This window comes from Desulfopila sp. IMCC35008 (assembly GCF_010646885.2).
GTDB lineage: Bacteria > Desulfobacterota > Desulfobulbia > Desulfobulbales > Desulfocapsaceae > Desulfopila.
In genome coordinates this window covers 585343-816028 of the sequence record NZ_CP050700.1, presented here as the reverse complement: position 1 = coordinate 816028, position 230686 = coordinate 585343, and the positions used below count along the sequence as shown (strand labels likewise).

Genomic DNA, 230686 nt, shown 5'->3' with positions numbered 1-230686 from the left:
GCGCAGCCGCGGCCAGTTGAGCGGCAGACCCAAAACAGGGAACGGTACTGCCTACTTTTATAAATCGGGCGGGACCAGCCTGATGAGATGGAACTATAATGAACCGGACCGCCAGGTCCTGGTCAGTGACGGAAAAACCTTTTCCATGTACTTCGAAGAGTTGCAACAGATGATCGTCACCTCCGCCGAACAATTGAACAACGACCTGACCTACTCATTTTTCAGCGGCAGGGAAAAAATTGGTGAAAAATTCCATATCCTGCCCCCCGAGCCAGAATATGCTCCCGAAAAACAGGACGAGACAATTCCCAAGGTTATCAAGCTTGTACCCAAGGAAGAGAATAGCCAGGTGCAGGAAATACACCTATGGATCAGCGCAGACTCACTCATCCGTCGTATAGAGATAAAGGACCATTTCGGTACTATTACCCTTATCAATATCAGTGAAATCAAAGAAAACGATCTGGCCGATGCGAGTGAACAGACAATTACCACACTGTTCTCCTTTACCCCACCCGAAGATACAGAAATTATTCAACAGTAATCGTGGCTGGTTCAACTGATACTAACCGCATTGCCCTGGTCTCTATGCCCTGGGCTATTTTCAGCAGGCCATCCATCCAGGTTGGTGCTCTCAAAGCTTATACCGAGGCACATTCCGGATTTCTGGTAGAAGGCTTTCATCCCTATCTCCAGCTGGCCAAAACCATCGGTATCGAGAACTACCATGCAATCGCTGCAGACGGTTGGGCGGGCGAGGCGATTTTCAGTAGCCTGCTTTTCCCCGAACAAAACCGTGAAGCTGAAAAACTCTACCGAAAGGGGACTGGAAAACAGAACCTACCGGATTTTTTAACTCTTGTTGAGCAAACGCGGTCTGTCTGTTCTTCCTGGCTGCAGTCCATAAACTGGGATAATTATATGGCAGTTGGTTTTACCCTCTGCTTCTATCAACTGCTGCCATCACTTTACATGGCAGCCCAGCTTAAACAAAGACACCCTTCCGTACCGGTAATATTCGGAGGTTCTTCCTGTGGCGGAGAGTTGGGCAGATCACTTGTTAGCTGTTTCCCGCAAATAAATTATATAGTAGACGGTGAAGGTGAGATACCTTTCCTGCAACTCCTCCATCATCTTCAGGACAACACAAAACCGTTTCCTGAAAGGGTATTAAGCACTGTAATGGCAACAGAAATCAGCCCATCCCCGGAAGTATCTGATTTATCGAGTCTGCCGACGCCTGATTACTCACCGTATTTCAGGGAGACGAAACACCTTTTCCCGGATATGCCATTTATCCCGGAAATTCCTCTCGAGTTCTCTCGAGGCTGCTGGTGGCATAAATGTACATTCTGCAATCTCAACCTGCAGTGGAAAAAGTACCGCTGGAAAAATGCAGAAACAATGCTGCTGGATCTCAAGAACCTGGCAACGAGTCATCAATGCCTCGATTTTTGCTTTACCGATAACGCTCTTCCCCCTAATGAGGCCGACATTCTTTTTAAGAGCCTGGAAAATGCCCCTGTTGACCTTCGCTTTTTTGCTGAAATCCGTGGCAATACAGACTCTTCCACTCTACAAAACTATGCGAGAGCCGGATTGGCGGTAATCCAGGTAGGAATCGAATCGTTCTCATCCTCACTGCTCACTTCCATGAAAAAAGGGGTCACGGTGATAGAAAATATTGCCGTCATGAAGCATGCCGCCCAGGCTGGTATTGAGCTTGAGGGGAACTTAATTGTCGAATTTCCCGGTTCGACCGAAGAACAGGTAAAACAAACCCTTGAGACATTGAAATATGTTGTACCATTCAAACCATTAGCGATAGCAACATTCTTTCTTGGACACGGTTCACCTATCCATCGTTGTCCAAAAGAGTATGGTATTAGCGGTCTTGTACCGCATCACAAGAACAAAGCTCTGATTCCTCAAGAACTCCTGACAAACCTTCATCTTTTGGCAGGTGAATACAGAGGTGATCGTACTCATCAGCGCAAGCTGTGGAAAGAAGTCCGAAACAGGGTCGACCAGTGGCACTCATTCCATAACAACAGAAGAGCAAACAGTACGCCTCCTTTAGCCTACAGGGATGGGGGCACGTTTCTCATTATCCGCCAGGAACAACCCGACGGTCCGGTTCTGCGTCACCGACTGACGGGAACATCGCGGGAAATTTATCTCTTCTTAAAAGAAATCCGCACGTTTGACGAGGTTTGTGATCGTTTCAAAACCTTTAAACCGGAGGCCCTGCAAACATATATCAACCAGCTTTGCCGAAAGAAGCTTCTCTATAGGGAAAACGAAAAGATAATATCATTGGCCTTACATGATACGTGTGGATAGTTTTATCCGCCGGAACGCAAATGCAACACAAAATCATACAGAAACCTTGCCATGAAGAGAACGTGTGATATAGTCTGCTGCGATCACGGGAATTACCCTTGGAAATTAATTTTCGGACGACCAAACACATGTTATGATCACTATGGGATATACAAATACATTGAGATACCCTATTTTCAAGGTACCCATAAGCTGATACATTCAGATTTTCTATAAAACGAACCAACTGGATTCACAAACGTTCACACAGGATACAACAATGGACAACAGCAATGAGAGCTTTGCCGATCTATTCGGGCAGGAAGCGGATAAAAAGATACGGCATTTCACCCCCGGCGAAAAAGTTACGGCCACCATTATTGACATTTCAGGAGAGACGATCTTCCTTGACGTTGGCGGCAAAAGCGAAGGGGTACTCGATGCAGCCGGCCTCAGAGATGAGGAAGGTGAACTCACGGTCAAGAAAGGCGACCGCATAAGTGTTTACTTCCTGCGCAGCAGCGGTGCCGAGCTGCAGTTTGCCTGTAAGGTTGGGGGGGCGGGAGCCGCCCATCTTGAAGAAGCGTGGCGTAGCGGTATCCCTGTCGAAGGGTTAGTCAAGGCCGAAATCAAGGGAGGCTTTGAAATTGGACTCGGCAATGTCCGCGCCTTTTGCCCCTATTCCCAGATGAGCCTGAGGCGGGTTGAAGACCCGGCAGCTACTTTTCTTGAAACTCATATGACATTTCGTATCACCCGCTTTGAATCGGATGGACGAAATATTGTCGTGTCAGCACGTGTACTCCTGGAAGAAGAGCGTGAAGCCCAAAAAGAAAAATTGAAAGAAACTCTCAGTGAAGGAGACACCATTGAAGGAGAAATCTCCTCAATCCGTGATTTCGGTGCCTTTGTAGATCTTGGTGGGGTTGACGGCCTGATTCCCATTTCCGAAATTGGCTGGTCCCGTGTAGAAAATGTTGCTGATCACTTCACAGTCGGACAGAAGGTGCAGGCGGTTGTCAAAAAACTGGACTGGGAAAAGGACCGCATCTCACTCAGCTACAAGGAAACCCAGGAAGATCCCTGGGACACCACGGTAGCCGAACTCCCGGCGGGTTCCACCTGTGAAGGAACTGTTGCCCGACTTGCCCCGTTCGGAGCCTTTGTAACCCTCGCAGAAGGTGTCGATGGTCTTATCCATATATCAAAACTAGGCGGCGGAAGACGAATTCATCATCCTCGCGAAGTCCTTGAAGAAGGTCAAAAAGTGGAAGTCACCATTGAGTCGGTGGACACCGTCGAGAGACGAATCAGCCTGGCACCTTCCGATTATGTATCACCGGAAAATGAGGAAAATGAGGAAAAGGCAGACTTCACCCAATATGTCTCCAAAAAGAAGAAAGACAGCAGCAGTGGTGGCATGGGCTCCCTCGGTGAGTTGTTGAAGGCCAAGATGGAGGAAAAGAAAAAATAGTGATGGAGGATTCAGGTCAGGCTGAATCCTTCACCAATGTCTGTCGCAGTGCCTCAAACAATACGACCGCCGCTGCGGCAGAACTATTAAGGGAGTCAAGACTGCCCTCCATGGGAATGGAGATCAGGCCGTCGCACTCCCTTTTTACCAGGGGTCGTACCCCTTTTCCTTCGCTTCCCATGATGATACAGGCAGGAACACAGAGATCCGTTTCGTAGAGTGAGCGGGCATCTGCGTCTTTTACGGTACCAAAAACCCAGGCCCCTGCCTCTTTAAGCTTTTTGAGGGCCGTCACCAGATTGGTCACCTGGCAGATATCTATATGGGACATGGCACCTGCAGATGATTTCGCTGCTGTCCCACCCAAAGGCGCAGACCGCTCCCTGGTTAACACCACCCCGAAAGCCCCGGAAGCCAAAGCCGAACGAATAATTGCTCCGATGTTATGGGGATCCTGGAGCGAATCACAGACCACAACCCGTGGGTTCTTCCCAGAGTTGACAGCAGCTGCAAAATCATCGACGAACTCATCAAAATCTTTCAACACGGTTGAGCTGGTTCGTACCAGCACGCCTTGATGCCGTACCTGCGATGCCCCATCCCCGGTCAATTTAAAAGAAGAGATAAAAGTAACTTTCACCCCTTTTGCACGGGCAAGATCTATGATTTCATCATACTTTTTGCCGTGCTTTTCCTTTAGGAGAATAACTTCCGTCACTCTTCCGGGCTCTTTTGCAAGCATTTCGTAAACCGGGTGCATTCCCCAGAGCAGATCATCGCTTATCTTGATCCTCTTTTCAGCAGGACGGGCCTGACCCTGAATCTTTTTCTTCATTATGCTTTCTCAAACTGCAATGGTTCCCCGTTGGGTCGACGATGACAACGGGCTCTTTCGGCAATGATTATTGAAGCGAGCATTTCAGCGGCTTCATCAAGGTCATCATTGACAATGAGATAATCATAGGTTGGAGCTGACGCCATCTCGGTAACTGCATTTTTTAATCGCAGTTCGATGGTTTCATCAGAATCCGTGTTGCGCCCTTTCAGCCGTTCTTTCAGTATTGCCAGGCGGGGTGGCGCTATAAAGATATGTACACCTTCCAGTTCAGATGATTCACGTATGATCGCGGCACCCTGGACATCGATATCGAGAATAACATCCTCACCCTGGGCAAGTTGTCCTACGACACCGGCAGTAGCAGTACCGTACAGGTTATCGTGCACCCTTGCCCACTCCACAAATCTATTCCCCTCGATCATCACCTCGAATTCCTCCCGGGGAATAAAGTGATAATCACGCCCATCCTGTTCACCAGGTCGGGGTGCCCGGGTGGTATGGGAAACCGAAAAATTGAGTCCTTCTAATCGGCCCATAACACGCCTGAGCAGTGTGGTTTTCCCTGTACCGCTAGGTGCCGAGATAACAAAAAGAATACCTCTTTTCATATAACACTCTCGTTATTTAATGGTTTCCCGTTCAAGCTCTGTAAGATGATACTCCGGTTGGAGAGCCTGCATTCTCTGATTGATAGTATCTGCCTGAACAGAAGAGAGAACCACATGATTGGAATCCATAACCAGGATAGAACGGGTACGTCGCCCTTCTGTGACGTCAACCAGTTTACCCTCTTTCTTGGCCAACTCCCTCAGTTTTCTGGCTGGGGATGAACCGGTATTGACTACAGCAATGATCCGCTCCACCATAACGGTGTTGCCAAAACCTACATTTAACAGTTTCATACTATTCGATATTCTGAACCTGCTCTCGCATCTTCTCAAGCTCGCTTTTCAGGTCCACGGTAAGATGCGCTATATCGGCATCATTAATTTTTGAAGCGATGGTATTCACCTCACGTAAAAACTCCTGGATTAAAAAATCGAGTTTCCGGCCCACCGCACCATCTTCATCGAGAAAGGAGGTAAACTGCTGGATATGACTTTTCAGCCGTACAATCTCTTCTGTCACATCGGTCTTGTCCGCCAGGATGGCAATCTCCTGAGCCAACCGTTGAGGATCAAGCTCAACATTCTCCAGAAGTTTTTGCAATCGCTCTCTCAGGCTATTCTCACGTTGCACGAGCAAAACCGGGACAGATGCCTCTATGGAAGCGACGGTCTGAGAAAAAAGTGTCAGCCTGGCGCGCAAGTCATCGGCCATCGTGGCTCCTTCCTGACTCCTCATCATCTCACAATTCGACAACATTTGCTTGATGGCCTGTTCCACAGTGGGCCAGATGGAGTCAACATCGTCTTCTTTTTGCTCACGGGTCAGGACATCCGGGCAAGCAGCAAGTTCAGTTACTGTCGATGGTGCTGTAAGTTTGAAGGTATCTGCCATCTCCCTGAATGTTTCCATATAAGTGGCAGCAAGCGATGAATTCACCTTCAGCTCCAGCAGATCGGTGAAGTCGCCGCTTACACTGACAACAAGGTCCACCCTGCCTCGCTGGTGAAACTCGCTGACAAGTTTTCGTATACGTTCCTCAAGAGCCAGATAGCCCCTGGGAAGTTTTATTTTCACATCCAGGAACCTGTTGTTCACACAGCGGATTTCAGCCGACCATGAACGACCCTTATTCTCGGATTCCCCGCGCCCGAAACCGGTCATACTTCGTATTGTCATATTTTTATCTCTTCTTTTTAGATATCCCGTAAAACAAAAAAACGATGCAAAGGTATACCCCTGCACCGTTTTCTGTTTTCCGACACTATCGTGTCACCAACTGACTGCTATTTATTTCTTCATAGCAGTATTCAGTTCCTTGGTGATCTCTGCACTTACATCGATTGATTCTTCGAAATAGATAACGCCGCTCTTAATGTCAACAATCATGGTATACCCGTTTTTCTTTCCAAAACTCTTTACGACCCCTTCAAGGGCTTTCAAGATGGGCTGCAGCTCTTTTTCCTGAAGTTGTTTCAGCTCAAACCTTGCATCCTCGGTTTTGGTCTGCAGCTCACGTCGCGCTTTTTGGAACTCACGAACTTTATCCTGTTTTTTCTGCTCGCTCCAGGCAGTACCTTTTTTTTCGATCTCTTGTTGAAGGGCAACCAAAGCTTCTTCCTCAGCCTTGAATTTGCCCTGCATTTCCTTCATTTTCCCTTCAAAATGGGTCTTGGCTACTTTACCGGCATCACTGAGATTGATGACCTTCTGGACATTCATCACTCCCACTTTTGTTTCGGCACTGACCTGGACCGCCGCTGCTGAAGAAACAACACAGAAGAGCGCTGTCAGCAGCCATGTTTTTAACTTCATTAATGTCTCCGAAATGGGCTGGATTAAAGTATTCTCTGCTACATGATTCCCAATATGAGCTATTCGACTATGACAAAATCATCACGCCTGTTCTGTGCCCATGAAAGCTCATCGTGACCATGAAGAAGCATTTTTTCTTCGCCGTAGCTGACGGTGGTCATACGGGCTTCTCCAACACCAAGGTTGCTCAGGTATTTCTTGGCAGCCAGGGCACGTCTCTCGCCAAGTGCCATGTTGTATTCATTGGTACCACGCGGGTCGCAGTTTCCTTCAATGCGGATATTTACCCCAGCACTCTTGTTGAGAAAATCTGCGTTCACCTGAATGCGTGACACCTGGTCACCACGAATGTCAGAAGAATCGAAGTCAAAATATACAGGAAGCATCGGTCCGGAGGTACGCCCTTCCATAATTCCAAGGGATTTGGATTCGAGGGATTCCTCGGCACCCATTGCATCTCCCTTATCAGCTTTCATCTCTGAATCGTCTGCCTTTTTGGAACCACAACCGGAAAGTGTAAGGACTGAGACACAGATCAGGGCAGGTAGGATCGCCCGTAAGTTTGCAAACATAGTAAAAACCTCCACACGTTATCTTGAAATTTTGTATATCCTATCCGGAAGGCACCTGGGCATGCCTTGCCAACAGATATTCATCAACATATAAACATTAGAACTCAAGGGCCATATATATAAAGAAAAGCACATCAAATTCAACAACTATTTTCTTTTATAAGAAATTACTGATGAATTTCCAATTGCCTGGATTCAGCCTTTCTACGGGAAGCACAATCCTGCAACCGCTTTCCCGCAGTTTCAGTCAGATGTGCCTAAATGAGTCTTCCCACCAACTTTACAGTAGTGATATTTAGAAAATCTGTTTATATAGCGAAGTTGAAAGTTATTAAACAGGATACAGCCACCCTGTCAGAAAGTAACCATAGAAGGGGAGAGTTTCATGGCTAAAGTAAATATCAGCGCCAATAGAGCGACAGACAAGACAATACGCGCCATCGACCGTAAAAGGGAACAGGAACGCAGAAAGATGTTCCGCCAAGCAAAGGATCACGCCGAACCCCTTGCCGCCAAACTCGTTCAGCGACTTCTTGACAAAGAGATCATTGAAGTAACCTCAGTTACAAACATCAGGAATGCTGTAGAGGAACAACTGAACAAACTTGGGTATCTCGAAGAATTTGAACTACAGATGAAAATAGCCCCGGTCCGAACCCTCGTTCAGGACCCGAACGTTGTCAGCCTCTATTTTACCCAGTACCTGATCGAAGACCTCATTAATCATCCCGACATGAATGACATCTTCGGAGACGACCTTGATGTATATCGAGCCGTTGACTCTGTATTCAGGGTACTGAGACCTCCAAAGTGAGCCATCCGCAGGAAATGCCGTCACTGCTTTTTGCTGACGGCGATGGTAATATCGTCGACCTTCCAGATCTCCAGGCAGCCGGCATGGCCGGTGGTATCTTCAGGCGTCCGGAACTCGAGGATTTCATCCCTCTGCCGGAAGGAAGCGAGCTGTTCGTCCTTCCGGATCGTCAACCAGTAGGATACGACCCACAATCACACGAACCGCTTCTCCTTGAGGATGATCCATACAAGCCCGGCAACAGGGTACAGGCTGTAGGGGCCTTTATGGCTCCAGCCCATACCGCCATCTTCAGCAGTGCCTATGTGACTAGGCATGGCGCTCCGACCCTGCCGCTTTTTGCCTACACTGCTGTTGGCTGGTACGCTGGTAAATTCTGGGTTACCGGCTTTCGCAGTGACCTTGATGTCAGACAGGATTGCACGCATTTCGACCAACATACGGTTGAAAGAAAAACTAAAATTCGACTGAAACAGAAAAAAGACAATCGTCTTATCCAACATCTTGGAAAATGCTGCCTTACCTACGGCTGTCCTGCTGCACGCAACTATTTTCTTGATCGATGGGAAGCCCCTTTACCGACATCACCTCAATGCAACGCCCGCTGTGTTGGCTGCATCTCCCTTCAGGAGTCTGGTTGCTGCCCATCCACCCAGGATAGAATTACCTTCATTCCGACACCAAAAGAGATCAGTTCGATGGCCGTTCCGCATCTGCAACATGCTGATAAAGCTATTGTCAGTTTCGGACAAGGATGTGAGGGTGAGCCGCTACTCCAGGCAGACACTATCGAAAGGTCGGTTCGTCTGATTCGAAAGGAAACATCAAGGGGCACCATCAACCTTAACTCAAATGCAAGTTTGCCCAAAGCCGTTGCCAGAATAGCTGATGCTGGTCTTGATTCCATAAGAGTAAGTCTCAATTCAGTCCAGGAAGAGAAATACAACCTCTACTATCGTCCAAACGGATATCAATTCGAGGCTGTTAAGGAGTCAATTCGAGTAATGAAGGCAAAAGGCAGGTTTGTCTCCCTAAATTACTTCATCCTCCCCGGATTTACTGACTCAACGGAGGAATTCGAGGCACTCAGAAATTTCATAGATGAGCTTGAACCGAATTTCATCCAACTTCGTAACCTGAACATGGATCCTGAGTGGTACCTTAGTGTAATTAAACACAAAAAAGATAAGACACCTCTTGGCATCAGAACCTGGTTTGAGCAGCTACGTAAGACCTTTCCTACATTGCAATTTGGTTATTTCAATCCTTCTCTTGATGGTCTCGCAGAAGTTTAAAAACTGTAATAAATTCATGTAAAATCTCGCCAAACCATTGTTCTAGTGGTAATTTGACTGCAATTATCGTATTTTAAGTTGATTTTTCATTGAAATATTATAGTATGCGGTAATAGGATTCATTCTTTATTAAATTACATAACAGCCAAGGACCAATAATGGAATCACTGCCAAATATGCGATTGACGACCCAACGCCAGATAATATTGGAAGAACTGGGCAAGGTAACATCACATCCTACGGCCAATGAAGTATACGATATGGTTCGCAAAAGACTACCAAGAATCGGACTGGGAACCGTATATCGCAACCTGGAATTATTGGCAGAAAGCGGTGTTATCCTTAAACTTGAAGTGGGAGGCACACAAAAACGCTTTGATGCGACGGTCGAGCCTCATTACCATATCCGCTGTGCTCAATGTGGCAAAGTTGATGATATAGAGATTCCTGTACAGGAACAAATTGAAGATGCCGCCCACCAGGCCTCCAGCTATGAGATTTTGGGACACCATATTGAATTTTCCGGGATATGTAACTCCTGTCAGCAGAAAGGGATGAATTAAGTAAGTCCCAATTGCTTTTAATCAAAAAAAGGGGTGATACGGATTTTCCGTATCACCCCTTTTTTTATGAGCTAATGATAAGCAGTAGCCTTCATCAAACACCAGCTAGCTGCCCCAACCTAATTCTATGCGCGACATCCCCGTTATGCTCAAAAATGCCCCTCGGTATATCAAGAATATTCCTGTGGTTATTTTTTTACACGCCTCGTTTTTACCAGATAAGCGTAAACGTCGAAATGCCTCTTTTCAGAATATTAATTATTCTAAATTTATTTCGCGTACTCAACAGCTCTTGTTTCACGAATAACCGTCACCCTGATCTGGCCGGGATAGGTAAGTTTCTCCTGAACAGAACGCGCGACATCCTGACTCAACAGGATAGCCTGGTCATCGTTGATGGAGCCCGAGTCGACAATGATGCGAAGGTCACGACCGGCCTGAATAGCATAGGATTTGTCAACTCCTTCAAATTCATTGGCAATTCCTTCAAGATCTTCAAGGCGCTTGACATAACTCTGCAGCATTTCCTTCCTGGCACCAGGCCGCGCACCTGAAAGCGCATCCGCCGACTGCACCAGCACATCAAGTACAGATTGTGGTGGCTGGTCTTCATGGTGGGCCCCAATCGCGTAGACAACCGCCTCTGGTTCACCATACTTCTTGGCAAGATCCCGGCCGATAACAGCATGCGAGCCCTCGACCTCATGATCTACCGCTTTTCCGATATCGTGCAGCAGGCCTGCTCTTTTGGCACTCTTAACATCAATGCCAAGTTCCGCAGCCATAATACCACAAAGAAATGCCACTTCCAGGGAATGTTGCAGTACATTCTGCCCGTAACTGGTTCTGTAACGAAGACGTCCCAATAGCTTGATAAGTTCCACGTGAACACCATGGGCACCCACGTCGAAGGTCGCCTGTTCACCCGCTTCGCGCATGGTGACTTCCAGCTCCTTGGTAACCTTGCCGACCACCTCTTCAATCCGTCCAGGGTGGATTCTGCCATCGTTAATCAATTGCAACAAGGCGAGTCGGGCAATTTCCCTGCGAACCGGGTTAAAGCCGGACAGGATGACGGCTTCAGGTGTATCATCAATGATGATATCGATCCCGGTTGCCGCCTCAATTGCTCTGATATTACGCCCTTCACGACCAATAATCCGGCCTTTCATCTCATCGTTAGGCAGGGGCACCATAGAAACGGTTTTGTCGGCAACATAGTCACCGGCATAGCGTGAAATGGCAAGCGCCAGAACATTTTTACCCTTTCTGTCCGCTTCCATTTTCATCTCATTTTCAATTTTGGCCAGCCGTTTTGCCGCCTCCATTCTCGCCTCAGACTCAAGTGATTCCATGAGCATTTTCTTGGCTTCTTCCTGAGTGATCCCGGCAATCCGGGCCATTTCGTATCGCTGTTTGCCAATCAGGTTATCTACTTCTTTATACTTTTCCTCAATATCATCTTCTTTTTTACGCAGCAGATCCTTTGCTTCTTGCAGATCAATGGTCTTCAACTCAAGGGAATCCCATTCCTTTTTCAGCGTTTCCCGCTTCCTGTTCAGCTGACGTTCTTCTCTCTTAAGTTCGTCCCTGTCTGCCTTCAGCTCCTTTTCCTGATCTTGCTTTATTTGGTACGCCTCTTCCTTCGACTGCAGCAGCGCCTCTTTTTTCCGCTGTTCCGCTTCGATTATGGCGTTTTCGATTATTTGCTTACTCTGCTCCTGAATATTGCGTTTATGTCCTTCAATATATTGTTTTCGAAGGAAATATCCGACAACAACACCAACAAAAAGACCGGCGATCATGAATAATACCGGATGGTCTGGAATGGTCATGGAAAGCTACCTATGTGTAATGACCGATAAAACAGAAAGGAGAAAAACCTGCAGGGAAAGTCACGAGAAAAAAGGAGAGATAAAAGCTTGTGGATGGTTGAAATTCCATCTCTGGTTGAATCCGGGTATTGGCTGCCATACACCGGAAAACTCCGGAATCAAAAGGCACAACCAGCCCTTATGGAAAACCGGGATGTGTCCAAACCTGACTTTCGGTCTAAGCCACAGTGCAACGTACGGGAACGACTTCTACCGCAGTTTAAGACCCAAATGGTCCTCCGCGAATTCCACTCCCGAAAAGCCGCCTTGCCCAACTCCTCCACAACACCGGTGCCTCCTTATTAACCAGAGCACCCAAACCCGTATCAAAGAACGGTATGAACTGTCCACTTTGATATCGATATCTAAAAAAGCTACTCGCTTCGTTATTGCTCGCTTACTTAATCCGGCAGCGCTCCTGCTGCATTCAGTCTTGTATAGTACGTATTCAACCGCTGAAGCGGTCCATGTGGCCTTACGGCCTATATGTATAACGGCACGAACGACTGTCTATCCGCCCCGGTATCAAAAGACTTCCCCGCACTGCCGTGTCGGCAGGTCAGTTAAACCTAATAAATTAGGTGGGCACGCCCGTAGCGGCGTCAGGTATCTCCGGTAATGGAGTTGCCTTAAACTGCCAGAGGAGCTACCCTTTTTTCGAGAGTTGGCTCAACACACGCAGCTGATCACCAACAGCGCAGGGAAATTCCTCATCGTCACACGCCTGTACTCCGTGAAACGACTCTATTTTTTTAAATATTCAACCTATGTTAATTTACTGTCAGTATAGCAGACTTTGCGTGAAACGAAAACAAAATATCACTTTGTGTCAGTCACCCGCCAGGTTGTCTTCAATCTGCTTTGCCAACCGACTGAAACAACTCTTACTGTTATCTCTGTAGTCTTCAAAATCCTTTTCGAGCTGAATGTACTTCGAGGCCATCTTCAGGCAGGCCATCATAGCGATTTTACTTGCAGGCACCGTCCCTTTGGGAAGGTTGTAACCATCTTCGATCTGTTCACGGACCAATGCAAGAATGGCGGACATCTCCTTTTCATCGGCTGCGGTATAAAAAGAGAACTCCTGGCCGAGCAGTTCAAATCTGACTATCCGTTCATCGTCTGCCATAACAGTTGTTCCTGCCGGATCAATGCCGACGGTCCAGCACGGTGTCGTTACTCACTCCCTTCAACCTCGTCGGGAGCTACCTGAAAAAGACTGCCCTGACGGCTCGGATCGTTCACTGGCGCGATTTCTTCGCTTTCACCTGCCCCGATATTTCCTTCCCAATCCTCAATTTTCTCTATTATTCTGCTGACCCGATCGCCAATCTCTGATTTTTCAATATCGTTGCTTTCAAGTTGCTCCTGCAAGCTGTTGATCGTCTCTATTTTCTCATCAAGCTCATTACTGAGTCGCGCATTTTCTTCCTTTAGAGCACCAAACTTTTCCAGCAGTTTACCAATGAAATCCTCCAGACGGGCAAGTTCTCTTTCCTGGGACATTTCTATACTCCTTCAATATGAATGAATTGTAATATTTTAAATGAAAAACAAGGTCATGAATTTTGTAAAATCCACGATATCATAACTGCCTTGAGACTATACCATGCACTTTATCTTCCGCAACATCATTCGATTGATTGTCAGATTCTTGTATATTCCCAACTTATGGGGTGATTGTTTTCATAGGGCATATATCCATGGAACGCTCGTGGATCGTTATCAAAAACCAGTGGCAGAAAGTATCTGTCCCCTTCCCACATCGGTAGTTCCATGATCTTGTCAATATCGACCCAGGACAGGTCCCCTTCTTCATTTTTAGTGAATGGCTCGCCGATAAACCTATCCACCCTGAAAATGAAACCAAACCAATCTTCACCGTTCGGCCCAAAACCCGTCCAGTTAATCGTGCCGCGCAGCACAACATCAACACAATCTATACCGGCCTCTTCCTTTATTTCACGGACCATACAACTATAGATATCCTCTCCTGGTTCCATTTTGCCGCCCAGTCCGTTATATTTACCTAGATGCTGATCTTCACGTCGTTTATTCCTGTGCACCAGCAGAGTCTTTTTCCTGTCCGGGGACAGGATATAAGCCAGCGACCCTATTATTGGTGTATACATACCTTCACCTCAAACCAACTTGTTATTTCCTGCAGTTAACCTTATTGTTAAAATCGGTTCCGATGCCGCTCCTGTTGTGATATAGATGAGGAATAATAGCAACAATCAAAAAAAATCATATAATGCTTATCACCCCACCTCAGCATAACTGCAAAACCCTTTTGATCCTTCTGGCCTGCTTCACAATGTTTATCGGCACTGTTGCGACCGGCAGCAAGGCAGCCAATGAGTTCCCGATTTATCCGGAGATCAAAGCCAATGTGGCATTCTGGGAAAATATCTACTCCCACTATTCGGAAAACCAGGCTGTTATACATGACCGTGACGATTTGGCCAAGGTATATACCGTCCTGAACCTAATCGATCATGAACTACCTGGTGCAGAACGTCTTAACAAAGCTTACCTCAAGGCAGCAGAAAATAAATATAAAACCATATTAAGTAACCTCGCTAAAGGAAAGACAGCTTCAACAGTTGAAGAAAAATTTGTGGCCTCGCTATATCCGGGCAGGGACAGATTGAAGAAGATGAAACGAGCCTCTACAGCAGTGCGTTCACAGACAGGACTCAAGGAACGGTTTATCGAGGGCGTCATTCGTTCTGGTGCACATATGGGGCGATTAAAATGGATATTCAGCAATCATGGCCTGCCCCAGGACCTGGCCTACCTCCCCCACGTTGAATCTTCATTTAACAGCGGAGCCTACTCGAAATTCGGTGCCGCCGGCATGTGGCAATTTACCCGGGCCACCGGCAAACAGTACATGACCATAGACGAGGCCGTCGATGAACGTCTTGACCCCTACATAAGCGGGGAAAGTGCTGCACAATACCTCAAAAACAGTTACCAGAAGCTGGGCAACTGGCCGATGGCACTAACTGCCTACAACTATGGCATCTCCGGCATGATGAGGGCGAGAAAAGAGTTGGGAAGTTACCAAAAGATTTTCATAAAATACAACAGGGGTCATTTCGGCTTTGCCTCAAGGAATTTCTATTCCGAATTTTTGGCCGCCGTCATCGTGGCCAGAAAACTTGAAAAAGACCCCACTATTCGCAGGAATTCTTCTCTGAAATTCAGGGAAATCCGTTTACCGGGTTACATCTCCATGGCTCATATAATAAACCATTTCAAGGTCGCCAAAGATGAAGTTCAGACCTTGAACCCTGCCTTAAAGAAAGCAATTTACAATGGGCAAAAGCTCATTCCCGCCGGCTACAAACTCCGTCTGCCAGACACCCCATCCATCATCAGTCTGGCACGAACAATTCCTAAGTCGGCAGTACACTCCGGCCAGAAAAGAGATCCTGTTTATCAAGTGAAAAACGGGGATACCGCCGGCAGCATTGCCATTAAACAGGGTGTCACCTTAACCCAGCTGATTGCGGCCAACTCTCTCGATCGCAACGCTACAATTTATATCGGCCAACGATTACGCATCCCCAATAGAGGGGAAAAGACATCATCCAAAGCAAAAATAGAATATCTCCAGGTTGTGGAAAAGAAACAATACCCCTCAAAAGGTTCCAGCACACCACAGGTTTCTGACAACACAGCCCGGCCCATACCTGTCCTTACTGCTAACAAGAAAGGCAACCCGCCTAAAAAACTTACGATTGCGGCAAAAAAGGGTGGAAAAAGGGACAAGATAACGGTGCAACCGGAAGAATCCCTTTCCCTTTACGCCTACTGGTTGAAAATACCTGAAAAAAAGCTTAGAAAAGTGAACAGCTTAAACAACTTTTCCCAGATCCACCCTGGTCAGCAGATGACAGTACTGTACGACAATGTGTCGGCGGCCACATTTGCAGAGCAGCGCGCCGAATTTCTGCGTGAAAACGAGATGGATTTCTTTGCTGCTTACGAGGTTGTGAAATTTCAGCCCTACCTGGTAGTCAATGGCGATACTCTCTGGGACCTCTGCAATAACGAATTCAATATTCCACTCTGGTTATTAAAAAAATACAACTCCGAACTAAATTATGCGGCACTACATAAGGGGCAGCAACTCACCGTACCGGTAGTGCGAGCTCTCTGATTATCTTTACATGTCCGGCATCCCGACCAAAACATACGGTAACGGATATCGGCACCGAACCCCAACTTATCAGGAACTATCGATGGATCTGACTAAAGCAATAAAAGAACTCAAACAACAGCCAGGCTTTAAAGACAATGTCGGCATGATACTCATCCATAACGGCGTAGTGAGAAACTGGTCCCGGGCAGATCGCACATCGGTGGCCCAACTTGAAGTGACCCCGGATTATGAACGAATAGAAGAACTTCGCCAGGAATATCTTCAACATGAAGGAATTTTTGATATAATCATTGAAGCAAAAAAGGGAACCTTTGATCCCGGTGACGATCTGCTCTTTATTATTGTCGCTGGAGACATCCGGGAAAACATCAAACCGGTCCTTTCAGAATTGCTCGACCGGGTAAAAGCTGAAGCTGTCGCAAAAAAAGAGATCAAGACAACTTGACCTCCCAAACTCAACCGCCAGGAACACCATGACGACAACACCCCAGGAGTTGATTGAAGAGTTCAGCAATGTCCAGACACTGCCCCATGTCGTAACCCAGTTGACGCAACTCATTGCTGACAGCAACACGACCATGAAGCAGTTTGAGGAAGTCATCGAGATGGATCCGGTTCTGGTGGCCCGGCTGTTAAAAATAGTCAACAGTCCGATGTATGGCTTGATGCAAAAAGTTGATTCCATTGGCCGTGCTGTGGCTTATCTCGGCATGAAGAACCTGAACAACATCGCCATAACCGATGCCCTGATGGGCATTTTCATGCAGGAAAATGAGTCGGATTTTTTTTCCCGCAATAAGCTCTGGCTCCACTGTGCCGCGGTCTCGATCTGTTCAAAGATGGTTGCCGAGAGGATTTTCGGCATCAACGGTGATGATGCCTACCTCTGCGGCATCCTGCACGATTTTGGCATTATCGTCGAGGAGCAGGTCCGCAACGAGCAATTTTTTACCATCTGCCGTGACAGCAACTCATCCACCCGGATGCTGGAACTGGAGCAGGAACAACTGGGCACAGATCATTGTGAACTTGGTTATATCCTTACCGGTGAGTGGTCAATGGACGAGTCGATCAGGATCGCCATCAGGGATCACCATTCGTTACTCGATAACGTCGAACCGCAAAGCCTGCTCGGCATCCTGCAGATCGCCGAATACCTGACCACCCAACTTGACTTCACAACCTTACCTGGCATCAAGGTTGAGATCTCGGAGCCCCTACTCACTCATCTAGAAGAAAATATAGATGAATACAGGGTCCTGCTCGAGGATTTTCCGGATGAAATGACCAAAGCCCAGGCTCTATATGGCGGAGGAACATCCTGATGGCCGGACTCGGCGGGTTACTTTCCCGTGACAGTGTACTCGAACAGGAGCGAAAGGAGTTTTTCTCCTTTTTGCAGCGGGAATATGCGTCACTTTCATTTGCTGCCAGGGACAAGCAAGGTAAAACCCTGTGTGAGTGGCTGCCTGTCGGTGTAGAAAGGTTTCAAGGTGCAGCTTCACTGCCGGATATTGAAATTGAAAAGCTAGAACTCAACCTGCAATGCTCTGAACACAAGGTAACGCCGAATGAGATAAAACAACGCCTGGATCTGCTCTGCAGACTCTTTTTTACCGAGCAGGCATTGAAAAAAGCGACCAAGAAACTGGAGATCCAGAAGAACCAGTTCAACAGAAAATTTGCGGTGCTTGACACCAAATACCAGGAAATGCTGGAAGAAACCCAAAACAGCTACCAGATCATCCAGGAACAGCAGGAGAAATATTCCCGCACACTCCAAACCGAAATCCGTGAACAGACCAAGGAGCTGCGAAAATCCAAATTAGAGGCAGAATCGGCTAATGTGGCAAAGAGCCAGTTCCTCGCCTCTATGAGTCACGAAATCAGGACCCCGATGAACGGTATCATCGGTTTCACCGAAATTCTGCTTGGCACCAACCTCGACGAAGAACAGCGCGATAGTGCCTTGACCATCAAGCGCAGCGGCGACGCTCTGCTGGCCCTCATTAATGATATCCTCGATTTCTCCAAAGTCGAAGCGGGTCAGATGAGCCTGGAGTATATCGATTTCGATCCGGAAATTACTGCCCATGACGTATGCGAGATGATTCGCCCCAGGGTAACCGATAAACCGATCGAAATCCTCTGCCGTATTGACGACAACCTGCCGGCCAATATCAAGGGAGACCCCGGCAGGTTTCGCCAGATACTGGTAAATCTGATGGGAAATGCTGCCAAGTTCACTGATAAGGGGGAGATTGAGCTGGCCTTAGAAGTGGTCCATGAAAAGGATGAAGAGATAAAACTGCACTGTTCCATCCGGGATACCGGGATTGGGCTGGCCCCATCAAAGTTCGATACAATATTTGAGGAATTTCAGCAAGCTGACGGATCAACAACCCGAAAATACGGCGGCACCGGGCTTGGCCTCGCCATCAGTAGAAAGATAGTTGAGTTGATGGGTGGAGAAGTCTGGGTTGAAAGTGAAATCGGCATCGGCACCACTTTTCACTGCACTGTGGTCATGAAAAACTCTGACCAGCAACAGACGAAGCTGCCTCCCCCAACGGATCTCGCCCAAAAGCGTATTTTGGTTGTCGACGACAACCATGTCAATAATGAAATTCTGCTGAGCCTCCTCAACCTTGGTGACATGTACGCAAAATCCCTGACAGATGCTGCAACGACCATTGCCACTTTACAGGAGGCGGCTGCCTCAAAAGAACCGTTTGATGCCGCAATCCTTGATCTAAAAATGCCCGGGATTTCCGGGATAGAACTCGCCAGGCAAATCCGTGAACTCCCCCCCCCACTGGGGGAACTTCCGCTCCTGGCCTATACCTCGTCTCTTGAAAAGACGGCGGCAAGTTGCAAAGACGCTGGTTTTTCAGCCTTTCTTACTAAACCAAGCAGATCCAAAATCCTCTATCGGACGCTCTCCCGCATCCTCACTCCACAGCCACAACCTGAAATGGATGCAGGCGAAGATAAACTGGTCACCCAGTACACAGTCCGGGAAGAACTCAAACAATCTGTAAGGCTGCTGATTGCCGAAGACAACCTGGTAAACCAGAAGCTGGTGAAAGCAATGCTGACCAAGGCTGGATATAAGGTCACCGTTGTCGGTAACGGCAAACTCGCCGTTGAGACCTACAGCGAAAAGCCGGACCAGTTCGATACCATCCTGATGGATGTGCAGATGCCTGAGATGGATGGCCTGGAAGCAACGCGCCTGCTACGGGAAAAAGGATTCAACAATATACCCATCATCGCCATGACTGCAAACGCCATGAAAGGCGACCGGGAAATCTGTATAGAGGCAGGGATGAACGATTACATCTCCAAGCCAATCAAGAGGGAGCTTGTTTTCCAGATTCTGGAAAAATGGCTCAATCCCCACCCCATGGATAGCTAAAGATATCACAAACCATAATGCCCTCTACATCATCACAATCTCAAAAAGCTTCAAAGTTCCTGCACTGGGTTGACGACCGCAGTCCTGTTGATCCGTTGCGCGAAAGTGTCCGAAGGCTTATCCGGCTTATCCTTATAACCTTTGGAGAGTTCAGGAAAAACGACCTTCCTCTCCGCGCCGGAGCGCTTACCTATACGGTTCTGCTCTCGCTGGTTCCGGTGCTGGCAATGAGTACCGCTGTAGTTAAGGGCCTTGGCGGTGGAGATGAGCTGCGGGAAGTTGCCTACACCTACCTGGAAACCCTTGAACAGTCGAGTAGCTCGCCACCAGAGCAACAGATCCTCACGGATCAGGAGCTGACATCAGGGGAAGAGGGAAATACCGAACAGGGTGAAACAAGCCTTACCGGGCATCTGCGCTCAGGTCTTGACACCTTGTTCAATTATGTGGACAACACCAATTTCACAGCCCTCGGCTCCTTTGGTATTGCCGGTATACTGGTGAGTGTTATTCTTGTCTTTGGCACCATAGAAACAGCCATGAACCGGATCTGGCACGTTGCGGACGGCCGCTCCATCATCCGTAAGATCTCCGACTACCTTACCATAATGGTGTTGATGCCTATCTCAATCAATGTGGCCTTTGCCGCCAGCGCTTTTTTGAAAAACAGGACCCTGTCGGACAAATTCGACATGCTGATACCTTTTGCCTGGGTCCAGGCCCTCATCTTAAAACTGGTGCCCATTTTTTTTATCGCCCTCACTTTTTATGTCATCTATATTTTTTTTCCCAATACCAAGGTACGTAATCGGCCTGCCATACTCGGTGCAACTTTGGCAGCCATCCTCTGGTTCATCGTGCAAAATGTCTATATCACAATGCAGATAGGCGTAGCCAACTACAACGCCATCTATGGTTCCTTCGCCACCCTGCCACTGTTTCTGGTCTGGATGTATCTGGCCTGGTTGTTTGTGTTAACGGGGGCCCAGGTTGCTTATGCCATCCAGAACCTTTCCGGGTACCGCTTGCTGCCCTATAGCCCGATCCCATCCCTGAGATTAAGTGCAGCATTTGACATCCTGGAGGAGGTACGGTGTGGATTTGCTGACAATGTCGCGGTTACCCGGCAGGATCTTGCTCAAAAATTGTACTCTTATGACGCCATGATAGTTGACACAACGATATCAGAACTCTGTGAAGCCGGCTTTTTATGTACAGCAAAGGAATCAGATAGGCTTCTCCCTGCCGGTCCAGCCAACGATGCTGAACAGAAGAAAATCATCAACCTCATCCTGGGAACCCAAACGCCGCAAACGGAAGGCGGGGAAATCGGCAGGAAGGTACTTGAGGCAGCATCACAGGAGAAGGAAACAACGAAGGAAAGAGTAGAATCGAAAAAATGAGTTCAACCGGAAGTGGTATCACGTGAATTGGTCAGGCGGCATGAGCCTCGAAGCCTGACCACAAAAACCGTCCCCTCACCCTCTTCCGATTCAAATTCAATAACCCCGCCGTGAGCCTGAATGATCTGCTGACTAAAGACCAACCCTAAGCCGGAGCCGGGTTCACCACACGTGCCGGGACGGGACGTCTTGACATCCGGACGGAAGATATCTTCGCTGCATGAGGCAGGAATACCCTGCCCGTAATCCCTGACAATTAGACAATCGTCCCCCTCATCCTGCTGCAATGATACCGTCACAAGCCCTTTTTCATGACTGAACTTCACCGCATTGGAGACCAGATTGTTGACCACAACAAGGTAAAGGTATTTATCCGCAAATATTTCCTGATCTGGAGCCACCCTGTTTTCAAGGTTCAGCTTTTTCCTGTGAGCAATGTGATCGAAATTCTGAAACACATCCTCTACCATTCTGTTCAGATTAAAATAGCAGGGTTCTGGTTTGATTCCGCCGGTTTCAAGCCGTTCCATGGCCAAGAGGTTATCTATCATATTCAACATTTGCCTGCCATTGGTAATAATCGTTTCCAGAAATTGCCGATGCACATCGTGACTGAAGGTCTCACGTTCGAGGATCCTCCTGAGCATCCCGAGGATCGAGACAAAAGGAGATTTAAGATCATGGGCCACAAGGGCCACAAACCTGCTTTTTGCTGAGATAGTGTTTTGCGCCTGCTGCCGTGCCTCCTTCAGGAAATTCTGCAGCTGTTTTTGTTCGGAAATATCCGTAGCCACTTCGAGCCTGACAAAACGACCATCAACCCATCGTATCGCCCTGTCTTTTGCGGCATACCATTTTTTGTCGAACGGGTTGATGTATTCCCTTTTTATCTCCGCAACCGGCCTGCCCTGCTCATCAAGCAAATCACCACCGATGTCGCAGAAGACACAGGAAGAACTGTCAGGTTCATGAATGAATTGACTGCAAATCCTGCCGGTTGGATCAAATCCGAGCAAACTCTTAAAATAGCCATTAGCGTAAAGGATTACTGATGTATCAATATCGGCAACAAAAACTACGATTTCAAGGCCATCGATAATATCAGCCCCAACCCCTTCGACCAGGTTCTTCACACTGTAAGGCGTCCTTTTTTCCATAACCGGTAACTGGTTTCACTCTTGCGGTAGATGTTCGGGGTACGGGATACGCACCCTCCTACACGAAGTATACAATAATCATCACCCACAAAAAAAGGGGGCCGGATAATTATCCTGCCCCCTTTCTTTCTACAGCCTCTTGAGCGCCTTTCAGCGCGCCTTCATCATTATGACATCTTTAATGGAAATATCATTGTGAATTCAGAACCTTTACCCAATTCACTCTGCACCTTCACCACACCTCCATGGGCTTGAACAATATGCTTCACGATGGCCAGGCCAAGGCCTGTGCCGCCATGACTTCTGGAACGTGCCTTATCACTTCTGTAAAACCTCTCAAACAGCCGTGGCAAGTGCTCCGGTGAAATACCACAACCGGTATCCTTTACCGAAATCTCCACGTTGCCTTTATCATCACCATGTAATTCCCTGGCCGTAACCGTGACGATATCTCCTGTCTTACTGTACTGGATAGCATTAACCAGAAGATTCACCACAGCCTGCTCCACCAGGGTAGGATTCATCATAATCATCAAATCTTCGGAACAGTCGTAGTCAAGAGTAACCTCCTGCATATCCGCCTTAACTTGACAAGTCTGAAGAGCGGTATCAAGTATAGCACAAAGCGGCCCCTCTTCCAGAAACACCCTGCCGTCTTTTGATTCCTGTTCGATACGGGAAAGAGACAGCAAATCATCGATAATTGCGTTCAGCCGTTCAGATTGCCGTAATACGATATGGAGGAACTTTTCGCTATCCTCCCGGCTTTCAAGGGCTCCATCCAGTAAAGTCTCGACATATCCACGAATAGAGGTGATGGGTGTTCTCAGCTCATGCGAAACATTGGCAACAAAATCACTTCGAATCCGCTCCAGCTTACGAATATTGGTCAAATCATTCATAACAAGCAAAACACCGACGCTTGCCCCTGTCCCGTCAGTGAGGCTCACCACATTGGTCTGCAAACATTTTTCGCCAGCTATATCCTGCAGAATGATCTCATCCTCAATATTTTCTTCTGTATCGAGGGTGGCCTGGATGTGCTCCAGCAGTTGGGAATGGCGGATAATCTCCTGCATAAACTTACCCTGTGCAACTTCCCTGCGGACACCAAACAGATTGGCCGCTGCGGTGTTTATGCTGATAATTTTCTCACCCCGGTCTATGGCGATAACCGATTCAACCATGGAAGAGAAAACCGTTTCCAGTTGATTGCGGTGAGTGACGATGGTCTTGATTTTCTCATCAAGCATTTCCGCCATACGATCCATTGAGGTGGCCAGTTCCGCAACCTCAAGCGAGGCTGTTGAAGCAAGTTGGGGAGACATCCTTTGCGAGAAATCACCCTTCGCAAACTGTGCGGCAGACAGAGTCATCTCTTCAAGGGACCTGCTTATGTTTCGTGAAATAAAGAGAGCTACCAAGGCTGCTCCAATTACAATTATGATACAGCCGAGCAGCACCCGTAATCTGAAATGCTGTATCGTCCGGTCCAATGCTGTCACCGGCATCGCCACCCTGATAACGGTTTGAACAGCTCCATCCAGGCTGTCAGACGGTTCGTTGTGGCTCCCTTGCAGTGGAATGGCGATATATAACATGTTTTCGCCAAGCGTTTTGCTGTAGCGCAACGATCTCCCCCGTTGCCAGTCATATGCCTCCACGATCTCCGGCCTTCTTGCATGATTGTCCATCACGGTTGGATTCTCATTGGAATCTGCAAGGACGAGGCCTTGTTTATCGATAATGGTTATACGTGTTCCCGATTCACGACCCGCTTCCTTACTAAAACTTCTCAAATCAACATAGTTGGATTTTGTCACATAGTCATACACTCGGGATTTGATAAGGTTTGCACGGGCTTCCAGGTCCTTTTCCGCCTCTTCAAGGTAAAACCCCTTAAAGACTCCTGAGCCATACCAGGTCACAGCCACCATGGCCGCCAGTACGACAAAAAGAGTGGCAGGGTAAATCTGCCATATGAGTTTTTTCGGCTTCATATCTGTTCCTTCTTGTCCTCGTCGACAACATTTTTAAACCGATAGCCGATCCCTCTGACAGTCTCAATCATTCTCCCGGAATCACCCATCTTTTTCCGAAGTCCGAAGATCTGCACATCAATGGCACGGGGGGTAATAAGAAAGTCGTAGCCACGAACCGAATCAATGATTTGTTGCCGGGTGAAAACCCAGCCCGGTTTTTCAGCAAGCAGGGCGAGAATACCAAACTCGGTCGCGGTCAGCTGCAGTTCATGCCCCTGGCATTTGACCTCATGCTTACCTTTATTGATAGCCAGGTCACCGATAATTATTGAAGTGGCTGCCTTATCAACCTTTTCCTGTTCCTTGCCCACGCTCCTGCGGAGTACCGTTTTTACACGGGCAATCAGGACATTTGGGCTAAACGGCTTGGTGATATAGTCATCCGCCCCGCATTCAAGGCCTGCCACGACATCTTCCTCCTCTCCCTTCGCTGTCAGCATGATAATCGGGATCGGGGCATGTTTCCTGGCCCGTCCCTTCTTCACCTCAGAACAGACCTCAATACCAGACATGCCCGGCAGCATAAGATCGAGAAGTATACAGTCTATATTTTCCTGCGCCAGGCAGTTCAAGGCCTCCTCGCCATTATCGGCGCAGGTGACATGAAATCCAGCCTTGATGAGGTTATAGCTCACCAACTGCTGGATATCCGCTTCATCCTCAACGATGAGTATATGTGCTTTTCCCATAATTATTTCCGGATATTTCTTTGAGTTAATTGGATAATTCCAACATAGTAGTGGGTGGATTTCTCCATTGTTTTTTGCTTAACATCTCCGCATGAACGCCCATAGTAAACCAACATAACCACCTGAGAACGGAACTATAGATTCTGTATTTTTACGATCACCGCAACCCCCTCCCCACAACTTTAACGCGATCCTAATAATATCCTAACTGGTGAAAAACATTACTCCCTTATTATCTCCTCGACCTTGAGAACAACGAACGCCAACAACAACATAACATTATAATTTTACGACAATATTAAAACATGGATCCTTATTACACATTCCACCACGAGCTGGTGAATCTTACAAAGAAAATCATGCAACTGAGCACCATGGTGGAAGAACGCGTCCATTCGGCTGCCGCTGTCATCTCCAGCCGGGATGAGAAAGAAATTCAGCGGCTGATCCTGACTGATTATGAAGTGGACGACATGGAAGTGGAAATCGAGGAGGACTGCTTAAAAATACTTGCTCTCCACCAGCCGGTTGCCAGTGACCTCCGCTTCATCATCGCCGTCATTAAGATAAATAATGAGATTGAACGAATTGCCGACCAGGCGGTCAACATTGCCATCGGGGTGCAACATATTACCGACTGTTTCAACGGCAATGGTTTTAACTTTGACAACCTCGACTTTGATTTCGCCCTGATGTCTGAAAAAACAGTCACCATGCTGAAACTCAGCCTCGACGCGCTGGTGGAACGTGACCCGGCAATGGCCCGCAAGGTTTTCATCATGGATGACGAGATCGACTCCATGTGCAGCGACGCCTATGTCTATGTCAGGGACCTGCTGAAAAGCCACCCGGAGCGTCCCGGATGCCTTATCAATGCCTTCATGCTGGCAAAGAACCTGGAGAGAATCGGTGACCGGGCAACAAACATAGCAGAAGAGGTAATCCACCTTGTTGAGGGAACAATTGTTCGTAATCAGGAATCTCGAGCGTAACACGCAGGATACCGGAAAAGACCACCAAACATTTTGAGTCAAGCACTGTTATGCTCTATACATACATACTGCCCTATATAGCACTCATATCAGCCGTCGCCTTCTTCCTCGGCAGATCCAGGGCTTTGGCTGCAGCCAGGCAGATTGGCGACATCCGATCACTTCACTCCCTTCCGGGCCATTACGGTATGCTGGCAGCCTTAGGGTGTGCTATTCCCGCACTGCTCATTTTCGCTGTCTGGCAAATAGTGGAACCATCAATAATCACCACCATAATAACCCACTCATTGCCAGCAGAGATGCAGCAATTAAGCAAGAATGAGTTTTCCCTGATTTTAAACGATATCAGGAACATTGTCACAGGTAATATCGTCTCCAACAGTGCCAATGAGGCCATCCGGGAAGCCGCTGAACAGTACATTGAACTGCAGACCGGGTATCAAAGCATCATCACCATACTGGTCACTGCGGCAATGATTCTGTGTACCGGGGGGATCTATTACTGGATTAAGGCAGATCTCCGGGCACGAAACATTGTTGAATCGGTAATCATGTTCCTGCTATTCTCCTGCTCGGTGGTGGCCGTCCTGACCACAGTAGGTATTGTTCTCTCCGTCTTGTTTGAATCACTCCGCTTTTTTAAAGCGGTACCACTCACAGATTTTCTTTTCGGGCTTGACTGGAGTCCACAGACTGCCATGCGTGCCGACCAGGAGGGCTCCTCCGGGGCATTCGGAGCAGTGCCCGTGTTCGCCGGCACCATGCTGATTGCCACCATTGCGATGATAGTGGCCATACCAATCGGTTTGATGTCTGCCATATACCTCTCTGAGTATGCGAGACCAGCTTTTCGGACTATTGCCAAGCCCATGCTTGAGATCCTCGCAGGCATCCCCACGGTAGTTTACGGTTTTTTCGCCGCCTTAACTGTGGCCCCGTTCCTCCGCGACTCGGGTAGCCTGTTTGGTCTTTCAATCTCGTCAGAAAGTGCTATGGCTGCAGGCCTGGTAATGGGGATCATGATCATTCCCTTTATATCCTCTCTATCAGATGACGTTATTCATGCGGTTCCGCAAGCAATGAGGGATGGTTCTCTCGGCCTCGGTGCCACAAAATTTGAAACAATCAAAAACGTTGTGATGCCTGCAGCTCTGCCGGGTATTGTCGGTGGCGTACTGCTGGCTGTCTCACGTGCAATCGGCGAGACAATGATTGTGGTTATGGCCGCAGGTCTCTCTGCCAACCTGACCGCAAACCCCTTTAAGGCCGTTACAACTGTTACTGTCCAGATTGTCACCCTACTGGTGGGCGATCAGGAATTCGATAGCCCCAAGACCCTTGCAGCCTTTGCTCTCGGACTCTTCCTTTTTCTTTTCACACTTATCCTCAACTTCATCGCTCTTCGGGTGGTACGCAGATACAGGGAACAGTACGAGTAGGAGCGTTGTTTGAAGGATTTGACCTGAAACCAAATTTAGAAACTTTACGAAACAACCCGAAACATGACACAGATACAAAAAACAACACTTGAAAGCAGTGAACACCTCAAGCGCAGATATAAAGCAGAAAAGCGCTTCCAGTTTCTTGGCATTTCTGCCATTTTCGTTGCGCTTACCTTTCTCTGCTTCCTGTTCGGCTCTATCATATCAAAAGGTTATACAGCCTTTCAGCAGACATTTATCCAGATCGATGTGGAATTCTCAGAAGATCAGTTCACCGATGAGAATATTGCTGCCGCGAACTTCCCGGGGCTGGTGAAGTCGTCGCTACGCACCATGTTTCCTGAGGTAAAAAACAGACAAGATAAGAAACGACTCTATAAACTGGTAAGCCCGTCAGCCGCCTTTACTCTGCAGGACATGGTCCAGGAAAATCCGAAGTTGATCGGCACCAAACAGTCTGTCTGGGTCCTGGCTGATGATGACGTTGATATGCTCATAAAAGGCCACTACGACCGCAATGTCCACCAGGAAGACCGACGTATTAAGGATAACCAACTGACCTGGATCGACAAACTTGAACAGGACGGAAAGTTACGCAAGAAGTTTAACACTACGTTTTTTACAGCCGGTGACTCACGTGAACCGGAACAGGCTGGTATCTGGGGAGCTACGCGAGGTTCTTTTTTCACCCTGCTTATTACCCTCACCCTTTCCTTTCCCATAGGGGTTGCTGCAGCCATCTACCTTGAGGAGTTTGCCCCAAGCAACACCTGGACCGACATTATTGAGATCAACATCAATAACCTGGCTGCAGTACCATCAATCATCTTCGGCCTGCTTGGTCTTGCAATATTTATTAATTTCTGGGGTATGCCCCGGTCTACATCTTTAGTTGGTGGACTTGTATTAACTCTCATGACCCTGCCAACTATCATCATTGCAGGACGGGCCTCACTGAAATCCGTACCGCCGTCCATACGGGAAGCTGCACTTGGTATCGGAGCTTCCAGGATACAGACAGTCTTTCACCATGTACTGCCGCTGGCCCTGCCCGGCATGCTCACTGGAACCATTATCGGCATGGCGCAGGCACTCGGTGAAACGGCTCCGCTTCTCATGATCGGCATGATCGCTTTTATCGTGGATGTACCCGGTGGGTTTACCGACCCTTCAACCGTACTCCCGGTACAAATATATCTCTGGGCAGACAGTCCGGAGAGAGCATTTACAGAGAAAACCTCCGCAGCAATCATGATGTTGCTCGCATTCCTGATCTTCATGAACGCGGCAGCGGTTTATCTTCGTAAAAAGTTTGAAATCAAATGGTAGCAACCATTCAACACTCGACTGAAAACCAGTCAAAAAAAAACAATCTCATCGGAGAAAAGAAGAATGAAGACAAGATCCTTACTCCTGGCAAGTACCTTCACCTTGACAATGATCAGCGCTGCCCCGGCCATGGCCGCCCGCGATTACATTTCCATCGTAGGTTCTTCCACCGTTTATCCATTCGCAACCGTCGTTGCAGAGCAGTTCGGTAAGTCCACCAGTTTCAAGACCCCGAAAATCGAGTCTACAGGTTCAGGAGGTGGTTTTAAACTGTTCTGCGGCGGAATCGGTGTTGAATATCCTGATATCACCAACGCATCCCGTGCTGTTAAAAAATCCGAGCTCAAAAAATGTGCGACAAACGGTGTGAAAGACATCATCGAAGTAAAAATCGGTTATGACGGAATCGTGCTGGCCAATTCCAAGAAAGCGGCCGCGTTGAAGCTGACCCGGAAGGACATCTTCCTGGCACTGGCCAAAGATGTACCGGATCCCAAGAGCCCAGGAAAACTGATTCCCAATCCATACAAGACCTGGAAAGAAGTTAACCCGGATCTTCCGAACACCAAGATCGAGGTCCTCGGACCTCCCCCGACTTCCGGAACCCGTGACGCCTTTGTAGAGCTTGCCATGGAAGGCGGTGCCAAAAAATTTGATTTCATCAAAGAGATGAAGAAGTCAGATAAGAAAGCGTACAAGAAGGTCTGCCATACCGTACGCGAAGACGGAGCCTATGTTGAAGCCGGTGAGAATGACAACCTGATTGTCCAGAAGCTCCAGGCCAACCCTGCAGCTCTCGGCATCTTTGGTTTTTCTTTCCTCGACCAGAATTCCGATGTTATTCAGGGATCTTTCGTTGAGTCCACTGAGCCTTCGTTTGAAAACATCGCCAATGGTAAATATCCGGTTTCACGTCCGCTCTTCTTTTACGTGAAGAAGGCTCACGTAGACGTTATTCCTGGTATAAAAGGCTATCTGGCCGAGTTCACCAGTGAGAAGGCATGGGGTGAAGAAGGCTACCTCGCCGATAAAGGTATGATTCCCATGCCCACTGAAGAACGTAAGGAATTCGCAGCAAATGTATCAAACCTGAAGACCATAGGAATGTAATTCAGCCCATGCTTATTGGCATGTCAGGTGGATCAGGGGAAACCTTGTTCGGGTTTCTCCTGATCTTACGAAACAGTACAGAAATAAACAACTCATAACAAGATGTCAGGTGCCTGATATGTCAAGGTACCGATTATATTTGATTCCCTTTTAAGAGGCCGAATAATGGAACTCGCAACAGACATGACAAACACACCTTTTCCTGGCTTTTCTGATAAAGAAAAAACTGCAGCAACCGTAGTAGGAAGTGCAAAAGAATCCTCCAGGAAAACAGTGGGAGAACCATTTATCGATAATCCACGCATGACATGCAGAAGCGTCGATGTCTTCTATGGTGACGCCCAGGCAATTAAGAATGTTTCCATTGATGTCGGCCGCAACGAGGTCCTTGCCATGATCGGCCCTTCCGGTTGCGGTAAATCAACTTTTCTGAGATGCCTGAATCGCATGAATGATACGGTTGCCTCCTGTCGTGTTGAAGGTGAAATCAGGTTGGATGACATGGATATCTACGATCCGAAAGTCGATGTTGTTCCGCTTCGTGCACGGGTCGGTATGGTTTTTCAGAAGCCAAACCCATTCCCGAAGTCTATTTTCGATAACATCGCATATGGCCCCAAAATCCACGGACTCACTTCCAACAAGGCCGAATTGGCAGAAATCGTCGAAACCGCTCTTACAAGAGCCGGACTCTGGAGTGAGGTGAAGGACAGGCTGCACGCTCCAGGCACCGGACTCTCCGGTGGCCAGCAACAGCGACTCTGCATCGCCCGTGCTATTGCAGTCAGCCCCGAGGTTATCCTCATGGATGAACCGTGTTCTGCACTCGATCCTATTGCCACCGCCAAGGTAGAAGAACTGATAGCAGAACTTCGCCAACAGTTTTCCATAGTTATCGTGACCCACGCCATGCAGCAGGCATCCCGTGTTTCGCAGCGAACGGCCTATTTTCATCTGGGAGACCTTATTGAGGTGGGACCAACCGATAGGGTCTTCACCAATCCGCGTCATCAGCTTACAGAGGATTACATTACCGGTCGCTTTGGCTGATATAAATTGGAGCACCATACAATCGAGTATTGCCGGTCACAACGACATGGGGCAACACAATGTATTGTTGCCTCAATTCTTTAAAATGCTTTCAGACGAGAAATACTCAATTCTAAGACGTACCCACTAACCGGCGAGCTGTTCCAAAACATTTTCTCCCCCCATAATCTAACGTTTGTCCGGGAGAAGGTTGACAAGCACACCCTACTCCATTAGGATATGTAATACGCTGAAATCTGCTGATCAGGGATACTCCTGCAGCTGTTATATACTCTAGATGACACATCTCTCAGCCGTGTCATTGGTGCCTATTTCTTAGGCATTTTCAGTTTTGTCGGTCTCGTAGAAGACCGCTTCACCGATAACTCGCTGTTTCATGTTTTGAGACAGTGATTGTGATTCGGTTCTGTTTTTAGCGCGAGACTGTCAATTTAGGCAGGTGGGGACTATAGCAACTATAAAGCTGCTATCCCCTCCCTCATCCGCCGTCCACATTCTATAGTTCAATCCTGAAAAACGTACAAGTTGCCACAGTTAAAACAAGCCGTAGTGCTTTGTTTTATCGTGATTATCAACGAACCGGAAAGGAGAGAGAAATGCACGCACTGAAAGATATTGAACATAAGCTCAGAACCGGAGCACTCACTCGGCGAGAATTTATCGCGGCACTGTCGGCTCTCGGCCTCAGCGCCGCCGCCTGCCCGAGCCTGCTCGGCGGCAATGCATTTGCCGCAGATATGCCACAAAAAGGCGGCCGATTTCGCTTGGGTCTCTCAGGCGGCTCCACTACAGATGTTCTTGACCCGGCCCAGACCACTGACACTGTTGCCAGATTCCTCATTTTTGGCTCCATCGGCAACAATCTCGTTGAAATCGATCACCAGGCCAATGCCGTGCCGGAACTGGCCGAGAGTTGGGAAGCAAGCCCTGATGCCAGAAAATGGGTTTTCAAACTTCGAAAAGGGGTGGAATTTCATAACGGAAAAACACTTGATGCAGACGATGTACTTTACTCGATGAACCACCACCGGGGCAAAGATTCAAAATCCGGCGGCAAGGGGTTGGTCAAGGCCATCGTTGACATCAAGAAAATCGATAACCTTAGCGTTGCTTTCGAACTTGAAAGCGGCAATGCTGATTTTCCCTACCTGCTCAGCGATTACCATTTTGTGATTGGACCCAAAGACGACGGTTTCAACACAGGCATCTATACAGGTGCTTATATTCTTAAAGATTTTGAACCGGGCGTCCGTGCTTTCGCCACTCGCAACCCGAACTATTTTAAACCTGATCGCGGCTGGTTCGACGAGCTTGAGATCCTCGTCATCAATGACGTGAATGCGCGCACCAATGCCCTGAAAACAGGGCAGATAGACGCCATGAACCGTTGTGAGCTTAAAACAGTACACCTCATGAAACGCATGCCTGGCATCGAAATCCTGAAACAGGACGGCTATAAACATTACACCTTTGCCATGCAGACCGATCAGGCTCCTTACAATAATAACGATGTACGTCTGGCGTTGAAATACGGAATCGACCGGGAACAGATGGTCAAGACTATCCTGCGCGGCTATGGAACGGTGGGTAACGACCATCCGATCAGCCCTTCCAACCGCTTTTTCGCAAAAGACCTGCCTCAACGTACCTTCGATCCGGATAAGGCGAAATTTCATCTGAAAAAGGCTGGCCTTGAAAAAACGACATTCTCTCTGCACACTGCCGATGCAGCTTTTGTCGGTGCAGTTGATGCTGGTGTTCTTTATAAAGAGCAGGCGGCCAAAGCAGGTATTGACATCAAGGTAGTTCGGGAGCCCAACGATGGTTATTGGTCCAACGTCTGGATGAAAAAGCCGTTTTGTGCTGTTTACTGGGGGGGACGCCCAACGGAGGATATGATGTTTTCAACCTCTTATGCACGTGATGCTGCCTGGAACGATACCTCCTGGGATAATGAGAAATTTAACCAGCTCCTGGTTGCAGCCCGAAGTGAACTGGATGAAGCAAAGCGCCGTACCATGTATGCTGACATGCAGGAGATCGTAAGAGATGATGGAGGTGTGGTTGTACCGATGTTCAGCTCAGATCTTGCCGCCTGCAACGATAAGGTCGGACACGGCCCCCTCGCTGTCAACTGGGAAGTTGACGGGAATAAAGCCGCCGAAAGATGGTGGTTTAAAAAGTAGCCCTCAATGGCCTCTGTAAATAAGCACAGAGGCCATCAGGCAGTTCATGAATTTTTCCCTGAACTATCGTCTTCAGGATACGTTTACACATTAGGTGAGATTTACCCTGATAGCGGGTGAATCAAATGGTTATAATGTTTTCCTTTTTAAAAAATAGTGCCACAGCATTGGTCATTCAACGTGTCGGGTTTGGCCTCATCACGCTTTTGGTGATATCCATGCTGATCTTCATCGGAGTAGAAGCTCTTCCGGGCGACCTGGCTGAAGCGATTCTCGGCCAGAGCGCCACACCTGAGGCTATTGAGGCATTTCGAACCGAACTCAAGCTGGATCTCCCCTCTTATCAGCGATACCTTTCATGGCTTGGAGGATTTGTGCAGGGTGATTTTGGAAACTCCCTTGCAACCGGTCGTCCAATTGCAGATATGCTCAGCTGGAGGTTGGGTAACACCTTGCTCCTGGCTTCCGTTGCGGCCGTAATTGCGGTACCGCTTGCTGTAATTCTGGGTATTGCTGCAGCCTTGTACCGCGATAGTCTGCTCGACCGCTCCCTGTCGATGGTAACGCTTACGGCAATCAGTTTTCCCGAATTTTTTGTGGCCTACATCCTCATCGGCCTTTTTGCAGTCAAATGGGCTATTTTTCCTGCCATTGCCAATATCAACCAGGAAATGAGTTATAGCCAGATCCTGCAGGCAATCTTCCTTCCCGCATTAACTCTGACTCTGGTTGTTGTTGCCCATATGATGCGACAGACACGGGCCGCGATCATCAACATCCTTTCCAGCCCGTTTATTGAGATGGCCAACCTCAAGGGGCTGAAAAGACTCCGGGTCGTTGCCATGCACGCCTTCCCAAATGCCCTTTCCCCAGTCATCAACGTTATTGCTTTAAACCTCGCATATCTTGTTGTCGGGGTAGTTATTGTGGAAGTTGTATTTGTCTATCCGGGACTCGGTCAACTCCTGGTAGATTCTGTCTCCAAGAGGGATCTTCCCGTTGTTCAGGCCAGTGGATTGATTTTTGCTGCAACCTATATCCTTTTAAATCTGCTGGCGGATATACTCTCAATCCTGAGTAACCCGCGGCTGAGAAATCCGAAGTAGAAAGGAGACAAAATGGTTGCTCTGATAAAGATACTTAAAACAGCACCCTGGAGTGCCAGGATTGGAATGTTTATGGTTCTGGTCACCTTGGTTGCCGCGATTTTTGCTCCGGCTATCGCTCCTTTCGGAGAGACTGAAATCGCTGGCGACGTATGGCTCTCCTCAGATTCCACGCACCTTCTCGGAACTGACAGCCTGGGCCGGGATCTTTTTTCCCGGCTGATCTATGGCGCACGCAACACTATCTCCATCGCTTTTTTAATTACAGCACTTTCTTTTGTGTTTGGAATCAGTTGGGGCTTTCTGGCTGCCACCGTTGGAGGGTGGCTGGATCAGCTGATCAGCAGGTTGATTGATATTATCATGGCGTTTCCAACGCTTATTTTTGCACTGATGATACTGTCGGTGGTCGGGACATCGATTCCAGCCCTCATCATCGTCATCGCACTCCTTGATTCGACGAGGGTCTTTCGGTTATCACGCGCTGTAGCAATGGATATTGAGGTGATGGAATATGTGGAGGCCGCTCGCTTGCGAGGAGAAGGAATCTGGTGGATCATGCGTCACGAGATTCTTCCCAACGCCATGCCGCCACTCGTTGCCGAATTCGGCCTCAGATTTTGCTTTGTCTTCCTTTTTATTGCTGCTCTCAGCTTCCTTGGTCTTGGCCTTCAACCTCCGACAGCAGATTGGGGAGGTATGGTTCGTGAAAATGCTGGGGCCATAACCTTTGGTATCTTCACGCCGTTATGGCCTGCGGCAGCAATTGCCTTTTTAACCGTCGGGGTAAACCTTGTCGTCGATTGGGTCCTATACCTTGCCAGTGGTTTAAAGGAATAATATTTTGTTTTGCAGGTTATGGAAAAAGAAAATGATATGAATAACATACTCGAGATAAGCAATATTGTCATAGACGGATACAGTGACGAACAATGGCACCCCATAGTGAAAGGTATTGATCTCACCCTTAAAAAAGGTGAAGTTCTTGGCCTTATCGGGGAGTCGGGTGCCGGAAAATCGACCCTGGGCCTCGCATCCATGGCCTATGCACGAGCGGGATGCCGTATTAGCTCGGGTTCAATCCTTTTTAAGGATCAGGACCTGACCCAGGCCTCTGAAAATGATCTCCGCTCCATTCGCGGAGCCCGCATTGCCTATGTCGCTCAAAGTGCCGCCGCATCTTTTAACCCCGCTCACCGCCTTATAAATCAGTATGCAGAAGGCCCGGTTCAACACGGCTTGATGAGTTTTAGTGAGGCGGAAAAAAATGCTGTCACCACCTATGAGCAGTTGCTTTTGCCAGATCCAGACAACATCGGCTACCGTTTCCCCCATCAGGTAAGTGGTGGCCAGCTTCAACGCGCCATGGTTGCAATGGCCATGAGCTGCAGCCCGGATATCATTATTTTCGATGAACCTACGACAGCCCTGGATGTTACTACCCAGATAGAGGTCCTGGCCGCAATCAAGGACATTACACAACGATTTGATACGGCGGCTATTTACATCACCCACGACCTGGCTGTGGTCGCCCAGCTTTCTGATCGAATCATGGTACTGCAGGACGGCCTGCTGGTTGAGGAAAATGATGCCAGGGAAATGCTTGCAAATCCCCAAGAAAAATATACCCAGGATCTTTTAAGGGTCCGTTCATTGAGCAGCAATCGAAAACCTGCCACCCCTGACAGGAAGGTTATCCTCGACATTCAGGATGTAGATGCAAGCTACAATGGTACGGACTATGTACTAAAAGACATAAACCTGAAGGTATACCAGGGACAGACGGTTGCACTTGTCGGTGAATCCGGTAGTGGTAAATCCTCCCTGGCAAGGGTGATTACAGGCTTGTTACCTCCACTGAAAGGCTCGATTTCCTTCCAGGATACACAACTATCAGCAGCATTGAAAAGCAGGAAACATGCCGATCTGCAGAAATTGCAAATGATTTACCAGATGCCCGATACGGCACTCAACCCGCGCCAGAAGATCCGCAAGATCATCGGCCGCCCACTGCAGTTCTATTTTGGAATGGACCGGAAACAACGTGAAACCCGCATCCTTGAACTTCTCGAACAAATCGAACTTCCTGCAGACTATATCGACCGCTACCCGACAGAACTCTCCGGAGGAGAAAAGCAGCGAATCAGTATCGCACGGGCACTCGCTGCCAACCCGGAACTGATTATCTGTGATGAGGTCACTTCCGCCCTGGACCAACTCGTTGCGGAAGGAATATTAAAACTCCTGCTGGATCTGCAGCAAAAGCTCAACGTCTCCTATTTGTTCATTACCCACGACCTGGCAACAGTCAAAGCCATCGCTGATGAAATTGTGGTCATGCTCCAGGGTGAAATTGTAGAAATGGGTCCCAAGAAAGAGATACTCAAACCACCACATCACGAGTATACAGACTTGTTGCTCTCTTCTGTACCCAGAATGGATCCGGATTGGCTGGACAGACTCCTCATCAAGAGGGACAATATGGATCTTCAGGCTACTCCTGCCACATAATACCTCGTAGCGGGAAACAAGTAACCGTTCCCGGATAATATCGATCCGGGAACGGTTCCATTTACATGACTCTCTTTTCTGAAGATGCAATATCTTTCGAAGACATGTCGATGGTGATCATAAACCCTGTTGTCCCTCGAAATTCAAACGCTTTATCACCGACCTTCCATGCTTCTAATTCATTGGGCATCATTTTAAATCCAGTGTTTCTTGGAGAGCCCATATAGGAAATATTTGTAAGTATGCCGGTTTTATTATCAATCCCCTGCCATTTATTCAATATGATGTGGCCGCTATCACCTCCAGCCAACCTGGCCTCTGCCCTCTCCTGGTTGGCCTTCCATTCGATCTCTGCGTCTTCAGCGACGACAAATGACTGCCAGCTGATAGGGAAAATATGACCGAGGGCTGCTGCCACACCTGCCTTCTGTGCATCAGTGGTTCCAGGTTGAAAGGTAAGAACCGCCCAATCCGCTTCCCCATCCTTCCAGCTATCTCCGAGATCTCCAGCTATCCAGAATTTTACTCCCGTGAGATCTGTTTCCCCGTAACTCCCTTCGTTGATGATATACGCCATATTGAATTTGCAAAAATGCTCAGCTCCATGTTCTTCACTTTTATGCAGGGCTGGATATGTATTGAAGTAGCACTGGCAGAACATGGGGCAACTGCATGCCTCTATAGCCGTACCGTTAAAATGCCAATCCGGACCTTCTGAAGCTGAAAGTAATGGGGAAATATAAAAGAGTGCTGCGACAAAAAGAACTGTAAAACCTTTTGTGAGAGAGGATTTGTACGAATGCATATCCATTCCTCCTTGTACGGCAAGGCATATCTTCATCCTTGCAACAAAGTACTTTTTAAGGACTAAAGGACAACGCACTGGAAAATGTGCTCCATTCCTTCAGGCATATCCTGTGCAGAATGCCCTTACTTCACAACGATTATCTACGAGGTACGACAACCATTACAAGTTGCTGATATATATCAACCGAAGGAACACTTTATTTTGAGACATCCCCACAAGCATATGTGCTTCAACATTGCTACCGTTTACAAATCCGGCTCAAGAGACCACAGGGATGCGGAAAAGAACAGCGTTGATCGGGTTACAGGTAAAAAGTTATACCACATAGTGGCATTGTCAAGATTGGGAAATGATCGAAATTCACACATTCATGATCAGGTATCCGATCAAAAAAAGGTGCCGGGAAGTTCGCTTCCCGGCACCTTTACGCTAAAAAATTCGAGCAGTGTGTTCTACTTATTAAGGTTCGTCGTGGCAGAGCGCACAATCCTGCGAAATCGTCTTGCCAAATTCCGTTTCATGCTCTTCGTCATGACATCGGAAACAACCGTATCCTTCATCCTCGTAGCGATGCCCGTTATGGCCTTTGTAGCTCCCCCAGGTGACCTTCATTTTCGGCCACACATTGCTCATATACAGCTCGAGCAGGTAATTCCCTGATGAAATAATCGACTTCTCGTTGTCGGCAACAAAGTCCTCTCCATTCCGCTTGGCCTGCAGGGACATCAGATTTTCAATAATCTGCTCCTTGGCTTCCTCGCGGCTGATATAATCGGTCTCCAGGACGGTGAAGGAATCTTCACGCAGACCGGGAATCTCTGGATTAAGCTTTTTCGAGAAGAGTCCCTGGTCTATCTTCAACTCCAGATCTTCATAAACGTGGGTTGGTCGATTATGACAATCAATACAGTCCATCGTCCGCCAGTGGGCTCCTTCCTCGGCATCTTCCTCAGTGGAACCGTTCCCGTACTCCTCCGTTATACCGTCGGGTCGTGAGACTTTGATCTTACCAATAGCAGTCCGTTTGTCATTGAGTGAAAAATATTCAATATTCACATCGTTACTTACATGCCAGTGGATACCCTCAAATTGATCTGTATGTGGATTCCGGCCACCGATGTGCAGAGCAATCTCATCAATCGTGGGGTCTTGCTGGTCATCATTGGTGTACGAGATAAACTGCTTGACCTTTTTGCCATGGAATTTCTCCGGCCAATGACACGCTTCGCATGTGTCCCGGGCGGGACGAAGATGTTGCACCGGTGCGGGAATGGGAGTCGAATAACTTCCATCAATAACAGCCTTAACCTGTCTGAGGCCGGATAGCTTTGCCTTCACATACCATTCTGCACCGGACCCGATATGACATTCGACACAACCGACCTTGGCATGTGGGGAACGTTGATACGCTGTATATTCAGGCGCCATAACCGTATGACAAACCGCACCACAGAAATAATCCGATTCCGTAAAGTGGTACGCCTCATATACAACAAGTGCAAAAATGGTAATGTTCACGACTGATAGGACAATACACAAGGTCAGCGCGCGTCGATGAACCTTTTTACCTAAGTCAATTACCATTGATGGGGCAATGAGACTGTGACTGAACCATTTTTTTCGCCGAAAATAAAAAGCGACCGGAATAAGGATCAGTCCGAAGATCATCCCCGCAGGAAAAATCATAAAAGTGATAATCGCCGCGTAATGATTTTCGATTAGGCCCGTCATGTGGGCAAACAAGCCCAGTATCAGCAAGGTAAAACAGATCGTGGTCAGACCCACTCCGAAAAGCCCCATGGGTGTCTTCCATGAGACACCGAGCTGCTCCTGCCAGGTCAGGTTTTCGAATATGGAATCATTGCCTTTCTCTTCAGTCTCCTGCTGAGGAGTGTTCTCCGTCATTTCTTTCCTCCTATTGAATTTTCTTCCAGGACCGGGCGATATCTCCCCCGGTTTCCATTATCTTCCCCAACAATTCTTTCTGATCAGCTGATAACTCACCATCTTCACTGTCCGCAAGGATTTGCGCGTAGTTAATGATACCGTTCAACTGGTTCGTCGTCTCATTGACTGTTTCAGCCAGGAGCGCATAATCTGCCTGCGATGCCGCTTGCTGCTCCTGCGCCAGTCCACGTCCCTTAATTCCTGCAGTCTTAATTGCCTCCGCCAATGCCACAATTTCCCTGCTTGCCCCGGCGACAGGCTGAATGTCTTCAAGTTTTGAATCCTGGTGCTGCAACTGTTTGGTCAGATGAAGCAGTGGCTGGATTGAGTTGCGATAGAGGAGGATCAGCGAGAAACTGACGATGGAGATAAAGAGTCCCATGCAACCAATAATCACCAGTTGCAGGTTTACCATCCTGGCGCGGGCCTGCCCTACGATAATACGGTCGTATTTGAGCAGGTGATCGGCAATAGTACGCATATCTTCCTGTACCACCCTGCTCTCAGGCTCAAAGCTCATCTTGCCAACAATCCTTCTGATGGCAATTACCATCCCTGCAATATCTATTTTGTTTACCAGGGCGAGTTTAAATTCAGCGGGCACCAAAGGGTTTTCCTGCAGACTCAAAAGTGTCGAATTAAATTTTTCCAATTCCGGAATGGCCTGCTCAAGTTTCTGCGCATCACGATCGATTAGCGCCTCGGTGACAGTTTCCCTAATGGTCGAAAACTGGAACAATCGCCTCTCATTCTCATCGATAACACCACTATATTGACCGGCAACCATGTACTGACGACCACCCTGTAACAGGATAATCCCAAGCAACCCGGCCGTTACCAGGAAAACAAGCCAGACAACCTTACGAAGTGAGTACATGTAATACCGTTTTTGATGTAGGGGCTGAAATCATGAGTGATGGCCTTAATTTACGTCAGCATATTGAATGCACTGTCCTCGTGCCGGACAGAGAGAACACTCGGTTACCTCTTGAATGGTCCCGCTCTTTTCAGCTTTCTTTGTGAGCGAACACTGGAATATAATCTCAAATTCCTCACTATCCAGTGTCTCCACCTGAAGCAATATTTCTGAGAGAACCTTGAGGAACTCTTCCTCCCGGTCAAGTATTGAGAGAGCCCTTTCATAGCAGCTGACGAGCAGTTCTTTAACTTCCCTGTCAATAAGGCCAGCGGTTGCGTTGGACATTGCCAGACGACTGCCCGCAGAATCCAGGAAACCGCCATCCTGAATAATGTGGGTCTGGGGGCCAAGACTATCACTCATCCCCCAGCGGCAGACTATATTAGTGGCTATCTCTGTCGCCTGTATAAGATCGTTCTCAGTTCGGGTGGTAAATTCATTAAAGACAATTTTTTCAGCAGCCCGCCCGCCCAGGAGCATAGTGATCCGGTCCATAAGATACTGTTTACCGTAGGCATAGCGATCACCAAGAGGTAACTGCTGGGTCTGCCCCATAGCGAGCCCTCTGGGAATGATGGTAATCTTGTGAATAGGATCAGATTCCGGTAACAATTTTGCTACGATGGCGTGTCCCGCCTCATGATACGCGAGGATTTTTTTATCCGCCTCCGTCAACACCATACCTTTTCTCTCCACACCAAGCATGATCCTGTCTCTGGCCTGGTCAAAATGCTGGCGTTCTATTACCTCTTTACCTAATCGGGCAGCAAGCAAGGCCGCCTCATTAACAAGACTGGCCAGCTCTGCACCTGTAAAACCCGAGGTAAACTGGGCAATCTCTTCAATATCCACATTATCAGCAAGGTTCACCTTGCGACTATGTGTTTCCAGAATGTTTTTACGCCCTCTAAGATCCGGGGCTAAAATGGTTATCTGCCGGTCAAAACGGCCGGGTCTGCGCAGTGCAGAATCGAGGATATCAGGTCTGTTTGTGGCGGCTAAAACCAGGATGTTATCTGTCGTTGAGAAACCATCCATTTCCACCAACAGGGCGTTTAAAGTCTGTCCCCGTTCGTCGTTCCCATTTGCAGCACCACTGGTCCTGCTGGCACCAACAGCATCAATTTCGTCAATAAAAACGATGCACGGTGCATTTTTCTTGGCTTCGGTAAACAAATCGCGGACCCTCGATGCGCCAACCCCCACAAACATCTCGACAAAATCCGACCCACTGAAATTATAAAACGGTACACCAGCCTCACCGGCAATGGCACGAGCCAGCAATGTTTTCCCGGTTCCCGGTGGCCCCTGGAGGAGCAATCCGCGAGGAATTACCGCTCCTACAGCATTAAATTTCTCAGGATTTTTGAGAAAGACGATGACCTCTTCCAGCTCTTCTTTCGCTTCTGGAATCCCAGCAACATCCTTGAAACTTACAGAAGTTCCATCCTTTGTCGGCAGAACTAGTCGATCCTTGGCAAACTTAAAATCATCGCCCCTGCTCTGCACTCGCCTGGACTGATACGACAGGAACAGAACCAGCAAGAGACCACACACAGCTGCTGCAAGGCCCCCCTGAAAGTAGTAACTGCCAAAATCCTGGTGGAAGTTGATTTCAACCTCGGGCTTACTGATAATTTCAGTTATACTCATATCTTGCGGAAGCAAGGTCATATATCTCCTGCCGGAGTCAACCGTCACAGCTACACTGTTGCCGGTAACATCAACCCTTTCGATAGAGCCATCCCGCACATCATTAAGCAGCGTGTTGTAGCTTTTTTGCGGCAGCCTGTTCTCGATGTGACTGAACAGGAAACCTATCAACACCGCGGCAAAGATAAGAAATAAAATAAAGAGGTTGCGGATAAGAACTGCCATCTCTGTCTTTCGCTGTCTCCGTGTCTACTGCTAAAGTGATTGAGCCTTCTTTAAACGAATGACTTCCACATGAACTTTGTAAACTACATACCTGTTACAGCTTTGAACCAACCGGACAACAAGCCGCCAACCCCACCACTGGATACAATACCACCCACAATACAGGCCAGGCTCCAGAGGCCGACAATTGCAGCAAATACAGCTACAAGCGCGATGGATACTTTAGACACTTCTGTTGTCGCCTCCGCTCGAAGCGAGGTAGTCGTTTCTGCTCTACTCTGTACTTGTGCCTTTCTCATTGCTCCACCTCTTCATGTCTTTTCGCTGTGAGTATTACAGTCCGAATACCGCCTTGAACCAACCAGATACCAGCCCTAAAGGACCACCACTGTTTACCATGCCGCCAATTAAACTGGCAAAAGCCCAGAGACCGATTGCACATGCAGAAAGACCAACAACCACAAGACCTGCTGAATAAACCTGGGTATCAGTTTTGGTTTGAGAGGAGGTGGAAGTTGCTGTTTTTGTAATAGCTGTTCTTGTTTTCATGATGTTCTCCATATCCAGTGTTGATTTCAGGTTATACAAATGCTTCTATACACTGGCTGGAGAACTGCAAAACGCGTGCCACACTGTAGCACAACAATTCCGCAACACATCATAGTGTTGTTTTTCCATGTTTTATTTTACATCATTTTTTGCCAAGTTTACAAATCGTACGGATAAGCTATCGGCATGAAACAGTCAAAAAACCAATTAACTTTATGTAATGACAACATTATTTTTACAAACAGCTCGTATTGTAGCAAACAGCACAGAAAACTGTTGCACACGCAACACATTATGGTGAGACAACACACAAATGCAACAGCTTTGCAACATCTTCGCCACAATTACAGAAGGAAAAACAAGAGAAATGAAACAGTAAATGAGTCGTAGTTCAGCCGGCTACATTGTACCGTTTGAGCTTGCGATAAAGTGTACTTCTGTCGATGCCAAGCATTCGTGCAGCTTTTGATTTATTACCACCCGCCCGGGCAAGAATCTGCAGTAACATCTCCTTTTCACTTATCATACCTGCAGCCATATCGTTTCCATGTAGTCCTTTTGTCCCGGACTCACCAGATACAATAACCTGAGCCCTGGGCTCTCTGGAATCAAAAACCTCCACTGGCAGATGTTCCTGCTGAATTGTTGCACCGTGACACATAACACAACCGCGTTCAATGACATGCCTTAATTGTCGCACATTACCAGGCCAATGATAAGTACAGAGAGTCTTCAGGGCCTGGTCAGAAATTGAATAGACCGGTAAATCATGTCTATCGGCAAAATAACTGATGTAATGGTGAACCAGCAATGGGATACAGGATGGCCGAAGTCTTAGAGGTGGTAATTCGATCTCAACAACTTTAAGGCGATAATAAAGGTCTTCACGGAACTCCCCCCTCCGGACTTTATCCTGCAGGTCAACATTTGTTGCAGCTATAATTCGCACATTAACCTTTACAGGTTTATCCTGCCCGACCGGGGTGAAAGTCTTCTCCTGCAGAAAACGTAGAAGTCTCAATTGCATCCTGGATGAAATATCTCCTATTTCATCAAGAAAAAGTGTCCCTTTGTCAGCTTGTAACAGACGTCCCATTCTATCACGGTCCGCACCGGTAAAGGCGCCCTTCCGATGTCCGAAAAGCTCGCTCTCCAGCAGCTCCTCTGCAACAGCAGCACAATCAACCTTGACCAGTTTTTTATCTTTTCGCATACTCTCAAGATGCAACGCTTCTGCAGCTAGTTCCTTACCTGTACCAGATTCTCCTGTTACCAGCACAGCCGTATCCACTTTACCGACATTTTCTATCAATCTGTACATATCAAGCATAGCCGGGCTGGATCCGACAAAGCCGTGGAAGGAACTGCGGTTTGAGCTTGAGTTGTCGGGTCGCGCTGGCGTGACATCCCTGCCAACAATAACAGCACCGTCAAACTCTTCATTTTCGTCACAAAGTGGAGCGGCGGTAAGACTAATCATTCTTTTTTCGCCGCCGGGGGTAAAGTATTCAACCTGATGTTCACGTACCATTTTGCGTTTTTCAATAACAAGGCGGGCATCATCCAACCAGGCCTGAGCAACTTCACTGGATAGGTCAGAGAGGTTCCGGCTATTACCTGAAACCAGATCGCCAATCCAGCAGGTGGCGGCTTTATTGTACTGAGTGATATTCAGCTCGTTATCAACTGTGACAATGGCATCTGACACCGAACTGAAAATCACCTGTAGATAACGACGATATTTTTCATTTTCATGCTGTAATGCCTTTTTTTCCTGATCCAGTTGCCAGTGCCTTAAAGCCTGGCGAACAAAACGTAACAAGGTCTCCTTATTGACCGGCTTGGAGATATAGTCAAAGGCACCGTACCTGACAGAGTTTGCGGCCGTATCAAGATTTGGGAAACCGGTAATCATAACTACCGGACACTGAATACCAGTATTCTGGATATTTTTAAGAAGATCTGTCCCGGAGGCATCTTCAAGCACGATGTCACTTATTATCAGGTCAAAGCGTTCTTCGTTTATAACAGCGAGTGCTTCTTCAAGGGTTGCAGCCGTAGTTATCTTACCGTAGCCTTCCCTCTCAAGGAAAACCTTAAAGGTGTAGCGAATCGATTCTTCGTCATCGACCACAAGGATGTGAATATCTTCCCTTTCCTTTTCCATCAGTCCTCCGATGCCGGTATTTCAATTATCATATCGGTATATTTGTTGAGGATGGAATCCACCCGCAGTATTCCATTATGGTTTGATATGATGCCGTAACTGATACTTAAACCAAGCCCAGACCCTTGTGTTGCAGGCTTTGAGGTGAAAAATGGTTCGAACATTTTATCGAGGATGGATTGGGGTATGCCGGTACCAAAATCACGGACTGTCAGCCGAAACACCTCGTGTCCCTCCACATCTATAGCCTCAGAGGTGACTACTATCCTTTTTTCCTTGACCGGTTCACGGTATCGCTCGTTGAGCGCATATCGACTGTTGCTTATCAGGTTAAGTACAACCTGCTGCAGTTGAGAGAAATTACCTAAGATAAGGCAGGACGGATCGTGATATTTTGTAATTACCTCAATCCCGTCACATTTAAGTTGATGCTCAACAAGAGAAATACAATCCCTCACCACTTCATTAAGATCGACGAGTCCGCGGGCATCTTCATTTTCACGGGCAAAGGAGAGCAAGTTATAAATGATTGTGGCAATGCGTTCGCCTTCGTTAACGATTTTTTCAAGTAAGGACTTTTTAAACGGATCGTCATCACAGTCATCAAGCAGAATCTGGGCAAAATTAATAATCCCGTTTATAGGGTTGTTCACCTCATGGGCGACACCGGCGGCCAATTCACCAATCGCAGCAAGCTGGGCCGTCCGGATTGAATCAACCTTGCGAATCTCCTCTTTGGTCAACAGGCGGGCGATAAGCAGCACCAGCTGCTCCTCATTCTCTTTGGGTTCCACCGGCACCACAGAAAGCGAATAATTACCGCCAAGTCCAGGAAGTCTTGTGTCTTCAGTCCTGCCGGTAAAGGTTTTCAGAAACTCCTCAAGAGGACATTCGATATGTGGCCAGCGCCCACCATGGATAATCTGGCATACACCGGACCCGACGACGTCATCGTAACCCTTCCGTGCTGCTTCCAGCAGTGCGGAATTGACATCGAGGATCACGCCTTCAGTCGTTGCCAGAAGCACAGGATCCTGAAGGGAGTGAAACAACTCCATTCCGACCCTGGCAGGAACAGACCTACTCGTCTTCGCCATCGGCGTAATACTCGGCTTGTCTGAAAAAGGAGGACAATCGGTTTTCATACACTCTCATCCCTTACAAATGGTGCAGTTCTATAACTACCCTTTTATAACCCTATGCCCAGCATAGCAATTTGATACCATTGTAGACAATATTAGCTAATGATACAATGTCACACTTTCCTGTAGTCCTCATTATTATTCTTCATATCAGCTGGAAACCAACAACAGGAAACCTCTTTCCCAAAGCTACTTTACCGTTCATTATACGAGCATATGCAACAAACTTGTGCTACAGTTGTAGTACTTGTGCAGTAGACGACTTGTATCACAGTTGCGTACGAGCTATTATTTATAAGTAAAATATAACGGTTCCAGACGATAGTCACCGAGGAGACTTTCCATGGCCGAAAGCCAGATTGAATTCACCCCACAAGGTGAGCACGGATATATTACAGTAGACAGCAACTGGCTTATCACATCCTGCAATGGTACAGCCTCTAAAATTCTCGATATCCCGGAATGCACCCTTCAAGGTAAGGACTGCAGGGAGATCTTCTGCAGTGATGATCGATTCCGCCAGATATGCAGCCACCTCAAACCACTCTCCAGAAACAGGGCAGGTAAATCAGAACAGATCCGACTTACTACCCATACCGCCACGACCAACACCCCGATCGCCCTGGAAGTCATAACGTTACCTAGTGACAAGGGCGGACTAGCTGGAGCGTATATCGGTTTTTCTGACTTTAGTACCCCGCTTGCAGCCAGCAGGCTTGCACTGAATTCCATTGCAGAGGGCGTCTTCACCGTCGACCATGACTGGAAGATCACCTCCTGGAATAGTGCGGCCGAACGAATAACCGGTTTCAGCGAAGAGGATGTTTTAGACCGCCCCTGTAAATCGATATTCAAATCGACAATCTGCAAAAAAGACTGCGCCATCGCCAAATCCATCCAGGCCTGCTCAAATGTAACCAACCCATCTGTCTATATTGCCACCAAGAGAGGCAGGTATGTACCGGTCCAGGTGAGTGCTGCGCCACTGGTAGATATGGAAAAAAATATTATCGGCGGGGTTGAAACGTTTCGAGACATGACGGCACGGGTTCAACATGAGCTCATTCTCGATGCCGTCGCCGATGGTGTTTTCACTGTCAACTCCCGTGGTCATGTTACCTCTTTCAACAGAGCCGCCGAGAAGATTACCGGCTGGTCTGAAGAAGAAGTCCTTGGGAAATCATGTTCCGAAGTGCTCCTCTCCAGCATTAATGTCGCCAGCTGCCCTTTGACCATCTGTATGCGGGAAAAACGAACTATAGTTGACACTGAGCTGTTTATCATCAACAAGAATGGTTTTTCCATCCCGGTCAGTGTCAGTGCGGCTCCCTTTCTCGATCACCAGGGTTATGTCATAGGCGGTGTTGAATCCTTCAGGGACAATACCAACCGATTACAGACAGCACTCATATTGGACTCCGTCGCAGACGGCGTTTTTACTGTCGATCGGGACTGGCGCATCACCTCATTTAATCAGGGAGCAGAGATTATCACCGGCTGGAGCCGCGAGAAGGCCCTGGGCCAGTTCTGTTCAGATGTCTTCCATTCATCGATCTGCGGGAAAAACTGCGCCATTGCGGAAGCACTGTATACCGGTAAACCTGTGGCCAATCGTTCTATTTCGATCCAGGCCTTCGACAACATATGTACTCCTGTCAGTATAAGTGCTGCTCCTCTGGTAGATCACGATGGTAATGTCGTCGGCGGGGTTGAAACATTTCGGGACCTCAGGGTGGAGATCAACCTCCGTCGGCAGTTAATGCGAAACTTCACCTTCGAATCCATAATCAGTAAAAGTCCGGCCATGCAGCGTCTCTTCCAGATTCTGCCGGAGATATCTCTCAGTGAAAGCAATGTCCTGATCCTCGGTGAAAGCGGTACAGGCAAGGAACTCATTGCCAAGGCTATCTTCAATGCTTCTGGCCGAAAAGACAAGCCTTTTGTGGCTGTCAATTGCGGAGCACTGCCCGAGACCCTGCTTGAATCCGAACTGTTTGGTTATAAGACGGGGGCCTTCACCGATGCCAAGAAAGACAAAGAAGGTCGGTTTGCAGCCGCGGAAGGCGGCACCCTCTTTCTTGATGAGATTGGTGACATCCCCCAGTCACTGCAGGTCAAGTTGCTTCGTGTCCTTCAGGAAAAGGTCTACGAACCTCTAGGGAGCAACACCCCGGTCAAGGCGGACGTACGTATACTTGCCGCGACCAACAGAGATCTTGGCCAACTGGTGCAGGAAGGATTATTCAGGGATGACCTTTTTTATCGCTTGAATGTGGCCAATATAGTATTGCCGCCGCTACGCGAAAGAATCGAGGATATTCCTCTGCTGGTGGATCATTTTGTTGAAAATTTCCGTGCAGAAAAACAAAAAGACATTTCCGGCGTCAGTGATGAGGTGATGGTACGCTTGATGCGATACCACTATCCGGGAAATATCAGGGAACTTGAGAACATCATTGAATACAGCTTCATCCTCTGCCCGGGAGGACAAATCCAGGAGAGTCACCTCCCGGAGAGTATGTCGGAAGAAAATATGGGCACACCCGCCATCACCCTGGCTGGCAGCCGACGTATGACTCTTGAGGAACTGGAAAAACAGGCAATCCTGCTTGCCCTGGAGAGAAACAGCTGGAAAAAAATGAAAACATGCAGGGAGCTGGGAATCTCAAAAGACACCCTGCGCCGGAAGTTGCGCAGTTACGGACTTGGCGAACCCCGAAAAAGCTGAGGCAACCGCACTCTGCTACGGTTGCCTTTTCCTAACGTACAAGACTACTCTTCACCCGACTTCAGCTCGTCCCCTGCCTCCTGTTTCCCGGATTTTTTCCGTAACCGGGAAAGCCGTCGTTCTTCTCGTTCGGCATCCCCTGCCTGGTCTTCACCGGGTTGACCAGAAACAAGGCGCACCCTTTTAGGGATCACCTTGTCCACCACGGCATCACAATTACAGTGAATCTTTTCCGGACAATCCGAGATCTCGTAACAGGTAGCAAACCGAAGCAGCTTTCTGATACCTGGTATGGAAATGCCCTGATCATGAATCAATGACCTCAGACATGAAACCCACTGTACATCGTTGGGTGAATAGAGACGCCTGGTGCCTTGTCGATGGGGTTTGATCAGACCTTCTTCCTCATATATCCTGAGCGTCCTTGGGTGCACGTCAAGAAGTTGGGACGCAACACCTATGGTGTATACCGGCATGTCTTTTCTCAGTGGCTCCACGGGTTTCTTTTTGCTAACCATTATCCTTTCACCTCAGACGACCCCTTTATCCACTTTGTGGCAACCAGCGACAGTACGTGTTAAGGGCATGGAAAATCTTTCCTAAAAGTTACAACCGGGGTACGGCCGGTTGCCTCACCGACAGGCCCCGTGTACTTCAATATTAATGATCTTCGGAAAGATGACCGCGGAACATTTTCTCACCGATCAAAAAGAGCAGGCCGCAGAAACCGACCCCACCCAGTACGATCAGGTTCTCATGCATACTAGGACTGTAGGTGAGAAGTTCTGGATAATCAACAAGGCCCATCCCGTGATATTGCGGAACCAGTTGACCGACAATGACCAGGTCGTAGCGCATAAAGTAAATCCCGATCATACCTGCGACGGAGGCCGCAAAGAGGGCAGGCATGTTCTTGCCGCGTACGGCCAGGATAATGACAAACGGGATAACCATACCAAGAGCAACCTCACCCATCCAGAAATTAAGGGCATAGTCTCCTGTGAGCAGTGCATTCATGGCCGCGAATTTTCCTGGGGGATGACCAGTAATGCCAGTTATCATTTTCCAGCTGGTAAAGAAGATGATAACTGCCATCATCAGGGCACCCATCTTAGCCACAGACTCCATGGCAAACTTCATCTTGTCACTCATTTTCCAGCCATTTGCCTTGTATGCAAGATAAGAGAAGAAAATGATAGCAACGCAACCGGACATTGCTGCAGAGGCTATAAAGTAGATCGGCATGTACGGTCCATGCCAGAACTCACGTCCATTAAGCAGTCCGAAAACTGCTCCGAGATTGGAGTGTGCCACAACACCGGTAAGCAGGCCGGCCAGGCCAAAAGACATGGCCACTTTGTGATTATTCATCTGCAGCATAACAAACTCAATCACCATAAAGAGGAGATATGCTCCGTACAGGGTACCCATCCACCAGATGTTGGAGGTCACATTGGCACCTATCACATTTGCTATCGGCATTCGCCATGAGTTCTCGATTTCAAATGCGATAACCAGAAAACCGGCAACAATAGTAGCAATTGACATGAACACCGCACGCTTGGCGATGGGATTGAAGTTCTCAAAGCCGAAAACATGCCCAACTGAAGAAACAATACACAAACCGGTTGAGGTCACGACAAAAAACACATAAGCCGCAATAAGACTACCCCAGGGGACACCACGACTCACGCCGAAAGTATGCTCATGTCCAGCATAAAGAGAGTGGATACCAGCACCTACGCCAACCAGGGTCATGAGTGCCAACAGGCCGATCGCCAGGTTATATTTCCCTGAATCGGTTGCCTCCAGACCGCCTTCTTGAGGAAGAACTCCCGCCAATAAATTGTTCATCACACGTTACTCCTTTCTCGACCTGTATGGCCGATTCTGATTTTGCTTCCCAGTTCTCTGATTGAACCACCGACGATACTCACTTCCCATTCATTCCTGTAGCGAGTCCTTTACCTACCTTTTCACCTTTCTTTGCATACCTTGTTGAACGGCTCCTCTTCGAGTTCAGCTCCAGGTATGTGTGCAATGAGGCCCCTCCGATCCAGATGATCATGAATATGATTGTTTCCATGACTCCCTCCGCATTCTTTTTGTACAACTATATAGCACGTCACTATATACAAGTAACATACCATTTTTTGTTTATGGTATACTTAACAACTATGACTGTCAAGTAATTTGCCATTAAAATATCCGGAAGAACTCTTGAAGGTTCTCGCACATCTGACATATCTATATAAAATTACGTCTATTATATCAATACATTTTTTTCTTAAATAGGGGTCGCAAAATGCGTCCTTTTACGTACCGATACATCAAAGACGCAAAATGCGCCCTTTTTTATCCGCATAATCAGATGTATATCTACTTACAACAGCAAATGACAGAGAGCAAAAGTCGCCTGGCCAGGCCAAAAAAAAATTTCGACTCATCCGAAAAAATGACAAATCAGAGAAAGAATAGCAGTAAGTCAGGGAGATATGTGCGACACAGTGGTACAAAAAGAGAAAGCATCCTCCTTGAAGAGGACACTTTCTTATGAAGAAGAAAGGGATGATGTACCCCATCCCGGAAGGATGATTTCAGCTCAATCAGGCGACAGCACCCTTGTGTGCTGAGCCGGTATGAATTCTCTCAATTTTGGTTGGAATAAGGCTGTTTGAAAAAAAGGCCGAACACCGTTTACGTTTTTCAAAAGGACAATCGATGATGTTCCAGCAAGGGGTATATTTCAATAGTTTCTTTATGGCATTTATACTGACACCGTGGCTGTGTATCATCTCACGCAAACATTCCAACCATTGTACATCACGCATGGTGTAATAACGCCATGACCCTTTTCTGAACGGTGTAATAAGACCGTTGGCTTCATAATTTCTTATTGTTCTGGGGTGCACCTTCAGCATTTCGGCCACCATGCCTATGGTAAATACCGCACGATCATCTGCCAGCATGCTGGTATCGCCGTTATCATTATTGCTCTGATACATTTTATTTGCTCCTCACATGCTTGTTGGAATTGACATTAATGTGACTCTGAGTTGTCTGCTGAAAAAAGTTTCGCAAACTTTTTCTCACCGATCAGAAAACCAAGCCCCATCACTCCGATTCCGCCGACAACCAGGAGATGCTCGGCTGGCGCCGGGCTATAAGTAAGATAGGCCGGTGCATCACTGCTGAACTCTGCATATTGTGGAATAATGAGTCCGGCAACTACCAGGTTATAGCGGGCAACAAACTGCCCAACAAGAACCAGCAGAGAAGCCAATGACAGGGCCTGCAGCGAGCGAAGACGACTAAAAGCCAGCAGGGCCATGGGCAGGACCAGTCCGATACCAATCTCAAAGAGCCAGAAGGATTTTGCTAATGGACCGCGAATCACCGCATCTGCTGCCCGCCTCATCTCTTCGGTGCCACAGTAACTATTGGCAATTTTCCAGGCCGTTGCCAGCCCTACCAGAAAAATCATGACCAACATCAATCGCCCAGCAAAACGTAAGGCCTGAAAAGTCGTGTGACTCATCCTCTCACAACGTAGCAAATGCGCATAATGAGTGAACAGAATTACTGCAGCTGCACCACACAGGAAGGCGCATGACAGAAAGAAAATTGGTAGTTGAGCACCATACCAGAATGGCCTTGCGCCAAGGGAGGCAAAGACCGAGCCAAGATTTGAGTTGGCAAACATCTCGGTTACGGCACCAAGGAGGCCAAGAATGAGGGCCGGCTTAAATCTACCGGTAACAATCAGATAGAACTCCACAAACATGATGCCAACAGCCATACCGTACAGGGTACCCATCCACCAGATATTGGATGTGAGATTCGGATGAAAAAGGACGCCGAGAGGCATCCGCCATGGATTCTCTATTTCCAGACCGATCACGGTAAAGGCGCTGAGCAACATGATGATTGACAGCCAAACCATTCTGTTAGCCAGCGGTTCCAACAACTTGATATGAAACAGATGGGTCAGGGCAGCCATTATACAGAGCCCCGTGGATATAATTGCAAAATAGGCATACACTCCAATCAGCATGCCCCATGGCACGTCCCTGGTGTTAGCAAATGCATGATGATGTCCCACCATCTGGGCGTAGATACCTGCACCCACTCCTGCCATGAGGAAGAGCCCCATCAGGGTCATGAGCAGGTTCGTTTTCTGTGGAGTTAGTTCGCTATGCTGAACACTATCTATTATTATATTTCCTTCCATCTATTGATCCTCCGATACGTGGTAATCTTTTATTGTTCAATCTGGTAGTTGGCTCATACCTGTTCGGCACATTCAGGTTCCTCAAGCCATTTACGATCATCACGTTTCTGGCAGGTGAAGACAGCAATGAGGGCTATAGGCCCGGCGAAGGGGCCAAGCATCATGAAGAGCATCAGGGAAAGTAGAAACCAGCCGATTTCAGACATTGATTTCAGGCATTTTCCTGATTCACCAGAGAGCTCTTCAAGAGACATCGACATATTCTTATTTTCCACTGTAGTCAGCATGGTTAGACCTCCTTTGATGTAACCGTTTGTTGCTTCTGTTACCCTCTATAAAGCAACGATTATGCCAAAGTGGAAAAAGCTCGCGAAAACACCTCTTCTAATGTATCAACGCACTGTATTAACGAGACATAGTTAATAATTGTAAAATGAAGACTTTATGGTTGAGGACGCATTTTGCGTCTATATGCTCTTTTGAACCGGGCGCAGAATGCGTCCTTGAAGGAATTTTATAATTACCTGTTTTAATATGATTTTTTTTCACAATTACTTCAAGATAACGAAAAATAAATTCAACGATGTTGTCATACTGGTTCATAATGCTATTTTTGTACGTAATATCTATTTGTTAGTACATTGCGTTTGGAATGGCGCAGAATGCGCCCTGAGGATGCCTGGTAACCGGAAAAGAGAGAAGCTAGAGGAGGGAAAAAGAAACCGCATGTAAACACCAAAGGAATAAACCCGTATTTACATGCGGTTACAAAAAAGAACAACAGAATATCAGTGATCGGCATCCTTCTTTTCGCCACCACCAACCAGACGGGCATGACCACGCACACCGATGTGGCAGGTTGTGCATCTTGTATTGGAAGCGAAAGCAGTATCGCCATCATGACAAGCACCACAATACCCACCATCATAAAGCGATTGCATGGTAAAATCGTCATTTTCCTCAGCTACGCCGGCTTCCATTTCGAAAAGATCATCGTGACAGGAGTCACAATCCATTCCTCCTTCCATGGTGTGGACCTTATGTTCAAACACCACCGATTTTACCGGTTTGGTCCAGATAATAGGGGCCAGCGGACCATATTCATCTTCATCATAGTCACTGTCGTCAACCTTTGCCTCGGAAGCATTCAATATCATTCCGGTCAATACAAAGACGCCCAGGACGAAAAGCAGTAGAATATTTTTCATTACGTTCTCCTTGTAATACATATGTCTTGCCGGAAACGGCTGTGATCTGCCTCCGGCCTGTTTTTATTCTAGGCGTTTGTATAAAATACATTTGGGATAGCACCTGTTTCCGGTCGCAGGACCCATACCATCGTTTCCGGAGCATGGACCAACTGGAATACCCGACTTTCACTATCGGCGAGATTGCCGAATACCCGGACATCGGCAGGACATGCTTCTACACAGGCCGTGTCTTCCTTTCCTTTTGATAGACGTGTATCCAAACAGAAGTTACATTTATCTGCAGCCCGTGTTTCCTCCTTGAAATACCGTGCATTATATGGGCAAGCGGTCATACAAGTTTTACAGCCGATACAACGGCTCGGTTTCATGAGGACAATACCGGTCTTCTCATCTTTCCAGGTGGCCGTAGTCGGGCAGACACGCACGCAGGGAGGACGATTACAATGGTTGCAAAGTACAGGCATAAAAATGGTCTCATGAGTACCGTTACCAAGTGAACGCCTTCGTTCGAGGATCGTTGTTCTGAATCCATAGCCGGGTACGTCATTGGTCTTTACACATGCATCCTTACATTGTTCGCAATCAATGCACAGACGTTCACGGATAACCATCGTGTAGTGAGGATTATAAGGATACTTACCTGGCTCGGGTACAACACTTGAGGCCTCGGCATTGCGCACAGAGGTCAGGGATAGAACCGTACCACCAAGATAGAGACCGGTAACGGCCAGCCCCATCTTCAGGAACTTCCGCCGCTCTTCAGACGGCAATGTTGACAGGTCCTCACTTTCCAGTTTTTCCAGATCTTCAATTTTCATTCCAAGACTCCGTTATCATCATCCCAATGAGGATGATTCAACTATGTTATATGTCTAACACCACAAGCCAACACGTGGCATCAATCAACAGCGTTACTTACAGAGAACAAGCAACCGGGGAAAGAGTAGTGAATAATGACGATTCCCACGATATGCTGACAGAGACGCCTGCTTCCTTCCTGTAAAAGCACCGGATAGCGACGAATTTGAAAATGAGCTTAAACATCAAATAAGTGTGTAATTACGTTAAATTACATCAACGACCACCTATTTAACCAAATTCTTTACCAGACATTTATTCCATCTTTGGTGTAGCCAGTCAAGGTTTTATTCTGTGCATTAACAAAAAAACATGCCCTGAGGCAGATCACGGTATGGGCATAAATGAACCGATGAATGCGTTCCAGCGTCAAAATACTCGTATTATATTGTAAAAACAGAAAATATTATAGATAGCAGGTAGTCGTTTCTGCCCCGCCAATCCTGTACTACGTTGTGTCACAAACACCATGCGTCAGATAGGCACCCGTCTTCATCAGAGAGGGAGCGACACCTCTCTGTCAGTAAGCACAAAATATTTTGGCAATCCTGCAATTACTTTAGCCGGACAGCTATCCATATCGACGGAATCATCAAGAAAAATATCAAGAGCCTGCTGCTTCCCCTCACCTATGACCAGAAGTAGTCCGACTGATGATTTTTTAAGCAATTCAAAAGTTGCGCTCACGCGAGTCGGGGGTGGTTTCGGTGCATCAGTTATGAGCACAAAGCTCTCCCGGGTTCGATGAACCTCTCCTCTTCCCGGAAAGAGACTGGCGATATGACCGTCTTCTCCACTTGACAGCAGTACAATATCAAAACGCCCACCCAGCTTATTGAGCATCTGCGCATAACGACCTACAGCACCCCGCCGATCTACGTCATCGAATTCGAACGGGTGCAAAGATTCGGCCGGTAAGATATCTCCTAACTGCTCAAACAGTAACCGGTAGTTGGACTGCTCATCCGTGACTGGCACGAACCGTTCATCTACCATGAATATGTGAACCCTCTGCCAGTCAATTTTAAATTCCCCAAGTGCCTTGAAAACAGGAATGACGTTTCTGCCACCCGGAACGGCCAGGACCACATGAGGTTGACTCTCCAGCAGCTTTTCAATCCCCTCCTTATAAATGATCCAGGCAGCCTTTTTCGCAAGCATTTCAGGCAGCGCCTGGAGCACCATAAAATTATCTTTCGCCATTCTTCATGTACCATTTACGTAAAATATTGTTTATTGAATGCCACAACACTATATCATCCTCTTGTACTTTCCGTATTTTTTTATCTGCGAGCTTTTCATGGGGAAAAATCACAGAAGAGTTGATATAGTCGTTTTTGTAGAGAAATAAGTCAATTAATATACCGAAATCACATTATGAAGAAATTCTTTCTTTTCATTTTCCTGCCGATCCTCCTCATGACTGCCACCATTGGAGGGTTTACAGCATACCGTCACATCCAGGCATTGCAAAGTACTATCAGCAAAAAATTCGACGGAAAGAAATGGGCCTTGCCCGCGGTTGTATACGCCCGACCACTTGAACTGTATCCCGGACTCCAACTTGATCCGGACATGTTTGAGAATGAACTATTGCTCTGTGGGTACCGATCTGAAAAAAAGGTCCACTCCTCTGGTGGATACAGCCGGACAAATTCAAGCTTTCATTTGATAACCCGCCCGTTTTCCTACCCAGGCGGAAAAGAAGAATCGGCCAGTATCCGGATCGACTTTATCGAGGATAGTATCTTAAAGATTGTCGCCGCCCAGGACTCCACTCCTGTTTCCTATGTCCGGATCGATCCGGCCCGTATAGGTAGTTTTCATCCACTGGAACACGAGGACAGACTGGTTTTAACAAACGCAGAGGTTCCTCAACTTCTCAAACAATCTTTGATTGCGGTGGAAGATAGAGATTTTTACCAGCATCACGGTATTTCCATCAAAGGAATAGTACGAGCACTTCTGACCAATATCCGTGCAGGCAGGACTGTCCAGGGCGGCTCGACCATCACCCAGCAATTGGTGAAGAACCTTTTCCTTAATCGGGAGCAAACCCTGAAACGGAAATTTCAGGAAGCTGTTATGGCAATTTTGCTTGATCGCAAATACGCCAAAGACGAGATCATGACCGCCTACATCAACGAAGTGTTCCTCGGTCAGGACGGTGCACGTGCTATCCATGGTTTCGGACTTGCCAGCCAGTTCTTTTTCCGTCGGGATATAAACGATCTCTCTATCGCGCAGATAGCAACCCTTGTCGGCATGGTAAAAGGTCCCTCAAGTTACGATCCAAGAAGGCATCCAGAAACAGCTCTTGCCAGAAGACAGCAAGTTCTTAAGATGATGCAGGAAACAGGCGTGATCGATACTGCCACCCAGGCAACCGCAGGTAATCAACCACTGACCGATGTTGCACCACAGAAAATTGGTTTCAACCGGTTCCCAGCATTTCTCGATCTGGTAAAACGGCAGTTACAGGAAGAGTACCACGAGAAGGACCTGAACAGCGACGGCTTGCAAATCCTGACCACCCTTGACCCTCTAACCCAGATTATACTGGAAGAGCAGCTTGAGCTCTCAATAAGTCAACTTGAGCAGGAGCGCCAGTTGTCAAATATTGAGGGAGCCGCGGTTATAACCTCCCGGGATACTGGTGAGATCGAGGCAATAGTCGGTGGTAAACATAGTCGAACATCAGGGTTCAACCGAGCCCTGGACGCAAACAGACCAGTTGGATCACTTATTAAACCAGCAGTGTACCTGGCTGGCCTGGAACAGGGCTATACCCTTGCCAGTCCATTACTTGACCAACGATTGACACTCAAAACCGAGGGCGAAACATGGCGACCGGAAAATTACGATCGTCAAGAGCATGGCCGGGTCGCCTTATACAGGGCACTTGCCAAATCATATAACCTGGCCACTGTCCGCCTCGGACTTGATGTCGGTCTTGAGACGGTTATCGATACAATTAGAAGAATGGGATACTCAGGCCAACTTAAAAACTACCCATCCCTGTTGCTTGGCGCCGTCTCTATGACACCCCTGCAGATTACCCAGATCTACCAGACAATTGGCTCAGGCGGCTTCTACCAGCCACTTCGCTCAATCCGTTCTGTAATGGATGCAAGCGGCAAGACACTCAATCGCTATGGCCTCGCTGTTGAACAACGCTTTTTGCCCGAACACATTTACCTGCTCAATCACGGTCTGCAAAGGGTAATGGAAGAAGGAACAGGAAGAAAACTGCAAATCGAGGATGCAGGGCTTTATAGTGGCAAAACAGGAACATCTGATGGACTACGGGACAGTTGGTTTGCCGGTTTCACCGCAAACAGGCTCTCGGTCGTATGGCTCGGTAAAGACGATAACACACCTACCTCCCTAACGGGTTCTACAGGTGCATTAAGGGCATGGGGAGACATCGTTGAAAACCTCAAGGATAGCCCGTCGCAACCTACTGAACCAGAATCAATCACCTGGCATCGTATTGATACAACGACATTCAGACCAACCAGCATCTTTAATAGAAACAGTACCAAACTGCCCTTCCTGCGCGGTCATGAACCTGTTACGGTATCAGAGACCCCAAAACCACGAACGACCACCGCATCTGATATAGAAAATGATTTGCATGAACTTGAGAAAGAGGCACGCAAAAACCTGCGCCATGCAGAAAAAGAAGCCCGTAAGATTATAAAATCACTTAACGACCTTTTAAAATGAATCGTACATACTTCCACTTAACTGTCCCAAAGCGTGGCTTCTATTTTTTACTCTTCATCTGTGCAAGTTTTTTTCTTCATGGGTGTGCCTCAGTCTATCAGCCCTTGCCACGCCCACAACCCTCCTATCCGCAGCCCACTTACCCGTCTGCACCGCAAACCAGGATTCCCCCGCCATCTACTATTCCGGATACAACTCCTGAACCTCCACCCCTCGATTACGAAGCCAAAACCGGGGCTGCCGCCTCCCTTTACAATCAGTCCAGAGAGCTTATTTCCCAAGGACAATATCGACAAGCTGAACTCACCCTTGAAAGAGCACTCAGGATCGAGCCTAAAAACGGCTATTACTGGTACACCATGGCCGATCTCAAATATCGCCAGAACAAGCCAGGCCAGGCGGTGCAGTTCTGCCTCAAATCAAAGAGCCTTGCCGGCAGAGACAAGAAATTGGTACGACTCAACGAGGCCCTCATCCGGAAGGCGCAATAAGAGAGGGTAATGAAAGGTGTCGAAGAGGAACAAAAGTTGGAGGGCAACGTACACACTGCCGCTCACAAGGAGGGAGAGTGCGGCAGTATGCACGTACGTTATAAATAATCAGGCCGGGTATTTTCCTTCGATATAGTCTTTCAGGTACCGGTTCTCTACATTTTTCTCCGTCATCTGAGCCTTGACAACATCACCGATAGATACCAGTCCAACCAGATCACCTTTTTCCAGGATTGGAATGTGGCGCACCCTGTTTTCGGTCATAATATTCTGAATGTAGTCAAGATCATCCTCTAAAGTGGCGACGATAAGATCAGAAACCATGACCTCTTTCACTTTCATTGTAGTGATACCATCCAGATTGTTGTGAATGCCTTTTAAAACATCATTCGGGGCAACAATTCCTAGAATTTTATCGTACTTATCAACCACCAGCAGCGATCCAACCTTGTTTGCAAAGAACAGCGCCATGGCGTCAACGAGCAGCGTTTCTTCGTGGGTGCTGATTACCCTTGTTCCTTTCTCGTTTAATATATCTTGTACTTTCATTCTATTACTCCTTGGAATTCGACCCTAACGTTCACTCCGGTAAGAGTCTTGTCAACAAGTGATTTCGTCTCTGTTTTAAAACAATACAGGGAAGCAGCCAATTACGAATACACAGATAGCCATGACAACTGTTGTAATTGGTGCCAAAGAAATCCCCGCAGTCTCAAAACTGTCTTCCGGTTCACTGAAGTACATCAGGATAACCAGGCGTAAATAGTACCACATAGACAATACACTTGAGACTATGGCCAAAACAGCCAGCAGCATGTAGCCTGCACGGATTGCATCAGTAATAATATAAAACTTTCCAAGAAAACCTGCCGTCGGCGGAATACCCGCCATTGACAGCAGGAATATAGTAATAGCACCGGCCGAATATGGGCGCACCTTGGCCAACCCCTTAAAATGATCGAAGCTGTTTCGTTTTTCACCTTCCCCGCCAAGGTATGAAAGAGCTGCAAAAATACCTAAAGTAGATACCGCATAAGCAGCCAGGTAAAACATGATCACTCCACCAGAGAACCCGTCGGTTCCCAAAGCGATAAGTGCAACCAGAAGGTATCCGGTATGGACTATACCGGAAGCAGCCAGCATACGTTTAATGTTATCCTGGCTGATGGCAATAAGGTTACCTGCAAACATCGTCAGCACAGCAATCCAGAAGAGGTATTCTACCCACACCCCTTTCAGGCTGCTTTCAATGATCAGAAAATTTGCAAAGACAGCAAAGATCGCAGTCTTTACCGCTGTAGCCATAAAACCTGTAACCGGCAGAGGAGCACCATCATACACATCAACAACCCAGGCATGAAAGGGAAAGGCCGCCGCCTTGAACAAAAAGGCAACAATTACAAGAAACGCTCCCGCAATGAGGGCCGGATTAGCAAGAGCTCCGGACTCACTGAGATGCACGGCAATCTGTTCAAATCGGGTGCTACCCGCCGAACCATAAATGAGGGCCGCTCCCATGGTAAACAGTCCACCGGCAAAAGCACCTAACATCAAGTATTTCAAGATGGCTTCGGATCGTTTTACACTGCCACGATCATATCCTACCAGAACGTATATGGAGAGTGACATGATCTCCAGTGCAATAAACACGGTAATCAGCTCGGCAGCCATGGTCAACAGCAGCATACCGCACGCGGCAAACATCATCAGGCTGTAAAACTCAGGGGTACAAAACTTATTTTTAGTAAAATAGGTCTGAGCAATCATACAACTGAAAAAACCGCAGCCGAGAATAATGAGTCCCGCCATTTTGGTAAATGTCGAAGCCACCATCATACCGTTGAAAACCGAACCATAAGGAGTGATACTCCCATTGAGGCTCGTCGCCATCTGAACAGCGAAGGCAACTGCAAACATTGCCAGACAGACAATTGTGCTGTTCCCCTCCCTGATGTTGTCCATTGTTGACAGCAGCATCAGGATAATTGCCCCGGCCCCAACTACGAGAAGCGGAAGAATTACAATAAAATCAAGCATAGTCTCTCACTCACCCTTCATATCAAGTATTTGGCCCTCGACAGGGACATTGACATTTGCCAACTGCTGCACCTTACCTGAAGCAACCAGGTAGTTCTGGGCAGTCGGTGTCACCTTTTCCAGAAACGGCTGGGGACATACACCCATCACGATGATCAATATTACTACGGGCAGGATTGTGAGGGTTTCTACCGCAGAAAGATCTGCAAAACCTTCCGTCCGCTCGTTTTTCTTTTGGAAAAATACTCGCTGGAACATCCAGAGCATATAACAGACACCTATAATGAGAGTCGTTCCTGCCAGCACACCAATAGTGACATCAAACTTCACTGCACCGAGGATAATAAGGAATTCACCGATAAAACCTGATGTTCCCGGCAAACCGACCGAGGCTAGCATTGCTACAGCGAAAAATGTAGCAAATACCGGAGCTTTATAAGCAATACCACCAAGATCGTCAATGGTACGTGTCTCCATTCTGTCTTCAATTATACCGAGCAGCAGGAACAGCACGCCCGTACTGGTGGCATGGGCCACTATCTGGTAAAGGGTTCCGGTAAGTGCCTGCAGGTTCATAGTAAAGACACCTAAGGCGATAATACCCATGTGGGAGGCGGAGGAAAATGCCAGCATCCGCTTGAAATCCTTTTGGGCCATGGCTGCAATGCCGCAATACATCATGCCGACCACACCCATATAGGAGAGAATGATACCGTAGCGGGCAAGATCCTCACCGAAAACAGGGACAACGAAACGAATAACGCCGTAAACGCCTATCTTCGCCATTATTGCTGAGAGTACGAAAGTTGCGCCAGTAGGAGCCTCTGTATAGGCATCGGGCAACCAGGTATGAAATGGGAAAATTGGAATTTTAATAGCAAAGGCCAGCATGAAAAACATAAATGCAGCAGTAGCCGCAGGACCAGTCAGGGAGAGTGTTGCGATATCTGCCACGTTAAAGCTCCATACCCCTGCCTGATCATGATAACTGACCGCAACATAGACGAGAGCTACCAACATGAACAAAGAGCCCATGATGGTATAAAGGGTAATTTTAATAGTGGCAAAGCGGCGATTGGGACCGCCATAAAGACCGATCATGAAAAAAATCGGTAACAGCATGACTTCCCAGAATATATAGAAAAGAATCATATCGACCGCGCAGATAGCGCCCATCATTGCGCCTTGAGCGATCATCAGGTTGGCATAATAGCCTTTAGTCTTCGTTGAAAAAAGCAGGTATACCATCGGGAATAGACAGGAACCGGCCAGCAAAACCAAAAGCGAAATACCGTCGACACCGAAGCTGTAAACAAGGCCCAGGGACTGATTCCAGACCATGTTTTCAACAAATTCCATTTCCCCGCTACCGGAAAACTGGAAGAAAACCTTAAGGCCGAGAATTACGATGAGCGCTGCCACCACCAGACCGATAGCCCGAGCTGCCTCATTGCGGACAGGCAACACAAGTAATCCAAGACCGGCGATTATCGGTAGAAACACTATTATGGAAAGGACATTGTCGAACATGTAGTCACCTTTACAAATTCAGAGAGCGGGAGATCAGAAAACTCATCACACTGAGTCCAATGACCATATAAATCGCATATACCCGAACATAACCGACCTGAACAATCCTGAAGGCCTTGGCCAGCACATCGTATAACCAGACTGCCAGTTTGACGGGACCGTCCGTTACCCAGGGTTCGATATTCTTCCAGATCTTTTCCCCCAGGAACTGGTATGGAACCACAATCAGGTAGTGGTAAATCTCGTCGACAAAAAACTTATTGTAGGCAAAACTGGAAAGTCCACTGTAAACCGGCTCGTCCGCCTGCTTTTTGTAGAACTTATTGTACGCAAACCAGATACCTATACCAAAGGCGGCAATACTGGTGAGGATAGCTACAATCTCGAGGAATAAGCCACTGTGATGAACATCTGCAAGGCTCGGTGCCAGCCAGTGAGAAACGGCCAGATGCCCGCCGAATATTCCAGGTATATTCAGGTAACCGGCGAAAACAGCCCCTACTGCCAGGATGATAAGCGGGTATGTCATTACCTTCGGTGATTCCTGGGCGTGTTCATAGGCATGCTCATCCCTCGGCTGACCGTGAAAGACGACAAAAATCATCCGGAAAGTGTAGTAGGCGGTCATTCCGGCAACGAGTACTCCGACCATCCAGATACCTGTATGTCCGCTTGCAAGTGCTGAGTAAAGGATTTCATCCTTTGAAAAGAATCCTGAGAACGGCGGACAGCCCGCGAGTGCCAGGGCTCCAACCAACATGGTCCAGTAGGTTATCGGCATCTTTTTCTTCAATCCGCCCATCTTCCAGATATCCTGCTGATGATGCAGTGCATAGATAACCGAACCGGCTCCGAGAAAGAGCAGGGCCTTAAAGAAGGCATGAGTAAAGACATGAAAAATTCCAGCAGAGTACGCGGCGACACCGACACCAGCGAACATATACCCAAGCTGGCTAACCGTTGAATATGCTAGAATTTTTTTAATATCCCGCTGAAAACAACCAAATATAGCGGCCAATAATGCCGTCAGAATTCCCACCCAGGCAACAAGGTTCCCAACCTCGGGGACCGTCACATAGATAAAACTAAATCTGGCAACCATGTATACACCGGCCGTAACCATGGTTGCGGCATGGATAAGTGCCGAGACAGGTGTCGGACCGGCCATGGCATCGGGTAACCACACGTACAGCGGAATCTGGGCAGATTTACCGGTTGCACCGACAAAGAGCAGAAAGCATATTGTCGCAGCAATCGCAGGGGTAAGTCCACCAGCATTGGCTTTAAGTGACATGTAATCGAAACCGCCTGAACCGATCGCCCAGAACATAAAGGACATACCGAGAACAAAACCGAGATCACCGACCCGGTTAACAATAAAGGCTTTATTACCCGCCTTGACGTTATCTGAATCTTCACTGTAAAAGCTGATAAGCAGGTAAGAGCAGAGCCCGACGCCCTCCCAGCCAACAAACATGACGACCGGACCGCTGCCGAGTACCAGTATAAGCATGGACCCCAGGAACAGGTTCATGTAAGCGAAAAATTTGCCAAAATTCTCATCACCGGACATATACCCGATGGAGTAGATATGGATCAATGTTCCGATAAAAGTAACAAAAAGGAGCATTAATGAACTTAACGGATCAACCAGAAACCCCATGGGCACATTAAGATCACCGACCTGAATCCAGGTAAAGACGTTCTGAACCAGGTAATCCCCTTCTTCAGGCAAACCGGTGAGGTTGAAATACGCCCGCAAGGCCAGCAGAACGGTCAGAGCCGGCCCCACGCAACCGATAATCCCATAGACTTTTTCAGAAATGCGGCTGCCGGTACAGGTGGCCATATGCATGACCCCGAGAAGCAAGGCTCCCAGCAACGGCAACAGCGGAATATAAACGAGGTAAGAAACTGTATGTTCCATCGTGTCACCCTTTCAGCAGGCTGAAAACGTTAGTATCAAGGTTACCCTTATGCTTGTGCAGCAGAATAACCACCGCCAGGGCCAGAGCCGCTTCGGCAGCGGCTACCGCCATCACCATCAGCGCCAGAACATGACCATCCATATTCTCATGCAACCTTGAGAAGGCAACAAAGGCCAGGTTTGCCGCATTCAACATCAGCTCGATAGACATAAAGACGGTGAAGACGTTCCTTCTGGAAATAACACCGAGCACACCGAGGCTAAAAAGGATGATACTTAACGAGATATAATTCGAGATCACGCTTTGCCCTCCCTTTTTCCTGCCAGCACAACGGCACCAACTAGCGCCACGAGCAGCAGAATAGAGACAATTTCAAATGGCAGTAACCACTCCGTAAACAGCACTTTGCCAACCCCTTTCACACTGCCAAATTCTTCCCCTATGCCAGTTACAGCACCGTCGGGCAGGGTATTGGCTGCCTTAAGTAAAAAAAGCATGATGGGTGCGATGACTACACCGCCACCGGCAAAGTAAAGCCAGCGTCCAGATTCATCCGGAAGATCCTTCTCGCTAATATTTAAGAACATGATAATGAAAAGGATCAGTGACATGATTGCACCGGCATAGACGATAAGCTGGATGGCAAAAATCAGCTTCGCTGCAAGAAGCGCATACAATCCTGCCAGGGAGATCAGGGTGATAATAAAACTCATCGCCCCGTTCATCGGATGCTTAAGCATAACCAGCCCTGCAGCACCAACCACGGCAAGAAACGACAGGATAATAAAAAGTAACGTTGATACCATGGTATCAGCCCCCTCCTTTCTTGTATTCTTCTTCAGCGAAAGCACCTGGGGTGGCAAGCAGTTCATCCAGGCCTATAACCATCGATTCTCGCGAATCGCTCACTACCGAGAAAATACCTGTATCCATCCGAATCGCATCCATGGGACACGCTTCTACACAGTATCCGCAGTAGATACACTCGAGCAGGTCGATATCAAAACGTACCGGCAGTTTTTCTGTGCGCCCATCCGTTCTCTCTCCCGCTTCAATCATGATACAGTTGGATGGACAGTTCGTCTGACACATAAAACAGGCAACACATTTGACTGTTCCGTCCTCGTGGGCCGTCAACCTGTGACGACCGCGCCAGCGTACCGGAATCTCCGGTTGCACTTCTGGGTAATGACGAACGTACAGCCGGGAGTTGTCGAGCAGATTGCGCAGGAAATGCCCGAGGGTCACCGCCATACCCTTCATCACTTCAACAAGATACAGCTGCTCAAGGAAGGTTTTTCCCTTACGCTCTATGACTTTTACTTTTGCACTCATGGAATATCCCTCAGCCCAACGACACGACTATGGCGCTCGTAATAAAAATATTCAGCAGAGCCAGCGGCAGAAGCTTCTGCCAACCGAGTCTCTGCAGCTGATCGTAGCGGAATCGCGGTAATGTCCACCGCACCCATACGTACACAAAACACATCAGAAACGTCTTGAACAGGAAGGTGCCGATTTGCAGGCAGGCCACAAGAATCCGAGCCCCGGCTCCACCGGAAGAGAAAATCAAAAAACCAAGCAGGACAATCTCCAGCAGGATAACCACACTCCAGATCACCGCAGAATAAACCCGGACCTCCATCAACCGTGGATCGTTCGGTCTGGCATACTGGCTGCGGTTATTCTTCTTCATCCACTGAACGAAGTAGTAGACAGCAAACGGCATACCTATCATCAACAGTGTCACCAACGGTTTTGAATTATTCACCAGGGTCTCGGTAGAGAACCAGGGAATCTGGTAGCTGCCGAAATAAAGAGTGACAATAAGCGCTGAGGATACAAACATGGCAACATACTCACCCATAAAGAAGAGGGCGAATTTCATTGAACTGTATTCTACGTGAAAACCGGCAACGATCTCACTCTCACCTTCTGCCAGATCAAACGGTGTCCGGTTGGTTTCAGCAAAGGCCGCAACAATGAAGATCACCACACCAATTGGCTGAAGAACAACACCCCACATGGGAATAATCCCAAACAGTAATTGCCCCTGGAACTGAGCCATCTCACTCAGGTTGACGGTTGAGTAGATAGTCAGCAAGGCAACCAGAGCCAAACCCATAGGAATCTCATAGCTGATGACCTGGGCTGCAGCACGAAGACCACCGAGCACTCCGTATTTGTTATGGGATGACCAACCGGCCAGGATAATTCCGTAAACACCAAACCCAACCACAGCCAGAAACCAGAGGATACCTAGATCCATCGGTATTGCCTGCATCACATAGCTTTTATCACCAAGTATTAAGGTGTCCGCAAAGGGTACAACGGCAAAAGAGAGAATGGCCGTGATAAAAACCAGGGTCGGTGCAAGAATAAAGTAGAATTTATGCTTGATGTGCCCCGGCACCATATCTTCCTTAAAAATCAATTTTACGGCATCAGCAATATTCTGTATGAGTCCTCCCGCACGAAAACCCATAACATTACAGCGGTTTGGGCCGGCTCTATCCTGAAAAAATCCTGCTCCACGCCGCTCCATCCAGACCAGGACTGCGACAAAACAGAGGGGTACAAATGCACCGAAGGCTATCCTTATGAGGACGAGTAGTATATCAAGCAGTGACATGAGCTTCCTCGCTATCTGAAATAAGTTGCAGTCCCTGTTCGGGGATCTGGTCAGGATCCACGTCCGCCAATTCCTTCACCTGTGTCTTCATACCAGGCCACGCCTGGGCGTCATCCTTTACGGCCCCACCGAGCAGACGGGTGATTTCAACAATGTCTTTTGGCGGGCTGTTCTTTTTGACCGCCGGAACAAACTGTTGCAATACGTTGTCGACGTTAACAATCGATCCACCGTATTCACTAAACGAGGCAATAGGTAATGCAACCACGCTCCGGGCAACCAAATCGTTAACATGACTGGAAACAACCAGGATTTTCTTGCTTTCTACCTGCTCACGATAATCGGCCCCGCCTCCAAACCTGAACAGGTCGTTACGGAAACTGACAAGAAGATCACATTCTGCCAGAGCCTTAACAAATGACTCTTTATCCGTATCGATATCAAGAAGCTCAAGGCCTCTTCGATTTGCGGATTTATCATCTTGTATCAGGTAGTCATCACCGTCACCCGGTTTGATGTAAGAATCACTGAATCCTGAACACTGGGCACCGTACAGTGTGGCTACCCGCTTAACCGCCCACATCTGCTCAAGTGTGGCGTTGGGCGAGATCATAAACAGCGGTTTTCTGGCTGCCTTCAATTCATCCTGAATACGCTGGAGGGCTTCATCAAATTCGGTTTCTTTACCCTCTATCAGAGGATTCACAAGACGTCCCTCATTCTCACGATGGTAACTGAGCCGACCTTCATCACAGATAAAATAGCCGTTGACGAGGTCGTTCTGGCGAGCCCTGAAACGATAAATAATATCGTCCTTATACTTCTCCCGGTTATGGTCAATAAAGATATTACAGCCCTTGGAGCATCCATGACAGATGCCTTTTTCAGGGTTGAGAAACCAGACCCTCTGCTTAAACCGGAAATCCTTGCTGGTCATGGCCCCGACCGGACAGATATCGACAATATTGAGCGCGTATCTGTTATCAAGCGGTCGGCCCGGAAAGATAGTCACTCTGGCGTCGTCGGTTCGGTTAACGATACCCAACTCGCCTGTTTCGGTAATCTGCCGGGTAAAACGGACACACCTGCCACACAGCACACAACGTTCCTGGTCATGTACCACTCCGCAGCCAAAGTCCTTGTTTTTGCCTTTCTTCACCTGAGGCACCCGCATGCGGCTCTCTTCCAGGTCTACCTGCATGTAGTAATCCTGCAGCTTACACTCCCCCGCCTGATCACAGATCGGGCAATCGACCGGGTGATTGATAAGCTCAAGCTCCATCACATCACGCTGGATCTTCTTGATATGATCCGCATCCAAAAGAACCTTCATCCCCTCATGCGCCGGGGTCTTGCATGCGGGAACCAAAGGCGGTCTGCCGTCCTCAATTCCCACCAGACACATCCGGCAGTTGCCGTCGGCACCCAACGCAGGATGGTAACAGAGGTGCGGTATTTCGATCCCGACTGCACCAATGGCGTCAATCAGGTTCTTGCCTTTCTCAACCTCAACCTCTTCACCATTCACAAACAATTTCACCATTTCAGCCATGATCACCCCTATTCCTTACTGATTGGCATGGGCGGAAACATCATCGCGAACGTATGCTTCAAATTCATCGCGAAATTTATCCAGATAACTGCGAACCGGCATGGTGCAGGCAGCAGAGAGCACACAGACCGTTTTCATTTCAATATTGTCACAGAGTTCCCTCAACAGATCGATATCCTCGATGCTTCCCTCACCAGCAAGCAGTTTGCGGACGATCTTCAGCATCCAACCAAGTCCCTCACGGCAAGGCGTACACTGCCCGCATGATTCATGGTGGTAAAAGTAGATCAGATTTTCGACCAGTTTGACCATATCAACCGTCTCATCGAGAACCACGACACCACCGGAACCGAACATGGTGCCATGCTCTGCCATGGATTCATAATCGAGGGAGACGGTTTTGGCCTCGTCAACTGTGAGAACAGGTGTCGAACTGCCACCGGGGATGACACCTTTTAGTTTACGTCCTTTCCAAACCCCACCAGCAACCTGATTGATGACATCCATCATCGGCAAACCGAGTGGCAACTCGTACATTCCTGGTTTTTCGACATGACCGGAGATACCAAACAAATGCGTTCCCGGACTCTTATCAGTGCCATGGGCCGTGTAGGCATCCGCCCCGTTTTCCAAAATAAACGGCAGAGATGCGATGGTTTGCACATTGTTGATAATTGTCGGGCAGCCATATAAACCCTCGACTGCAGGAAACGGAGGTTTTGAGCGCGGCTGGCCCTTTTTACCTTCTATTGATTCAAGCAGTGCCGTCTCCTCACCACAAACATACGCTCCAGCACCTCGGTGGACCGTTACATCAATGCGAAAATCTTTACCGCAAACCTTTTCACCGAGATACCCTGCTTCGTAAGCTTCATCTATTGCCGCCTGGAGGATTTTCACCTGGCTGGTGTACTCACCTCGTATATATATATAGGCGTCGTGGCAGTCGATGGCCCAACAGCAGATAATGATACCCTCAATCATCATATGTGGATCACGAACCAGAATATAGCGATCCTTAAAGGTCGCGGGTTCCGATTCATCCGAGTTGACTGCAAGATACGTCGGTTTATCAAGCCCTTTGGGTAAGAATCCCCATTTGACGCCAGCTGGGAAACCTGCTCCACCGCGGCCCCTTAAACCAGATTTTTTGACTTCCTCGATAACCTCGACAGGTTCCATGGAAAACAGCTTGTCCAGGGTACCATACGCACCGTGCTTTTGGGCAACCTCGAGGGTATGGTTATCTTCGATATCAAACCGTGCACTGAGAATCTTTACTTCCATATCCATACGCCTCCTATTTCAGCGTGGCCAGAAGTGCTTTCATCTTGTCCACATCCATATTCTCGTGGAACTCACCGTTCACCTGTACAACCGGTGCGGTACCGCAATGACCGAGACACTCGACCTCTTCCAGGCTGTACAAACCGTCCTCGCTCACCTGATTCGGACGGATTCCGATTTCATCGGCCAGGAAATCTACAATCGCTTGTTTTTCCCGGAGCCAGCAAGAAAGTGTACGGCAAACACAGATATGAAATTTACCTTTGGGTTCAAGGTTGAACATGGTGTAAAAAGTGGCTGCCTCAAGCACCTTTACTGCAAAAGTCCCTATTCGGTCAGCAATATAGGCAATGGCCTCTGCGCTGATCCAACCTTCCTGCTCCTGGGTTAACCACAGCGCAGGAAGAATCATCGATTCCCGTGTTGGGTAACGCTTTATCAGTCGTTCAAATTCCGAGTCTCTTTCTTCATCAAAGGCAAACTCTTTTCCCGTTACAATCAATTCAGATCGGTCGCTCATCTGTCCAACTCCCCGCCGATAATGTTGATACTACCGAGGTTAATGACTGCATCGGCTATCATCTCGCCTTCCACCATCTCATGGAAGCCACCCATGATATAAAAACACGGCGGACGCACCTTCAGTTTATATGGCTTTCCGGATCCATCCGAGACGACGGTAAAGCCCAGCTCGCCATTTGCCGCTTCATAACTGTCGTACCATTCACCTGCAGGGACCTTGATCCCTTCGAATATCAATTTGAAATGGTTGGCCAGCCCTTCGATGTTGCCATAAACCTGATCCTTAGGTGGCAGGACCGCTTTGTGATCGTTAATAAACACCGGACCACCCGGAATCATCTTCATGGCCTGACGGATAATCTTGATAGACTCGAAAATTTCCTCAAACCGCACCATGATCCTGTCGTAAATATCACCCTGGGAACCAATCGGCACGTTGAAATCAAAAGCCTCGTAGTTGTAATACGGGTTGTCCTTACGAAGGTCGAACGGCACACCGCTTGCTCTCAGACAGGGCCCGGTATAGCCATAAGACAATGCAGTCTCAGCTGGGAGTACGCAAGCCCCCTGGGTCCGGTCATGGACAATACGGTTCTTTAATATGAGTGCCAGTGAATCGGAAACACCCTGCTCAATAGCCTTGAGCTGCGCTTCCATGTCATCTTCCCAGCCATCGTAAAAATCTCTATACATGCCGCCTATGCGGGTAAATGAGCTGGTCAGGCGGGCACCGGTCAATCGGCTTATAAGATCGTAGGAGGATTCTTTTTCGTTGTAAAGATACCAGTAGTTGGTCAAGCCACCCATGTCGACAAGGTTCGCTGCCAAACAGACCAAATGATCCTGAACCCTGAAAAACTCTGACAGGACAACCCGCATGAACTGAGCACGTTCGGTAATCTCAATCCCCATCCACGACTCAATCGCCTTCACATATCCTATATTGTTCATCAAGGCAGAACAGTAGTTCAGCCTGTCTGTGAGAGGTACGATCTGATTATACGATCTGTTTTCCGAGGTTTTCTCAAAACCTCTGTGCAAATATCCAATCTCATTCACATTGGCCAAAATGGACTCACCGTCGAGTGCCGTAAAGATTCTAATGGCACCGTGGGTCGCGGGATGAGAGGGGCCGAGATTTAGATACATTATCTCGGTGTTAATATCCTGCATGGTGGACTCATCAACACCTTTCGAAAGAAGTCGATTTTTTATCTCCACTTCCAGGGAGTACGTTTCGGTGCAGATCTGGCCATCTTCAATATTGTAATCTTTTCTCAGTGGGTGCCCTTCAAACTGCCAGTGATTGAGGATACGGCGTAGATCAGGATGCCCGATAAAATTAATACCATACTGGTCATACACTTCCCTCTCACCCCAATTGGCAGAATCCCAGAGGTGGGTGCATGTAGGTATTCCTTTGTCAGGGTCCTCTACCGGTGTCCGAACGGTCACCAGCATATTCTCCTCCCAATTGCGGAGGATATACACCACATAGAACCGGTAATCGCTTTTCTCCGGATAGTGGAGATAATCAATTGCGGTCATATCCACCAGCAAACCGAAATCGAGTTCAGGATACAGCTTGAGCCTCGATAATGTTTCTTCCAGTTTCTCAGGTGGGACGGTAACCTCTACGCAATCCAGAACTGTACGACACTCCAGGTCTGGAAATGCGGAACGGATCTTTTCAGTCGCAGTCGCATTCATATTCAGTCAAGGATCCCTTTAAAATCTTTATGTCGGTCGACGAGTATACTTTCTGTCTGGATCTGTTCCTGGATCTTGATAAGAGCATCCAACACAGCTTCCGGTCGCGGAGGACAGCCTGAGATGTAGACATCCACAGGAATAACCGTGTCAACTCCCTGAACCGTACAGTAGTTATCGTACACCCCGCCGGAACTTGCACACGCACCCATTGCCACAACCCACTTCGGTTCTGGCATCTGCTCATAGATTCTTTTAAGAATCGGGGCCTGTTTATAACTTATCGTTCCACAGACCAGCATCAGGTCTGCCTGCCTCGGTGAGAATCGAACAACCTCAGCACCGAAACGCGAGATATCATGCTGGGAGGCCGCCGCGCTCATAAACTCAATTGCACAACAGGCCGTACCAAAAACCATGGGCCAAAGGGAGTACTGTCGCCCCCAGTTAACAACCGCATCCAGCTGGGTGGTCAGTACCGTATCGCCCAGTCCTGCTTCCAATCCTAATGCCAATTGAGCACCCCTTTCTTTAAGATATAGATGAGGCCTGTAAGCAGCAGTAAAATAAAGACTACCATCTCCAGGAACCCGAACATACCGAGCTCACGAAGACTTACCGCCCACGGGTACATGAACACTGCTTCAATGTCGAAAATGAGGAAGAGAATTGCCAGAAGGTAAAACTTGACGCTGAACTTCTGGTCGGCCATACCAACTACGTGCTTGATGCCGCTTTCGTACGCGTCATTCTTGGCGACGCCCCCGGAGCGCGGACCAAACACCGCCGTAAGGAGCATGATTACCGGAATAATAACGGCGAGACTAAAGAAAATTGCTGCGGAAAGAACCAATTCTGCTGACATCTGAGTTCATCTCCTCTGACGTTCAACTACAATTTCGGGTTCAAAAAACACCTTCGATCTTTGGACTATTGTAGAGACCAATTACCAAGGAGAGGGGATTATTGTCAAGAAAAACAAATTGTCTTTACAGCTACTTACTACCACAATTTCTTTTAGGGTGTGCAAACATCACGAGTATAGTTGTGCATCTTGTTCCGAAACCAACCCTGATTCATTTTATTGATAGGGGTTCCCATTCCTACCAATTGGCCGCTTGGTAATAGATAAACACACATAAACTACTGATCATACATATGAAGCATTCAATAACTGAATGCTTCTTTTTAATTGGAAGAATTTCAAAGGCCACCTCCGGCTCAGTAGGCAGTGCCCACTTGGCACACCACCTCAGCCTTCATGCCGCCACTATCAATAACACATATATACATCCTAAGATTTCTTTATGACATTGCAGTACTTTCCGCACATTTACGATGCACAAGTGGCACGCTGTGACAATCCCTCTTAAATATTACGCTAACGTTAAAGTTAACTATGCAATTATCCGTACAATTACCATTTACTTCATGACGTTATGGAATTATCTGTACATAAACAATCAGAGTACTCGTAAAATATTCCTCATCTGGTCCTGTGGTCTGCTTTCTGACACAAATTACTGGTGTGACCAACTCTCCCAGTTAACTAAAAACCCTTGCATTGGCAGATTGAAATTGATAAGTAGAATACTCTCAAAGCCAGGTTTGAGGCAAAAACAGGGCCTTATAAGCAAAATGATGTTATTTTGGCGACCTCATCTTCAGGAGAGGAGCCAAGCAACAAACAGCGACCCCCCAAACAATGATCATGAACAAATATAATCTTCGTGTTGAGAAAATAGGTGGAACCTCTATGTCCAGGTTCCCGGAAATAATTGACAATGTAATCCTTCGCAAAAAGGACGACTGTTACGGAAGAATTTTTGTTGTTTCCGCTTATGCCGGTGTAACCAACGAGTTGCTCGAACATAAAAAAAGCAACAAGCCGGGGATCTATAAGCTTTTTGAAGAGCAGGAGAATTATCCCATAAGGATGCTGGCTCTTCGGGACCACCTTTTTGAACTGAACGCAGGGTTCAAGGACGTAGGTCTTGAAGTAGAAAAGGCCAACGACTTTATTGGCGACCGAATCGATCTGGCAATTAACATTCTCCGGTCCATGGACAACGTCCTTGCTTCCGGCTATGTCACCCGTCACGAATTACTCCTTGCCGCACGTGAACTGCTTGCCTCGCTGGGTGAAATGCATAGTGCCTATAACTCTGCCAACATCTTAAAAAACAAGGGCTACAATACCAACTTTGTTGACTTGAGTGGTTGGGAGGATGGCCGTCAACTCACCATTGATGACCGGATACGAAACAGCTTTGAGAACATCGACCCCTACGCGACCATGTGCTTTGCTACCGGATACACCAAGGGCACCGAAGGGATTATGCGTGAGTTCGACAGGGGGTATTCAGAGGTGACGTTTTCCAAGATTGCTGTCTTGCTCCACGCCTCAGAGGCAATTATCCACAAGGAATACCATCTCTGTTCCGGTGACCCGCTCATCGTCGGGGAGGAAGACGCCCATCCGGTATGCAATACAAATTATGACGTGGCTGACCAGTTAGCCGATGTCGGCATGGAAGCCATTCATCCAAAAGCATCTAAACCACTGGAAATTAATTCTATCCCCATCCGGGTAAAAAATGCCTTCGACCCGGACCATCCCGGCACCCTTATTACCATGGATTTTATTGCCCCGGAGTCCAAAGTTGAAATCGTTACCGGTTCAAATGCCGTCGCCTGCCTTGAAATCCATGACACCCGCATGGTTGGCGAAGTAGGCTTCGATCTCGGAATTATGGAAATCTTCGCTAAATACGGTGTCTCCTATATTAGTAAGGTAACAAACGCCAACACCATCGACCTTATCATCCTGGAAAAAGACTGTTCACCACACCTGATCGCTGAGCTCTCCGACAAGTTCGAGCATGTCTCCACAGCCAGACTCGCCATCGTCTGTGCTATCGGTTCAAATATAGGCCAGCCAGGCATCATGGCCAAAGCAGCCACCGCGCTCGCCAAGGACAACATTAACATCCTGGCGGTCTCCCAGACCTCCAGACAAACAAATATGCAGTTTATTGTTGAACGTGATCAGTTTGCCCAGGCGCAGCGCTCACTCCACTCCGCCCTCTGCATGTAGCGCCACCCACTTGCGAATTTCCTCTCACAACCGGTGAAACAGAAAGCTGTTGGACCGGTTGTGCCCTTATCCTCTCCATATACAATTATACACAACTGTATTTTCACACACATTCAAGGATATAATATACAACTATGTCCTTGCGCCACTCCTGATACTGTGGTACGTTCGGCTCCATTTTTCCTGATAGACAACTTATGCCATGATACATCTAAACAATATACATAAGCAGTACGGCTCCCAGGTTCTGTTCCAGGATGCCAGCCTACAGATCCTTCCAAAAACCCGAACCGGTCTTGTTGGTGCCAACGGGGCCGGTAAGACATCTGTCTTTCGCCTCATCACCGGCGAAGAAGAGTCCGATAAAGGTGACATCGCCTGCTCCAGGAAAACGGTCATCGGTTACTTTTCCCAGGATGTTGGAGAAATGTCCGGTCGTTCAATACTGGATGAAATCATGTCCGCCGCCGGTGAAGTAATGGATATGGCACAGCAGATGCGCGAAATGGAAGTCCAGATGAGCCAGCCAATGGACGATGACGCCTTGGCCAATTTGCTTGAAAAGTATGGCACAATAACTGAGATATTTGAGCACCGCGGCGGCTATGACCTGGAATCCCGTGCCAAAGCAATCCTGAGCGGTCTTGGTTTTTCTGAAGAGGACTTCTCCTTACCGGTCGAGACCTACAGCGGCGGCTGGAAAATGCGGATCGCCCTGGCGAAGATCCTTACCATAAACCCGGATGTACTACTGCTCGATGAACCGACAAACCATCTCGATATCGAATCCATCCTCTGGCTTGAAGAGTGGTTGTCAAACGAATACAAAGGGGCCCTGTTGATGACTTGCCATGATCGAGATTTCATGAACAGGATCGTCTCCAGGGTCATTGAAATAGCCAATGGCCAGGCAACGACGTACAACGGAAACTATGATTTTTACCTGCGGGAGAGGGAAATTCGTCGCGAACAACTGCAGGCAAGCTATCGCCGCCAACAGGAAATGCTGGCCAAGGAAGAAGAGTTTATAGCCAAATTTGCAGCCCGGGTATCCCATGCTGCCCAGGTTCAGTCCCGCATCAAGAAACTGGAGAAGATCGAGAGAATTGTATTGCCGCCGGAACAGAAAGTAATGAAGTTTGACTTCCCTGTTCCTCCTCGAAGCGGTGACGATGTTCTCCATCTTAAAGAGCTCAAAAAATCCTGGAAGACCGTCAATGGGGATATCAAACCTGTATTCAGTGGTCTCAACGGAACCATCAGGCGACTTGAGAAAATTGCCCTGGTGGGAGTCAACGGAGCAGGAAAATCCACCCTGCTTAAAGTTATTACAGGTCAAGCAGAGGCAACCTCCGGAGAGGTTGTCATGGGTGCCGGCGTCAACACCGGCTACTTCAGCCAACACTCCATGGATATCCTCAACCCCGACCATACCGTGTTTGAGGCAGTACAGGAGGTCCTGCCGCTTGAGAATATCGGTGTTATTCGTAATCTCTGCGCCGCTTTCCTGTTTCAGGGCGATGATGTTGATAAGCGAATAGCCAACCTCTCCGGCGGGGAAAAAAGTCGCGTTGTGCTGGCAAAACTGCTTTCCCTGCCCCTTAATTTCCTGGTACTAGATGAGCCGACCAACCATCTCGATATCCTTTCACGGGAAGTACTCCTCAAAGCTCTCCAGAACTTTTCAGGCACCGTACTCCTTGTCAGCCACGACCGCCATTTCCTCCGCTCACTCGCCAACAGGGTATTTGAGATAGACCACGGGGAGATGCGTATCTATGAGGGCGATTACGACTACTACCTGCGCCAGGCTGCAAGCAGCTCATACACGAACTAATACACGACAATAGTCACACACCCTAAAAAAAAACCGAGCGGTCAGCTACCTATCGACCGAATTATCACTGGAATATTATGATTGAAGCTTCAAACATTGCACTAGCATACGGTAAACGCATTATTTTTAAAGATGTTAATATTAAATTCACCCCCGGTAATTGTTACGGTCTTATCGGCGCCAACGGGGCCGGTAAATCGACCTTCCTGAAAATCCTCTCCGGCCAGTTCGAACCTGACAGCGGCGAAGTCTTTGTTAGCGGAAAACAGCGTATTGCAGTCTTAAGCCAGGATCAATTTGCCTTTGACGAGTGCACAGTTGCTGAAACCGTACTCATGGCTCATGCCCGGCTACATGAAATCATGGCGGAACGTGAGGCTCTCTACGCAAAAACCGAATTCACCGAAGAAGACGGTATCCGCAGTGGTGAACTCGAGGCAGAATTCGCCGAGATGAACGGATATGAAGTTGAATCCGAAGCCGCTGTTCTGCTGAGTGGCCTTGGCATTGGCGAAGAACTCCGTGACAAGAAAATGAAGGAGCTCGAAGGCGGCGAAAAGGTTCGCGTCCTGCTTGCCCAGGCACTCTTTGGGAACCCGGATATCCTTCTGCTTGACGAACCGACAAACAACCTGGACCGAAAATCCATCATCTGGCTCGAAGGTTTTCTGGAGCGCTTCCAGAATACTGTTATTATCGTCTCTCATGACAGGCATTTCCTCAACCAGGTTTGCACCCACATGGCGGATATTGACTACAGCCAGATAAAGGTATATGCGGGGAATTATGATTTCTGGTACCAGGCAAGTGAATTGATACAACAACAGAGGCAGGATGCCGGACGCAAATCCGATGCCAAGGCGAAAGAGCTCAAAGAGTTTATCGCCAGGTTCTCCTCCAATGCGTCCAAGGCTAGACAGGCCACTTCGAGAAAAAAACTGCTCGACAAATTGGAAATGGAAGATATGCCCGCCTCCTCCCGCAAATACCCCTACATACTCTTTAAGGCAGGACGACCTTGTGGCGATGTTATTCTGGAAATCAAGAACCTGACCAAAGATATCGATGGACACCGTGTGCTCGATAACTTTTCCCTGGAAGTGAACAAAGGTGAAAAAATCGGTTTTGTCGGTACAAACAGTGTAGCGATTACGACCCTTTTCCAGATACTGGCTGGCGAAATGGAACCGGACGGCGGCAGTTTTCGTTGGGGCCTCACCATGTCTACCTCTTATTTCCCTAAAGAAAGCAGCTCTTTTTTCAGCAATGACAAGACCCTGGTCGACTGGCTTGGAGAATACACACCACCAACTGAAGGAGAAAGCTACGCCAGGGGGTTCCTGGGTAAAATGTTGTTCTCCGGGGATGAAGCATTGAAAAAAACCAGCGTACTTTCCGGTGGTGAAAAAGTCCGCTGCATGCTCTCAAGAATGATGTTAAGCGATGCTAATGCACTCATCCTGGATGAACCCACCAACCACCTGGACCTTGAGTCCATCACCTCACTGAATAATGGCCTGAAAGCCTTTCCGGAGGTTGTCCTGTTTTCGTCCCATGATCATCAACTTATGGCCACGGTCGCAAGCCGGATAATTGAAATCACCCCCAATGGGGTGCTCGACAAGATGCTCCCCTATGATGATTACCTCACTGACCCAGGCGTCATCGCACAAAAAGAGCAGCTTGGTGTTACCGTTCCGAACTAGTTTCCAAGCTAAAACTAGGCGTTTCGAAGTCGACGCTTCTCTGGTCCAGATCGAAGCATGTGACATAGCCAGTCTAAACAACAAGATTATTTTTTGCACCAACTTGCAAATGACGGAAATATTTACAACCCGCGTCCGGGACATAATAAGCTCCATCCCCCCTGGCCGGGTCATGACATACGGCCTTGTTGCTTCCCGTGCAGGCAACAGGTCCGGTGCCCGTCAGGTGGCCCGCATCCTCCATTCCAGCTCTGAAAAATACGACCTCCCCTGGCACCGGGTGATGAACCGGGATGGGAAAATCTCATTACCTCGTGGCGGCGGGTATGAACAGCAAAAAGAACTGCTTGAACAAGAAGGCATAGTCTTTGGGGGAAATGGCTGCATAGATCTTGAGGAGTATCTCTGGCCGGCAAACAATTGCTTCTAACTGGTTGTTGGAAGTACTCAACTATTTACCTGACAACATCTCCATCAACTTATCAAAATCCCTGCTGTCAATACGTCTCAGTCCGCTGGATCGTGCTGCCTGCACCATCTCTTCATAGTGTACGGCAGAAATCGAACCGGACAACTCATGAAACTCCAAGGCCTTGCCGCAGGGGTGATACTGGTCCATTATATTCGTATAACAATTGGCTGATACCTGTTGAGCAAGAAATCGGAAAATCTCCCTCGATTCCGCCATCCCTGAAGGCATGAGGAGGTGCCGAACCAACAGCCCCCGTTCGGCAACGCCATTCTTATCCACGACCAGATCGCCGACCTGTTTTTGCATCTCAATAATTGCTGAGCGTGCAACTTCGGGATAATCAGGAGCCTGCATGAAAGCCGCTGAAGTTTCACCATCCCAGAATTTGAAATCGGGCATGAAGATGTCCACAACACCGTCAAGCAAGTGGAGCGTATCCAGTTTGTCATACCCACCACTGTTGTAGACAAGGGGTACAGTAAGGCCTTCGTCGATGGCGTAGACAAGTGCCCAAAGCAATTGGGGAACAATATGACTGGGAGTGACAAGATTGATATTGTGGCATCCCTGCCGCTGCAGATCGGTCATCAAGCGGGCGAGAGTCTTTGCATCAACCGGTGAGCAAGTCCCCTCCTCCGGATGGCTGATATCGTAATTCTGACAAAACACACACAGCAGGTTACAACCGCAGAAGAAAATTGTCCCTGAACCGTTCCGTCCGACCAATGGTGCCTCTTCCCCAAAATGAGGACCGAAACTTGCCACTTCTGCGTACTTTCCAACTCCGCAAAATCCACGCTCATCTGCCGTCCGGTCCACACCGCAATTGCGAGGACAAATGCTGCAACTGGAAAGAAGTTCCAACCCTTGTTCGGCTCGCTTGACTAATTCACCCGACTTCGACAATTTCAGATATGAAGGTTGCATTGCCCCATTCTCGACAAAAAAGACCAAGGTGGTATAATCGGGCCACCGCGAACGGGGCCAGTATACAAGACTACCCTATTATAGCACATTTCTCACTAGCCAGGCGAAACCGACATGAAAGACATCGATCTCAGAAGCGACACCGTCACCCGTCCCACTCCCGGTATGTTCGAATGCATGATGAAAGCGAAAGTCGGGGACGATGTGTACGGGGATGACCCCAGCATCAACAAACTCCAGAAATTTGCGGCTGATATGTTTGGGTTTGAGGAGGCACTTTTTGCCTGTAGCGGCACCCAGGCAAACTTTGTCGGACTGCTCGCCCACTGTCAACGTGGAGATGAATATATCGTTGGCCAGACAGCCCATACCTATAAATACGAAGGCGGAGGGGCCGCAGTATTCGGATCCATCCAGCCACAGCCCGTTGAATTTAAAGAAGATGGAACCCTTGACCTGGAGGAGGTGCGCTCAAAAATTAAGCCGGACGACTTCCATTTTGCCCGAACCCGATTGCTCTGCCTCGAAAACACCCAGAACGGTCAGGCATTACCACTCGATTACTTTAAGCAAGCCTGTGAATTCGCCAGAACCAGCAATCTTAAGCTGCATCTGGACGGAGCCCGACTGATGAACGCTGCGGTGAAAAAACAGGTGGCCCCAAGGGAGATAACCCGCTACTTTGACTCTGTTTCTATTTGCCTCTCGAAAGGGTTGGGAGCGCCGGTCGGTTCTATACTGTGCGGATCATCTGAATTTATCGCCCGCGCACGCAGGTGGCGAAAGGTAGCCGGTGGCGGTATGCGCCAGGCTGGTATCCTTGCTGCAGCAGGCCAGTACGCCTTGCAACATAACATCGAGCGACTGGCTGAAGACCACAGTAATGCCGAAACTCTCGCCAAAGCACTGGCTGACATAGAAGAACTACAGATTGAATACAGCGAGAGTCAAACAAATATGGTTTTTGCCACTGTGCCCTCAAGAGATGCGGAACCACTCGGCAATTTCCTGAAATCAAGAGGGATACTTATTAGCGCTGGTTCATCATTACGCCTTGTAACTCACCTGGATGTGGATAAAGCGGATATTGAGAAAACCGTCTCCGCGATGCGGGACTACTTTGCTTCCTCCAGATAGCAATTGCACCAGGGGTGGTCTTGAGCTTTCAGCAGCTATCACATATGATTTTTTTATCGAATCATCAGGAATGCAAGGCCGACAAGACATTTGACCGATCTGGTTTTCATCCTGACAACTCAGTATTCTGTTCAAAGCCGAAGCGCGACTGCAATTTTTACAACAAGCATTTAGTTTATAATCTGAGGATCACAATTTAAGTCGCAACGATAAGCCCGGAGAGGTAATTGAAGACTCACGAAAGGTAGTTTTAGGGCAGAATTTTTTCCCCACGGGACGTCACTCACATGCATAAACAAATTCTGATACTATTCACAGCTGTCTCTTTCCTGCTCTTGCCGGGTTGTGCCCAGAAACTGCCTGTGTCGGGAGGGCAGGCTGGCGGGATCATGGCTTTTCCGATGAAAGCAGAGCTGAACAGTGGAAAAGAATTTACTTGTTACTACGCCATTGCGGGCAAAGTCCCTCAACCATTTGAAATCAAGATTTATCCAATGGCAGGCCGAGATTTCATTATCTCTGATATTTTGACACCAGGAACCTATGAAATAGACACCTGGATCACCTACGCGACTCCAACGACAGGAGTAAGCACGTCATTTAACAAAAAAGAGGATAACCTCCAGGAACCTGTGTATATAACAGTAAAAGACGGCGAGATTACCATGGCTTCCGAAAGACTCGAAATTGTGAGGTCCAGCTCTGTGCAAGAGAGCTTCAGCCAGAGCTTCGAGTGGATACGACTGAATAAAGCCGAGGTGCAAACCTATAAAAACAAGTTAAAATCCCTTGAAAACGGTGGGCTCTGGCAAATACATATTGAGTCAGACAAACCCAAGATTACGACATAAACTGACTCCTACAGAGCAACTCACTGGACGGTTTGCACCACACGTTGGAACAAACCCTTTTCTTACTGTATATCGGTCATCGCCAGTTTCAGTCCCAAGAAAGCAAAGAGCGTCCCGTTTATACGCAACAACCACTGAGAACACCGTTTTGAGCTGCGCATCCTGCTGCTTACTTTTGAAGCCGCCAGGGCAACGACCAGGCACCATAAGGTTCCTGTGGTCATAAAGGTAACAGTGAGCACCAAGAAGGCCAGCGGCTTATTTGCCGCTGCAGGTGAAATAAACTGCGGAATAAAGGCCAGGAAGAACAGGGCCACTTTCGGATTGAGGATATTAGTCACAGCTCCCTGGCGATAAATCCTGAAAAAAGAGTTGTGATCCTGAATACGGATTTCCGTATCTGCCAGCTGGGAAGCGGTCCTGAACATCTGTACCGCCTGATACAGCAAATAACAACAGCCAAGAAGTTTCAAGGCCAGGAACGCCTTTGACGAGACTGCAAGTATGGCTGACAGGCCGAAACAGCCGAGCACACCGTGCACCATGCCACCACTGGTAATCCCAAGCACAGCCGCGACCCCTGCCAGTCGCCCCTGGCTGACGCTGCGCCCGATTATGTACATGGTATCCGGCCCCGGATACAAGTTCAGCATCAGGCAGGCGGTAACGAACATATAAAAATTTCCTATTCCCAGTGCTTCCATATATTCATTTCCCCCTTACTCGCTCACCGCGCAGACAGAAGCCGACCCATCAAGGTCCTGCCGTGCAATATGACTTTCTATGATGTCGGCCATCCAGGCCTGCTTCTTGGTACTCGTGTCCGCTGACCAGAGCCAGTGGAGTGACGTATCGAAATTTGCATCAAGGCAGAAATCCCGTTGTACGGAGGGTGAACGCAAAATCGTAACAATCTCTTCCGTTGTAGGTAGCCTCCACGTTGATTTCCCCTGAAACTTTTGATCATTAATATAGCGGATGTATTCCTGCGCCTGCTGCCAATCCACTGTAAATCCGGAACCTGAACGCTGCCAGTACAAATGGGTCACCGGATCATATACAACCATTGGATCACACACCTCCAGCTGGTGCGTAAAAAAATCTCTAGGTCGAAACAACTCATCCAGCCCAAGCGCATTTCGGATATCCTTGTACAGTAACCGGGTAGGTTTGGAACGGGGTGTTACCCTTATCCTGTCGAGGGTTTCACGCTCCGTCATCAGGGGAATGGTACATTGGCCTTGATGATGATTTTTCCAGCCGGAATAGAGCTCCTCCAACGCGACACGCATCTCAAGTGCGCTGTCGAATCTCTTTTCCGGTTGCTTACTAAGACTGCGCAATACAAAACGATCCCAGTCTTCATCAAGATCCGGATTATAGGTACTGGGAGCAAGGATTCCTCCCGATTTAAGCTCGGCCAATCGGCCGGTAAGCATCCTGTACAGCATCACACCAATACTAAACAGATCGGCGCGGCCGTCGACCTGTTCAGGATCCCTGATCTGCTCTGGTGCCGTATAATAAGGGGAGCCAACCTGCATACCCGGAATCGTCACGGCTTCCTCACCGCGAACACGTGATAATCCAAAGTCGATGAGTTTTACCCGGTCGTCACTGGTAATCATCATATTATACGGTTTTATATCCCTATGGACAATTCCGGCAAAGTGCAGTCGTTCAAGGCCCTTGAGGGCCTGGCTGATATAGAGGCTGGTCCGGGGCACACTGACGATGCGTGATTCCTGCTCTACTTTATACGCCTCCCCGATAAAATCACCCAGTGAGTGGGAGAAGTATTCGAGCACAATAAATGGAACCTCGTCGTGAAGGTCGCAGTCGATGACCTTGGCAACATGATCGTGGCTGATCCGCCCCATGATCCGAGCCTCCTCCAGGAAGATTTCACGCAACCTCTTCCGGCCAACCAGATCCTCGAAAATATCATCACGGGGTTTCAAAATTTTGAGAGCCACCACCCTGCCGGTAATGGGAGCGCGAGCCTTATAGACCGTGCTCATGCCTCCACGGCCGAGCCGACCGCATATTTCATATCTTCCAGCGCTGTTCATCGTCCCCTTTGCAAAATGTTCCCTGGCAGTCCAATGTGCCTACCTCAGGCGGATTGCGTAGGCCTCAGGAAACCCTCGTTGCAGGATCTTCTGCGCCGTGACCGAAACCTCATAGGTCAGTGCCCGCACCTCAATAGAAGACATCACGGTATTCCACAGAATATATTTGGCCTTGTTATTGCCGTCCCGCGGCTGACCGACACTGCCGGCGTTGATTATGTATTTTTTCTCCGGATCAAGCAAGGTAACTCCTTCCCTCAATCGTTCACGAATAACCTTGTTGTGATGTTCTGAAACCAGAGTCAGCTTATGTGTATGCCCAACAAAAATGAACGACTCCTCCGAAGTCGATAAACATTTCAGAACCTCATCGTCACTTAACATGTGCAGATACTTCAGTACCGAATCAGGAGGGCAACCGTGAACAAATCGAGCGTTTTCCAGGATAACAGAGCGGGACAACCGAAAGCAATAATCGAGACTTTGCTGAGACAACAGGGTTTCGGTCACTTCATTGTTTTCCTGAGCCTGAAAATTCATCCAGCTTCTGTCACTTTTCCTGAACAAGGCTGATTCATGATTACCAAGAAGCGAAATAAAGCCATAATTAATAACCCGCCTGACCACCGCCTCAGGATCTGGCCCATAACCTATGAAATCGCCAAGACAGACAACTGAATCGGGACACTGTATCTCAAGATCGGAAAGGACAGCTTCCAACGCCTCGAGATTTCCATGAATATCAGAGAGTATCGCTATTTTCATATCTTGCTCTATCTCCTTTTTTCTTGGCTACGACTCCTTTTTAGCCTCCAGTTCATCCCAGCGCTCATACAAATCCTCGACCCGTGCCTTGAGCTCTTCAAGCTGTTGCCAGCATTCGGCAAGTTGAGACGAATCAGCTACAACCTCCGGGGATTCCATCCGGGCCTGCAACTCTTCGATCCCCAACTCACCCTCTGTAATCCGTTCTTCCATGGTGTCGTATTCCCGCTGATCCATATAGGAAAGACGACCCGGTTTTTTACCTGAACTCTTTTTTGACTTCGGTTTTTCCTTTTTATTCGTTTCCTGCAGAGAGTCACTGGTCTTTAGGTCATCCAGCCACTGGGTATAATCGGCATAATAAGCAACTCCGCCTTTACCATCAAAACCGATAAGGTTGTCGCATACCCTATCCAGCAAAAATCGATCGTGAGTGACAAGCACCAGAGCCCCTGGAAAATCGAGTAAACTCTCCTCCAGCATATTCAGAGATGGAATGTCCAGGTCATTTGTCGGCTCATCAAGCAAGAGGATATCCGCTGGCCGTTTCATCAGATTTGCCAGCAAAATTCTCGCCTGTTCCCCACCTGAAAGTTGGGCTACCGGAGTTTCCAGCTGATCCACATTAAACAGGAATTTCTTTGCCCAGCTTACCACATGGAGTGATCTACCCTGAAAAACTACCGAGTCACCCTCTGGTGAGAGGGCACGTTTTAAGGTGACAGTCGGGTCAATCTGTTCGCGATTCTGGTCGAAGCTGGCTATCTGGACGTTATCGGCCTTGCGGATGCTACCTGAGTCGGGTCCTGAACTGTTGTCGTCTCCCCCCGCAGCCAGAATTTTCATCAGCGTCGATTTACCACAGCCATTTCTGCCAAGCAACCCCAGACGACTTCCAGGAGTCAACAGGATATCGAGATCCGAAAACAGGTTCTGCCCGTCATACCCCATTGTCAGCCCTACTGCTTCGAGCAGTTTCTTGGTCTTCCGGCCGGTGGAATCAAAATCGAGCTGGACAGATCCTCCGGCCCGGTTTCGTGTTTTCACCTCAGTCAATTGATCCTGCAAACGGTACGCTTCATCAATTCGGTACCGGGCCTTCGTGGTTCGGGCCTTCGGCCCCCTCCTGAGCCATTCTGTTTCCCTGCGCACCTTATTAGAGAGTCGAACTTCATTTTCGGCCTGAAGCTGGATGACTTTCTCGCGCTCTTCCAGAAACTGGGAATAGTTGCCGTTAACTTCGAAAGACCCCGACGGATAGGAAGCAGACAGTTCTATGATCCTGTTGGTACAGTTTTCTAAAAACCTACGGTCGTGGCTGACAAGCAAAAAGGCCTTGGGCCCTTCGTGTAATCCTGACTTCAGTAATTCCTCAAGCCACAGGATCCCCTCGATATCAAGGTGGTTGGTTGGCTCATCCATCACCAGTACGTCAGGTCCTGTCAACAGGGAACGACAAATGGCCAGACGCTTTCTCCAGCCACCGGACAGTTTTGCAACCGGCACGTCGATATCCTCAAATTCGGCCCTGCTCAAAAGCGAACGAACCCGGTGTAATCTTTCGGTCGAATCGAAGTCACTGCCTTCCAGAGCCTGCAGGAGATTATCTGCACAACTTCGCTCATCATCAAAATGATCGGCCTGAGCGAGATAACTGAGCCGTACGTGCTTTTGCAGAAGGATTGTCCCCTCATCCTGCTCTTCCAACCCACAGACAATTTTCAACAAGGTTGATTTACCCGACCCGTTCGGTCCGATCAGGCCAATTTTATCCCCACCGGATACAACAAGATCCACTCCGTTGAAAAGCGACTGGGCACCAAACGATTTTGCCAGGGAACGACACGTTACAAGATTTGCCATAATACGTTATCAATATAAATAATTACTGCTTAAAACAGTATCGTAAACCGAAAATTGGAGATGACTACGCCCCCAAACAGTATAATCCTCATTGAGATTCAATTCCTAAAACCCTATTATAACGTCTTGTTAGCAATCCAAAACAAGCACTAAAACTACCTTTTATATTGATTAATTTGGACGCGACGTGTATAAGCTATAGTCAAATTTTTTGGATAGGTGCATGCAGCTAAACTGCGGGCACATGTTTAACAATGAATCATGATCGGGCTATAGTACTGATTGTCAGACCAATACACAACTTTTTTAGCCACTGTCAGAAATGAATGAACAGCTGTACATTATGGTCATGGGTGAGCGCGGGAAAACTGTGCAAATCCCCTGTACCAAAAAGAAGATACTCATCTCTTCCGCAATCGCGTCTCTCCTGCTCATATTCCTCATCACCTGCACCGGTTTTTCCATTTCCCTCTTTTCTAAAAACAGGGATATAAACAAGCAACTCGCCGACCTGCAATACAGGATGCAGCATAGTGATGAGATAATAGCAGAATACCAGAGGATTGCCGACAGGGAGAAACTTGAATTAAGCCTGGAAGTGGCCAACCTCAAGTTGGACAACGCCAACCAGGAAGCGGCCCATAAGCAAGAGAAAGACCAACTCCTCTCAACAGCCGTAAGTGAGCTTAACGAAAGAAGTGAAATAATAGAAACAATTATTTCCAACATCGGGGCCAAAGTCAGCAGCAACCCGAAAGCTAAAAAAAGCACAAACAGCGGTGGCCCTTTCATCCCCGCTCAGTCAGGCAATCACGACAAACTGATTTTCCAGACAGATACCTACCTCGATACGATACGCTATCTCCCCCTCGGCAGGCCTGTAGAAGGACCGGTAACATCACGTTTTGGAAAGCGATCAGATCCCCTCAACAAGAAAAAAGCCCTTCACGAGGGTGTTGACTTTCGTGGCAAGCGTGGCGAAAAGATTTACGCCACCGCCGATGGTATCGTCAAAAGGGCTTTTAAGAACGGGAGCTTTGGCAACTACGTCGAAATCGACCATCAAAACGGATACGTCACAGCTTATGCTCATATGCAGAATTATATAGTCAGCAAGGGAGACCGCGTTTCCCGAGGCCAACTTATCGGCCAGGTAGGTAACACCGGTCGATCAACCGGTCCTCACCTTCATTATGAGATCCGGTATAAAAAGAACCCGGTCAACCCCTCAAAATACATGCAAGTGGCGAAACTTCTTCAAAAGAAATCTGCCGACGCGGAGAAAAATTAATGGCAATGTTCACCAAGAAAGACGATGTTCAGGAGGAGATCCAGAAAGCTGAAAGTGAAGCAATTTCCTCAATAATTGACAAAACCATGACAATAACGGGCGAGATCACTTTCCAGGGAAAGACCCGGATCGATGGTTTAATAAACGGCAATATCAAAGGAGAACATCTCATTTTAAGCGAAACAGGCAAAGTCACCGGGGATATCACCTCATCCTCTTTCAACTGCTTCGGTCATCTTGAAGGGAACGTCAAGGCCAACATTATTACTGCCAGAAAAAATTGCTCCATTCACGGACGTCTTGAGGCCGGAAGTCTTACCGTGGAACCAGGCGCCGCACTTGACGGTGAGATAAAGGCAGCAACAAAAGACCTGGTCAGCGGTATCGGTAAGAAAGCAGCACCGTCTCAACAAACAGCAGCAGTCACCCCGGCAGCAAATCCGGACAAGAAAAAGTAAACTAATAGAAAAGTTACTATATGCCTTTAAGCACGCCCAATGTCGCCAACCGTTTCAAGTGCCCGAACTGTGGAAATGACAAAGACTTCTTTGAGATAACAGATGATGTTATCACTACGACCCACTATGTACAGAACCCGGACGGCTCATTCACCATTGAAGATAAAAGTGCACAATCGATGGGAGACGTCAAGCTGTTCTGCGGCAACTGCGACGAAGACCTCACACCTTTTCACCAAAGGTTTTCGGAGATGATATTCTGATGGCAGAATGCCCAGGCATCATCACCACCAACGATCAATTTCACGACAACTTTCATCTTCTCGACAGCAGTACAATAATCTGTTGCCGACTTCGACTCTCACCGGGAGAAGAGCATATACTGCTTGATCTTCGGGAGCGGGGTGTCACCCTTATTCCCTCAGCCACTGCACAGCTGGCCAGCCGCTCAAAAGTTCATCAGGCACGCATTTTCAGCCCCTTCATGCTGCCTGATACCAAGGTTATTTACGATACCAATCAACTCCTGCAAGCAACCTCATTTTATAAGAATATAAACTGTTCGGAAGTAATTATCAAACAGGACAGGAAAAACGGGGGGCTCGGTATCCACCACTTCCAGGACATTGAGAGCGTTTATAACATGGCGGTTCTTGGAAACCTCAACTATCCTTTCGTCGTCCAGCCCTATCTGAAATATTTTCAGGATATCAGGGTTATCATACTTGCAGATTATATCGAGGCGTACACCAGGACAAACAGGAAGAACTTTCGTCAGAATATTCACTGCGGAGGGGAATCGACCCCGATAGCAGTAGAGCAGAAATTAATTGACTACTGTCGAAGTGTCATGAACAGGGGTGCATTCCCCTATGGTCATATTGACCTGATGGTGACCCCGGAAGAAAATATCTATCTTACTGAAATAAATCTTCGTGGCGGTTTACGCGGGGCTGCAATCAATTCTGTTGAATACAGCAACAGGATTGCAGCCATCCATATGCATCTTATCGAAGAATTGCAGACGGAAAACCTGAAATAGATCCTGACTCAGGATCCAAAGTGGATAAAGCATGCATTCCTAGATGCAGGCAAAAAAAAAGAGGGATACCGATAATCGGCATCCCTCTTTACATCTCTATCTGAAAAGTTCAGATATTAGACACAACCGGTAGGCTTGGGCAGACCAGCCATTTTACAAGCTCCTTTACCCGGTCCAGACGGGAACAGCTCGTAGATTCTCTTCAGCGGAAAACCAGTGGTCTTGGAAAGAATACGTACCATAGGAGCAATACCGTTCTTCTTGTAGTACTCTTGCAGAGCGTCGATAACTTTCTGATGCTCGTCGGTCAGGTCAGAGATACCCTCTGCGCCCTTCACGTAATCAACCCACTCGTCATTCCACTCGTCCATTCCTTTGAGAAGGAAGCCGTCTTCATCTACTGTAAAGCTTTTTCCGTTATGTTCGATTGTTGGCATTTCAAACCTCCTTGAAATTTTATGTTATGGCTTACACCGTTCTTAAGCTCTGCTGAAAACTAATATGGCTTAATACTATAGGGTGAAGTGTTTGTCAAGTGAATGACGAATCATTTATGCTATGGCCAGACCACAACCACAACACACCGTAATTACGTCAATAAATCAGCAGCATTAATTCCCAAAAAACCAATTTATTGTTAAAATGTAGTACCCTATAGTCACCATAAGTTAGGGAGTACGACATCGACCTCCCCACAACAGATTCGTTCTTATATCTAACTGTATAGTTCATCGACGATAATACCTCTTTTCTTTCATCTGTCTACTTTTTTTGTGGTACCTGTCTTTTTTTTATTCCTGCACCAGATCCCTGTTACATTTTCACTGTTCAAGCCTTTACAGGAAGCGGTTTTCAGCTTTTTCCTTGCAGAAGAGAAGGAGAAAGAGTAAATCGATCAGTTAGCCAAATCCAGGCTACCTTAGTCTTAAGGATCAGGCTGGTAAATACCCAATAGGGAAACAACAGAAAATCACAACCATTTCCAGAACAAACAGAACAGACAATTATGCTTCAACTCCTCCGAAACAAAGCCCAATCGACTGTTATTCAGGCCATCGTGGTCATTATTGCCCTGGTATTCATCTTTTGGGGTGTTGGCTCGAACCTCATGAACAACAGAGAGGCAGCACTGACCGTCAACGACCAGGAAATCACCTTCCAGGACTTCCAGCTGGCCTACGACAGCGCCTATGAAAATATGGCTGCCCGGTTTGGTGGAAACTTACCCAAGGGCATGGCAGAGACCCTCAACATCAAGCAGCAGGTCATCAACCAGCTGATTCAGTCTGAACTGCTTCGACAGGGTGCCGACGAGATGGGCATAATTGTGAGCGGCGAAGAGATCCAGAGCGTCATAAACGACATGGTTCAGTTTCAGGAGGGAGGGATTTTCTCTCTTGATAAATATAAGGCCCTGCTCGCATCCAATAAACTTTCTCCGAGCAAATATGAGTCCAACATGCGTTACAGTATGCTGACCGAAAAAGCCGTTCGCAGTATCGGCGGGTTCGCCTCAGCTTCCTCAGCATTTGAGGTTGAAGAACTGTACAGGCAGGATAATGAAAAAGTATCGGTATCGTACGTTGCTGTCTCACCTGACAATTTCGTTGCGGATATCGAGGTGGATAATGAAGCCCTGAAAAAATGGTTCGAAGAAAACAGTACCAATTATAATACCGAGCCGGAGATGAAACTTAAGTATATGCCATTCACCTATGCAAAAGTGGGTGAAAAGATCCCGGTCGACGACGCCCAGATCAAAAAGTATTACAATGAGAACCTTGAGCAATTCACCACTCCTGAAAAACGTAACGCCCGTCATATACTGATCATGGCAAGCGAAACCGACTCCGAGGAATTGCACGCTGAAAAACGTAAAAGAGCTGAGGAAGTACAGGAACTCGCAAAGGCCTCTGACGATTTTGCCGCTCTCGCCAAAGAATATAGCGAAGGCCCAAGCGCTGCAAACGGAGGAGATCTCGGTCTGTTTTCCCAAGGTCAGATGGTTCCGGAATTTGACCAGGCCGTATTTAGCATGCAACCGGGCGACATCAGCAGTGTTGTCAAGACCCAGTTTGGATACCATGTTATCAAACTTGAAGAGGTCCAACCTGCAGCAACACAAACCCTTGAGCAGGCTGGCGCAGAAATCACCTCTATTCTACGTGATAAAGAGTCTAAAAAACTTGCTCGGCAGCTGGCAACAGGTGCGTATGAGGGCATCATAGGGGCAGGCAGCCTCAGCGCCTACGCTGACACCAACAAAGATCAAGAGCTTGTAACGACTGACTACTTTGCCCGCTCCAAAGCTCCTGCCGAACTGACCACAGATGCCACCTTTCTCGATAAAGCGTTCAGCCTTAAGGCTGGTGAACTCAGCTCCATCGTGGAATCGGACCGTGGTTTCTTTATTATCTTTGCCGAGGCTGTCAAGGCCCCCGAAACGCCTCCTTTCGAACAGGTAAAGGAAAAGGCTACCGCCGATTATAAAGCTACCAAGGCAGCTGAGAAAGCGAGCGAGATCGCCGTAACGATATTAGAACGAATCAATGGCGGGGAGCCGCTTAATGATGTTGCTAAAGAGTACAACCTCACCACAGCCAACTCCGGTTTGATGGGGCGAAATGGTCAGCCAGCAACCCAGTTTCCACCATCACTTCTTGAAACGGTATTCAAACTCTCTTCCTCCGAACCGTTCCCTGAATCACCCGGTGTTGTTGGGGACACCCATTATGTTTTCTCTTTTCAGGAGCGTGAAGTACCTGAAATACAAGACGACACGGATCTGGATAGATACAAGCAGATGTTGCTGAGCGCCAAGCAGCAGGAAATACTCGGTGCATATCTGGCTAATCTTGAAAAAAAGGCGACTATCACCCGACACAAAAGCCTCTAAATGTATTTCCCCTGATATTCAGTACTCTTTACACTTCTCTGCCGAAAAGGCATTAGGAATGCAATATTAACATTACGAGCCCCGCTGGTACATAAAGCGGGGCTCTTTTGTATTTTTTCGCTCATCTTCCCGGACGTATTCCCGTTTATTCTCTATAATCAGGGCTTTTTTAGTTCTCTTGAGCCGCTGTCAATGCTATAATGCCCTCTTGCCTTCCGGAATGAGACGTACGGAACCAGATTGATAGCTATTTGCAATCAAGCCGGTCCCGCCGTTGCTCCGGATTTGAAAATTGGAACAACGTACTGGTACTGTTATTTAATATGCCCATTGATAAAACACTCCTCGAAAAATACCAAAAACTCACGCCCTTTGAACAGGCTCTCCTGCAGATTCTGTCGATAGTTTACGAACCGGCCCATACGACTCTCGTCGTCAACTGCCTCCGCAAACTTGAATTTAAGAATCCACGGGGCAATAGGCCGACTGCTGCAAATCTGAACCACTATTTTTCCAAATTCGAACAGCTCGGTCTGTTAACCGAAGATCGCCAGTGCCCCCTCGATCTTGTTGAGGTCCTGAGTAAAATAGCCGTTAGCAGTGGAGCGTTCGAAAGATATGCCAATGCAGTTCGGGAAGAGGCGCCTGTATCGTACTATTACGGCAAATGGACAACCAGGTGCTGGAGGGCTGTGCGGGAAATGCGTATCGGCATCTACACCCAGAATTTCGACCTGATTGATGAAGCAGCAGAATTTCTTAGTACCCAGTGCCGTGAAATAACAGGACTGATTCCCCCAACTGTCCAGGTTACAACGTGTCCTTTCGATAGTGAGTGGACACGGAGCCTGCCGGCCTCTTTTCAATTTTACCTGTTCAACAGTGTCCTGCTCCATAGCCAGGCTCATCTCGAGCCATGTCCTGAAGTGGTCAATTACCTGCAGGCACCAGACTCTTTCGCCCACCTTACCAGTGACGAGACGCTTCCCTTTATTCGGCTCCAATTCAACCACCTGCTCTTTCAAGGTGAACTCAATCGAGCGAGGGAGTTTGTCAACAGTCACCCTGAATCCTTTCACGGTACCGGTGCGCTTGGTACCGTTTGTTTCCTTCAGGGAGATAACAGTTCGGCCGAAGACGCTTTCAACAAAGACCTGCAGTTCCTGAAAGACCTTACAGCTTCTTCCCGGGTCGCCTTCTTTGGCCCCACCGGACTCTTCTACATTTTGTTTTTGCTGAAAAACAACGAAGAAGCCGGATATCCCGCAATCGCTGACGCTATCAGTACGGCCCAGTCCCTCTTTGACGCAACGCCTGAAAACCTATCATACGGATACCTTGGCTCCGTTATTAATACGACCATAAACAAAGGAAGCCAGGACTCAACTATCCATCTCCCGGAAGATGAACGGGCCAGCGGATTAACGATTGTGTTTGCCGCCCTTTGCCAATACTGGCTGGACAGCACACTGCAACCGGACATTGAAGAGCAACTTAAAGAGTATTATCACAAGGCAATATCTGCAGAATTTAACCTTCATGCTTTTATTATAGCGGAGATTCTGGCCAAGATTCATCATGAAAACCATGATTACACCCAAACGGTAGCAACTCTTCAGGAGAAAGAGAGTTTTACTCCTCTACTTTCCATCCTGGAGCCGGAAGAGCCGTGGAAAAGAAGCCTCGAGGCCCTTATTCACGCAACCACCGAGGACATCGAGGAAGAACAACGACAAATACGGCTGGTGTGGATGCTGGAGGTACGTAAAAACAAGATCACCATCGGCCCACGTGAGCAAAAACTCATGAGTGGCGGCAACTGGTCTAAAGGAAGACCCGTCTCTCTTTCCCGCCTTCACCAAAGCAGTAAACTGACATTTCTGACCCCCCAGGACAGAAAAATCTGTGCAGCTATAAGGCGCATACATAACAATGAGACCCAGGGCGTAAATTATAAGTTTGACATGGACAAGGCGTTAAATGCCATGATCAGCCATCCCCATCTGTTTTTGGCTGAATCACCATCAACGCCGGTCGAGTTGATTGCTGGCGAGCCGGAATTATTGGTTGAGGAACGCGGCGATATGCTGCATATCCGTTTTGCCCAGCCTATCTCCTCTGAGAATTTGACCATTTATAAGGAAACACCAACCCGCATCAAAGTAATCAATATCAGCGATAACCACAGACGTATTGCCCAGATTACCGGACGTGACGGACTTGTTGTCCCTAAAGCCGCCAGCGAGAAAGTCCTTACTGCAATAGGTAATATCTCGTCATTTATGACAGTGCATTCCGCAATTGCCGCTGACCGGTCCCAGTCTGCCAAAAATAACATCAGCTTTGTAGAAGCTGATCCAACAATTTACATGCACCTGCTGCCCTATGGGACCGGTTTCAGGCTCGAGATGTTCGTAAAGCCGTTTAAGGAAGGTGGGCACTACCTCAAACCCGGCCAGGGTGTTGAAAACATAATGGCCGAAGTGAACGGTAAAAGGCTGCAAACCCGAAGAAACCTCGCTCTCGAAGAGGAAAAGGCCAGGGATATTGAAGAGCTTTGCCCGATCTTTGATCTGGCCATGGACCTGGAGCAGGAAGACGACCGGGAGTGGCATTTGCAAGACCCGGACGACTGCCTGCAGGCACTTATGGAGCTCCAGGCAATCCGCGAAAAGGTGGTTATCGAATGGCCTGAAGGTGAAAAGCTCAATATCGCCCACCAACCATCTATGGAGAACCTTAACCTCAAAATCCGAACAAACCGTCACAACTGGTTCGCTATCAGCGGTCAACTGCAACTGGATCAGGACCACGTCATTGAACTCAAAGACCTGCTCTCAAAAATCAAGAATTCTTCCGGCAGGTTTATTGAAATAGGGGACGGACAATTTATAGCCTTAACCCAGGAATTTAAACGACGCCTCGAGGAGATGAACATCTTCGGGGAAGGATTTACCGACGAGGAAAGCGATGAAATAATCATCCACCCACTTGCAGCAATGCCGCTCGAAAAACTGACAGACCTCGCCAATACGGTAGGAGACAAGGGCTGGAAAGAACAACTCAACAAGGTAAGGGATATCCAGAAATTCCAACCAGAAGTGCCATCCACCCTGCAAGCTGAATTACGTGATTACCAGCGTGAAGGATTCGACTGGTTGGCACGGCTCTCTTACTGGGGTGTTGGTGGATGTCTCGCCGATGATATGGGACTTGGTAAAACCATCCAATCCCTGGCGCTCATATTACTGAACGCCAGTGAGGGACCGTCACTGGTTGTCGCACCGACATCAGTTTCCACAAACTGGCAGAGTGAGGTCACAAAATTCACCCCGACCCTGACAATAAAGTCGCTGACTGCCAAGGACCGAAAAGCAACAATTGAGGGCCTTACGAGATTCGACCTGTTAATCACGACCTATACCCTGCTCCAGCAGGAAGAAGAGCTGCTCAAAAAGGTAAAGTGGCAGACTGTCATCCTGGATGAAGCACAGGCTATAAAGAATGCCGCGACCAAACGTTCAAAAGCTGCCATGTCACTGCAGGCTGGTTTCAAGCTGATCACTACCGGAACACCTATCGAGAATCATCTCGGTGAATTATGGAATCTCTTCCATTTCATCAATCCCGGCCTGCTCGGGACACTGGCGAGCTTTAATGAACGTTTTGCCGTACCCATCGAACGGTTCCAGGACCGGGAAGCCCGGCTCAAACTTAAAAAGCTGATCCGCCCATTTATCCTGCGCAGAATCAAGTCTCAGGTTCTTGAGGAACTGCCTTCACGCACCGAGGTCACACTTGAAGTTTCCATGAGCGAGGAAGAACTGCATTTTTACGAGGCGCTTCGCCAGAACGCTCTGGACATCCTGGAAAGCAACAAGGAGAAAAAAGGCCGTCACCTGCAAATCCTTACGGAAATCATGAAGCTGCGGCAGGCCTGCTGTAATCCGCGCCTGCTTGACACAAACAGCTCAATCCGCAGCGCCAAGCTCGAGGTTTTCTCCTCACTCGTTGAAGAGCTGATTGAAAGCCGCCACAAAGTACTGGTCTTCAGCCAGTTTATCGGCCATCTCCAGATTATCCGAGAATTCCTGGAAGAAAAGCAGATTTCATATCAATATCTTGATGGTGGTACCAGTTCAAAACTCCGTAAAAAGAGGGTCGAAGCATTTCAGGACGGTGAAGGAGATGTGTTCCTCATCAGTCTTAAAGCGGGCGGTCTCGGTCTGAACCTCACGGCAGCGGATTATGTCATTCACATGGATCCGTGGTGGAATCCAGCCATTGAGGATCAAGCCTCAGACAGAGCCCACCGTATAGGGCAGACACGCCCGGTCACCATCTACAGGCTGGTGTGCAAAAACAGCATTGAGGAAAAAATCGTCCGCCTCCACCAGGAAAAACGAGATCTGGCTGGAAGCCTGCTTGAAGGCAGCGACATCAGTGCGAAGATGACGTCCGAGGAACTGCTGGATCTGATCAAGGAAGACTAGCCCAAATTCCTCTCATCCATGCAGGCAGTGCTGCATGGACTGACCTTGGGCTAACCCTCAGCCTCAACGAGTCGGGAAACAATCAACCCGAAAAAGGATGTTTCACCCGACTCGAACAGCCAGCCGAGATGGCTAAGGCAACCGCTGCACACCCCAACCCGCCAGACATGCCCGGCAAACCATGAAAACTCGGCACTCGACTCCCCGACAGGCAGGCAACCTGGTGCCCATCGAAAACATCCCAGCTCATAAACCACCCCCGCCGGATTAAAAAAGGTGTGACGATGTTGTGAATCAACTGTCATGCGCTGGCCTTCATCGGTAATAATATTCCCGCAACCGGCGCAGACTAGTTTTTTGGCTTTTCCGTCCCCTGAACGTGTTTCATCATCTGTAATGACACAATCGTCCTGTTCCGGCATATCACGCAGGAGACAGTACGGTGTCAACTCAGGGGAAGGGTGAAGTATATCCATAACAATTGCAGAAAAATGTCAGTCGGTAAATTCCTCTACTATCGCCTGTACAAGGGCGTCGATTGTGAACTCTTCCGGTTGAATATCAACAGTAAGCCCGTTATCCGTAATTGTTTTCGCCGTAATCGGGCCAATGGCCGCTATCTTAACACCTTGCAGCAATCCCAGCAGTTCATCCAGATCATCCGCATCGACCATAGACAGGAAATTGCGCACTGTGGACGATGAGGTAAATGTTATCATATCCACGTCACCCAGCTCAAGTTCTTCACGCAAAGCCTCTCTTTTTCCTTGCGGTGGCAGGTTCTGATAGACAGGCGCTACGGTCACCTGAGCACCAGCCCCCCGTAAGGTCTCTGGTAGTATCTCTCTCCCATGCAGGGCTCTCGGAATAAGGATATTTCGTCCTTCAACCCCCTGGTCCAGCAAACTTTCAGCCAGCCCTTCGCCAGTAAAAACATTCGGGATGAGATCAGCATTCACACCATACTGTAGCAGCAGGTCTGCCGTGGACTTACCAACAGCGGCAATATCAGGCCCTTTGAGGTCACGGCTGTCCTTTCCCATCGAGTAGAGTCTTTCGAAGAAATATTTAACACCGTTCAACGAAGTAAACAGGATCCAGTGATATTCATTCAAGCGCTCCATCTCACCATCAAGCACTTCGTACGAGTCGACCGGCTGAATATTGATGGTTGAATACTCAACGCAATTGGCGCCATACTCCTCAAGACCGGCCATCAATTCACTGGCCTGCTCACGGGTTCGGGTCACGATAATTTTCTTACCGAACAACGGACGTTTTTCATACCAGTCAGTCACAGCCTTGAGCTTCACCACATCCCCGATAATGATAAGCGAAGGCGGCTTGATATTCGCCTTGGCAACAATATCGGCAATGGTCTCAACGGTACCCACCACGGAACGCTGCTCCGGCGTAGAAGCCCAACGAACAACAGCCACGGGAGTTTTGGGATCCCTGCCATGCTTCAGAAGGTTGTCCATGATAACCGGCAGGTTCTTGATGCCCATATAGACGACAATGGTCCCTGCCCCGGTTGCAAGTTTTGACCAATCGATATTTGAGGTTCCCTTGGTTGGATCCTCATGTCCGGTCAAAAATGCAACGGAGGCCGTATGCTCACGGTGGGTGATTGGGATACCGGCGTAGGTTGCAGCAGCCGTAGCTGAGGTTACGCCAGGCACAACTTCAAACGGCACACCCGCCTTAAAGAGTTCCTGCACCTCCTCTCCACCCCGACCAAAGATAAAAGGATCACCACCTTTCAGCCGGACAACGATCTTGCCGTTCTTGGCATGATCGACAAGCATCTGATTTATTTCTTCCTGGGTGTGGGTATGTTTAACGCCGCCCCTCTTGCCCGCATAGATAAGCTCCGCATCTTTTGGAACATGCTTGAGCAGTCTCTTGCTGGCCAGGTAATCGTATACCAGAACTTCGGCCTTCTCCAGAAGGTATTTTCCCCGTACGGTAATAAGACCGGGATCACCCGGACCAGCTCCGACAAGATATACCTTTCCACACCGTTTTGATTTTGTCTGTTGTTCCATAATTCATCCCGACAACCTTTCCACAATGGAAAAGCGTCACCGGCCAGTAAACGGCCCGATTCTATTTGATTACTCACAGCCTTATCGAAATCCGAACGGGATTACAGATAAAACCACAACAGGCCAGGAGAGATTGAATACGCCGCAATCCTCATGACCTGTCTACCCTCTTGCAGGGCACTTTTAAACCGTCACTATGACGGCAAAAAAAAGGGCCTCCCTGAATTCCGGGTTGCCCTTTTGCTTTACATAATAAACATGAAATCTGATTTACACGAGATTTCAGTACTTATTTTTACAGCTCTTTCATGATTGAGTCGGTTACTTCGCCGATTGACAGGGATCCATCAACAGAAACAACCTTCGGTCCAGCGGCGCCTTTAAAGTAATTCACAGCTGCCATGGTCCCGGTGGTCTCATCATAATAAATGCCGTGACGCTTATCGATTGCATCCTCATCCTGATCGTCTGCACGGGTGTTCAGGTCACCGCCACAAACGCGACAGACCAATTTTCCGTCTTTTTCGACCGGCTTGATTGCATCAAAGGCGATATGGTTCGGATGGTTATTGTCGTTTACGCAGAGGCGACGTCCCATGATACGCTCTTTAGCGATCCCACGATCGAGAACGATCTCGATAACATAATCCAGAGCCAGTCCTTCCTTCTCAAGAGTTTCGGCGAGGGTAATAGCCTGGTCCTTGGAACGAGGGAAACCATCGAGGATCCAGCCTTCTTTACAGTCGTCTTTCTGCAGACGGGCGATCATCATCGGAATGGTGATATCATCGGGAACCAAGTCACCACGATCAATGTATTCCTTCGCCTGCTTACCAAGCTCGGTGCCGCCACCAATATGCTCACGGAAAATAGCACCGGACTCGATATGGGGGATATCGTATTTCTTCTGTACAATCGCTCCCTGAGTACCTTTACCACTGCCGTTCGGCCCGAAAACCAGAATATTCTTACCCATAACCAATCTCCTTATAGAATTGTAAAATAAAAAAAACCAGGCGCCATTAAGACGCATGGTGAAACATTTCGTTTGGTACATCGGTTCATCCTGCCTTCCCGTCCGGCTCAATATGCATCGTTTGATGTCGGATTTTCGGCAAGGCGTTAATATAGTCGAATTTTTGCCCGCTGGCCAGAAAAATATCCTCCCGAACTTTTTTGACTTTCATCCCCAAAACGGGTATTTTGCTGCACTGACTTTTCCCACCGGGAGCTGCCGAAGCGGCCCCTCAATTTCAAACATCACCGCCTCCCCGCACATGGGGATTTTTTAACTTATCACAAGGTATCCCAGCATATGAAAAAGATTAAAGTTGGAATCATCGGTTTCGGTACTGTCGGCCGCGGCCTGGCCCTGACCCTTCATGAACAAAAAGAAACACTTCTCAAGCGGACCGGTGCGGAATTCGAACTCTCCACCGTGGCCGATATCGCCATTGACAGCCTGCCCGAGCAGTTCAGCGATGTAAACCTGACCAAGAACGCCGATGACATTTTCAATGACCCGGAAATTGATATCGTAGTGGAACTGATCGGCGGAATCGAACCAGCCAAGACCTTCATATTGAAAGCCATTGAAAATGGTAAACATGTCGTCACTGCAAACAAGGCCTTGCTGTCTATCCACGGCAAGGAGATATTTGACAGTGCGGTAACCCATAATGTCGAGGTAGGGTTTGAGGCAAGTGTCGGTGGGGGCATGCCAATCATCAAGTCGCTCAAGGAAGGACTTGTTGCCAACAAGATCAACTATATCAAAGGTATCATGAACGGTACCGCTAATTATATCCTGAGCCAGATGACCGATCATGGTACACCTTTTGATGAAGTACTTGCCAAGGCACAGGAACTTGGTTTTGCAGAAGCCGATCCGACCTATGATGTGGAAGGTATAGATACCGCTCATAAGCTGGCCATCCTCATGACCATTGCTTATGGCCTCGATGTTAAACTCGATAATATTACCGTCGAAGGAATTTCGAGTATCGAGCCTATAGATATTGAATATGCCCGCAAGTTCGGATATCGCATCAAGTTGCTGGCAATCAGCAGAAACCATGGGGACCATGTGGAGGCTCGCGTTCACCCGACCATGGTTCCTGAAAATCACATGCTGGCAACTATTAATGGAGCATTCAACGGTATCCTCATAAATGGCGACACTGTCAACGACGTCCTCCTGTATGGCCAGGGGGCGGGCATGATGCCCACTGGCAGTGCGGTAGCCGCAGACGTGGTTGATATCGGGCGCAATATCCTGGCAGACGCGGTAAATCGCGTACCGGCGCTGTCCTATCTGCCTGAGAACATCACCCAGCCAACCATCACCCCCATGCACGATCTGGTCTGCCCTTATTATTTCAGGGTTACAGCCTTTGACAAGCCGGGAGTACTTTCTACCATTACCGGCATCTTCGGCAAGCACGACATATCGATTAGCTCAATGATCCAGCCCGGCCAGGACGCCAATGAACCGGTACATATTGTCTTTCGTACCCACAGGGCATCCGAAGGTGCGGTGGAAAAAGCGATCAAGGAACTGGACAGCCACGATGTGTGCACTGCACCAACCGTAAAGATACGACTCCTTAACCCGGAATAAACAACTCATGAAATATCTTATACTTGTTGGCGATGGCATGGGCGATTACCCCATTGACGAATTAGGAGGCAAAACTCCTCTCGAGGCCGCTGCCACCCCAATGATGGATGAATTATGCCGAAAAGGAGAACTCTTCCTGAACCGGACGGTACCCGAAGGCTTCCCGCCGGGCAGCGATGTGGCCAACATGTCCCTGCTTGGTTACAGCCCTGCGCTTTATTATACTGGCAGGGCGCCACTTGAAGCAGGCGCCATGGGTATCGAACTGGCCCCGGATGAAACCGCCTTCCGCTGCAATCTGGTAACTCTTTCCCGAGATGATGACCAACGCATCACCATGGTCGACTTCAGCGCGGGTCATATCAGTAATGAGGAATCCCACCAGCTGATAGAAGCTATTCAACAAGAATGTGGCAACGAAATGTTCACGTTTCACCCTGGTGTCAGTTATCGGCACATTATGGTGTTGAAAGGTGACCATCCTGGTGTTGTGACCGTTCCCCCTCACGATCACATCGAAAAGGATGTCACCACTTTCTTTGCACGGTATCTTGAAAACCCGGACTGGAAAGAATTACTTGAGAAAATTGAACGCATACTGGGTGACCATCCGGTTAATAAAAAACGTATTGCCGAAGGTAAAAACCCCGCCACCATGGTCTGGTTATGGGGAGAAGGAAAAATGCCGAGTGCCCCGAATCTGCAGGAACGTTTTGACATCTCAGGTTCCATGATCAGTGCGGTCGACCTGCTGAAAGGCCTTGGTGCTATCGGAGGGCTCTCAGTTATCAATGTACCTGGAGCAACCGGCTTTATCGATACCAACTACGAAGGAAAGGCTCAGGCTGCCATGGATAGTCTCGCCACCCAGGATTTTGTTTTTGTTCACCTGGAAGCACCAGATGAATCAGGCCATCAGGGAAGCCTGCCCAACAAGTTGAAGGCAATAGAGGATTTCGATGCCCGGATCGTCAAACCCATTTTTGAACATTTAATCAGCCGGGGAGAAGATTTCCGCATGGTTGTCACCATGGATCACTTCACCCCTCTCTCAATCAGGACCCACAGTATTGATTGGGTCCCTACCCTACTCTACGATTCACGAAAAGAGGGCGGCAGTAACAGAGCATTCAATGAGAAAGAGGCCATATCCTACGACAAAGAGGCAAATAACAGTATCGATACAGGTCATACCCTGATCAACAAACTCCTTGAGAAAGAAGAGGAGTGATTGCCATGACGGAAAAGTCATTCAGAACAAAGATACGGGTCCTCTACGGCGACACGGATGCAGGAGGCGTCGTATATAATGCCAATTATCTACGATATTTTGAGTTCGGTCGTACCGAGATGATGCGGGAACGGGTCTGTTCCTATCGTGAGATTGAGGAACTTGGCTTTATACTTCCGGTAACAGAATGCTGGGCACGCTATAAAGCCCCGGCATTTTACGACGACCTGCTCACAGTGGAGACAGAAGTTGCGGAACTCTCCAGGCTCAAATGTAAGTTCAACTATCGGATTTTACGCGAATCAGGGGCCGGGAGCAAACCGAAATTGCTCGTAAAAGGGTATACAGTTCACGCAGCCGTCACTCGCGAAGGTAAACTCACCCGGCTACCGGATGAAATCCTGAACAAGATCAAAACATTTGCAGTTACGGTCAGTTGACCATTCAAGTATAGATAAATTAAAATATCTTAGAAATAACTATTGACACTATTCTCTGAGAGAGTATATTAGGCGACCTCAACGCGGGGTGGAGCAGTATGGTAGCTCGTCGGGCTCATAACCCGAAGGTCGGGGGTTCAAATCCCTCCCCCGCTACCAAAACATATCAAGGACTTAGTCAGTTTCTGACTAAGTCCTTTTTTGTTGGTTGCTAACATATTGTTAATGAATGACATTTTGGGGCATTACAGATAGAGCAGGTAATCCAAGGCCCTCTATTCAAAAGCTATTGACAATAGCGGCACTAAAGTCGAAACAGTGGATTAGATCCAAAGTAAAAAGTCACTTGATCAAACAAGATCACGCTTTGAGAAGCTATACAATCACTTCAAGTATGGATACGAACTCCTTATCTCACCGAAAAGCCCTGATAGTAGGAGCAACAGGACTTGTCGGAGATTTTTGCCTCCAAAATCTTCTTGATTCAGATATCTATTCAGAAGTCATAGCTCTTACCAGAAAGCCACTTCTTCGATCTCATCGAAAGCTTACGTCGGTCATAACAAATTTCAGGGATGTAGAGCATAATCTATCTAACATAAAGGCTGAAGATGTCTTTTGCTGCCTTGGATCTACAATAAAGAAAGCCGGTTCTAAACTAGCATTTAAACAAGTAGATTGTGATCTGGTAATATCAATTGCAAAATTGATGAGACGGCAGGACTCTGAACAATTTATAGTCATCTCTTCACTGGGGGCCAATCCCAACTCAAAGGTCTTTTACAATCGCATAAAAGGAGAGATGGAGCAGACTTTAGAACAGTTGGGTTATCCCTGCCTACGTATCATCCGACCATCATTACTCCTAGGATCCAGAGAAGAATTCCGCCTGGGTGAGAAAATGGGGGAATTTCTCGCTCTTATATTAATACCGTTTTTACAAGGCTCATTGAAAAAATATAAGCCCATTCATGCGAAATCTGTAGCACAATTTATGGTGAAAATGGCTTATGAAAAGCCTCTTTCAGGCGTTTATCACTATGAGTCAGATGAAATTCAGGATCATGCTTTATCATAACTCAAGGCTGGAATGCTAAACCGGTTTCTAGAATTTCACAATCAGTTGGAGATCAATGGATAAGTGAGGATAATTCTCCAGTATTCAAAGTACCAAGCGTTGTTGTACCCGAAGGTATCAATTACCTGCTTAACATCGCACATGGTGATTTTGGCAAAATAGAAAGTGGTAACCCAATTCCCATGGATTTCGATTCACGACTTATCAAATAACCTGCCACTAACAAACTACTTACTGATATCGAGATAATTTTTCTTCGATATTTCGTTACGAATTCCAGATGGTATTTGAGGCGATGATACTGCTTAAAAATGACCATCTTACCCTAACAGGTCGCACGTTGACCTGCTCAGCATGCAAACAAGACCATGACTGAGAATCCGTTTGCCGCGAAGAATATCAAGCCATTTGCTTAGGGAAAATTAGCTAAAAAGGCAGGTTCTGCCTTCAACGATAAGTTTTCCTCTACAGTTATACCGCTCAGCATCGTTGCTGTGGCGAAAGGTGCCGGATTACCAGCACAGGTCGTTGGAAGCTCCGTCTTGAACAGCATTGCAGTTTAGGAAGAGTAGCTCACAAGCTTAACAATATTGACATTAAGCCATATGTCGAAAAAGCTGCTCGTGCAATGCTGGGACATTCCACATATGCAGACTTTTGTCTTAATAATTACTTTGCCTGCAACTCCTGTATGTTTGAAGTGGGTATCGACTGGGCTATGTCGCTGCTCAGTATTCTCAAGCGTTTCCACACTTCTTCTTTCTAAGTGATCGACATTCCTGGCCTTCCTGTTCTTGCCCTAATATGCAACCATCTATGATTACGATTTAACATAGGGTGTTGCATCGACCAATTGAATCTACAACGGCTTTTTTTAAGATATCTCGTTCCATCCCAGCATCTTTGAGCTTCTTTTCGGGATCTTTAATTTTCTTTTCCTGCTCAGTCAAAGTTTCCTTACCGTGGCCTGGAAAAGCAAGTCCATCTTTCAGGCGCAATTCAAGACGCCATTTATAGAGAAGATCTTTAGAGATGCCGAGGTTGGCTGCGACCTCCTTGACTGTTCGGACAGGATCTTCTGTCAGGCGAACAGCATTTCTCTTGAAAGCAGAATCGTATTTTCGTCGTTGAACGCTCATGGTTTCCTCCTGCCAATTTTCTTAATATTGGCTTAACAGAGTGTCCACCTTTTTATAGCAGGATCAAGTAGAACTGAAATTAAACTCATGTGACTTGAAAAAGCCACAATGATCATTCACTTGATTTGATTTCCAAATCGAGATATTCTATTTGTACCAACTGGAAAATTGTTATCTTTTTACCTTTTTACTAATTGATCTTTATATACATTCTCAATTACCATGAAAACCATCTCATTCGTCTCCCAAAAAGGCGGCGTTGGCAAAAGCACCCTGGCCCTCGCAACTGCTTATGAGGCATCCCAAAGTGGTCTATCTGTAAAGGTCGCCGACATGGACACTCAACAGGGTACCCTCTCGGATCTTCATAGGCAGCGTCTTAATAATGGCATTGCCTCTATTGGTTCTGTGGAAATCTTTGCAACGATCTACGACCTCAGAAAATCCATCACAAACAGCAATTATGATTTTCTGATTATTGATGGTACTCCCAGGGCCAGTAAAGGGACACTAGCTGCGGGGAAAATTTCAGACCTCATTGTCTTGCCATGCTGTTCAAGCAGGGCTGATCTCGTCCCTACTATCAAGCTTGGACATGAATTGGTAAAAAACCAGATACCTCGCGGTAACATTTTCTTTGCTTTGTCCAGGGTGAATACAGCATCTGAAATCGACGATGCACGGGAGTTTATCACAGAATCCGGTTTTAAGGTACTTGAGGGCTGTGTCTACGAAAAGCCTGGTTACAGACAAGCCCAAAACGATGGATATTCATTAACAGAAACAAAGTGGAAAAGCCTCAACGAAAAGGCAAACGTTGTTCTTGAAAGCATCTTAACAAATCTATTAAGTGAGTAGTACAATGGCAGATTTCAGCAAGTTAAAACAAACCAAGAAAAGCCGCTTCGGAGAGGCTCCATCGCCTGAGGATAATGACAACAACCTCGATGCGCCTGAAACAGCACCTGCACGTAAACCACGAAACAAAACAGGTCGTACAGTGCAATTTGCCACCAAAGTCACCGCTGAATTCGATGAAGAGTTCAGGCGTATTGCCTTCTTTGGAAAAATGAAAAAGGTCGAACTCCTTGAAAAAGCGTTAGAAGCATACAAAAGAGAAAACAATGCTTAATAGATATTTTTATATCTTTTTATCCTTTTACCCTTTTACCCTTTTATCCTTTTTACCTTTTTACCTTTTTACCTTTTAATACTAAGTCAGACGAGAGAGGAGATACAAATTCCCCTTCATCAACCATGGTAAAATTCAGGGAAAAAGATAAAAGATGGAGTGCCACAGATACTCATATTATGTGTGCATCATCCACCACCGAAATAGAAAAGCGTTCTATGAGCTATTCGCCGGGAAGGACCTTTTGGAATTTATACTGATCAGGAGATGGGAAAGAATTGGCACCAAAGGACAACCTGGTAAAAAGCAGCGTTTTCTTGAAGAGTCAGGAATGCTGAAGGAGTATGAGCGATTCCGGCAGGAACGGATAAAACGTGGATACTTACAGGTGAACCAAACTTTTCACAATATCATGAACCTAGAAGCTAACGCCTCAAATTCTCACACATAGCAAAGACTACACTTTTCAACCAAATACTATTGAGAGTTAGCTGTAGCACATTGTCAGTTCTATTTTGGAGTGTCCCAATAGTTGCTGGATCGTAACTACATCAGCACCCGCGTTGAGTAACTGGGTTGCCATAGTATGGCAACCCAGTTACTCAATAGCGGCGTTGATATTGTTGCCATTCAGGAGCTGCTTGGTCAATCAGATATTGAATTGACCATGCAGTACAGCAGGTTGTCTCATCTGAAAACCCAGCATGATTATTAACGGGTGATGGAAAATCTGGAGGTCGATGGTGACGATACGCTGGCAGCAGCGATCCCGCCCATCAGGAACTAGTCGCTGATGGGCCTCTGACCAAAGAAAAAACTTGACTTGAGGGTAAGGCGAAAAAATCGATACCTAACATGCTAATATAAATAGAATAAGCAGAACATGTCACGTACAGTTCCTGTATCTAAAAAACACCGATTTTCGCGAAACCTAGCAACACGAAAGCAGAGGGAGGTTTGAGCATATTGGGTAGAGAGTTGCTATATTTCAGATCATTTTAAGGGCTTCTTTGTCCTACCTTGACAGGAACATCATAAGCAGGACGCACTGGGGAAAGCCTTTTGCTGCCAATGTCAATCTTAATCATGGTTCTGTCCAGAAAACCGAGACCACCTCTTTGAAGTTGCATGGTCACATCAACTGGCATTGTACTTATCCCCCAAAAACCTCTTAGGCGCGGAGCGATTCTGTGCGATTTCGGCCATTCTCTTTGGCCTTATACAGAGCTCTATCTGCCAAGGCGATAAAATCATTGAGGGAGATGGACTGGTAATCAGTTAGGGTACAGACACCCAGGCTGATCGTCACTATGGGGGCTACCAACGAAGCCTCATGTGGGATTGCGAGCAGCTCGATTTTGGTGCGGATACGTTCAGCAATTTCTAAAGTATCCTTGTGCGAGCTGTTGCTAAGAACGGCCACAAACTCCTCACCGCCATAACGGGCGACAAAGTCGGTTGCCCTTTGCAGTGTAGCAGAAAGTTCCTGGGCAACTTTTTTCAGACATGTATCACCCATCGGATGACCATACGTATCATTGAATCGCTTGAAGTAGTCAATGTCCAAAATAATAATTGAGAGGGTTAATTTGTTGCGGGCAGCCATCTCGAATTCATGCTTGAGATATTCATCAAGTTTCCGGCGGTTGGCGATACCGGTCAAGCCATCCTGGTTGGAAAGCGCTTCTAACTGTCGGGTTCTCTCTTCAACCTTCTTTTCTAGGTTGATATTTACAGTCTCAAGTTCGGTGAGATATTGTCTTACTTGCTTCAGCATTTTGCAAAATATTTCAGTCAGGCTGCCAATCTCATCACCACGTTCAGTGTCCAGCTCGACATCACCATCATAATCTCCGTCGATCACATTTTTGGTTGCTTGGATCAAACCGTTTATTGGTTGAAGGAGAATCTTGCTGTACCAGAGGGACATACAAACGGCAAAGATGAGGATGCAGAGGGCGATGAATGCTAACCGGTTTCTCATGGATTCGATAGGTTCTATCAATTCGTCTATGTATACGCCACTGCAAAGGTACCAATCCAGCGGTTCGAAATATCTATAGATAACGATTTTTACTCGCGGGACAGCTTCTCCAGGGTTCCTCCAGGGATAAACGATGGTCCCGTTCTTCGTTTTTATTATATTTTGAATGAAATGATTCCCTTGCGAGTCGATTGATTCGAAAATGCTTGTTCCTTCAAGTTTCGGATGGACTATGAGTTTTCCTTGCGAATTCATTATGTACATATAACCGGTTTGCCCAAGGACAATAGCCAGAATCTTACTCTTGAAATCATTGATGTTTATGAGAGAGGTGAATTCCGATTTGTAAGAGGAAACGGAGATAATCGCATCCCATTTTTCAAAATAGGTCATATAGAGGGCCTTCTCCCGAGGTTGAATATCAGTCGGGTTTTTCCACAAGTACTCCATGTATCCTTTTTTTCGTGATATCTGTTCGTTAATGAAGGCATATTTGGATAGATTCGAGCCTTTCAGAAGCGGATGAACCTTGAGAATTCCATTTGAATCGATGACATAAGTGTATCCGGTTTCCCCGATGGTCTGATTTAAGAAGAGTTTTTCAATTTCTGCTCTAGCCGCATCTGCAGTCAGATCTCCCGATTTTACATGGGAGTAGAACATCTCCATCACTTTTTGGTTCTGTTCGGCAATCGCCCGCAGGTGATTTCTGATTGATGCGTTGACCGCAGAGTCGATTAAGTTGTACGTTGCATCGGTCAAGGTCTGGATGTTGGTCATTACCAAGTCGGTGTTCAGTTTTTTAGTGATTCTGTAGCTGATAACACCGACAAGACCTATGCAGAGCACGCATAAGGAGATGAGTAGGAGAAGAATCTGTGTGGAAAAACCGATGCGTCGTTTCATAACTCCACGGGTTCACCGCAAAATGTGCTATTGATTTGGCAATCCATTATTATCATGAGACTATCGTAATAGTACCCGGCTGGCAAGGTGTTTGACGAAGCTGAATCGCTTGTTTGATATATTTGTAAACTGATTTGGCGGCCACCCTTTTCTCACTCAAGGACAATCCAAATTTATTTCATGCCTCAAAAATTGATTCGAATGACATGCTCAGACATAATCGGATCTGAATGATTACTAAGACGATCGTTGATCAGCGTACACGTTTCACGATTACCAGCACGCAATATTGAACAGATAAAACCCAACTTGATGTACGCCGTACGCCGAATAGCATCGGATGAACCAAATAAATCCAGATCTATAAGGTTTTCTGAGGATATTTCAGGGATGTTCAGAACTGACAAATATAGTAATAATTAAGCAATTACAATGCACTTAGGTTACACAGGGTAATTAGGGACATTTCAGGTGATCGTTCTCATAACCCGAAGGTCGGGGGTTCAAATCCCTCCCCCGCTACCAAAACATATCAAGGGGGGGAGCTATTCCGGGGCTGTTTGGAGCTGCAGGCCTGCCAAGAGAATTCCATCCGAGCCAACTAGAAATACGTCTTTTATTGGTTTTCGATTGATGTTGCCGTTACCAGGCGAGGAGTAACCTCGCCTATCAAAGTGCGCCTGTCCATATAATGCTTCTGCTTCTAAGCAACTGATCGTTTCATCTCGTGAAGGGTTGCCATCACAGCTGATCTGTCAACATTATCAACAACAAGAGCATTTCCGGATCGTCCTGGAAGAACAAAACGGATATTGGTACCCAGCCGTTTTTTATCACTCTCCATTGCTTTAACCAGCAGAATCGGGTCAAGCCCAGGGATACGTATGGGCAAACCTATTGTTGCAAGTATAGCCTCAATTCGAGTCTGCACGTCGGGCTGACAATGACCAAGACGGTATGAGAGATTGGCTGCTGCAACCATCCCCATCGATACAGCCTCACCGTGATTTATACTGTACCCGCTTACCTGTTCAATTGCGTGTGCAAAAGTGTGCCCCAGGTTCAGTGAGAATCTGCGTCCACTCTCGAAAGGGTCTTCCTGGACTATCTCAATTTTCACCTGAATGGCTTGAGCGACCAATGCCTGTACCTCAAAAAGAGAGGTAAAGAGGGTTCCCGATTCATGATGCCAGTTGCCATGCTCTACTTTGGCAAGAAGGCCGGAATCTGCAATAAGTCCGTGCTTTACGATTTCTGCCATTCCGGCTGTAAACGCTTCAGGAGGTAAAGTCTGAAGTGTTGCTACATCGGCAATTACCATTGAGGGTTGTTTGTACACCCCTATCAGGTTCTTCCCTTGAGGCAGATCAATGCTTGCTTTTCCGCCTATACTGGTATCAGCCATTGCCAGCAAGCTAGTCGGGCATTGAATAAAATTAACCCCTCTCATATATGTTGCCGCCACATAGCCAGCTACATCGCCGACAATACTCCCCCCAAGCGCCACAATTGTGCCGGAACGATCAAAGCCGATATCAATGAGCTTGTCATATATCGATTGTACAGTGGCAAGATTTTTGTGGTGGTTTCCAACTGGGAAGGAGATTATATGATCAATATCAATACAGCTCGGCCCATACAACTCTTTCACTGCTGTATCTGTGATAACCACGATCTGACCCGTTACGCCTGTAAGCTGACGGATAAAGGGTAAGATGCCACTACCTACAACATATTCATATGGTGCGGCAGGATGATCAATTGAGAATCGCTTGGGATCATCATGGAAAATGTCAAGCAGGTCAGCAGTGACCTCTTCAGGTGTTTTGTCATTTGTAATAATTTTCTGGAAACGATGATACCCTTTTTGCCGCTCTTTCAGGAGTTCTACAATCCGTTCGTCCGGATTGGGACCTTCCAGCAAAGGGCGTATGTGCTCATCGTCATTTTCGATCCGGGAAAGAATTTCCTGAGGAGTGGCGATCAAGCAAAAAACTCTCCCTTCCCTGCTCAGTGCCTCAACATTTGCCGGGTCTAACATGAGACGACCACCTGTCGAAATCACCAGTCTTTCTCTTTTGCCCAACTCCTTGGCAACTTCAGACTCCATTTTCCTGAAAACGGTTTCTCCGTATTTCAAAAAAATATCGGGAATAGCCATTCCTTCCCGTACCTGAATCAGATCATCCGTATCGACGAATTCGCGATTCAGCTGAGCCGCCAGCAGTTTTCCGACCGTTGTCTTGCCAGTACCCATAAAACCGGTCAGAACAATGTTTCTATTATCCTTATCCTGCATCATGTTCTCATCTATAATTATTGCTTATATTTTGAATGGTTGAGGTGATGATTATACTGTATATGGCAATAAGGCGCAGAAATATCTTTTACACTTCTTGGTACATATCTATTTTCTGCCCTACTTGACCTGTAAGATCTACAGAGAGTTGTTTTTCTTTTTGATATGAAAGATTCTTTACAGCTGCTTTCACCTGTGGCAGCAACTCATTATTAGTAAATAACCTCAATCGCCCCCAGGCACTCCACACTGACATGCGCAGTAAAATCTCGGTGTTTTTGTCCCATTCAGGCTTTTGATCTTTCTTGCACATCCACTCAAACGCAGGTTTGTCTGATATATATAGGTATCAGTAACCATACATCCAAAGAGAGAATGTCGGATTAGCGTTCCGGCAATATCCTCTTATTCCCGCCCGCAGACCCTTCAATTTGTGATGGATCTTGATCAGGAGTGCTCCTTTCCGTTTTCCATGATGATATCCACTGCAACCCTGAGCCCCAGTAGATAACTCCTTACACCAAAACCAGATATCTGGCCTTTTGCAATATTGGAAAAAATTGAAAAATGGCGAAATTCTTCACGTGAATGTACTTGTGACATGTGTACCTCAATTACCGGAACCTTAAGAATAGCCATTGCATCCATAAGCCCATAACTGTAATGGGTCCATGCCCCCGCGTTGATAACAACAGCGTCAACCTCTTCCTCATGGATCTGGTGGACTTTTTCAACCATTTCACCCTCATGGTTGGTCTGATAGCATTCTATGGATACACCAAGCTCTGCCGCAAGCTTTTCAAGTTCTTCATCGATTTCTTTTAGTGTGGTACTCCCATATTGAGCGGGGTCTCTTCTCCCAAACATATTGAGATTTATACCATGTAATACCATGATTTTTTTCATATATTTACCCATCTTCCGTAATTAGAAAAGATATGTGACTTTGAAAAACGACACTGGTACAAATAACCTCTACCTTCTTGTAAGAAATACCATTATGAGCCCCCTGGCATCAACACAGTCTTCATTACCAACACCTTAAAAAGGTATTGAAAATGCCTCATCAAGCATCTTACTCCCGCAGATACCGCGCCCAGCCTGGCGAAAATTTCTGGATTTTTAAATACCCCCAAGCCGAAAGTTCTCACGAGAAAACTATCGAAACATATCACATTAAAGTTCAAAATATCAAACAACTATAGCAGTCAAGCTAACCTGCATGAGCAAATAGGCTGCAAGCAGTTTTCATGGTTAATGGATCAGACGATGCATTGCTGGAAGACGAAACATTATGTGACGGTCTTCAGATAGAGCAAACAATTGTGAACCAAACCAAAATTAAGCGATCCGCAGTGCAATTGGTTGATGCAGTAGTAAGGGCACCCGGGATACTTGGTTGTTTCAGTAAAGGTGAAACGGGAATGATTGTAACAGGTTAACTGCCAGAGAAATAATCTTCATCTTACACATCTTCTTCAAGATGTTTTTTGCGCTGCACCAACCTGACGATTGTCAGCCCGATAATCAAACATCCGAGATACGGCGTATGGTCAACAAAATCGTGTAGTACGGTAGGTTCAGGAAACAAATATTCCATGAGTACGGGAGCACCAAAACATACCGCAGCAACAAGGCCTCCATAGACAAGTTCCTTAATTACGCCAGCATCAATATTTTTCATAGCCATCTTCATCTCTCCTGTAAAATGTGAAACTCAGCCACAGAAACAAGGTACCAGAAACAACCCTGTCAAACCAGTGTCAAACCGGTAGCTTTGTATAACGCCCCACACTCAAAATAGTATCCCCTGGCGTGCTCCCCCCTCAACCTGGCAAGATTATTGCTATGTTTACCAGTAATGACGTTCACCAGACGGGAATACAGCTCATACATAATTTTGATCCTTCCAACAGATCGGCACTCCCCTTTTAAGGACACAACATTTTTTTCAGGGATACTGGTGACAAAGGGAATATGCCGCCTACTGATTGAGATCAAATTCATTAGTGATGACGATCTTCCCAGGAAAAAAGTAAGTGGGAAATTTTGGTAATCAAATGGCCCGGTGAGAAAATTTTTCACTCTTTTCATATGAACGCTGAACTGGAAAATTCTTAAATCCATAAACAAGCAACAGTCTTGATAACTACTACGTACCATAAGGAGTAAAAATGACACCGAAAGACCACGAAGTATATGTAAAAAACCTTGTAATATTGAACCTCAGCATATTAGGACTCACGTCCTTTACTGCTATTTGTGTTGCTATCATGATCTACTATTCAGGTGTTTAACCTGGATTTCTCATTGGACCAGGGCACCTGTGGTGAACATTGCGTATGATTCGATGAAACACAAATATGCTCAATGCAATGTAGTATACGAAGTAAAGCCCAATCGACACAATGTTCACGAGAAATTCAGGGTAAAGCGTTATGGAGTTGCCAGGACCTATCCCCTTTACCATCGTGACACATACAAAAGAGCGGTTATGCCGAATGACATAACCGCTCTATAGTCATAGCCTTTTTTCCGAAAAACAGCTACTTTAGGAGACCAAGAACCGTTTCAGCAGATTGTTTCGCATGAGACTGCATAGCAATGCCGGCCTGTTCCAGAATTCTGCTGCGCAAGAGATTTGAAACCTCTGCAGCATAGTCTGCATCGGCCACTCTTGAACGTGAAGCTGAGACGTTTTCCGAGATGTTGGAAAGGTTGGCTATAGTCGATTCAAAACGATTCTGGGTTGCTCCCAGTTCGCCCCTTCTGGCTGAGATAGTAGCAAGAGCGTCATCTATTGCAGCCAGGGCATTCTGGGCTCCATCTACAGACCTTATGTTCAACTCTTCCACGCCGAGATCCTGTGGTGAAGATCCTTCCAGTGCGACCTCGATTGTTTCTCCCTCATTGGCCCCGACCTGGAAAGAGGCGCCGCCACTTAAATCTCCATTCAGGACCTGTTTGCCATTAAAGGTTGTATTCTCAGAAATCCGGCCAAGCTCAGTTTGAAGCTGACTAAACTCCTTATTCATTGAGGCACGATCACTCGAATTGTAAATACCATTGCTGGCCTGAAGTGACAATTCCCGCATCCGCTGCAGGATGTCTGACGATTCTGATAAGGCCCCATCAGCCACCTGGGTCAAAGAAATCCCGTCATTGGCGTTTCGTATGGCCTGGTTCAAGCCCCTGATCTGCACATTCATCCTGTCGGATATGGCGAGTCCTGCGGCATCGTCTTTGGCACTGTTGATTTTCAGACCTGTGCTTAGCCTGTTCATAGCCTTTTTGACACCGCTTTGGGCACGATTCAGGTACGTTGAACTAGCTCCGCCACTATTTACTGTGTCCACCATATTCTTTCCTCCACCCTTAATGTGCTTGGCATCCAATCGAAATACAGATCAGGATACATACATTTCCGACTTAAAACCAAACAACTCATTGTTTCTACACGCTCTCTTAATTTTATCCACTTTAACAGGTAAGACAAACAGAAAACAACAACGAGTTATAGAGTTATGTTTAAGGAGCACTCCACCAAACCGATATTCCCCGGATTTCAGGACTCTATTTTTTTTATTCATTTTGTAGAAAATGAATAGGAATGAGCCTGCCAAAGCTCGGACCGGACTACCATCCTGCAACAGACAACCACAATTTCACCATTGACAAAGCACGCCTGCCCTTTTATTGATAGGGCAACGCTAGGGGTGCATCTCTGCTGAGAGGAAGAATTTCCAACCCTTAGAACCTGATCCGGATAATTCCGGCGAAGGGAAGCGGGATTTTCCTTAAAGCGCGACTCAGTCGGACTTTACTCATCCAGCCGCTTTCCTGATCAGGGAAAGCGGCTTTTTTTATGCCATCACGCTACTGTTGCCACCAGGCAGATCATTCACAAAAGGGGCCATAATACCATGCAGATACAGATCAACGGCAAGGCAGAAAATGTAGATGCACACAACCTTGCCGAGCTTATCATTGAGCTTGGCGTATCTCCTCAATCACTGGTGATTGAATGCAACAAGAAAATTATCCGACAGGATCAATGGGCAGCCACCACGCTGGCAGAAGACGACCGGCTGGAACTGCTTAATTTTGTCGGCGGAGGCTGAAAATGAAAGACAACGGATTACAACTTGGCAACAAGACCTTCTCTAATCGGCTATTGACCGGAACCGGTAAATTTTCGGCCAACAGCCAGATCCCGGAAATGCTCCAAGCCAGTGGGTCCCAGATGATTACTGTGGCTCTTCGCCGGATCGATATACAATCAAAAACAGAGAACATTCTTGATTATATCCCGGAAGAGGTAACCCTCTTACCCAACACTTCCGGGGCCAGGACTGCTGAGCAGGCTATCCGCATCGCCCGGATTGCCCGGGAAGCAGGATGCGGCGATTTTATCAAGATCGAGGTCATTACCGATGCCAAGTACCTGATGCCCGACAATTACGAGACACTTGCCGCTACCGAGACGCTTGCGGCAGAAGGGTTTACTGTTCTGCCCTATGTATTACCGGATCTCCCCCTTGCCAAACGGCTGGAATCCGCCGGTGCTGCAGCCGTCATGCCTTTAGGGGCGCCCATCGGCACCAACCGTGGCCTGGAAACAAAACCGCTTATCGCCATGCTCATTGAAAACTGCACGGTACCGGTGATTGTTGACGCGGGTATTGGCCTGCCGTCACATGCAGCGGCCGCCATGGAGATGGGTGCCGACGCCGTTCTGGTGAACACGGCCATCGCCACCGCCGGTGATCCGGTAGCTATGGGTCAGGCCTTTGATCTCGCTGTCCGGGCGGGCAGAGCAGCATTTCTTGCAGAGGCAGATATCCGCAGCAAACATGCCAGGGCCTCATCACCTCTTACCGGATTTCTTAATTAAGCACTCCTCATTAATCGACCGACAAGGAGAACTACATGTCATTTAGCAAGGTACTGGAACAGTACCGGGACTTTTCCTACCGGCGCTTTTTCGACGGTGTCAGTAATGCGGATATACAAAGTATTATCAACAAATCCGCGCTCACTCCGCTGGATTTTCTGGCGCTTTTAAGTCCCCGAGCATCAAACCATCTCGAACCGATGGCCGAAAAAGCCAGGCAACTGACGATACAATATTTTGGCAGGACGATTCAGCTTTTCTCCCCGCTCTATATCTCCAACCACTGTTCCAACCATTGTGTTTACTGTGGTTTCAACTGCCAGAACGGTATCAATCGCCGAAAACTCGCTGTAGATGAAATTGCACGAGAGGCAGAAACAATCGCCGCCTCCGGCATACAACACGTACTATTGCTGACCGGGGAGGCTCCGCAGGTCACCCCGGTCTCCTACCTGGTTGAAGCCGTAACCTGCCTCAAAAAATACTTTGCCTCTGTCTCTATAGAAATATTCCCCATGGAAGAGGAGGAATACCAACAACTGGAACAGGCAGGGGTTGATGGATTGACTCTTTTTCAGGAAGTGTATGATCCTGTAGTCTACAAAAAAGTGCATCTAGCAGGACGAAAACGGGACTACCGCTTCCGTCTCGATGGTCCCGAACGCGGTGCCCGGGCCGGGTTTCGTATGGTTAACATTGGCACCCTTCTCGGCCTGGGAGAGCCTCGCAGCGAATTTTTCCTAACCGGACTGCATGCAGCCTACCTGGACGACACCTTCCTTGATACCGAGATATCCGTGTCACTGCCACGCTTCAATGAGGCGGAGTGTGATTACCGGCCTGATTACCCGGTCGATGATAAAACGTTTGTCCAGTTCCTTCTTGCCCTGCGCCTTTTTCAGCCACGTGCAGGAATCACCATATCCACACGCGAAAACGCTTACATGCGTGACAATCTGATGCAGATCGGGGCAACCCGTTTTTCGGCAGGAGTTTCCACCAGTGTAGGTGGATATTCGCTTGCCGGCAGGGACGATACCCCTCAATTCGAAATTACCGATGAGCGGGATGTAGCTGAAATGGCGCAAGCCATAACTGCCGGAGGATATCAGCCGGTGTACAAAGACTGGGACAGATCTATATGAAAATCGGCATAGCGGGGGTGGGAGGGATAGGCTCCAATGTTGCTGTTAACCTCGTCCGGAGCGGTATCAGGGAGTTGACTATTGTAGACTATGACAGGGTTGAATTATCCAATCTCAATCGTCAGTTCTATTTTGCCGACCAGATCGGACTAAAAAAAGTCGACATGCTGACCGTTAACCTGCAAAGAATAGTCCCTGACCTTCAGATTCAAAGTCATGATCTCCGTCTCACAATAGACAACTGTGAACAGCTTTTTCACAACTGCGACACAATTGTTGAAGGACTGGATAAAAGCGAAGATAAGAAAATGGTGCTCGAACAGTTCGGTACCAGCAAGTTTATTGTCTCAGCCTGCGGTATTGGTGGCAGTGAAATAGTCCCAATTGCGACGCGACACCTTGGTACATCCCACATTGTCGGTGATTTCGTCACCGACTGCAGTCAACACCAACTGTATGCTCACAAGGTTATTGCGGTCGCAGCCCGCATGACCGAACTATTACTTACTCATCACAGCCATGAATAATACACTTCCAACAGGAATTTACGGAATTACAGCAGAGAAATTCTCATGCGGCAGATCAAATATCGAGGTCGCCAAAGCAATGATCAAGGGTGGTATCAAAGTAATCCAGTACCGCGAGAAACGGCACCTGAAAGACTATCGGGACATCCTGGAAGAATGTCGACAGATGAGAAAACTCACCCGGGAACATGGAGTGATTTTTATCGTAAATGATTTTGTCGATATAGCCATACTGGTCGACGCTGACGGTGTCCATGTCGGGCAGGAGGATCTGCCAGTCGCTGCTGTCCGCAGCCTGCTGGGCTCTGATAAAATCATAGGTCTCTCCACCCATTCACCGGAACAGGCAACACAGGCTGAGCTTGACGGTGCTGATTACATCGGGGTCGGCCCCCTCTTCACCACCCAGACCAAGGAGGATGTGTGCGATGCCGTCGGCCTGAAATACCTTGAACATGTTGCGAGCCATAGCACTCTGCCCTTTGTGGCCATCGGCGGAATCAAGGAACACAACATCAAGGATGTTATCGGTCGCGGCGCCCGCACCGTCTGCCTGGTCACCGAGATTGTGGGAAGTGATGATATCGTTCAGACCGTAAAAAGGCTGCACACCTTTTTTTCATAAATGGCGGAAAAGAATTTCAGTAGATTTCTCTTATAAAACTAAAAGGCTCCTTGAATAACCAGAGAAATCGTACAAATTCGAGATGCGATGAAAAATAGAAATTTTTCAAGGCGCCCTATAAATCAATCAGCACTCAGGACATCCTTAACACCCTGACTCAACTGGTTGATGGTATATGGCTTCCTGATAAACTTTGCAGCCCCAAGTTTCATTACTTCTTTCACATCGTCACTCTCAGAGAAGCCACTGGTAATAATTGCTTTTTGTCCCGGATGGATACCAACGATTTCCCGGTACGTCTGTAGACCGTCCATTCCCGGCTTCATCAACATATCAAGGACAACCAGGTCGGCGGACGCCTGTTGCAGGTACTCCACAGCCTCCTCACCGGAAGACACTGTCTTCACCTCATAGCCCACCGCACCCAGCATCCGCTCCGACAAATCGCGCAGCTGTTTCTCATCGTCTACCACAAGAATATGCTCCCCGTTACCGGTAAGATCTGATTGAGCGCCAGGAACACTCCTGATATTTTCTACTTTGCAAATCATAGGAAAAAACAGGCGAAATCGTGTCCCCGCATCTGTATTATCAACCTCCACCTTACCTTTGTGGTCCTCCATGGTGTTCCAGACAACAGTAAGGCCCAGTCCTGTACCACTCCGCCCCATTTCCTTTTTACTGTAGAATGGATCAAAGATGTGCTCCAGATCCTGCTCTACGATGCCAGGTCCCGAATCAAGGACATCAAGAACCACATACGCACCGGTATCACCCTCTCCCCGGCAATTACTTTTAATGGTAATTATTACCGTACCACGGCCCTCAACCGCTTCTGCACCGTTATGTACAAGATTCATTACACATTTTTTCACATGGACGGAAGAGCAGAGTACCCAGGCTTCCGGGCAATCGTACCGATGCTCAAAAGATACCAGGGGGTGAAACTTTTTGAGTTTCTGAAACTCGGGCGATGCAAAGTACTCCCTGATAATGGACACCAGATTATGATGTTCCTTGATATTTATTGATCCACGGGCAACAGTCAACAAGTCTTCAACCACCTGGGCGGCCCTCTTGCCAGAATCATGAATCGCCACAAGTGGTTGCCTCATATGGCTCTCCTCCGGCAGATCCATCAATAACAGTTCCGGGTAGCCGACAATGCCCGAGAGGATATTATTGAGATCATGGGCCACACCACCAGCCATGAGTCCGATCGATTCCATTTTCCGGGCATGGTACAGTTGCTCAGCAAGGTTTTCCTTTTCCGCTTCAGCGCGCTTTTTTTCCTCAATCTTAATCCGTAATTTCTGGTCGTTTCGCCATAGCCTCTTAATCAGTACACGCTGCTTCCATGCCAGTATTGAAATGATAAGAAAACCGACCAGGGCTGTTGCTGTGACAAGCAGGAAAAAATACTGCCATTTTTCCCGGATCTGCTGTTGCCAGGTATAAAGCCCCTGCACCCCGATATTGATATCTTTTTCTATTAAACTGATTTCATTAAAAATATTTGAAAAAACCTCCCTAACCTCAACAAGGCCGGCATTGCCCGGTTGAAGTTCATATGCTCCAATCTTCTCTTTCGCCCCTACCACAAGAGGGGCAACAATATTAACCAAGGAATCATTATCAAAATATTCAACATTGATAAATCCCAGGGAAGCACTCAAGTAATCAATAGATTCGCCAACCATCTCAGGATCTTTACGCAACAGAGCTGTCAGATACGAATCAAACGCCTTATGGTTGAGACTCTCAACTTTGAAGGTGTGGCGCATCTCCGCGCTGAGACGATTGAACTGGTTGGAAATGTGTTCCTGCTCGGGAAGAAGAGCAGAGGTGTATATATAAGACGAGACCGAAATCCCCACAATGACCAGGAAAACAAGGAAGATGATCGTTTTCGTAACAGGATCTACCTGAATTTTACGGTTGTTATCATCCATATCCACTTCGGTAAGATCTCCTTGGAATCGTGTTTGTCCGGATCATATTCCGGATAAACAATTCGTAACGGCCCCTTGTTTTCATAGTCCATATATTTATCGTTGACACGAGTCGCGACCATGATTTTGTGAGAGGCCCAGTTAGCCCGGGAAAAGGTTATCTGGTAGCCGTCAATCGCGAAGAAAGAGACACTCTTCACACCAGTATTTCCATAATGAGTCACGAACTTTTCCATCATGACCCCGGTAAAACTGTTTTTCTTTTTCTCAAAAGGATCGTTTATCTCTACAGTGATGACACCAAGATCTTCAAGTTCAGCCACCGTTATCCGTTTCTTGTTTCCCTGACTGATGCTTCCCTGGAGCTTAATTATTGCACTCCCGTCTGCTTCTGTGGCTTGCAACGAGATGGGCAACATGGAAAAAATTGTTATGACGAGCACAGCACTGGCAACAGCAACTCTTCCAAACATGAGACGGCCTCCTTCAAATACGCTAACGAGTAATTCCTCTTAGTATAGTAGGCCTGCTCAAAGAGGTACAATAGAATCGTGATTATTTAGCTACCTTCCTGATTTAGTTTATTTTCAAGATCAGGAACAGCATGAGCTACGACAAGAGGCATATTGCCGATATCGGAGTCTCCCCTACCCCGAAAGTTACATTGAGAGCATAACGAATTTGCTGGCCAGGTGTGCGGAGACACCGAGAGAACGATTCTATGACGTACAATGTTGATGATGAATTTGCAGTATCAATTGCAGATACTCCATTGTGGCCATCGGATTATTCATCTATATCCAACTCAGGATACAATATCTTAATACAGTCTGGGCATATACCGTGGCTAAAAACCGCCTCGGAGTGGGCTGAAACATACTCCTCCACCTGGCTCCAATAGCCCTGATCATCCCGAATTTTTTTACAGGAGGCACAAATCGGCAAGAAGCCACTGAGTTGCTTCACTTTGGACAAGGTTTTTTCCAGCTTCATGATAAGCTCTTCCCGCTCCCGTTCTGCATCTTTCTGCCGGGAAATATTGCGGGCAACATGGACAGAACCCATCAGGCTACCGTCATCGTGCAAAAACGGGGCACAGGTAACCAGAAGCGGGATCCCGACTGCCGGGTCGTCGACCTCCTCTGTTACTGTCTGCCCTTCGTTTATTGCCCGAACATGAGGGCAATTATGCCAGGGGGCTGTGCTGCCATGCATAACTTCGTAGCAATATTTACCCACCAACTCTTCCGGAGGGGTCTTTAAAAAAGAGCTCAAAGCCTTATTGACCCTTGCAAAGCGCATGTTTTTATCATGCACAGAGACAAAATCAGGGATAGTATCAAACGTCTTACTCCACTGTCGGGCAACAAACTCCAGAGACTCCGTCATTTTTCTACGTTCAATTATCCTCTCTTCCAGCTCTCTGTTCACCTCTCTGTATCTTGCGGTTCGCTCTTCAACCATCGCCTCCAGGTGTTCCATCTGACGATGCAGTTCCCGGCGTGCCTTTTTCTCCGTTGAAATATCCCGTAAGAACATGGCAACACCACTCCTGCCCTCCAGCTGTATGTCGGCAAATCGTATAACGATGCTCCTGCCGGCAACCTCCCCTGGTACCTCATATTCAACATCATTGTTATCGGCCACAAAACTGTTGAGCGAATCGAGAATATACTGTTCGGCGTCCCCTTGAAAATGGGTCACCACATCCGTCCCCAACAGGGATTCTTTTGCAACATTGAGAATGGCGGCAGCGGCACTATTACAGGTGACAATTTTTCTATTGCCGGACAACTCCAGAAACCCATTGTCCATGGTATCAAGCGTTACTGCAAAATTCTTCCTGGACTCCAGAAGTTCCTGGGCCACAGTGCTGCAATAGATGTGCTGATAGCCGAGTACAGTTTCAGGTAACTCCTCCACCCGCCCTTGCGCTACATAGTCAAGAACCAGGTCAATATTCCCTTCAATCTCAGTTATCGGCCCTTTAGCTATACAGGCATTGGCCCCAAACGCCCTGAAATCCAACCCTTCTTCAAATGCTACTGCAGAAAGGATAACCAATGTTGTCCTGGCGAATTCACTCTTTCCCCGTAAAATCCGGCAAAGATTTTCCCCATCAATATTGGGCATGACCAGATCAATAAAAATGATCTCAGGCTGGTATGACTCGAGCAGTTCCAGGGCTGACAACCCATCGACAGCTGTCTTGACACTCCATCCTTTCTTTTTGATAAGGTGAGTCAGGAGTTTGATAAATACTTCGTTGTTATCAACTGCAAGTACTTGCCTGTTCATTACAATCTCCAGGAATTACCGGATGTCTTTTGACAACCGTCCCCCCCCCACCAAACAAAAGTAAGTAACATAGGATACATCTTTCAAACCAATTTGAGCAAGGCCATACTATGTAGTTTTTGTCACGACAGAGACTGTCAGCATTGCCCAGTGCCTCCACTCTTTCTATTGCCCGTTATTATCCCAGGTGGAATAAATTAAATCATTCTCTCTCCCGGTGATAAGGCTATCCTGCATGTGACCAGTGTTTCTAAACAGAATTATCAGTGTTTTCAGGCTGGACCTCAAAGTCTTAAGAGCCGTTTTTCAACTATATAATGATTTTTCTTACCCTTTTTTCATCTTGTAATTGAACGGTTCTGAAAAATGGCATAAAGTCAACTAATCCCGTGACTAAATCGGACCATCGAAACCGATCGCACTTTTTTTGTCACAAAGATGATATATAGTACATGTAAGATTCTTATTTAAGGCAATATCCAGGCTACCATGGACCAAAACGTTGACGCTCCTGCAATAGACCGTATCCAAAAACGGTTACAGATGTTCTTCCCCGATGATACTTATACGGAAGATGAAATCAGGGATGAATTAGACGCAGGAAATATAATCGCCACCGCAGCAGGTTTTCTCCCCTATCTCCAGACTGCACTTCTTGACGAAAAGCTTATCGAAGTCCAGTTCGACAGCCATTCCCGTGTGTATTTCGGACGATTAGCCGATGACCCACCCCCTCCTCCTGAGCCCGTTGAGGGAGAAGAAGAGGTAGAGGAGCCTGAGTACAGTCCCGGTGAATATCTCAGTACTATGAGCCATGTTATTTCCCTGCCAGTTGAACCCGGACTCGGGAATATGCACATCAGGTACAGCAAGACCATTGTCTTGCGTTTTTTCACCTCTTCCTATGCGATAGAACTTGGTACCTTTTACCAGGAACACACCAAGGTTGACGACCAGCCTGTCCTGAAACTGGACTATCCTGCTATCGGCAGGATAGTCCGCGGTGCCAGGGAGTACACCGCCAAGGTACCCAAAGGCCTGGATCTCAATGTGAAAATTATCAAAAGAGAATGGAAAAAACCCATTACCGCTGAAATAAGCGATATGAGTGCAAGTAGCTTCTCCTTCTATTTTGATAAAGGTGTTGAAGAATTGCTTGCCGTCGATGATACCCATAAGTTTCAGATCCTCCTGAACGGCGAAATTATTTTTGAGATAGGTGGAACCATCCGCATGCTGGCTAAGGCGAGAAAGCAAAAATCCATCGAGAATATTTGTACTATCCAACTCGATCTTTCCAGCAGGGCCCTGGCTGCAAAAGTTGAATCCACCGTTGCTACGGTCCAGCGTGCCCACCTCAAGGAGGTGGCTGAACTCTCCGAGGAAAGCGGCTATGATCTGATCGCCTGAGGCGACCTGCTCCCCTCCCTGCCAGATCTTCTTACCAGGAACTCTCTCCCTTGACAGGAGCAATATTCCTGCCAGGTAATTGGTCAGGTTCGTACATCCTTTTCCTCTGTTTCTGCCTGAACAGGTTTGCAATGCCGGTTCAAAAAGAAACTCGGACCAAAGGGCAAGAACACTGTTGCCATATGCACAGATTTGGTTCATTGTGTAACCGCCTCCGACCATCCCCACTTCCGTCGGCAGGAAAAGAACAAAGGCGATATCCAAACTTCCCTATGGCATATACAATGAAAAAAGTACTCTTTATATCTCCACAACCATTTTTCCAATGGCGGGGTTCTCCAATCCGGGTAAGCTTTAACCTGCTGGCCTTAACAAAACTCGGCTACAAAGTGGACCTGCTTACCCTGCCCATAGGAGAAGACAGAGCCATAGAGGGTGCCCGGGTTATCCGCGTGGCAAATCCTTTTAAAGTGAAGAATATCCCGATCGGTCCTTCACCATGGAAGATTTTCTTTGATCTCCTTATACTTTTCAAAGGGTTGTCCCTTTGCCTGCGCGAGAGGTATGACCTGGTACATGGTGTGGAAGAAGCCGGTTTTATTGGCGCCGTCCTGGCCCGGGTCATCCGTGCACGAACTATTTTTGAAAAACATTCCGACCCCTTTTCCTATAAGAAAGGGTTTGTAAAAAACTGCATACTCCGTGTATATGCCGCAGTTGAAAAACTCTCTGTACGAATGGCAGATGCAGTTATCTGCACCGGCCCGGGCCTTGCAACCCAGGTAAACAGCATGGGAACAACCACCCGTGCATTTGATATCTTCGATATCCCCTCATCCCTTGAAGAGGCATCAGAACAAACAATCAGACAGACACGGGATGAGCTGCTCCAGGCTGAAAACGAAGTACTTATCACTTTTGTCGGTTCCTTTGCCGTTTATCAGGGAGTCGAGCTGATGTTTGGGGCCATTCCCCATGTCGTGCAGCAGGCAGCAAACGCCCGCTTTGTCATCATTGGCGGATCTGTGGATGAAATCAGGGAGCGGAAACAACACCTCGCACAGCAAGGTGTCGGCGATAATGTAACATTTCTCGGTAAGATACCACCCGATATTCTGCCCAACTACCTGGCAGCTTCCGACATCCTTCTTTCACCGCGTGTCTCCGGGGTCAATACTCCTCTCAAGGTGCTCGACTACATGAAAGCGGGTAGGTCTATTGCCGCAACGGACATCCCTTCCAACCGCCTGCTGCTTGATGAGGAGACTGCCGTCTTTGCACCGCCGGAACCAGAATTGTATGCACAGGCCATAGCCAGCCTCGTGCAGGACAGGCCCAAACGGGAACAGCAGGGGAAACGGCTGCGGGCACTGCACGAAAGCACCTACAACTTCGACCAATACTGCAACCGGCTGTCAGAGTGCTATGACTATGTTTGGAACAGGGCATAGGCAACAAGTCAACTCATCGCTTGCCTCATTTCTGCTTTGAAGTTACGTTGAAAAAATGGTACAAGCCCTATTTTCCGCTTTAAAAAATATTGTTTAATAACCCCTTATCCAAGGTTTTATAAAAAATGTCTGAAAATATCTGCAAAATTCCGGCAGGAACCCCTGTTCTCGTGACCGGTGCCACAGGTTTCACAGGGACAGTGCTGGTCAGGAAGCTGGTTGATGCCGGCCTGAAGGTCAGTGCCGTCGCCAGGGCCAGCTCCAACCTGGAACCCCTAAAAGATCTCGACATCAACTGGTTCCGCGGAGAAGTCTATGACGAAACCATTATGAAGCAAGCGCTGCAGGGACAGGAATATGTTTTTCATGTTGCCGCAGCCTTCCGGGAAGCAAAAAGCACCTATCAGGACTACTGGAACGTACACGTCAAAAGTACCCAGATCATTGCCCGTGAAGTATTGAATAATCCAGACTTCAAGCGATTCGTGCATATCTCTACCTTTGGCGTTCACGGCCACATCAAAAACCCACCGGCAACCGAAGAAACCGAATTTGCCCCCGGTGACGATTATCAGCGCACCAAACTCGATGCTGAAATGTGGCTGAACGAATTTGCCGCCGAAAATGACCTGAACTACACTATCATCCGCCCTGCTGCTATCTACGGCCCGGGAGACCGCCGGCTATTAAAACTGTTCAAGATGGCGACCAGGAAGTACTTCCCGCTTCTCGGCAAAGGCAAATGCATGTATCACCTGGTCCATGTCGATGATCTGACCAACACCTTTATCATCGCTGCCACGCATCCTGACGCCCAGGGTGATACCTTTGTGAGCGGCGGAGACGAGGCAATCCCCATCGCAGATATTGCGCGGATCATTGCTGATCATTTCAATGTAGACATGAAGATTTTGCGTCTGCCGATAGGACCGTTCTTCCTGGCAGGCGATCTTTGCGAGATGATCTGTAAACCGTTCGGAATTGAACCTCCGATCTATCGAAGGAGGGTAGCGTTTTATTCAAAAGACCGCCATTTCGACGTGAGTAAAATGCGTAATGTGCTGGGCTACCAGCCCTTACACTCCAATAAGGACGGAATTATTGAAACTGCTGACTGGTACGTCCAGCAGGGGTGGATGCAAAAGAGCTGACAACAACCGAGGATTTCATGAAAACCATTACAGTATTAGGAAATAATTCCGGTCGCAATGCGGGTGACAATGCAATACTTGGCAACCTGCTTGATGATTTCGCCCTGAAGCGCTCGGATATCCATTTTAAGATCCCGACGCTTAATACCCGTTTCATTCAAGATGCTTTTGGCAAGCACAACATCAAACCAATCGGAATGCTGCCATGGAACCTGGCACTCAAGAACCTTGGCTGGCCGATGTACAAGGCCATGACCGACACCCAACTTGTTCTGGTTACTGATAATATCCTGTTCGACAGGAAATTTTACAACCCATTCGTCAATAACCTGAACGCGATCTCCATGTTTGCCCCATTCTGTAAAAAGAAGGGTATCCCGATCATCCTGTATAACGCCAGTGTCGGCCCAATTGACCGGGAAGTGGGCAAGAATGCCTTACAGAAAGTTCTCGATTGTTCCCCGCTTGTCATCACCAGGGACCCCAACACCAAGGAGCTAATTGAGAAACTTGGCCTGCGTCATCCGGAAATCAAGGTCCACGCTGATTGTGCCTTGAACACCACCATTCCCTCCGAGCAACGCATGGAAGAGATTATTGCGAAAGAGGGCCTCTTCACGAACCCGATCGGCACCATCGGCCTCAATGTGAACGCGTATATTGATGACTTCAATGAACAGGGTACCATCAATCGTGAGAAGTTCTGCAAGATAATCGCGGCCACAGCAGACAACCTGATTGAGACCCTGGGTGTTGATATCATGTTTACGGTAAGCCAGATCATGGATATGAAAATCACCAGGGAGTGCGTCGCCTGCAGCCAGCATCAACATCGTATCAAGATTGTCGGCAACTGTGACTACACCTATGAAGAGCTGACTGGTCTGCTAAGCAGGGTCGAAATACACGCCGGACTCAGAACCCACACCCTTATCTTCTGTGCATCGGCCGGTACCCCTATGGTCAATATCAGTGCCTATCCCAAGAGCGCCGGTTTCCTGAAAACAGTCGGCATGGGAGACTGGACCATTACCTTCGATAAACTCTCCACCGAGAGTCTCACAGAGTTAATGATGAAATCCTGGGAAAACCGGGAAGAGCTGAGTGCGCAAATGAACCCGATTGTGGTTGGGGAAAAGAAAAAATCCAGGGATAGTGTGGATGATGTCTGCCGGATCTTGGACAACCTGTAACTATCGGGACAGACATTTCATCATTTCAGACAAGAAGGCCGATATCGGGGTGTGTTAATCGCTACGATGTCGGCCCTTATCATTTGGCCTTTATCCACCTGGATTCCTATAAGTACCAATACTCACAAGTTACGCCCATGAAAAGTTTGGGTTAACCGGGAAACAGATACAAAGTAACTCGAAAAAACTGCCTCAATAGTTTCCATCCTAAAACTAGGCGTTCCGAAGTCTACTCTTATCTGGTCCAGATCGAGGCATGTGAGAAATTGTACCACCACCATATCTTTGATATCACGGAGTCTCGTGCCGCGCTAACCCGAGGATGAAATTCTAAGCATAACGATGATATTGGCCAGGTAGCCAAGATTCCGCATGGGTTGCTTTTAGATGGGAATCCTGGCTACATTAGTCCACCAGCCTTCCAAACCCTTTTCAGGTTCAGTGCCTCAACCAGATAGGCTTCCCAGTGCTCATTACTATTTGGACTTCCAAATTTCTTATGATATTCCTCGGTAATCATCTGTTTTAATCTGGTACTTGTAACCTGCCATTCAACTTCAAGGTCATGTCTCTGCTCACTTGTCATTAGTTACTCCTGATAGTATCAAAGTTATTTTCTATATGACAACATAATATTATGTGAATCTTACAAAAACCTAACAACTTCACCCATCAACCAAAGCCAGGGAGAATAATTCTCACCATGTTCAGCTATCACTATTATGCGCGTCTCAAACTTGAATCAGGGAATATTACAGATAGGGATGGTATCATAACTACATCAAGAGCGATTTGTACAAACAATGATTATATGCAACTAAAGAAATATCTGATCCGGGAAGCCGGCAGTGAAATTAAACGCATATCAATCATCAGTCTTTCCTTTCTTGGGAATCATGAATAAGAGGAACTATGATACCTTTCATTGAATATGGATTTGCAATTCTGGCCCTTACCTATTACGGAGGGCAGGTCTGACCGTTCATGGCCTCCCTGTCCCCCGTGCACCTGGGGACAATAATCGGTAGTGGTTTTCTGCCTCTGCTCCTGCTCAGGCCGTTTCTCGCCAACTATTTTGTGAATAATGCGGTTGGACCCAAGCAACCCAAGAGGGCCTTTATCCTTGACTTTTGCATCTGTACGGGAGCTGCTGCCATCATAAACATCTATAACCTGTTCAATCTTGGGTTTCCAGCCGTCAGCCTGATCTCTCTTTTTATCGGCTGCGTCATAAGCGGCTTTTTTATCGGCCTGAACTCCTCGCTCAGGCAGGAGCGCCATGTCATCCTGCAGGCCATGAAATCGGAACAGAACGTACCTGTCCCTAAGCGATTCTTTCCCATGACCCGGAAATTTTCGTATATCGCTGTAACAACCTCCCTCTTGGTCTCCCTGGTTCTTATCATGGTTTTCACCCGGGATGTGGAGTGGCTGGCAACAACCGCCCGTGATGCGGATTCTATAAGCGATGCCAAGATGTCGGTTATATTCGAGATCTTTTTTATCATGGGTGTCCTGCTGATCCTGCTCATGAACCTTATTTTTTCCTACTCAAAAAACCTCAGGCTCCTGTTCAATAATGAAACGCAGATTCTGGAAAAAGTGCAGAAAGGAGATCTGAGTAACAAGGTTCCGATAGCCACCAACGATGAATTCGGTATCATCGCGGGCCATACCAACCATATGATTGATGGTCTGCGACACAGGTTCGAGCTTATAAATGCACTTAAGCTTGCCGAAGAAGTCCAGCAGAATCTGCTTCCCACGCAGAGCCCGTTTTTACCTGGATATGACATCAGCGGGGCATCTTTATATTGTGACCAGACCGGCGGTGATTATTACGATTACCTCTTACTGTCCGAGCATAAAGTGGGAATTGTTGTAGCAGATGTGTGTGGTCACGGTATCGGTGCTGCGATGCTGATGACGTCGATACGGGCATTTCTGATATCCGCCATTCGCTCCTACTCTAATCCAGCGGAATTGCTGAACAGGATCAACATCTCTATTTCACGTGATTGCGCGATCAGTGGTCGCTTCACCTCCATGTTTTTCCTGGAGATTGACCATCAAGATGACCGGCTAAGATGGGTCCGGGCGGGTCATGAGCCGGCCATCTGCTATCATCAAAAGAGTGGGAAATTCACAAAACTGGAAGGCGACGGACTTGTTCTGGGAGTGGAGGAATCCTACACCTACACCAACAATACCTCCCGTAGTTTCTCACAGGGCGACATTATTTTGGTAGGCACAGATGGAATTCACGAGACCAGGAACAGCAAAGACGAGCTATTCGGCCAGGAAAGGGTGCAGCACAGCATAAGCACCCACAGCCATGAATCCGCTCGGGTCATACAGCAGGCGCTTGTCGATGAAGTCATCAGGTTCAGGGGCGACATGCCCCAGGAAGACGACATTACCCTGGTTGTAATTAAAGTGAAATAATTCTCTGGGAAGAAGGTTACTCGTCAAGCATAGTCATCAGCTTCTCCTGGAACTCTTCATCATACATAAGCATTTTCGCTACCGCCTGGCAGATCGACCCGGCCAGTCCTTCCATATCTGAAGCTGCAACATTTACTGATATTTCGCCATCTTCCGCTGCTTCCAGAATAAGTGCTGCTTGATTTTCTTGGAGATCCACATCTCCCTCCTTTTATATATTGAAGTAAATTCTTACACTTCCTACTCTATACCTTACAGGGAGGAACATGCAACGTTTTACACCATGATTATTCCACCAACATCTTGAGAGACAAACGATAGGTGAGAATACCCTTTTCCATCCCCTGCTTAAAAAACCCTCCTTGATCTTTGAAAGTATTGGAAAAATTCTGTATTTTGGTATATTGCATTAGTAGGAAGGTCGTGTAACGACACTATCCAGTTCACCACAATGTTGGAGAGCACCTACCCAGGTAATACATATATTACCTTGAAATTATTAGACAAAAACAGCGGATCAGGTTTCTCTACCGACCACCCTGTTCCTCATTACCTGTACAGCCATATCGGAGGTTCACATGCGGATAAGAAGACTTTTTCAGATTTTACTGTTAACCCTTTTGTCCGGCGTCCTCGGGGTTCTCTCGACCCAGGCCAATGAAATCAAATGGCTGCAGGGAGGCAAGGAGGTCTACCTGGTCAGGAAGGCGGATAATTTCATAATTCTCTATGACAGCTCAGGCTCAATGGATGAAAAGTATCCCGGCACCTACATGCATCAACTGCAGGCGGTACGTAAAATCCTTTTGGAGAAAAACGCCACCCTTCCCGATATGAACTGGCAAGCAGGAATCTATTCCTTCACCCCCGCCGGGGAAATGAAGAACCTAATTGACTATTACCCGATGCAGCAGTACGACAAAAAGAAGTTCAGCTTGACCCTGTTAAAAAAGCTTCCTCTTGAGCCCACCGGTCCGACCATGCTGCAGATGGGATTATTCGAACTCAATAAAATTGTACCGAACCTGCGTGGCAGGACCGTGATTTTTCTGTTCAACGATGGCCAATATTCCCAAGTTGATAGCATGCCCGGCCCGAGCAAGCAGGCTGCTGAACTCGCTGCCCTCTATGACATCTGTTTTGTCGTCATCAACACCAGTACCAGAAAAAACAGTTACAATGAGCTGAAGAAAATCGCTGCGGTAAATGACTGTTCATATATGGTGAATATCGGCGATCTTCTGGGGAACCCAGAGTGGATGACGAATGCCCTGTTCGAAGTAGTCGATGACCCACACGGCAAAGATATGATCCCCGGCTACATATGGGAAAATATCCAGTTTGATTTTGACAAGTCCAATGTTAAGTCACAGTATAAAGGAATACTTGCAGAGGTAGGTGCCTACCTGAGGGAGAACAAGAATACCAGGATCGTGCTCAAGGGTCATACCGATTCTATCGGCACCCATGAGTATAATATGAAACTTTCCCACCGCCGGGCAGCAAGTGTCCGCAAATACCTGGTAGAAAAAGAAGGTATAGACGCAAGCAGGATCACCCTGAGTGGGTTCAGTTTTGATCAGCCGATCGCCTCAAACAGTACAAAAAAAGGCCGTGCACTCAACAGGAGGGTTGAAGGTATTATTACCGGTATGAAGTAAAGGGAACCCTAAAAGCCAGAGCCCGATAAATAGCAGGGTACAGGTTCTCTCTCCTGTACCCTTTTTCATTTCCGGCCATTTTCCAGAGCATCTTAAATAATCTGTTTGGCCAGCACTTCCTCATGATCACGAGCTGTAGGGAAGAATTCCAACCCTATGCAGCCTTCATATCCACTCTCCCTGATTGCAGCCAGCACGTTAGGATAATTGATTTCCCCGGTACCGATTTCATGCCGCCCCGGTACATCCGCTATATGAAAATGGGCAATATGGTCAATATACCGGCGAATATTGTTCACCAGATCCCCTTCCATTATCTGCTGGTGATAGACATCAAACAACATTTTTACGTTTGTGGAATCAACCTGTTTCAGCACCCTGACCGCCTCTGCCGATAAGGAGAGGAAATATCCTTTGTGGTCGTAATAGGTATTAAGCGGTTCGATGGCCAAAACAATGTCTGTCCCCGCCAGCATACCTGCCGCCTCCTTCAAACCTTCTGCCAGAGTATCGAGCTGGTCTTGCCTCGCAGTGCCGGGTAGCTCATCCCCGACTTGCGAAATGAGTATCCTGGTATTGGTTTTCCAGGCATTTTCGATCGATTCAGCCAGCCCTTCAAGGTACTCACTCCGCCTGGGAGGGTCGACAAGTGAGACAAAGCGTGTGCAGTATGCCGCAACCCCTATCTTGAGCTCCTGGCTGAGATCTGCAATTTCATCCATATCCTTATCCCACCAGCTCCAGAATTCAAATTGCTCATAACCAAGAGAGCTGACCGCTTTTATTCGCTCGCCAAAGGGTCTGTCATCAAAAAAGATATCCAGGCAAGGTGAAAATTTCATACGTTATCCTCTCTAAGCTTCCATTGATAGACACAGTTACACCGGAACATTGACATCCTCTCTAAGGATAACAAAGGTTAGGATGTATTGAGAAGATATTTGAATACAGATCCACTTCAACAACCAACGTATCAGAGGACAAGACATGACAAACAAACGGATATGCATACTCTGCCTGGTCGTAATTTGTTTTTTCATTTCGGCCTATACCCTTATGGCCGATGAAGGAAAACTTGCCCCAACCCAAGTAACCAGCCAAATCTACATGTTATCCGGGAAGGGTGGGAACGTAGGTGTTTTCATGGGGGATGACGGAACGTTTTTGATAGATGACAATTTCGCTCCCATGACAGAATCGATGGTCAAAACAATCAAGTCGTTAGGTGGCACACACCCACGCTTTCTTATAAATACCCACTATCATGCCGATCACACGGGTGGTAATGAAAATATTGGCCAAGGCGGTACCCTCATCTTTTCCCATGACAACGTCAGGGAAAGACTGGTAACCGGCTCCTACCTCGAACCGTTCGAGGCACAACTCGAACCAACACAGGCTCCTGGATTACCTGTGGTAACATTTTCTGAAGGTATCAGCTTTCACATTAACGGCGAGACAGTCGCCGCCATTCATGTCGGACACGCCCATACAGACGGTGACAGTTTTATTATTTTTGAAAATGCAAATATTATCCACGCCGGAGATCTCTTCTTTAACGGCTTTTATCCCTTTATAGATGTACACCACGGTGGTTCACTCAAAGGTATGATCCGTGGCGTTGAAGAGCTGATGTCACTCTCCGATGACAACACCAGGATTATTCCTGGCCATGGCCCGCTGGCCGATAAGAACCAGCTTCGACAGTATCAAAAGATGTTGCAGACGGCCTATGACCGATTGAGGGTTCTAAAAGCCGATGGTTACAGCGCCAAGGATGCTGCCGAGGAAAACCCGTTGGCCGATCTTGAAGAGGAATGGGGGGACGGACTCTTTAAAGGGAGCCGATGGATAGAGATCATCTATCCTGGAATTTAGTAATCGAGAAAAGATTCAATCAAGTACTTCCCTGATTGTTGCAGCCAGTGTGGCGATATCGACTGGTTTATACATAAAACTTTTCACACCAAGCGTTATCGCCTCCTGCTCCGAAAATTTTTCTGAATACCCTGTATCAATGATTACCGGCATATCAGGTCGCACGGACATAAGCTGAACTGCTCATCTGTCACCTCCCATCCTGGGCATTGTCATTTTTGTCATGACCAGGTCAAACCTGTCGGACCTCGTATTAAAGGCCTCAGCTGTATCGCCAAGAGAACTGAGAACCTGCTGGCCTCAACCAGCTCATTCTCATCATCAACCAGCATTACGGTTTCTGTCCCGCGTGGCAGATTCTCTTCTATATCTATACTGTTGTTCTCCATATCTTGAAGGACCGGAAGATGAGGATAAAGATTTGAGTGGGATCGCTTCTTCGTTTATGCCCGCAGATATTTCCATGAGCAAGAACTGGATATACAATTTGCACGTCCATTAATTCAGCAAACTCCCCTGTATTTTCAGATAGCCAGAACCGAAACCAATCGGTTCATTAAGTTCAGGATCAGAGAATATCACATCGATTGCTGCATCAGGGATGAAGAGTTCTGCTTCAGTATGTCTTGCCACAAGGTTACTGAAATATCTCTGTGCTTGCTCATCATCAGAATCGAGGCAATAGGCGTCTGTCTGCCAGTGTACAGTGCAGGATAGGGTAAAGCCGACAACCTGCCCCAGGCGACTGTGAACGAATCCATAAAGCATAATTGTTTCTATCTTTTCCTTGGATTGCGACACTTCTAAATGGAAGATCTCGACGTGACTCCTGCTCCTCTTCCCCTGACCTTTATAGGCGGCTGCCGATTCTTTCCGTTTCATAATGCCAGGCTCCTTTTTCTAAGTGGATTAATCCCAAATTGACACAATGTTTATGAGAAATCTGGTTTCAATGGTTTCTCAATGTACTATCGGCATTTTAGAACTATCCGTTTGCCCGCAAGCGCCAAATAATTTGCAGTTTACGCCGGAAACATACTACACTGGCAGAAACACCAGATAATGAAGGAGAAAAATGTATCTCACCAAACTTGCTAGCGCCCAGCTGCCTATCTGGAATGTTCTGGAATTTTATGGCCAAGACGCAGAAGAAATATTCCGCTGCGCCCATCTTGATCCGGCACTTATGCACCAACAAGGCGCCAGGTGCGCCCTGCATAAAATCAACCTGCTCTGGAGGGAAGCGGCCAAACGAATACCTGACCCCTGCTTTGGCTTGCGTGTTGCCGATAACTGGCATCCATCTAATTTCGGTGCCCTCGGTTATGCCATGCTTGTCAGTAAAAGCCTACGTATCACCCTGGAAAGGCTGATTCGTTTCCACCAGGTCATCTCCGATTCTCCATTCGGGCGCCTGGAAGAAGATAAACATAGGGGGACACTGAACCTGACCCTCACCTTCGGACCTGACACGGGTGCGCCTCCTTCCCGTGAAGACGCCGCCCTGGCCTGGATAATGAGTGTTCTCCGGGTGAATTACCAAAAGGAATTATCGCCGGCCTCAGTGGATATTGTTCACTCAAAACCGGTCTGCAGCGGCAGGTATTATGAATTTTTCCGTTCACATATCGTCTTTAACAGCGAGTTCAGCACCCTGCGTCTGCCTTTGGAACTGGTAGACAAATCCCTGCCGGGCGATAACGAGGAACTGGCCGATTTTGGGGAACAGATGATGATCCGTTATGTGGACTCCCTGGATAGACATACGCTGAAAACCAAGGTGAAAAAACGTATTGCCGAGCACCTGCCATCCGGCAATGCAACACTGGAGAATGTTGCCTCTGAACTGGCTTTCAGTACAAGAACATTACAGCGTATGCTGCAACAGGAAAACTCTTCTTTTCTTCAGCTTTTGAATGAAACCCGAAAAGATTTGGCGATCGGTTACGTCAACAATAAAAATCTTGACCTGACAGAGGTCGCTTTTCTTTTGGGTTTTGCAGAACTCAGCACATTTTCCCGCTCCTTTAAACGCTGGACCGGTCTTTCTCCCAGCCACTTCAGGAAGGCTGCCTGAAACGGAATAACTGTACCAGGAAACTGGCGAGGAGAATTCCCATAAACCCTCCGAGGCTATTCAGCACCAAATCCTGCATGCTTGAATCCCTTCCCGGCAGCCACCCCTGGAGTAATTCCATAAAGAGGCTCAAACCGAAACAGAGTCCCAGGGAAACGCCCGCAGCTGAACGTACCCGCAGACCTGTTATATAACGGAAGCAGGCAAATACAAGAGCCCCTAAAGGGATAAAACCCACGACATTGAAGAAAGCATCAAGCCAATAGGACTGGGAGTGAATCTCCTTGTGTGGCATCGACAAAAAGGTTTTTTTCAGAATCACAGGTCTCTCGGGGATAAGCAGACTATTACCGGTACCGGACATATCGGTAACCTCCCGTCCCTTTCCCTTAGTGAAGTTGTATAGAAGTTTCAGTTGCGATGAATCCAGACCTTCCAGCGATGACGTCTGCCGCCATTTCAAATACTGTTTTTCTACTTCATTGGCAGACAGGGATCGGCCATAAAGTGCCAGTCCGTGAAACTCACCATACCAACTATGTCTCCCATAGACCGAATTGCCCAGGATCAGCCTCAGGTTTTCCTTTGCTTCTGGAATCTGTAATCTCCAGCCGTCCGTCTCTCTCGCTTGCTGACCATCGATATAGAATTGCGTACCGGATGATCCCGACGAGAGTGTCAGAAAACTGATCTTTCCAACATGTAGCACATCAGGTACGGATATTCTCGGTAATCGTCTGGAAAAATCATAGTCATCACCATTCATGATGATAACGGATCCCCCCCAATGCCAAATCGCCAGTTGTGAACTGTCGTTACCATCATGCAGCATCAGGAGAGGGCGAAACCCTTTTTTCTGCAGGGTCGAAGCCGTCACCGCTAAATGCAAAGTGAACTCCCCGGTGAATTCGCTGTCCGAACCAAACGTGAACCTATCCACAAAGGCTATGGCCGGTGGTTCAAAATGGATGGCATGCAAGTTGGGAAGCCAACGGACCTTGTTCTCCTCCGGCCAGTATTTTGGGCGCAAGCCAAACCAAAGAATGAACAGGATACAAACAACCGTCAGCATGGAAAGCCAGGACGTATCCTTTTCCAGACCTCTTGGATGAATAAGGGATGTTACAAATCCTTTCTTCACTCCACTCCCCATAGCAGTAAGGAACCGGTTACCAACCTCCTACCGATGAACAACTACGCCCTTGCCCGTAAAGACATAACATCTAGAAATTATGACGTTTACATCAACTATATGCAACTCTTTTTATTACAGGAGTAAAGAATAATGCGGTAGGGAGAGGAGAGTTAGGAAAGAAAAGGACACGACTCTTGTCTATCATGCAGGCAATGAGATCTCACCTGCATGATTTCCTTGGATCAGGTACCATTTTCAGTAATTCTGCCGGTTTTCTTGAGTGTTGTTCCGTCGGCCCGAAGAAAAATATCCGGATCCACTGTAGAACGAACCTCTTCTCCGTCAAATGAATCGAGATGGAATGTTTTGCGGGCGCCGGTAATAACCTTTTGCCTGTTTACGCTTATCTCCTGACTTATATAAACGAGATGCTTTCTTCTCGTGCCGTTTGTCGCCTTGAAGACGCCGATAATTTCCTTTTTCATAATACAACTCCGATTACGAATAAAAACGTTCGACTCTACCTAAGCACCGGCTCCCATGTCTTTCACCATCAGAATACCCTCATTGCCTTTTCGCCCAAACATCCCCTTCAGGGCCACCAATCCAAGATGACAGGCCATGAGTGCCAACGGCAGAACGATAAAGAGTACAACAGGAAGAAACCACAATACGACGATTGATTCAGCTAGCCAGTTCATTTTTACCCTCCCAGGAAAATTAAATGAAATATAATAGTCCGATCCCCCGATCTGTTAGAGTCAGCATAGCATCCTGACCCTCACTTTTTCCTTACAGGGCACACAGAAAGTATTGTAAAACATAGCCCTCCAGGCAAAAGAAGGGCTTTCAGGGCAGAAAAAGTGCAGTCTATCCCACTAATATGAAAACATTTTCAGCGCGCGAAATTTTATGGTTTTTTTTAAAAAAAAGAATGGACTTCCAGGTAGATGTTATCTCTCCAGCAGCTCAAGGAACAGATCGCCACGCCCATCCGGGCCAGGCATCCCCTTACCCCGCAACCGCAGTTTCTGCCCCGCCCTGCTTTCAGGTGGAATCTTTATCTGTAGTTTTTCAGGGCCGTCGGGACCATTAGTGACAATACGGACCAATTTCCCCAACCGAAACTCATCGGAAGTAAGATATGTTGTATAGGTTGTATCCGCTGCTGCATTCGTGTTGGGTTGACTGACAGGTGCATTGCCTCCCTTTTCTCCAAGCAATGAGCCAACGGCGCTGCCCAGGGATTTCAGCAAGCCTTTCCCTTCAGGGAGTTTTGCCTTCGCCGATTTCATAAGGGCAGGTCCGGCAAGGGAGCCGAAAAAAAACAGACCACCGAAAAGTATGCCACCTTTCCCGCCAAAAAAACTCTGCTTGATAAAGGACTGGTTGGCCCGAAATCCTTTACGTGCAAATTCCCGCAACACCCCCTGGAACATCTGCTGGAAACGAGGGTCCTGGAAAAGATCCTTGAGGATATCTTCCTGGGAGTAATTAAAACCACCATCGGCCCCACTATGGGTGTTAAAAGTGGCCCCGGTTCTCCTGGCCGTGTCATACTGACTTCTTTTTACCGGGTCGGTCAAAACCCCATAGGCCTCGGCGATTTCCTTAAATTTTTCTTCAGCTTCAGGTGAATCGGGATTTTTGTCCGGATGATACTGCATTGCAAGTTTTCGATAACTTTTGCGAATATCATCTTCACCGGATTCCGGGGTAACACCAAGTATCTGATAATAGTCCTTCATCTTTCCTTAAGCTTATGTGTTTCAGGTGATGATGTATTAATAATCACTTTATCCACAGGATACATGGTTTATTTGAGCAGGGTTCTATTTTACTTCAGGGAAGAATACGTACGAAAGCATCTTGCATCCTCAGATGAGGAAACAGATTCGTGTGGTATTCAGATCAGCCACGCCAATCCTCCACATCGAGAAGGCGCCGAAGTTTCCATTTAAACACGAGCCTCTTGATATATGTAAACGGTCCTTTTGCCACCCTGAACCGGCCCTGAGTGACAGCAACAGGGAAAAAGATCAAATCGAGTATATGCCAGACGGATGCGTAAGGTGATAGAAAGCGCACACAGCCGGCGCAATAGGACACTATCTTCTTACCTTTTGCCTGCTCCACCCTCATTTTGGACCAGACTCTGGAAAACTCCGGACGAACAAACCCCACGGCTCCCCCTTCACCGCAGCAAAGCGTCCTGGCAGGTTTGCCTTTTTGCTCCTCCACTTCAATGCCCTTTGCTCCGACCAGTTTGCGGATGGCAACGTGGACATCACTCTCTCTACGTGTCGGGCACGGATCATGTATTACGCAACTCCCCTCCACTTTGGGGGTGGCGGGCAGTCCATGCTGCGCCATGAATTGGTAGACGGTTATCGTATCAAGACCCTGACCATACTGCTTGAAGACCTTCAGGCAGTTAGGGCATGTCACCAGAACCGTACGAACACCACTTTCCACCAAAGACCGGTTCATCTCTGCAAATTGTTCCCGGAACTGCTCGTGCCTGCCCAGATCGTGCGATGGCTTGTTACAACAATCAAGTACCACCCCAGCCTGGGGGACATGCTCCCTGATATAATTAAAAAGTGCCCATGCCGTTTGCAATCTGGTCCCGGGAAAGGTGCAGCCGGGGAAAAAGACAGTATCACAGCCCCTTGGCAAACCGTACCAGGAAAAAAGCCGGGAGTTGCCCCTCTTTTCATAACCAAGCAGCATAGCATGCTTTTGTTGGTCGACTTCTCCTGCCCGCTGCGCATCTCGCCGCATTGCTATAAACATACCCACAGGAGAAAGTTCCTCGGGACAAACTGCTCCGCAGAGATCGCACAGGCTGCATTCAAATGCTGTCAATCGTCCTCGACCGTCTTCTTTTACCAATCTTTCGGCAATTACCTTCGGAGTCCCATACACTTGCAGAAAAGCACATGAACGAACGCAGGCTCCGCATTCATTGCAAGCGGCAGCGATATGAGTAGCAGCTTTCCCAAGCGCACTCCCCATATCGCCACCACAGTTCTGAGCTGGCGACGGTAACATTACATTACTTGACCGATTCACGTTACGAACAGGCAACGAAATATGAAGCAACCGGATTAGCGAGCGTGTATTGGGACATAAGCATATTCCGTCTCACCGTTATAAATTTGGCGGGGACGGGCAATCTTCCAGTTAGGATCATCCTTGCTTTCCTTCCACTGTGCGATCCAGCCAGGCAACCGTCCCAGGGCAAACATTACGGTGAACATATTTGTGGGTATACCAATCGCCCTTAAAACAATACCGCTGTAGAAATCAACATTCGGATAGAGATTATGGTCAATGAAGTATTGATCACTTAAGGCTGTTTCCTCAAGCTTTTTAGCCACATCCAGAAGTGGATCCTCAAGCCGTAACGATTCGAGCAACTCGTCGCAGGTTTTTTTCATGATCTTGGCCCGCGGATCATATGTTTTATAAACGCGATGCCCAAAGCCCATCAGGCGGAACGGGTCCTTCTTGTCTTTCGCCCTCTCAATCGCCTTCTTATAACCGCCTCCACCGGTCTGAATTTCGGTCAACATTTCGATCACTGCCTGATTGGCCCCACCGTGCAGCGGCCCCCAGAGGGCTGCAATACCGGATGAGATAGCGGCATATAAATTCACCCTGGCACTTCCAACCATGCGAACTGACGAAGTCGAACAATTCTGTTCATGGTCGGCATGAAGAATCCAGAAAACCCTTAAGGCGTTCACTACCTCCCGCTTTATTTCGTAGGGTGTCACCGGCGTGTCAAACATCATGTTGAGAAAGTTTTCACAAAATGTCAGATCAGGACGGGGGAGTACCAGCTCATGCCCCCTTGAAATCTTATAGGACATTGCGGCCATGGTCCTCACCTTGGCCAGCAGCCTGGTCATGGCGATGTCAATTTGCTCCTCGGTATCCAGGGCTGGGTAGAAGCTTCGCAGGGCATTGACCATGGAAGACAGGATCCCCATGGGATGTGAAGCACGTGGGTAGTTCTGGTAAAAAGCCTTCATGTCGGTGTGAACAAGGCTATGATCGTTCAGCATTACCGAAAACTGGGTCAGTTCATCCCGGTTGGGAAGATGACCGTTTATAAGCAGGTACGCCGTTTCCTTAAATGATGAGTGCTCGGCCAGCTGTTCCACGGGTATTCCCCGATAGCGTAATATTCCTTTTTCACCGTTCATGAAGGTGATGGCACTCAGACAACTTCCGGTATTAACGTAGCCGGGATCAAGAGTAATCAAGCCAGTTTCGGCTCTCAGCCTTGAAATATCAATAGCCTCCTCTCCTTCACTTCCAGTAACTACCGGCAGCTCAATTTGCTTTCCTTCGTAGGTCAGGGTTACGGTCTTGTTCAAAATACCTCCTTTGTGAGTTGCATCATAAACACTATAGAAACGAATAAACGTCCGCCCTACCGATGCTCATGGTATTAGTTTTAATGGATTTGCGGGTTGTACGGTGGGGTACTCTTTACGAGTGAAACTTAGAAGACTCATAAAGATCCATTCGGTGTCCGGCAGACATGGTATCGCCATATCCAACCGCACCTTCAGGTACATGCAAGGAACACCCGATTCACGGTATATCCTGGCTTACGTGCTTAAACCCGAGCGAACTTACAAGACTAATCAGAGCAACGTCTATATAAAGTAATAGCGTATATAACCATAAGAGATGGTTATATGCAATTATTTCTATATTTAATGTATCCTTTTCAAATATTTACATAACGAATTAATGTGGCCTATCGGGTAACATGTTTCACCTCAGTCGAGAGTGTTCCTGTTGAATCGTCCGACCTTGAACATCCTGTTCTGTTGTGAAAAAATGACCAGTGACACAGTAGTTAGCCAGCAAGTTTATTGGTAGATGAAGTATGAAGTTGCAGAGGTTAGAATTGGCACCCTTTGTACCTCTATCCGCTCATGTTCCCAATCGGCATCGGAGGATATACATATCAGGTCATTAATATTACACCTTAGTCCCTGCAGCCAATTTCCACTCTGAAGACGATTTATCCTCGTTTATACCTGTTTCGAAAATACCCAACTATATAAAATAAGATTACATCCGCTCATACAATTCAACATCGCCCCTCCCCATGGAAACCTGACATTCAATAGCATTTACCGATTGGACAAATTGAGAACTTTTTTGTAACTGTTGCATGCTTGAGTTCGGTTGTCTCAATGCTTTACGGGTAAATCATATTAATAATTAACAGGATAAAGATGATAAAGGACAACGAGTCAAAAGGAGATCGATTATTGCTGAAAAGCATGCCTGGCAACATCACCCTCGCCGTTTCGACGCAATGGCATACGTTTCCCGACAGATTCGATTGGCTTACTGAGAATGGATTTGCCATGGCCTATACCCCTAATGCACTACAACTTGAGCTTACTAAACAACATTTAGAACCGTATTTGAAAAACGGTACATCCGTCAGACATCACGGTTATTTTCCAGGTTTCGAAATTGGTAATAAAGACCATCTCCTGGCAGAGAAAGCACTTGCTCTGCATCAGCAAAGTATCGATGCACTGCTTGGTCTTGGAGACCAGGTTATGACAGTTCATGTTGGACTCATTCCAGATATTGCCTTAGATCACAATCGTGTTATCAGAAATCTCGGCAGACTCGTTGAGTACGGCAATGAACGAGGGGTGACAATCTGCCTTGAAAACCTTCGGTTTGGCCCCACCAGTAATCCTGAAACGATGTTGAAATGGTCAGAAGAAAGTGGCACCTCAATTACCTTGGATGTTGGTCATGCTGTTTCCTGCGAGCGGGTTCTTCAAGGAGAACTGACCGTTACCCAAATAATAGAGTTGTTTGGCCGGATGATTGAAGAAGTTCATTTTTATGAATATGAGACGGACACCCACTACGCGCCTCAAGATATGTCTGTCTTAGGTCCGATAGTCGATTCATTGTTAGAAACTCAATGTACATGGTGGACTATAGAGTTGAGCTCCTATGAGGATATCCTGAATACAAGAAACCTGATCCATAACCACCTTATTGAAAGCGTAGCAAAAATTGCTGCGTAAAGAGCATACCTCCATGAAGCCGAATCCTTTCTTAACAACCAGCCAGGAGAATTTACCATGATAAAAAAGATTCAAGCATTACTCGCAACGTCTGTCCTCGCCTTGTCCATAACATTACCAACAACTGGTCTTGCACAAGACATGGAAGAAAAGGTGGTCGTTTACTCGACCCATGGCGAAGCGATGTTGGAAATGGTTGCTGATGCCTATCAAAACGAAACCGGAATAAAAGTTGATTTTATTAACCTGAAGGGTGCTCTTGCTGATCGGATAAGAGCGGAGAAGGCTAATCCTCAATCAGATGTAATGTATGGTGCACCCTCATCAGTCTTTCTTGAAATGAAATCTGAAGGTCTTTTTGATGCGTTCACACCATCATGGGCTGAGAAGATTAATCCATTATTTAAAGATACTGATTCGTACTGGTACGGAACTATCCAGACGCCTGTGATGATGTTTTACAATACTGAAATGCTTCCAGAAGCTGATGCACCCAAAGACTGGTATGACCTTGTTAATCCAAGGTTTAAGAACTCTCTTGTTTTTCGAAATGCTCTGTCTTCTTCAGCACGTGCTACCTACTCCGCACTTTTACAACAATTTGAAAGCAAGGGTGAACTGGAAAGTGGCTGGAAATTCATGAAAGAGTTAGACGCAAACACCAAAAACTACTATGGCAGTGGCTCAATGCTGTTTCAAGCTGTGGGAAGGAAGGAAGCTGCAGTGAGTTTTATGGTACTCAACTCTATTATTGACAATAAAATTAAGAATAAGATGCCTCTGGCTGTGATTGATGCTCAAAGCGGCTCACCTGTAATTACCGATGGTATAGCCCTGATACATGGGGCGAAACATCCAAATGCTGCTAAATCATTTATTGAATTTGCTGGTAGCGCGAAGGTTCAGGCTCTGTTGGCTCAGAAATTCAACAGGCTGCCAACACACCCTGATGCCCTTGCTGATTCTCCAGAATGGATGGCAAATGCAAGCTTCAAAGTTATGGACGTTGACTGGCAGGCTCTTGCTGCAAAACAATCAGGCTGGATCCAGAAGTGGGACTCAGAAATTAAAAGCATGAGCAAAGATAAAAAGAAAAAGTAAGAGTCGATCTTGAGGCAGGAACATGGGAACTGTTGTTCTTCATAACATAGAAAAGTGGTACGGCCAAACCCTTGCCTGCACCAATATAAATCTGCACATAGAAGATGGTCAGTTTTTCACTTTTCTCGGCCCATCTGGCTGTGGGAAAACAACACTTCTAAGACTCATAGCCGGTTTTATCAGACCAGATAGTGGATCCATTATTCTGAATGATGTCAATATCACCTCATTAGAGCCGGAAAAACGAAATGTGGGCATGGTTTTTCAAAACTATGCCCTTTTTCCGTTTATGACTGTCATAGAGAATATAGAGTATGGTTTAAAAGTTCAAAAAAGATCGACATCCCAGATAAAGGAGAAAGCAGAACGTTACCTCAGCATGGTAGGACTGGAAGGCTTAGGGGGCCGCCCCGTCTCTCAATTATCAGGAGGTGAGCAGCAAAGAGTGGCCCTTGCACGATCTTTGGCCATCGAGCCCAAGGTACTTCTCCTCGATGAACCCCTTTCCAACTTGGATGCCAGACTCCGTGACAACATGCGGTCGGAATTAAAACGACTGCAGACACAACTTGGAATCACGACCATTTTTGTAACTCACGATCAGACCGAAGCCCTCACGATGTCTGACCAGCTTGCTGTTTTCAACGAAGGAAAAAGTATCCAAACGGGAACACCCGAAGAGATTTATCAGAAGCCTAAAGATTCGTTTGTAGCGCAGTTTATTGGAGAAACAAATCTGTTATCACTCCATAGCTGTGATAATGAGAATGACTCTTTACTGATCAATAGCATCTTGGCAGGTATCCATAACGACACAGGACGTTTTATTTCAATTCGACCACAAGCTATCAGAATATCTGCAGAGAGCGCAGATTGTGACCACAGTTTTGCAGGCGTTGTTGAAAATAAACGTTACAACGGGCTTACAACTGAGCTTTCAGTCCGAGTTGATAACCTCCTCTTTCGATCGATAAGGCTTAATTCTGAAAGTGAGCACTATACACCGTCTGTAGGTCAAAATGTGTTTGTTAACTTTTCTGCAAACGACCTTCACATTCTGGAACGTTAATCAAAATGAGATGTGAAGGACAACCAGGTTCTGTTCTGAGACATTGCGGACTCTTTGTTTTACTCTTATTTCTCTTTGGCTATATTCTCTTCCCAGCTTTAAAAACACTGGAGACAAGCCTGACAGCGAATGGAGCCTTTTCATTTATTCATTACAAGGAATTTTTCACCAACGAAACATCGCGCCTCCCCTTGCTCAACTCTGTCACTCTGGGACTTCTCTCCGTTATCGCCTGTGGTAGCATGGGTACATCGCTCGCCTTCGCCATAAATTTTTATGAATTTCCAGGGAGAAGTGTTGCGGATAAACTGCTGCTCTTACCATTAGTCATGCCAGGTATAATTATCGTATTTGCCTTCGTGCAGCTCTATGGCGAAAGTGGAATGGTAACAAAGCTGCTACAGCTCCTACTGGGGATGGAATCGCCACCTTTCACCCTCTCCGGTTTAACCGGAATTTTGGTCATCCACGCGTATACACAGTATATCTATTTTTACATTACTGTCTCCATTGCAATAAAACAGATGGACTATTCAGCAATAGAGAGCGCCAGTAATCTTGGAGCATCACAAACAAGGGTCTTTTTCTCCATCATCCTGCCCTTTTTAAAACCGGCAATCATAGCTGCGGCAGCTATGACATTTATTTCAGGGGCCGGCTCCTTTACCGCACCTAGTATAATTGGCGGAAATTTTAAAGTGCTAACGACGCAGATACTCTTATCGAAAGCAAACAATTACATGGGTATCGCCGCTACACAGGTGTCTATTCTCACATCCATTTCCATACTGTTCTTCATCGTTTTCAGGATTTATGAAGCAAAAAGCCAATTCACTTCTTCCGTAAAAGGCGTATTGTTCAGACCCGTGGCCATTCGAAATTCGTTATACAGGATTCTTATCCGATCCATTGTCTGGATTATAATCGGCTCAATTTTGCTTCCAATGATGACGATTGTACTTGTCTCATTTGTTCCATCAAGTTCATGGATGGTCGACTATTTCCCAAGAGTGTTTACTCTGGACAACTATTCTGCAATTTTCACCAGCGCAAGAAAATTACAACCGTTCTTCAATAGTTCCGTTATGGCAATAGTGGCAGCAGGGGTTGGGCTTATCGTTGCTATCCCATCATCTTTTGTGATCGTTAAGACAAAGCTGAAAGCAAAGTGGGTTGTAGAATTCCTCACCATGCTGCCCTGGGCAATCCCCCCAAGTGCAATCGCCATAAATATCATCAACGCATTTAATGAACCCACCATCTTTTCACTCAATGAAGTGCTTGTAGGAACGTCAATCCTTCTCCCCCTGGGGTATTTGATACGCTCATTACCGATCATGGTTAAAACACTCAATGTGTCCTTTCAAAACCTGAACGAAGTGTATGTTGAAGCTTCCAAAAGCCTTGGCGGCAGTAATTTTGACACTTTTAAAAACGTAGCTGTTCCGATCCTTTTTCCTGGTATCTGGGCTGGTTTTCTTTTGATTTTTATTCGCTCAATCGGGGAGTACACTGTTTCTGTATTCCTTTATAATGCGACAAACAAACCACTGTCTATCGCTATGGTAAATGGTGTTTTCGAGTATAACCTAGGTCTTGCAATGGCATACGGAACCCTTCTCATTGTTCTCACATTTCTACTCAGTTTGATAATGAGCAGGTTTCTTGGGATGTCATCCTGATATCATTCTGAAATTTCAATAAGGCCATTAAGAACTTCTTCAAATCCGATTCTACCATCCTCATTCACATCAACAGTGATATTAAGTAGTGGTGGTGGAAAATCGACACCAACAAGCGTTTGCAAGCCAGTATGACATAACTCGTTTCCATCCTGAAACTAGTTAACTCCATTCTGTCTTCTGCAAGACAGCAGTTGATTTTTGCCATTAATGGACAGGTAAGGAGCGGGAACGTGAACAATTAAATTGTTAGGCATGTGGCAAAGTTATACTTTCAAACAATCCGGGATTTACCTTGTGTTGTACGATCATTTTGAGACTTCGAAAGGAAGAATTCAGATCGAGTCCTGCTTTTTACATATTGAGTTGATGTACCCCAGCTGCATTTTACACTTCACACCAATATATTCGAACATGCTCGGGTTGATACTCAATAGTCGGAAAATCAAGGGGTGGACTCAGCTGGGTAACTGTACTGAAATGCTTCTGTAGCTCGCCAAGGTAATAAGCGGGCTTACCACTCCTATGGTTGTTGGCAAAAAGTGCTTTACCCTTATCAGCCAGAATCAAGCGAACCTGCCGGACAAGTTCAGGCCACTGTTTTTCCACATGAAACCCGCGACCTTTACCTGAAGAGGCATAAACAGGAGGATCACAGATAATAAGATCCCAGAAAGCAAAATCTTCAGGATGAGCGGTGTATTTACGTTCCTGCCTGCTCAACCACTTACACACATCTTCCCTGACAAATTTTCCCCGACCAGATTGATCCAGCCCGTTCATCGCAAAATTGGTTTTACCGCGTTGCAGGGCAGAACCAGCCAGATCAACAGAGAACACAACCTCTGCCCCTCCTGTAAGGGCAGCAACAGAAAACGAACAAGTAAAGGAGAAGAGATTTGCGACCCGTTTAGCCCCTGCTTCATTTTCGACTCGCTTTCTGGAATCACGCTGATCAAGAAAAAGACCGATATGCTGTGAATCGTTAAGGTTAACCTCGAACAGGCGATTATGTTCGCGTGCCACAATCTGCTCAGGTATTTGTTCACCCCAGCAGATAACATCATGAATAAGTTTTTCCCGATGTGGATTCTGTACATGCTGTCGCAGAATAGCCCCACGCCACTTTACCTTCGAACCAAGATAATCAAGTACCGGCTGAAGCTTCTGCTGGAGTTGCCTGGAATGAAACTCCTGTTTAAAACCGGTAATCGAGAGATAAGAATCATAGAGATCTATGCTCACAGGCAATTCCAACTCACCCCGATGAACAAGCCTGTAACTATTACTAATCAACCCTGGCCAGCCCAAACGCCGCTCCCAACAGACAGCACCGTCAACAATAAGTCTGCTCTTCCCTTGAAGGAGCAGTTGGAAGGAGTCAGGCAAAGACACCGCAAGATCTTCTTCAATCCCGGGCCAGCTCAGTCTGCTGCAATGAAGACAAAGACGGCCAAAAGGCTGTCCGCCATAGATGTCATCACCGACAAGGGGCACACCGGACAGAGCAGCATGCTGCCGTATCTGGTGAGTACGGCCACGCCTTATCACAGCCTCATAACAATAGTAGCCGTTCCCGGATCGGATAAGACGAAACCGGGTGGAGCACTCTTTCCCATCAAGCGGTTCTTCGACCTTCCACGACGTATCCCGCCTCTTCAGGCCCTTATAGCTCTTATCACTCAGGAAATGATAGGTTTTCTCAGCCTGCTGTTGTTCATGAATTCGCTGTGCAGAGCGGCTGGCTCCTCTGTTCCGGGCAAAAAGCAGTATCCCGCTTGTTCCTTTATCGAGCCGTGAGCAGATATGGAGTTGCCTTTCCAGGTGAAGCCCAAGCCACTCTGCCATCCCCAGATCTCCGGCTCTGGCAGCATGTGTCGACAGGCCCGTTGGTTTATTCACTGCCAGCCAGTCTTTGTCCTCATATACTATCATCTCATTGCCAGCCAAGATTTTTTTGATCACCTACCATTTTACAATTTCACGACGTCTCAACAGTACCTGTTTTTCATGACATTTCCACTCTTGATCAGAACTATCGGAATACAATTATACTCTATCAGGCAGTCTATGAAACCAGAAGATATATACCCAAAACTGCAACCACTGCACCGGCAACCGCCTTAAACGATACATGCTCTTTATACAGGAAAACAGAAAAAGGTATGATACACACAGGAACCAATGAGAGGATGGTAGCAGCAACACCGGTCGAAAGATAATGCAGGGTAAGTAAAGAGAGGGACACCCCGAGAAAGGGGCCGAGAAAAGCACCGGTAGAGCTATAAACAAGGGCCCTTCTGTTTGCTGCCGCCTTCCTGACGTTTCTCCATTTGCCGGCAAGCGTAAAATAGGCAACAAAACAGCAAAACGCTGCCAGAGCCCTGATCTGGGTGGCAGAAAATGCATCAAGGTAGCCATCACCCACCTGCATACCCACTTTACTCAGGACAAAACCAACAGCCTGTCCAAGCATGGCGCCGATCCCAAACAGGATCCCCTTGACCGAGGCCGCTGACTTTGGGAGGGAAGCACGTGGTCTTTTGCCGTTGGGGCTCCTCTCAAAAATGACTACCGCCACACCGGACAAGGTCACAAGTATCCCCAACCACTGAACCGGAATATAAGTCTCACCAAGAAACAGCCAGCCGATCACCGCAGAAGCCGGGGCTGCGAGGCTGTGCATCAGCATAGCCAGCCTGGGACCCAGTTCAACCAGCGCCTTGAATAAAAATATGTCACCGATAAAAAAACCAACCACGCCGGAAAGCGACAAGTACACCCAGGCATGAAGAGGGAAACCCACCGGTATCGGGGAACCGTCCCTCACCAGTAAAAATAAACTAAACAAAAGGACTGCCACTGTCAGACGAATAACATTAACCGGTGTAGCACCGACCTCTTTTGAGGCGGCACCGAAAAACTGGACACTGACCGTCCAGCACAGTACAGTGGTTAACCCTATGACTTCACCTAGAAATGGCATATTCGAAAAAACCTTTTATGGTTAGCAAAAGAAGGTAAAATACTACAAATGAGAAAATACCCATAAACCTTTCTGTCTTTTCTTTCCATAAAAAAGCCGAAACACTCATAATGCCAAAGAAATGAAAATACTCCACCTTATCAGCCAACACCCGGAAAGTACCGGCAGTGGCTACTACCTTCAGAATATCATCAACCAGGCACAGCTTAAAGGTTATGATAACCTGCTAATAGCCGGGGTATCCGATGAAAATCGGCCGGAGCTTCCAGGCATGCCCCCCAACGCAGTCCACTTTGTCACCTTTAACAAGGGACAGCTTGATTTTTCAATCCCGGGCATGAGCGATGTGATGCCATACCCGAGTTCAAGGTTTTCTGAACTGACACCAGAACAACTTGACCGCTACGAGTGCGTTTTCGCAGAAACAATCACCGAAGCTGTACAACAATTTTCTCCGGATATTATCCATAGCCACCATCTCTGGATTGTCTCTTCTGTTGCCAGGAAGCTCTTTCCTCGGATTCCCATGGTAACATCATGCCATTCCACAGACTTACGACAATTCATCAACAACCGGCACCTTCGCAGCAGGGTGCTGGAGCCCTGCAGGGAAATTGACAAAATCCTGGCCCTGAACATGGAACAGAAAAATCAGATTGAAGATCTTTTCGGGATAGATGGAAAGCGTATCCATATTGTCGGTGGTGGTTTTGACAGGAAGCTCTTCACCCCCCGGATAAAAAAAGAACCGCCCCCTGTCCATATAATCTATGCAGGAAAATTGAGCTTTGCCAAAGGTGTTGACTGGCTGCTCAAGGTGTTCAGGGAGCTGGATGACAAGGATCTGCACCTGCACCTTGCAGGGTCCGGCACCGGCAAAGAAGCACAGCAGTGCCTGGAACTTGCTGCAAAGTGCGGTAAACATGTAACTCTGCATGGCAGACTGAATCAACAGGAACTCGGTCAACTTATGGGACGCTGTCATTTCTTTATTCTTCCCTCCTTCTACGAGGGACTCCCCCTGGTCCTGCTCGAAGCACTCAGCACAGGATGCAGGGTACTCACTACCAATCTCAGTGGCTGCAGGGAGCTCCTTGAAAAAGCGGATGATGACCTTTTTGAATTCGTCAGGCTTCCGATCATGACCCAGATTGATCGACCGGACGAAACGGACCGCAGGGCGCTTGAACACAGCTTAAGAAAAGCCATCATGAGAATGAAAGAGAAGGTAATCGGTTCACCATCTCCTGACACGCACGTCCTTGATGCTGTAACCAGCCCATATGGCTGGGAGTCAGTCTTTGAGAGGATTGAGTGCTGCTATGTGAAGTGCCTTGAAAGGTAAGAGAAAGGCAACGCCAGGGCGGCTATATCATCGTGTTTCTTGAAGCGGGGATATTTGCGACAGTCTGGGTCACTCTCCTGCAACGTATGGATATGATCATGAATCAGGTGCAGGCCGCCCTGTTGATAGAGATCTGTAAAGAGTCGCCAGTCCTGATCCTCGGCAGGTTCTTCACGGGGCAGAAATAAACCGTCGGTACATAGTATAACATCAGATATATCCGCGAGGTCGATTGCACCATGTTTTAGAAATTGTATCGCTTCAGATTCACCGTTTAAGACGCCATAATCCACGTTCATCCGCTGCCGCGTCGTACGGATCTGGTCGGCCAGAGCCTCATGGATTGTGATCCCGTCACACCAGGCCATATCTTTCCACATGGTCAGTGTTTCCCGATCGATGTTGACATCGGTGGATATAAGTCGGTACCCTCCATCCTTAAAAAGAACCAATATCACGGCGTCACCACTCTGGCAGTACTCCAGGCGATTATCACCCACCCTTACAACCCCCATACTGGTGGACCAGAGCCTTGACCGGTCGCCATTCAGGTCTCCCGTTTTTCTTTGCGCCTCAGCTATCCGCTCGTTCGCCTCAACAGCAACAGTGTGCAACTGACGGCTGTTATCCTCTTTAAACGCCTCGGCAGCGATAGTTGCGGCGATCAGACCACCGGTCTTACCATTATCAAGACCAACCTGATGAAGACTCGTCGCCCCATCAAAGACACCGTACGTTTTCCCATCCACCAGTAACACATCCTCATTAACATGACCGCTGCCCTTTAAGTGCAGGGATTGCAAGCCACCAGGTGAAAGGGAGTGTTTTACGTTTGGATAGAGTAATTGCTCGGTTGAGAGATACATTTTGTCCTGTCGGTTGTAACCGGAAATTCCCGGGTTTGTTTTGCTACAGTTCCAGCAATAATAACCAGTACAGCGACAAGAACAAATATTTGCTTTCGATACATCAGACCGTATCTATTGCTTTTCCCTATTATCTGGTTGCAATACGTCTGGCAGGGTTAACCGAGGGCTTGCTTTTGGGGCCGAATATAATAACGAAAATAGCCGACAAAATTGGAACCAAGAAACAGTATCTCCATCAACACCGCCCCTGGTGAACCGGCGAGAATATTGTGTAACAGCCAGATCGACGTACCGACAGCCATTAACTGACGCAACGGTTTATCATCCTCACAGAAAGAGGCGTATATACCAAACAACCCGCCAACGGTACAGAGCACAGATAGTAAGCCTTCATACGTCACCATGGAGACGATCAGGGTGGCTAGCACGAAAAGCGTTCGAACCTTCCTGTCGGTCGTAAACACACAGGTAATGAACCTCGCCGCCGCCAGCAAGCCCATGCAGGCTGCAGTCCAGTGCCCCAGGCACATAAAGTGGATGGAGATCAGGGTACATGAAACCAGCAGGCAACTGACGATATGTACCCGCTTTTTAAATTGGAAGGAAAGCATATCCGTGCAGATAGCTATGCCCACCAAAATCTGTGATACGGCAAATAAAGACATTCCAACCCCAAAGGTGATGACGTGACAAAAGATAGGACTATATTCCTTTTTCCCCACCCTGTCTATCACCAACAACATCACTTCGTCATCAGGTTCAGAACCAGTTGCATGGATTTGTCGATCATCTCAACGTGCTGTAATAATCACTTGAGTTCTGCGGATTCCCCCTTTGACTCCGCCTGCTCATCAGGAAAAGGTATGAGGTTCGTTGGATTCGTTTCCTGGATGCAGGAGTTGCAATAGCCCCCCGCGAGTCAGTGTACTTTTCGAAGATGACGGCCTTCCGAGGTTTCAAGTTTCTGGCCGGCTGTGAGCATTGCATCCACACGTTCATGAACCTCCTGCAAGGGAATTCCAAGTGCTTCAGCCAACTGTTCCGCAGTGTAATAACCACGTCCTTCATCATCCTGTAATTGGGGAATAAGGCCGGGAAACCGGATATGAAATGCTTCCTCAATCTCTTTTCTCGCCGTATCAGGGACATTGTCAAAGATATACTTCATGATGGCATGCTGCAAATAAGACGAGCCGCTATCTTTTTCGCAACTGCTTTCGTCGGCTGCCCCAAGCGCAGCCTCCAGGTTTTTTATCTTGCCGTACACTGCCTGAATGACCTTTTCTGCATCCCAGGGGGAGAGCGCTTCACAGTTGCAACCTATTAGAGCCTTGCCGCATGCCGGACATTCTTCCATGGCACATCCCGGTACATGCAGTTTTTCATTCCTTACCCTGCATGTCTCACAACGCCTTGCTCCTGCTTGAATCAACTGTTTTTCAAAACCGAAAACGATCCTTTTTTTGTAGGCTTTCATATGCACCGGGAGGTAAGATTCAACTAAAAGATGCCCTAAAACAAGGGTATAAAAATACGTTTACAACGAAAAAATAAGCACGTGCTATTTAATTGCCACCTTTAACACCAGTTGAGAAGCATCCCGTCCGAGATATGTGGGTGAAGGCATCATTTCCTTGAAGCTCAGGACGGTTCAGGTATAGTATGGATTACACAACAATCTTAGTAATTATTCACATAGCAGAAAAGGAACAATAAATGTCGCAACGCAAGTTCAAGAGAGCACAACAGAAACAACAAAAAGACCCGCAGCCAGTTACGCAACCGCCACAAAGCCAGCCCTCGGTGCAGGCAATGGTCTGGTACAAAGAAGAACACTGGGACACTCTCAAACTGATGTTTGTGGACGGTGACAGACTCCCCCCCACCTACGAAGAGTGGCACAAACGGGCCGAAGAAATGAAGAAACAGGCACAGGCTAGCGGTGACGCCGTTATCAAGGTCTTTATCGATCCGGAAACGTTCCCCGAGTGGTGTGCCCAAAAAGGTGTTGAAATGGATAGCGAGGCTCGGTCTCAACTGGCCATTGAAGTAGCACAGGAACAGTCCTTCTCACTGTAGCCAAAGCTGGTTCATGGAAAAGGCTACCCTGCACAGGGCCCCCAAACTGGATAACCTTCTGCTGTTCAAGGCCCATTATCATAAATTCCAATTCACCCGACACTGTCACGACGATTTCGCACTTGGTCTCATGTACCGCGGCGTACAGCGGTTTTCCTACAGGGGTGCAGCCCGCTACGCCCCTGCAGGAACCCTTATTACGGTAAACCCCGGAGAGATTCATGATGGGATGTCTGGTGACGACAGCGATTTCAGTTATCGCATCATGTATATCCCCTGGGAGCTCATGCAGACGATCGGTGAGGAGATGGTAGCAGGCAGAAAAAACCACTATTTTGCCCACCCTGTCATTAATGACCGAGAACTTTCGCAGCAGCTGGGCCATCTCCTGCAACTACTGGACGACGACACGTCAGAACAGCTCGAACTCGAGGTACTCTTCTCTAAAACGGTTGCCAGCCTGCTCAGCAGCTACGGTACTGAGCAACTCGAACACGGTGCAGCTGTTCAGATCCCCTCTCCTGTGGCACAGGCCTGTGCATACATCCGCGATCATGCACATGAACACATCTCCCTTGATGATATCGCCGCTGCTGCTCATCTTTCACGCTATCATTTTCTCAGGCTATTCTCTGATGCCATGGATATCTCGCCCTACAGCTTCTTGCTCCATCACAGGCTGCAGTTAGCTAAAAAAGAGATACGACTGGGTGTTTCACTCGCTGAGTCTGCCCTGAACGCCGGATTTGCCGACCAGAGCCACATGAACCGCCGCTTTAAGTCCGCGTTTGGTATTACCCCACGCCAATACCAAAAGGCAATATGCTGAACTTATGATGAATCCAACCATCCCCTGCCTGTCCAATGATCAAGAGCTGCAACGCGCGGTGGTTGAACTTGTGGATGCGGCACCACTATTCAAGCGGGTAGTTACCGATTACGGCCCCCCCCCTCTTTGGAAAAGAGAAGAAGGGTTTCCGACACTTATCCGGATAATTCTTGAACAACAGGTCTCACTGGCATCCGCCAGGGCAGCCTTTGACAAACTTGTTGCCGCATCAGGCGAACTGCTGCCAGAACGGTTCGTGCGTTTCTCCGATCAGAAACTGAAAACAATAGGCTTTAGCCGTCAGAAAACACAATATGGGAGAGCATTATCTGAAGCGATCATAAGCAGTTCGCTGGATCTCACAACATTACCGGAACATACTGATGAAGAGGTGCGGCAAAAACTGACTGCAGTGAAGGGGATCGGCGTCTGGACGGCTAACATCTATCTGCTGATGGCCATGGGCCGGCCAGATGTCTGGCCTACCGGCGACATTGCCCTGGCAGCCTCTTACGCCACCTTAAACGAACTCACAGAAAGACCGAACAATGAGGACATGAAAGAGATTGCAACAGAATGGCAACCCTACCGGTCTGTTGCTGCACGTTTATTGTGGCATAACTATCTGTCCGACAAACAGAAGTAACATTGGAAAACATGGTGAAAAGTATTGGCTGGATAATTCTCTTCGGAGCCATGCTGTATGCGCTGATGTGCTGCTATTTATTTATCATGCAGCGTTCTATCCTCTATTATCCAACACCTCCGGCCAGGTTGCCGGCTCCCCCCTCTTTTACAGTTATCCATGACGGACACACCCTGGAGGTATTCAAGATTGAGAGAAACAGTGACAGGGCGGTCATCTACTTCGGGGGAAATGCCGAGGATGTCTCCCTATCAACAGCATCCTTCGCAGCACTGTTTCCAGAGCATACAATATACCTGCCCTGCTACAGAGGGTATGGTAACAGCTCGGGACACCCCTCGGAACAGGCACTGGTTACAGACGCCCTCTTTCTCTACGATCTGATAGATAAGGATTTTGGGGACATTACCCTGTTTGGCAGAAGTCTTGGTTCCGGCATTGCCATCCAGCTTGCGGCCCAACGTCCTGCAAACAGAATTATTCTGGCCACCCCCTATGACTCCATGGCCCGTGTCGCTCACCATTATTATCCGTTTTTCCCGGTCACTCTGCTGCTGAAAGACAAATTCGACTCTCTGGATAAGGCCAGGCAGATAGGTGTCCCCACTCTCCTGCTCATAGCTGAGCACGATGAAGTTATTCCACGCCAGAACAGTGACAGGTTGGCTGCCGCGCTCTCTCCAGAAACAACAAAAGTTGAGATAATTAAAGGTACAGGTCACAACTCCATCGACCTCTCCCCCGACTACAGCCAGGTAATACGCACCTTTTTGCAGACTTTTTCCCAATAACAGCAATATCGTTCAAGAACTCCTGAACCATCAGGAGTACTCTCCTGAGATGGACAATATCAATACACATAACAATCTTCAACAACTGGGCTCCGGCTTCACCGCTAACCTGGTTGTCGCGGCTAGCGTCGCAGCCTACGGCAGTGTGCTTGGTCTTCTGGCCGCGAAAAAGGGGCTGAGCTGGTTTGAGCTTCTCTTTATGAACCTCAGTGTCTTTGCAGGCTCAGCCCAGTTTGTCATGGTCGACATGTGGCTCCCCCCCTTGCCCATGCTTGAGATCACCCTGGCTGTGCTGGTTATCAATATGCGCTATTTACTAATCGGTGCCTCGCTGAACCCTTTATTTGCAGGCACCTCTTTCCTGCATAAATGTGTTTTCATCCACCTGGTGGCGGATGAAAACTGGGCCATAACCATGTCCCGTTACCATAAGGAAGAGATCTCGACCTGGTTTCTGTTAGGCGGGGGGATCTGTGTACAGGCAGCCTGGTGCGCCGGAACCATGACCGGCCACCTGATGGGAGAAGCAATTTCCCAGCCGGAAAAGTACGGCCTGGATTTTGCCTTTGTCGCGGTTTTTACTGCGCTTGTTTTCAGCTTCTGGAAAGGAAGACGGGATATCCTCCCCTGGGTCGTGAGCGCCTTACTGGCAATCATTACCGAAAAGCTGATCCCCGGCAAATGGTACATCCTCGCAGGAGGACTTGGAGGAGCACTGGTCACCGCCCTGCTGCCGGATAATTTATTTCACAAAGGAAACGGGAAATGAATGATGCATATACCGTCTATATCGTGATCGCAGCTGCTGCTGTTGTTACCTACAGTCTTCGCCTCGGCGGACTACTGCTGGCCGGTCGTTTGCCTAAAACCGGTCGGTTCCGTAAATTTATGGATGCCTTGCCGGGCACCATCCTGCTCTCCTTGATTGTCCCCACCGCCATGGCTGCAGGATTCTGGGGCTGGGTTGCCACAGCCTGCACCGCCCTCTGCAGCCTGCGAACCGGTAACGTGTTCCTGTCGATGATCGTCGGGGTCACTATTGTAGCCCTCAGTCGCATTTAACCCGAATCTCTCTTCAGGAACAGGCGCTTTCTATTCCTGTCAGACAGACATATTTTACTTTCCACATCCGACCAAACCTGCCATAGTGTCGCTCACCGAATAGGATTCGGACCGATTTACAATGACCTTAATCGCCCCTACTCTTTCATGTCATCAGCCAAACTCAAGAATTTCCTAAGCAGGCCGTTTCAATCCTTTTTCAGTATCTGGATTCCGGTGCTGTTCTCCATGATTGCGGAACCATTAACCGGATTGGTGGATACAGCGTTTATTGCCCGGCTCGGGGCAGAACATCTGGCCGCCCTAGGTGTCGGCACAGTGGTTCTCACCAGCGGTTTATGGCTCTTTAACTTTCTGAGCGTCGGCAGCCAGACAGAGGTTTCACAGGCCACCGGTCGAAATGATATGGTGGCCGGCAGACGATTCGCCAGCCTCGCTCTCTTGCTGGCTGCCGTCATTGGCCTCGTCATGTCTCTTCTTGCCCTGACTTTCGGTTCAACCATTGCGTCTCTTATGGGAGCTGATGGAAGTGTTCATGGCTATGCGCTGACGTACATCAGGATTCGGGCCTTTGGAGCGCCTGCAGTTCTCCTTACCATGACCTGTTTCGGTATTCTCTATGGGCTGGCTGACATGCGATCCCCCCTCCAGGTCGCTGTTGTCGTCAACATGCTCAATATTGTGCTCGACTGGCTGCTGATATTCGGCATTGGCCCTTTCCCCGCCCTGGGCATTGCTGGTGGAGCATTGGCCACAACCATCAGCCAGTGGATAGGTGCCCTGTGGTGTCTACTGAAAGTGCAGAAAGAAATGGGCTTTACCATTGCTATTAAAGCGTCAGATATCAGCAAACTCCAGCATATTGCCAGGGACATGTTTCTGAGAACCGGTTCACTGATCCTTTTCCTGCTTCTTGCTACCCGGCTTGCCACCAGGCTTGGCACCGAATCCGGAGCTGCTCACCAGGCGATTCGACAGGTTTGGGTCTTTACCAGCCTGTTCCTCGATGCCGCTGCTGTGACGGCACAGAGTGTAGTCGGTTACTTTTTTGGTGCCACCCACCAAGGAGCAGCGCGGCAAGCCGCCAAATGGATGTGCAGCTGGGGAGTCATCATCGGCTGCGTACTGATGGCAGCAATGCTCATAGGGCATGATACCATAGCTACTGTGCTTGTACCGGTGTCAAGTCTGGAACTCTTTACACCTGCCTGGATTATTGCCGCCATTTTCCAGCCTGTAGCGGCCCTGGCCTTTGTCACTGACGGAATTCACTGGGGAACAGGTGACTTCGCCTTTTTGCGAAACGTGGTGATACTGGCAACACTCTGCTGTGCAACCGCTATCGGCATCATGGACCTGTCAGGGGCCGGTAGTCTGACGGCCATCTGGTGGATTACCGGCTGCTGGGTTCTTATCCGCGCCATCTTCGGGGCATTGCGCATCTGGCCTGGAATCGGGCGCCCACCCCTTGCCGACCTAACCGACAGCGCTTCCTGACCCGTCAGTATCCCGCTTCTTTGGATGCGCTGACGAAAACCCTCTAGTGATCATCATATTTATTCTATATATCAAGGCGGTTTTCAGCCAGTTCCCCATTTTCGACGGCCACAACCAGAGCGGCAGCCAGCCGGTCGATCTGGTCGTCGATGTCTGCGATAAGCAGCAAGTCACAGCCAGCCTGTAATGCATCCACTGCAATTTCGGTTATCGGTCGCCCCCGAAGAATCCCTTTAGCATCAAGATCGTCACTCATGACGAGTCCGGAGAAATGTAGTTGATTGCGTAATATCGAAATTACAGGAGCCGACACGGATGCCGCATTATCCGGATCAAGTGCGGATACGACCGCAGGCCCCGTCATAACGATTTCCACACCGGTTTTAATGGCATCGATAAAAGGGATAAAGCTCTGCTCAAACGACTCACTCGGCTCAACATTAATAGCCTCTTCTGCAACAGCAGGATCCTTGGCGATAGCCGAATATCCCGGAAAATGTTTGGCCGCAGCGGCAATACCGTTCGCCTGAAGAGTTTTTATATAGATAGCTGACAACGCAGCAATCTGCCCAGGATCTTTTGACCACGTTCTTCCGGCAAGCCAGGGATTATCCCCGGTTACAATATCAAGAATCGGTGCCAGAAAACAATTTATACCCATCTTATGTGCGCCAACGGCAATGTCCCTGCTCAACCGCTCACATTCATGATGATCCATGTTGGAAATTTCATCAGCAGGGGGAAAAGCTGGAACCAGATCGTGTAATCGACAGATACCACCGATTTCCTGGTCTATAGCCACCAATATCTTGTTGGCACTCCTCTTTGCTTCTTCCGTAACCGACAATAAAGTTTCAGGAGTTTCTGTCATTATCCGCTCGGGACTCATCTTTCTTGCGAGATATTCTTCCCGGGTTTCACCAAGCAGAATTGAGCAACCTCCATTTCCCAAAAACCGTTTTACCGAGTCACTTAATGAAGTTGAAGCAAAGGCAGGAAACAGGACAGCATGTGCGTTTTCATGTCTTGAGGAGTTCATTGAGTGTTCTTTTAAATAATGCTTCGAGAGTTCAGGCGCGTTAATGCTGGGAAGTGGCCAACAACAGACCAAAACCAATAAACACTGAGCCGGTGGCCCGGTTGAAATACTCCATCCTGCCCGGATTGGTCAACAGATTCCTGGCATTATGCGTTAAGGCCGCATAAGTCATGAGGAAGAGGAAGGACATCACCATCAGGGTACTTATCAGGATCGAAAACTGCGGGACAACAGGACTGGCCGTATCAATAAATTGTGGAAACAGGGCCGTAAGAAAGATAATCGCCTTCGGGTTGCTCATGGCAACACCATAGGCGTGGATGAAGGTTCGCACTGCCGAGAAACTGGCGGTACATCCTTTGTTGTATTCCTCAGGTTCATGGGTACTTTTAGTCCGGAACAAACGAATACCGAGATAGACAAGATAGGCAGCACCAACATATTTTATTACGGTAAAAGCGGTTTGTGACGTCTGTATTATCGCTCCCAATCCCGTGACCGCCAGCACTCCAAGGCACAGTAAACCTGTAATATTACCTGCCGCCGCATAAAGCGCCTTTTTCCAGCCATGGAAGACGGAGGTCGTCATAACATAAAACACAGCAGGTCCGGGGGTTGCGGTTGCCACAAGCACCAGCACCATATAAATCAGCCACGATTGACATGTCATATTGCCACCTGATATTCATTCTGAAATTTGCCGAAAGAATGTCCCATGAATACTTTACAGGACATTTTCGTTTTCAGCAAAAAATCTATAAAAACCACAGTACATTTTGTCCGGCTGGCACTCCAGGCTATTGATGCCACATAGGCAACAAGCCTTCCAGCTCCCGTCACTGTCATCAGGATATTTCTCCTTTCCATGAGGTGGCTCGCATAGTACCTTTGCTTATTGAGATGAATACAATATCTGCAAGCTTAAACACTCGCGCTACACGACAACACACTTTCATTTGACGCTATATTACAATTCGTTACAACAAGAAGGAGAGAGCGATGCATATAAGTGCAGAATTTCTGCTGACATCACTGGTAGTTGTACTGATCCCGGGAACCGGCGTGATTTACACAGTTTCTAATGGTTTATTCCTTGGCTGGCGGGCAAGCATTGGTGCTGCCATCGGTTGCACGGCGGGGATCATTCCCCACCTGACGGCAAGTATCTTCGGTCTCTCCGCCATTCTGCATATGAGCGCCCTCGCCTTTCAGCTTATTAAATTCGCGGGTGCAGCCTACCTGCTCTATCTGGCCTGGATGATGTGGCGGGAAACAGGTTCACTTGCCTTTAACTCCTACGAATCCAGCGCCGGATTGTGGCGAATTATAAAAAGGGGATTCCTCATCAACATCCTCAACCCGAAACTCTCGATCTTCTTTCTCGCCTTTCTGCCGCTCTTCGTCTCCCCCGAGGCTGCATCCCCGACCCTGCAAATGATCATACTGAGCGTCCTGTTCATGCTCATGACACTGGTCATTTTCATTCTATACGGTATATCGGCAAACGGAGTCAGGAGTTATGTGGTGAATTCACCGCGCATCGTAACCGGACTACAGCGCACCTTCGCCCTCACCTTTGCAGCATTGGGGTTCAAACTTGCACTGACAGACCGGTGAGAACACCTTGAGCTGTCTATAGCTTCAAAGTTAAATACGATCTCTGCTTAGAAAACCACCGGTTATTTTTTACGGATGAAATAAGGGGCTGACTGTTATACGATTGAATAATCGGCCCCCAACAAACAGCTCAAATTTCTAAAATTCCGGTATGTCCCGGTTGAGGAGATTCAGGCAGGCAAAGTATGGGCAAGAAGGATGCAATACCAAGTCAGGATTTATCCAGAGCCAAATCTATCTTCTCAATAGACTTTTTCAGATCATCCCGCATCTGTCTTGCGTAGGGATTATATTTCTGCAGATCGAGGAAAAGCTGCCAACTATCGTTACAGGTCTGTTTGGTTACTTGCAACAGTGACAGGTACCCGTAAGTATCCATAGAGGTTGGCTGCAATTGCAAATCGTCGAACAATCTACCCATATAGTGTGTGATTCCCTGTGAATAGGCGGCTTTTTCATCGTGCATCTCCGGCGTCATGATCTCTATCCGCAATTTTTTCGAGGCGAAATAAAGGGCCCACTCGTTGAAGACCGGGTCACTGGTGGAGATGTTGCACATCACCATGACGAGATCTCCTTGCAGATTGTAGGAATCGGGACCGAACATGGGGTGTGTGGCAATTATCAGGCTCCCTTCCGGCAGCTGTTCCTGCATCCATTGGGCCGGATAGACCTTTACCGAGCAGGTGTCGAAAAAAACAGTATCCTTTTGGCAATATTTTCTAACTCGTCCGAGGACTTCACCAAACGAGGAGATTGCCACACAGAAAAAGAGCGCATCACAGTCAAAAATACCCTGCTCATCACAGACCTCTATCCCGGAAGGCACATCACCCGATGCCAAACCTCTTTGTGAGTAGACCTTGACCCTGTAGTCTTCTGCAAGAATATCTGCCCAGAGTTTGCCAAACCGTCCGTAACCGTATACAGAAACTGTCTTTTCATTCATGTGTACTGTTCATTATCCGCGAGCTGTCGTTTCTTTCCCACCCGGTATCTGGCAACCTGAACAAGCAATACAGGCAGGAGCAAAAGCAAACCTATCGCAGCACTTTTCAACCCCGGCGCAACAAATAATATCGCCGCAATAAAAGTTGCCAACCTTTCGGCTGTTGTCATATGCGATATGAAAAATCCTGTCAATGCCGCACCGATAAAAACGATACCAACACTACAGCCCACCACAGTCACAAGAAACGCCTGCCAGGTAAACTCTTCTGTTACGATCAGCATCGCCGGGGAATAGACAAAAACAAAAGGAACCAGTGCCTTGGCGGATGCCAGCCGGAAGGCGGTATTGCCCGCCTTAAAAGGGTTTGCCCCGGCGATCCCCGCCCCGGCATAGGCAGCAAGGGCAACCGGTGGCGTGATATCAGCAAGCACCCCGTAGTAAAAAACAAAGAAATGAGCAACGATGGGAGCAACGCCAAGCAGCCCGAGAGCTGGTGCGGCAATAGCTACCAAAACGATATAAGTTGCGGTTGTGGGAATACCGGCACCCAGTAAAATACAGGCGATGGCAGTAAAGATAAGGGTAAGAAACAGGGTGAGCCCCGACAAATCGGTAAAGCCAAAAGGTATAAAAGGCAGTAAAAAACCTGCCAGCTGTTGAGCAGAGCTGGTTACCATAAACGAAACCTTGAACCCCATGCCCGTCAGACTTACCACGCCCACAATGATGCCGACGGTTGCCGCTGAAGCACCTACCGCCAAAGCATATTGGGCACCAAGCCTGAAACATCCATAGAGGTCTTTGAAGGTCAAACGGTTACGAGGATTCAAAAAGCCGACGATGATGCAGGTAGTAATACCCCAGAAGGCAGCGTTATACGGAGTCCTGCCCGAGGCGATAATGGCAATCAATATGACAAGCGGCAGCAGGGCCGGCCAACCTTCCTTTAGAACCTTGACAAATTTCGGCATTTCATCAGGGCGTAAACCTCTCAGGCCGAGCCGCTTGGCCTCCAGATGCACCATGGTAAAAATCCCCAGGTAATGCATCAGGGCGGGTACCGTGGCTGCAAGCAGAATAGTCCGGTACGGCATCTCCAGGAACTCGATCATGATAAAGGCCGCAGCCCCCATAATCGGCGGGGTAATCTGCCCTCCCGTGGAGGACGTTGCCTCAACTGCCGCCGCGAAGTGGGGACGATACCCGATCCGCTTCATTGCCGGAATAGTGAGTGCCCCTGTAGTCACAGTGTTGGCAATTGAGGACCCGGAAATCATTCCGAACAGGGCCGATGAAAAAACACTTACCTTGGCCGGGCCACCTGTATACCGCCCGGCAATACAGGACGCAAGATCAATAAACAGCTGTCCTGCACCAATCCTATTCGCCAATACCCCAAACAACACAAAATGAAACACATAGGTCGCCACAACACCAACAGCAATACCGTAAATCCCCTGGCTGGTCAGGTAAAGATGGTTGACCAGCCCCTTCCATTCCGCCCCGGGGTGCACCAGCACACCTGGTGCATACTTGCCGTAGAGGGCATAAATAATAAATCCCGCAGCAATAAGCGGGAGGGCAATTCCCATGGACCTGCGGGTCGCCTCCAGGGTCAGGACGATCATCAAGGTGCCAAAAACCACATCGATCGACAGTGGATCACCCACCCGGAAAGCAAGATCTTCAAAAACATAAGGGACATAAAAACAGGTAACTGCCGCCATAAGGGCAAGCAACCAGTCATAAACAGGAATTTTGCCGATGGCAGGCATCCAGCTTGCCGCCTCCTTTTTCCTGAAACCAAACACCAGAAAAATGAGCCCCAGCACAAAAGCCAGATGAAGCCCGCGATGTGTTGCTTCCCGCAACAACCCAAACCCGGCCGTGTAATAATGAAAGCAGGACAAGGTGGCTAGGAGTATACCGACAATCAGGGAGGCAAAACCGGCCATGGGCCGCATATGCATTTCCGGATCATATTCTTCTTCGAGCTGTTGTGCCTTTTCCTGGTCTATCGTAAGCATTGGTCCTGCAATCCTGTTTGTTATATCCCATGAACAAAAGAAGGGTGAGGCATACGCCTCACCCTTTTGTACATATAATTATATATCTTATACGTCAGACTACTTTAACAGCCCTGCTTCCTTATAAAACTTTTCAGCACCCGGATGCAGTGGGATCCCAACACCATCAAGGGCGGTTTCCTTGGTAATCACCTTTCCCTTGGCGTGTCCCTTATCAAGTAGCTTACGGGATTTCTCGTTCCACAACGCCTTCGTGATCCCGTAAACAAGTTCTGCATCCACATCAGCAGAAACCACCAGCTGGGCACCTACGGAGAGCGATTCAGTCTCACCGATTCCTTCATAGGTATCTGCAGGAATCAGGTCCTTTGCAAAAAAACCGTACTTTTCAATCATCGCGTCCGCCTCCGGCCCATTAATGGGGACCAGCTCAGCACCAACACTCGAAGCGAGCTCGACAACGGCTCCTGTGGGGTAACCGGCTACGATGAAAAAGGCATCCATCTGGTTGTCCTTAATTTTTTCAATCGCCGGATTCGGTTTGATATAATCGGCCTTTACGTCTTTCTCGGTCAGACCGTACGCCTCAAGAATAAGCCGTGCGTCCACCAGGGTACCTGAGCCCGGTTCATCAAGGGAAACACGCTTGCCTTTCAGATCCTTGACAGATTTAATTCCTGCCCCTTTTCGGGCAACCAGATGAATTGTTTCGGGATAGAGGTTTGCCAAAGCACGTAAATTTTTTACTGGTCCCTTCTTCTCAAAGATCCCGGTTCCGGTATAGGCCCAGTAGGCAACATCAGACTGGGAAAAACCAGCCTCAAGAACACCGGACTTTATGGAGTTTATGTTGGCAACAGACCCGTTTGCCGACTGGGCAATAGCTACCAGGCCGGGAACGCCGCAACTCCCTCCTTCCTCGCATGGCCTGGATCCCGGAGGATTAGAGATACAATGGGCAACAAGGCCACCGATCGGGTAGTACGTACCACCGGTCCCACCGGTACCTATCCTGAAAAAGGTCATGTCCTGCGCCGACGCCACACTAAAACCACAGATCATTGCCATGGTGAGAAGAAACGGTAATAACTTTTGCATCTATTTTCCTCCGGTTTCACTTTGTTGGCAGATAAAGAAGAATTTCAATTTTACCTAACATATCTTTACCCAGGTTATTTACTGTTTAATATTCTTTGGAAAGAAGAGGAATAAACATACTTTATTCTACTTTTTTGTGCGCTAAAATTTTTTTTCTGTTCTTTTCCGGCAGCCTGTTTTTTGTATTCCCCAACCACTCATGATAAAATTACCCCACATAAAGAACTCTACCTCAGGTGACGATATGAAAATCCTCGAAACACTCAACTTACAACAGGTAAACAGCGGTTCATCGACAGGAGCCGAATGTCAGGAGCACTCCAAACTGCCGCTATCAGAAAGTATTTCTCCTGTCGATGGCAGGGCTATTGCCTCGGTCCGCCCCGCCTGCATCGAAGATTATGAAAGCGTTATAGCGAAGGCCTCAGAAACATTTATATACTGGAGAACAGTACCGGCCCCCAAACGGGGTGAAATAGTCAGGCAGATTGGCAATGCCTTGCGGGCGAAAAAGAAAGCGCTCGGCACCCTGGTTAGTCTGGAAATGGGAAAATCTCTCCAGGAAGGGCTCGGGGAAGTACAGGAGATGATAGATGTTTGCGACTTCGCCGTGGGCCAGTCGAGGCAACTTTACGGCTTTACCATGGCCTCTGAACGAGTTGATCATCGCCTTTACGACCAATACCACCCCCTGGGTGTTACTGCGGTAATAAGCGCCTTCAACTTCCCGGTGGCCGTCTGGTCCTGGAACGCTATGCTGGCTTGCGTCTGCGGCAATACGATTATCTGGAAACCCTCCTCGAAAACACCGCTCACCGCTATCGGGGTGCAGAACATTCTGGCCGAGGTAGTCCGTGCCAATAACCTGCCTGAAGGATTGTTCAACCTGCTGATAGGATCAGGTTCACAGATCGGTGAAAGAATGCTGGCCGACACCAGTATCCCCCTCGTATCGGTTACAGGATCAACAGGCGTCGGCCGTCACGCAGCCGGAATTATCGCCAAACGTTTCGGCCGGTGCATTCTGGAGTTGGGCGGCAACAACGCCATAATCCTTACAGCCGCGGCAAATCTCAAACTGGCCGTCCCTGCCATTGTGTTCTCGGCTGTAGGTACGGCTGGACAAAGATGCACGACGACCAGACGACTCATTATCCATGAATCGATCTATGATACGGTCAAGGCAGCATTGGTTAAGGCCTATGAAACCATCAAGATAGGTAACCCCCTGGATGAAATAAACCACATGGGACCGCTTATTGACCGCCGGGCCGTTACCTCATACCTCAAGGCCCTGGAAACTCTGCAGGGCCAGGGTGGACATATCCTCTTTGGGGGGAGACTCCTTGAAGGAGACGGCTATCAATCCGGATGCTATGTCCAGCCCGTCCTGGCTGAAGCAGAAAACAGCATGCCTATCGTGCAGGAAGAAACCTTTGCACCCATTCTTTATCTGATCAAATATAAAGGCAGTGTCGAAAACGGTATCGCCCTGCAAAATGATGTCGCTCAGGGACTTTCATCCTCTATCTTTACCGACAGCCTGCAGGAAGCTGAAACATTCCTGTCTGCTGCCGGTTCCGACTGCGGTATAGCCAATGTTAATATTGGTACATCCGGTGCTGAAATTGGCGGGGCTTTTGGCGGGGAAAAGGAAACGGGTGGAGGCAGGGAATCCGGCTCCGATGCCTGGAAAGGATATATGCGGCGTCAGACCAATACGATCAACTATGGCAAGGAGCTGCCCCTGGCCCAGGGGATTAAGTTTGATATATAACCGCATCCAGCGGATGAGGGTGCCACACTGTGACAGCATTATCTCTTTGAGAATCAGTATCAATCAATTATGATAGAAGAAGCAAACAGCCAGAAACATACAGCAAATCAGTAATCCTTCTGGTTGGTTTTGAAAAGTTGTTTTCTATTCTGAGGTATAAGCAGGTGCATCATGGTGATGCAAATCGCTGGTGGGATATCTGATATCACCATATTCCATGTGTGATTGGGGAGTATTAGCAGCAGGATAATTCAGGAACTCAGGAGGGTGTTAATGAAAAATGTGAAGGTGATTGGATCGATGGTACTGGTCAGTGCATTTATTGTACTTGGTAGTGCCGGAATCAGCATCAGTGGTGAGGGGGGAGTGTCAGATAAAGGTGTTGAGAGCCGAAACGAAAAATGGGCTGAAAAATACCCATTACATTACAAATCGTGGAAGGCCACCGCTGAAAATGATGAAATTACAGATATGCTCAAGAAGAAGCCCCAACTTCCCATCCTCTGGGCGGGTTACGGGTTTGCCAAGGATTACAATGCACCGAGAGGTCACTTTTACGCATTACAGAGCAACATTAATACGCTGCGAACGGGTGCACCGGTAGGCCCGAATACCGGACCGATGCCAACTGCCTGCTGGACATGCAAGTCACCGGATGTACCACGTATCATGGATGAGCAGGGAGAGCTTGAATACTTCACTGGTAAATGGGCAAAATACGGTAATGAGATAGTGAACCCTATTGGCTGTGCCGATTGCCATAACAGTCAGACTGGCAAACTTGCAATATCACGGCCATACCTTGAACGAGGGCTTGAAGCCATCGGCATGGACCCCAAAAAAGTAGACAGCGAAGACATGCGCACTCTCGCCTGTGCCCAGTGCCATTCAGAATACTATTTCAAGGCAGAAGAGTGGACGGACAAGGAAGGCAACAAAAAGACCGCCAAGGTCGTAACCTTTCCATGGGATAACGGTCTTACCGCTGAAGATATGGAAAAGTATTATGATGATATTGAGTTCAAGGACTGGACCCATAAAATCAGTAAGGCCCCTATGCTCAAGGCACAGCATCCCGGATACGAAATTTTCAAAAGCGGCATCCATGCTAAGAGCGGCGTGACATGTGTAGATTGTCATATGCCGACCCGTTCTGAGGGGGGTGAGAGCTTCTCTGACCACCACCTGGCAAGTCCCATGGGTGATATTGAGTCAATCTGTCTGAATTGTCATGAACAGGAGGCAGATGAGCTTAAAGCTGTCGTTGAGGAGAAACTGGAGCGAAAAGAGCAGCTGATGACAATTGCCATGGATAATCTGGCGAAAGCACATCTTGAAGCAGGTAAGGCCTGGGAGCTCGGGGCGAATGAGGCTGAGATGAAAGATATCCTGACGGACATTCGTCATGGCCAGTGGAAGTGGGATTACTCCATAGCCAGCCACGGATCATTTTTCCATGCACCGGAAGAAACCTTACGTCTCCTTGCAGTAGCCAACGAAACTGCCCAGAATGCCCGCTTAAAGCTGGTCCAGATTCTGGCGAAATATGGTGCAGTCGACTATATCGCTCCCGATTTCTCCACTAAAGAGATGGCGCAGTCCCTGGCAGGTCTGGACTTCAAGAAGCTGGTGGATGAAAAAGAGAAATTCAGGGCGACTCTCCTGAAGGAGTGGGAAAAGCAGGCGATAGAAAAAGGAATCCTGTCTGAGGAAACACGAAAGGGTATGAGCGATAAAACATCATACAACCAGTAAATAACCAGATTTTGTACTTCTGGTAAGCTGAACCTCCCTGTATCATTTTCTTGATGCAGGGAGGTTTCTTTTTGCCCAAACCTTTACAGCCCCAACCAATGACGCCTATCTAATTAATATAATTATACATATCAAGATAATGCAGCTTGATCATGATTTTTTTGGGGTGAGGGACATGGTCGTTATCCACAGGTTACTTGTAGGCTGCCAACCCAGTGACTTCCTGGCCGATAATCAATGTATGTATATCATGTGTGCCCTCGTAGGTGTAAACTGATTCGAGGTTATTGGCATGACGCATGATCGGGTATTCTCCCATAATACCATTGGCACCGAGCATGGTGCGGGCGGTTCGGCAAATGTCGAGTGCTATTTGAACGTTATTCATCTTGGCCATGGAGACCTGGGCCGGAGTATATTTCCCCTGGTCTTTCAGCCGGCCGAGTTGGAGCGCCAGTAACTGGCCCTTGGTAAGTTCTGTTACCATCTCAGCCAGTTTTTTCTGCTGCAACTGAAAGCCCCCAATCGGTTTATCGAACTGGATTCGTGTTTTTGCATACTCCAACGCGGTCTGATAACAGTTGTCGGCCGCTCCGAGCGCGCCCCAGGCGATTCCGTAGCGAGCCTGGGTGAGGCAACTAAGAGGCCCCTTGATGCCGGTCACACCTGGAAGCATTGCATTCTTTTCATCCAATAACACATTGTCAAAGACCAATTCCGAGGTAACAGATGCCCGCAGGCTCCATTTTCCTTTCATCCTCGGAGCTGAAAAACCGGGAGTGTTCTTTTCCACCAGAAAACCGCGCACCCCGTTTTCTGTCATTGCCCAGACCAAAGCGACATCGGCAATAGAACCATTTGTTATCCACATTTTGGCCCCGTTCAAAAGCCACCTTCCGTCGTCCTGTCGTACAGCCCTGGTTCTCATCCCGCTTGGATTCGAGCCAACGTCAGGCTCGGTAAGCCCGAAACATCCGATTGCCTCACCAGCAGCCATCCGGGGCAACCAATGCTGCTTCTGCTCCTCACTGCCATAGGCAAAAATAGGATACATTACAAGCGACCCCTGGACCGAGGCAAGGCTCCTGAGTGCGCTGTCCCCCCGCTCCAGCTCATACATCAACAAACCATACGCCACATTGGATAAACCGGCACAACCATATTCCTCTGGCAGGGTCGGTCCGAAAAAACCGAGTTCACCCATCTCCGGGACCAGATGGGCTGGGAATTTCTCCTGTTGGGCATGCTCATCAATTATCGGCATCACCTTTTCATCCACAAAAGTGCGCGCCGTCTGGCGAACCAGTTTTTCTTCATCATCCAGCATATCCTGGAAATTCATATAATCCGTCAGTTCCATTGCGGTCTCCTGTTAATGAACATCCTCTTCGATTTGTGATGCTCGTGATTTTCATAAATTTATTATACAATCAATATTGTAAAGAGCACAAACCTGACGTTCACCATCAAAAAAAAATTTACCAACAGAGAGGTTCCGGATGAACAGACATATTGATTCGATACTCGTTCTCGGTCTCGGCAAGGTGGGCCACCTGGTCGCCCTGCTCCTCCACGAGACAGGATTCACCGTCACCGGCGCAGACCTGTCACCGGAACTCGATCTCCCCTATATATTCAAGCAACTGGACATAGAGGATACGGAACATTTACAGCAACTCCTCGATACCCATCACGCCGTTGTATCCTGCCTTCCCTACCACCTGAACGCTCGCATTGCACAGCTTGCCGCTGAAAACTCCACCCACTACTTTGACCTGACTGAAGATGTGAGAACCACAAATGAGATCATGGAACTGAGCCGGTCTCATGACATCATCATGGCCCCGCAGTGCGGTTTAGCGCCTGGATTCATTGGCATTATCGGTGCTGCACTTGCTGGACAATTTGAAAAGATACGAAATATCCGGCTCCGGGTCGGTGCACTTCCCATACACCCCACGGGCCTGCTCGGTTATGCCTTTAACTGGTCTCCCGAAGGGGTTGTCAACGAATACCTCAACGACTGCGAGGTAATTGAAGATGGTATTCGTAAAATGGTATCACCTCTCGAATGGCTCGAAACCATCGTTATTGACGGTGTCCAGCTTGAGGCCTTCACCACCTCTGGGGGCCTGGGGACCATGTGCGATACCTATGATGGTATCGTAGAGAATCTCGACTACAAATCTATCCGCTATCCCGGCCATGCCAAACTCATGAATTTCTTCCTGCACGAACTGCGGATGCGGGAGGACCGTAAAAAGGCTGGTCAGATCCTGGTCCACGCCAAACCACCCGTTTCCGACGATGTTGTCTATATTCATGCATCTGTCGAGGGGCTCATCAACAACCACCTCTCCCGGGAGGAGTTTGTTCGCTCGTACCGCCCCATTGAAATTGCGGGAGCCACCAGACGTACAATCGCTTGGACAACGGCTTGTTCTATCTGCAGTATTGTTGAACTGGCGGCAAGCGGGACATTACCTGCGAGAGGATTTATCCGACAGGAGGATATTCCCCTCAAAGATTTTCTGGCAACAGCCAACGGTAGGTTCTACAATACGGGGTCTGGCAGCTGAAGGCGACCTTGAAATAGATCTTCCGAGATTGGATTATTTATCCCATCAGGTGGGAGCAGAACCCCGGCGGACAAGGCGCAACACAGCAATTTCCGGAAAACAGTTTACTCTCACCGGCAGAATTGACCAGCCGATCCCTTTGCTGATAAAGAGGCCGCACTTTTCCGTCTGGACGAAACCGCTTGCATATTTCTTGTTTCTTACTGGCAGAACAGGAGCCCCGATAATAGGAAAAACAACCTGACCACCATGGGTATGCCCACTGATTATCAGGTCCACCGATGTCCTGAAAGGCTCATCGGCAGAATCAGGATTATGGGACAACAAAATCCTACAGCCATCATCGGGTACATTGTAAAACAGCTCGTCCACACCCAGGCGGTCCTCAAGATAATCCCCTGCCCCACCCAGCCAGATTGCATCGTCACCCTTCTCGATTTTCCTGCATTTATGACGTAGATCCTGTCCCGTCTTTTGTAACCAGTAGTTGGATCGGCCCAGATCAGCCCAATGATCATGATTGCCCAATACCGACCAAACCCCATAGGGCGCAGCCAGCTCTCCCAAGAGCGGCCAAACGGCATCGACGTGGTCAACTTCTTTATTCCCGTGAACATAATCCCCCGTACACACGATGATGTCACCTGCCAGGTTGTTTGCTTTTTGCACTACTTCAGCAACAAAATCGAGAGATACCAAGGGGCCATAGTGCAGATCAGTTATCTGGACAATTTTAAAATCATGAAATGACACAGGCAGGTTCGTAACAGGTATTCGGTACTGATTAATCCGGAGTAGATTTCGTTCTATCAGTACCGGATAAGACGTCAACAAACAGGCGCCAACGGCAAAGGAACTTCGGAGAAAATGCCTTCTGTTCATATCCGCACCATTATGACCTGCAATCAGAGACATGTTCCGCATTCATCCCCCTCAGACACCCCAGGGCCCATTGATAATGAACACTTTGTTTACTTGTCACATTTGCAAGATGCTGTATAACCTGCCTCGCTTTTGTTGTATTCTTTTCCCGCATGGCAATCTGTGCCTGCACAAAGAGCGCATCCCCAAAATTCAGATCCTGGCTGACGACAAATTCAATTATCTCTCCAGCCCTCAGATAATCACTGTGCACTTGGGCTCTTTTTTTTCGACTTTTTCCCAAACCCGAAAAGAAAAGCAACCGGCACTCCGAGTGGTCCGAAAATTATCGCAAATACTCTTAAAAACAAGGTATGGTTATACATTCAAACCACCTATTCCTCGCCATATGTAGTGGACGAGCCTCCGTGAAAGATTCACGATACCACGTTTCGGGCAAAATCAGGAACTGTTGAAAAAAATTAGTAACAGCTACCTCAATTAATACCGGCAGGAACCGGTTTTCTACCAGCTCCTGCCATCCCAAATATTATCGTCATTACACGGTGAGGGCATAAAAATGGTCCTCGCCTTTCGTGATCAACCCTGTCGATCTCCGGTTGCTCTTTCTCTTCAGAAAGTCAGGCGACCGGCTGGTCCTCTCAAAGCAAAACCGTTTCGGCAGCTTGGTGTACAGTGAGCGAGGTGGCCGATGCTCCCCGTCTATCCTCTTCAGCTCGCAGCCAAAATCAAATGTGTGATAGTAAATAGTGCTAATTCCTATCTCCTCCTTCAGAAACCAGATGGACGACATCAGAACAGCTTCCTCCCATATAGCCATATGAGGCTTCAACTCGTTGTCGATATATTTGTTTAAGGCCCGCTCATCACAGCCGAGCCCCCTGATATACCTTGGAACCCGTCGTTTGTCCATTTTGGCGGGATCACCGTGTCGGGAGACATAGCGCCTGCTCCTGAGCGCCAATCGTATCCAATCGGTCTGGATTTCTTCTATGAGTGCCTCATCGGCCTCCAGGTCCAGGTCGATACGAGCCCAGGCAAGAGTATATTCCCCCTCCTTTTTCGATATGGGGTGACAACTACTCTCAAAAGGCTGCGTATGCTGCGGTTTAATAAGGTTTGTATAGGATGCATTGTGTTGAGCTGAAAAATTTAACTGTAACACAAGATTCCATCCCGGACGGGAGGTCTGTTTATAAAATCGTGTCCCGCCGCCCTTGCCTCCCCAGGCACCGAGGGTCACCAGATAGCAGTGATACTCACTGGGCCAGAATGAGCTCAAGTCACCCGGTGTTATGCTCTTTCGCCCGGTTTTCTGCAATAATTCCTTTACCGCCGGTTTTTCAAGTAGCTTTTTGAATTTACTTTTTCGGATATCATGAATGTTCATGCCGCTGCCGATAAAATAGGAAAGCAGCATTAAGGCGTACCGGTCCCTGAAGTAGTAAAACTTAGTCCGGCTCTTTGGTAAACACTCCACTATCTCTTCTATATCTTGCTGTTCCATAACAGTTTTTCTCCAGATTATTTCCGTATCGTTCAATCTTGTGACAAATTTTGAATTTAAAATGTGCGTTACGTTGCATGTGTTCTCCTGATATCAGACAGTTTTCAGTTTGAACCGGTTATCGGCAAAAGAATCCATAGTACGACTTCGACAAAGCGTGTTTTTCCTGTTAGGAATTTCATTATGTATCACCTTGTTGTTCCCAATTAAGGTATGCTTCCGGCCCTGAACTGGTCAAAAAATAATGCCGCAGGTCAGCACCACAAAAAAGCATAGTCCTGACAAGTAACAGGCAGTTGGGGTAAAAAAAGAGAATAAGACCCGAGGGGTCGGGAGATAAGTACTACCCGAGGGTACGGAGGCTTATTCGATTAGGGGTATTACAACAAAACATTTAGACCTCCATTTCGGTTGAGGGTGGTGAACGGCGGCAATCACCATTCGATGAGATTGATCGACTATATATTTGGTATTAATCTAAAATGCAAGATATTTCAGGCTGCAACAGCACCACCCAGACCGGAACCGCCCTGGGACAACGGAATCATCAGAAAAATTCACATTTCCCCTAAATCATTCGAACCTATACGATTATTTATGATACAATAGATTTGCCAACCAACAGAGGAACCACTAAGAAGAGGATTGCATTATAGCATTACGATGGTATCGGGATTGAAAATCAGCCTACAGCCTTCTCTTGATAAAGTCTGTGACAAGCATGGATATAAAAACGGGTGTCATGGGTATCATACAAACCTCCTCCTACCTGAACAGAAAACAACGGCTCCATATACCTCGACCTGCCACCATTGTATTCAGCATGAAACCCGACAAAACTCCAATGGGATAGAAGCCGAAGATAAAAAAATCAATGCCATGACCTTCAGCCTGGAACTAAAGCCATGATCTTCATGAAACCGATATTCACCTCAATTTTCGGTTCCAGGGAAACCCTCGCCAGGACTTTTACCATCCTCATCCTGCTGTGTGGCCTTGTCGTATTTTCCTTTACCACGGCACTTGAGTTTTATTTCGGCAATAAAGCCGGTCATGAAAAAATTCAGGATAATCTGAGATTTATCGAAGAAAGTTACCTGCCTCCTATTCAATCCAGCTTATATAAGCTGGACCAGTTACAGCTGGAACTCCTGTTAAACGGCATCCTGAAACTCGAAGGAATTATCCGGTGCGAAGTACTGACCGACAACAATGGCCCACAACAGTATACTAAAGCCACAAAAGCCACTGATAAAAAGGAAAGACACGAATACAATCTGTCCTATACTCACCCTTCCGGCAGGGTATACAAACTAGGGAAACTGATCGTTTACCTCGACTACGCTGAGGTTAAAGCCAGCATGAAAGACTGGCTGTCCGTTCGTCTCATCACCATGATGCTTGCCCTTGGCCTTCTGACGATTCTGGTCATGCTCACTTTTCAAAGGGTGGTTGCACGCCACCTCACTAGGCTGTCCGAGTTCACGGAACGCATAACCTTCCCCAATATCGACGACCGGCTGCAACTGGACCGGACTGAAAAGCAGGACGAGCTGCAGAATCTGGTTCACACCTTCAATGCCTTACTGGATCGTCTCAAACAGGGCATTAGCGAGCAAGAACATGCCCGCCAGGCATTACTGAAAAGTGAGAAGGCGTACCGGAATCTTATCGAAAATGCAAACGATGCAGTTTATATCGCCCAAGACGGGATGATGAAATTCTGCAATCCCATTGCGGAACAGATAACCGGGTATACCGCGGAGGAGCTTTCGCTCCTCCCAATGGTCGACCTGATCTACCCGGATGACAGAAGCCAGGTTGCAGATTACCACCGGAAACGACTGGCCGGTGAGCAAGTACCGCCAGTCTATACCTTTCGTGTAATGCGAAAAGACAGTTCAGTATTCTGGGTGCAAATCAGCGTCGTTGTCGTTGAATGGGAGGGCAAACCTGCAACCCTTAATTTTCTGCGGGATATCACGGAACAAAAGGACATCGAGCAGCAGCTGGTCCAATCGCAAAAGATGGACTCCATCGGCAGGTTGGCAGGTGGTATCGCCCATGACCTCAACAACCTTCTTTCCCCGATCCTGGGTTATGGCGAACTCCTCAAGATAGGTGCTATCGGCCAGGATAAGTACCAGGATAGCCTGGACCAGATACTTGGAGCAGGGATCAAGGCGAGAAACCTGGTAGGACAGCTCCTTGCCTTTAGCCGAAAACAGACGCTCGAATATAAACTACTGCAGCTTAACGACGTCATCGACGGACTGTATAAACTCCTCTGCAGGACAATACGGGAAGACATCGAGATCATCCTCAACAAACAGGAGAATCTTCCGCTGATTAAGGCGGATGTGGGCCAGACCGAACAGGTCCTGATGAATCTTGTGGTCAATGCTTCCGACGCCATGATCAACGGCGGTAAAATTGTTATTGAAACATCAACCACAACGCTTGACAGCAACTACACCGAAGGCCATCTCGACCTTAAGCCTGGTCGATATATCCAGCTGGCTGTAAGCGATACAGGTAGCGGCATGGATCAGGAAACCCATGAACACATCTTCGAACCCTTCTTCACCACCAAAGGGCAGAGCGGCACAGGGCTGGGACTTGCCACGGTTTATGGAATCGTTAAACAACACAACGGCCACATCACAGTCTATAGCGAGCCAGACCAAGGAACGACCTTCAAGGTATTTTTCCCTGTATCGGAAACTGACCAGAAGTCCGGGGGACTGCCCCTGACTGCCGAAACAGACCTTGCCGGTACTGAAACGATCCTGCTAGTAGAAGATGACAAGCAGGTGCGCGACCTCACCAGCGCCATGTTGGAACATCACGGTTATACTATTTTTGCAGCCCATGAAGGAGAAAAGGCCTGTGAAATATACTCGGCCAACAAGGAGAGTATAGACATGCTACTCACCGATGTGATTATGCCTGGCATGAACGGGAAGGAACTCTATGAGAGACTCCAAAAAATGACCCCGGATCTCAAGGTACTTTACATGTCCGGATATACAAGTGACATCATTGACCACCACGGCATCCTGAATAGTGGCACCCAATTTATCCAAAAACCATTTTCAACCACCGCGCTGACCCGTAAAATCAGGTCCGTCTTCTCAACGTAAAGACTTTTTCTCGCCAATTAGAGCTGCTGGCAGCAGAACCTCCACCCTCACAACAAGAAAAAGTAATGCCCAGGTATTGGGTCATAACACTTCAGCCTGCAAAAAGCGGATCAAACCCGGTCAGGTCGGCGTTGTTTCGCCTTGATTTGAGAAAATCGATAAATCCTTTCCCATTACAACTCATTATTCGTTCCCGAGGGAAACCTATCGTCTCGATAAATGCACGACAATCATCAAACCCGCCAACTTTATCAGCCAGGTGAGCATCACTGCCGAATGTCAGATACCCCCCATGAAGCGCCACCGCCTCAGCCAGGGCAGCACAATTTTTTTCACTCCCCTGACGTGAAGTTGTAAAAGAGGAATTATTAATCTCAATCAGCACATTATACTCTACGGCCGCCTTTGCCACCTGGTCGGCATTGATGGGAAATGCTGGGTTACCGCCATGGGCAAAAACATCCATCCTGCCTGAAGCCATAGCTTTTACAACACTATCGGTATGGGTGGTGATGTCTGTTGGCGTAACTACCGGTTCATGCAAGCTAACCAGGACGATATCCATCACCTGGTAAAGATCTTCATCAATATCAAGATCGCCTTCCCAACTGGTGATATTGGCTTCCACCCCACGCAAGAGCCCTACCCCGTTCATAATACGAGGCAGTATCTTCATGTTCATAAAGAACCAGATAAACGGCGCGCCTGGCATTGCCGGCCCGTGATCGGTTATTGCCAATAGCTTAAGCCCGCGCTCAGCAGCTACCTGTACATTTTCCGCCAATGTGGAATAGGCATGACCGCTGGCGACTGTGTGGGTATGACTATCGACCTCAATTTCCATACATTCAATTCCCTTCGGCTGTATTTTACGTTTTCAACCTGCTGCGGACTTCTTCTTCCAGCTTCCTGATAACAAGATCAAGCTTCGGGCTGCGGGCAACCGGCCCACTATTATTCCATCCGTCTCGAAGGGCCAGCGCCGTCTTTTCCTGAAACCCTGCTACTGAATCGACCATGGACTTCCAGCCAAACAGTTTCTGCAGGACATGTCTTTCTGCAGGGCCAAAATCAGTATCGGTATCGATTCGCGTCGTAGTATCTATCGTTATAATCATTGTACGAATAAGGCATCACAACAATTTGACACCAGGCGGTTAGTCGGCAAGCCGGACACCCTTCACGGCTATCTCGGGAAGCATCTCCGGGCTTGGAGACACCCGGACGTATTTGATGTTCTCATAGGGGAAAAGATACATAACCCCTTCAACTTCCAGCACCAGTTTATTACTCTCCACAGCCTTCTCTATTGCCTTACCTAATGAAACCAGGTCCAGATCCTGGATGATGAAGTCGAAACGCATCTCGGAGCCATCATTGAAATGTATGGTCATCCATCTCATATCGTCCATGATCTACTCCGTGACAACTTCAAAACCAATGGCGGTTATGGCACTCTCAAGATTCTCCGGGGCAGTAATTCCATCAAATTTTGCTACACCACTATCCAAATCGACTACTACATTTTCGATCCCTTCAACTTTCTCCAGGGCATCCTTTACAGAACCGACACAATGCTGGCAACTCATACCTTTTATTTTTACAGAACCCATTGTTCTCTCCTTGTTGGTGATTAGATTCAAAGTTTAAGAAATACTGTAGTTCCCCTTGTAATTGAAATCAAGCCTTGAGAGGTAGGGAGTTAGACGTGGGAGCCGAAAACCATAACACCAGACACGCCCAGGTTGATGTAGACGGCATGCACTGCGCCGCCTGCTCTACCCGGATTGAGAAAGTGGTCTCGAACATTGAAGGAGTTAATTCTGCAACGGTTAACCTTGCCGCGGAAAGTCTCGATTTACACTGGGATGAAGCGGTCACCCCCTATGAGCAGATTCAGGAAAAGGTTCACGGTCTTGGCTTCACCCTGGCCGATCTGCCCATAAATGAATCGACCCTGCTTACCTTTTCCATTTCAGGCATGCACTGCGCCGCCTGCTCTACCCGGATTGAAAAGGTGGTTTCAGGCCTGCCGGGTGTCATTAAGGCTGAAGTCAACCTGCCTGCCGAAAAAGGCCAATTCGAAATCGATAAAAGTGGCGGCAGCATCCGTGCCATTAAAGACGCAATTGCACGACTTGGTTTCTCTGCCAGTCGTGTCAGCAACAAGGCAGACGATTACCTTCGAAAAAAGGAAGAGACCTTGCAACGTCTTCAGCAGATGAAAACTAACCTGCTGCGCATGCTTTTTCTTGCGGTGCCCCTGTTCTATATATCCATGGGACACATGATGGGCCTGCCGCTGCCCGCATTTCTCAACCCCGAAAATTCACCGGCCGGTTTCGGCCTGGTTCAGTTACTGCTCGTGCTGCCGATTATCTGGCTGGGCAGGAACTTTTACCTGATCGGGATCCCGGCCCTCCTGCGGCGGGTCCCTAACATGGACTCACTTATTGCGGTGGGAACCGGTGCGGCCTTTATCTACTCACTCTGGAACCTGGTTGAGATATTCATGGGTATCTCCCCCATGGCCAAGGCGATGGATCTCTATTTTGAGTCAGCCGGTATCCTCATTGCCCTGGTCTCTGTCGGCAAATACATGGAAAACAGAGCCAAGGTACACACTTCAGACGCAATCACCCAACTGCTCGAACTGGCTCCAGAGGAGGCTACGCTGCTTGAAAACGGGGAACAGCGCACTATAGCCGCCGAAGAGATAGAGCAAAACGACCTGCTTCTCATCAAGCCCGGAGAACGTGTGCCGGCGGACGGTACAATTGAAGAGGGGGAGAGCAGCCTCGACGAATCGATGCTTACCGGCGAAGCAATTCCGGTCACCAAGGGGCCTGGAGACCGGGTTATCGGAGGAACCGTCAACACCAACGGGGTCCTTAAAATGCGCTGCACCGATACCGGTGAGGATAGCGTACTGGCCGGCATAATTCGATTGGTACAGGAAGCACAAGGGTCAAAAGCACCCATCGCCGGACTGGCCGACAGAATCAGTCTTTATTTCGTCCCGGCGGTGATGGCTTTTGCCCTTCTCACCGGACTTGCCTGGTACTTTATCGGCCAGGTAGAGTTTACCATGGCGCTCAGGTTCTTTATCGCCGTACTGGTCATCGCCTGTCCGTGTGCCATGGGTCTTGCCACCCCGACTTCACTCATGGTCGGGATGGGCCGGGGCGCTCAGCTCGGAGTATTGATAAAAAACGGTACAGCCCTGGAAATGGCGGAGAAGATCGACACAGTAGTATTTGACAAAACCGGGACCCTGACCGAAGGGAAACCACGGCTCATCGACCTCGTAGTTGTTGATGACCATCTCAGGGAAGAGGAGGTATTGCAACTGGTGGCTTCTGCCGAACTATCCTCACAACACCCACTGGCCGAAGCTCTGATTGAAGCAGCAAGGGACAGGAATCTGACGGTGACCCAGCCGTTGGACTTTGAGGCAATTGGTGGCCGCGGCATTCGAGCCAGGGTCAATGATAAGGAAATTATCCTTGGCAATTATGAACTTCTCAAGGAACACGACATTATCTTTGCCGGTTTTGACAGCCAGGTAGAGGCGCTGTCACAAGCAGGGAAAACAGTACTCTATGTATCGGTTGACCAGCGACCGACCGCCCTGCTTGGCATAGCAGATACCTTAAAAAATGAAAGCAGGGAGATAATCACCAGGCTGCAAAACCTCGGACACCAAGTCGTCATGCTGACCGGAGACAACCCGACCACGGCAGCAGCAATTGCTTCCGAAGCAGGTATCAGCGAAGTAATCGCCGGAGTACTACCGGATCAAAAAGCAGAAAAGATTACCGCCCTGCAACAGCATGGGAGAAAAGTGGCCATGGTGGGAGACGGCATTAACGACGCCCCGGCCATGGCCATTGCCGACGTGGGAATGGCCATGGGTACAGGTGTCGATATTGCTGTTGAATCTGGTGATATCGTTCTGATGAAAGGAAATCTGGCCGGTGTGCACCAGGCACTGAGCCTATCCAGAGCAGTAATGAAGAATATACGTCAGAACCTGTTCTGGGCTTTTGCCTTTAACGTGACCGGAATTCCGGTTGCCGCCGGGATTCTCTACATCTTCGGGGGACCTCAACTGAACCCGATGTTAGCCGGAGGCGCCATGGCGCTCAGCTCCGTGACAGTGGTAAGCAATGCCTTGCGACTGCGGCTGTTTTCCGGAAAATAACTCCGTTTCAGCCACCTATAACCGTCTTGATACCCGCATCGTCAAATATTGCGACGACGCGGGCAATGTCATCGTCATCCGGTTCCCCCATAGCTCCAGGATCGTATATTTCGCCCAACCGCCGATACTTATTGGCGGCAATATTGTGGTACGGCAGCAAGTTCACTTTTTTGCCGTCCCCAGATAAGGCGGCTACAAAGGCAACCGTCTGCCGGATGTTCTCATTATCGTCATTAACACCCTTTACCAACGGAATCCTGATATTGATATCAGCGCCGGTTGCGGCAAGCCGCTGCAGGTTTTCCTTAATCACCTCATTGGCGACACCCGTCCATTGTTTATGACGGTCTGAATCAATCATCTTCACATCGTAGAGGAAAAGGTCCGTTCGCTTTGCCACCTCAAGCAGAATATCGGGTGTGCAAAAGCCAGTTGTATCGACCGCACGATGAATCCCCCTTCGGCCTAACTCATCGAGCAAGGCAATAAGGAATTCATGCTGCAGCAGCGGCTCCCCGCCGGAAAAAGTTACCCCGCCACTAGACTCTTCGAAAAAGACCCGCTCTTTTTCGACAATCTCCACCGCCTCATCAAGGGTAAGTCTACGGCCTGACATCTCGGTCGCCTTGGTAGGACAGACGTCCGCACACTTTCCACAGCCAGTACAACGGTCCATATTTGTCACGATGCCTGCGGGCGTTAGCTCACAGGCATCCTCAGGGCAGGCCTCAATACAGCTTTTGCAACCAATGCACTTCTCAGGGTTGTACATTTTCTGAACCTTGCCGGAAATCGATTCCGGGTTATGGCACCAGGCACAATGTAACGGACACCCTTTGAAAAATATGGTTACCCGAATACCGGGACCGTCGTTGATTGCGTATTTCTTTACATCAAAAATGAGACCTGTTTGCTTTTGTGCAGGTGCCTTGCCAGCATTCACGAAAGAACTAGAAAGACTCATTCTCAGTCCTTTCAATAACCTCCTGCTGCAGGTCGTTATTCATATCGTTAAAATAATCGCTGTAACCGGCCATACGTACCAGCAGATCCTTGTAATCGTCCGGGCAGTCCTGGGCCGCAAGCAGGGTCGCGGTGTCAACGATATTAAACTGGATATGATGCCCACCTAATGTGAAATAGGACCGCACCAGCTGCCCCAGTTTCCGGATATCCTCATCGCGCTTCAGGAGACTGGGCAGGAAACGCTGGTTCAGCAATGTGCCGCCGGACTTAACCTGATCGATCTTGCTGAGCGACTTGATAACAGCTGATGGACCGTTGGTGTCCGCGCCATGAGAAGGCGATGTGCCGTCAGAGATCGACTTCCCCGCCAAACGGCCATTAGGGGTCGCCCCCAGCACCTTGCCGAAGTAAATATGGCAGGTCGTCGACAGCATGTTGAGATGATATTTTCCACCTTCCTTGATATTGGGATTTCCATCAATGGTATCCACCAGATCATCGTAGACACGCACAGCGATCTCATCTGCATACTCGTCATCATTCCCGAAAAACGGCGTCCTGTTCATGATAGTCTGGCGCATGAACTCCTGCCCCTCAAAGTTGTCGGCAACTGCATCCAGCAGATCTCCCATGGTGAAACGCTTATCCTCAAGCACATGCTTCTTGATCGCGGCCAGGCTGTCTGTAACAGTAGCAAGGCCGGTGCATTGGATATAACTGGTATTGTAACGGGGACCGCCATCATAATAATCCCGACCTTTGCTGATGCAATCATCGATAACCACAGACAGAAACGGGGCCGGTGCATATTTAGCAAACATGCGGTCGATATAGTTGCTTACCCGCATCTTCTGGTCGACCACAAAACGAACCTGCTTCAGAAAGGCCTCGTACAGTTGCTCGAATGTCGTAAAACTTCGTGGATCACCGGTCTCAATGCCGCATCTCTTGCCCGTTAACGGATCAACACCGTTATTGAGCATCACCTCAAATATCTTCGGTACATTCAGATAACCAGTCAACAGATAAGCTTCCTTGCCGAAAGCTCCCACCTCGATGCAACCACTGCAACCTCCCTCCCGGGCGTCCTCAAGCGATTTCCCCTGGCGCACCATCTCCTTGATGTAAATATCAGGGTTGAAGACTGAAGGATAGCCGTGCCCCTGGCGGATAACCTTGGTAGCAGCGTGGAGAAAATTGTCCGGAGTCACCTTGCTTATGTGAACCGAAGTTCCCGGCTGCAGGATGTGCAACTCCTCAATGATCTCCAGCATGATATAAGAGACCTCACTGGTCCCGTCTGAACCGTCCCGCTTCACGCCACCGATATTGATATTGGTAAAGTCGTTATAGGTACCACTCTCACGAGCTGTAATACCTACCTTGGGCGGTGCAGGATGATTGTTTACTTTCACCCAGAAACAACAGAGGAGTTCCTTCGCCTCTTCCCTCGTCAGGGTTCCCTCGGCCATCTCTTTTTCGAAAAACGGGGTGAGGTGCTGGTCGAAGTGACCGGGATTCATGGCATCCCAACCATTTAACTCAGTAATAGTTCCAAGGTGGACAAACCAGTACATCTGGATGGCTTCCCACACATTCCTCGGCTTGTGGGCCGGGACATGACGGCAGACCTCGGCAATCTTCTTCAATTCAGCCACTCGCCGGGGATCACTCTCCTTCTCCGCCATCTGTTCTGCGAGCTCCGCATGTCGCTCAGCAAAAACGATGACCGCATCACAGGAGATGGCCATGGCCTTCCACTGTTCCGCCTTGTCAGTTGCTTCCGGGTCGTTCAGGTAATCGAGGGCGGCGATATTATCTTCGATCACTCGTTTTAAATCGAGCATGCCGTATTTATAAATCTTGCCATCAAGAGCTGTATGGCCAGGGGCACGCTGTTCCATAAACTCCGTAAACATTCCGGCCTCGTAAGCAGCGCGCCACTCATCGGGTACATGGGAGAAGATACGTTCACGCTGGGTCTTACCCTGCCAGTAAGGGATTACTTCCCGAGCATAAGTGTCAATATCTTCCTGACTGGTAAGGTATGGCTGCATCTCCCTGGTATTCAGGACATGCAGGTCCTCGACACTGTGACAGGTCAGTTCAGGGAAGGTGGGGATAGCCTTCGGTTTCGGGCCCCGTTCACCAACGATGAGCTCATCATCACCGAGGTACAGTGTTTTGCGTTGACAGTGGTCCAGAAAAGTCAGGGCCCGCAGCACGGGAACTGAATACTTGCCGTAATTCTCCTTATAAAACTCGGTCTCGTGCAAGGCGCGCTCAATTGAAATTGTCGGCACGGTCTCCACACTCTGTTTCCGAAGTCGCTGGATACGCGGGTTCATACCCGGACCTACCCCACCGGATTGACCGGTGTAAAAATTGCCTTCGCTTGCCGGACTTCTCTCGGGAGTTGTACACGCTGTGGTAACTTGCTCAAACATTATCACCCTCACTATCGTTTCCTGCCTGAAGCAGTACGAAATTATTATATTTTTTCAACCCTCTACAATCACAAAGGGTCAACACACTACTACCTGGGGAAAATAATATACAATGGGCGCAAAACGGCCCTCAGAAAACGACAGAAGGTCAGTGATACAACATACGGCAATTAAACAAACACCGGTATGTTTCACGATTGGTGGTTATAACGACGAGTGTTGACATAAATAATATGTGTCTATTGAGATTAGTTACTCATCCATTCACTATAATAAAATAATACGGATGCAAACAAAAATCCAGCCTTAACAAGAAATCTTATCATTTTCACACCCCAGTCCTGCTCATGCTGTATCAGAGTTCAAATTCAGCAGTTCCTGATGGCTTTTTTCAGATACCCCGCAAACTGTTCGGCAAGATCGGCCCCGTCAACACTCTCGGCTACGGTTATTGTAGCCCCGTCCTTGAGGTGAGCATGGATCTTGAAATGCTCGATTTTGTTGACTCCCTGGCCAGTAGAACCCATGCGTTTGGTGGTGAGCGAAGCAACCTCTCCTTTCTCTACCTTCTTGTAGAAAATGGGGATAAAGAATAACCGCCGCAGTACCGTAACTTGTCTATTTTCAATACGTACGCGCAGGTTATTAAGAGGCATATAGATACCAATCACCGTGCCCAAAAAGGCAACGATGGCAAAAGGAATAACGAACAGATAGGCGAAAATAGAAAAGAGCCCCGAACCGGAAAAACCACTAATGATCGAAATTGTGGCAAACCCGAAACCACCACCAAAGACGAGAGCAATCAGGGTGAGTATTTTATTGCGGAACATGGGAAAAATGAGGAGTAATCCCCTGCCTTCTCTTTTTATACGCATGGATCGGGCAAGGGCTGTCTCATCAAAATGACCTCTTTCAATAGCCGCTTTTGAGACCTCGCTCTCCCTTTTCTTTGCTTCTACCACCTGGCGGCTGATATCCCGGTACGCACTCCTGCACAACTCACCAGTTGCAAAGACAGGAATATTATAGGACCGGTTCAGATCGATGCCGGGCAGCTCGCCCTTTACCGTCAATCTCCAGAAATGGTAGTTACCCGATTGTTCGGTCTCAGCTTCGGGCAGGTTTTCAGGAACAGTAAAAACAAAATCAAGAGACATTCCGTTTGCGGTCATGGCCGCCTTGGGCTGCCCTTTTTCAGCCCACTCAATCCTCTCTTTCCGCGATCTATTCTTCCCACTGCCGGACACATAGGTGTAAACACATTCAAGCAGTACGGTATATTTTGCACTCAGCTCACGCAGGTTCATAATTTTTAACCTGCCGCCGACATGACCTCCGATAGCACCCGGATAGGGATCCATCTCATAAACAACAACTCCAAACCGCCTCAACTCAAGGCTGCGTTTGACAGCGTGATACAGTAACAACAGTCCGGCCAACGGGAAGATAAGCACCACAAGAGCACCCCACTCCTGCTGCCTCCAGTCAGCCAGCAGCATGAGAGCAACAGTATAGCTGATCCCGTTCCAGAGGAGAGCGAAAAGCCATATGCCTATCGCACCCTTTTGGGCATCAGAACGGATTGCGTCCCGCTCCCATCCTTTACGTCCCTGCCAGTCCTGCTTCAGCCCGCTTTCAGAATGGGCAGAGGGATCAGGATCTTCCTCGCCATCTAAAAGCAGCTGGCTGCGCCGTTTCTCGAGGAAGCTGACAAAGGACTCCCTGCTCTCTGGTCCTGCTTTCCACTCTTTTCTCAACCTGAGCAGGTTTGGCAAGACCTTCTGGCGTCTTTTGGGTTTGGCAAAGAGAGAGGAAACCATCACCAGCAGGCCGATAATGATAAAGACAGAACAGAACACGACCGTCAGTGTAAACATGCCCCATCGCATCGACTTATCGAGAATAGAATCTGCAGGATTTTGAGGATTTACGTACACATTGACAGGCCTCCCTGCTCTATACATGCGATTCAGTTTCGCCTGCAGTTCACTATGGTAGCTGCCAATATTGTCATTGAACCCGGCGATATACACCCGGTCGTTCTGGTAGGTTCCACCGTTGTAACGGTATTGATAACTGGCCTTGGTTGAGGAATTATTCCCTGATACAGAGAGCAGACGGGCAGACACGGGAGGCCACTCTTTCGCCTCCTGATAATTCCTGAACATGGGCACGGAGGTTTGCATGGAAACAAAAATACCGGCACCGGCAAAAACACCGCCAAAAAGCAGGCCGAACAGGATAGAGATAAAGCGGAGCATAATATTCCCTCTGTTGTTCTAACAAAAAAATGCTGATATCCCTCAAGGCGAGTTAGCCGGAATTACTCTAACCGCACTTCAAGCTGGAGATAAGGAACGGCCCAACTTGTTTCCCGGTATCTGAACTCCTGCCACCCGTCAGTCGTTTCATAGAGCAGTACTGATAATATTTTGTCAGTTTCTGCAATCGCTTTGTCGGTTATGTCAAAGATAGCCCAACCATCTTCATAGACAGCTGTTACCAGCTCTGCTCCTGAAAGGGGTTCTATTCCAGGTAATAGCTGTTTCTCCCCAGCTATCTTCAGCTACATACCTTATCGCACAGGGATTGCTGCCAGACTTCACAGGGATGTAGAGTTTGGCTGTCAATATAATGTTGGAATTGGAAGTATAGTCAAACCGGGAAATCGCATGTTTATCAAGTTCTGAAATCAAAGAATTTACTACTGCTCCAAAGTTGGTGCCGGGAGAATTGGCATCAAGCAATGCATCCGCTTCTACAGGATAGCTCCTGGTCTCTGTGGTGGGATCATTTACGATAATTCTTCCTGTTTTTACAAACGACTCGGCTGTGCCACAATGGAAAGCAATGGACAGACAAAGAGGCTGAAAAAGTCGTCGAGCAATTGAAAGAAATGCAGCAACTCCATGGAGAAAATAATCGACGCAAGGTTATTGCTTTTGCCCACCAGTGAAACCTGGCCCTGGCCAGCCATGACGACACAACTATACAGGATGCCCAACAGGCAGCAGACGAGGGTATTGGTATAGCAGAGTTTCCCACAACCCTGGAAGCAGCAAGAACGGCCACCGAACTCGGGATGAAAACCATCATGGGAGCCCCCAATGCGGTGAGGGGAGGATCTCACTCCGGCAATGTACCGGCATCTGCCCTCGCCCGCAACGGACTGCTCGACGGACTCTCATCGGATTATGTCCCAAACAGCCTGCTTCACAATGCTTTTCATCTTGCCAACCAGACAGATTTGCCACTGAACAGGAGCATCGCCATGGTTTCCGCTAATATTGCTGAAATGGTCGGGTTGCCGGACCGGGGGGAACTGGCACCGGGTAAACGTGCCGATATTGTCCAGGTGAAAATGGTTGAATCACTGCCCATTGTTCGGAAGGTTTGGACAAAAGGTAATCAGGTCGTCTAAGGAGCAGGGTACTCATTTGCCTTCCGACTGGAAGTACTTCTGGACGACCGATCTGTAAAATCTTTTTGTCGAAATGTCCAGCCAGGACTCATAATAGTCAAGGAAGGCATCTGTATCCCTGTTCTGCAAAAGGATAGTGTTCACACGATCGATTATTTCTTGACCACTTTCCGTTTTTGAACACCCGATATACCCCAGAGTAAAAGGAACATTGTTTTCCTGTATAGGGAAATAAACTGATTCACGAAACTGGGGGTCATTTCTGGAATGATAGCGGACCTCTGTCGGGTAGCCGATTATATAATCCACCCTTCCCAAATACATCATTGACATCAACCCATAAAAAACGTCCTCGCCCGATTGAATAGTAATATTCTTCGCCCCCTGGTGCCGGGAGAGTATTTCATCAATCCCTCCCGAATAAAGCCTGCCGTTTGAGACCCCCAAGCTGAGAGCCTTATCCGCCAAAAGTGCCGACAGCTTTATTTTGCCCTCCTGATCGACGTATTGTTCAAGTTTATGCTGATTTCTCTGGGTTGTTATTATGCCATTGGGCAAGACAACAACGGCAGGGATGGAAAACTCAATAAACTCTGCGCGTTCTTTTGTTTTATAAAGGGAGGGGCAGCAGGAGCTCTCACTTTTTTGCAACTCCACCATAATCCGCTTGAAATTAGCGATGTGATGATAATGTGAATATTCAGGTAATTCAGCAATAACGAAATTCATGACCCGGTCAAAAAAACCTTTGCCCTCATCCTTTCCTTCAGGAATAGTGATCGGCGGAAAAATCGCCCTATACCAGTTCACCTCTCCAAAGGTATCCTGATTCACGGTATCAGAACACATTGCCGGACTGGTTAGAAGAAAAAGGACGGTGGCAATGAGTGATGCAAAGACACATCCCGCAAGATGCATTCTCTTATTTATGACCATTTTATTTCCGCTTTAATGACAGGTTGGTTTTGACCCACAACAAGTATATGGGTAAATTTTCAGTTTTTGTATTTTCATAACAATAAAGGCATAGTTAATAACCGCAAAGTTCCCAGTTCCCAGTTCCCAGTTCCCAGACCTCTAAGCAGCATAGTATCAAAAAATGTCTGTATATAAATAGTACCAGTCGTTTTTTACATGACCTATCCTATTGGGTTTTCATTAAATTACAAAGAATTTGATTTTCTACCATGTATTTCCTGTACCACTTTGTGGTGTTGACGCACCAAGACACCTGTCATACATAACTACCCTTCGGGTACTTTCAGGTGCCCCGGTCCCCCCTTCACTGTCCGTTCAGGATATTAATGGAGATAATCGTATTGGGCTGGCTGAAGCGATCGATATACTAATCGATATTTCAGATTATTAAGCACATCCAGGAGCGTGTCGGTGAATTGCCATTTTGACTCAGGTCGAGGCATGTGAGAATTTTACCACAGGCATAAAATTGATATCTCGGAGTCTCGTTCCTCACTTACCGGAGGATGAAATTTTGAGCATAACGAAGATATTGACAAAAAGGGCAGTTTTAGGATGGGAACTAAACTAATTTTGTTCTCCATCCAGCACTTTTCTTATAAGGGCGGCAAGGTCCTTTTTGGCAAGAGGCTTCATCACAAACCCTTTTATTCCGTAAATCCTTGCCTTTTCTCTTGAGATCAGATTGCTGAAACCTGTGCAAAGAATGATAGGCATTCCAGGTCTTATCTGCAATATACGTCGTGCCAAATCACTTCCGGTCATACCTGGCATCGTCTGATCGGTGATGACAAGGTCGAAGCGGTTTGGCTCATCTTTTATGATTTTCAGGGCCTCGATGCTGTCTGTCTCCATGGTCACCCTATAACCAAGTCGCTCGAGCATAGTTTTCCCCATCACGGCCAGCATCTCCTCATCGTCAATAAAGAGAATATGTTCAACACCAGTTTGGATTAACTCAAAAGATGCTGTTTCAACTATTGGTAGCGCTCCAACTGCATGAACAGGGAGATATACATGAAAAGTTGTCCCTTCATCCGGTACACTTTGACAGCAAACAAACCCATTGGATTTCTTTACAATACCATGAATAATTGAAAGACCCATCCCTGTCCCTTTTCCGACTTCTTTCGTAGTGAAGAAAGGGTCGAAAATTTTGTCAATAACGTGTCGTGATATTCCATGGCCAGTATCACGGACAGAGATCTCTACAAAAAGTCCAGGCTGCAAATGCGGTTCGTGAATTAAATCGGCTGAGTTGAGTTCTTTATTTTTCAGTGAAATCGAGAGAGTTCCACCTGTCTTCTCCATTGAGTGGTAAGCGTTCGTGCAGAGATTGGTTAGTATCTGATGGATCTCGGTCGGATCAGCAAAAACCAGCCCCACATCTTGATCGATAACTTGCTGAATATCAATAGTCGCAGGCAATGAGGCACGAAGCATTTTAATCGCTTCTTTTATAATTATAGCTGGTTGCAGAGCTTGTACATCGGTCTCTGTTTGGCGACTAAAAGCGAGAATCTGCTTTACAAGTTCCTTGGCCCTGTAGCTCGCCTCGACGACTTGATCGATATCGTTTCTCATCATCGATCCTGCTGGGCAATCCTCCTGAACCAATTCTGAATAACCAAGTATTGCTCCAAGGATATTGTTGAAATCGTGGGCGATACCACCAGCAAGAGTGCCAATTGCTTCCATTTTTTGAGCTTGCCTGAGACGATCTTCAAGATTTCTTCTTTCATTTTCTCCTGCCAATTGTTCGGTGACGTCTTTTGCCTTACTGATAACTAACCTTTTACCATCAGTCAATTTGCCAAGAGGCGCTGAACAAAAATCCCAGGTTAAGGTCCTGCCGTCTTTAGTCGTAACGTTGTATAATCCCTCATAAACTCTTCGATTCAAATCGTACAGGTTGGCAATGTATTCCCTATTATCTTCTTTCCTTTCTCCATAGGCCTTTTCTGTCCAATCTGCGATAGTTGGTATATCCTGTTCTGTATATCCGGTTAGTTCTTTCCAAAGCTCGTTTATGAATATCACTTCCCCATCTTCCGAATGAATCATCAAGGGGAGCGGCGACAAAGTAACAGCTTTTCGAAATCGTTCTTCATTTTCTTTTAGAGCTGCTTCCGCCGCTTTGAGTTCAGTAATATCTTGAGTAAAGCCATAGGAGTGAATAACTTCGCCATCCCCATTAACGACATCTTCTGATTTTTCAAGAACAACTCTGACCTCACCATCATGCTTTATGATTCTGTGAATACATTCATATGGTTGATTGTTTTCTATTGCATTGGTGTAGGTTTTATCAACCATCTCTTTATCTTCAGGATGAATAGTATTGAGGAAGGCCTCATAGTTTGCACCAAACTCCTGAGGAGTGACACCAAATATACGGTACTGTTCATCGGACCAGGTCAAAATGTTTCTTTTGATATCTAGATGCCAACTCCCAAGCTGAGCGATTTCCTGAGATTTATTAAGTAAATCACTTTGTACTTCCAGTTGATTTTGAGTTTCTTCACTTAACTTGACTTGCCTTTTGAGCATACCTGCCCCTAAGTTAAACAAGACAATGCCTAACAACCAGATAGGAGTAAGAATTAAAATATACTTTCCCTTAAATTCTGTGGCGATTGTATAGTATTCAGATAATGGAACCGACGTGCTTATCCCTCCTCTGACATCACCCTCCTTATATCCTTGCTCTGCGTGGCACTTTAAGCAGTTTTTTTCTACTATGAGTCGTTTCATATATCGCAAATATGGCTTTCCATTTATTTGCTCAACTGAACTATATTCCTCCAATCCTTCTGAAAATTTATCGAGTATTTTTCTTTCCCAAATATCAGGTTCATTTCCAGGTCGAATAGGGTTCAAGCTGGTAATATGACCTTGTACCCCATATTGTTTTTGGGCTAGTTCATAAACTTGTCTCGTCATGTATGCGGGATTAACAAGCGTCAACTTTTGACCTGTTGGAGTTGTCAGGTCTCGTTCGGGAATATTATTTAAGAAAACATTTGGGGGTGTTTCTTGGGTAGTTGGAACGTACACTCCTCCATGAGAAGCTGCCCATCTCCGATAGACTAGATCTTTGTTAAAACCTGCTTCAGCTTCCTTTGCGGCTAGGGCAAGAACTGATGATTCTTCAGCACTCACCCCTACTAAATAGGCTACAAAAAAGATAGATGTCCAACAAAGATTAAAGAGAATAATGGCAAATCTTAACTGTTTAGACAGCTTTTTTTGAATCTTTTTCATTCCGTCAAATACTCGTAATATTACGCAATAGTTTATTCGAGCAAAAAGAACTATCAGGTACAAATTAAAAAAATATTTTTCTGATCTCTACCAAGTTCAGCTGTTACCTTCAGTAAATAGATTATCACAGGATTTTGTTGAATGCTAAATTAAATCCAGGAAGATCATCAAGAGGCAGGAAACAGTTCAATTGGTATAGGTTTCAACTGGCGCTCTAAACCAGGATACTAGGTTGGGAATTACAGCATAATTCCTGTTCAGGACAGGAGGTGGCATTAGTGGAGTAGTGACTCCATTTTAAGTCTTTGTTGTGACCGCTGTTACTAGCTAACGCGTTCGTCCGTCCATCAGGAAGCCATCAGGCACCCTGCAAGATAATTGCAGGTACACCAGCAAGATTCAAATTGACGATCAGCAATGCTCATGAAATGGATATGTGAAAAGTGACAGGTTCGATACTTCCGGTAATTTATGATAACTAAATATATGGGGAAACTACCAGATAAATGCAAACTTGCAAATAATGAGGGTAAGGACAGATCTATTCTCATCTACGGATAAGAGAGTGTCAAAAAAATAGAACCAAAGATGCTATTTCACAACAACATTAAACAGGTTCTCTGAGCTAACCTTAACTATATGAAATAATATATGCCCTCCGCATCAATCGAACATGCGGCACCTGGATTAGAAATCTCCACTCCTACCTCCTATTTACTTGTTATTACAGTGTTTTGCAGTTCCTCCGTTTCCCTATGTAGTCACATAAACTGTACATCTTTCCAGATTCCCTTTCAGTCCTACATATTTTATTGAATATAATAGAGTTCACCGGAAAGAATGAGCGAATCCGGGTTAAGCGGTTGTTTATCTATTATTTTATATAAAATTTATATCAGTTTGACGTTTCTGCACTTAGATTTTCGGACGTCTCATAATATGTATAACCAAAAACAGTTGCAGCACCATAATATTGATAACTAATTCTAACGTTTTTACCTTCTAATGTCTCGAAGGTGAACACAGGTGATAATCCCTTTGATTCAAGATCTTTTTTCAGATTTTCTCTAGTACGGCTATCTGAATTCCTATACTTATTGGATTTGTTGGCAGCTTGTTGGAGCATATCTTCAATGGACAATTTTTCCATTTTAATAGAACTAATTTGCCAAGCAGGGACAACAATCATAATAAAAATAATAACATATACAAAATTTCGAATCATAACATTATTTTCCTTAGATCAGTGAAATAGCTGTAAAACTAACAATTAATTATTGCAGAGACTGTCGATGTTTCGATTGCTAATGTTATACAGAACGAAAACTAGTTAAGCAACCTGCGAAATAGAACAACATCATTAATCAGATGTAGTAATCTTACGAAAGACTTATCGTTGTTGAAAAACGTAGGTTCTCTGTTTGGAGTGCTTCAATTGTTAACATTCGATTGATTATAAATGCTTATGACGTGTTACAGGTACACCCACCAAGTTTTGCCAATTCTAATCTATTGATATTTATCATAGTTTCTGTTCTACTTAAATAATGTTCAAATCCGATCGGTCATATTAAGAAATATTAGTTAATCGCAGTTTAATTATCAATTAGACATATGAGAATGAAAAATACTCTGTTTTTTCTGTTAGTTATAATCGTAATTTCTATTTTTGGTTGCAGTAACGAATGGAAGGACGGTAACTATGTAGTAAGGGACTCGCCGTCAGATCCATCTCAGAAAATTCTATATTTGGAATTATCTGGTGGTAAAGCTCAAAAAAAAGTAGACCATATAAAAATGATAGGAAAAAGCGACACTCACATAATCGTCGAGACTACTAACAATAAATATTGGATTCTAGAGAAATCTAATGAATTTGTTATGGGTCCTTTATCATTAGACGACTTCAAATTACTTTCTTTCAAAATGAGACTAGGTGATATTGATCTAGAAAAATTATAATATTATTTTACTTAGCCTATGAAAAAAATATGTCTCTTACTGTGCATAAGTATTTGTAGTTGGCTTGGATGGAAACTCGGTGCATCTTGGGGAATTATGACAGCTTACTGGATTAGCTTTATTGGAAGTTTACTGGGGGTTGTCTTAGGTGTTTTCATAAATCGTAGATTTTTAGATTATTGAATCATTTAGTTTCATAGAGGAAAAACGTGTTAGGAATTGAGATGGCCCTTTTCCATAATGCTGTTTTATCGTTATTTGTGCATCCCCCTCAGTGCCTTATGTAGTCAACATGATGAGGGAGATTCATTTTAATAGCCTGCCTAATCTCCAAACCATTTTCTCTTGATTTCCTCAAGTTTGCCGCTCGCAGCAAGTCGCTTTTTACCGGTATCAAAAACGTCTAAAAATTCATTTCCCCTAGGGTTAGTCTTAATCGCTACCAAGTATTCTTCTGATGAATCAAAAGGAGGTAGTTTTTTGTATTGAGCAACCAGACCTTCCCGTTTTAGTAAATAGTCCCAGTTGTACTCGTAACCAAGAAATCCATCAACTCTCTTACCACTCAGCATTTTGAATCCTTGTAAAACCGTCTCAACGTCAACCAGTTTTATGCCGGTGGCAGCATTAATCTTATCGCCGTAATTAAAACCTCTCTTTCTTGCTACCCTTAATCCTTTTAATGAATTCAAATCTTTAAATTCGATTTCTTTATCTTCTAGTACGTAAACAACAAAATTTGCTGAGTTTATTGGTTCTTTTGAATAATTAAAGATCTTCTTTCTTTCTTTATTGACACCAGTCGGGAATAGAATGTCGTAAGAACCATTTTCAACACAATATAACGCTCGGGACCATGGTAGAAGCGATAGCTGGATTGTGTACCCCATTTCATGATAGCTCTCTCTTAATACATCCCAGCTGTAACCTTTGAAATCTTTCGAATCCTGGCCAATCTGGATTGTCTGGTCGGTTTGATGTATTGGATTAGCAAAACAAAAAGGAGTATAATCAATTAAAGTGGCAACTTTAACGATTTTAGTTTCAGCATAACTGAAGGTGTTGAAAGTCAGAATAATTAATAAAAGACTCAACTTTTTCATTATCATTTATTTAACCAAATAGTGAAATATAAACAGATTAAATTTGTCATAAATCTACAAAATATGTCAGGATTAGGAATTGAAGTCCCTTCTACGGATAATACCGTACTTGCGCACTAATCAAAACTCACCTGAACACTTATGTAGTCACGCATATAGAAATTCTTCGGGCTTGTTTCTTTATTCTATAAACCTGGAATCGACTGACGGCAAGCTAACCGATCGAGTAGCCCGGGGTTGTCCCTAAGCCCTCACAGAACCGTACGTGAAACTCTCGCTTCATACGGCTCTTACTGTTCAACCGCTAGAGAAAGCCATTTCCCAATGTGGGAAAAGCGTCGGCTCTCTTTTAGCAAGACGAGAAACCCATTCCCTCGCCTTCTTCAGTCTCCCATGGAATTTGCGAAATTTACGGCATGCCCAGCTGGATATCGCTGTATCTATATAGTTCAATAAAGGAAACAGTTTCCTTTTGTAATATCTACCATAATATTGTATCCAGCCTTGGATCATAGCACTATATTCTTCTGAGATGTCCTCGAGTTCCATGTGGCACATACTGATAAGTTGCCATTGGCGGATCGTCTTACGCATGCGAAGCAAGGCTTTCTTGCTTACTGCAGGAAGGAAACCTGTGAAGCGTCCTTGCCTCTGATTCACCACCTCTCTTGGACGAAACTCATAACCAAGGAAATCAAATGACACTGCCGGCCAATCCCCTGGACGATTCCATTGTTTGCAAAAGGCTATCTTCGTCTTTTGCGGATGCAGCTCAAGCTTACATTCTTCCAACCGCTTTGTTATAGCTGCTTTAAGCAGTTCTGCCTCACTTTGACTTCTTGCATGCACAACAATGTCATCCGCATATCTTTCAAATACGACATGCGGGAAATGTTTACTCATCCACACATCAAAAGCGTAGTGGAGATACAGGTTGGCCAGCAATGGACTAACCACTCCACCTTGCGGTGTGCCACGATTAACAACGAGCTCTTGCTGGCAGCCGGATTGTACCGGAGCCTTTAACCAACGCTCGATATACAGTCTGTGCCACCTTGAAGTGGTGTGATGATACACGGCTTTAAGTAACAGACCATGGTCCAGATTGTCAAAGAAACCCTTGATATCAAGGTCTAACACCCAGCCATATTTCCAACAGCGGCTTCGTGTCTGAGCAAGTGCATCAAAAGCTGATTTCCCTGGTCTATAACCATAGGAATCTGGATGAAAATGTTGATCAAGCAAAGCATCAAGTTCAAGCTTTACCACCGTCTGAGCTATGCGATCTGTGAAGGTCGGAATGCCAAGAGGACGCGTACCACCAGAGTTCTTTGGGATTTCTACTCGTTTCACAGGCGGTGGAAAATAGCTGCCTGATGACATTCTATTCCACAACCTATAGAGATTCCCCCGCAGATCCTCCTCAAAGTCCTCAAGAGTCTGACCATCTACGCCAGCACTTTTACCACCAGAGCGGACGCGTTGATACGCTTCCCAGACAAGTGATTTCGGGATACTAAATGGTTTTACCGTTGACATACGCTCTTCCCATTACTGGTTGACGTAGATCTTCAGTTGAACAGTTCAGCCCCTTCGATCCACCGCCATTACAGCGGCTTCATCTCTACTACAGGCTGATCTGCCCCTGTGCCCAGCATCGGCGAAGCTCTAACAGGTCCGCTGATCGAGCTTCACCTTACCATCTGAACGACAGGTTCCCACGTTCCTCATAAAAGCCTGCAACAGAATCATGCCATCTCTATGCCGGTCACCATGCGGGCAGTAAACAGGTTTCCCCCGCACTCATCCCAGGTCAGCTCGCGAAGCACTGGTTTTGATGACGTCTGTCTACGCTGATTTCGACACCTCATCGATGGTTCACTTGCGTTCATCTTCCTGTTGCACATCTGACTGCCACAACAGCAGCCTTTTCCTACTCGCTCACTACCATGGCTCTTTACCACAGCAGCAGTAGGTGATTTGATCCCTGATCCTGCAACTTGAGACCGAAGGGCCCTCCTTCATCTTTCATAAAGTTACGGAAGGTGGTAATTTCCTTCCTTCGTGGCACACGCGAGCTTCAGCGAGTCCGAACGAAGCGGAGCGAAGTGGTGTTAAGCGCCTGGTTATACATTTAATATTTTTCCTTTTTAAGATAAAGTGCTAATAGCCCGATAATACTAAAAAGCAGTACTAAACACTCAGCCATTCCGATAACAAGTACTCCATTCTCTTTACCGCTCATTAGCCAAAGATATAGTAAAAATACGGAGTGAAATACTATTGAATAGCACCAAGAAAATAACCGACGTTTTCTGCTTTTATTTGGTAATGTTGCTAAAAAATAGATTGAGGTCGCATACAGAACAACAATTATTAATATTTTTACGACAAAAGGGTTAAATAATAGACCTATTCCCTCATTAGCCAATGCCCCTGAACCAAAAATTAAGAATAGAAAGAATGCTGAAATAAAAAAAGAGCCGCCTACAATTGAAGTAGCAATTTTTGAAATTTTTTCTTCCATTTGTATAACGTTAAGTTCTGCGGACCCGCGCTGTTTGCGGGGTCCGTAGAAACGTTTTGTTATCGAAATTATTGTATTTTGTTTTCTGGAAAGCCGAAATTTAACAATTGTTTCTTAAGTTTTGAGGTAAAGAATGGTTTTACGAAATCTAAATCTTCCTCGTTTAGTTTTTCTAAAGCATGTTCTACAAAACAGGCATTACATTTAGCGACCATATCATCTCTACCAGAAACCAAAACCCAATCTACAAACTGTATTGCTCTTTTTACAAATTCTGAATTCCTTTCTTTTACATTTTTAAGATATGCTTCTTTCAGGGCAATAAATGCTGACCCTTGGGAAGCGTCTCCAAAATCATTTTGAAGCATCTTAAAGACTTCGGGAAACTCATTTCTATATTTGATTCTCCATTGAGCCATTTTCTTTTAATCGATAACAAGTTATTTTCCGGTTTCCTTATATCTCCGGATATTTGAAAATTACTGACAACGTAAAATCAATGAGTTATCCTATTTTCTGCTCTATATCATGACTACTATACAGGATATCGAGTTAACAGGATAACATGCATATTAAGACGGACGTTGGTCAGCGTACACTGTTAATGATCACAACTCTCCTTTCATTCATACTCTTACAGAGCATATTGCCAGAATTAGGAATTGAGATTTCATTTATTTACATATCTGTATTTAGGCCCTTACATGTGAATCTCAAACACCTATGTAGTCTCGCAAATGGACATTCTTCGGACTGGCTTCATCATTTTATGCACCTGAGTTCGGCGCAAACGTAATGTTAAACAGCGACCTTCGGCGTGGCCGAGAAAGCGTAGCGAACACTGTTAGGCGCCTGGCTATCTAATTCATTTATATTTCAGATACAGCGACAAAATTCCGACGACTAGAATAGATACTGGAGTTATCCATACCATGAACCTGTAGTTCAAAAAAGATCTTTGGGGTTTATTTTTGTCGTAAACAATTGGCACCTTATCTCCAACTCTACGGGATAAGAAACGATTGGCAAAACCGACTATGCACTTATGCCGACCACCTGATTCGTCATTAAAATGAACGTCAGAATAATAGACAGTCCTTTGTGTGCCCCTTGTGCTAGAAATTTTATGTTCCTGAACTCCTGAAATTTCGCCTAAGGTTTTTATTGAGTTTCTAATGAAAAATATTCTCCTAATAAATGTATAAATTCCAATAGTTAATAAAATCTCAGGAAGGCATAATAATGTGTAAATTAGTACTTTTTCCATACTTAGAACGTTTAGCTGACCTGCAGCAAAACTGCGAATAACGTAATTTGTATAACTGACGAATTTTATCCGAAAAATGAAACTTTTAGTTCTGCCGATGTTTTGCTGTTAGAGTTTTGCGCCTGGCTAGACAACCATTTGTTTTTTTGATAAATTAATCATCTGTCCCACTATTACGTAAGTAAATATTCAATTTAGTCAAAAATTCACGGTATTTTTCAGTATATTGTTCATTTATAGGGTTCATTTTCCTCCAAAACATTTTATTAGCTTCATTTGCTGCTTGAACAGCTAGATTGTAATTTGTTTTATCAGCATCTTGAAATGTCCAAGATATCTGCTCTGCAACAAATTTTTCTCTTATTGTATAAAAATTAGTTTTCAAGACCTTGTTTGCATCTAAGGTTATTTTCACAATTTGCTCAGAAAGAGAAAGCAATTTATCATCAGGTTCTAAATAGATGACTAATCGTTGATAGGCTAATAAAATATCTGTTACTGTTTTATAAAAATCTTTCTGATATTGGTAGAGTGATTCCCCTTTATCGAACGGAAAATCTCCAAAATTCACAGCTAAGAATTGATAATTAAATCTAGTGACCACATCATAATATTCAATTAGTACGCGCTGTTTAAGGTTTGTATAATTGATGTAGGCTTTTGTGGTAACTTCAGATTGAGATTTTATGTTTTCAACAAGTTCTGTAATGTGCTCAATATCTTCCTTCGTTGCCAGATTTTCTGCTTTTTTCTTAAAATAAGAAGGCAGATAACTCTTTAAAAAGAAACCAACAATTACACCTATAACTAGTATTATTATTTGAAAAGGATATTCCATGTATCGATTTTATGTGCCTCGTAACGTTGAGTTGATCAGCCAGCCTCAGCGAGTCCGAGCGGAATGAAATGGAGCGGACTTAAACGGCAGGGTAGATATTATTTTATTTTGGCCAGTATTTATACTTGTGCTCCCAATTTGTATCACTACTGTCATGGATATATTTTCTTAAATCTTCTCTTAGGGCAGATTGTGCCCCTACGCGATGAAGCAATTGTTGACTCCACATGTAAGTATCGGCAAGTTGAAGTAACCTGCTATTATGGGAATGTGCATAATGCACCGAATCAACAATATTTTCTATGTCTTGACCATAGGCGTAAGGGGTTCCATCTGTTTTGTATTTCGCTAAATTTTTAACAGCCCTATTTACTATTTTTTCTTTTTCAAAATCACCAATTAGCATTACCCGGCTACTTTTTGACTTGGCTAAACTATTTACTTTTTCAACAAAGTATTAATCCGTTCATTAATCAGTAGACATGTGTTATACTCCATCCATGAATATTGAAGATGGAAGGAAAATTAACCGAGAAGCCCTTGAAGCTATAAGAATAAGGGCTGTAAAGCGTGTAGAGGCAGGAGAGAGCCCTGAAGTAGTTATAAAGGCCCTTGGATTTACTAGAACCGTTATCTATGAATGGCTTGCGAAATATCGAGAAGGTGGTCTTGATGCTCTTCGCAGTAAGAAAGCCCCTGGAAAACAGCCAAAACTTAACGGAAAGCAGCTTCAAAAACTGTATCGAATTATTGTTGGGGTAGATCCTCGCCAACTCAAATTTGAATTTGCGCTTTGGACACGTGGCATGGTGCAGGAACTCATAAAACGAAGATTTCGAGTCAGCATGAGTGAGGTTTCTGTAGGTCGTTTGTTGAGAAAACTTGGGCTGAGCCCCCAACGGCCACAAAGAAAGTCGTATCAGCAGGATGAATACCTTGTTCTGAAATGGATGGCGGAAGACTTTAAGGAAATCAAGAAGCTTGCAAAGAAGGAGAAGGCTGAAATATTCTTTGGTGATGAGTCGACAGTCCGTTCTGATTACCATTCCGGTACGACTTGGGCCCCAAAGGGGAAAACGCCTGTGGTTAAAACCACAGGATCTAGGCATAAAGTTAATTTGATCTCTGCAATCAACCCTCGTGGTGCAATGAAGTTTATGGCCACGGAAGACAGTGTAAATTCTTCCGTTTTTATTGAATTCCTGAAGCGCCTTATTATCGGGGTGAAAAGGCCGGTTTTTCTGATTCTCGACAACAGCTCTGTTCATCGTTCGAATGAGGTTCGTAAATTTGTAGAGAGCACCAATGGGAAGTTGAAAATCTTCTTTCTGCCACCCTACGCACCAGAGTTGAATCCTGATGAGCACGTTTGGAATTATCTTAAGAACCATAAAATTGGTCGTCAAACCACCACCAATGCATGGGATCTGTATAAAAGAGTCATGAAGGTCATGCGCTCGCTCCAACGCAGACCAGAGACAGTAAAATCATTCTTTCAGCATCCGTGGACAAAGTATACGATTGTGTCTACTGATTAACGTTCGGATTAATACATCAACGCCATTTCCTCTTCATTAGTTCCTGAATATAGCTTTGAAACATCAAGACGAACTGTTACACGGTAAACTTTATCAGGTTTGTCATAGATTTTTACTAATTCTTTTATTATATCAAAACGTTTTGATGGGTTCGTTAATTTTTTAAAATTCTTCTTCCCACTTGCAATATCTGTTGCATGGAATTCTGTTTGTTTTGAAATACCAGAATTGGCACCGAAGCACTTAACAGCCAGAGCATTTATTTCTTTTTCAATGTCAGGGATTATTTCGTCGTCAATAACTAGCCCTCCTAACCAGTAATATGGTTGATCTGGTAGGCTAGGTTTTACTTCATCAAAGTAGGCAATTAGCATTTTTTATAAAATCCAACGCCGCGCTCTGCGGCAATTTTTGAGCGCAGCGGAAAAATTGTCAGACAGCAGCGGTTTGCTAGCTTTGGTTTTGCTGGACAATGAATTTTGCACGCTCATAAAGTTCATCAAATGTAATAATTTCAGGGTTACTGGTGTTTTTACGAAGCAACTCGAAGGACCTTAGTTTGTCTCTGTTCACGCCTTGCTCCGATAAAAATTCACCCATACTGCCTATGACCAAATAGGATTTAGGTTGGTAATTATATATTTCTTCACCAGTTGGGTTGCCTTCACTATCACTAGGGATGATTCTGCCAGATAGATTTTCTACAGCTGTCGCAACAGTACCTTGGACTTGTGCGATAGCACCAGCCAATTCTTTTGAAGGCGCCCAGCAGCCTGACCGATAAGGCTTTACCTCTAGCAAAGCAGTTAAGTGGGTCTTAATTTCAACAAAACATAGATTTGAAATAATGCCTTTTGTTTTCATAAGCGCATCAACACGCTTACCATGCGAATCTACGCTATGCCCTTGGACTACTTGTTCTAGCTTCCTATCATCGAGACTGGATAAAAATATGTAACCTAGTCCATAACCAAATACCCAAGGGTTCTTTTCAAAGTACTGTTGCCATAGAGCTTCATTAGAACATTTCTTTCTAGTCTTTAAATCGTCGAAGTAGCTTTGATCATGCAGAAGATTGCTATAAACACTTAACTGTTTCTTTCGAAATCCCACCGCAACCAGGTCTTCTGTAGTTTCCTCGGATTTTAGTGTCTCAGCAAACAACTCCTGGTTTTCAGTAAGGAAGGTTTTTGCTTGATGAGTGGTTAAAGCTATTTTTCGAAGCTCTTCATCAGTAATATTAACTTTGGCTCTATTCTTGAACTCGACAGATTGTATATTTGCTAGAAATTCACAGAACCGACCTATTTCTTCACCTACAAATGAAAATCCAGATCCATAAGGCTGTCCTGTTTCTGATACAATTTTTTGGACAGTTAAGACGAAAGTTTGCCTAGTATCTTCTAAGAACTTCGCTGTTATATATGTTTTTGCGTCTGGCTTCTTTCTTAGAACTACCTCGTCACGTTCCATTGCATATTCATAACCATCTTCAGAGGATAGAATTTTAGACGCGATACGAACCCTACGCTCCTTGGCACCAAAAGCTTTGAGCGATGGACTTATATAGGTTTTTCCCAGTAGGGGGTTCTGGTAATCGTCATTCATAGTTTCAATTTCTACTCCGAGAAGCTAACATGATGATCACCGGTTTATCCGGTGAATTATCTTGTTGTGGAGATCCGTAATCGTGGTCTATCCCGAATTTCCCCTTATGCGCGCCTGTAGAGATTCACTCTTATCTCGTCAGTGAATAAACTATTCTCACTCCATGACGAAATAATGTTTCTTGAATTAAGCCATCTGACTAAATCTTGATTCTCTGGAGTGTTTTTTAGTCTCGGCGTGTTGTACCCAGTTTTTATTTCAGAAAATGGTTTCGGTAGATTGGCCAAGACATGACGCACTTCATCATCCGTCAAACTCGAGTTATATTTATTAAAGAGTGATATTTGCGTCGCTATGGGCGTCGAATGCGTAATCAGGGATTGCGCTATAGTCCCATTGAGAGAGGATATAATTGCGTCGCTGTTTACAAGAATCGAGCCGATGAGTGCTGATCGTTCGGGAATGTCCACAAGCGCTTCTAGGTCCATCAATTCAACTATCCCGAGCTTGGATGCATAATTAATTTCAGATCGAAGAAGATCTTCCAAAAAATCGTCGTCCAGCCCAAAGCTATCAGGGTCCGCCAGATATCTTTTGATGTTAGCCACGACAAATAGTACCTGCAAATCCCTGTTGTCAGTGAGCGCGCCTAAATTCTCCGTAGTAAATGTGATTTTTTCCTCACTTATTAGGATTCGAAGCTTGTCTGACTCAAGCCCTACAGGAAAGTTTTTGAAAGTACTAGGAAAAGCATGTGCATATTCTTTATAGCTAACATCAGACAGCGAGCCTGCATTGATGAGGAACTGACGCAGCCTCAGTGAATCCGAGTCGCTTGGTATGGGATATTTCAAAATAGCCGCACGGACAACATCTCTATCAAGATAGCTAACTAGGCTCTCCTCCTCGAACCCTTCACCTTCAATAAAATAATGACAGTTCATCCAAGTAGGTTCGATTTTACCTAACTGGAACAGCATCGAGTGCAACCTCTCAGGCACATCCTCTAGGGTTGGAAGCAGGGTCGTCTGCCGTCCAAGAAACTCTCGAAGATCTTCTTGATCAAGCGTATCGTGGTGAACTACAGCAAGAATAGCGGGGATATCCTCTTTTGAATTCCCTTGAAGCTCTAAAAGGATGTCATGTAAGTAGCTGTTGAAATCGCGTTCGACGCGCTTAATCAAGGTTGTGTTGTTCGTCGAAAGTATGGTCGTGAAGTTCCTCTCACGTAGTGGCTCAAGATCGCTCTCTCCCAAAATTGCTTGGTAGACGTACTCCAGGTTCGGGATCGTGAGTTCGAAAAGCCCCTCCTCGAACATGGCGTGTACAATTTCAGAATGTTCTTTGATTGCAGCTAGGTCTTTGATCTCAAAGTTGAGACATGCAAGACGTCCTGGTTCTAGTTCGGGTGAATTCACCAGAATCTCTGGAAGGTTCGTCGAAATAAATTCCGATAACTCGTCAAAATCCCTTGCGAGCGTTTTAAGCGAGGTTTCCGGTAGGTTCGAGACCAGCTGGGTGATGTGGGAGAGATTGTTAGGGCTAGCAATGACAGTTGGGACTAGACCTTTCCAAGCTTTGGCTAGTCCCGAAAGAAGTCCTACAACATCGCGGCCACTGGTGTAATAGGCATCGAAAAAGTCCTCGCAACTCTCGAATTCGGACGAGAGAAACTCGAAAAGCTTCTGCGTTTGGTCGAGATAACGGCTCCGGTCATTCAGGAGACTATCAACAAGCTTAACATTCAAGACATAGCTTTGCAGGAAGTCTTCATCTCGCATCGCTGCGATGACCTCTTTCGGATTATCGATCGGAAAACCTGGCTGAGGCGTGACGAATGCCCGTATCTGAATCAGAAACTTGTTGTCATTGGGCGACAAACGACCTGAGTGAAAGAGTGAAGTGTATTGGTAGTAGGTATCGTCGAGATAGCCTTCCAGGATCAGAAAACGAGCAAGCTCTCCGTTTTGCCCGAAGTTTTCGAAATGATCCTGCACAAGGTCGGCGTTTAAACGTAACAGCTCATTGAGCTTAGTCGTACGCAACGTTGCAATCTTTGATCTAAGTTCACTTATTCTGCGCAATCTCTTACTCTTATTATCGGCCGCCTTGCTTTCGATCTCCTCTTTGCGTTGCTGGTAGGATTTCTGAGAATCCACCTCGTTTTGCAATTTAGAAACATCGACCTGATGTTGTTGATTATGGATGTTACGCAAGAATAGCCGTGGAGCCACAATCAGTTGATCAAACGCATCGTACGCGACCAGCTGAGGAAGCGCGATCCATGTTCGATTATCAAGACTGACACTGCGGGCATCCGCTGGAAACAACTCAATCAGAGCCATAGCGTAGATTTGCCGCAACTCTCTCAGGTTTGAAGGCGTCTGTCGCTCGGCGACTTCAAGCCACTTTTCGAGCTCCACGATCTCGGTCCTATAAGTGTCCTCACCAAGCACAATGAGCTCGTCTTGGCGGTTCAATATTTCGGCGAGGGTACCCGCGCCGCGGTGCAGGCGCTCAAAGTCCCTTGGATAAAAGTTTTTATAGATCAGGATCGCAAGGAGCTTGTTAGCGTCGAGCAGTTTCTCTCCATCAGTTTCCAAATTAGCCACATAAATGGCGTATTCATTAAAGATGTTCTGAATCAACCTCAAGTCATTCAGGTATCGTGAGACTTCTCTCAGAAACTGCCGATCAAGGCGTCCATCAAGCTCAAGTCTTCTTCCCTGCTCCAATACCATGTCGATCGAATTCGATGTGTTGATGATTGGTATGACGGGAATGATAAATTCGAAGAACTTGGTTCGATCGGTGTTGACAAACATGTCGTCGCGAAGGGCGTAGAGGAATCTGATGGTGCGTTTCACACCTGCGTTCTCATTCACGAGGCTATTAATTTCGCGCAGTGTGACGAAAATCTCGGTATTGTTAAATCGATCTAGATCCTCAATGATTACAAGATCGTAAGCGGTTGATTGGAAGAAGTAGACTATTTCGTCTAAGTGACGGTTCAATATGGACGCCTGATCATCATGTGCAGGCTTAATCTCAACGTCCTTTAACGAGATGCTCTTGAGTGACAGACCGAAACTCGCGACATAAAAGTGATGCAGAGTCACCCACAGGAATGTTACCGCTAGCACGACAATTCCGAGGTTGAGCCAATTGCTGAGCGAGAGCGGAACGAAAAAAGTGCCGCTGATGATGTCTTCTCGCTGATGAAACACGTACCACAAAGCGAGAATTCCAAGCATTATGTAAAGAGATTTAAAGATCGACCAAATACCAGGAGACTGAATTCTTTTGAACCGCGACAATGGAAGTTTATTTGCGTCAGCACCATAAAGCATCTGCTGCAGGATACTTCTCTCAATCTCTTGACGGCTCACTTCCGCGTCACCTTTATCCGCCTCGGGAACGAACGCAGCGAGAGAGATATGAAGCGCAGTCTGCCGATACTTCTTCAAAAAGGACTGGATGATGCTGCTCTTGCCCGACCCATAGGGGCCGGTTAGGGCAATATTGGAGACCTTCGCATTGTTCGTCGCAAACAGAATCGCTTCGGAATACACGTCATCCTTGTCGGCCTCATCAGTTGGCGCGAGATCCACGAACTTCGATTGCGTATCGGCGTAGCGGTCTTTACTTTCTAGCAAAGCCGCGATGTTGTTGAGGCTTCCGGCAAACCTGCGTACTAGGCTGGTGATGTTTTTTTTCATACGATGCGGAACTAAAGTAACCTTCAAAATACAATAATGAAAATGCACAAAAGGCTGACATGCATCATCTCTGCCTCCTCAAACGCCTCACCTCTTCACCCACATAATCACTACGAATATGTACATAGATTTTATTTGTAGTCTCGATAGAGCTATGCCCCGCAAACTGCTGCAATGCATGAGGTGACATCCCCTTTCTCGCAAGGTCTGTCAAACAGCTATGCCGTAACAAGTGAGGATTCACATCTCGATTTAATCCTGCATTTCTTCCGGCCCGGTAGAAAACTTTCCGAATCTGTACGAGTCTCTTTCCCGTTCTCTGATTTATTGAAAGATAACCAGACTGTCGCTTATCGAGTGTCTTCTTTAGCTCCTCTGCAAAACGATCAGTCGTCCAGGGTAGGATTCGTTCTTTATTGCCTTTGCCGAAAACAGAGAGAGTTTCGTGAAACTCGTCCACATCTTCAGCAGTAGCTTTCAACGCTTCTTCACGGCGAAGGCCCATATCGGCCATGAGGAGGAAGAGTAACTTATACTCTGGTTCGATGACCTCATACATTTTGGCCATCTGTCTGGCTGCCAAGACGATTGGTTTTTGCGTCCTTATCTGTTTGGTTGGAAAGCCTCTGATCTGGAAAAGAAGCTCGTTGGAGTAACCATTTTGAACTGCCCATTTCAGGCATGAAGAAAGGTAGCTGAGCTCTTTGTTGATGGTTCGCTTTTTTATGTATCTCGGTTCTTCTCCCCTTTCTACAGCTTTTTCATTGTATATATGCTCAAGTCTTACTGCCTTATAATCGTTTATAGATTTCTGCGTGATATTGGCTGGTTTGTAATAGCCGAAAATGGGGAGCCAATGCGCGAGGGAGTTTCTTGCATCGGCGTATGTGGAGGGTGCGACCTCGTTTTTGTAATATTCTAACCAGGGAGATATGAGATCTTTTATTAATGGAGAGGTTTCGTTCTTAACCTGGCCGGGAGATCTGCGGAGATCCTGCTCCATAGCTAGAGCTTCACCCTTCGTTCCTTTAAGGGGGAAACGTACCCTTTTACCCTTCCGACCGTCAGGGTAGTAATCGATAATCCACCAACCTTCGCCTTTTTTGGGGTGGGGACGAACGGACAAAACGTTTTCCTATCTTTTAGACCACCTTTTATCTCTACGATATAATCGAAACATCAAGCCCTGAATCCGCCCTAATCGATAAATATCTCTCCCTTACTCTTCTTTCTTCTTTTCCCACTTATCAAACTCCGGAAAGCGATTCCGAAATTCAATTTTGAACCAATTGTTAAAGCCCGGTTTTTCTTTTTCCTGGTCGTTAAGCCACTTTTGGATGTCGCCGAAGGTTTCCGGATCGATCTCGGAAGAGATTCCTTCGCCCTCTGTAGACTGAAACATTTCTCCTTCACCATATTTCAGCCAGTTAAAGGAACAGCCGAACTGTTCACAAATCTTGTTCACTGTTCCATCACGTGGCATGAGGTCTTCATTCCGCCACCTTGTTATTTGTGATTTGTTCACCTGTAATCTTTCTGCAACATCTTTTGGCGACATTTTACCGTGTAATTAAGGGCACTTCACAAAACCGGAACATCCGTGAGTTTATCGCCTCCCTGATTGAAAAGCCTGAAAACGAAATATGGCCCGACGCGGCCTGAAGATAGGAAGAAAAAAGAAATCCCGTCCTCTGAGCGTGATGCGGGCGTTATAGCTGGGGAGCTACAAAACGCATTACAACAGAGGTCGGACGTTTTTGCAAACAAATTAAAGGTATTACCACCACACAGTGGCAATTATCACCGTTTTTTCCTTACAAGGAGAAGTAGTGATACCACGTGAATCGAAACGCCCTAGCGACTACGAAGTGATGGACATGGTGCTCAAACGCGGTGATGCCGTTGAAGCAGCTCGGCGTTTATCCGTATCTCCGCAACTGGTTCGAAGCTGGTGTCGGTCCCCCGAAACCGAGGATGAATACGCCACCGGCAAGTTCGGCCCATTGGCCCGTCTGCGTACCATCCATCAGCATGATTGCTGAAGACGATGGTTCATCAGAGCGTGCCTATCCTATCGCCCAATACATCGCCAATCTCTGTGGTGGTGCCTTCGTTCCCCTGCCCCCAACCGGTAAGCAGCCCGATTCCGAACTAATGGAGGAATTCTCCAATGTCCTCAAGGAGACCGGTGAGGCCATAGAGGCTACCAGGAAGCAAGGTTGCACAGCTAGATGTAAACAAAAAAAAAGGCCTTTCGAAATGTAGTAGTCAACGTCGACGACTACTACATTTTGAAAAACCCTTTATTTATGGTGCCCCCGGCATGAATCGAACATGCGACACCAGGATTAGGAATCAGCACCCTCACAACATTAAAACTCTTAACATACTGTATTCACATATCATATTCAAGAATACATTATATTCTTTTTTGGCAAAACTCTCGTCATTCCATCTCGGTCTGACCTTTTTCACACACAGTTTCCCACACTCATTACACCTCTTAATAGTACGTTGTCGACCACCTAACGTCACTTTTGCCGACTATAGTCATCTACCTAATTTTTAATTAAACATTAAAGGTATCCTATGAGTAATAAAAGGAAAATACAAAGAAACATTAAGCAAAAAATACACGCCAAAAAAAACACAGTGTCCCCTGATATCGACCAACTATTCGAAAACGTTTTCTTTGGCTTCCAACAGAAAACCAACACTGTAACGTGTATGGTCCGTCAAGTTACCGAATCCGTCTTATACGAATTATTAGAAACCGGCAATAGCAGCTTCAACTTAAACGACTGGGTGTTAACAGAAGGTAGCTGCGACGAGATCACAGTACACGGCCCCTTTACAACAATGGAAGAAGCATTCAACTTCGGTAACCAAAACCTCGGTGTAGAACGCTTTCAATCAACACCTAACCACTTTTAAGTGAGGCCGCTCTCCAGAGAGAGCAAACGAACGCAACACCAAAAAACAAAGAATGACCTCAACCCAAGCAACATACTCGGGTACTAATCAATGTATAAAGGCTGTTTTTTATACATTGATTAGTACCCTCACCGAAGCGCAAATGAACTCTCGTAAGAGTACAGAAACAATTCGCAAGGTAGGAGCAAGGATTTTCCACTTGACACCATCCAGAGTATTCTGTAAAAGATTTTAACACACATAAGAATACTATGTATTCATGGAGAGTTTATGAAAGCAAAAGAAACTAGAAAAGTATCCTTTGATTGTCCAGTTGATGTTTTAGAACGACTTGACCAATTAGCCAAAACAGCTGATATGCCTCGTCAGCGCTTGATGGCCAACTTAATAGAAGTTGGAGTTGAAACACTTGAAGAGTGTGAGATGGTAGGTTTATTTCAGTTCTCTCTTTTGATTAGGAATTTAAAAGAGAACATGGGAGCCTGGTCTAAACGAATCAGGACCCTGAAATCAAAAACCAATGATGTGTTGAAAGTCAAAGAATAGAAAACGAAAAAGCCTCCCAACTGACCTGTATCTTGGCGGAAGCGGATCAGAAAGAAGGCTAGAACCCCATATCGTTAAAGGAGTTAATATGAATGTAGACAACAACTCGGTTAAAGTCAAGAATCAGCAATCTACAAAGGGGCAAGCCCGAATCTTATGCCCCTATACTCTAGCCAATAACCTTGATACTCTGAAAGTATCCTTTTGGGTTTCTTGGCAAGATGACACCTTCCTTGATGAAATTGCTAGTATCAAAGAGTCCCTCCAAAAAACTGATAATGACCATGAATATCCTTACCACTGCCCGGGTGGTTTTGATTGGAACGTCCAACGTATAGGCATCAAATTGTACAGTTACCGCCTCTTAAGTGGTGACCTCCGGCTATTTATCAATAACCGTTCTGCTGAAGGGGATGTACCTAATGTTCGATTAGAGATCGGTTCGGAATCATGCTGGGCCCCAGGTTACAACATAATTTACGATCGTTTTATTAAGTGGCTTCATTTACTCGGAGGCAAAGTAGAAAAAGAAATTATTTCCGAAGTCCACCTAGCTCTTGATATTGTAGGACTATATATTGGTGACATTAATGTTCATGATGAGGATTTTTGGATTAAACGTGCTAGAAAGTTTGATGTTTATAAAGAGAATCGTAATCTTACTGGCATTACTTTTGGGCGTGATTCTTGCTCTCTCACAATTTACGATAAAGTTTTTGAGATTTCTCGTTCTGGCAATAAACAAGAAACTTTCACTGAATTCTGGGAAGTTTCTCACTTTTCCCAAAAACCAGTAACCCGTATTGAATTTAAGCTACATCGGAAACTTCTAAAAACCCTCAAACAGGAAGATGAGTTAGCCAGTAGTGTTGATACACTAAACGACCTAAACTCTAGCCTGAATTCAATCTGGCACTTTTGCACTACTGATAGAGCCCGCCACTGTTCAAAGCCTGTAAAGTATTCAAATAATCATCACACCAGATCAAAAAATTCTGAATTTTGGAATATAGTCAATTCGGTACGATGGGTTGGCGATAAGCATATTACACAACAAAAACCTAGACCTAAAAAAGACCTTAGCGCATTACGAAAGCAGTATGCAGGAATCGCAATGAGTATTGCAGCCTTCTATGGCGTAAACTCAGAGGACCTTGATCATATTGTAGACATTTCAAAGTACGTAATTGAAGAAGATCTTATTAACCTGTATCGCTATGACGAACCAGGTTTCATTAAAAAGGTAGATAAAAAGAAGCGCGAAGTATTTGAATCTGTTTCTGCACTCCACACCCTTAAACCCGATCACCCTGAGTATGGTGTTTACCCCACTCCATATGGTTTTGAAACCACCGAAGGAGAACCATATGCCTGATTTGGAACTACTCAAGGCAGCAGACATTGCAAAAATTTTTAATCAAAGTCTGTCCTGGGTAAGCAAGAACCATAAAAAGCTAGGCGGTATCAAGATTGGGGGAAGAATGTTCTTCCCCCCTCAGGAGAAATTATATGAGCGTTTATTTTGTGGAGAAAAAGGGGTGGCGGTTCGATTTCATGCTGAAGGGAGAGAGGTACACCAGAGCATGGTTCCAAACCAAGCGAGAAGCCAACAAAGCGGAACAGCAAAAAAGATCAGAGTTGAGCAAGCCGATCTCAACCGACATGGACTTCTTGACACTCCTTAACCTTCGCCTGGATGAAGTGAAAAATCTTTCACATGAGCATTACATGGACACGGTTTACCATGGTAGACGATGGGCAAAAAGATGGTCAGGTTTAACTTGCGGTGAAATAACAATTGAACTAATAACTGAACAGAGGGATGAAAGAGCGAAAATATCTAATCAAACCGCAAATAAAGACATTAGGTACCTACGTTCTCTATTCAACTGGGGAATCAAAAAGGGATATGTCACTGACAATCCTGCATCAAGAGTTGATACCTTACGAGTTGAAAAGAAAGCTATCTACGTTCCATCTGAGGCAGATATTGACAAGGTTTTTGAGATAGCCTCCCCCGATCAAAAAGACTATCTGTGGTGTCTTCGAGATACGTTCGCTCGCTCAAGAGAGATTAACAATCTTCTTTGGGATGATATAGATTTCAAAAACAAGACCGTTACTTTGTACACGAGAAAGAAGAAACATGGCACAAAGACTCCCAGGATCATACCTATGACTGAGAACCTGTACAGCGTTCTTAGGCATAGGTATGATAAGCGTGATATTTCAGTTCCATGGGTATTCTGGCATAAGTTTTTCTCAAGAAATTTAGGCAAAGTTGTTGTAGGCCCATATAAAGATAGAAAGAAGTTTATGAAGTCACTCTGTGAGAAAGCAGGTGTAAAGTATTTTCGATTTCATCCTTTTAGACACGCAGGTGCAAGTTTCATGGAGTCTCTTGGAATACCAATTTCTCACATACAAGAATTACTAGGCCACGAAAACCGCAAAACAACAGAAGGATACATTCATTCTCTAGGGAATAACAAGATCGAGGCTATTGCCAAGTTTCAACAAGCTAGGGTGATTAGATAATTAATTTGTCCCAACTATACGTCGTCAAATCTTATTGATAACCACTCCTATAAGGATAGAACCAATGGATAGAATAACATCATCTCTTTTGAAGACATTCTCTGAAGATTTCGAAATAGCACACCTGAGTGCCGATAAACAGTTTGAACATTTTACAAACTATTGTGTGGTATCAAAACATTACAGGGGCAGCTTTGAAGTAGATACTATTCATTCTGGTGGTGGTAATGATTGTGGTATTGACGGGTTGTGCTTAATTGTAAATGGCCGCCAAGTAACAGATGAGGATGAATTGGAGGATATCGTCGAAACATCTGGCCACCTTGATGCTGATATTATTTTCATTCAGTCAAAGACATCATCTTCTTTTAACGGATCGGATATCGGGACGTTCATTCATGGTATTAAAGATTTTATATCAGAGACCCCTCAGTTAGAACAAAATTCCACCATAAAAAGATTCAAACTAATATGGGAAAAACTAATTTCCATGTCTTCTCATATGGTAAATAGGCTCCCGAATTGTCAGATATTATATGCTTGCACAGGGAAGTGGGTTGGAGACAGGAACCTAACTGCTATCATTAAATCAGGAGTCGAAGAAATTGAGCAATCAGGCCTTTTTGATTCTATTGTTTTTACACCATTGGGAGCGCAAGAAGTTCAAAGACTATATCGAGAAACGCAGAATAAATTATCATCAACGATTAAATTCGAAAGCAAAATCACACTCCCAGACATCAATGGAATATCAGAGTCTTACCTTGGAATTTTACCATTCACGGAATACCTCAAATTGATACAAGATGAAAACAGAACTATTTACAATATATTCGACGATAATATTAGAGATTTCCAAGGTCCTAATGCCGTAAATAACAAAATTCAAGAAACTCTTGAAAACAAAGAATATGACCTTTTCTGTGTTCTAAACAATGGAGTCACAGTAGTTGCTGGCTCGATAACACCAGCAGCAAACCGTTTTACCATCAGGGATTATCAGGTTGTGAACGGCTGCCAAACAAGCAATGTTTTACATGCTTGCCAGGATTTCCAAGAAATTGATAATGTTTCCATACCAATTAGGATTATCGTTACAGATAATGACGAAGTCAAAACTAAAATTACTCTTGCAACAAATAGCCAAACTGAAGTCAAAACTGAGCAACTAGAAGCCCTTAATGCATTTCAGAAAAAATTAGAATTGCATTACATGGCAGAACATTCATCAAGAGTCAAATTGTATTACGAAAGAAGGTCACAACAATATAACTCTATAGCTGGAATTAAGAAGACTCAGATTATTTCTATACCAATTCAGATTAAATGTTTTGCCTCAATGTTTTTGGAGTCACCTCATTTAGTGTCAGCTTATTATGGAACCATTGTTAAACGTTTTGCTGGAAAGATATTTGCTAGCGACCATCTCTGTGTCCCGTATTATGTCAGCGCTCTTTGTTACTTCAGGCTGGAGCAGTTTTTCAGAAGTGGCGACATTGACTCATCTCTAAAAAAAGCAAGATTCCTAATTATGTTGTTGGTACGACTACTATCAATGGGGAAAGATATTGCTCCGTTTAACAGCAAGAGGCTCGAAAAAGATTGTGATGAATTGAAGGATATACTGACCGATGAGGACAAGGCTCTAGAGTTGATAGCAAGCGCTGTTGGATTACTGTTAGACTCGGGAATTAATCTGGATAAAAATAGATATAAAACAGAATCTGACACCGAGACGGTACTCAAGGCATACACAGACCATATGAAAAGTGTAAATTAGTGATAGATGTGAAAATCACACACAAATCAACACGCATGAAAATATTGGGTCATTTTAATCCGTCATTGTCAATCAACCAAAAAAGGACTAACAATCTGAAATCACTAATTAGTCCTTGGAATGTCTATGGTGCCCCCGGCATGAATCGAACATGCGACACCAGGATTAGGAATAGAAATAATTATCTAATGGTGATTTTGTGATTAAATCAGACAAGAAAATTGTAGTTCTTATCGATGCTGAGAATGCTCAATTTTCCGTACTAGAAGCTGTACTTTTAGAGTTGAAAAAACATGGACATATCATTGCTAAAAGAGCATATGGCGATTGGAGTTCAACCCACTTGCGAAATTGGAAGCAACCGTTGAACGAGTTGGCAATATCCCCTGTACAACAATTTTCATATACACAAGGCAAAAATTCTTCAGATGCTGCAATGATTATTGATGCAATGGATTTACTATACACAAAAAAGTTTGATACATTTGCAATCGTATCAAGTGACAGCGATTTTACAAAATTGGCATCCAGACTTAAAGAGTCAGAAATATATGTCTTCGGTGTAGGAGAAAAAAAGACTCCAACATCTTTTAGAAATGCATGTGATAACTTTATTTTTACGGAAGTTCTACGAGACATCGATTCAGAAGAAATTCAACCAGCCAGCGACCAACAATCCAAGCCAGAATCTGAGAATAATTCACCAGAACCCTTTTATGGAGATTCAAGCCTGAGAGGCGACACTCGACTTATACGAATTCTCATAAACGCTGTCCAAGAATATGCTGATGAAGATGGATGGGCTGATTTAGGTCTTTGTGGTGGGTTGATAAAAAGGCAACATCCAGATTTTGATTCGCGAACATACGGCTATCCATCTTTATCCAAATTAGTAGAGGCTACTAACCTGTTCGATCTTGATCGAAGAAAAACGTCTGGCAACAAAATGACTGGTGTATTTATAAAAGGGAAGCGAGTTAACTAGTGACACTTCTCACACAAAGTCCCACACGAAACCATTAAAATGAAACTCTAAATGATTATCAAAATGAAACAAGAAAGGACTAACAAACTGAAATCACTTATTAGTCCTTACAGTATTCATGGTGCCCCCGGCATGAATCGAACATGCGACACCAGGATTAGGAATCCTGTGCTCTATCCCCTGAGCTACGAGGGCGAAATTCTGAAATGATCTGTTCTTTTGAACCCTGCGAATATAAAGGCTTTACTGATACCAGTCAAGCACATTTTATATCCTGCCCCAGCTGATCTCGCCTAACCTAGCGTACTGCCAGTCAAATATATCATCACGCTCCATACTCGCCAGGGGAGGGATATTCTGAAAAACACACCCAAGGATCACCAGGAGCCAAAATGGTACCTTCCATTACGGATCATACGTGATAGTCTCGAAACATCTTCTCCTTACCTTGCACTCAACACAAATTTTACACATCTTAAGCACGGTAAAGCTCTTGCGAAATCGAAGATTCCCGGAGGGAATTTTCAGGATGAAGAAGAGTCAAAGGCTTCCTTTTCACTAGACCTTCTGCAGGAACAAACTCCCGATGGAATAGCCTGCACCGAAAGAACACAGAATGCCCATCTCACCAGGAATAAAATCGTCATGGTATTTATGAAAGGCTATAATGGAGCCAGCCGAGGCGGTGTTTGCATACTCACTGAGAATAACAGGGGCATCCATGAACTCAGGTGGACGACCCAACAGGTCACGGGCAACAAACATATTCATATTGATATTTGCCTGATGCAACCACATCCTGCGAATCTGGTCTATCCCAACGTCCAGCTCTGCCATCTGCGCCCTGACAAGTTTGCATATCAAGGGCAGCAATTCTTTGAACACCTTCCTTCCCTGTTGGATAAAAAACTGATCCTGTTCGAAAAATCGCTCGAATGTCACAGCTGGCTCAACCTTTGTCAGGTAGCTGGAATTCGTCCTGATATTATTGGAAAAATGGGTCTGCAGTTTTCTGCTGGTAATTCGAAACAGGTTCTTTCCTCGAGCAGCTTCTTCTTTCTCCACAACACAGGCTGTAGCCACATCACCAAAAATAAAATGGCTGTCACGATCACGGTAATTGATCTGCGGGGATGTATACTCAGGATTGACCACCAGCGCACAGGTAGCGGTCCCGGAGACAATGGCATCATAGGCTGCTGAGATAGCAAAAGTGCCGGTTGAACAGGCAACCGTCATATCGTAAGCATACCCGACACAACCAAGCTCCTTTTGAATTTCCACCCCAACCGCAGGCCAGGGTCTTTCAGATGTGGACGCACCATAGATAACCAGGTCGATATCCTCAGGTTTACGGCCTGCACGCTGCAAAGCCTCAAGACCTGCCTCTATTGCCATTTCGGCAGTAAGGGAAAGCTGCTCATCTGGACGGCGAGGAACAACCGGCATCATCCTGTCGATATCAAGGATACCCTCCTTAATGACCACATAACGCTGCTTTATTCCGGATGCTTTCTCGATGAACTCACAGCTTGAATATTCAAGTGGCTCAAGCTTGCCTGATGCTATCGCTGTATTATTGTCGCTATTATATCGATCAACATAAGCGTTAAACGACTCAACAAGCTCTTCATTGGTAATGACATGGGGCGGATTATACACCCCGGTTCCACTTATTACGATCCCTGACATAGTAAATCCGCAACAGGTTGTAGTATTGTAATTGCTTAACTCACCTCACCATTGGGGTAGAGGGTCTCTCCGTCGGCGATATCTTCCTCGGGAAATGCCTCCACATAGGTGTGGGAATTAATAATACAGTTCCGGCCAATCCTTTTTCCCGGCGGGATTTTAACCCGCTTCCCGACCAGGGAAATACCAGTATAGAGATGTTTGGGAAATGACATGCTTGCCTCCAGATGACCGTCTCCAGAGCCGACAACTGCATTCGCACCCACCTCAACAAACTTATCCAGTATAGCAAGATCGACTTCGGCACCTTTTCGAACAATACAATCCTGGAACAGGATGGAGTCTCTGACCACCGCCCCTTCTTCTATAACCACTCCCGGTGAAAGCACCGAGTTCACTACTGTGCCCTGAATATTACAACCGGCAGAAATAAGCGAACATTGCAATCGGGCACGTGCCCCATAGCGGGCCGGAGGACGATCTGTAGTTCTCTCCTCGGCCTCAATATTCGTCCGGATCTCCCACTCCTGTGGTGAAAAGCCGTTATCGCCCCGGATAATATCCATATTCACCTCCCAGTAGGACTGGATGGTGCCCACATCACGCCAGTATCCGTAAAATGGATAGGCAAAGACATTATCGTTTTCAATGGCATGGGGGAGCAGATGCATTCCGAAATCGACTTCATCCTTATCCCTCGCCAAAGAATCGAGCAGGTACTGTCTGTCAAACACATAGATTCCCATGGATGCCAGGTTGGTCCGTGGGACGGGCGGTTTTTCCTCCCACTCAATAATCCTGTTTTCTGAATCGGTTATCCCCGCGCCAAACTGATGTATCTGACTTTTCGGAACCACCATCATAGCCACAGTGACGTCGGCTTTTTTTGAACGATGATATTCAATCATCGCATCAAAATCCATGTGGTAGATATGGTCACCGGATAATATCAGTACCTCACCAGAAGGGTTTGACTCGATAAAATCTATATTCCTGCGAATAGCATCGGCGGTACCCTTGTACCAGTCGCTGTCTTTCGAACCCGTCCTTGGAGGCAGGATTTTTACTCCACGTGTTCTGCCGGTCAGGTCCCACGCCTCACCTGAGCCTAGATGACTCATCAAAGAGAGAGGTTTATACTGGGTCAGCACCCCGACCTTTTTGAGTCCTGAGTTGGCGACGTTACTGAGGCTGAAATCAATAATCCGGTAGATTCCGCCAAACGGTACAGCCGGTTTTGCCCGACTTTGCACCAAAATATTAAGACGGCTGCCAACACCTCCCGCAAGAAGGAGTACAAGTGCATCTTTCGTCTCTTTCATTTGAGCACCTCCCCCGTTTCGACAACCTTTTTCCAGTTGCTCGATTTCAGCTCCGGCCAGATGGTCGCCCCTTCACCGATCACAGTTTGCCCCGGTATCTGGTTATTCCAGCCAACGACACTGACTTTACCGGCCTGACGCCCGGTTTCCGCACCAATTATCACGCCCTCCCCATAACTATTATTCACATCGGCCACTACCTTGCTGAGACGGCAATTGCGCCCGACTTCGTTATTAAAGAACAGTACGGAATTTTCTACCTTGCTGTTTTTACCTATCTTAACGCCCGGAAAAAGTATGGAATTGCGAACCTTCCCTTCCACATGACAGCCGTTGTAAATCAGGCTGTTTTCAACCGCCCCGTAATCACCGATAATCGTCGGCTGGAAATCACGGATATTCCGATGATCGAGATTCGTCCGAAATCCCCACTCCTCCAGATCGATCTTCGGGTTTTCTCCCAGCAAATCCATATTCGACTGCCAGTATTCATCAACGGTCTTGGTATATCCCCAATACCCGTAAAACTTGTATCCGTAGAGTCGGTATCCCCCTGCCATCAAGGCCGGTACAATATTTCTGCCAAATTCAAAGGAGCTCTCCTGCTGGTTCTGCTCCAACATATTGTAAAGGACTTCAGGTTTAAAACAGAGGACCGTGAGTGATGCCCAGTCGGATTGAGGATCATCCGGTTTCTCCCAGTATTGGGTCAACCGGCCGCCGGTTGCGCCATCCTCGGTATCAATCGCTCCGACGCCAAAACGATGAGCACGCTGCTTACCGACTTTGACAAAACCCATGGTCAGGTCTGCATCCTTTTCCTTGTGATACTGCAACATCTCCCGGTAATCCATTCTGTAGATATGGTCACCGGACAGGATAAGGATATGCTCGGGGTCATGATACTGAATAAAATCGAGATTTTTATGAATCGCATCAGCTGACCCACGATACCAGTCCTTATGGTCGGACCCGATATACGGGGGGAGGATGGAAACACCTCTGTTACGTCCCAGCATATCCCATGCAGCACCTGTTCCTATATGGTTAATGAGGGAATAGCTTCGGTATTGGCTGAGTATAGCAACCTGCTCGATACCTGAATTCATCAGGTTGCTGAGGGGGAAGTCAATCACCCTGCCAAAGCCACCGAATGGCAGCGCTGATTTCGGCCTTCCGTAGGTCAACACATCCAGCTCATCGACCCGCCCACCAGCAAGGACCATTGCCAAGGTTGTGGATTTAGGCATCTGAACTCCCTTTGGTCATCTCGGACAGTACATGAGTTAAGGAGTGTCGGCACCACCCCAAATGGTGCCCACATCCCGTGAATAGTTTTTGAGCCGGTTATATGTGTCGCATGATCAGCCGCTTCAGACTGTCGGAGGTAAACTCCCTGTCGCCCAGTTCCAGTTTTTTGAGCGGTACTTCTGCCCGGGCCGCTTCCTTATGCCCACCGGCGGAACCAAGTGACCCGAAGGTCCTGTTTGCGAGTTTCCCAGCACTTTTACGGTACCCGTCACAACGAAAGATTACAACGAGTTTTTCATTGTGGACTCCTGACACGAACACCCAGTCGATCTCCCCAACATGGTTCAGGAAATCAGCTATAATCACCAACACATCAGGACTGCGGACTCTGCCAATGTGAGAGTAATAACGTCTCTTGGAATATTTGAGTTCCTGAAGAGCAATGTTAAAATATTTGAGTTCTGATTTACGTAAATCAGTTAATTCAAATTTACGTACCAGATTTCTGTTAGCTATATCGAACAGGTACCTGAACGCAATACCATCAGCCACCAACGATTTTTTCTCAAAATCCTGGGTATCCACCTTAATAGCGTAAAACAGGGCCGTCGCAAGTGCAACTGATGGTTTCATGCCTGCCGCCCGAAGATACTCTACCATCATGGTCGATACTGCCCCATAATCTGGTCTGATATCGACAAACGGTACATCCCATTCTCCACTTATGGGATGATGATCGATAATTGCATCGATCTGCAGCTTGTCAAAACAGGGAAGGTGCGACGGTTGGGAATCAACCATCACTATCTTTGTATAATCTCCTGTTTTTACATTACCCAACCGCTCAAGTGGAATCTTCAGCCGTTCAACCATGGCTACATTATTTAGTCGGTGGATCTCGTTGGGGTGGGCAATATCAACTTTTCTGGTTCTGTACCTTAGTAACCTTTTTACCGCCAGGGCACTCGCCAGGGCGTCGGGATCGGCATTAATTACAACCAGCACATCATCTTCTTTGTCAAATATGTCCCAGAATGCCTGGAGCCTGTCTTTTGCAGTATTCCTGTATGCGGTTTTTGCCTGTCGCAGCACTCCGTTTATCTTCTTCCTGTCTTTAGCCATTCATGGTAACAGTGACATCAGGGGTACAACAGAAGTCCCGGAGCATCTACAGTCTCCGGATGGGAACCAAAAAAAGTTTTCACCAATCCCCCCCTCCCGTGTTATCCACCGGTTTGTGGTTCTCCGCGAAGTGCACGGAAAGAACACGCACCGGCAACCGATATGCCAGCCACCTCCTGTAAAATTCTGCTCTATCACTATTCCGGGAAATATGACGCCAAGAGCGGTGCAATGCGGGCGGGCGTAAAAAAAACAACAACTTCCGGAATAGGCCTGCATCAATAAACAAGAGTTCCAATATAGCACACCGGCAATTCGAAAATCAAGTGGGCGGAATCCGACCACTGTTTCCCTTCTTCTTGACGGAATAACATAAATAATGGTACCTAAGGTGGACAATTTGATTCTAGAACAAACACGAAACAAGGGATATGGTCGTACTTCCGGAGAGAAGTCTAACAGGTAATAAATGCAACTCCACCTGGCAAATATATTTGCAGTCGCTCTCGGCGGTGCAATAGGCTCACTCAGCCGTTATGCGATAGCCCTTGCCGCCGCCCGCTTAACAAGCAGTGATTTTCCGTTTGGCACCCTGACAGCCAATCTTGGTGGCTGCCTGCTAATAGGTATATGCTGGAGTTGTTTTGATAAAATACATATCTCCCACGAGTTCAGGCTCTTCCTTTTTACCGGTGTATTCGGTGGCTTCACCACCTTCTCCACCTATGCCCGTGAAAGTGTGCAATTCTTTAAGATGGGAGATATACTGCACGGGTTCTCATACATCCTGTTAAGTAATATCCTCGGGCTCGCCGTTGTTGCAGCCGGATTTTATCTCGGCGAGCGTGTTTTACGTTTTTAGCCTGTCTTAGACGGGTTTAGAGGTATGAAGTGAATCTTCTCGATAAATATCTGCTCAAACAATTCATTAAAAACTTCCTGACCGTCAACGTAGCCTTTGCTTCAATCTACCTGCTTGTTGATTTTATCGAAAAATTCGACAATTTCTCACGGGCAGGAAAATCGTTTGGTCTGGCACTCGAATATTTTATATTGAACATCCCGTTCATCGTTGACCAGCTCGGTCCGGTGCTCATTCTCCTCTCGGGTGTCATCAGCCTTGGTATACTCAACCATACCAACGAACTGACCGCTCTGAAAGCCGGTGGATTGCCATTAAGGGTCATAATCCGGCCATTTCTCGTTGGCGGCATCATCCTGACGTTACTGATGACCGCTGCCGCCCAGTGGCTTTTACCTACCACCGTGACCCGAACAAATAATATCTGGTACGAGCAGGTTAAGGGAAAACTACCGCTGGGCATCTATAGAAGCGGCAGGTATTATTACAAGGGTAGTGAGGGCTTCTACTCTTTTGAATGGCCCGACCCTAAAAGATATCTCTTTACCAACTTTTCATATTCCAGGTGGAATGAGGATTATACAGTCAACGCCCTGCTAGCGGCAAAATTCGCGAAATGGGATAGTGACGACCAGGAATGGATTCTGAACCATGCCCAACTCCAGAAACAGAGAAAAAATGGTGAGTACATCGTGCGTAATAACGAGTACTGGCAGCTCCCCCTGCCAGAAAGCCCTGAAGACTTTCTCATCCCCGAGAACGAAACAGCCGAACTCTCTCTTACCGGCCTGTTTCGAGATATCGGTAATAAGGAAACCGCAAGCCTGAAGCGACAGGCCTGGTCTGATTTCCTGGGCCGGATATCGTACATTTTTCTTGGCATCCCCCTGCTTCTGCTTGGCTTGCCTATATTGCTTATTTCATACAAACGCTGGGGCCGGGATCTGTCTGTTGCTATCCCGACCAGTTGTGGTCTCGCTTTTTTTGCCTGGGGATCATGGGGAACCATGCAATCTCTTGCCATTGCCGGGTATCTGCCACCAATTGCGGCAGCTGTATCCATCCATATAATTTTTTCCACAATCGGTATTATCCTGCTGAGAAGAGAGGATATGTAGAAGTGAAGTTCACGGAGTGTGCATGTAGAGGAACTGTCTGGACAACAAAATGCGATTCACGCCTGGATGGTGTTGCTAACCTGTTCAGTCATGCCGGTCTGGAACACCATATCAACCAGCCCACTATCCTCATCAAGCCGAATCTTGTCGAGGCATTGCAGCCTCCCATCACCACTCCGGTTGAGATCGTTGAAGCTGTTATCCTGTATTTAAAAAATAAACTCCCAGATAAACGGATTATTATCGGTGAGGGAACCGGATCTACAGACTACGATACATTCCACTGTTACGACCTGCTTGGTTATATTGAAATGGCAAGGGGGAACGATGTAGAATTGATCGATCTCAATAAGGAAGAATGGATTATGCGGGAGCGTAACGACTGCCCGAGATGGCCGCAGATGTACCTGCCCAAACTACTGGATGATGTTTTCCTGTTATCCGTTCCGGTGCTGAAGGCCCACTCACTTTCCAGCGTCACCCTGACCATGAAAAACATGATGGGTTGCCCACCCCCCGCACATTACCAGCAGGGGGGTCACTGGGGCAAATCATCCTTCCACGCCAATATCCAGGATGCGGTTTTCGACCTCAACCAATACCGAACTCCAGATTTCAGCCTGCTCGATGCCTCGATCGGCATGGCCCAGGCTCACCTGTGGGGGCCACAATGTGATCCGCCGATAGGTAAGATCGCCGTATCATGGGACCCGGTAGCCATAGACAGTTACGGCTGCAGGCTGCTAGGTAAAGATTACACAAAGATCGGCCACATCAGTAAAGCCAACGGAATACTCGGGTGCGCCGAGCCACTTGAAATTATCACTCTGTAACCGAGCCTGCAGATCCCGCTTTACCAGCCCTATAGACATGGTGTCCTGAAAAAAAAAGAGCCGGTCACTTGCAGCGACCGGCCCTTTTCTTGCTATTTTAATAAAACGTTATTCTTTTTTATCGGTCTCAGCAGGCTTTGCCTCTTCCGGAGCAGCCGTCGCTTCTTCCGGCTCGACTACCTCTTCCCCACCTTCTATAGCATGCAGGGTCACTTCAAAAACAAGTACTGAATTAGGCTCGATTTTTGGCATAACACCCTGCTCTCCATATGCAAGGTTGGAAGGAATAACAAGGCGTGCCTTGGAACCTACCGGCAACAGCTTCAGCGCTTCACTCCAGCCCGGAATAACCTGATTCACACCAAAGACGACCGGTTCACCTCTTTTAATGGAGCTATCGAACTCAGTACCGTCTACCAGTGTACCAACGTAATCGACCTTTACCTGATCATCGATCTTGGGCATAGGTCCTTCACCTTTGGTGATGAACTCATACTGAAGACCGGACTCGGTTACCATAACGCCTTCTTTCTTCTTGTTTGCCTCAAGGAAGGTTTTTCCTGATGCAAGGTTCTTCTCTTTCATAGACTCCAGCTCAGCGGCTTTCTGAGCCTGAAGTCGTGCACCGAATTCCTGTTGAACCATTACAATCTCTTCCTGATTCAACGCCAGTTCCGCCTCTGCGTATCCGTCGGTAATACCGTATATAAGGGTCTCAAAATCGATATCCTTACCCAGTCCGCGAAAGTATTTTCCGACATCGGCCCCCATGGCATAACTCAGTTTTTTCTCAAATGTATCGAGGGGCTGCTTCGCTTTCTCTTCAGCCTGGACCATTATTGGGGAAACCAACAGACATGCTGCAAACAGCACAATAGTACGTTTCATGTAACAACTCCTTTTCCGGCGCAGGTTGCGCACACATATTTGCATGTAATTGCTTCGAAAATTTTTTTAATCCAATTCTACAACAAGTCAGTACTCGTTGAACAAGAACCCAATCTATACCCCATCCGGCTCTAAAAAACATCCGTTCAATGATGGAATATCTTTAAATTACAATAATGTAATGATGAAAACGATACCTCAAAGGATAATCAAGCTTATCCCCCGGTTTCCCCTGTCCAGGTTCCTGTCAGAGAGCAGTTGGGGATACCTCCTTAACAACGATTTGGTTGGACCGTTTCTCCTGCTAAAGTCCTCACCCGGCAAATAGTCCTGTAATTCTCCTTTGCTGCACTTGTAGTCAAGTATGCTGTGGCACTCCCTGCGAATCTTGCCACCCTTGCCACTTGACCCATAACCATGGATAACGGTGAGTATGGATATCCTCTGGGCCCGGGCTTCGGAAATTGCCGCCTCCAGAAAACGAATAGCGTCTTCTGCCGCCGGCATACCCCTTTCCAGATTGACCACTTTCCGGCGGAAGTCTTTTTTGGGAGAGGAAGATACACCCTGATGACCCGATTGCGGACTGCCACAAAACCTGCAACTTGAACTTGCTGCGGGAATGTCATTACCGCAGACTTCACATAACCCCATACCACAAGTCCATCAGGTCCTTCGGACTGAGATAACATGCTCCATCTGACGGAGATGCTGCATAATACGCTGCAGGTGATCCAGATTTTCGACCTCGAGCACAAGGCGCAGATCTGCAATATCCTCCGGGGTGGTATGCGCTGATATTTCGGACAGGTTGGCGTTATCAGCAGAGATTGCGGAACTGATTTCGGCAAAAATACCCCGCCGGTTTTCGGCTCTGATATAGAGACCGACCCTGTAATGTTTACTGTCCAGGCCGGACCAGGTGACATCGATCCAACGGTTAGGATCAGTCGACTGGAGGTTGGGACAATCCGTTTTATGAACGGAAACACCCCTGCCGTGGGTGATAAACCCGACAATAGCGTCCCCCGGCACAGGGCTGCAACACTGGCTTACCTTCACCAGCATGCCCTCAATACCATCGATGGAAATACCCTCTTTTGCCCCCTCGCCACCCGAAGAATGCTGGCTGAGAAAAGCAGCTGCCACCTCATCAGGCTGCATGGCACCGGCAGCCTTGGCCTCTTTCTCACGAGCCAGTTCTGGCGGTTCCAGAGCACGAACAAGGGACTGCACGGTAATTCCACCGGTACCCACCTTGACCAGCATATCCTCAAGAGAGTTGCACCGTAACTCTTTTAAAAGCAAACGGATATGACCACTTTTGATCATCTTTTTAAGTGATGTATCATGCAGGCGGATCTCGCGCTCGCAAATCTCCCTGCCTAAACGAAGAGCTTCTTCCTTTTCCTCACGTCTCAGCCAGGAACGAATCCTGGCTTTTGCTTTGCTGGTCTTGACGAGATTAAGCCAGCCTCGCCGGGGAGTCTGGGTTGGGGACGTAACAATCTCTACAATGTCGCCGTTTGTAAGCTGGTACTTCAACTGTACCAGACGTCCATTGACCTTGGCACCAACACAGTGATCACCAACCTCCGTATGTATAGCGTAGGCAAAATCGATAGGGCAACTGCCGCGTGGAAATTCCTTTACATCCCCAGCGGGTGTGAGTGCATACACATCAGGGTCATATAATTCACCCTTAACACTATCCAGAAACTCGCGGGGATCTTCAACCTCCTGGAGTGACTTCACCAGGTTCTTCAGTTCCTTGAACAACCGGGCATCTCTATCGGAGGCCTTTTGACCCTCTTTGTAAGCCCAATGTGCTGCAACTCCCTCCTGGGCGATGCGGTCCATCTGTTCGGTCCGGATCTGGATTTCAATAAAATGATCTCTCGGTCCAACTACCGTGGTGTGCATTGACTGGTAATTATTTGCTTTAGGAACAGAGATAAAATCCTTGATCCTGCCGGGAACCGGTGCCCAATCAGCATGGATAATCCCGAGGGATTCGTAACATTCCCGAACACTATCTACTATAATACGAAAAGCAACCTTGTCGTACACCCGCTCAAGCGGGATGTTCTGGGCGATCAGTTTCTTATAGATGGAATAAAGGTGTTTGGGCCTGCCGATTATCCGGATCGGTTTGATACCCGCCTCGCCAAGCTTTTCCTCAAGAATGGAGATAACCTCATCCACATATTCCTGTCGTTCGACCAGCGAACTTTCAAGCTTAGCAGCAAGATCAGCATACTCGACCGGGTGAAGATATTTGAAGGAGTAATCTTCAAGCTCCCTCTTGATCCAGTCGATACCGAGCCGACTTGCAAGGGGCGCATACAGGTCCATGGTCTCATGAGCGATCTCCAGTTGCCTGTCGCGCTCCACCCGCTCAAGGAGGAACATATCCTGCAGCCTATCCACCAGTTTCACCAGTAAGACACGTATATCCGAGGCAATAGCCAACAGCATCTTGCGTACGTTTTCCGCCTGGTTAACAAGCTTGCTGGAATACTGGACCTTATTAATCTTGGTTGAACCATCTACAATTACAGCCACATTCTCGCCAAACCTGGCACGGAGATCCTCAATGGTCACCCCTTCTTTTAGCACTCCGTGCAGCATCCCTGCCAAGACGGTGTCCAGATCGAGATGCATGGATGCCAGGGTCGATCCTACCTCAAGCACATGCACCAGATATGACTCACCTGAGAAATGCATCTTTCCTGAATGCACCTCCGTGATCAACTCCCAGGCATCATCGATCGGTGAGAGATCGACATCATGCAGGTAATCCCTGGCAAGTACTTTTATATTGTGCGGCGATGGTATCGCTGAATAAGGCATGGTAACTGCTGACGTATTGCTAAAGTGCCGCCTGGATTTGTTTAATCAGGGTTGTAACAGTCTGTTCCGGTCCCAGCTCTTCAGTCCGGCCGTCCCTTCGGTTACGAATCTCGAACACCTTGTTTTTGGTAAACGACTTCCCGACTGTGACACGGTAGGGAATGCCAAGCAGGTCAGCATCCTTAAATTTTGACCCTGGTCGTTCATCACGATCGTCGAGCAGCACATCGATTCCTGCAGCGCTCAGCTCTTCGTAAAGTTTTTCAGCGGCTGTACTGATTGCCTCATCCTTGAGACCAAGGTTGAGAATGATGACTTGATATGGAGCCAGGGGAATCGGAAATACAATACCATTTTCATCATGATTCTGTTCGATAGCCGCCGCCACAACACGGCTTACACCGATACCGTAACAACCCATTACGAAAGGCTTCTCCTGGCCGTCACTATCCTGAAAGAGTGCCTGCATGGACTCTGAATACGAGGTTCCGAGTTTGAACACGTGACCTACCTCGATCCCCTCGGTAAGGTCAAGTTTACCACCACACTCTGGACACGGGTCATCGGTGGTAATCTGCCGGAGATCAGCAACGGCCTCTACCTCAAAATCACGACCCATATTGACGTTTTTCAGGTGATAGTTCTTCTCATTGCCGCCCACCACAAAATTATGCAAATGCGCAACTTCCTGATCAGCTACCACCCGGATCTTAATATCGACAGGCCCGAGATAGCCAGTGGGAACACCGGTTGCATCAAAAACCTTTTTGTCTTCCGCCATTTCAACTTCGGCCACACCAAGCAGGTTTTTCAGTTTCACCTCTTCCACTTCCCTGTCACCACGCAAAAGGACCGCCACCGGTTCACCATCTGCAAGATAGACGAGGGTCTTCACCAGGGTTGCGGGGGAAATATCAAGAAATTCACAGACCGCCTGGACCTTTCTTTTCCCCGGGGTTTCGATTTTTTCCAATTCAGCAAGGGCCACATCTTCCTCTGCAGCCACCACCTTTACCACCGCTTTTTCCATATTAGCGGCATATTCGCAATCCTTGCAGACCACGATAGTGTCCTCGCCCGTATCGGCCAGGACCATGAACTCATGAGAGAAACTTCCACCGATAGCGCCGGAATCAGCCTGTACAGCTCGAAACTCGAGACCACAGCGAGTAAAAATACGTTTATAGGCATCATACATCTTTCTGTAGGAGACCTCGGCACCGGCATCGTCCACATCGAAGGAATAAGCATCCTTCATGATAAACTCACGCCCGCGCATTAAACCGAAACGGGGACGAATCTCATCACGAAACTTGGTCTGGATCTGATACAGGTTAATAGGCAGGTCACGATAGGAATGCAGCTCGCGCCGGATAATATCGGTAATAACCTCCTCGTGGGTCGGCCCAAGACAGGATTCCCGGTCATGCCGATC

Annotated in this window: 210 protein-coding genes, 2 tRNA genes, 1 other RNA gene and 1 riboswitch (2 of these 214 running past the window's edge); of the genes, 89 read left to right on the top strand and 124 right to left on the bottom strand. The window is 47.1% G+C overall.

Going from position 1 to position 230686, the window contains the following annotated elements:
• The 3 genes from GA520_RS03690 to rpsA all read left to right on the top strand — a co-directional run.
• Positions 1 to 544: the 3' portion of an outer membrane lipoprotein carrier protein LolA gene (locus GA520_RS03690; RefSeq protein WP_163338033.1), read on the top strand. It extends 170 nt beyond the left edge of the window; 544 of the gene's 714 nt are visible here — the last part of the coding sequence; its start codon lies beyond the left edge, outside the window; its stop codon occupies positions 542 to 544.
• A gap of 2 nt (positions 545 to 546) precedes the next feature.
• A complete protein-coding gene (locus GA520_RS03685; protein ID WP_163338034.1) occupies positions 547 to 2343 on the top strand; it encodes a RiPP maturation radical SAM C-methyltransferase in 1797 nt (598 codons plus the stop codon).
• 259 nt (positions 2344 to 2602) lie between these two features.
• A complete protein-coding gene (gene rpsA, locus GA520_RS03680) occupies positions 2603 to 3796 on the top strand; it encodes a 30S ribosomal protein S1 (protein ID WP_163338035.1) in 1194 nt (397 codons plus the stop codon).
• 16 nt (positions 3797 to 3812) lie between these two features.
• On the opposite strand, the gene rlmB is transcribed toward rpsA, so the two are convergent.
• From rlmB to GA520_RS03650, 6 genes are all read right to left on the bottom strand, one after another.
• A complete protein-coding gene (gene rlmB, locus GA520_RS03675; RefSeq protein ID WP_163338036.1) occupies positions 3813 to 4631 on the bottom strand; it encodes a 23S rRNA (guanosine(2251)-2'-O)-methyltransferase RlmB in 819 nt (272 codons plus the stop codon).
• Positions 4631 to 5242 carry a guanylate kinase gene (gmk, locus tag GA520_RS03670; protein ID WP_163338037.1) on the bottom strand — a complete coding sequence of 204 codons (612 nt, stop codon included), beginning with the start codon at positions 5240 to 5242 and terminating at the stop codon, positions 4631 to 4633. The genes rlmB and gmk overlap by 1 nt, the downstream gene beginning before the upstream one ends.
• Before the next feature lie 12 nt (positions 5243 to 5254).
• Entirely contained in the window at positions 5255 to 5536 is a 282-nt protein-coding gene (locus GA520_RS03665) for a DUF370 domain-containing protein (protein ID WP_163338038.1), read from the bottom strand.
• A 1-nt stretch (position 5537) separates the two neighbouring features.
• Positions 5538 to 6419: a YicC/YloC family endoribonuclease gene (locus GA520_RS03660; protein WP_163338039.1), complete on the bottom strand. Its 882-nt coding sequence runs from the start codon at positions 6417 to 6419 to the stop codon at positions 5538 to 5540.
• Positions 6420 to 6530: 111 nt separating this feature from the next.
• Positions 6531 to 7055: an OmpH family outer membrane protein gene (locus GA520_RS03655; protein ID WP_163338040.1), complete on the bottom strand. Its 525-nt coding sequence runs from the start codon at positions 7053 to 7055 to the stop codon at positions 6531 to 6533.
• 59 nt (positions 7056 to 7114) lie between these two features.
• Entirely contained in the window at positions 7115 to 7627 is a 513-nt protein-coding gene (locus tag GA520_RS03650) for an OmpA family protein (protein ID WP_163338041.1), read from the bottom strand.
• A 385-nt stretch (positions 7628 to 8012) separates the two neighbouring features.
• Between GA520_RS03650 and GA520_RS03645 the strand changes: the two genes are divergently transcribed.
• The 3 genes from GA520_RS03645 (at position 8013) to GA520_RS03635 (ending at position 10299) form a co-directional block, all read left to right on the top strand.
• Entirely contained in the window at positions 8013 to 8441 is a 429-nt protein-coding gene (locus GA520_RS03645; RefSeq protein ID WP_163338042.1) for a hypothetical protein, read from the top strand.
• Positions 8438 to 9736, top strand: coding sequence for a radical SAM protein (locus GA520_RS03640; protein WP_240910134.1), 1299 nt, complete (start codon positions 8438 to 8440; stop codon positions 9734 to 9736). Before GA520_RS03645 ends, GA520_RS03640 begins: the two co-directional genes overlap by 4 nt.
• Before the next feature lie 158 nt (positions 9737 to 9894).
• Positions 9895 to 10299, top strand: coding sequence for a Fur family transcriptional regulator (locus GA520_RS03635; protein WP_163338043.1), 405 nt, complete (start codon positions 9895 to 9897; stop codon positions 10297 to 10299).
• A gap of 269 nt (positions 10300 to 10568) precedes the next feature.
• Here GA520_RS03635 and rny read toward each other — a convergent pair whose 3' ends face one another.
• The 5 genes from rny to GA520_RS03610 all read right to left on the bottom strand — a co-directional run bounded on the left by rny (position 10569) and on the right by GA520_RS03610 (position 14305).
• The gene (rny, locus tag GA520_RS03630) at positions 10569 to 12134 is read right to left on the bottom strand and encodes a ribonuclease Y (protein ID WP_163338044.1); all 1566 of its coding nucleotides are present in this window, start codon (positions 12132 to 12134) and stop codon (positions 10569 to 10571) included.
• A 570-nt stretch (positions 12135 to 12704) separates the two neighbouring features.
• Positions 12705 to 12880, bottom strand: a non-coding RNA gene (gene ssrS, locus GA520_RS03625) — 6S RNA.
• 122 nt (positions 12881 to 13002) lie between these two features.
• Positions 13003 to 13302 (bottom strand): cell division protein ZapA, encoded by a 300-nt coding sequence (locus tag GA520_RS03620; RefSeq protein WP_163338045.1) that lies wholly within the window; start codon positions 13300 to 13302, stop codon positions 13003 to 13005.
• A gap of 47 nt (positions 13303 to 13349) precedes the next feature.
• The gene (locus tag GA520_RS03615; protein ID WP_163338046.1) at positions 13350 to 13679 is read right to left on the bottom strand and encodes a hypothetical protein; all 330 of its coding nucleotides are present in this window, start codon (positions 13677 to 13679) and stop codon (positions 13350 to 13352) included.
• A 140-nt stretch (positions 13680 to 13819) separates the two neighbouring features.
• A complete protein-coding gene (locus GA520_RS03610) occupies positions 13820 to 14305 on the bottom strand; it encodes an 8-oxo-dGTP diphosphatase (RefSeq protein ID WP_163338047.1) in 486 nt (161 codons plus the stop codon).
• 122 nt (positions 14306 to 14427) lie between these two features.
• Here GA520_RS03610 and GA520_RS03605 point away from each other — a divergent pair, with 122 nt between their 5' ends.
• The 5 genes from GA520_RS03605 to GA520_RS03585 all read left to right on the top strand — a co-directional run bounded on the left by GA520_RS03605 (position 14428) and on the right by GA520_RS03585 (position 21168).
• The gene (locus tag GA520_RS03605; protein ID WP_163338048.1) at positions 14428 to 16344 is read left to right on the top strand and encodes a LysM peptidoglycan-binding domain-containing protein; all 1917 of its coding nucleotides are present in this window, start codon (positions 14428 to 14430) and stop codon (positions 16342 to 16344) included.
• Positions 16345 to 16426: 82 nt separating this feature from the next.
• Positions 16427 to 16792: a molybdenum cofactor biosynthesis protein MoaE gene (locus GA520_RS03600; RefSeq protein ID WP_163338049.1), complete on the top strand. Its 366-nt coding sequence runs from the start codon at positions 16427 to 16429 to the stop codon at positions 16790 to 16792.
• Between the two features lie 28 nt (positions 16793 to 16820).
• Positions 16821 to 17672, top strand: coding sequence for an HDOD domain-containing protein (locus GA520_RS03595; protein WP_163338050.1), 852 nt, complete (start codon positions 16821 to 16823; stop codon positions 17670 to 17672).
• Complete coding sequence (locus GA520_RS03590; protein WP_163338051.1) at positions 17672 to 19765, top strand: response regulator; 2094 nt, start codon at positions 17672 to 17674, stop codon at positions 19763 to 19765. Before GA520_RS03595 ends, GA520_RS03590 begins: the two co-directional genes overlap by 1 nt.
• A 17-nt stretch (positions 19766 to 19782) precedes the next feature.
• Entirely contained in the window at positions 19783 to 21168 is a 1386-nt protein-coding gene (locus GA520_RS03585; protein ID WP_163338052.1) for a YihY/virulence factor BrkB family protein, read from the top strand.
• 2 nt (positions 21169 to 21170) lie between these two features.
• Here the strand turns inward: GA520_RS03585 and GA520_RS03580 are convergent, their stop codons facing one another.
• The 3 genes from GA520_RS03580 to GA520_RS03570 all read right to left on the bottom strand — a co-directional run bounded on the left by GA520_RS03580 (position 21171) and on the right by GA520_RS03570 (position 25056).
• Positions 21171 to 22325, bottom strand: coding sequence for a PAS domain-containing sensor histidine kinase (locus GA520_RS03580; protein ID WP_304511288.1), 1155 nt, complete (start codon positions 22323 to 22325; stop codon positions 21171 to 21173).
• A gap of 167 nt (positions 22326 to 22492) precedes the next feature.
• Positions 22493 to 24325 carry an ATP-binding protein gene (locus tag GA520_RS03575; protein WP_163338054.1) on the bottom strand — a complete coding sequence of 611 codons (1833 nt, stop codon included), beginning with the start codon at positions 24323 to 24325 and terminating at the stop codon, positions 22493 to 22495.
• Positions 24322 to 25056 carry a response regulator gene (locus tag GA520_RS03570; RefSeq protein ID WP_163338055.1) on the bottom strand — a complete coding sequence of 245 codons (735 nt, stop codon included), beginning with the start codon at positions 25054 to 25056 and terminating at the stop codon, positions 24322 to 24324. The genes GA520_RS03575 and GA520_RS03570 overlap by 4 nt, the downstream gene beginning before the upstream one ends.
• 359 nt (positions 25057 to 25415) lie before the next feature.
• Between GA520_RS03570 and phoU the strand changes: the two genes are divergently transcribed.
• The 9 genes from phoU to GA520_RS03525 all read left to right on the top strand — a co-directional run bounded on the left by phoU (position 25416) and on the right by GA520_RS03525 (position 36782).
• A complete protein-coding gene (gene phoU, locus GA520_RS03565) occupies positions 25416 to 26048 on the top strand; it encodes a phosphate signaling complex protein PhoU (protein WP_240910135.1) in 633 nt (210 codons plus the stop codon).
• A gap of 50 nt (positions 26049 to 26098) precedes the next feature.
• Positions 26099 to 27487, top strand: coding sequence for a phosphate ABC transporter permease subunit PstC (pstC, locus tag GA520_RS03560; protein WP_163338057.1), 1389 nt, complete (start codon positions 26099 to 26101; stop codon positions 27485 to 27487).
• 63 nt (positions 27488 to 27550) lie between these two features.
• Positions 27551 to 28819, top strand: a complete 1269-nt coding sequence (pstA, locus tag GA520_RS03555; protein ID WP_163338058.1) for a phosphate ABC transporter permease PstA — start codon at positions 27551 to 27553, stop codon at positions 28817 to 28819.
• A 63-nt stretch (positions 28820 to 28882) separates the two neighbouring features.
• Positions 28883 to 29929 (top strand): PstS family phosphate ABC transporter substrate-binding protein, encoded by a 1047-nt coding sequence (locus tag GA520_RS03550; protein ID WP_163338059.1) that lies wholly within the window; start codon positions 28883 to 28885, stop codon positions 29927 to 29929.
• A gap of 165 nt (positions 29930 to 30094) precedes the next feature.
• Positions 30095 to 30979 carry a phosphate ABC transporter ATP-binding protein PstB gene (gene pstB, locus GA520_RS03545; RefSeq protein WP_163338060.1) on the top strand — a complete coding sequence of 295 codons (885 nt, stop codon included), beginning with the start codon at positions 30095 to 30097 and terminating at the stop codon, positions 30977 to 30979.
• A 596-nt stretch (positions 30980 to 31575) separates the two neighbouring features.
• On the top strand, positions 31576 to 33165 hold the full coding sequence (locus tag GA520_RS03540; protein ID WP_163338061.1) for an ABC transporter substrate-binding protein: 1590 nt from the start codon (positions 31576 to 31578) through the stop codon (positions 33163 to 33165).
• A 125-nt stretch (positions 33166 to 33290) separates the two neighbouring features.
• Entirely contained in the window at positions 33291 to 34271 is a 981-nt protein-coding gene (locus GA520_RS03535; RefSeq protein ID WP_240910136.1) for an ABC transporter permease, read from the top strand.
• 12 nt (positions 34272 to 34283) lie between these two features.
• Positions 34284 to 35111 carry an ABC transporter permease gene (locus tag GA520_RS03530; protein WP_163338062.1) on the top strand — a complete coding sequence of 276 codons (828 nt, stop codon included), beginning with the start codon at positions 34284 to 34286 and terminating at the stop codon, positions 35109 to 35111.
• A 36-nt stretch (positions 35112 to 35147) separates the two neighbouring features.
• Positions 35148 to 36782: an ABC transporter ATP-binding protein gene (locus GA520_RS03525; protein ID WP_163338063.1), complete on the top strand. Its 1635-nt coding sequence runs from the start codon at positions 35148 to 35150 to the stop codon at positions 36780 to 36782.
• Between the two features lie 61 nt (positions 36783 to 36843).
• Here the strand turns inward: GA520_RS03525 and GA520_RS03520 are convergent, their stop codons facing one another.
• The 8 genes from GA520_RS03520 to GA520_RS03485 form a co-directional block, all read right to left on the bottom strand.
• Entirely contained in the window at positions 36844 to 37587 is a 744-nt protein-coding gene (locus tag GA520_RS03520) for a DUF1326 domain-containing protein (protein ID WP_163338064.1), read from the bottom strand.
• A 462-nt stretch (positions 37588 to 38049) separates the two neighbouring features.
• The gene (locus tag GA520_RS03515) at positions 38050 to 39495 is read right to left on the bottom strand and encodes a NapC/NirT family cytochrome c (RefSeq protein WP_163338065.1); all 1446 of its coding nucleotides are present in this window, start codon (positions 39493 to 39495) and stop codon (positions 38050 to 38052) included.
• 10 nt (positions 39496 to 39505) lie between these two features.
• Positions 39506 to 40414, bottom strand: coding sequence for a hypothetical protein (locus GA520_RS03510; protein WP_163338066.1), 909 nt, complete (start codon positions 40412 to 40414; stop codon positions 39506 to 39508).
• 45 nt (positions 40415 to 40459) lie between these two features.
• Positions 40460 to 42334, bottom strand: coding sequence for an ATP-dependent zinc metalloprotease FtsH (gene ftsH, locus GA520_RS03505; protein WP_163338067.1), 1875 nt, complete (start codon positions 42332 to 42334; stop codon positions 40460 to 40462).
• An 83-nt stretch (positions 42335 to 42417) separates the two neighbouring features.
• On the bottom strand, positions 42418 to 42633 hold the full coding sequence (locus GA520_RS03500; RefSeq protein ID WP_163338068.1) for a hypothetical protein: 216 nt from the start codon (positions 42631 to 42633) through the stop codon (positions 42418 to 42420).
• 34 nt (positions 42634 to 42667) lie between these two features.
• Positions 42668 to 42883, bottom strand: a complete 216-nt coding sequence (locus GA520_RS03495) for a hypothetical protein (protein ID WP_163338069.1) — start codon at positions 42881 to 42883, stop codon at positions 42668 to 42670.
• 391 nt (positions 42884 to 43274) lie between these two features.
• On the bottom strand, positions 43275 to 45050 hold the full coding sequence (locus GA520_RS03490; protein ID WP_163338070.1) for a sigma 54-interacting transcriptional regulator: 1776 nt from the start codon (positions 45048 to 45050) through the stop codon (positions 43275 to 43277).
• The gene (locus GA520_RS03485) at positions 45050 to 46195 is read right to left on the bottom strand and encodes a sensor histidine kinase (RefSeq protein ID WP_163338071.1); all 1146 of its coding nucleotides are present in this window, start codon (positions 46193 to 46195) and stop codon (positions 45050 to 45052) included. The genes GA520_RS03490 and GA520_RS03485 overlap by 1 nt, the downstream gene beginning before the upstream one ends.
• Positions 46196 to 46535: 340 nt before the next feature.
• Here GA520_RS03485 and GA520_RS03480 point away from each other — a divergent pair, with 340 nt between their 5' ends.
• Positions 46536 to 48920, top strand: coding sequence for a sigma 54-interacting transcriptional regulator (locus tag GA520_RS03480; RefSeq protein WP_163338072.1), 2385 nt, complete (start codon positions 46536 to 46538; stop codon positions 48918 to 48920).
• A 44-nt stretch (positions 48921 to 48964) separates the two neighbouring features.
• Here GA520_RS03480 and GA520_RS03475 read toward each other — a convergent pair whose 3' ends face one another.
• From GA520_RS03475 to pgl, 9 genes are all read right to left on the bottom strand, one after another.
• On the bottom strand, positions 48965 to 49438 hold the full coding sequence (locus tag GA520_RS03475; protein ID WP_205749265.1) for a MerR family transcriptional regulator: 474 nt from the start codon (positions 49436 to 49438) through the stop codon (positions 48965 to 48967).
• A 142-nt stretch (positions 49439 to 49580) separates the two neighbouring features.
• Positions 49581 to 50774 carry an NrfD/PsrC family molybdoenzyme membrane anchor subunit gene (gene nrfD / locus GA520_RS03470; protein ID WP_163338073.1) on the bottom strand — a complete coding sequence of 398 codons (1194 nt, stop codon included), beginning with the start codon at positions 50772 to 50774 and terminating at the stop codon, positions 49581 to 49583.
• 79 nt (positions 50775 to 50853) lie between these two features.
• Complete coding sequence (locus tag GA520_RS03465; RefSeq protein WP_163338074.1) at positions 50854 to 51006, bottom strand: hypothetical protein; 153 nt, start codon at positions 51004 to 51006, stop codon at positions 50854 to 50856.
• A gap of 520 nt (positions 51007 to 51526) precedes the next feature.
• Entirely contained in the window at positions 51527 to 51925 is a 399-nt protein-coding gene (locus GA520_RS03460; RefSeq protein ID WP_240910137.1) for a MerR family transcriptional regulator, read from the bottom strand.
• A gap of 35 nt (positions 51926 to 51960) precedes the next feature.
• Positions 51961 to 53151, bottom strand: coding sequence for an NrfD/PsrC family molybdoenzyme membrane anchor subunit (gene nrfD, locus GA520_RS03455; protein WP_163338075.1), 1191 nt, complete (start codon positions 53149 to 53151; stop codon positions 51961 to 51963).
• Between the two features lie 53 nt (positions 53152 to 53204).
• Positions 53205 to 53438 (bottom strand): hypothetical protein, encoded by a 234-nt coding sequence (locus tag GA520_RS03450; protein WP_163338076.1) that lies wholly within the window; start codon positions 53436 to 53438, stop codon positions 53205 to 53207.
• Positions 53439 to 53939: 501 nt separating this feature from the next.
• On the bottom strand, positions 53940 to 54359 hold the full coding sequence (locus tag GA520_RS03445; protein ID WP_205749266.1) for a cytochrome c3 family protein: 420 nt from the start codon (positions 54357 to 54359) through the stop codon (positions 53940 to 53942).
• A 68-nt stretch (positions 54360 to 54427) separates the two neighbouring features.
• Complete coding sequence (locus GA520_RS03440; protein ID WP_163338077.1) at positions 54428 to 55180, bottom strand: 4Fe-4S dicluster domain-containing protein; 753 nt, start codon at positions 55178 to 55180, stop codon at positions 54428 to 54430.
• A gap of 535 nt (positions 55181 to 55715) precedes the next feature.
• Positions 55716 to 56423 carry a 6-phosphogluconolactonase gene (gene pgl / locus GA520_RS03435; protein ID WP_163338078.1) on the bottom strand — a complete coding sequence of 236 codons (708 nt, stop codon included), beginning with the start codon at positions 56421 to 56423 and terminating at the stop codon, positions 55716 to 55718.
• 174 nt (positions 56424 to 56597) lie between these two features.
• Here pgl and mrcB point away from each other — a divergent pair, with 174 nt between their 5' ends.
• Together mrcB and GA520_RS03425 are read left to right on the top strand one after the other, a co-directional pair.
• Positions 56598 to 58949, top strand: coding sequence for a penicillin-binding protein 1B (mrcB, locus tag GA520_RS03430; protein ID WP_163338079.1), 2352 nt, complete (start codon positions 56598 to 56600; stop codon positions 58947 to 58949).
• The gene (locus tag GA520_RS03425) at positions 58946 to 59440 is read left to right on the top strand and encodes a tetratricopeptide repeat protein (RefSeq protein WP_163338080.1); all 495 of its coding nucleotides are present in this window, start codon (positions 58946 to 58948) and stop codon (positions 59438 to 59440) included. The genes mrcB and GA520_RS03425 overlap by 4 nt, the downstream gene beginning before the upstream one ends.
• 108 nt (positions 59441 to 59548) lie before the next feature.
• Here GA520_RS03425 and GA520_RS03420 read toward each other — a convergent pair whose 3' ends face one another.
• The 14 genes from GA520_RS03420 to ndhC form a co-directional block, all read right to left on the bottom strand.
• The gene (locus tag GA520_RS03420) at positions 59549 to 59989 is read right to left on the bottom strand and encodes a CBS domain-containing protein (protein WP_163338081.1); all 441 of its coding nucleotides are present in this window, start codon (positions 59987 to 59989) and stop codon (positions 59549 to 59551) included.
• A 75-nt stretch (positions 59990 to 60064) separates the two neighbouring features.
• On the bottom strand, positions 60065 to 61477 hold the full coding sequence (locus GA520_RS03415; RefSeq protein WP_163338082.1) for an NADH-quinone oxidoreductase subunit N: 1413 nt from the start codon (positions 61475 to 61477) through the stop codon (positions 60065 to 60067).
• A 6-nt stretch (positions 61478 to 61483) separates the two neighbouring features.
• Positions 61484 to 63007 carry a NuoM family protein gene (locus tag GA520_RS03410; RefSeq protein ID WP_163338083.1) on the bottom strand — a complete coding sequence of 508 codons (1524 nt, stop codon included), beginning with the start codon at positions 63005 to 63007 and terminating at the stop codon, positions 61484 to 61486.
• Positions 63008 to 63017: 10 nt separating this feature from the next.
• Positions 63018 to 64934 carry an NADH-quinone oxidoreductase subunit L gene (nuoL, locus tag GA520_RS03405; RefSeq protein WP_163338084.1) on the bottom strand — a complete coding sequence of 639 codons (1917 nt, stop codon included), beginning with the start codon at positions 64932 to 64934 and terminating at the stop codon, positions 63018 to 63020.
• Between the two features lie 4 nt (positions 64935 to 64938).
• Positions 64939 to 65235, bottom strand: a complete 297-nt coding sequence (gene nuoK / locus GA520_RS03400; protein WP_163338085.1) for an NADH-quinone oxidoreductase subunit NuoK — start codon at positions 65233 to 65235, stop codon at positions 64939 to 64941.
• Positions 65232 to 65741: an NADH-quinone oxidoreductase subunit J gene (locus GA520_RS03395; protein WP_163338086.1), complete on the bottom strand. Its 510-nt coding sequence runs from the start codon at positions 65739 to 65741 to the stop codon at positions 65232 to 65234. Before GA520_RS03395 ends, nuoK begins: the two co-directional genes overlap by 4 nt.
• A 4-nt stretch (positions 65742 to 65745) precedes the next feature.
• A complete protein-coding gene (locus GA520_RS03390; RefSeq protein WP_163338087.1) occupies positions 65746 to 66270 on the bottom strand; it encodes an NADH-quinone oxidoreductase subunit I in 525 nt (174 codons plus the stop codon).
• 10 nt (positions 66271 to 66280) lie between these two features.
• Positions 66281 to 67567, bottom strand: a complete 1287-nt coding sequence (locus GA520_RS03385; RefSeq protein WP_163338088.1) for a complex I subunit 1 family protein — start codon at positions 67565 to 67567, stop codon at positions 66281 to 66283.
• Positions 67554 to 69119, bottom strand: coding sequence for a 2Fe-2S iron-sulfur cluster-binding protein (locus tag GA520_RS03380; RefSeq protein ID WP_163338089.1), 1566 nt, complete (start codon positions 69117 to 69119; stop codon positions 67554 to 67556). The genes GA520_RS03385 and GA520_RS03380 overlap by 14 nt, the downstream gene beginning before the upstream one ends.
• Before the next feature lie 15 nt (positions 69120 to 69134).
• Positions 69135 to 70406, bottom strand: a complete 1272-nt coding sequence (gene nuoF / locus GA520_RS03375; protein ID WP_163338090.1) for an NADH-quinone oxidoreductase subunit NuoF — start codon at positions 70404 to 70406, stop codon at positions 69135 to 69137.
• A gap of 13 nt (positions 70407 to 70419) precedes the next feature.
• On the bottom strand, positions 70420 to 70926 hold the full coding sequence (nuoE, locus tag GA520_RS03370; RefSeq protein ID WP_163338091.1) for an NAD(P)H-dependent oxidoreductase subunit E: 507 nt from the start codon (positions 70924 to 70926) through the stop codon (positions 70420 to 70422).
• Positions 70923 to 72638, bottom strand: a complete 1716-nt coding sequence (locus tag GA520_RS03365; RefSeq protein WP_163338092.1) for an NADH-quinone oxidoreductase subunit D — start codon at positions 72636 to 72638, stop codon at positions 70923 to 70925. The genes nuoE and GA520_RS03365 overlap by 4 nt, the downstream gene beginning before the upstream one ends.
• A gap of 2 nt (positions 72639 to 72640) precedes the next feature.
• Positions 72641 to 73153 (bottom strand): NADH-quinone oxidoreductase subunit NuoB, encoded by a 513-nt coding sequence (locus GA520_RS03360; RefSeq protein ID WP_163338093.1) that lies wholly within the window; start codon positions 73151 to 73153, stop codon positions 72641 to 72643.
• Complete coding sequence (gene ndhC / locus GA520_RS03355) at positions 73144 to 73503, bottom strand: NADH-quinone oxidoreductase subunit A (protein ID WP_163338094.1); 360 nt, start codon at positions 73501 to 73503, stop codon at positions 73144 to 73146. Before ndhC ends, GA520_RS03360 begins: the two co-directional genes overlap by 10 nt.
• A gap of 846 nt (positions 73504 to 74349) precedes the next feature.
• On the opposite strand from ndhC, the gene GA520_RS03350 reads away from it, so the two are divergent.
• The 4 genes from GA520_RS03350 (at position 74350) to GA520_RS03335 (ending at position 79708) form a co-directional block, all read left to right on the top strand.
• Entirely contained in the window at positions 74350 to 75735 is a 1386-nt protein-coding gene (locus GA520_RS03350; RefSeq protein WP_163338095.1) for an aspartate kinase, read from the top strand.
• Positions 75736 to 75937: 202 nt separating this feature from the next.
• A complete protein-coding gene (locus GA520_RS03345) occupies positions 75938 to 77572 on the top strand; it encodes an ABC-F family ATP-binding cassette domain-containing protein (RefSeq protein WP_163338096.1) in 1635 nt (544 codons plus the stop codon).
• Positions 77573 to 77649: 77 nt separating this feature from the next.
• On the top strand, positions 77650 to 79278 hold the full coding sequence (locus GA520_RS03340) for an ABC-F family ATP-binding cassette domain-containing protein (protein WP_163338097.1): 1629 nt from the start codon (positions 77650 to 77652) through the stop codon (positions 79276 to 79278).
• A gap of 109 nt (positions 79279 to 79387) precedes the next feature.
• Positions 79388 to 79708 (top strand): MGMT family protein, encoded by a 321-nt coding sequence (locus GA520_RS03335; protein ID WP_163338098.1) that lies wholly within the window; start codon positions 79388 to 79390, stop codon positions 79706 to 79708.
• 21 nt (positions 79709 to 79729) lie between these two features.
• Here the strand turns inward: GA520_RS03335 and GA520_RS03330 are convergent, their stop codons facing one another.
• Entirely contained in the window at positions 79730 to 80677 is a 948-nt protein-coding gene (locus GA520_RS03330) for a radical SAM protein (RefSeq protein WP_163338099.1), read from the bottom strand.
• A 114-nt stretch (positions 80678 to 80791) separates the two neighbouring features.
• Between GA520_RS03330 and ltaE the strand changes: the two genes are divergently transcribed.
• Positions 80792 to 81814 carry a low-specificity L-threonine aldolase gene (gene ltaE, locus GA520_RS03325; protein WP_163338100.1) on the top strand — a complete coding sequence of 341 codons (1023 nt, stop codon included), beginning with the start codon at positions 80792 to 80794 and terminating at the stop codon, positions 81812 to 81814.
• 287 nt (positions 81815 to 82101) lie between these two features.
• On the top strand, positions 82102 to 82665 hold the full coding sequence (locus GA520_RS03320; protein WP_163338101.1) for a hypothetical protein: 564 nt from the start codon (positions 82102 to 82104) through the stop codon (positions 82663 to 82665).
• Between the two features lie 62 nt (positions 82666 to 82727).
• On the opposite strand, the gene GA520_RS03315 is transcribed toward GA520_RS03320, so the two are convergent.
• From GA520_RS03315 to GA520_RS03300, 4 genes are all read right to left on the bottom strand, one after another.
• Positions 82728 to 83369: a LysE family translocator gene (locus GA520_RS03315; RefSeq protein WP_163338102.1), complete on the bottom strand. Its 642-nt coding sequence runs from the start codon at positions 83367 to 83369 to the stop codon at positions 82728 to 82730.
• Between the two features lie 15 nt (positions 83370 to 83384).
• A complete protein-coding gene (locus GA520_RS03310; RefSeq protein ID WP_163338103.1) occupies positions 83385 to 84686 on the bottom strand; it encodes a protein kinase in 1302 nt (433 codons plus the stop codon).
• Between the two features lie 90 nt (positions 84687 to 84776).
• Positions 84777 to 85502 (bottom strand): metallophosphoesterase, encoded by a 726-nt coding sequence (locus GA520_RS03305; RefSeq protein WP_163338104.1) that lies wholly within the window; start codon positions 85500 to 85502, stop codon positions 84777 to 84779.
• Positions 85503 to 85529: 27 nt separating this feature from the next.
• Positions 85530 to 87365 carry an ABC-F family ATP-binding cassette domain-containing protein gene (locus GA520_RS03300; RefSeq protein WP_163338105.1) on the bottom strand — a complete coding sequence of 612 codons (1836 nt, stop codon included), beginning with the start codon at positions 87363 to 87365 and terminating at the stop codon, positions 85530 to 85532.
• A gap of 322 nt (positions 87366 to 87687) precedes the next feature.
• On the opposite strand from GA520_RS03300, the gene GA520_RS03295 reads away from it, so the two are divergent.
• The 4 genes from GA520_RS03295 to GA520_RS03280 are packed head-to-tail and all read left to right on the top strand — an operon-like array spanning position 87688 to position 90156.
• Positions 87688 to 88656, top strand: coding sequence for a M23 family metallopeptidase (locus tag GA520_RS03295; RefSeq protein WP_163338106.1), 969 nt, complete (start codon positions 87688 to 87690; stop codon positions 88654 to 88656).
• The gene (locus GA520_RS03290) at positions 88656 to 89114 is read left to right on the top strand and encodes a polymer-forming cytoskeletal protein (protein ID WP_240910138.1); all 459 of its coding nucleotides are present in this window, start codon (positions 88656 to 88658) and stop codon (positions 89112 to 89114) included. The genes GA520_RS03295 and GA520_RS03290 overlap by 1 nt, the downstream gene beginning before the upstream one ends.
• 20 nt (positions 89115 to 89134) lie before the next feature.
• Complete coding sequence (locus tag GA520_RS03285) at positions 89135 to 89377, top strand: hypothetical protein (protein ID WP_163338107.1); 243 nt, start codon at positions 89135 to 89137, stop codon at positions 89375 to 89377.
• Positions 89377 to 90156 carry a RimK family alpha-L-glutamate ligase gene (locus GA520_RS03280; protein WP_163338108.1) on the top strand — a complete coding sequence of 260 codons (780 nt, stop codon included), beginning with the start codon at positions 89377 to 89379 and terminating at the stop codon, positions 90154 to 90156. Before GA520_RS03285 ends, GA520_RS03280 begins: the two co-directional genes overlap by 1 nt.
• A gap of 116 nt (positions 90157 to 90272) precedes the next feature.
• On the opposite strand, the gene GA520_RS03275 is transcribed toward GA520_RS03280, so the two are convergent.
• On the bottom strand, positions 90273 to 90593 hold the full coding sequence (locus GA520_RS03275; RefSeq protein WP_163338109.1) for a TusE/DsrC/DsvC family sulfur relay protein: 321 nt from the start codon (positions 90591 to 90593) through the stop codon (positions 90273 to 90275).
• Between the two features lie 569 nt (positions 90594 to 91162).
• Between GA520_RS03275 and GA520_RS03270 the strand changes: the two genes are divergently transcribed.
• Both GA520_RS03270 and GA520_RS03265 read left to right on the top strand, forming a co-directional pair.
• Positions 91163 to 93052 carry a SurA N-terminal domain-containing protein gene (locus GA520_RS03270; protein ID WP_163338110.1) on the top strand — a complete coding sequence of 630 codons (1890 nt, stop codon included), beginning with the start codon at positions 91163 to 91165 and terminating at the stop codon, positions 93050 to 93052.
• A 323-nt stretch (positions 93053 to 93375) separates the two neighbouring features.
• Positions 93376 to 97545, top strand: coding sequence for a DEAD/DEAH box helicase (locus GA520_RS03265; RefSeq protein ID WP_163338111.1), 4170 nt, complete (start codon positions 93376 to 93378; stop codon positions 97543 to 97545).
• Between the two features lie 50 nt (positions 97546 to 97595).
• Here the strand turns inward: GA520_RS03265 and GA520_RS03260 are convergent, their stop codons facing one another.
• From GA520_RS03260 to GA520_RS03250, 3 genes are all read right to left on the bottom strand, one after another.
• On the bottom strand, positions 97596 to 98021 hold the full coding sequence (locus GA520_RS03260) for a cereblon family protein (protein ID WP_163338112.1): 426 nt from the start codon (positions 98019 to 98021) through the stop codon (positions 97596 to 97598).
• Positions 98022 to 98039: 18 nt separating this feature from the next.
• A complete protein-coding gene (gene cobA, locus GA520_RS03255; protein ID WP_163338113.1) occupies positions 98040 to 99593 on the bottom strand; it encodes a uroporphyrinogen-III C-methyltransferase in 1554 nt (517 codons plus the stop codon).
• A 295-nt stretch (positions 99594 to 99888) separates the two neighbouring features.
• A complete protein-coding gene (locus GA520_RS03250) occupies positions 99889 to 100569 on the bottom strand; it encodes an adenylate kinase (protein ID WP_163338114.1) in 681 nt (226 codons plus the stop codon).
• A 339-nt stretch (positions 100570 to 100908) separates the two neighbouring features.
• On the opposite strand from GA520_RS03250, the gene GA520_RS03245 reads away from it, so the two are divergent.
• From GA520_RS03245 to GA520_RS27030, 6 genes are all read left to right on the top strand, one after another.
• Positions 100909 to 102213, top strand: a complete 1305-nt coding sequence (locus GA520_RS03245; protein ID WP_163338115.1) for a homoserine dehydrogenase — start codon at positions 100909 to 100911, stop codon at positions 102211 to 102213.
• A 7-nt stretch (positions 102214 to 102220) separates the two neighbouring features.
• Entirely contained in the window at positions 102221 to 103444 is a 1224-nt protein-coding gene (locus GA520_RS03240; protein ID WP_163338116.1) for a cofactor-independent phosphoglycerate mutase, read from the top strand.
• Between the two features lie 5 nt (positions 103445 to 103449).
• The gene (locus GA520_RS03235; RefSeq protein ID WP_163338117.1) at positions 103450 to 103884 is read left to right on the top strand and encodes a thioesterase family protein; all 435 of its coding nucleotides are present in this window, start codon (positions 103450 to 103452) and stop codon (positions 103882 to 103884) included.
• 82 nt (positions 103885 to 103966) lie between these two features.
• A tRNA-Met gene (locus GA520_RS03230) sits at positions 103967 to 104043 on the top strand.
• Positions 104044 to 104113: 70 nt separating this feature from the next.
• Positions 104114 to 104962, top strand: a complete 849-nt coding sequence (locus GA520_RS03225) for an NAD(P)H-binding protein (RefSeq protein ID WP_163338118.1) — start codon at positions 104114 to 104116, stop codon at positions 104960 to 104962.
• Positions 104956 to 105174, top strand: a complete 219-nt coding sequence (locus GA520_RS27030) for an RES family NAD+ phosphorylase (protein WP_163338212.1) — start codon at positions 104956 to 104958, stop codon at positions 105172 to 105174. Before GA520_RS03225 ends, GA520_RS27030 begins: the two co-directional genes overlap by 7 nt.
• Before the next feature lie 615 nt (positions 105175 to 105789).
• On the opposite strand, the gene GA520_RS03220 is transcribed toward GA520_RS27030, so the two are convergent.
• Positions 105790 to 106101 (bottom strand): transposase, encoded by a 312-nt coding sequence (locus GA520_RS03220; RefSeq protein WP_163338119.1) that lies wholly within the window; start codon positions 106099 to 106101, stop codon positions 105790 to 105792.
• A 222-nt stretch (positions 106102 to 106323) separates the two neighbouring features.
• Here GA520_RS03220 and GA520_RS03215 point away from each other — a divergent pair, with 222 nt between their 5' ends.
• From GA520_RS03215 to GA520_RS27025, 3 genes are all read left to right on the top strand, one after another.
• A complete protein-coding gene (locus GA520_RS03215) occupies positions 106324 to 106959 on the top strand; it encodes a ParA family protein (protein WP_163338120.1) in 636 nt (211 codons plus the stop codon).
• Positions 106960 to 106963: 4 nt separating this feature from the next.
• Entirely contained in the window at positions 106964 to 107233 is a 270-nt protein-coding gene (locus GA520_RS03210; RefSeq protein WP_163338121.1) for a hypothetical protein, read from the top strand.
• 154 nt (positions 107234 to 107387) lie between these two features.
• Positions 107388 to 107684, top strand: coding sequence for a WGR domain-containing protein (locus GA520_RS27025; protein WP_163338122.1), 297 nt, complete (start codon positions 107388 to 107390; stop codon positions 107682 to 107684).
• Between the two features lie 36 nt (positions 107685 to 107720).
• Here the strand turns inward: GA520_RS27025 and GA520_RS27020 are convergent, their stop codons facing one another.
• Positions 107721 to 107816, bottom strand: a complete 96-nt coding sequence (locus GA520_RS27020) for a tyrosine-type recombinase/integrase (protein ID WP_163338123.1) — start codon at positions 107814 to 107816, stop codon at positions 107721 to 107723.
• Between the two features lie 3 nt (positions 107817 to 107819).
• Between GA520_RS27020 and GA520_RS03205 the strand changes: the two genes are divergently transcribed.
• Positions 107820 to 107948 carry a tyrosine-type recombinase/integrase gene (locus GA520_RS03205; protein WP_163338124.1) on the top strand — a complete coding sequence of 43 codons (129 nt, stop codon included), beginning with the start codon at positions 107820 to 107822 and terminating at the stop codon, positions 107946 to 107948.
• A gap of 456 nt (positions 107949 to 108404) precedes the next feature.
• Here the strand turns inward: GA520_RS03205 and GA520_RS03200 are convergent, their stop codons facing one another.
• The 4 genes from GA520_RS03200 to aroQ all read right to left on the bottom strand — a co-directional run bounded on the left by GA520_RS03200 (position 108405) and on the right by aroQ (position 113328).
• Complete coding sequence (locus GA520_RS03200; protein ID WP_163338125.1) at positions 108405 to 110123, bottom strand: diguanylate cyclase; 1719 nt, start codon at positions 110121 to 110123, stop codon at positions 108405 to 108407.
• A 703-nt stretch (positions 110124 to 110826) separates the two neighbouring features.
• Positions 110827 to 112425 carry a 3-dehydroquinate synthase gene (aroB, locus tag GA520_RS03195; protein WP_163338126.1) on the bottom strand — a complete coding sequence of 533 codons (1599 nt, stop codon included), beginning with the start codon at positions 112423 to 112425 and terminating at the stop codon, positions 110827 to 110829.
• Between the two features lie 85 nt (positions 112426 to 112510).
• Positions 112511 to 112735 carry a hypothetical protein gene (locus tag GA520_RS03190; RefSeq protein ID WP_163338127.1) on the bottom strand — a complete coding sequence of 75 codons (225 nt, stop codon included), beginning with the start codon at positions 112733 to 112735 and terminating at the stop codon, positions 112511 to 112513.
• A gap of 134 nt (positions 112736 to 112869) precedes the next feature.
• Positions 112870 to 113328, bottom strand: a complete 459-nt coding sequence (gene aroQ / locus GA520_RS03185) for a type II 3-dehydroquinate dehydratase (RefSeq protein WP_163338128.1) — start codon at positions 113326 to 113328, stop codon at positions 112870 to 112872.
• Between the two features lie 344 nt (positions 113329 to 113672).
• Between aroQ and GA520_RS03180 the strand changes: the two genes are divergently transcribed.
• Complete coding sequence (locus GA520_RS03180; RefSeq protein WP_163338129.1) at positions 113673 to 113864, top strand: hypothetical protein; 192 nt, start codon at positions 113673 to 113675, stop codon at positions 113862 to 113864.
• Positions 113865 to 113887: 23 nt separating this feature from the next.
• On the opposite strand, the gene GA520_RS03175 is transcribed toward GA520_RS03180, so the two are convergent.
• The 3 genes from GA520_RS03175 to GA520_RS03165 form a co-directional block, all read right to left on the bottom strand.
• Positions 113888 to 114112 carry a hypothetical protein gene (locus tag GA520_RS03175; protein WP_163338130.1) on the bottom strand — a complete coding sequence of 75 codons (225 nt, stop codon included), beginning with the start codon at positions 114110 to 114112 and terminating at the stop codon, positions 113888 to 113890.
• A gap of 62 nt (positions 114113 to 114174) precedes the next feature.
• The gene (locus GA520_RS03170) at positions 114175 to 114318 is read right to left on the bottom strand and encodes a hypothetical protein (protein WP_163338131.1); all 144 of its coding nucleotides are present in this window, start codon (positions 114316 to 114318) and stop codon (positions 114175 to 114177) included.
• A 650-nt stretch (positions 114319 to 114968) separates the two neighbouring features.
• Complete coding sequence (locus GA520_RS03165; RefSeq protein ID WP_163338132.1) at positions 114969 to 115781, bottom strand: flagellin; 813 nt, start codon at positions 115779 to 115781, stop codon at positions 114969 to 114971.
• A gap of 343 nt (positions 115782 to 116124) precedes the next feature.
• A riboswitch (TPP riboswitch) is annotated at positions 116125 to 116223 on the top strand.
• A 122-nt stretch (positions 116224 to 116345) separates the two neighbouring features.
• On the opposite strand from GA520_RS03165, the gene thiS reads away from it, so the two are divergent.
• Genes thiS through thiE form a run of 5 tightly spaced genes read left to right on the top strand, consistent with a single transcriptional unit; the run spans position 116346 to position 119613 of the window.
• Positions 116346 to 116543 (top strand): sulfur carrier protein ThiS, encoded by a 198-nt coding sequence (thiS, locus tag GA520_RS03160; RefSeq protein WP_163338133.1) that lies wholly within the window; start codon positions 116346 to 116348, stop codon positions 116541 to 116543.
• Between the two features lie 2 nt (positions 116544 to 116545).
• Positions 116546 to 117316, top strand: a complete 771-nt coding sequence (locus GA520_RS03155; RefSeq protein WP_163338134.1) for a thiazole synthase — start codon at positions 116546 to 116548, stop codon at positions 117314 to 117316.
• A gap of 35 nt (positions 117317 to 117351) precedes the next feature.
• Complete coding sequence (thiH, locus tag GA520_RS03150; RefSeq protein ID WP_163338135.1) at positions 117352 to 118461, top strand: 2-iminoacetate synthase ThiH; 1110 nt, start codon at positions 117352 to 117354, stop codon at positions 118459 to 118461.
• The gene (thiF, locus tag GA520_RS03145) at positions 118458 to 118988 is read left to right on the top strand and encodes a sulfur carrier protein ThiS adenylyltransferase ThiF (RefSeq protein ID WP_163338136.1); all 531 of its coding nucleotides are present in this window, start codon (positions 118458 to 118460) and stop codon (positions 118986 to 118988) included. The genes thiH and thiF overlap by 4 nt, the downstream gene beginning before the upstream one ends.
• Positions 118981 to 119613, top strand: a complete 633-nt coding sequence (thiE, locus tag GA520_RS03140; RefSeq protein ID WP_163338137.1) for a thiamine phosphate synthase — start codon at positions 118981 to 118983, stop codon at positions 119611 to 119613. Before thiF ends, thiE begins: the two co-directional genes overlap by 8 nt.
• Before the next feature lie 122 nt (positions 119614 to 119735).
• On the opposite strand, the gene GA520_RS03135 is transcribed toward thiE, so the two are convergent.
• The 3 genes from GA520_RS03135 to GA520_RS03125 all read right to left on the bottom strand — a co-directional run bounded on the left by GA520_RS03135 (position 119736) and on the right by GA520_RS03125 (position 123863).
• Positions 119736 to 121565: a response regulator gene (locus GA520_RS03135; protein ID WP_240910146.1), complete on the bottom strand. Its 1830-nt coding sequence runs from the start codon at positions 121563 to 121565 to the stop codon at positions 119736 to 119738.
• Positions 121535 to 122038, bottom strand: coding sequence for a hypothetical protein (locus GA520_RS03130; RefSeq protein ID WP_163338139.1), 504 nt, complete (start codon positions 122036 to 122038; stop codon positions 121535 to 121537). Before GA520_RS03130 ends, GA520_RS03135 begins: the two co-directional genes overlap by 31 nt.
• A gap of 313 nt (positions 122039 to 122351) precedes the next feature.
• A complete protein-coding gene (locus GA520_RS03125) occupies positions 122352 to 123863 on the bottom strand; it encodes a response regulator (RefSeq protein ID WP_163338140.1) in 1512 nt (503 codons plus the stop codon).
• Positions 123864 to 124352: 489 nt separating this feature from the next.
• Here GA520_RS03125 and GA520_RS03120 point away from each other — a divergent pair, with 489 nt between their 5' ends.
• The 4 genes from GA520_RS03120 to GA520_RS03105 all read left to right on the top strand — a co-directional run bounded on the left by GA520_RS03120 (position 124353) and on the right by GA520_RS03105 (position 129068).
• Positions 124353 to 125273 carry a hypothetical protein gene (locus tag GA520_RS03120; RefSeq protein ID WP_163338141.1) on the top strand — a complete coding sequence of 307 codons (921 nt, stop codon included), beginning with the start codon at positions 124353 to 124355 and terminating at the stop codon, positions 125271 to 125273.
• A 284-nt stretch (positions 125274 to 125557) separates the two neighbouring features.
• Positions 125558 to 126724 (top strand): glycosyltransferase family 4 protein, encoded by a 1167-nt coding sequence (locus tag GA520_RS03115; RefSeq protein WP_163338142.1) that lies wholly within the window; start codon positions 125558 to 125560, stop codon positions 126722 to 126724.
• 125 nt (positions 126725 to 126849) lie between these two features.
• The gene (locus GA520_RS03110) at positions 126850 to 127875 is read left to right on the top strand and encodes an NAD(P)-dependent oxidoreductase (RefSeq protein ID WP_163338143.1); all 1026 of its coding nucleotides are present in this window, start codon (positions 126850 to 126852) and stop codon (positions 127873 to 127875) included.
• Between the two features lie 17 nt (positions 127876 to 127892).
• Positions 127893 to 129068: a polysaccharide pyruvyl transferase family protein gene (locus tag GA520_RS03105; protein ID WP_163338144.1), complete on the top strand. Its 1176-nt coding sequence runs from the start codon at positions 127893 to 127895 to the stop codon at positions 129066 to 129068.
• 400 nt (positions 129069 to 129468) lie between these two features.
• Here GA520_RS03105 and GA520_RS03100 read toward each other — a convergent pair whose 3' ends face one another.
• Positions 129469 to 129654, bottom strand: a complete 186-nt coding sequence (locus GA520_RS03100) for a hypothetical protein (RefSeq protein ID WP_163338145.1) — start codon at positions 129652 to 129654, stop codon at positions 129469 to 129471.
• A 398-nt stretch (positions 129655 to 130052) separates the two neighbouring features.
• Between GA520_RS03100 and GA520_RS03095 the strand changes: the two genes are divergently transcribed.
• Complete coding sequence (locus GA520_RS03095) at positions 130053 to 131513, top strand: PP2C family protein-serine/threonine phosphatase (RefSeq protein WP_163338146.1); 1461 nt, start codon at positions 130053 to 130055, stop codon at positions 131511 to 131513.
• Between the two features lie 16 nt (positions 131514 to 131529).
• Here GA520_RS03095 and GA520_RS03090 read toward each other — a convergent pair whose 3' ends face one another.
• Positions 131530 to 131712, bottom strand: coding sequence for a twitching motility protein (locus GA520_RS03090; RefSeq protein WP_163338147.1), 183 nt, complete (start codon positions 131710 to 131712; stop codon positions 131530 to 131532).
• A 379-nt stretch (positions 131713 to 132091) separates the two neighbouring features.
• Here GA520_RS03090 and GA520_RS03085 point away from each other — a divergent pair, with 379 nt between their 5' ends.
• Complete coding sequence (locus tag GA520_RS03085; protein WP_163338148.1) at positions 132092 to 133174, top strand: OmpA family protein; 1083 nt, start codon at positions 132092 to 132094, stop codon at positions 133172 to 133174.
• A 92-nt stretch (positions 133175 to 133266) separates the two neighbouring features.
• On the opposite strand, the gene GA520_RS03080 is transcribed toward GA520_RS03085, so the two are convergent.
• A complete protein-coding gene (locus GA520_RS03080; RefSeq protein ID WP_163338149.1) occupies positions 133267 to 134016 on the bottom strand; it encodes a hydroxypyruvate isomerase family protein in 750 nt (249 codons plus the stop codon).
• Between the two features lie 145 nt (positions 134017 to 134161).
• Between GA520_RS03080 and GA520_RS03075 the strand changes: the two genes are divergently transcribed.
• Positions 134162 to 135052, top strand: a complete 891-nt coding sequence (locus GA520_RS03075; protein ID WP_163338150.1) for an MBL fold metallo-hydrolase — start codon at positions 134162 to 134164, stop codon at positions 135050 to 135052.
• 15 nt (positions 135053 to 135067) lie between these two features.
• Here the strand turns inward: GA520_RS03075 and GA520_RS03070 are convergent, their stop codons facing one another.
• Positions 135068 to 135223 (bottom strand): hypothetical protein, encoded by a 156-nt coding sequence (locus GA520_RS03070; RefSeq protein WP_163338151.1) that lies wholly within the window; start codon positions 135221 to 135223, stop codon positions 135068 to 135070.
• A gap of 327 nt (positions 135224 to 135550) precedes the next feature.
• Complete coding sequence (locus tag GA520_RS03065; protein WP_163338152.1) at positions 135551 to 135934, bottom strand: hypothetical protein; 384 nt, start codon at positions 135932 to 135934, stop codon at positions 135551 to 135553.
• Between the two features lie 193 nt (positions 135935 to 136127).
• On the opposite strand from GA520_RS03065, the gene GA520_RS03060 reads away from it, so the two are divergent.
• Entirely contained in the window at positions 136128 to 137129 is a 1002-nt protein-coding gene (locus GA520_RS03060; protein ID WP_163338153.1) for an AraC family transcriptional regulator, read from the top strand.
• On the opposite strand, the gene GA520_RS03055 is transcribed toward GA520_RS03060, so the two are convergent.
• From GA520_RS03055 to GA520_RS03030, 6 genes are all read right to left on the bottom strand, one after another.
• Complete coding sequence (locus tag GA520_RS03055) at positions 137113 to 138270, bottom strand: VanZ family protein (protein ID WP_163338154.1); 1158 nt, start codon at positions 138268 to 138270, stop codon at positions 137113 to 137115. The two genes, GA520_RS03060 and GA520_RS03055, sit on opposite strands and share 17 nt — an antisense overlap.
• 236 nt (positions 138271 to 138506) lie before the next feature.
• Complete coding sequence (locus GA520_RS03050; protein WP_163338155.1) at positions 138507 to 138749, bottom strand: hypothetical protein; 243 nt, start codon at positions 138747 to 138749, stop codon at positions 138507 to 138509.
• Between the two features lie 39 nt (positions 138750 to 138788).
• Entirely contained in the window at positions 138789 to 138965 is a 177-nt protein-coding gene (locus tag GA520_RS03045) for a hypothetical protein (protein ID WP_163338156.1), read from the bottom strand.
• Positions 138966 to 139217: 252 nt separating this feature from the next.
• The gene (locus GA520_RS03040) at positions 139218 to 140012 is read right to left on the bottom strand and encodes a J domain-containing protein (protein WP_163338157.1); all 795 of its coding nucleotides are present in this window, start codon (positions 140010 to 140012) and stop codon (positions 139218 to 139220) included.
• A gap of 163 nt (positions 140013 to 140175) precedes the next feature.
• Complete coding sequence (locus GA520_RS03035) at positions 140176 to 141318, bottom strand: (Fe-S)-binding protein (protein ID WP_163338158.1); 1143 nt, start codon at positions 141316 to 141318, stop codon at positions 140176 to 140178.
• Between the two features lie 56 nt (positions 141319 to 141374).
• Complete coding sequence (locus GA520_RS03030) at positions 141375 to 142652, bottom strand: citrate synthase (RefSeq protein WP_163338159.1); 1278 nt, start codon at positions 142650 to 142652, stop codon at positions 141375 to 141377.
• An 876-nt stretch (positions 142653 to 143528) separates the two neighbouring features.
• Between GA520_RS03030 and GA520_RS03025 the strand changes: the two genes are divergently transcribed.
• Genes GA520_RS03025 through GA520_RS03010 form a run of 4 tightly spaced genes read left to right on the top strand, consistent with a single transcriptional unit; the run spans position 143529 to position 148202 of the window.
• On the top strand, positions 143529 to 144350 hold the full coding sequence (locus GA520_RS03025) for a sugar phosphate isomerase/epimerase (protein ID WP_163338160.1): 822 nt from the start codon (positions 143529 to 143531) through the stop codon (positions 144348 to 144350).
• A 57-nt stretch (positions 144351 to 144407) separates the two neighbouring features.
• Positions 144408 to 145451, top strand: a complete 1044-nt coding sequence (locus GA520_RS03020) for an extracellular solute-binding protein (protein ID WP_205749268.1) — start codon at positions 144408 to 144410, stop codon at positions 145449 to 145451.
• Between the two features lie 22 nt (positions 145452 to 145473).
• On the top strand, positions 145474 to 146520 hold the full coding sequence (locus GA520_RS03015) for an ABC transporter ATP-binding protein (RefSeq protein ID WP_163338161.1): 1047 nt from the start codon (positions 145474 to 145476) through the stop codon (positions 146518 to 146520).
• 5 nt (positions 146521 to 146525) lie between these two features.
• The gene (locus GA520_RS03010) at positions 146526 to 148202 is read left to right on the top strand and encodes an iron ABC transporter permease (RefSeq protein WP_163338162.1); all 1677 of its coding nucleotides are present in this window, start codon (positions 146526 to 146528) and stop codon (positions 148200 to 148202) included.
• A gap of 387 nt (positions 148203 to 148589) precedes the next feature.
• Here GA520_RS03010 and GA520_RS03005 read toward each other — a convergent pair whose 3' ends face one another.
• On the bottom strand, positions 148590 to 150167 hold the full coding sequence (locus GA520_RS03005) for a class I SAM-dependent methyltransferase (protein ID WP_304511287.1): 1578 nt from the start codon (positions 150165 to 150167) through the stop codon (positions 148590 to 148592).
• Between the two features lie 103 nt (positions 150168 to 150270).
• Positions 150271 to 151188: a DMT family transporter gene (locus GA520_RS03000; protein WP_163338164.1), complete on the bottom strand. Its 918-nt coding sequence runs from the start codon at positions 151186 to 151188 to the stop codon at positions 150271 to 150273.
• A gap of 121 nt (positions 151189 to 151309) precedes the next feature.
• Between GA520_RS03000 and GA520_RS02995 the strand changes: the two genes are divergently transcribed.
• Positions 151310 to 152533: a glycosyltransferase family 4 protein gene (locus GA520_RS02995; protein ID WP_163338165.1), complete on the top strand. Its 1224-nt coding sequence runs from the start codon at positions 151310 to 151312 to the stop codon at positions 152531 to 152533.
• Here the strand turns inward: GA520_RS02995 and GA520_RS02990 are convergent.
• The 3 genes from GA520_RS02990 to GA520_RS02980 all read right to left on the bottom strand — a co-directional run bounded on the left by GA520_RS02990 (position 152509) and on the right by GA520_RS02980 (position 154879).
• Entirely contained in the window at positions 152509 to 153399 is an 891-nt protein-coding gene (locus GA520_RS02990; protein WP_163338166.1) for a protein phosphatase 2C domain-containing protein, read from the bottom strand. The genes GA520_RS02995 and GA520_RS02990 overlap by 25 nt on opposite strands.
• A 158-nt stretch (positions 153400 to 153557) precedes the next feature.
• Positions 153558 to 154067 (bottom strand): YgjV family protein, encoded by a 510-nt coding sequence (locus GA520_RS02985; RefSeq protein ID WP_163338214.1) that lies wholly within the window; start codon positions 154065 to 154067, stop codon positions 153558 to 153560.
• A gap of 254 nt (positions 154068 to 154321) precedes the next feature.
• Positions 154322 to 154879 (bottom strand): hypothetical protein, encoded by a 558-nt coding sequence (locus tag GA520_RS02980; protein ID WP_163338167.1) that lies wholly within the window; start codon positions 154877 to 154879, stop codon positions 154322 to 154324.
• Between the two features lie 239 nt (positions 154880 to 155118).
• Here GA520_RS02980 and GA520_RS02975 point away from each other — a divergent pair, with 239 nt between their 5' ends.
• The 7 genes from GA520_RS02975 to GA520_RS02945 all read left to right on the top strand — a co-directional run bounded on the left by GA520_RS02975 (position 155119) and on the right by GA520_RS02945 (position 160306).
• The gene (locus GA520_RS02975) at positions 155119 to 155481 is read left to right on the top strand and encodes a hypothetical protein (RefSeq protein WP_240910140.1); all 363 of its coding nucleotides are present in this window, start codon (positions 155119 to 155121) and stop codon (positions 155479 to 155481) included.
• 13 nt (positions 155482 to 155494) lie between these two features.
• Positions 155495 to 156310 carry an AraC family transcriptional regulator gene (locus GA520_RS02970; RefSeq protein ID WP_163338168.1) on the top strand — a complete coding sequence of 272 codons (816 nt, stop codon included), beginning with the start codon at positions 155495 to 155497 and terminating at the stop codon, positions 156308 to 156310.
• Between the two features lie 4 nt (positions 156311 to 156314).
• Complete coding sequence (locus tag GA520_RS02965; protein WP_163338169.1) at positions 156315 to 156956, top strand: DNA-3-methyladenine glycosylase; 642 nt, start codon at positions 156315 to 156317, stop codon at positions 156954 to 156956.
• An 11-nt stretch (positions 156957 to 156967) separates the two neighbouring features.
• Positions 156968 to 157747: an alpha/beta hydrolase gene (locus GA520_RS02960; RefSeq protein WP_163338170.1), complete on the top strand. Its 780-nt coding sequence runs from the start codon at positions 156968 to 156970 to the stop codon at positions 157745 to 157747.
• A 49-nt stretch (positions 157748 to 157796) separates the two neighbouring features.
• On the top strand, positions 157797 to 158516 hold the full coding sequence (locus GA520_RS02955) for an AzlC family ABC transporter permease (protein WP_163338171.1): 720 nt from the start codon (positions 157797 to 157799) through the stop codon (positions 158514 to 158516).
• Positions 158513 to 158809 carry an AzlD family protein gene (locus GA520_RS02950; protein WP_163338172.1) on the top strand — a complete coding sequence of 99 codons (297 nt, stop codon included), beginning with the start codon at positions 158513 to 158515 and terminating at the stop codon, positions 158807 to 158809. The genes GA520_RS02955 and GA520_RS02950 overlap by 4 nt, the downstream gene beginning before the upstream one ends.
• Before the next feature lie 228 nt (positions 158810 to 159037).
• Complete coding sequence (locus GA520_RS02945; protein WP_205749269.1) at positions 159038 to 160306, top strand: MATE family efflux transporter; 1269 nt, start codon at positions 159038 to 159040, stop codon at positions 160304 to 160306.
• A 64-nt stretch (positions 160307 to 160370) separates the two neighbouring features.
• On the opposite strand, the gene GA520_RS02940 is transcribed toward GA520_RS02945, so the two are convergent.
• Both GA520_RS02940 and GA520_RS02935 read right to left on the bottom strand, forming a co-directional pair.
• The gene (locus GA520_RS02940) at positions 160371 to 161345 is read right to left on the bottom strand and encodes a glycoside hydrolase family 3 N-terminal domain-containing protein (RefSeq protein WP_163338174.1); all 975 of its coding nucleotides are present in this window, start codon (positions 161343 to 161345) and stop codon (positions 160371 to 160373) included.
• 40 nt (positions 161346 to 161385) lie between these two features.
• On the bottom strand, positions 161386 to 162015 hold the full coding sequence (locus GA520_RS02935; protein ID WP_163338175.1) for a LysE family translocator: 630 nt from the start codon (positions 162013 to 162015) through the stop codon (positions 161386 to 161388).
• A 329-nt stretch (positions 162016 to 162344) separates the two neighbouring features.
• Here GA520_RS02935 and GA520_RS02930 point away from each other — a divergent pair, with 329 nt between their 5' ends.
• Complete coding sequence (locus GA520_RS02930) at positions 162345 to 162962, top strand: LysE family translocator (RefSeq protein WP_163338176.1); 618 nt, start codon at positions 162345 to 162347, stop codon at positions 162960 to 162962.
• A gap of 211 nt (positions 162963 to 163173) precedes the next feature.
• Here the strand turns inward: GA520_RS02930 and GA520_RS02925 are convergent, their stop codons facing one another.
• The 3 genes from GA520_RS02925 to GA520_RS02915 all read right to left on the bottom strand — a co-directional run bounded on the left by GA520_RS02925 (position 163174) and on the right by GA520_RS02915 (position 167039).
• A complete protein-coding gene (locus GA520_RS02925; RefSeq protein WP_163338177.1) occupies positions 163174 to 163911 on the bottom strand; it encodes a prephenate dehydrogenase/arogenate dehydrogenase family protein in 738 nt (245 codons plus the stop codon).
• A complete protein-coding gene (locus tag GA520_RS02920; protein ID WP_163338178.1) occupies positions 163908 to 165941 on the bottom strand; it encodes a TRAP transporter permease in 2034 nt (677 codons plus the stop codon). Before GA520_RS02920 ends, GA520_RS02925 begins: the two co-directional genes overlap by 4 nt.
• A 99-nt stretch (positions 165942 to 166040) precedes the next feature.
• The gene (locus GA520_RS02915; protein WP_163338179.1) at positions 166041 to 167039 is read right to left on the bottom strand and encodes a TAXI family TRAP transporter solute-binding subunit; all 999 of its coding nucleotides are present in this window, start codon (positions 167037 to 167039) and stop codon (positions 166041 to 166043) included.
• A 244-nt stretch (positions 167040 to 167283) separates the two neighbouring features.
• Between GA520_RS02915 and GA520_RS02910 the strand changes: the two genes are divergently transcribed.
• On the top strand, positions 167284 to 168816 hold the full coding sequence (locus GA520_RS02910; protein ID WP_163338180.1) for an aldehyde dehydrogenase family protein: 1533 nt from the start codon (positions 167284 to 167286) through the stop codon (positions 168814 to 168816).
• A 273-nt stretch (positions 168817 to 169089) separates the two neighbouring features.
• Entirely contained in the window at positions 169090 to 170571 is a 1482-nt protein-coding gene (gene nrfA, locus GA520_RS02905) for an ammonia-forming cytochrome c nitrite reductase (protein ID WP_163338181.1), read from the top strand.
• A 193-nt stretch (positions 170572 to 170764) separates the two neighbouring features.
• Here nrfA and GA520_RS02900 read toward each other — a convergent pair whose 3' ends face one another.
• Positions 170765 to 171931, bottom strand: a complete 1167-nt coding sequence (locus GA520_RS02900) for an acyl-CoA dehydrogenase family protein (protein ID WP_163338182.1) — start codon at positions 171929 to 171931, stop codon at positions 170765 to 170767.
• A gap of 139 nt (positions 171932 to 172070) precedes the next feature.
• On the opposite strand from GA520_RS02900, the gene GA520_RS02895 reads away from it, so the two are divergent.
• Entirely contained in the window at positions 172071 to 173150 is a 1080-nt protein-coding gene (locus GA520_RS02895) for a saccharopine dehydrogenase family protein (protein ID WP_163338183.1), read from the top strand.
• Positions 173151 to 173195: 45 nt separating this feature from the next.
• Here GA520_RS02895 and GA520_RS02890 read toward each other — a convergent pair whose 3' ends face one another.
• The 3 genes from GA520_RS02890 to GA520_RS02880 all read right to left on the bottom strand — a co-directional run bounded on the left by GA520_RS02890 (position 173196) and on the right by GA520_RS02880 (position 175539).
• Positions 173196 to 174074, bottom strand: a complete 879-nt coding sequence (locus tag GA520_RS02890) for a metallophosphoesterase (protein WP_163338184.1) — start codon at positions 174072 to 174074, stop codon at positions 173196 to 173198.
• Positions 174043 to 174285: a hypothetical protein gene (locus tag GA520_RS02885; RefSeq protein ID WP_163338185.1), complete on the bottom strand. Its 243-nt coding sequence runs from the start codon at positions 174283 to 174285 to the stop codon at positions 174043 to 174045. The genes GA520_RS02890 and GA520_RS02885 overlap by 32 nt, the downstream gene beginning before the upstream one ends.
• A gap of 285 nt (positions 174286 to 174570) precedes the next feature.
• The gene (locus tag GA520_RS02880; protein ID WP_163338186.1) at positions 174571 to 175539 is read right to left on the bottom strand and encodes a hypothetical protein; all 969 of its coding nucleotides are present in this window, start codon (positions 175537 to 175539) and stop codon (positions 174571 to 174573) included.
• A gap of 905 nt (positions 175540 to 176444) precedes the next feature.
• Between GA520_RS02880 and GA520_RS02875 the strand changes: the two genes are divergently transcribed.
• Positions 176445 to 178682, top strand: coding sequence for a PAS domain-containing sensor histidine kinase (locus GA520_RS02875; RefSeq protein ID WP_163338187.1), 2238 nt, complete (start codon positions 176445 to 176447; stop codon positions 178680 to 178682).
• 91 nt (positions 178683 to 178773) lie between these two features.
• Here the strand turns inward: GA520_RS02875 and GA520_RS02870 are convergent, their stop codons facing one another.
• From GA520_RS02870 to GA520_RS02855, 4 genes are read right to left on the bottom strand one after another with little or no spacing between them, the layout of a single operon-like run.
• Positions 178774 to 179526 carry a phosphatase gene (locus GA520_RS02870; RefSeq protein ID WP_163338188.1) on the bottom strand — a complete coding sequence of 251 codons (753 nt, stop codon included), beginning with the start codon at positions 179524 to 179526 and terminating at the stop codon, positions 178774 to 178776.
• Positions 179527 to 179551: 25 nt separating this feature from the next.
• A complete protein-coding gene (locus tag GA520_RS02865; RefSeq protein ID WP_163338189.1) occupies positions 179552 to 179800 on the bottom strand; it encodes a hypothetical protein in 249 nt (82 codons plus the stop codon).
• A 39-nt stretch (positions 179801 to 179839) separates the two neighbouring features.
• Complete coding sequence (locus tag GA520_RS02860) at positions 179840 to 180094, bottom strand: hypothetical protein (protein WP_163338190.1); 255 nt, start codon at positions 180092 to 180094, stop codon at positions 179840 to 179842.
• A 3-nt stretch (positions 180095 to 180097) separates the two neighbouring features.
• The gene (locus GA520_RS02855) at positions 180098 to 180295 is read right to left on the bottom strand and encodes a heavy-metal-associated domain-containing protein (RefSeq protein ID WP_163338191.1); all 198 of its coding nucleotides are present in this window, start codon (positions 180293 to 180295) and stop codon (positions 180098 to 180100) included.
• 95 nt (positions 180296 to 180390) lie between these two features.
• On the opposite strand from GA520_RS02855, the gene GA520_RS02850 reads away from it, so the two are divergent.
• Positions 180391 to 182886: a heavy metal translocating P-type ATPase gene (locus tag GA520_RS02850; protein ID WP_240910141.1), complete on the top strand. Its 2496-nt coding sequence runs from the start codon at positions 180391 to 180393 to the stop codon at positions 182884 to 182886.
• 7 nt (positions 182887 to 182893) lie between these two features.
• Here GA520_RS02850 and GA520_RS02845 read toward each other — a convergent pair whose 3' ends face one another.
• The 4 genes from GA520_RS02845 to GA520_RS02830 all read right to left on the bottom strand — a co-directional run bounded on the left by GA520_RS02845 (position 182894) and on the right by GA520_RS02830 (position 189279).
• The gene (locus tag GA520_RS02845) at positions 182894 to 183850 is read right to left on the bottom strand and encodes a glycyl-radical enzyme activating protein (RefSeq protein ID WP_163338192.1); all 957 of its coding nucleotides are present in this window, start codon (positions 183848 to 183850) and stop codon (positions 182894 to 182896) included.
• Positions 183837 to 186200 (bottom strand): trans-4-hydroxy-L-proline dehydratase, encoded by a 2364-nt coding sequence (gene hypD / locus GA520_RS02840; protein ID WP_163338217.1) that lies wholly within the window; start codon positions 186198 to 186200, stop codon positions 183837 to 183839. Before hypD ends, GA520_RS02845 begins: the two co-directional genes overlap by 14 nt.
• A gap of 467 nt (positions 186201 to 186667) precedes the next feature.
• Entirely contained in the window at positions 186668 to 188563 is a 1896-nt protein-coding gene (locus GA520_RS02835) for a DUF3592 domain-containing protein (RefSeq protein WP_163338193.1), read from the bottom strand.
• 554 nt (positions 188564 to 189117) lie between these two features.
• Positions 189118 to 189279, bottom strand: a complete 162-nt coding sequence (locus tag GA520_RS02830) for a hypothetical protein (RefSeq protein ID WP_163338194.1) — start codon at positions 189277 to 189279, stop codon at positions 189118 to 189120.
• A gap of 105 nt (positions 189280 to 189384) precedes the next feature.
• Between GA520_RS02830 and GA520_RS02825 the strand changes: the two genes are divergently transcribed.
• Positions 189385 to 189723 (top strand): amidohydrolase family protein, encoded by a 339-nt coding sequence (locus GA520_RS02825; protein ID WP_163338195.1) that lies wholly within the window; start codon positions 189385 to 189387, stop codon positions 189721 to 189723.
• Positions 189724 to 189735: 12 nt separating this feature from the next.
• Here GA520_RS02825 and GA520_RS02820 read toward each other — a convergent pair whose 3' ends face one another.
• The 11 genes from GA520_RS02820 to GA520_RS02775 form a co-directional block, all read right to left on the bottom strand.
• On the bottom strand, positions 189736 to 190659 hold the full coding sequence (locus GA520_RS02820) for a TIGR02285 family protein (protein ID WP_163338196.1): 924 nt from the start codon (positions 190657 to 190659) through the stop codon (positions 189736 to 189738).
• 609 nt (positions 190660 to 191268) lie between these two features.
• Entirely contained in the window at positions 191269 to 193965 is a 2697-nt protein-coding gene (locus GA520_RS02815; protein WP_163338197.1) for a PAS domain S-box protein, read from the bottom strand.
• Positions 193966 to 194860: 895 nt separating this feature from the next.
• Entirely contained in the window at positions 194861 to 195190 is a 330-nt protein-coding gene (locus tag GA520_RS02810) for a hypothetical protein (RefSeq protein WP_163338198.1), read from the bottom strand.
• 1060 nt (positions 195191 to 196250) lie between these two features.
• A complete protein-coding gene (locus tag GA520_RS02805) occupies positions 196251 to 197036 on the bottom strand; it encodes an ABC transporter substrate-binding protein (RefSeq protein WP_163338199.1) in 786 nt (261 codons plus the stop codon).
• A gap of 291 nt (positions 197037 to 197327) precedes the next feature.
• Complete coding sequence (ltrA, locus tag GA520_RS02800; protein ID WP_163341199.1) at positions 197328 to 198569, bottom strand: group II intron reverse transcriptase/maturase; 1242 nt, start codon at positions 198567 to 198569, stop codon at positions 197328 to 197330.
• Positions 198570 to 198778: 209 nt separating this feature from the next.
• Positions 198779 to 198922 carry a hypothetical protein gene (locus GA520_RS02795; RefSeq protein ID WP_163341203.1) on the bottom strand — a complete coding sequence of 48 codons (144 nt, stop codon included), beginning with the start codon at positions 198920 to 198922 and terminating at the stop codon, positions 198779 to 198781.
• A gap of 242 nt (positions 198923 to 199164) precedes the next feature.
• Positions 199165 to 199557 (bottom strand): hypothetical protein, encoded by a 393-nt coding sequence (locus GA520_RS02790; RefSeq protein WP_163341172.1) that lies wholly within the window; start codon positions 199555 to 199557, stop codon positions 199165 to 199167.
• A 68-nt stretch (positions 199558 to 199625) separates the two neighbouring features.
• Positions 199626 to 199976, bottom strand: a complete 351-nt coding sequence (locus GA520_RS02785; protein ID WP_163341170.1) for a hypothetical protein — start codon at positions 199974 to 199976, stop codon at positions 199626 to 199628.
• Positions 199977 to 200422: 446 nt separating this feature from the next.
• Positions 200423 to 200824, bottom strand: coding sequence for a DUF3592 domain-containing protein (locus tag GA520_RS27015; protein WP_163341167.1), 402 nt, complete (start codon positions 200822 to 200824; stop codon positions 200423 to 200425).
• Between the two features lie 154 nt (positions 200825 to 200978).
• Complete coding sequence (locus GA520_RS02780; protein ID WP_163341165.1) at positions 200979 to 201662, bottom strand: hypothetical protein; 684 nt, start codon at positions 201660 to 201662, stop codon at positions 200979 to 200981.
• 103 nt (positions 201663 to 201765) lie between these two features.
• Positions 201766 to 202068: a DUF3800 domain-containing protein gene (locus GA520_RS02775; RefSeq protein ID WP_240910285.1), complete on the bottom strand. Its 303-nt coding sequence runs from the start codon at positions 202066 to 202068 to the stop codon at positions 201766 to 201768.
• Between the two features lie 76 nt (positions 202069 to 202144).
• Between GA520_RS02775 and GA520_RS02770 the strand changes: the two genes are divergently transcribed.
• Complete coding sequence (locus GA520_RS02770; RefSeq protein ID WP_304511286.1) at positions 202145 to 203200, top strand: IS630 family transposase; 1056 nt, start codon at positions 202145 to 202147, stop codon at positions 203198 to 203200.
• Positions 203201 to 203208: 8 nt separating this feature from the next.
• Here the strand turns inward: GA520_RS02770 and GA520_RS02765 are convergent, their stop codons facing one another.
• From GA520_RS02765 to GA520_RS02745, 5 genes are all read right to left on the bottom strand, one after another.
• Positions 203209 to 203574 (bottom strand): DUF3800 domain-containing protein, encoded by a 366-nt coding sequence (locus tag GA520_RS02765; RefSeq protein WP_163340050.1) that lies wholly within the window; start codon positions 203572 to 203574, stop codon positions 203209 to 203211.
• A 76-nt stretch (positions 203575 to 203650) separates the two neighbouring features.
• Complete coding sequence (locus GA520_RS02760) at positions 203651 to 204808, bottom strand: Shedu immune nuclease family protein (RefSeq protein ID WP_163340049.1); 1158 nt, start codon at positions 204806 to 204808, stop codon at positions 203651 to 203653.
• Positions 204809 to 204912: 104 nt separating this feature from the next.
• Complete coding sequence (locus GA520_RS02755; protein WP_163340048.1) at positions 204913 to 208527, bottom strand: ATP-binding protein; 3615 nt, start codon at positions 208525 to 208527, stop codon at positions 204913 to 204915.
• Positions 208528 to 208591: 64 nt separating this feature from the next.
• On the bottom strand, positions 208592 to 209653 hold the full coding sequence (locus GA520_RS02750) for a tyrosine-type recombinase/integrase (RefSeq protein ID WP_163340047.1): 1062 nt from the start codon (positions 209651 to 209653) through the stop codon (positions 208592 to 208594).
• 93 nt (positions 209654 to 209746) lie between these two features.
• Positions 209747 to 210085: a helix-turn-helix transcriptional regulator gene (locus tag GA520_RS02745; RefSeq protein WP_240910244.1), complete on the bottom strand. Its 339-nt coding sequence runs from the start codon at positions 210083 to 210085 to the stop codon at positions 209747 to 209749.
• 344 nt (positions 210086 to 210429) lie between these two features.
• Between GA520_RS02745 and GA520_RS02740 the strand changes: the two genes are divergently transcribed.
• From GA520_RS02740 to GA520_RS02710, 7 genes are all read left to right on the top strand, one after another.
• A complete protein-coding gene (locus GA520_RS02740) occupies positions 210430 to 210792 on the top strand; it encodes a hypothetical protein (protein ID WP_163340045.1) in 363 nt (120 codons plus the stop codon).
• Between the two features lie 939 nt (positions 210793 to 211731).
• On the top strand, positions 211732 to 212007 hold the full coding sequence (locus GA520_RS02735; RefSeq protein WP_163340044.1) for a hypothetical protein: 276 nt from the start codon (positions 211732 to 211734) through the stop codon (positions 212005 to 212007).
• An 88-nt stretch (positions 212008 to 212095) separates the two neighbouring features.
• Positions 212096 to 213382 (top strand): hypothetical protein, encoded by a 1287-nt coding sequence (locus GA520_RS02730; protein ID WP_163340043.1) that lies wholly within the window; start codon positions 212096 to 212098, stop codon positions 213380 to 213382.
• On the top strand, positions 213375 to 213692 hold the full coding sequence (locus GA520_RS02725) for a hypothetical protein (RefSeq protein WP_240910243.1): 318 nt from the start codon (positions 213375 to 213377) through the stop codon (positions 213690 to 213692). The genes GA520_RS02730 and GA520_RS02725 overlap by 8 nt, the downstream gene beginning before the upstream one ends.
• A gap of 43 nt (positions 213693 to 213735) precedes the next feature.
• Complete coding sequence (locus GA520_RS02720; RefSeq protein ID WP_240910242.1) at positions 213736 to 214545, top strand: site-specific integrase; 810 nt, start codon at positions 213736 to 213738, stop codon at positions 214543 to 214545.
• Positions 214546 to 214609: 64 nt separating this feature from the next.
• Entirely contained in the window at positions 214610 to 216325 is a 1716-nt protein-coding gene (locus tag GA520_RS02715) for an AIPR family protein (protein WP_163340041.1), read from the top strand.
• 199 nt (positions 216326 to 216524) lie between these two features.
• Positions 216525 to 217310 carry an NYN domain-containing protein gene (locus GA520_RS02710; protein ID WP_163340040.1) on the top strand — a complete coding sequence of 262 codons (786 nt, stop codon included), beginning with the start codon at positions 216525 to 216527 and terminating at the stop codon, positions 217308 to 217310.
• A gap of 119 nt (positions 217311 to 217429) precedes the next feature.
• Here the strand turns inward: GA520_RS02710 and GA520_RS02705 are convergent.
• The 5 genes from GA520_RS02705 to GA520_RS02685 all read right to left on the bottom strand — a co-directional run bounded on the left by GA520_RS02705 (position 217430) and on the right by GA520_RS02685 (position 222697).
• Positions 217430 to 217505 (bottom strand) — tRNA-Arg (locus tag GA520_RS02705).
• 363 nt (positions 217506 to 217868) lie between these two features.
• Positions 217869 to 219002, bottom strand: coding sequence for a beta-ketoacyl-ACP synthase III (locus GA520_RS02700; RefSeq protein WP_163340039.1), 1134 nt, complete (start codon positions 219000 to 219002; stop codon positions 217869 to 217871).
• 35 nt (positions 219003 to 219037) lie between these two features.
• Entirely contained in the window at positions 219038 to 220324 is a 1287-nt protein-coding gene (locus GA520_RS02695; RefSeq protein WP_163340038.1) for a glucose-1-phosphate adenylyltransferase family protein, read from the bottom strand.
• The gene (locus GA520_RS02690) at positions 220321 to 221574 is read right to left on the bottom strand and encodes a glucose-1-phosphate adenylyltransferase family protein (protein WP_163340037.1); all 1254 of its coding nucleotides are present in this window, start codon (positions 221572 to 221574) and stop codon (positions 220321 to 220323) included. The genes GA520_RS02695 and GA520_RS02690 overlap by 4 nt, the downstream gene beginning before the upstream one ends.
• A gap of 97 nt (positions 221575 to 221671) precedes the next feature.
• Positions 221672 to 222697, bottom strand: a complete 1026-nt coding sequence (locus tag GA520_RS02685; RefSeq protein WP_163340036.1) for a bifunctional oligoribonuclease/PAP phosphatase NrnA — start codon at positions 222695 to 222697, stop codon at positions 221672 to 221674.
• A gap of 469 nt (positions 222698 to 223166) precedes the next feature.
• Here GA520_RS02685 and crcB point away from each other — a divergent pair, with 469 nt between their 5' ends.
• The 3 genes from crcB to GA520_RS02670 are packed head-to-tail and all read left to right on the top strand — an operon-like array spanning position 223167 to position 225510.
• On the top strand, positions 223167 to 223559 hold the full coding sequence (gene crcB / locus GA520_RS02680; protein WP_163340035.1) for a fluoride efflux transporter CrcB: 393 nt from the start codon (positions 223167 to 223169) through the stop codon (positions 223557 to 223559).
• 29 nt (positions 223560 to 223588) lie between these two features.
• Positions 223589 to 224677: an LptF/LptG family permease gene (locus GA520_RS02675; protein ID WP_163340034.1), complete on the top strand. Its 1089-nt coding sequence runs from the start codon at positions 223589 to 223591 to the stop codon at positions 224675 to 224677.
• A 2-nt stretch (positions 224678 to 224679) separates the two neighbouring features.
• Positions 224680 to 225510, top strand: coding sequence for a DUF362 domain-containing protein (locus GA520_RS02670; RefSeq protein WP_163340033.1), 831 nt, complete (start codon positions 224680 to 224682; stop codon positions 225508 to 225510).
• 108 nt (positions 225511 to 225618) lie between these two features.
• On the opposite strand, the gene GA520_RS02665 is transcribed toward GA520_RS02670, so the two are convergent.
• The 4 genes from GA520_RS02665 to GA520_RS02650 all read right to left on the bottom strand — a co-directional run.
• Positions 225619 to 226398: an FKBP-type peptidyl-prolyl cis-trans isomerase gene (locus tag GA520_RS02665; protein WP_163340032.1), complete on the bottom strand. Its 780-nt coding sequence runs from the start codon at positions 226396 to 226398 to the stop codon at positions 225619 to 225621.
• A gap of 198 nt (positions 226399 to 226596) precedes the next feature.
• Positions 226597 to 227052 (bottom strand): Smr/MutS family protein, encoded by a 456-nt coding sequence (locus GA520_RS02660; protein ID WP_163340031.1) that lies wholly within the window; start codon positions 227050 to 227052, stop codon positions 226597 to 226599.
• Positions 227053 to 227064: 12 nt separating this feature from the next.
• Positions 227065 to 229251, bottom strand: coding sequence for a bifunctional (p)ppGpp synthetase/guanosine-3',5'-bis(diphosphate) 3'-pyrophosphohydrolase (locus tag GA520_RS02655; protein WP_163340030.1), 2187 nt, complete (start codon positions 229249 to 229251; stop codon positions 227065 to 227067).
• A 19-nt stretch (positions 229252 to 229270) separates the two neighbouring features.
• Positions 229271 to 230686: the 3' portion of a proline--tRNA ligase gene (locus tag GA520_RS02650; protein WP_163340029.1), read on the bottom strand. It continues 291 nt past the right edge of the window; only the last 1416 of its 1707 coding nucleotides appear in the window; its start codon lies beyond the right edge, outside the window; its stop codon occupies positions 229271 to 229273.

Excerpts from the sequence above, each read along its gene's own strand:
- nrfD (WP_163338073.1), bottom strand. The coding sequence starts at position 50,774 with ATGAACAATTTATTGGCGGGAGTTCTTCCTCAAGAAGGCGGTCTGGAG.
- GA520_RS03265 (WP_163338111.1), top strand. The coding sequence starts at position 93,376 with ATGCCCATTGATAAAACACTCCTCGAAAAATACCAAAAACTCACGCCC.
- GA520_RS02655 (WP_163340030.1), bottom strand. The coding sequence starts at position 229,251 with ATGCCTTATTCAGCGATACCATCGCCGCACAATATAAAAGTACTTGCC.
- GA520_RS03115 (WP_163338142.1), top strand. The coding sequence starts at position 125,558 with ATGAAAAAAGTACTCTTTATATCTCCACAACCATTTTTCCAATGGCGG.
- GA520_RS03520 (WP_163338064.1), bottom strand. The coding sequence starts at position 37,587 with ATGCATTCGTACAAATCCTCTCTCACAAAAGGTTTTACAGTTCTTTTT.
- GA520_RS03635 (WP_163338043.1), top strand. The coding sequence starts at position 9,895 with ATGGAATCACTGCCAAATATGCGATTGACGACCCAACGCCAGATAATA.
- GA520_RS03330 (WP_163338099.1), bottom strand. The coding sequence starts at position 80,677 with ATGCAACCTTCATATCTGAAATTGTCGAAGTCGGGTGAATTAGTCAAG.
- GA520_RS02875 (WP_163338187.1), top strand. The coding sequence starts at position 176,445 with ATGATCTTCATGAAACCGATATTCACCTCAATTTTCGGTTCCAGGGAA.
- GA520_RS03450 (WP_163338076.1), bottom strand. The coding sequence starts at position 53,438 with ATGCTGACTACAGTGGAAAATAAGAATATGTCGATGTCTCTTGAAGAG.
- GA520_RS02945 (WP_205749269.1), top strand. The coding sequence starts at position 159,038 with ATGATTGCGGAACCATTAACCGGATTGGTGGATACAGCGTTTATTGCC.
- ftsH (WP_163338067.1), bottom strand. The coding sequence starts at position 42,334 with ATGGCAGTTCTTATCCGCAACCTCTTTATTTTATTTCTTATCTTTGCC.
- GA520_RS03315 (WP_163338102.1), bottom strand. The coding sequence starts at position 83,369 with ATGGAAGCACTGGGAATAGGAAATTTTTATATGTTCGTTACCGCCTGC.
- GA520_RS03080 (WP_163338149.1), bottom strand. The coding sequence starts at position 134,016 with ATGAAATTTTCACCTTGCCTGGATATCTTTTTTGATGACAGACCCTTT.
- GA520_RS03535 (WP_240910136.1), top strand. The coding sequence starts at position 33,291 with ATGGTTATAATGTTTTCCTTTTTAAAAAATAGTGCCACAGCATTGGTC.
- GA520_RS02895 (WP_163338183.1), top strand. The coding sequence starts at position 172,071 with ATGAACAGACATATTGATTCGATACTCGTTCTCGGTCTCGGCAAGGTG.
- GA520_RS02835 (WP_163338193.1), bottom strand. The coding sequence starts at position 188,563 with ATGCTCCGCTTTATCTCTATCCTGTTCGGCCTGCTTTTTGGCGGTGTT.
- GA520_RS03420 (WP_163338081.1), bottom strand. The coding sequence starts at position 59,989 with ATGAAAGTACAAGATATATTAAACGAGAAAGGAACAAGGGTAATCAGC.
- GA520_RS02745 (WP_240910244.1), bottom strand. The coding sequence starts at position 210,085 with ATGTCGCCAAAAGATGTTGCAGAAAGATTACAGGTGAACAAATCACAA.
- GA520_RS02865 (WP_163338189.1), bottom strand. The coding sequence starts at position 179,800 with ATGATTATAACGATAGATACTACGACGCGAATCGATACCGATACTGAT.
- GA520_RS03645 (WP_163338042.1), top strand. The coding sequence starts at position 8,013 with ATGGCTAAAGTAAATATCAGCGCCAATAGAGCGACAGACAAGACAATA.
- GA520_RS02790 (WP_163341172.1), bottom strand. The coding sequence starts at position 199,557 with ATGGAAGAAAAAATTTCAAAAATTGCTACTTCAATTGTAGGCGGCTCT.
- GA520_RS03605 (WP_163338048.1), top strand. The coding sequence starts at position 14,428 with ATGCTTATCACCCCACCTCAGCATAACTGCAAAACCCTTTTGATCCTT.
- ltrA (WP_163341199.1), bottom strand. The coding sequence starts at position 198,569 with ATGTCAACGGTAAAACCATTTAGTATCCCGAAATCACTTGTCTGGGAA.
- GA520_RS03120 (WP_163338141.1), top strand. The coding sequence starts at position 124,353 with ATGGACCAAAACGTTGACGCTCCTGCAATAGACCGTATCCAAAAACGG.
- GA520_RS03490 (WP_163338070.1), bottom strand. The coding sequence starts at position 45,050 with ATGGAAAAGGAAAGGGAAGATATTCACATCCTTGTGGTCGATGACGAA.
- ltaE (WP_163338100.1), top strand. The coding sequence starts at position 80,792 with ATGAAAGACATCGATCTCAGAAGCGACACCGTCACCCGTCCCACTCCC.
- hypD (WP_163338217.1), bottom strand. The coding sequence starts at position 186,200 with ATGAACCCGCGTATCCAGCGACTTCGGAAACAGAGTGTGGAGACCGTG.
- GA520_RS02685 (WP_163340036.1), bottom strand. The coding sequence starts at position 222,697 with ATGGCTAAAGACAGGAAGAAGATAAACGGAGTGCTGCGACAGGCAAAA.
- GA520_RS02855 (WP_163338191.1), bottom strand. The coding sequence starts at position 180,295 with ATGGGTTCTGTAAAAATAAAAGGTATGAGTTGCCAGCATTGTGTCGGT.
- GA520_RS03530 (WP_163338062.1), top strand. The coding sequence starts at position 34,284 with ATGGTTGCTCTGATAAAGATACTTAAAACAGCACCCTGGAGTGCCAGG.
- GA520_RS03590 (WP_163338051.1), top strand. The coding sequence starts at position 17,672 with ATGGCCGGACTCGGCGGGTTACTTTCCCGTGACAGTGTACTCGAACAG.
- GA520_RS03175 (WP_163338130.1), bottom strand. The coding sequence starts at position 114,112 with ATGGCTATGAAAAATATTGATGCTGGCGTAATTAAGGAACTTGTCTAT.
- GA520_RS03305 (WP_163338104.1), bottom strand. The coding sequence starts at position 85,502 with ATGAAAATAGCGATACTCTCTGATATTCATGGAAATCTCGAGGCGTTG.
- rpsA (WP_163338035.1), top strand. The coding sequence starts at position 2,603 with ATGGACAACAGCAATGAGAGCTTTGCCGATCTATTCGGGCAGGAAGCG.
- GA520_RS03485 (WP_163338071.1), bottom strand. The coding sequence starts at position 46,195 with ATGAAAACCGATTGTCCTCCTTTTTCAGACAAGCCGAGTATTACGCCG.
- GA520_RS03595 (WP_163338050.1), top strand. The coding sequence starts at position 16,821 with ATGACGACAACACCCCAGGAGTTGATTGAAGAGTTCAGCAATGTCCAG.
- GA520_RS03585 (WP_163338052.1), top strand. The coding sequence starts at position 19,783 with ATGCCCTCTACATCATCACAATCTCAAAAAGCTTCAAAGTTCCTGCAC.
- GA520_RS02980 (WP_163338167.1), bottom strand. The coding sequence starts at position 154,879 with ATGAAAGCCTACAAAAAAAGGATCGTTTTCGGTTTTGAAAAACAGTTG.
- GA520_RS02715 (WP_163340041.1), top strand. The coding sequence starts at position 214,610 with ATGGATAGAATAACATCATCTCTTTTGAAGACATTCTCTGAAGATTTC.
- aroB (WP_163338126.1), bottom strand. The coding sequence starts at position 112,425 with ATGATGCAGGATAAGGATAATAGAAACATTGTTCTGACCGGTTTTATG.
- GA520_RS02815 (WP_163338197.1), bottom strand. The coding sequence starts at position 193,965 with ATGAAAAAGATTCAAAAAAAGCTGTCTAAACAGTTAAGATTTGCCATT.
- pgl (WP_163338078.1), bottom strand. The coding sequence starts at position 56,423 with ATGGCGAAAGATAATTTTATGGTGCTCCAGGCGCTGCCTGAAATGCTT.
- GA520_RS03280 (WP_163338108.1), top strand. The coding sequence starts at position 89,377 with ATGGCAGAATGCCCAGGCATCATCACCACCAACGATCAATTTCACGAC.
- GA520_RS03170 (WP_163338131.1), bottom strand. The coding sequence starts at position 114,318 with ATGTATGAGCTGTATTCCCGTCTGGTGAACGTCATTACTGGTAAACAT.
- GA520_RS03210 (WP_163338121.1), top strand. The coding sequence starts at position 106,964 with ATGGCAGATTTCAGCAAGTTAAAACAAACCAAGAAAAGCCGCTTCGGA.
- GA520_RS02690 (WP_163340037.1), bottom strand. The coding sequence starts at position 221,574 with ATGCCTAAATCCACAACCTTGGCAATGGTCCTTGCTGGTGGGCGGGTC.
- GA520_RS03335 (WP_163338098.1), top strand. The coding sequence starts at position 79,388 with ATGACGGAAATATTTACAACCCGCGTCCGGGACATAATAAGCTCCATC.
- nuoF (WP_163338090.1), bottom strand. The coding sequence starts at position 70,406 with ATGGAAGTAAAGATTCTCAGTGCACGGTTTGATATCGAAGATAACCAT.
- GA520_RS03495 (WP_163338069.1), bottom strand. The coding sequence starts at position 42,883 with ATGAAAACAAGAACAGCTATTACAAAAACAGCAACTTCCACCTCCTCT.
- GA520_RS03410 (WP_163338083.1), bottom strand. The coding sequence starts at position 63,007 with ATGTTCGACAATGTCCTTTCCATAATAGTGTTTCTACCGATAATCGCC.
- GA520_RS02965 (WP_163338169.1), top strand. The coding sequence starts at position 156,315 with ATGATGAATCCAACCATCCCCTGCCTGTCCAATGATCAAGAGCTGCAA.
- thiH (WP_163338135.1), top strand. The coding sequence starts at position 117,352 with ATGTCATTTAGCAAGGTACTGGAACAGTACCGGGACTTTTCCTACCGG.
- GA520_RS27025 (WP_163338122.1), top strand. The coding sequence starts at position 107,388 with ATGGAGTGCCACAGATACTCATATTATGTGTGCATCATCCACCACCGA.
- cobA (WP_163338113.1), bottom strand. The coding sequence starts at position 99,593 with ATGGAACAACAGACAAAATCAAAACGGTGTGGAAAGGTATATCTTGTC.
- GA520_RS03510 (WP_163338066.1), bottom strand. The coding sequence starts at position 40,414 with ATGTACTCACTTCGTAAGGTTGTCTGGCTTGTTTTCCTGGTAACGGCC.
- GA520_RS03395 (WP_163338086.1), bottom strand. The coding sequence starts at position 65,741 with ATGGTATCAACGTTACTTTTTATTATCCTGTCGTTTCTTGCCGTGGTT.
- GA520_RS02860 (WP_163338190.1), bottom strand. The coding sequence starts at position 180,094 with ATGGACGATATGAGATGGATGACCATACATTTCAATGATGGCTCCGAG.
- phoU (WP_240910135.1), top strand. The coding sequence starts at position 25,416 with ATGCAACTGAGCACCATGGTGGAAGAACGCGTCCATTCGGCTGCCGCT.
- nrfD (WP_163338075.1), bottom strand. The coding sequence starts at position 53,151 with ATGGAAGGAAATATAATAATAGATAGTGTTCAGCATAGCGAACTAACT.
- GA520_RS02890 (WP_163338184.1), bottom strand. The coding sequence starts at position 174,074 with ATGCGGAACATGTCTCTGATTGCAGGTCATAATGGTGCGGATATGAAC.
- GA520_RS03165 (WP_163338132.1), bottom strand. The coding sequence starts at position 115,781 with ATGGTGGACACAGTAAATAGTGGCGGAGCTAGTTCAACGTACCTGAAT.
- GA520_RS03465 (WP_163338074.1), bottom strand. The coding sequence starts at position 51,006 with ATGGAAACAATCATATTCATGATCATCTGGATCGGAGGGGCCTCATTG.
- pstC (WP_163338057.1), top strand. The coding sequence starts at position 26,099 with ATGCTCTATACATACATACTGCCCTATATAGCACTCATATCAGCCGTC.
- GA520_RS03155 (WP_163338134.1), top strand. The coding sequence starts at position 116,546 with ATGAAAGACAACGGATTACAACTTGGCAACAAGACCTTCTCTAATCGG.
- GA520_RS02805 (WP_163338199.1), bottom strand. The coding sequence starts at position 197,036 with ATGATAATGAAAAAGTTGAGTCTTTTATTAATTATTCTGACTTTCAAC.
- GA520_RS02760 (WP_163340049.1), bottom strand. The coding sequence starts at position 204,808 with ATGAATGACGATTACCAGAACCCCCTACTGGGAAAAACCTATATAAGT.
- GA520_RS02985 (WP_163338214.1), bottom strand. The coding sequence starts at position 154,067 with ATGTCTTTATTTGCCGTATCACAGATTTTGGTGGGCATAGCTATCTGC.
- GA520_RS02930 (WP_163338176.1), top strand. The coding sequence starts at position 162,345 with ATGCATATAAGTGCAGAATTTCTGCTGACATCACTGGTAGTTGTACTG.
- GA520_RS02880 (WP_163338186.1), bottom strand. The coding sequence starts at position 175,539 with ATGGAACAGCAAGATATAGAAGAGATAGTGGAGTGTTTACCAAAGAGC.
- aroQ (WP_163338128.1), bottom strand. The coding sequence starts at position 113,328 with ATGAAAAAAATCATGGTATTACATGGTATAAATCTCAATATGTTTGGG.
- GA520_RS03345 (WP_163338096.1), top strand. The coding sequence starts at position 75,938 with ATGATACATCTAAACAATATACATAAGCAGTACGGCTCCCAGGTTCTG.
- GA520_RS03320 (WP_163338101.1), top strand. The coding sequence starts at position 82,102 with ATGCATAAACAAATTCTGATACTATTCACAGCTGTCTCTTTCCTGCTC.
- GA520_RS03290 (WP_240910138.1), top strand. The coding sequence starts at position 88,656 with ATGGCAATGTTCACCAAGAAAGACGATGTTCAGGAGGAGATCCAGAAA.
- GA520_RS02940 (WP_163338174.1), bottom strand. The coding sequence starts at position 161,345 with ATGAACTCCTCAAGACATGAAAACGCACATGCTGTCCTGTTTCCTGCC.
- GA520_RS02700 (WP_163340039.1), bottom strand. The coding sequence starts at position 219,002 with ATGTCAGGGATCGTAATAAGTGGAACCGGGGTGTATAATCCGCCCCAT.
- GA520_RS03540 (WP_163338061.1), top strand. The coding sequence starts at position 31,576 with ATGCACGCACTGAAAGATATTGAACATAAGCTCAGAACCGGAGCACTC.
- GA520_RS03480 (WP_163338072.1), top strand. The coding sequence starts at position 46,536 with ATGGCCGAAAGCCAGATTGAATTCACCCCACAAGGTGAGCACGGATAT.
- GA520_RS03650 (WP_163338041.1), bottom strand. The coding sequence starts at position 7,627 with ATGTTTGCAAACTTACGGGCGATCCTACCTGCCCTGATCTGTGTCTCA.
- GA520_RS02975 (WP_240910140.1), top strand. The coding sequence starts at position 155,119 with ATGTCGCAACGCAAGTTCAAGAGAGCACAACAGAAACAACAAAAAGAC.
- GA520_RS03050 (WP_163338155.1), bottom strand. The coding sequence starts at position 138,749 with ATGAAAAAGGAAATTATCGGCGTCTTCAAGGCGACAAACGGCACGAGA.
- GA520_RS03105 (WP_163338144.1), top strand. The coding sequence starts at position 127,893 with ATGAAAACCATTACAGTATTAGGAAATAATTCCGGTCGCAATGCGGGT.
- GA520_RS03260 (WP_163338112.1), bottom strand. The coding sequence starts at position 98,021 with ATGGATATACTTCACCCTTCCCCTGAGTTGACACCGTACTGTCTCCTG.
- gmk (WP_163338037.1), bottom strand. The coding sequence starts at position 5,242 with ATGAAAAGAGGTATTCTTTTTGTTATCTCGGCACCTAGCGGTACAGGG.
- GA520_RS03245 (WP_163338115.1), top strand. The coding sequence starts at position 100,909 with ATGAAAAAGATTAAAGTTGGAATCATCGGTTTCGGTACTGTCGGCCGC.
- GA520_RS03190 (WP_163338127.1), bottom strand. The coding sequence starts at position 112,735 with ATGTGCAAGAAAGATCAAAAGCCTGAATGGGACAAAAACACCGAGATT.
- nuoL (WP_163338084.1), bottom strand. The coding sequence starts at position 64,934 with ATGGAACATACAGTTTCTTACCTCGTTTATATTCCGCTGTTGCCGTTG.
- GA520_RS03020 (WP_205749268.1), top strand. The coding sequence starts at position 144,408 with ATGATAAAAAAGATTCAAGCATTACTCGCAACGTCTGTCCTCGCCTTG.
- GA520_RS03385 (WP_163338088.1), bottom strand. The coding sequence starts at position 67,567 with ATGTCACTGCTTGATATACTACTCGTCCTCATAAGGATAGCCTTCGGT.
- GA520_RS03085 (WP_163338148.1), top strand. The coding sequence starts at position 132,092 with ATGCGGATAAGAAGACTTTTTCAGATTTTACTGTTAACCCTTTTGTCC.
- GA520_RS03045 (WP_163338156.1), bottom strand. The coding sequence starts at position 138,965 with ATGAACTGGCTAGCTGAATCAATCGTCGTATTGTGGTTTCTTCCTGTT.
- thiE (WP_163338137.1), top strand. The coding sequence starts at position 118,981 with ATGAATAATACACTTCCAACAGGAATTTACGGAATTACAGCAGAGAAA.
- GA520_RS02770 (WP_304511286.1), top strand. The coding sequence starts at position 202,145 with ATGTGTTATACTCCATCCATGAATATTGAAGATGGAAGGAAAATTAAC.
- pstA (WP_163338058.1), top strand. The coding sequence starts at position 27,551 with ATGACACAGATACAAAAAACAACACTTGAAAGCAGTGAACACCTCAAG.
- GA520_RS03000 (WP_163338164.1), bottom strand. The coding sequence starts at position 151,188 with ATGCCATTTCTAGGTGAAGTCATAGGGTTAACCACTGTACTGTGCTGG.
- GA520_RS02660 (WP_163340031.1), bottom strand. The coding sequence starts at position 227,052 with ATGGGGTTATGTGAAGTCTGCGGTAATGACATTCCCGCAGCAAGTTCA.
- GA520_RS02960 (WP_163338170.1), top strand. The coding sequence starts at position 156,968 with ATGGTGAAAAGTATTGGCTGGATAATTCTCTTCGGAGCCATGCTGTAT.
- GA520_RS03665 (WP_163338038.1), bottom strand. The coding sequence starts at position 5,536 with ATGAAACTGTTAAATGTAGGTTTTGGCAACACCGTTATGGTGGAGCGG.
- GA520_RS02735 (WP_163340044.1), top strand. The coding sequence starts at position 211,732 with ATGAAAGCAAAAGAAACTAGAAAAGTATCCTTTGATTGTCCAGTTGAT.
- GA520_RS03600 (WP_163338049.1), top strand. The coding sequence starts at position 16,427 with ATGGATCTGACTAAAGCAATAAAAGAACTCAAACAACAGCCAGGCTTT.
- GA520_RS03655 (WP_163338040.1), bottom strand. The coding sequence starts at position 7,055 with ATGAAGTTAAAAACATGGCTGCTGACAGCGCTCTTCTGTGTTGTTTCT.
- GA520_RS27015 (WP_163341167.1), bottom strand. The coding sequence starts at position 200,824 with ATGGAAAAAGTACTAATTTACACATTATTATGCCTTCCTGAGATTTTA.
- GA520_RS03340 (WP_163338097.1), top strand. The coding sequence starts at position 77,650 with ATGATTGAAGCTTCAAACATTGCACTAGCATACGGTAAACGCATTATT.
- GA520_RS03570 (WP_163338055.1), bottom strand. The coding sequence starts at position 25,056 with ATGGGAAAAGCACATATACTCATCGTTGAGGATGAAGCGGATATCCAG.
- GA520_RS03125 (WP_163338140.1), bottom strand. The coding sequence starts at position 123,863 with ATGAACAGGCAAGTACTTGCAGTTGATAACAACGAAGTATTTATCAAA.
- GA520_RS03015 (WP_163338161.1), top strand. The coding sequence starts at position 145,474 with ATGGGAACTGTTGTTCTTCATAACATAGAAAAGTGGTACGGCCAAACC.
- GA520_RS27020 (WP_163338123.1), bottom strand. The coding sequence starts at position 107,816 with ATGGCAACCCAGTTACTCAACGCGGGTGCTGATGTAGTTACGATCCAG.
- GA520_RS03270 (WP_163338110.1), top strand. The coding sequence starts at position 91,163 with ATGCTTCAACTCCTCCGAAACAAAGCCCAATCGACTGTTATTCAGGCC.
- GA520_RS02910 (WP_163338180.1), top strand. The coding sequence starts at position 167,284 with ATGAAAATCCTCGAAACACTCAACTTACAACAGGTAAACAGCGGTTCA.
- GA520_RS03350 (WP_163338095.1), top strand. The coding sequence starts at position 74,350 with ATGAACAAATATAATCTTCGTGTTGAGAAAATAGGTGGAACCTCTATG.
- GA520_RS03060 (WP_163338153.1), top strand. The coding sequence starts at position 136,128 with ATGTATCTCACCAAACTTGCTAGCGCCCAGCTGCCTATCTGGAATGTT.
- GA520_RS02820 (WP_163338196.1), bottom strand. The coding sequence starts at position 190,659 with ATGGTCATAAATAAGAGAATGCATCTTGCGGGATGTGTCTTTGCATCA.
- GA520_RS03620 (WP_163338045.1), bottom strand. The coding sequence starts at position 13,302 with ATGGCAGACGATGAACGGATAGTCAGATTTGAACTGCTCGGCCAGGAG.
- GA520_RS03200 (WP_163338125.1), bottom strand. The coding sequence starts at position 110,123 with ATGAAACGACGCATCGGTTTTTCCACACAGATTCTTCTCCTACTCATC.
- GA520_RS02900 (WP_163338182.1), bottom strand. The coding sequence starts at position 171,931 with ATGGAACTGACGGATTATATGAATTTCCAGGATATGCTGGATGATGAA.
- GA520_RS02845 (WP_163338192.1), bottom strand. The coding sequence starts at position 183,850 with ATGAGTCTTTCTAGTTCTTTCGTGAATGCTGGCAAGGCACCTGCACAA.
- GA520_RS02695 (WP_163340038.1), bottom strand. The coding sequence starts at position 220,324 with ATGAAAGAGACGAAAGATGCACTTGTACTCCTTCTTGCGGGAGGTGTT.
- GA520_RS03235 (WP_163338117.1), top strand. The coding sequence starts at position 103,450 with ATGACGGAAAAGTCATTCAGAACAAAGATACGGGTCCTCTACGGCGAC.
- GA520_RS03240 (WP_163338116.1), top strand. The coding sequence starts at position 102,221 with ATGAAATATCTTATACTTGTTGGCGATGGCATGGGCGATTACCCCATT.
- GA520_RS03300 (WP_163338105.1), bottom strand. The coding sequence starts at position 87,365 with ATGGCAAATCTTGTAACGTGTCGTTCCCTGGCAAAATCGTTTGGTGCC.
- GA520_RS02785 (WP_163341170.1), bottom strand. The coding sequence starts at position 199,976 with ATGGCTCAATGGAGAATCAAATATAGAAATGAGTTTCCCGAAGTCTTT.
- nrfA (WP_163338181.1), top strand. The coding sequence starts at position 169,090 with ATGAAAAATGTGAAGGTGATTGGATCGATGGTACTGGTCAGTGCATTT.
- GA520_RS02955 (WP_163338171.1), top strand. The coding sequence starts at position 157,797 with ATGGACAATATCAATACACATAACAATCTTCAACAACTGGGCTCCGGC.
- GA520_RS03010 (WP_163338162.1), top strand. The coding sequence starts at position 146,526 with ATGAGATGTGAAGGACAACCAGGTTCTGTTCTGAGACATTGCGGACTC.
- GA520_RS03380 (WP_163338089.1), bottom strand. The coding sequence starts at position 69,119 with ATGGCTGAAATGGTGAAATTGTTTGTGAATGGTGAAGAGGTTGAGGTT.
- GA520_RS03415 (WP_163338082.1), bottom strand. The coding sequence starts at position 61,477 with ATGCTTGATTTTATTGTAATTCTTCCGCTTCTCGTAGTTGGGGCCGGG.
- GA520_RS02830 (WP_163338194.1), bottom strand. The coding sequence starts at position 189,279 with ATGGCTGGCCAGGGCCAGGTTTCACTGGTGGGCAAAAGCAATAACCTT.
- GA520_RS02755 (WP_163340048.1), bottom strand. The coding sequence starts at position 208,527 with ATGAAAAAAAACATCACCAGCCTAGTACGCAGGTTTGCCGGAAGCCTC.
- GA520_RS03550 (WP_163338059.1), top strand. The coding sequence starts at position 28,883 with ATGAAGACAAGATCCTTACTCCTGGCAAGTACCTTCACCTTGACAATG.
- GA520_RS03425 (WP_163338080.1), top strand. The coding sequence starts at position 58,946 with ATGAATCGTACATACTTCCACTTAACTGTCCCAAAGCGTGGCTTCTAT.
- GA520_RS02725 (WP_240910243.1), top strand. The coding sequence starts at position 213,375 with ATGCCTGATTTGGAACTACTCAAGGCAGCAGACATTGCAAAAATTTTT.
- GA520_RS03275 (WP_163338109.1), bottom strand. The coding sequence starts at position 90,593 with ATGCCAACAATCGAACATAACGGAAAAAGCTTTACAGTAGATGAAGAC.
- GA520_RS03390 (WP_163338087.1), bottom strand. The coding sequence starts at position 66,270 with ATGAGTGCAAAAGTAAAAGTCATAGAGCGTAAGGGAAAAACCTTCCTT.
- GA520_RS02720 (WP_240910242.1), top strand. The coding sequence starts at position 213,736 with ATGGACACGGTTTACCATGGTAGACGATGGGCAAAAAGATGGTCAGGT.
- GA520_RS02925 (WP_163338177.1), bottom strand. The coding sequence starts at position 163,911 with ATGAATGAAAAGACAGTTTCTGTATACGGTTACGGACGGTTTGGCAAA.
- GA520_RS02665 (WP_163340032.1), bottom strand. The coding sequence starts at position 226,398 with ATGAAACGTACTATTGTGCTGTTTGCAGCATGTCTGTTGGTTTCCCCA.
- GA520_RS03250 (WP_163338114.1), bottom strand. The coding sequence starts at position 100,569 with ATGGGTAAGAATATTCTGGTTTTCGGGCCGAACGGCAGTGGTAAAGGT.
- GA520_RS03285 (WP_163338107.1), top strand. The coding sequence starts at position 89,135 with ATGCCTTTAAGCACGCCCAATGTCGCCAACCGTTTCAAGTGCCCGAAC.
- GA520_RS03445 (WP_205749266.1), bottom strand. The coding sequence starts at position 54,359 with ATGAAAAATATTCTACTGCTTTTCGTCCTGGGCGTCTTTGTATTGACC.
- mrcB (WP_163338079.1), top strand. The coding sequence starts at position 56,598 with ATGAAGAAATTCTTTCTTTTCATTTTCCTGCCGATCCTCCTCATGACT.
- crcB (WP_163340035.1), top strand. The coding sequence starts at position 223,167 with ATGCAACTCCACCTGGCAAATATATTTGCAGTCGCTCTCGGCGGTGCA.
- GA520_RS03220 (WP_163338119.1), bottom strand. The coding sequence starts at position 106,101 with ATGAGCGTTCAACGACGAAAATACGATTCTGCTTTCAAGAGAAATGCT.
- GA520_RS03110 (WP_163338143.1), top strand. The coding sequence starts at position 126,850 with ATGTCTGAAAATATCTGCAAAATTCCGGCAGGAACCCCTGTTCTCGTG.
- GA520_RS03440 (WP_163338077.1), bottom strand. The coding sequence starts at position 55,180 with ATGAAAATTGAAGATCTGGAAAAACTGGAAAGTGAGGACCTGTCAACA.
- GA520_RS03035 (WP_163338158.1), bottom strand. The coding sequence starts at position 141,318 with ATGTTACCGTCGCCAGCTCAGAACTGTGGTGGCGATATGGGGAGTGCG.
- GA520_RS03065 (WP_163338152.1), bottom strand. The coding sequence starts at position 135,934 with ATGAAACGGAAAGAATCGGCAGCCGCCTATAAAGGTCAGGGGAAGAGG.
- thiS (WP_163338133.1), top strand. The coding sequence starts at position 116,346 with ATGCAGATACAGATCAACGGCAAGGCAGAAAATGTAGATGCACACAAC.
- GA520_RS02870 (WP_163338188.1), bottom strand. The coding sequence starts at position 179,526 with ATGGAAATTGAGGTCGATAGTCATACCCACACAGTCGCCAGCGGTCAT.
- GA520_RS03575 (WP_163338054.1), bottom strand. The coding sequence starts at position 24,325 with ATGAAGCCGAAAAAACTCATATGGCAGATTTACCCTGCCACTCTTTTT.
- GA520_RS02935 (WP_163338175.1), bottom strand. The coding sequence starts at position 162,015 with ATGACATGTCAATCGTGGCTGATTTATATGGTGCTGGTGCTTGTGGCA.
- GA520_RS03215 (WP_163338120.1), top strand. The coding sequence starts at position 106,324 with ATGAAAACCATCTCATTCGTCTCCCAAAAAGGCGGCGTTGGCAAAAGC.
- rlmB (WP_163338036.1), bottom strand. The coding sequence starts at position 4,631 with ATGAAGAAAAAGATTCAGGGTCAGGCCCGTCCTGCTGAAAAGAGGATC.
- GA520_RS03075 (WP_163338150.1), top strand. The coding sequence starts at position 134,162 with ATGACAAACAAACGGATATGCATACTCTGCCTGGTCGTAATTTGTTTT.
- GA520_RS02920 (WP_163338178.1), bottom strand. The coding sequence starts at position 165,941 with ATGCTTACGATAGACCAGGAAAAGGCACAACAGCTCGAAGAAGAATAT.
- GA520_RS03610 (WP_163338047.1), bottom strand. The coding sequence starts at position 14,305 with ATGTATACACCAATAATAGGGTCGCTGGCTTATATCCTGTCCCCGGAC.
- GA520_RS02810 (WP_163338198.1), bottom strand. The coding sequence starts at position 195,190 with ATGATTCGAAATTTTGTATATGTTATTATTTTTATTATGATTGTTGTC.
- GA520_RS03205 (WP_163338124.1), top strand. The coding sequence starts at position 107,820 with ATGGCAACCCAGTTACTCAATAGCGGCGTTGATATTGTTGCCATTCAG.
- GA520_RS02995 (WP_163338165.1), top strand. The coding sequence starts at position 151,310 with ATGAAAATACTCCACCTTATCAGCCAACACCCGGAAAGTACCGGCAGT.
- GA520_RS03130 (WP_163338139.1), bottom strand. The coding sequence starts at position 122,038 with ATGTTTGGAAGAGTTGCTGTTGCCAGTGCTGTGCTCGTCATAACAATT.
- GA520_RS03475 (WP_205749265.1), bottom strand. The coding sequence starts at position 49,438 with ATGGTTAGCAAAAAGAAACCCGTGGAGCCACTGAGAAAAGACATGCCG.
- GA520_RS02780 (WP_163341165.1), bottom strand. The coding sequence starts at position 201,662 with ATGGAATATCCTTTTCAAATAATAATACTAGTTATAGGTGTAATTGTT.
- GA520_RS03615 (WP_163338046.1), bottom strand. The coding sequence starts at position 13,679 with ATGTCCCAGGAAAGAGAACTTGCCCGTCTGGAGGATTTCATTGGTAAA.
- GA520_RS02775 (WP_240910285.1), bottom strand. The coding sequence starts at position 202,068 with ATGCTAATTGGTGATTTTGAAAAAGAAAAAATAGTAAATAGGGCTGTT.
- nuoE (WP_163338091.1), bottom strand. The coding sequence starts at position 70,926 with ATGAGCGACCGATCTGAATTGATTGTAACGGGAAAAGAGTTTGCCTTT.
- GA520_RS03095 (WP_163338146.1), top strand. The coding sequence starts at position 130,053 with ATGGCCTCCCTGTCCCCCGTGCACCTGGGGACAATAATCGGTAGTGGT.
- ndhC (WP_163338094.1), bottom strand. The coding sequence starts at position 73,503 with ATGTCAGCAGAATTGGTTCTTTCCGCAGCAATTTTCTTTAGTCTCGCC.
- GA520_RS03310 (WP_163338103.1), bottom strand. The coding sequence starts at position 84,686 with ATGAGCACGGTCTATAAGGCTCGCGCTCCCATTACCGGCAGGGTGGTG.
- GA520_RS03100 (WP_163338145.1), bottom strand. The coding sequence starts at position 129,654 with ATGACAAGTGAGCAGAGACATGACCTTGAAGTTGAATGGCAGGTTACA.
- GA520_RS03365 (WP_163338092.1), bottom strand. The coding sequence starts at position 72,638 with ATGAATGCGACTGCGACTGAAAAGATCCGTTCCGCATTTCCAGACCTG.
- GA520_RS03040 (WP_163338157.1), bottom strand. The coding sequence starts at position 140,012 with ATGAAGGACTATTATCAGATACTTGGTGTTACCCCGGAATCCGGTGAA.
- pstB (WP_163338060.1), top strand. The coding sequence starts at position 30,095 with ATGGAACTCGCAACAGACATGACAAACACACCTTTTCCTGGCTTTTCT.
- GA520_RS03460 (WP_240910137.1), bottom strand. The coding sequence starts at position 51,925 with ATGTATCAGAGCAATAATGATAACGGCGATACCAGCATGCTGGCAGAT.
- GA520_RS03180 (WP_163338129.1), top strand. The coding sequence starts at position 113,673 with ATGGTTAATGGATCAGACGATGCATTGCTGGAAGACGAAACATTATGT.
- GA520_RS03135 (WP_240910146.1), bottom strand. The coding sequence starts at position 121,565 with ATGGATGATAACAACCGTAAAATTCAGGTAGATCCTGTTACGAAAACG.
- thiF (WP_163338136.1), top strand. The coding sequence starts at position 118,458 with ATGAAAATCGGCATAGCGGGGGTGGGAGGGATAGGCTCCAATGTTGCT.
- GA520_RS02950 (WP_163338172.1), top strand. The coding sequence starts at position 158,513 with ATGAATGATGCATATACCGTCTATATCGTGATCGCAGCTGCTGCTGTT.
- GA520_RS03500 (WP_163338068.1), bottom strand. The coding sequence starts at position 42,633 with ATGAGAAAGGCACAAGTACAGAGTAGAGCAGAAACGACTACCTCGCTT.
- GA520_RS03295 (WP_163338106.1), top strand. The coding sequence starts at position 87,688 with ATGAATGAACAGCTGTACATTATGGTCATGGGTGAGCGCGGGAAAACT.
- GA520_RS02765 (WP_163340050.1), bottom strand. The coding sequence starts at position 203,574 with ATGCTAATTGCCTACTTTGATGAAGTAAAACCTAGCCTACCAGATCAA.
- GA520_RS03515 (WP_163338065.1), bottom strand. The coding sequence starts at position 39,495 with ATGACGGAGAACACTCCTCAGCAGGAGACTGAAGAGAAAGGCAATGAT.
- GA520_RS03580 (WP_304511288.1), bottom strand. The coding sequence starts at position 22,325 with ATGGAAAAAAGGACGCCTTACAGTGTGAAGAACCTGGTCGAAGGGGTT.
- GA520_RS02730 (WP_163340043.1), top strand. The coding sequence starts at position 212,096 with ATGAATGTAGACAACAACTCGGTTAAAGTCAAGAATCAGCAATCTACA.
- GA520_RS02795 (WP_163341203.1), bottom strand. The coding sequence starts at position 198,922 with ATGAACGCAAGTGAACCATCGATGAGGTGTCGAAATCAGCGTAGACAG.
- GA520_RS02825 (WP_163338195.1), top strand. The coding sequence starts at position 189,385 with ATGAAAACCATCATGGGAGCCCCCAATGCGGTGAGGGGAGGATCTCAC.
- GA520_RS02915 (WP_163338179.1), bottom strand. The coding sequence starts at position 167,039 with ATGCAAAAGTTATTACCGTTTCTTCTCACCATGGCAATGATCTGTGGT.
- rny (WP_163338044.1), bottom strand. The coding sequence starts at position 12,134 with ATGACCATTCCAGACCATCCGGTATTATTCATGATCGCCGGTCTTTTT.
- GA520_RS03525 (WP_163338063.1), top strand. The coding sequence starts at position 35,148 with ATGAATAACATACTCGAGATAAGCAATATTGTCATAGACGGATACAGT.
- GA520_RS02990 (WP_163338166.1), bottom strand. The coding sequence starts at position 153,399 with ATGTATCTCTCAACCGAGCAATTACTCTATCCAAACGTAAAACACTCC.
- GA520_RS02970 (WP_163338168.1), top strand. The coding sequence starts at position 155,495 with ATGGAAAAGGCTACCCTGCACAGGGCCCCCAAACTGGATAACCTTCTG.
- GA520_RS03660 (WP_163338039.1), bottom strand. The coding sequence starts at position 6,419 with ATGACAATACGAAGTATGACCGGTTTCGGGCGCGGGGAATCCGAGAAT.
- GA520_RS03070 (WP_163338151.1), bottom strand. The coding sequence starts at position 135,223 with ATGTCCGTGCGACCTGATATGCCGGTAATCATTGATACAGGGTATTCA.
- GA520_RS03225 (WP_163338118.1), top strand. The coding sequence starts at position 104,114 with ATGACATTTTGGGGCATTACAGATAGAGCAGGTAATCCAAGGCCCTCT.
- GA520_RS03025 (WP_163338160.1), top strand. The coding sequence starts at position 143,529 with ATGATAAAGGACAACGAGTCAAAAGGAGATCGATTATTGCTGAAAAGC.